Raw genomic sequence first — 230,686 nt, 5'->3', positions numbered from 1 at the left:
GTCGTGACCCCGCAGAACCTGATGGAAGCCGAAGAGCTGGGCATCGAAGTTTTTCAGCATTAGGGTAAACCTGTCATTGCAAACAGCACAAAGCAGTCCGTCCTGAATAAAACCAGCAAGCCCCTGACGCTAGCACGGACGAGGGGCTTGCTGGTTTTATTCAGGATGGGTTGGCACCGCCTGATGCGAGGAATATTCTTCGTTCTCGCACTCGCAATAACGGCGGCGGTTCCTACCGGCTTATCTGCCGCTGCATCAGGTCCATCATTTGTTGCATCAGGCGCTGCTGCTCCTGCAGGTGCTGGTTGCGCAGTTCAGCCAGGGCCAGCTGGTGGGCCATCTGCTGCGTGTATAAAGCGGCTTGCCAGCCTTCGGCAGGAGCCTGCGGGGCCACGGCAGCCGGAGCCGCGACAGGCGCCGGTGCAACTGCCGGAGCTGGCTCAGCAACTGCCGCGGCTATGGAGGGCAGGGACTCAGAGGCAGGGGCAGCAGCAAGCACGGGTGGTTTAGCATTGGCCGCTGCAGCTTGTGGAGCTTCTGCCGCAGGTAAGTCCTGCGCAGCTTCCTCTTCCTCGGGTGCTGGTGCCTCTTCGTCTTCTGCTTCCTCATCAACGCTGGGCGCATTGACCGGCGGAAAAAGCTGGCCGGCTTGGGCTACGTACCTGGGGCCTTTACCCAACAGCATCCAATCTTTTGATACATTTGGATAAACAGTGAATAATGTCTCAAGCAGGTCGAAACCCGGCTTATTCCGTCCTTCTATCAGGTGCTGAATAACCGTGGCTGTTCGACCTAGAGACTTTGCAAAGGCATTTTTTGATATACCCAAATCCTTAACAAGGAGCGCAAAACGCTCAGCAACACTTTCGGCCATATTACTCAAATGGTTTAGATTATCTTATTCTGCAAATGTATAATAAAATAAACAAGGTTAGTAGTGGATAAGCTGCTGGTTGTGTTGTTCCTGGGTTGTAGGGCTTGGAGTTTCTGCCCAAAAAGCGCCTACGCTTTCTGTTGCTTCGGGCAATTCGGCGAGACGCGAAATTTTGCATTTCGTCGAATTGCCCTGGTACTCTCTGGTGCTCCTAAACAAAATCGAACACATCGGAAAAATCGGGTTCAGCTTGGCGACCAACTCATCCCCATTAGTAGCACCTACGCTGAAGTATTTTACAAGACGCGGAGAGGTTTGAATCTGTACTAGCGTTGCCTTTATGCTCCCTTCCCGCACAAAGCCTACGCTCAACCAGCGGGCATCTGGACGGATTTTGACCCTTCTGCCTGGGTTAGGTATCGACTCGTATCAGAGGGTGCCGGGGTACTGCGGCCAACTATTACAGGTCGGAAGCTGTTACTTGCCACTTATGCCTGCACCTGCCACCTATACCTACACCTCCGAGCTCTACGAGGGCCCGGCCCTGACGAGCAGTGCCGTGCTGGACTGGCCCGGGGTACGGATTGAGCGCTACCAGCTGGCCCCAGCGGCTCTGCCGGCTCACTGCCACGAGCACCACCTGCTCCTGGTGCATCAGGGGCCGCAGCCGGTAGTTGCCAGCCGCCGCACCGGAAGCCGCGTGGAAGCAGACCAGTTCCGGCACGGCGACGTGGGCCTGTACCCGGGTGGGGAGTACGGCCCGTTTAACTGGGACAGCCCGGTAGACATCATTCAGGTGCATCTGGATGCCCTTGCCCTGGAAAACCGGGCCCGTCGCGACCTGGACGTGCGCGCCTTCGCCCTGCGGGAGCGGTTTCGCTGCGAGGATGGGCTGCTCGCCCAGCTCGCTCAGCAGCTGCTGGCGGCCACGGGCCGGGCAAATGGCCTCGGGCAGCTCTATGCCGAGTCGCTGGTAACTACGCTCTGCTACCATCTCATTGAGCACCACGCCACGTTCGAGCACCGCCCAACGAGCGGGCCCGGGGGCCGGCTGCCGGCCGCGGTGCTGGCCCGCATCGATGCTTACCTGGAGGCCCACGCGGAAGCGCCCGTGACGCTGGAGGTATTGGCCGGCATGGCCAACCTGAGTGTGTTTCACTTCGCCCGCCGCTTCAGGCACACCACCGGCCGCGCCCCCTATCAGTACGTGCTGGACTGGAAAATCCGGCGCGCCCGCGCTTTGCTGCGAGCCGGCGAGTTGCCGGTGGCTGCCATCGGTGATGCGCTGGGCTTTGCCTCGCCGGCCCATTTTGCTGCCGCCTTCAAGCGGGCCGTGGGTCAGAGTCCCCGGGCGTTTCAACAGGGCCCGACCGCGCGCCAATAGCGCAAGAATATGTAAGTAGAAGGCAGGAATCAGGCACTGGTCCGGGAAGCATTGGGGGACCTTTGAGGTAATTAAAGCGGCCGACGAACTGCGGCGCTTTCCCCTCAACCCCTACTTGCATGAATGCTCTTATTGTAGTGGCCGGCGCCACCTGCGACCTGGGCGGCCGCATCATCAGCACCCTGCACCGGCGCGGCGCAACCGTGCGGGCGCTGGTACGCCCCGAAACCGACCAGGCGAAGACAGACCGCCTCTGCCGGCAAGGCGCGGACGTATGGCGCGTCGAATTCACGGACCATGCGGCCCTCGCCCAGGCGTGCCAGGGCGCGAGTTGCGTGGTATCGGCCCTGGCGGGGCTGGAGCAGGTTATCGTGCAGGCTCAGTCGCAGCTGCTCAGCGCGGCCGTGGCAGCGCGCGTGCCGCGCTTTATTCCCTCCGACTTTGCCAGCGACTACACCCTTCAGGCTCCCGGCGCCAACCGCAACTTCGACCTGCGGCGCACGTTCCGGGCCCGCCTCGACCAGGCTCCCATCGCCGCAACGTCCATTCTCAACGGCGCTTTCGCCGAAGTGCTGAGCTACAACATTCCGCTGCTGAACTTCCGGCAGCAGCAGGTAGGCTATTGGGAAGACGCCGACTGGCGCATCGACTTCACCACGAAGGGCGACACGGCCGCCTTTACGGCCGCTGCTGCGCTGGACCCGGCCACGCCCCGCTTCCTGCGCATCGCCAGCTTTCAGCCCAGCCCGCGCGAGCTGGTTGCCCTGGCCGAGGCCACCGACAAAGGCCGCTTCACGCTGGTGCGGCTGGGCTCCCGCGCCGATCTGGCCGCGGCTATCCGGCGCGCCCGGGCGGCCAACCCGGCCGGTGAGCAGCAACTCTACGCCGACTGGCAGCAGATGCAATACCTGCTGAGCATGTTCAGTGTGCAGAACCCGGCGCTCGACAATGCCCGCTACCCGGAGCTGACCTGGACCAACCCCATCACCTTTTTAACCGCTTAAGCCTGTGCAACCCGTTTCTTCCCTGTTTCCGGCCTCCTACTCCGACGAGGCGCTGCTCCGACGCCTGCCCGGCTTCACTGACCACTACGCCACCGTTAATGGCGTGCGGCTCCACTACGTAGAGGGCGGGAGTGGCCCAGTGCTGGTGTGCCTGCCGGGCTGGCCGCAAACCTGGTACTCCTACCACCCCATTGCCGCCGGGCTGGCCCGGCATTACCGGGTTATCATCGTTGATATTCGCGGCATGGGCAGTTCTGAGAAGCCCGCCGCGGGCTACGACAAAAAGACCATGGCCCGGGACATCTACGAACTGCTGCGCCACCTGGGCGTGACGAAGGCCTCGCTCCTGGGGCATGACATCGGCGGTATGGTGGCTAGCAGCTTCGGGTTTAATTATCCGCAGGCCACCCATAAGCTTATCCTGGCCGATGGGGCGCACCCCAGCGAAGGTCTGCGGCAGATGCCGCTGCTACCAGCCCCCGGCTCCTTTACCGATAAGATGAACGGCCAGCAGCCCTACCTCTGGTGGATGGCCTTCAATCAGGTGAAGGAGTTGCCCGAGCAGTTGCTGGCCGGGCGGTTTGAGTATCTGCTGGAGCACCTCTTTCGCTACGTGATGCTGGACGAGGGCCGCATGTCGGCCTTCGACCGGGCAGTGTACGCAGCCGTCTACAACCAGCCCGAGAACATCCGCGCCTCAAACGCCTGGTATCAGGCACTGGACCAGGATATAGCCGACGCTAGCACCTACGCGCGCCTTACCATGCCGGTGCTGGGTATTGGCAGCCACGTGTCGTACAATTACCTGCAAATGAGTTTGCCTTATATGGCCGAAGACGTCCGGGTCGTCGGTATCTTGGACAGCGGGCACTATATGTTCGAGGAGCAGCCGGCGCAGGTTCTGGCAGCCGTCCTGGACTTCCTGCAGCCACCGGCCAGCTAACGGCGCCGGGGCAGCCGCTCTCTGGCTCATACCTACGTCCCAACCTGCAGTTGTCGGCAGTCTGAGAAAAGCAGCACGGCGCTTACCGTTTGTGCTGATGGTGCTCTGCCTGGCCACTTAGCTGCTGCCCGGAAACGCATTAAATCAGCTGTTCCCAACCCGTCATCGATAAGGCCAGGGACACGCTTTTTCCATTCCGCACGGTTCGGTTTCCTGCGCGCCAGGTTTCTCTCCTACTCGTAGCGCAAACTCTCGATGGGGTCGAGGGCAGCGGCTTTGCTGGCGGGGTAATAGCCCGAGGCCAGCCCTACCGTCACGCAGATAATCAGGCCCATCGTCATCCAGAGCCAGGGCACCACGAAGCCGCCACTGCCTACAAATAACGACACGCCGTTGCCCATAGCCACGCCCAGCAGAATGCCGAACAGCCCGCCCATGATGCAAATCACAATGGCCTCGATCAGGAACTGCTGACGAATTTGTAGGGCCGTAGCGCCCAGCGCCTTGCGCACCCCAATTTCCCGGGTGCGCTCCGTCACCGACACCATCATGATGTTCATGAGGGCAATGCTGGCGCCGAGCAGGGTGATAAAGCCTACCAGGAAACCACCCACTTTCATCCCCCCGGAGAGACTGTCCAGCTTGGCAGCCAGGGAATCGGAGCGCTCCAAGTCAAAGGAGTCCTCCTGGCCCAGTTCGTCGTGGCGCACGGCGCGCATGATGCCGGTGGCCTGGCCCGTTACGTACGTCAGGTTCTCGGGCTTTTCCACGGCCGTTTTCACGTCGTAGGTGAGGGCCTGCTGGCGGGGCATCTGGTTGCCGGTTTCCAGTGGAATCAGGATGGTGCGGTCGGCGCCGCCCCCGCCCATGGTGGGGCCGCTTTTCTCAAACACGCCTACCACCTGAAACCGGCGGCCCAGGAAATACACGTACTGGTCGACGGGGTTCTGGCTGGGAAAGAGCTTATCCTTGATTTCACTGCCCACAATGGCCACGTTGGCGCCGTTGTCCAGCTCCGTCTGCGAAAAGCTCCGGCCGCTGCCCAGCTCGTAGTTCTGAATCAGCAGGTAATTTTCGTCGCCGGCCACCACGTTCATGTTCGGGTTGGTTTTCTCCCCGTTGGCTTTCACTTCCGTAGCGCCCGCAATAAAGGCCGAGAGGCCCACCTTGGCATCGTCGCCGAGCTGCTGCTTGTACTGCTGGGCCTGCAGGTAGCTGATGGGCGGGTAGGTGCGCTCCCGGCGGCCGCCCTGCCGGAAGCGGTTGCTGTAACCCTTGGCCGTCATTTCAAAGGAGTTGGCCCCCAGGCTGGCGAAGGTCTGGTTCAGGGAGTTCTTCATGGCATCGATGGCCGTGAGAATACCTACCAGCGCCATGATGCCGATGCTCACAATAAGGCCCGTGAGCACCGTGCGCAGCAGATTACTGTGAATGGAACGGAACGCCTCCCGAATGTTTTCTAGCAAGTGCATAGCCTCAGACCCTGAAATTGGTGCCCCACCCTACGCGGAACGGGCGCCGCAAGGTAACCGCTTTCGGGCGGACTCCCGCTGGTTTTGGTACATTTGCTTACGTTGGTTTTTTACGGATATCGTACATGATGCGGAAGTCGTTTTTTCTGTTTGTGGGCTTGCTGCTGACCCTGCTGCCGCTGGCGGCGCGGGCTAACCGCGTGCTCATTCCCATGGATCAGACCCAGAAGGAGCACCTTAAGGCCTACGGCATTGCCTTCTGGCTGCTCACCAAGCAGGTGGAGGTAGACTGGCTGCTGAACTACCGCGGCGGGGCCTTTGCCTGCAACGGCGTGGAGGGGCTGGAAAATGAGCTGGCTGTGCGGGGCGTGAGCTACCAGGTGATTTCGGAAGCCCAGTACGGCAGCGTGCTGCAGGAAATTGCGGACCCCAATGCCAACATGGACATCATGAAGCTGGAGAAAGTACCCAAGATTGCGGTGTACACACCCAAGGGCAAGCAGCCCTGGGACGATGCCGTGACGATGGTGCTTACCTACGCCGAAATTCCCTACACCCAGATTTACGACGACGAAGTGCTGCACGGCGACCTGCCCAAGTACGACTGGCTGCACATTCATCACGAGGACTTTACGGGCGAGTACGGCAAGTTCTTCGCCTCCTACCGCAACCGCCCCTGGTACCAGCAGCAGCAGCGCGACTCGGAGGCGGCGGCCAAGCGCAACGGTTTCGCCAAAGTCAGCCAGATGAAGGGCGCCGTGGTCACGCGCATGCAGGAGTTTGTGGCCGGTGGCGGCTTCATGTTTGCCATGTGCGGGGCCACCGACACCTACGACATTGCCTTGGCTGGCCTGGGCGTGGATATGGTGGAAAGCATGTACGACGGCGACCCGGCTGACCCGGCCGCTCAGAGCAAGCTCAACTTCAACCGTACCCTGGCTTTCAAGGACTTTCAGCTCGTGCGCGACCCGTACCAGTACGAGTACTCCAACATCGACATGCAGCCCCAGGAGCGCGGGGTGTACGAGGACAATGACTACTTCCAGCTGTTCACGTTCTCAGCCAAGTACGACCCGGTGCCCACCATGCTCACTCAGGACCACGAGAAAACCATCAAGGGCTTTATGGGCCAGACTACGGCCTTCCGCAAGCAGCTCATCAAGCCCGACGTGGTGGTGATGGGCGACAATAAGGCCTCGGGCGAGGTGCGCTACATGCACGGCACGCTGGGCAAAGGCACCTGGACGTTCTACGGCGGCCACGACCCCGAAGACTACCAGCACCTGGTAGAGGAAGAGCCCACCGACCTGGCCCTGCACCCCAACTCCCCCGGCTACCGCCTCATCCTGAATAACGTGCTCTTCCCGGCTGCTAAAAAGAAAAAGCAGAAGACCTAAGCCAGGTTTATTTCAGCAATCAGTTAGAATCCGATAGATGTACACTCTAGAGTCCTAGTGGGCTAGGCATCCTTATGAAAAAAGTTATCCTCGGTGTATTTGCCTGCATCAGCTTCGGCCTAGTAGCCAGTATTTTTCTCTCAAACAGGCTTAGTAGTGAGTCTCTCCCTGAAGGCTACGTCTGTGTAATAGTAAAGAATCAATCAAAGAGACCTATAAAGCTCCTTACATTAAAGCATGAACGAGGCAGTATAGAGGTGAAAGGGCTTGCGCAGGGCGAGCAAACAAACGTCATTTTTAAAAGCCCTGGTGAAAACGCTTATTATGTCATTGCGAAACTCGAAAGCGGTTCTACAGTAACTTCCCGCGAAGAGTATATTGAGGGTGGCTATCGGGGAATTGGTAATATATTCAATGATACTATCAAGATAAAGCCAAACGACTATTAATATAGTTATTAGGGCTAAGTAAATCCCCTGCAATTGCTCTGATAAGAGCAAAAGTTTTCATAACTACTTTGATTTGTTGATGGCACGGGCTATTCAGCTCAACGTTGCGGAATTGCAGCGGATGGCATCCGTAACGCCCGAATCCCCGTTTGTAAGCCCTAACCTACCGGCGCTTTCATGAATTCCACGCAACCTAACTTCGGCTTTTCGGCTACCAATGGCGACCTGCGCACGACGAACCCCCTCCCGCGGGCCGTGCTGCGCTCCAACAACTATCTGCTGCTCGACGGGGAGTGGCGCTTTGCTCTGGACCCCGGTGACGTAGGCCTGCGCGATGCCTGGTACGTCAGCCACCAGTACGAGCACGTAGCCAACTGGCCCGGCTCGGTGGAGGAGCACATGGAGCAAACCCGGGAGCCCGGCCAGCCTTCCTCCCGGTGGCAGGATAAGGTAGTAGCCTGGTACGAACGGGAATTTTCTTTACCCGAGCGGGGCGACGACCACAGTCTGTTTCAGCTCACCTTCGGGGCCTGCGGCTACGAAACCCAGGTGTGGCTCAACGGGCACTTGCTGCGCACGATTGAGGGCGAAGACATTCACTACGGCGAGTACACGTCGTTTTCGTTTGAGCTGCGCGACGAGTACCTGCGCCCCAACAACCGCATCACCGTGCGCATTGCCGATACCATGGACGCCGAAACGCCCCGCGGCAAGCAGGAGTCGCACGTGTACAAGCGCGGCGGCATCTGGTACCAAACGCATACCGGAGCCGTGCGCTCGGTATGGCTGGAGATGGTGGAGCGCAACCGCCTTCGCACCCGCGTGGGCGTGGAAAGCGTGATTGAAGACCGGCTGGTGCGTTTCAATATGACCACCCGGATTCACGACCCCGGCGTGTATACTGTACGCCTGCAGGTATTCTCCACCAACGAGCCAGCCCCGCAGCCCCTGGCCGTGTCGGAGTTTGAGCTGCGCCTAGAGGCGGGCCAGCGCCAGCAACGGATGGTGATGGAGCTACCCGGGGCAAAACTCTGGGGGCCGGGCATGCCCAACCTCTACCGGCTGGTGGCTCAGCTCATCGATTCCGAAGGGTATACTGCCCAGATTGAAACGCATTTCGGGATGCGCAAAGTAGAATCCCGAGGGCGGCACGTGTACCTCAACAACGAGCCTACTTATCTCGACGGCATCCTCTACCAGCCCGGCACGGCCACCTACGAGGAAATGCGCCTGCACATGCATGCCATGCTTGAGCTGGGCTGCAACCTGGTGCGGGTGCACATTGCCGGGGTCGATCCGCGCATCTATAATCTGGCCGATGAGTTGGGCCTACTGCTGTGGGTAGAAGTGCCGAGCCCCCACTCCTCCACCCCGCGCAGCCGCGAAAACCACCGTGCCGAACTGCTGCGCATGCTGGCCCTTATTCAGTCGCACCCCTCGGTGGTTATCTGGAGCCTTTATAACGAGGACTGGGGCTGCCAGGACATTGCTACCAACCCCGAAACTCGCCGCTACATAACCGACATGTACCACTACATGCAGATCGAGCATCCGCAGTTTCTGGTGGTGGACAACGACGGCTGGCAGCACATTTCGCAGGAGGGCCGCCTGAAGTCCGATTTGCTCACGGCCCACCTCTACACCCCCGACCTGCCGCGCTGGCAGGAGTTGCTCGACCGGCTGGTGGAGGGCGAAATGGTTGGCACGGCCGCCTTCCCGCTGGTGGTGGGCGACCCGTTCTTCTACCGTCGTCAGAAGCCCCTGATTGTGAGTGAGTGGGGCGGCTTCGGCTTTGCCGACTACGGCGGGCCCCAGGCCGGGGAAGAGCGGACGGAGCGCATCCGGCAGTTCAAGCAGGAGCTGCGTCGGCGCGATATTGCCGGCGACGTTTATACCCAGGCCACTAACATCGAGGATGAGCGCAACGGCGTCATTGACCCGCATACGGGCGCTCTGTCGGTGCCGGCGGGCTTGCTTTCTTCAAAGGGGGATGGTGAACAGGTAACAGGTAACAGGTAACAGGTGACAGGTTTGAACGCGTCGGTGCGAGGCGGAGCCGAAATAATCCGTCCTGAGCAACGTGTAAAGTCCTGAAATGTGAAAAGCCTCTGCCGTCAGTACAAACGGCAGGGGCTTTTCTGGTTTTATAACCGGTCTGGTGCTGTACAGGATGGATTGTTGCGGCGTCGCCTCGCACTGACACGTCACTATCTCACCGCTAGTGCATCCGGTCGTCGCGCACGGGCAGATTGGTCACGATGTCGCCCTCTATTTTGAGCAGCTCCTGCAGGCGGGCATCCACTTCGCGGGCGTCGCAGTATTCCTTGGCCAGGTCCACGTACGCCACGAAATGCCCGGCTTCCGACACCATCAGCTCGTAGTAGAACTTGCTGAGTTCAGGGTCGGGAATGTGTTTCCAGAGCAGCTTGAACCGCTCACAGCTGCGGGCCTCAATCAGCGCCGACACCAGTAGCTGGTCCATGAGCTGCCGCTCGCGCAGGCCGCCTTTGCGCACGTGGGCCATCAGCTGCACCACGTATTCGTCGCGGCGGGGGCGGCCCAGCTGGTGGCCGCGCTTGCGCAGCTCCTGCAGCACCCGCTCGAAGTGGGCCCACTCCTCGGCTACCAGCTCCGTCAGCTCGTCTACGAGGCGCGTTTTCTCGGGGTATTTCACAATCAGCGAAATACCGGTACTGGCCGCCTTCTGCTCGCAGTAGGCGTGGTCGACGAGAATGTCCTCAATGTTTTTGCTGGCAATATCCACCCAGCGCGGGTCGGTGTTCAGCTTGAGCTTAAGGATGGTTTTCTCGCGTTTTTGAGCTTCTTCCTCTGAAGGCTGGGGCGCCGAATAATCCGTCATAGTAGTTCAAGAGCAGCTTTCCATACGCTTAGCTAAATAGCGTATCAGCTAGGTGGTTAATCAAAGAAATTCCAGCGGACGCCAAACTGGAAGCTGCGCGGGTTGCCAGTGTAGTAGGGCGTCGTGAAGTAGCCGTTACGGTACAAGCCCTGGTTGAGGTAAGCCAGCTTCAGGAAGAATGTGACGGCCTTGATGTCACCGCTTACAAACACATCCATCACCGGGTAGCTACGGGCCGTGAAGCTGTTCTGCACGAAAAACTGCTGGGTGCTGGGGCTGTAGTCGTAGGGCCGCCAGCGCGACTGAAAGTAGGTTTCCAGCCCGATCTGCCCGAACAGTGCCTTCTTGAACAGGTAGCCCTGGTAGGCCACGCGACTATTGAGCACAATGGCCGGAATCCGCAGGCCGTCCCCATTGCCTCCCCCGGTCAGGGTCAGGTCGTGGTCGGCGCGGAGCTTGCCCAGCACCAGGCGGTGGCGCAGGTGGCCAATGAAAAGGCGGCGGTCTTCCTTCAGCTGCGCTGGTACAGCCTGCTCGTTGTAGTACACCAAGCTGGTAATATTCACCACGGCGCCTTCAACCATAATGCGCTGCGGTCCAAACGTGCGCTCGGCCCGCACCAGCAGCTGGTTTACTTTGGTGTTGTTAAATTCCGTCTTGTCAAGATGCTTCCACTGAAAGTGGTTGCCATCGAACTGCTGCTGGGTGAGGGTGGGTGAGTACGAGGTGCTGGCTATTTCGGCCGTCAGCGGCCCCAGTCGGGCGGAGGCCCGCAGCCAATATTCATCCGCGAGCTTGTACTCGCCGGCGGTTTCAATGGCAAACTGCTGGTAGCGGAACGCGGCCGTGCCGCCCAGAAACACTTGATTGAAGGTACGCTCCGAGGTCGTAGGCGTAGTTCCGTTGGCCAGCAAAGAGCGGGTTTCGAGGCGGGCATTTCGGTAGCGGCCGTAGAGGCGGTAGTCCACGGCATCGGTGTGGCCGAGCACGCCCACGGTGTTGTCGAGCTGGCGGTAGTTGGCGCGGTCTTCGGTCTTGAGCGAGTCGTAGCGGGTCTGGCGCCGGGCCGTGGCGGGCGAATAATAGCGGATGCGCCCCTCCGCATCGTAGGGAATGGCGTCGTCGTTGTAGCGGTTCTGCTGGCGGTTGAAGTCCAGGGTATGGTAGGCGGTGAGGCCCCTACTCAGCAAGCGGTAGGTTTGGGTGAGGTGGGCATCGTCGCGGTTGTCGCGGTTCACAGCCTGGGAAAGCCACACTTCCTCCAAGCGGTAGTCGAACAGCTGGCGCAGAGCCGTATCGCCCGCCTGGGGCCGGATGCCGCCCTGCTCCACCGCCTCGTGCCGGGTGATAAGGTAGTTGGCCAGCAGGTGATACCGCTCGTCCTCGGTCTGGTAGCGGCCAAACAGCGTAATGGTGGAGTGGCGCACCATCTGGTTCCGGGGAATAGAGCCCAGGACTTTGTTGCTGGCCACGCGGTTGTAGGTGATGCCCACGTTGGCCAGCTTCTTGAAGCTGCGGCTGTGAGTCAGCTCAAATATCTGCTCGCCCACGGAGCTCTGCTGGTAGCGGAAGTAGGTGAATGGCGAGCGGGTATCGTAGTACGGTATGGTAGCCGGGTTGGGCGCATACCGGTCGAAGGCGTTGCGGCCCAGGCGGGCGCCCAGCTGATTGGGCATCTGCCAGAGCAGGCGGCGCGAGGCCGTACCCAGGTTGCCCAGGTCCTGGTAAAACGACGAGTCGGGCAACCAGTAGCGCTGGTTGTGGAAGGTATTGAGGGTGGTATCGAGCGTGGTGCCCTCGGTTTGGTCGCGCAACACGTCCCGCTCCCGCACGATGCGCGTGGTCAGCGGCCCGTAGAGCACCTTGGTCGAGTCGTCAATAATCTGGGCGCGGGCCGGAGCCGCCAGCAGCAACGCCAGCAAACCCGCCAGCAGCGCGGCGCGAAATCTGGCGGCGAGGCCACTTTTTCGCCACTGCAAACACAAAGCAAATAAATCAGACAACAGCGTGGGGCTGAAAGGAAGACATCAGAAACTGCCGGAGCTGACGGGCACCATCCCCCAGCAGCCGGACTTCAATGGGAATAAAAAACACCGGTACGCCCGCCAGCGCGGCTTGCAGGGCCGGCTCGCGCAGGCGCATGGCGTCCTTTTGCGTGGTAAAGATGCTGCCTCCGGGCGGGAGTTGAGCCACTACCGCCCGAATTTCGGCCGCCGTGAAGGCGTGGTGGTCGGCAAAGGCGGCGTGGTGGGCCAGTGCATAGCCGGCGTGCGTGAGGTACTCGCGTAGCGGCCCGGGCTGGGCAATGCCCGTGAGCAGCACGCCGGCCGGGCTGGCCAGCGCGGCGGCGCCTACCGCCACGGGTGCCCCGTAAGTATAGCTGGAAAACAGCACCGGCGCGCCCGGCCGGCTGTAGCGCCCGATACGTTGCCGGATTTTCACCTGCTCGGCGGCGGGTAGCTCGGCGGGGCACTTCGTTACGATGATGACATCGGCGCGGCGGGCCCCGCCCCGGCTTTCGCGCAGGCGCCCGGCGGGCAGCACCCAATCCTCGTAGAAAGGCCGCTGATGCTCCGTGAGCAGGAAAGACAGCGTAGGCTGCACGCGGCGGTGCTGGTAGGCATCATCGAGTACCACGGCCGTGGCAGTGGTTTCGGCCAGCAGGTGCCGGATACCCAAGCGGCGGTCTTCGGCCACGGCTACGGGCACGGCACCCGCAAAATCCTGCCAGTGCTGCAGGGGCTCGTCGCCCACAGTGGTGGCGGTTTCCTGCGGCGTTACGCGGCGGTAGCCCCGGGTCTGGCGGCCGTAGCCCCGGCTCAGGATGGCCGGCTGCTCACCTAACTGCTGCAGCTCGCGCACCACCCAGGCAACGTGCGGGGTTTTGCCGGTGCCGCCCACTCGCAGGTTGCCCACTACAATGAGGGGAACCGGAAAGGAGCTACTGACTTTCAGCCCCGTATCGTACAGCCAGTTGCGCACCGCCATAACACTGGCATAGAGCCAGCTCAAAGGCAGCAGCAGGAGCGTTACGAAGGAGTTCATGCAAACATGGGCAGATGGGCCGGGGCAAAATTAACGGGTTATGTGCTGCCAACCCGGCAGCCGACTAACGTAAGCGCAGGAAAAACTGATGCTTCCGGCCTTTCCCCTATGTCTTTTGCCGACCGGCTCCTGCCCTTCCTGACCGAATTTCCGCCGCCTCTGCCCCTGCCCGACGGAGTGCAGGCCTTCAGCCCGTACCAGGAAAACACCCCGCGTGAGTTGCTTTCCCGGTTTGCGCAGCAGTATTACTCCGGCGACCAGCCCCGCGTGGCGCTGCTGGGCATCAACCCCGGCCGCCTGGGCAACGGCCGCACCGGCATTGCCTTCACCGACCCGGTAGCGCTGCAGGATGCGTGTGGTATTGCCAACGCGCTACCCCGGCAGCGGGAGCCATCCAGCCAGTTTGTGTATGAAGTGGTGGCGGCGCTAGGCGGCCCGACGGCGTTTTACCAGGACTTTTTCCTGGGCTCCCTCTACCCGCTAGTGCTGCTGAAAAACGGGCTAAACTACAATTACTACGACTCACCCGCCTTGCAAACCGCCCTGCTGCCCGCCATCCGCGACGGGCTGCAGCGGCAGGTGCACGAGGTAGGGCTGGCCCGCCACGCCGCCGTGTGCCTGGGTCGCCGCAACGCCCTGCTCCTGCACCGCCTCAACGAGGAGCTGCAGCTATTCAGGCGCATCGAGGTGCTGGATCACCCGCGCTACCTCATGCAGTACAAGCGCCGCCAGCTAATCGAAAACGTGGCCCGCTACGTGGAAGTGCTGGACGATGTGCGCAGGTGAGCTGTTGTGTAAAATGGGTGGAATGCAGCCTGTAGCCGCTGTTTACCGCTCCAGCTGCCCAGCCTCCCCGGAAATTATTTACCACATTTACCCCTCTTCTCACATTACCCACATTTAAAAACAATGCCTACCGTCCAAGCCCTCATGCGTGTGCTGGAACAAGCGGCGCCGCTGGCCTACCAGGAAAGCTACGACAACGCCGGGCTGCAGTGCGGCAACCCCGCAATGGAGGTCCGGGGCGTGCTTATTGCCCTGGATTGCACCCTGGCCGTGGTGGAAGAAGCCCGCCGCCGGGGCTGCAACGTGGTGGTAGCCCACCACCCGCTCATCTTCAAGCCGCTCAAGCGCCTCACCGGGGCCACCGAAGTGGAGCAGACCCTGCTGCTGGCCATCCGCCACGACATTGCCCTGTACGCCGCCCACACCAACCTCGACAATGTGCTGCAGGGCGTAAACCGCAAACTGGCCGAAAAGCTGGGCCTCCGAAGTCTGCGCATCCTCGACCCCAAGCCTGGTTTGCTCGCCAAGCTCATCACTTACGTGCCGCCTCCCCACACCGACGCTGTGCTCCAGGCTCTGTACCAGGCCGGGGCCGGGCAGATTGGCCAGTACTCGGCGTGCAGTTTCCGCACCTCCGGTACCGGCACCTTCACGCCCGGCGCGGGCACCAATCCATTTATCGGGCAGCCCACGGAGCCGGAAACCGTGGCCGAGGAGCAGGTGCAGGTACTGCTCCCGCTGCATCTGCAAAGCGCGGTGTTGCGGGCATTACGCCAGACTCACCCCTATGAGGAGGTAGCCTACGAAATCGTGAAGCTTGAAAACGTGCATCAGGACGTGGGCGCGGGTATGGTGGGCGAGTTGCCGGAGCCACTGAGCCCACCCGAGTTCCGCCAGCGCCTGAAGGCGGCTCTGGGGGTGCCTGTGGTCAAGCACACCGACTTTGAGCAGCCCATCCGGAAAGTGGCGCTATGCGGCGGCGCAGGGTCTTTCCTCATTGGTAAAGCCCGCACCGCCGGAGCCGATGCCTACGTGACCGGCGACCTGAAATATCACGAATACTTTGGGGCCGAAGGCCGGCTGATGCTCTGCGACGTGGGCCATTTCGAGAGCGAGCAGTTTACCGGGGAAATCTTCCGGGATTTGCTTATGGGTAACTTTGGGAGTACTTTTGCGGTCTTAATTGCTGAGACCCTCACCAACCCTGTCCGTTATGATTGCTAACCCCTCCGCGGAAACCCCGGTTGCCAGTAAGCTGGAAGCCCTCCTGAACCTGCAGCGCATCGATTCGCAGCTTGATGAAATCCGGCGCGTGCGGGGCGACCTGCCCGAAGAGGTGCGTGACTTGGAGGACGAAATTGCGGGCTACGAGGTGCGCGTGAGCAAGTTTGATGAGGAAATTGCCGGCCTCAACGAGCAGATCAAGCAGCGCAAGCAGAACGCCAAAGACGCTGAAGGCCTCATCAAGAAGTATGAGGACCAGCAGCAGAACGTGCGCAACAACCGTGAGTACGAGGCCATTGCCAAGGAAATCGAGCTGCAGCGCCTGGAAATCCAGATTTCCGACAAGAAAATCAAAGAGGCCCAGTACCACATCGAGCAGAAAATCCAGGACATTGCCGGCACCAAGCAGCGCCTGGAAGAGCGCAAGAAGGACCTCGACAACAAGAAGGTAGAGCTGGACACCATCGTGGGCGAAAGTGAAGCCGACGAGAAAAAGCTCATGGATGAGCGCGAAGGCGCCGCCAAGCCCGTTGAGGACCGGCTACTAACGGCTTATACCCGCATCCGCGGCAACGTGCGCAACGGCCTGGCCGTGGTAACGGTGAAGCGCGACGCCTGCGGTGGCTGCTTCAACACAGTGCCGCCCCAGCGTCAGGCCGACATCATCGCCCACAAGAAAATCATTGTATGTGAGCACTGCGGCCGTGTGCTGGCCGATGTAGAAGCCCGCATTGCATAGCAACTGGTGCTAGGAAACATTATCTGTTACCCTATCACCTCCTTAAAAGGAACGGCCCCGTGTCGTTCCTTTTTTCTTGTATGACTGGCTTGGCCTGGCTCCTGAATACGTTCCATCAACTGAGGTGGCCCCTGCTCCTGGGGCCGCTGGCATTACTGTGGCTGCCTTGGCCGGCGGCCGGGGCGGGCCAGGCGGCTGCCGAACGCCAGGCTCCGGCCACTGGAGCCCTTGACCCGTTAACTGGTTTCAACTTCCAGCTGACGCCCGCCGCCCGCCGCGCCTACAGTGAGCTGCTAAAGCTGCGCCCCGCGCCCGCCCGCGCCCTGCTGCTTTCCGAGCAGCAACGCGCCGCCGGCAGCGCCGGCACCCTGCTCGTGGCCGACTGCATTGAGTTCACGGAGCTGATGGTTACGCAGGACGCCCGCCGCTACGAGCCACTTATTGAGGCCCAGGACGAGCGGCTGGCCCAGCTGGAAAAGTCGCCCGAGCAAACGGCGCTACGAGCCTACGCCGCCGCCGAAATCCGCCTGCACCAGGCCGCCGCGCAGGTTGCGTTTCAGCACGAAATTCAGGGGGCATGGAGCATGCGGCAGGCCTACGCGGGCATGCAGCAGGTAGTGCGCCGCTACCCCAGCTACTTGCCGGCCCGCAAAACGCTGGGCATGATGCAGTTTTTCATTGGCTCCCTGCCCGAGGGCTACCGCTGGTTTCTGAAGCTGCTGGGGCTACCGGGCAGCGTGGAGGCCGGCCTGCTGAACCTGCGCGTTGCTGCCGGCCAGCCCAACGACTTTCAGCCCGAAGCCCGCATTATGCTGGCCCTGGTGGAGGAAACCTACTACAAGAAAACCGAGCAGGCCGTGCAGCTGGCCAGCTCGTGGGCCATCCAGCAGCCCGACAACCTGCTGTTCAGCTACCTGGCCATCAGCCTCAACAAGCGCCAGCACCATACCGAGGCAGCGCTGGCCGCCTACGGCGCCCGGCCCACCGGCGCGGGCTACCTGCCCGTAGCCTACCTGCACCACATGGCCGCCGACCTGCTGCTCTACCAAGGTCAGTATGCGGCTTCGGAGCGCGAAAACCTGCAGTTCCTGCGCGAGTTTCAGGGCCAGCACTACCGTAAGGATGCCGCCTTCAAGCTGTACCTGACGGCCTGGCTGCGCGGTGATAAGGCTGCGGCGGAACGCTACCGCCAGCAGATTGCGCGGGGCGGCGGCCGCACGGTGGTGGAGGAAGATACCTACGCCCAGCGCTTCTACGATGGCCGCGTGCCCCTGAACGCCACCCTTACCCGCGCCCGCCTGCAGATTGACGGCGGCTACTACAGCGAGGCCCTGGCCACGCTGGACACCTTCCGCCCCACCCACCAGACGCCCCTGCGCGACCAGATAGAGGCCCCCTACCGCCGGGCCCGCGCCTGGCAGGGCCTCGGCCGCCCCGACTCGGCCCGGCTGCTTTATCGCCGCACTATTGCCGTGGCGGGCAATGCGCCGTACTACTTCGCGCCTCAATCGGCCTTGCAGCTGGGCTACCTGTACCAGGCCGAGGGGCAGAAGAGCACGGCCCGCGCCTACTTCCAAAAAGTGCTGGCCTACCCCAAGCACGAGTACAAGAACAGCACCGACACCAAAGCCAAAGTAGCCCTGCAGGACCTGGACTGATGAATGTGCTCATGTGGAGAATTTGCTGATGTGTTAATGCCCTGGCGGGCAGAAGCCAGTCTCGCGACTGGCGGCCACTCCAGCCTCCCATCCGGTCCTGCACCACTTGCTCTTCGTCCCCTGCAGCCCTCGTACTTTTGCGCCGTGCTTACCGTTCCGCTTGCTTCCCTTCCGCCCGACTTCCTGGCCCGAGTTCTGCGCTGGGCCGCCGGCTTCGCGCACTGCGCCTACTTCGAGCCAAATGGGCTGGAATATCCTGCCGGTCCTTTCGCCCGGCTGCTGGGCGTAGCCGATAACGCGCCCAACGCACCCCGCACCCTGGCCGAGCTGCGCCAGTGGCCGCCGCGCCCCGTGGATGCCACCCCGCGCATGGGCTTCCTCACGTATGAAGTAAAAAATGAGATAGAGCAGCTGCACAGTGCCAACGTCTCGGGGCTGGATTGGCCGGCACTGCATTTTTTCTACCCGCAAACCTGGCTTTATTGGCGGCTTGATGCGCTGGAAATTCATGGCCAAACGGCTGGGGTGCTCGAGGCTATTCTGGCCACGGCTGTGCCGCCGCCAATGCCCCCGCCCGTGCCCGTCCTGACGCCCCGCATGCCCAAGGCCGATTACCTGGCGGCCGTGGAAGCTATTCGGGAGGACATTCTTAATGGCGAGGTGTACGAGCTGAATCTGTGCCAGGAGTTCTACGCCGAAAACATCAATCTGGACCCGGTGGATGTATTTCTGCAGCTGAATGCAACCTCCCCCGCCCCGTTTGCCGGCTTCTTCCGCTACCACGACCATTACCTGCTGTGCGCTTCGCCCGAGCGGTTCCTGGCGCATTATGATCCGGTTATTATTTCTCAGCCCATTAAAGGCACCATCCGGCGCGGCACTACGCCCACGGAAGACGAGCAACTGCGCCAGACGCTACTGGCCGATGAAAAAGAGCGCGCCGAAAACCTGATGATTGTGGATCTGGTCCGCAACGACCTGGCCCGCGTAGCCCGCACCGGCACCGTGCAGGTGCCCGAGCTGTTCGGCCTCTACCCCTTCCGCCACGTCTGGCAGATGATATCGACCGTGGAGGCTGAGTTGCGGCCTGACGTGGATATGGTGGATGTGCTGCGCGCGACCTTCCCGATGGGGTCTATGACCGGGGCGCCGAAAATCCGGGCCATGCAGCTGATTGAGCAGTATGAGCGCACCCGGCGCGGCCTCTACAGCGGCAGCATTGGCTACGCCTGGCCCGATGGGGGGTTTGAATTCAACGTGATTATTCGCAGCCTGCAGTACCGCTCGGACACTGGCTACCTTTCCTTCCAAGTCGGGTCGGCCATCACCTACGACTCGGTACCGGAGCGCGAATACGAGGAATGCCTGCTCAAAGCCCGCGCCCTGCTGGAGGTGCTGAAGGTGAAATGGTGAGATAGTGCGTTTGACGTTCTGGCCGCGCCACTTGCGCAGCTATGCGCCAGCGGAAAATCAACTCGCCATTTCACAATTTCACCACTTCACCTTCCTGCCATTCTGTCATTTTCGTCCCGAAAGGTTATCTTTGCCGTTCTCTGAACTGTGAATCTGCCGCCTGCAAAAGGCTTTTTCCATGTCCCAACCGCTGATTACGCTCGATTTTCTCGATACGCCTACCTTGCCCACGCCCGCCGTGGACGCCACCACGCACGCGCATGAGCCCTCGGGCGCTGTGCGCGTGCAGGCCGCTACCCGCACCGGCCGCACCCGCAAGCTCTACATTGAGAGCTACGGCTGCCAGATGAACTTCTCCGACTCCGAAATCGTGTCGAGCATCCTCTTCAACGAAGGCTTCGATACCACCGACCAGCTTGAGGGGGCTGACCTGGTGCTGCTGAACACCTGCTCTATCCGGGAGAAGGCCGAGCAGACGGTACGCATGCGCCTTTCCCAGATCAACGGCCACAAAAAGCGCAACCCCGGCCTGCTGGTGGGGGTGCTGGGCTGCATGGCCGAGCGCCTGAAAAGCAAGTTTCTGGAAGAAGAAAAGCTGGTGGATTTGGTGGTAGGCCCCGACGCTTACCGCGACCTGCCCCAGCTCATTCAGCAGGTGGATGGCGGCCAGAAGGCCGTAAACGTGCTGCTGAGCCGCGAAGAAACCTACGCCGACATCACCCCGGTGCGCCTGAACTCGAACGGCATCACGGCCTTCATCAGCATCATGCGCGGCTGCGACAACATGTGCTCCTTCTGCGTGGTACCCTTCACCCGGGGCCGCGAGCGGAGCCGCGACGCGCACAGCATCGTGCAGGAAGCCCGCGACCTGGTGGCCCAGGGCTACAAGGAAGTGACGCTGCTGGGTCAGAACGTGGACTCCTACAAATGGGCCTCGGATGACGGGCTGGAGTTCGTGAACTTTGCTCAGCTCCTGGAGCGCGTGGCCCTCATCAGCCCCCTGTTGCGGGTGCGCTTCTCTACCTCGCATCCGAAGGACATTACGGATGAAGTGCTGCACACGATGGCGCGCTACGACAACATCTGCAAGTACATTCACCTGCCGGCTCAGAGCGGTAACTCGCGCGTGCTCAAGCTCATGAACCGCACCTACGACCGGCCCTGGTACGAGGAGCGGGTGCAGGCCATCCGCCGCATCCTCGGCGAGGACTGCGCCATTAGCACCGATATGATTGCGGGTTTCTGCTCGGAAACTGAGGAAGAGCACCAAGACACGCTCAGCTTGATTGATTTCGTGCAGTACGACATGGGCTACAACTTCTTCTACTCCGAGCGCCCCGGCACCCTGGCTGCCCGCAAGCTGGAAGACGACATTCCCCTGGACGTGAAGAAGCGCCGCCTGCAGGAAGTCATTGACCGCCAGCAGCTGCACGCCCGGGCCCGCTACGCCCGCATGGTCGGCCGCGTGCATCAGGTGCTGGTAGAAGGTCGTTCGAAACGCTCTGAGGAGCAGCTCAGCGGCCGCAACAGCCAGAACCAGGTGGTCATCTTCCCCAAAGGCACCGCCCAGAAAGGCGACTACGTGAACGTACTGGTAACTACTACCACCGGCGCCGCGCTGCTGGGGGAAATAGTTTAGTTGGTTTTTGGTTGGTTGCTTTTGGTTTTTGGCTGGTTCTGCCAACTTCCCAGGTGTTCTGTAAAGTTTTTCTGAAAGCAGGCCGTTTCCACTTAAGCTATGGACAAGCCAGTCGTCCAACAGAACTACAAAGACCTGCGAGTGTGGCAGCATGGCCGCGAACTGGTGAAGCTGGTTTATGTGCTTACCCAGTCATTTCCACCCGAAGAAAAGTTTGGGCTGACCAGTCAGATGCGGCGGGCAGCAGTATCGGTGCCCTCTAACATTAGTGAAGGAAGTGGACGCCAGCATCCGCGTGATACAATTCAGTTTCTGGTTATTGCCCGAGGCTCATTGTATGAACTCGAAACACAATGCTACTTGGCTTATGACCTAGCATTCATTTCCAACGAACAACTACAAGCTATAGAGGAGAAAATTGGCAGTTGCATCCAGCTAGTGCAGGGCTTCATCCGCTATTACCGCTCATTGGGTTAATGGCCTTTGGCTCCCGACAAGCCAAAAACCAAAAACCAAAAACCAAAAACGAGCTTGACACCTTCCGAAATACAGAGTATCAAACAGCGCTTCGGCATCATCGGCAACGCGCCTACGCTTAACTACGCCATTCAGGTGGCGGCGCAGGTGGCCCCGACGGACATGACGGTGCTGATAACGGGCGAAAGTGGCTCCGGCAAGGAGTCGTTTTCCAAGATCATTCACGCCCTGTCGCCGCGCAAGCACGGGCAGTTTATTGCCATCAACTGCGGCGCCATTCCTGAGGGCACCATCGACTCAGAGCTGTTCGGGCACGAAAAAGGCTCCTTCACCGGCGCGCAGGAAGCCCGCAAAGGCTATTTCGAGGTAACCAACGGCGGCACCATCTTCCTTGATGAAATTGGGGAAATGCCCCTGGGTACTCAGGCCCGTTTGCTGCGCGTGCTCGAAAACGGCGAGTTTATCCGGGTGGGCTCCAGCAAAGTACAGAAGACCGACGTGCGCGTGGTGGCCGCCACCAACGTGAATCTGCTGGATGCCGTGCGCGAAGGACGCTTCCGCGAAGACCTGTACTACCGCCTCAACACCGTGCCCATCACCGTTCCACCACTGCGTGAACGAGGAGATGACATCTATCTATTATTCAGAAAGTTCGCCACGGATTTTGCCGACCGATACCGTGTAAAGCCCATCAGCCTCAACCCTGAGGCAGTGCAGGAACTGCAGCGCTTCCGCTTCCCCGGCAACATCCGTCAGCTCAAGAACGTGGCCGAGCAGATGTCGGTGCTGGAAACGGACCGCGAGGTGGATGCCCGCCGCCTCCGTGGCTACCTCCCCGCCGACCAGAGCAGCCGCTTGCCCATGCTGGTCCACGCCGCCGGCCAGGCCACCGATGGCGCCGGCAACGCCTACTCGGAGCGCGACCTGCTCTATAAGGTATTATTCGACATGCGCCGCGACATGACCGACCTCAAGCGGCTGGTACTGGATTTGGCCGGCGGGCAGCGCCCCCAGGAAACCCAGGAGCTGCTGCGCCAGAACAGCCACCTGTTCACCAACCTCAGCCCCGTACCGTACGAAGGCGGCCGCCCCCTGCGCCCGGCCGCCGATGGAGCCGCCTCCGAGTACATTCTCACGCCTTCCATCGAGGAAACCACGGACTACGAGGACGACAGCCAGCGGGTGGAAGACATTCCGCACGAAACCGAGGAGGAAACCCTGAGCCTGGAAGCTAAGGAAAAGGAAATGATTATCAAGGCGTTGAAGAAACACAACAACAAGCGTAAGTACGCCGCCCACGACCTGGGTATTTCAGAGCGCACCCTCTACCGCAAGCTCAAGCAGTATGATCTGGAACAAGTTTAAGTCGGCTATCTGCTACGGGCTGCTGGCCGTTGGCGTCCTGTTTTCGGTAGCGGGCTGCAAGGTGTACTCCTTTTCGGGCGTCATTACTGGCGGAGCTAAGACTATGTCTATCCAGACGTTTTCAAATAATGCGGCTAATGGCCCCTCCTCCATTTCCCAGCAGTTCACCGAGGACTTCAAGGACTTCTTTCAGCGTAACACCACGCTGAAGCTGGTGCCCCGCGATGGGGATTTGCAGTTCGAGGGAGCCATTATTTCCTACGATATTGCTCCAGCAGCCATCGAAAAGCAGGATGGCCGCGACCAGGCCGGCCTCAACCGCCTGACTATTCAGGTGCGGGTCAAGTATACCAATACCTTGGATTCAAAGCAGGATTTCGAGCAGACCTTCCAGAGCCAGGAAGACTTTCCCGGCACCCAGGATGCGTCCCAGATCAACGCCAACCAGACCAAAATCCGCGAAATCAATCGGCGCATCATCAACGATGCCTTCAACAAGTCGGTGGCCAACTGGTAAGTAGCCGACGCAACTGGTTTGCTGGCTGAAATTCCCGTATTGTTGCGCCCCGCCGGCTTTGGGCCCCTGAACGCTCACACTTCCTGCCACAGCAATTAACCGTCTGCCTCACAATAATTTAACTGTATGACCCGCGCGTCGCTGCTGCAGATTCTTGACCACGTCACGCGTATTTCGCCGGGCGAAGTGCGTGAGCTGGAGCAGTTGGCGGCCGCTTTCCCCTACTGCCAGACAGCGCACCTGCTACTGGCCAAGGCCGCCCACGACCAGGGCAGCATGCTGGCCAGCCAGCGCCTGCGCCACGCGGCCACCTACGCCGCCGACCGGGAGTTGCTGCGCCGCCTGATTGAAACCACGGCTGAGCCGGTCCTGGTAGATGCGCCGGCCCCGGCCCTGGTTGCGGCAGTGCCCGCAGGAAGCCAGTCGGAGCCCCGCAGCGCGCTGCCGCCTGAGGAGGAGCCGGCCGTAGTGGAACTGACAACGGTTGAGGTATCCGCTTCGCTGCCGGAGTCCTCTGCCTTGCCTGAAGCGCCGCCGGAGGAGGTGCGCCCAGAACCCTTTGCACCCACGACTGCGCCGGATACAGAACTTGTTGATGTAACGGAAACGCACCCGCTGCCGGAGCCTGGCGCTGAGGAACCTGCTATTGAAAGCTATCTAGTGGCGCCATCGTCAACGGAGGAAATGGCGCTGCCACCAGAAGCGGAGGCCGCACCGATTTCGGTTGAAACCCTGATAGAGCGGCCCGAATTGCAGCCGGAAGCCGAAGCAACCGATGAGGCACCGTTGTTGGCTGCTGAAGAGCCTGTTACCGAGGATGCTCCTACTGCCAGCCTAATCGAGCCGGACGCTGCCGCCCCGGAAATAGCTGAGGACGCGGGGGAAACTACCAACCAGCAAGAGGCAATTGCTCCCCTGCCAGTCGCCGAAAGCGCCGAAACAATACCAGTTCCCGCGCTCCTCATCCCCGACGACCTGCCGGCCCTACCGCCCCCCATCCGGCCCCCGGCTGATGCGGGCTCTTCCCGCTTCGAGTACGGCTTTGAGGAGCCGGAGCCCGCGGCTCCGCCCATCGTGTACGAGCTGCCCGAGGCCGAGGATGAAAACGCTGCCCGCACTGTGCCCGCATTCTACGCCGATGCTGCCATTGGCTACGGGCTAGCGGGCGGGAGCCGTCTGGGCTACGCCCTGGAGCCGAGCGAAGCCCAAACCGGGCCGCTGCCGCTCGATACGTTCTTCGAGCCCGACGCTTTGCTGCTGGCTTACGCGGAAACCCATCGGCTGGCTCCGCTGCCTACGTCCATTGACCTGATCAATCGTTTCCTTAAGAATAAGCCCCGCCTGAAAAGCCCGGCCGCGCTGCCGCCCCCCGCCGATGAGCAGGCCGATTTATCGGTGCGCAGCACCAGCAGCGTGCCGGAGCTGGCCTCCGAAAGCCTGGCCAAAATCATGGTTCGGCAGGGAAAAGTGGCCAAAGCCATTGAAATATATGAACGGCTGATGGTGCGCCAGCCGGAAAAAAGGCGTACTTTGCCGACCAAATTCAACACCTGAAACTTACGGAGTAGATGTACATTGCCCTGATTAGCCTGATCATTCTTGTATGCTTGCTGCTGGCCCTGGTGGTGCTGGCTCAGAACCCCAAAGGTGGCGGCCTCTCCAGCCAGTTTGGCGCGGGCGGCACGGCCCAGCTCATGGGCGTAAAGCGCACCGGCGACCTGCTGGAGCGCCTCACCTGGGGCTTTGCCATTGGCCTGATTGTGCTGGCCCTGGGTACGCATATGATCAACGGGCAGTCGAGCGCGGCGCCCGTGCGTAGCGTAAACCAGCAGCGCGCCCTCGAAACCCGCGTACCTGCCGCACCGGCTCCTTCAGCCGCTCCGGCCCAGGCTCCCGCTACGGCTCCGGCCACCACGCCGGCTCCTGCTCCGGCGGCCCAGCCCGCTCAGTAGGTCTGACGTTAGCCGTTTTCAGCTTTACCGCTACCATCCGGTGGTTCCGCTTGCGGAGTCACCGGATGTTTGTTTTTAGCCCGCTGCAGTGGCAGCCTCTGTCAGCTGTGTGTCAGGATTTGGTGCAAGATTCCGCCAAGAATGCGGTTTTCGTGTTCATTCTGTCAGGTTCGGGCGGGCTGGCACAGGAAGTGTTGGGCAGCGGGCACCACCTTGTTTCAAGTAACCTTTTCAACCAAAACGTACCATATGTCGCTTAGCATGAAACCGCTGGCTGACCGCGTCATCATCGCGCCGGCCGCTGCCGAGGAGAAAACCAAATCGGGCATCATTATCCCCGACACGGCCAAAGAAAAGCCCCAGCGCGGCGAAGTTGTAGCTGTAGGCGAAGGCAAAGTGGCCGACAACGGCACTACCATCAAGCCTCAGGTAAGCGTTGGCGACCAAGTGCTCTATGGCAAGTATGCCGGCACCGAAATCACCGTGGAAGGCACCGACTACCTCATCATGCGGGAGTCGGACATTCTGGCCGTGCTATAAGCTTCTTTTCTTTCTCTGATCTAAAAATTCTCTCCACACAACGATGGCGAAGAACATCCTATTTGATACCGACGGCCGCGACAAACTGAAGCGCGGCGTAGATAAGCTGGCGAATGCCGTGAAAGTAACCCTGGGCCCCAAAGGCCGCAACGTGGTTATCGACAAGAAATTTGGCGCCCCCACCATCACCAAGGACGGTGTGACAGTAGCCAAGGAAATTGAGCTAAAAGACCCTATTGAAAATATGGGTGCTCAGCTGGTGAAGGAAGTAGCCAGCAAAACCGCCGACCAGGCCGGTGACGGCACCACTACTGCTACCGTGCTGGCCCAGGCCATCTACACGGCTGGCTCCAAAAACGTAGCCGCCGGTGCCAACCCCATGGACTTGAAGCGTGGCATCGACAAAGCCGTGAAAGCGGTAGTGGAGAACCTGAAAGCGCAGTCGAAGAAGATTGAAAACTCTTCGGAAATTGCCCAGGTAGGCACTATTTCGGCCAACAACGACGCGGAAATCGGCCAGATGATTGCCGATGCCATGGACAAAGTAGGCAAGGAAGGCGTGATTACGGTAGAAGAAGCCCGCGGCACCGAAACCGAAGTAAAAACGGTGGAAGGCATGCAGTTCGACCGTGGCTACCTCTCGCCTTACTTCGTGACCAACGCCGAGAAGATGGAAGTGGAACTCGAAAATCCCTTCATCCTCGTATACGACAAAAAAGTAAGCACCATGAAAGAGCTCCTGCCCGTGCTGGAGCAAGTGGTGCAAACCGGTAAGCCCCTGGTTATCATCTCCGAAGACGTGGACGGTGAGGCCCTGGCGACGCTGGTGGTAAACAAGCTGCGCGGCTCGCTGAAAATTGCGGCCGTGAAAGCGCCCGGCTTCGGCGACCGTCGCAAAGCTATGCTGGAAGACATTGCCGTGCTTACGGGCGGTACCGTTATCAGCGAAGAGCGCGGCTACAAGCTGGAAAACGCTACCCTGGAGTACCTGGGTCAGGCCGAGAAAATCATCATTGACAAGGACAACACGACCATCGTGAACGGCAAAGGCCAGAAAGATGGTATCACGTCCCGCATCAACGAAATCAAGGCCCAGATCGAGAAAACCACCTCGGACTACGACAAAGAGAAGCTGCAGGAGCGGCTGGCCAAGCTGTCGGGCGGCGTTGCCATCCTCTACATCGGTGCTTCGACCGAGGTAGAAATGAAGGAGAAGAAAGACCGCGTAGACGATGCCCTGCACGCTACCCGCGCCGCCGTTGAGGAAGGCGTGGTGCCCGGTGGTGGTGTAGCTTTGGTGCGCGCCCTCGATGCCCTGGCCGGCGTGGATACGCTGAACGGCGACGAGCGCACCGGCGTAAACATTATCCGCACGGCTCTGGAAGCTCCCCTGCGCACCATCGTTCAAAACGCCGGTGGCGAAGGCTCGGTAGTGGTGCAGAAAGTGCGCGAAGGCAAAGGTGACTACGGCTACAACGCCCGCGAGGACCGTTACGAAAACCTGATGGCTGCCGGTATTATTGACCCGACCAAGGTTACGCGCCTGGCCCTGGAAAATGCCGCCTCTATTGCCGGCCTGCTCCTGACCACCGAGTGCGTGATTTCGGACGAGCCCGAGGATGATAAGGGTGGCGCTGGTGCCGGTGCTGCCGGTATGGGCGGCATGGGTGGTATGGGCGGCATGATGTAATTCGGCCGCGGATTGAACGCCTAGGATGCCCGAATCAAATGGATTCCTTCGGACAGTTCGTCCTCTTCTTGTACCAAAAAAGCCCCGCTGGATTCGTCCGGCGGGGCTTTTTTCTTGCGTATTCGCGGGCCTCAGTTCTTCCTGATCAGCTGGAGGCTAAATCCAATCAGCAGCACTACTGTCACCACCAGCGTGCCGGTTACCCATTTCATGAGGCTATAGCTGGCGCACAGGTCGTGGCCGGATACGGCGGAAAGGCAGCCATCTACCCTGGTTTCGTATTTCAGGCTCACCTGCACGCTAATCAGGCTTATGGCGGCCCATAGCAAGGCAAAGCTGAAGAGGATAATGAGTACTGTGTGAAGGCGGTCTGACATGTATAAAACGGCTTATATCCCGAAAGTAACCGATAACGCTTCGGCATCAAATTAACCTATAGCTTTCAACAAAAAGCCCCGTCGGACGAATCCAGCGGGGCTTTTTTAAGGCTAATGCCTGATGGTTTAGCCGCGGCCGTGCATCATGTAAAAGAGCTTCTTGGCAATGGCAACCAGAATCAGACCGGCCAGAATAACGAAGCCGGCAATCAGTCCGAATACTTTGAGCGCGCCTAGTTCCTCTACGTACTTGGCAATATAGCCGCCGGCAATCTGCGCCACGAAGGGAGCCAGGAACCACACGCCCATCAGCATGGACGTGAGCGTGGGCGGCGAAAGGCGTGACACCATCGACAGGCCCACCGGCGACAGGCACAGCTCCCCAATGGTGTGGAAGAAGTACGTGGCAATGAGCCACCAGATGCTGGCTTTGATGGTCTGGTCGGCTACGTCGCCGCCGCGCTCCATCACGGCGCCTACCATAAACAGGAAGCCTACGCCCAGCAGAATCATGCCCAGGCCCATCTTCACGGGAATGCTCAGGTCCTTGCCCTTGCGGCTCAGGTTGATCCACAGGGCCGCTACCGGCGCGCCCAGCAATACAATAAAGCCCGCATTCACCGACTGGAACCAGGACGTGGGAATCAGGAAGCCCAGCACCTCGCGGTTGATATACTTATCGGTGTAGAGCGTGAGGGAGGAGCCGGCCTGCTCGAACCCGGCCCAGAAAAACACCACGAACAGCGTAATAATGAAGATAACGGCCATGCGGTCGGTTTCTTCCTTGGTGAGCGGCGCCTTGGCAATGCTCTTGTCTTCGTTCTGGCCTTCGGGGTACATGCCCACGTCGCCGAGGTAGCGCTTGCCCAGCAGGTTGAAAAGCAGCTGCCCGAGCAGCATACCGATGCCCGCCGCCAGGAAGCCGTAGCGGAAACCATAGTTGGCCACCTGCTCCACGCCATCCACCACGGTTTTAGTGGCGAACAAATCTTCCGCCAGGTAACCGCACACCAGCGGGGCCAAGAAAGCGCCCGTGTTGATGCCCATGTAGAAGATGGTGAAGGCGGCATCGCGCCGGGAGTCGCCCTGCTGATACAGCTTACCTACGATGGTGGAAATGTTCGGCTTGAAGAAACCGTTGCCTACGCACAGCAGCAGCAGCCCGAGGGCTGTGGGCCAGGGAAGCCCGAAAAAGGCCGCTTCCCGGGAAAGATCGGGCTGCATAAACAGGAAAAACTGCCCCAGAGCCATAGTAAGGCCCCCGATCAGGATGGCGCGGCGCTGCCCAATGTATTTGTCGGCCAGCCAGCCCCCCAGAATAGGCGTCAAGTACACAAAGCCGGTGAAGTAGCCATATATCAGCGAAGCACTGGCCGCCGGAATACCCAAGCCGCCCTCCAGGGCCGTCTTCGACAGGTAAAGCATGAGCAGGCCCCGCATGCCGTAGTAGCTGAACCGCTCCCACATTTCGGTGAGGAACAGCAGATAAAGTCCGGGCGGATGACCTTGTTGCGTGTTGGGTTGCTCCTGAACAACGGAGGTTGATTGCATGAAAAGTAAATAAGATGTGGAAGGAGAACAGTTTTCTGCCTGGAGGCAGATGGGGTTGGTAAATCTACAAAACTTTCCCAACTGGCAGGTTTGAGCTAGCCATTCACTGAAAAGCGAATTTTCTCTAACAAGTACATGAGCGAAAATTCGCTTTTATGAAACATATCATAGGCAGTCCGCGTTTTTGTCTATTTTTGCCCTGTAATTACCCCGTTTTTTCCCACCCACCCTTACTTCATTTTCGGCTCTATGCACCCAACTGGCGCCAATGTATCCACTCGCCTTCAGGCACTTGGATTCACCCGGACCTCCGGTCCTGTTCACCTTAACCTCCCACCCGCCGAACTGGTAGAACAGGCCCTACGCCGTAGCGAAGGCACCCTCACCGACACCGGTGCGCTCATGGCTGATACCGGTAAATTCACTGGTCGCTCCCCCAAAGACCGGTTCGTAGTACGCGACGAAAGCACCGCAGAAAGCGTATGGTGGGGTGATATCAACATCCCATTCGCTCCCGAGAAGTTCGACCAATTGTACGCTAAAATGGTGCAGTACCTGGCCGACAAGGAGCTGTTCGTGCGCGACGCGTACGCAGGTGCCCACCCGGAATACCAGCTGAAGCTGCGCGTAGTAAACGAACTGGCCTGGCACAACCTGTTTTGCTACAACATGTTCCTGCGCCCCGCCGAAGGCGCCGACACCAGCTGGACGCCGGACTTCAGCATTATCTGCGCGCCGGGCTTCGAAGCCGACCCAGCCGTAGATGGAACCCGCCAGCCCAACTTCGCCATCATCAACTTCTCGAAGAAGATGATTCTGATTGGTGGTACCGGCTACGCGGGCGAAATGAAGAAAGGCATCTTCGGGGTGCTCAACTACCTGCTGCCCCACGAAAAAAACACCCTTAGCATGCACTGCTCGGCCAACATCGGAGAGCAGGGCGACACAGCTATTTTCTTTGGCCTTTCGGGCACCGGCAAAACCACCCTTTCCGCTGACCCCAACCGTGGCCTCATCGGCGACGACGAGCACGGCTGGATGCCCGGCAACGCGGGCATCTTCAACTTCGAAGGCGGCTGCTACGCCAAGGTTATCGACCTGAGCCAGGAGAAAGAGCCCCAGATCTGGGACGCCATCCGCTTTGGCTCCATCGTGGAAAACACACGCTTCGTGCCCGGCACGCGAACGGTAGACTACGCCAACAAGAGCGTGACGGAAAACACCCGCACCGCCTACCCCATTTCCTTTATCGACAACGCGGTGGAGCCTTCCGTAGGCGGCGTACCGAAGAATATCTTCTTCCTCACGGCCGATGCCTTTGGGGTGCTGCCGCCCATCAGCAAGCTCGATAAAAGCCACGCTATGTACCACTTCATGAGCGGCTATACCGCCAAGGTAGCCGGTACGGAAGTGGGCATCACGGAGCCGCAGACAACTTTTTCCGCCTGTTTCGGCCAGGTTTTTCTGCCCCTGCACCCCACCACCTACGCCGAAATGCTGGGCCAGAAGATGGACGAGCACGACGTGAACGTGTGGCTTATCAACACCGGCTGGACGGGCGGGGCCTACGGAACCGGCTCCCGTATGAAGCTGCCCTACACCCGCGCCATGATTACGGCGGCCCTGAACGGCGAGCTGGAAGACGTGGAGTTTGTAAAGCACCCGATCTTCGGGGTGGAAATGCCCACGGCAGTATCCGGTGTGCCAGCTAACATCCTGGACCCGCGCAATACCTGGCACGACAAAGAGGCGTATGACAAGACGGCTGCCGATCTGGCCGACAAGTTCGTAGCCAACTTCCAGAAGTTCGCCGACTTCGCCAACGAGGAAATCATGGCCGGAGCGCCCAGAGTAGCCGTGGCCGTGTAACGCGTAGTTGACGATGAAAGAAAAAAGCCCGCTGCTTTATAGCAGCGGGCTTTTTTCTTTCATACCGGGCTTCCGGCTAGTGTACGCTGGGCGTGCTGTCGTTTACCGGGTAAGTGAACTGGGTTTCGATAACCGGTGCCGGGGCCACGGGCGCTGCCTGAGGTTGTGGCTTTGACGGGGCAGTGGCAGTGCTGGTACCGTTGTTTTTCTTGCCTCGTCCCAGCACCGATACCAGGGCTAAGCCAGCACCCGCGGCCAGGGCCATCTTGAGTACGGGCACTTTGCTGGTCACGGCTTGGGTATAGTAGCTGTTTTCGCGGGTGTGGCCGGGGTAGTTGCCGCGTTCCTCCAGTGCGCCCATGGGGTGGTCGAGCGCGTTCTGGCTGAGCGGGCGGGGCGGGTAATCGGCCTTTTCCTGCTTGACAAACGCATTTTCCATAAACTTATCGAGCAGGCGCGGCGTCCACTGCTCCATTTCGATAAAGGCTTTGCCGCCTCCGCCCACTACCACCGAACGCTCGATAGTAGTGGCACTGTGCAGGATGGCGCGGGCTACGGTTTCGGGCGCATAGGCAGGTGGGGCGTGCTTGGCTTCGCGCTCCATAAAGTTTTTGGCGTGAATGGGGTACGGCGTGTCAATGGCGGCGGGCTGAATAAGCGTCACCGAAACCGGGGCGCCCTCCATTTCCAGCTCCATGCGCAGGCCATCAGTGAAGCCTTTCACGGCATGCTTGCTGGCCGAGTAGATGGTCTGCAGGATGGCCGTAATGTCGCTCAGGATGCTGCCCACGTTGATAATGGCCCCGCCCTTGTGCTTGAGGTGGTGAGCGGCTTCCATCGAGCCGTTCACAAGGCCCCAGAAATTCACGTCGAAAAGCTGGCGCATATCTTCCTCGGGAATCTGGTCGAGGCGGCCGTAGATACTTACGCCGGCATTGTTTACCCACGTATCGAAGCCGCCGAAGCGCTGCTCGGCTTCGCGCACGATGTTTTGAATGTCTTCGCGCCTGCTTACATCGGCTACCACGTAAGCCGCTTCGCCGCCGAGGTCTTCAATTTCTTCTACCAGCTCACGCAGGGCTTTTTCGCTGCGGGCCGCTAGCACCAGCCGGGCGCCTTTTTCGGCCGCCATGCGGGCCGTAACGAGGCCGATACCCGAGGAGGCGCCGGTAATGACGATAACTTGGTCGCGTAGTTTTTTGAGTTTGGGTGTCATGAGAAAAAGCTTTTTATCCTTGAATGGGAATAGTGCTTTTTTCTATACGACAGGCACCACGTTCCGGCAGTGTAAAATATGGCGCTGCGGACCAGCATCGGAGCTTACCATACATTGAATGCAGCTATCCGCCGAAAAACGGGTATTTTGCGGACACGTTCTTTTTGGTCTTTTTCATGTTGAACCGTTTTCTGCCACTGGCCTTCGCGCTGCTGGCTCCTGTCGCCTCCCACGCCTGGGGCGTTGATGGGCACCGCGCCGTGGGCCGCATTGCCGAGCGCCACCTCACCTCTAAAACCCGCCAGGCCGTGCAGCGCCTGCTGGGCACGGAAACCCTCACGTTGGTGAGCACCTACCCCGACGAAATCCGCTACTACCCCGAGTTCAAAGAGACCGGGCCCTGGCACTACGTCAACACGGCTTCGGGCCTCAACCAGGAGCAGTACCTGACGGAGCTGCGTGGGCAGCAGCAGGCCAACGCCTACAACGTGCTGCTGGCCAAGCTCAAGGAAGTGAAAGACCCGGCCAAAACGCCGGCCGAGCAAGCCGTGGCGCTCAAGTTCATTGTGCACCTCGTGGGCGACGCCCACCAGCCCCTGCACGCGGGCCACGCCGAGGACAAAGGCGGCAACGACATCAAGCTGAAATTCCGGGGCAAGGACACCAACCTGCACAGCCTCTGGGACAGCGGCCTGATTGATTACCAGGGTCTCACCTACACCGAAATGAGCCAGGCTTACGACTGCAAGCTACCCCGCGCCCTCACCCAGGTGTGGGAAAAGGCCACGGTAGAGCAGTGGTTCTGGGAGTCGTACCAGGCCAGTGAGCAGATTTACAAGGAAGCCCCCAACGGCACCGACATCGACTACAAGTACTTCCCAGCCCACTCCGAGCTGATGAAAGTGCGCATTCAGCAGGCCGGTATCCGGCTGGCGCGGCTGCTGAACGACACATTGGGCTAAGCCCTGCTGCAATTCCTGGCCGTAAAAAGCCCCTTGGTACCGGCCGGTATCAAGGGGCTTTTTATTTTAATTCTTGGCTTCTGTCACCCGCCAGGGAGGGTTTTTGCGGTTTTTGCCGGCATAGTACAGAATGAGCGGATTGCCGTCGGGGTCTTTCAGGCGGGCTTCGCGCCATAGCCACGGCTGGTCGGTGGGCAGCGCATCGAACGTGAGGCCGGCGGCCTGCAGCTGGCTCACCCGCTCATCCAGATCAGCACACTCAAAATATATCCAGATGCCGTGGCCGGTGGGAAGTTCTTCCGCGTGGTGCAGGGAAAACGTAGCGTCACCCCCGGGGCACTCGAAGCGGGCATAGCGTGGCTGGGCATCCACAATCAGACGCAAACCCAGGCGCTGATAAAACGCCACGGCAACGGACAGATTGTGGGAAGGAACGGTCAGCTGGTTCAGGTTCATAGGTAGGATGGGTTATTATGGCAGGTTATAGTGGCAATATGCACCCGCAGGCGCAATTCGGGCCCATCAATTCGCCGTAGCTTTGCCGTATGCCACACACATTTTTTGCCCCCGACCTCTCCCTGCCCACCTACACCCTGCCCGAAGACGAAAGCAAGCACGCCGTGCGGGTGCTGCGCCTGGCGACCGGCGACGCGGTGGTACTGGTAAACGGGCGTGGGGGCGTGTTTCAGGCCGAGGTAGACGTAGCTGATCCAAAACGCTGCCGCCTGCGCATCACCCGGGAAGAGCAGATGCCGCGCCGCCCCTACCAGGTACACGTAGCCGTGGCGCCCACCAAAAACCTCGACCGGATGGAGTGGCTGGTGGAAAAAGCAACGGAAATAGGTGTTGATACGCTCACGTTTCTGCGCTGCGCCCGCTCCGAGCGGCGGGAGTTGAAGCTGGACCGCCTGGAGAAAATTGCCGTCAGCGCCCTCAAACAGTCGGGGCAGGCGTGGCTGCCGCAGTTCACCGAACTAACAGATTTTGGCCGCTTTCTGCCCACCGTGGAGCCGGCTACCACCTTCATTGCCCACCTCGACGAAGGGGAACGGACTCCACTGGCCCGCGTGGCGGCAGAGGGCACCGGCTGCTGCATCCTCATTGGCCCGGAAGGCGACTTTACCCCCCAGGAAATTGCGGCGGCTTTTGCTCGAGGCATCCGGCCCGTAACGCTGGGCTCTTCGCGTCTGCGCACCGAAACCGCCGCGCTGGCCGCCGTGCACACCGTGCACGTGGCGCGGGAACTGGTATAGCTGAGCGGGGCTTGGCTACGCTTCCGGCAGCGCCGAGCAGTCCGCCTGGGAATCCTGCGCGGCGAGCCTAGCAGCCTCTTTGGCCAGCTTCTTTTTGCGCCAGGGGGCGTCCTGCTCCCAGTCGCCGGCCATGATGCAGCCGTAGGGCAGTATCTCATCAATAATGGTAGCCAGCCTGAAAGAAGTAATCTGCCGCTTTACTTCTTCGGCATCCTTGTAGGCGCTGGGCAGCTCCGAAATATCAATCCGGTTGAAGAAGAACCGGGCGTCAATTCCCTGGGTTTCTTCGGCAAACAGCTCCTCTTTCGTCTGGCCAAGTTTGCTGTATTTGTGCCGGGTACGACTCAGGTTACGGCCGGCACCGTGGGGGGCGAAGCCCAGGTTATTGTCGGTAGTACTGCCTTCCACAATCAGAATGGGCTGGGCCATATTCAGCGGAATGATGCGGGGACCGGTGATGTCTGGCAGAAACTTCGAATCCAGCGGAGTGGCTCCCTTGGCGTGGTAAAACAGGTCGCCGTCACGGAACACGAAGTTATGCTCGTTCCAGTAGCGCTGCTGCACGGCGGCCCCGAGCTGGGCCACCACGGCATCGTGCAGGCACAAGTGGTTTTGCTTGGTCCACTTTCGGATGGTTTGCAGCGCCGCCCAGTAGTGCCGCCCCTCCTCCGACTCACTGGGAATCCAGGCATTGGCCGGAGCGGTTTCCGGAGAAATGGCCTGGCGGTACCGTTCGGCTACTTTCATGCCCTGAGTGTAGAGGGCCGCGCCCGGTCCCCGCGAGCCATGGTGCGTTACCATCACCGTGTCGCCGGTATTGCGGGAAATGCCCACGTACAGGAAGTGGTTACCGTCGCCCTGCGTGCCCAGGTGTTCCCGGGCAAATTTCAGACTGCGCGTGGAGTTGAGGAAAGGGTTATCCTGAAACTCAGCTTCTATTTCTGCCGGTAACGCAAATTGCCGCTCGGCGGGTCGCCCGCCCGGCCCGAAGTGCGTAAGCTGCTGCGCCGTATCCAGCACGCTTTTCGGGTCTACGCGGCCCAGGTTGGTGAGCAGCACCGAGCAGCAGATATCCGCGCTGTGCATCCCCGGGTGAATGGCGTTGCGGGTAACTACAATGCCGCCCACCGGAATGGTGCCCAGCGGCCCCGCCGGGCAGGCATCGGGCATGATAGCGCCGGCTACTACCGTGGGCGTGCGCATGAGCAGTTGCATCGACTGCTTTACGAAGTCAATATTAGCCTGCTCCACGGCCGTGTCGGCCCTGATGTTTTCGTGAAACGGCACCGGGGCAGCCAGTAGCGGAATAATTGGGGCCGGCTTCACCGTATCGAGGTAAGCCAGCAAGTCGTCGCCGGCCAGCGCGTGGGTATTGATATGCTCAAGGGCTTCCTTAAACCATTTGCCTGCGGGCAGCCCCAGGTTCAATAAGTCTTTCCCAGTTACCATTGGCTAGTGCGTTAGAATAAGCAATGATGAATTCGAAGTTGTAACAAGCAGCAATAAACAGCTTTTTGAGTTGTCCGGCAACGAAGCTCTCCTGAGTTGTTCTCCTGCGTTACAGGCACTTTTGTAGAGCCTCGCAGCGGCCCGCAGTCCTGAACTTTCCATGCTATCCGTTACTTTGTAGCAATGGCACTGCTTTGCCTTTCCAACATGCGCAAGATTACGTTCTTCTCTGTTCTATTGCTTTTCCTGCTCACGGCGGCCGCGCCTGTAGCGCCCAGCTTCCGCATTGCCAAGCTGCACTACGGCGGCGGGGGCGACTGGTACGCCAACAAAACCAGCCTGCCCAACCTCATCCGATTCTGCAATCAGACGCTGAAAACCAACATTGCCCCCGACGAGGCCACCGTGGAACTTGACTCGCCGGAGCTGCTTACCTACCCTTTTGTGCACATGACCGGGCACGGCAACGTCGCCTTCACCGATGTGGAGGCCCGTAACCTGCGCCGCTACCTTATCGGCGGCGGCTTCCTGCACATCGACGACAACTACGGGCTCGACAAGTTTATCCGGCCCGAAATGAAAAAAGTGTTTCCCGAGCTGGAATTCGTGGAGCTACCTTTCTCCCACCCCATCTACCACCAGAAATACCAGTTTCCGCGCGGCCTGCCTAAAGTGCACGAGCACGACGGCAAGCGGCCCCAGGGCTTTGGGCTGCTCTACAAAGGTCGGCTGGTGTGCTTCTACTCCTATGAGTGCGACCTGGGCAACGGCTGGGAAGACTTGGGCACTTATCCCGAAGATACGCCTGCCACGCACGAAGCCGCACTTAAAATGGGCGCCAACCTCGTCACCTACGCCCTGACGCAGGAATAAAGCTTTATGTACAGCTCAGGTAATACTTCTAAAATGCAATAGAGCAGCCCTTCCAAAAGTGGCCCCGCTAACTTTATGGGACTCGACTATAGTTACGTACTTTTTATCAAGCGCTCCGAGGAGTGCTTATTGCTAACGCATCTTTCCCAACATGGGTCAATTGAGGAGTTGGAAGAGCCTTTTGGCACTTGTGTTACCCTCGATTTTCCGCTTGATAAGGCAATCCTAGCCTATCATGAAAAAACGATTCGTGACCTGTATGGGGATGCGTGGCCTTGGAGGCTTTTGCTAGATAGAAAAAATTACTACCCGCAACTCTTCCCTACTGATGACACGGGCCGAGTCGGGTGCATCTATCTTGATGTAAAAGAATCAGCATCAGGCAACTACTGCTTTATTAGACTTAAGGCTGCTACTTCCTGCATGAGTAGGCTATTCCAAAACTCTCCTAGTATAAGGAGCTGGTTTTTGCACCTGAGTAGTCTGTTAAAGACTGAAGCAACCTTCTTGGACATGGAAGAGGAAGGGTACCATTTTATTTATCGAAAAGGAAATCTGACAACAGCAACGGTTACCGAGGATCTAGAGGCTGTTGAAGCAGCAGCAGACGATAAACAGGCGCTAATCGACATCTGCTTGGAGTATGATATCTTATTTTTCTAGGATAAAAAAGAGTAACCAATCTTTGCACCGCTATTCCTTGCCCACTACTTACAAGTGCATTTCTCCTTCTAGAATTTTACTTGAAACACACCGGTTTCGAAGTCTACTACACGGGAGGCCTTACGTTAAAACCGCCGCTGCAGAATCTCGCCCAGGATAAAGGCGCGGCGTACATCGGTGGGATTGCGAAGCTGCTCGGCAAAGGACGCTGGTGGCGCTTGCTGGGCCTGCTGACGGCTCCAGTAGTCTTCTTGGCCGTGCTGCACGGCAGCGCGGGGCTGGGCAGAGGCCCGGCGGGCAACCGTGGCCGGCGCTTCCAGGCTGCGCGGCTCCCGCATCTTCGCGGGCTTTTCCTGGCTGCGGGCCGGCTCAGTAGCCGCTTCGAGGGACCGGGCGGGGCGGGCAGCTGCCCGAGGCAGCGCCCGGCCGGCCGGCGTAGTAACCGAGCCTTTTGCTTGGCCGGTATTTTCGGCCATCATCTGCTGCAACAGGTCTTCAAAGGACTTCGCCGAGGGGCTGGACGTCATGGGGCGGGGCTTGCCCGTGCTGTCGGGCCGGGAATAGCGCCGCTCCTGCTGCTCCCGGGCCGTGGTAGCGCGGGCCTTCTGAATCATGCGCCATACAAACACGACCAGCGCGACCAGAATCCAGAGTACGGTTTGCAGTTTTTCGGGCATGGAGCGGCGCGTTAGTGGGTAGAACGACGGGTAAGCTACGAAACTTGGGCCGTTTGTTTTTCAGCCTGCGCCATTTCCCAGCCAATCAGGGCTTTTTTGGTGACGCTGCCCCAGCGGTACTGGCCCAGCACACCTTCTTTCCGAATCACGCGGTGACAGGGAATAAGCACGGCGACGGGGTTGGCACCCACGGCTGAGCCCACGGCCTGCAGTGCTTTAGGCTGGCCTACGGCCTGGGCCACGTGCTGGTAGCTAACAACCTGCCCACCGGGCACTCGCAATAGTGCTTCCCACACCTTCACCTGGAAGTTGGTGCCGCGCACGAGCAGATGCAGCGGCTGCCCTGCCTGCGTCGCAAACGCCCGCGCCACCAATGGCGCCGTCAGCTCCGCATCGGGCTCGAAGCGGGCCTGGGGCCAGTTTTTCCGCAATTCCTGCAAGGCGTTTTCGGCGGCAGCTGCTTCAACGTCAAGCAAATGCAGGCCGCAGATGCCCCGGCTTGTAGCCGCCAGCAAGGCTGGCCCAAAGGGCGTAGCGTGCAACCCATAGCCGATGCGCAGGCCCGCGCCGCCCGTGCGAAACTCCTGGGGCGTTACGGCTTCCAGGGTCACGAATAAATCGTGGAGGCGGGACGGGGCCGAAAGGCCGGCTTGCTCAGTGGCTTCGGGCAGCGGGGTGGCCTGAGCCAGGCGGGTTTTCAGAAAGTCGGCGGTGAGGTACTGCACAAAGCGCTTGGGGCTGATGCCGGCCCACTCGCTGAACAGCCGCTGAAAGTGGAACGGACTCAGGTGCACGGCCTCGGCTACCTCATCGAGGCTGGGCTGGCGCCGGAAGTTTTCTTCCAGGAATTGAATGGCCCGAGCAATGCGCTGATAATCGGAGATGGAAGCAGAAGCAGACATAGTGTAGGCGCTTAAGGAAAAATAAAGCTACTGCCCTACTCCCGCGCCCTCAACCCGATTCTTGCGGAGTTGCGAGTTGCTTTCTTCTTTAGCTTTAGGCGGCAAAGAATTTGAAGTCCTCAGTGAAGTTTTGATCGGTGTAGAGACGCATACTTGCGTCTCTACACCGATTGTGCCATATGTTTAACGAGGAAACGCAATTATGCGTCTCTACAACTACCTATATCAATCAGAAAGCTAGTCAAACATCCTTACCGAACGCCCTGCTCCGGGAAGCGGCCTTGCTTGGTGCGGTAGAAGGCTTTGATTTCCTCCAGGTCCTTTTCGTAGTCGCCGGTAGGCCAGAATGCGGGGCCTACGCCGGCTTCCTTCTTGCTGTAGTCGAGGTAGCCTAGCAGGATGGGTACTCCAGCTCCCATGGCCGCGTGGTAAAAGCCCTTGCGCCACTTAGGCTGGTACTTGCGGGTGCCTTCGGGGGTAATAAGAATCACTAGCTCGTCGCGCTCCTGGAACAGCTGGATCATGCCATCCACGAGGCTGTTGTTGCGGCTGCGGTCCACCGCCAATCCGCCCAGGCTGCGCACCAATGCGCCCAGCACCGGGATGGTAGTCCACTCCTTTTTGATGGTGAGCTTCACGTCCACGTCCATCAGGAAAAAAGCTGCGCGGGAAAACATAAAGTCCCAGTTGCTGGTGTGCGGCGCGGCAATCATCATGCTTTTCTTGATACCGGGCGGTACCTGCGGCCCCAGGTGCCAGCCGGTTATCCAGAACCAGAACTTCGAAAACAGATACCAGAAAGTGGAAGTCTTGCGCGCCATGCCAAAAAGGAGCCGGTAGCCAGGAGGAAGAGCTACGGCGAATCAAAGCTAGAGAAATGTACTGGAAGCGCCCAACCAGCAGCCTTCAGCTCAGCTGCTGCTCCAGGTCGCGGGCCCGGCTGAGCGTGTAGTGGTACCCAATGTCGAACAGCTCGGGGGCGCGCCGGTAGCTCAGGGCCCGAAACTGCGCCAGCTCCGGCGGCTCTAGCAGGAGATGGCACTGCTGCTTACTAAGCACGGTATTGCCGCCAATGGCCAGGTTCAGGGTGCGCTCAATCAGGCTTTGCAGGGACGTAACCTGAGCCGCACGGTTGGGCGGGTTGCAGTGCACGCCCACCACGCGCAGCCCGGGCCGGGTTAGCAGCGGCTCCACGGGCAGGTTGTTGAGCAGGCCGCCATCCACCAATTGCCGGCCCTGGTACTCTACCGGACGGTACAGAATGGGCACCGCGGAGGAAGCCATGAGCGGCGGCACCAGCGGTCCAGTGGCAAACCACACCGACGTGCCCTCTACCAGGTCGGTAGCCAGCAGCGTAACGGGCAGGCGCAGCTGCTCGAACGTAGCATTGGCGCCCAGGTGCTGCTCAAACAGCGTACCTATGGCCGCCATGTGCAGCAGCCCGTAGCGGCTCAGGGCAATACGCGTGAGGCGGGTGAGGTTGACGTCCTGCAGCAGCCGCAGAATGTCCCGGGGGGAAAGCCCGCCGCGTAAAACACCGCCGCAATGCCGCCCGACGACACGCCTGCCAGCGCCCCAATGGGCACTTGCAGCTCATCCAGCGCGGCCAGCACGCCCAAGTGCGCAATGCCCCGGGCGCCCCCGCCGGAAAGTGCCAGTCCTAGCATGTGGTAAAGGGGTTAGTGTGCTGCGCTTCGCTAATGCGGAAAATGTGCTAACGTGCTAATACGAGGAAGTGCCATTACGAGCATGTGGTGCATCAGCACATCAGCACATCAGCACATCAGCACATTCTACAACTCCGCTAGGGTGAACGTTTCAGCGAGGCGCACGCCTTTTTCGGTGTGCTGCACGGTGCAGCAGGCGGCGGTGGGGTCGTGTTCCAGCAGCAGCACCCAGTTTTCGTCGGCGGCGCGGCGCAGCACCTGCTCCTTTTCGGCCAGGGTTTGCAGAGGGCGCATGTCGTAGCTCATCACGTAGGGAAGCGGAATGTGCCCCGTGCTGGGCAGCAGATCGGCCATGAACGCCAGTGTGCGGCCTTTGTAGTCCAGCACCGGCACCATCATCTTCTCGGTGTGGCCATCGGCAAAGATGATTTCCCGGAGCATCGGCAGTTCCGCCGGTACCCCGGCAGCAGCGTCGACAAAGCGCAGGTGGCCGCTTTCCTGAATGGGCAGGATGTTTTCGCGCAGAAAGCTGGCTTTTTCGCGCGGGTTAGGCGTCACGGCCCAGTCCCAGTGCGCCTGGTTGCTCCAGTACGTAGCGTTGGGGAAGGCCAGGTCCAGCTTGCCATTGGGCTGGCGCACTACCGAGCCGCCGCAGTGGTCGAAGTGCAGGTGGGTCAGGAATACGTCGGTGATATCGGAGGACGTGAAGCCGAGCTTGCGCAGGGACTTTTCCAGCGTGTCGTCGCCGTGGAGGTAGAAGTGGCCCCGGAACTTCTGGTCCTGCTTGTCGCCGATGCCATTATCGACCAGCACCAGCCGGCCCGCGTCTTCAATCAGCAGGCAGCGCATGGCCCAGGTACACATATTGTTCGAGTCGGCAGGGTTGAGCTTCTGCCACATGCTTTTGGGCACCACGCCAAACATGGCGCCGCCATCCAGCTTAAACAGCCCGGTATCGAGGGTATGAACGTGCATAAGTCAGTTATAATGAAAAAGAGGGATGAAGAATTGACGTTGGCCTGTTTCTTCATTCCCTCCTTATTCAATTCTTTATTCAAACTCAACCTTATCCTACCACCACGCCCATGGCCGAGAACTTGTCGATGCGCTGGCTGATGCGCTCCTCGGCGGGTAAGACCTCCAGCTCGTCGAGGGTTTTGAGGATGGTTTTCTTTAGCGTCTTGATCATGGTGGCCGCGTCGGTGTGGGCGCCGCCAAGGGGTTCCTTCACGATGCCATCTACGAGGCCGGCCTTGAGCATATCATTGGCGGTGGGCTTCATGGCTTCCGCCGCCTGCTCTTTGTAATCCCAGGAACGCCACAGAATAGTGGAGCAGTTTTCCGGAGAAATAACGGAGTACCAGGTGTTTTCCAGCATCAGCACCCGGTCGCCGATACCAATGCCTAAGGCCCCGCCCGAGGCACCTTCGCCAATGATGATGCATATAACGGGCACCTTGAGCAGGAACATTTCCTTGAGGTTGCGGGCAATGGCTTCGCCCTGCCCCCGCTCCTCGGCCTCCAGGCCCGGAAAGGCGCCGGGCGTATCAATGAGCGTGATGATGGGCTTGCCAAACTTCTCGGCCAGCTTCATCAGGCGCAGCGCTTTGCGGTAGCCCTCGGGGTTGGGCATACCAAAGCGGCGCAGCTGGCGCTGCTTGGTATTACGGCCCTTCTGCTGCCCGATAATCATGACGGAGCGCCCCCCCATTTCGGCAAAGCCGCCTACCATGGCCTGATCATCGGCCACGGTTCGGTCGCCGTGCAGCTCAATGAACTTATCGGTCATGCCCTCAATGTAGTCGAGGGTGTAGGGCCGCTCGGGGTGGCGCGAGAGTTGCACGCGCTGCCAGCGGGTAAGGTTCTGGTAGGTTTCCTTTTTGAGGGCTTTGATCTTGGCTTCGAGGGCCGCTACGGCTTCCGAGACGTCCACCTGGCTGTCGAGGGCCAGTTGTTGCATTTCACGGAGCTTGCCTTCGAGAGCGGCAATTGGTTGTTCAAAATCGAGGAGCATTGCCACGGCAGGATGCGAGAGAAGTTGCGGGGTGAGAGAAGAAAGCAAAGGTAAGTGAAGGCGCGCTTACGGCGCACGGCCCGCCCCTATCGTTTTTCAGAGAAAATTTTCTCCCTGATAAACAGCCGCTACCGCCGCTGCCGGAAAGTATTTTGCCGTTTTTACTGCTCAATAGTTGCGTCGTGCACTTCCGTCTTCTACTTTTGCACCACTTCACCGGAAAGCAGCTGGCTTTTCGCAGTGCGGTCTACCCTGGTTCGGTAGTTCAGTCGGTTAGAATGCCGCCCTGTCACGGCGGAGGTCGCGGGTTCGAGTCCCGTCCGGACCGCTAAGCAAAAAGCCCTAGTATCAGCTGATACTAGGGCTTTTTGCTTTCGGGTAGCGCTATTGCATTTCCAGCAAGTCGAAGTACCAGCATTATGCAGCTAAACAGAGAATTAGTAATCCAATTACTATTAATCGCGCTCCTTATATCTGTACCATTCTGGCCAACCCTTTGGGTATTCATACTCTTCACAAAGATTACGGGTATTTATACATCAGGTAAGGCAGAAGCCATAACCAATGTAGTTTATGCGATTATTGTGAACCTCACAGCGTTAAACAGGGTCACTATGCCCTTATTTCGAGTTAAAGGCAAGATGCTGTTGTTTAAGATTTTAATGATTATTCTCCATACTTTATCCATAATTTTCATTTTGTTTTCCTTGCTTCTCCTTCCTCTGGCATTCAATAAAACAACGTATTTCTAATCAATAGTTATGAGGTTGTTCGTAGCTGCCGTTTGATTAGTAAAAACCTGTCCGTACAAGGTTGTAAATTTTCCGATAAGGACTCGTGACGTTTAGATAGGAATTTTCAACTGTTCATCCATAAACTCGGGTTTACTCTCTGGCCCGGGGAACAAGTTGTTCGCTAAACCATAAATCACTAAGAAAGTATACGGCCCATAAAGCCACATGAGCGAGCTTCGTAATAAGGCATTGCGCGAGCGGTTGATATAATACCAGCAGATCAAAGCCAGCAATGGAAGAAACCAAAGCATCCACGCCCATGTGTCTTCCCCTCGGTATATAGGCTCATAGGTGCTTGGATCCATGCTGGCCAAGCTGGACGGTAATTCCTCGGAGCCGACTATTTCTTTCTGCTGCCAAGCGTCAAGCCGCGATGTGCGGGCGCACAATAGGACGAGGGCATAAAATATCCCCACTATCAGTAGAGAAACACTCCGCGTCCAAGTTCCCTCGGGGAGTACGGCCAATCCCAAGCATACGAGCGCAAAAACAAGAAAATAGAACATAGGCTGGTGAGTAGTATGTGAAACGCGGTTTGCAAAATTAAGGGGCCTGCTTTAAGACATAAGACATAAGCAGAAGTGGGGCTATTCTAATCAAAGTTTGTCTACCCAATCAATTTCCATCCAAAAACGACCGTTTTATGAACACGTAAAACAGTGATGCATTATAAATGCTAGAAATATTTTTTTTGATGCTAGCACGACGCTAGTCGCATATAGCATCACAGTCGGCATTTTTACTACTGTCATGCACCATGCCGGAGACGTTTTCGAAGTAGTAGCTTTTTCTGTAAACCAATTTGCTCAAGCAATGAAGGCAGAGCGCGGCTCTTTCTGCCGTTGGCCTAGCCTGGTGTCCCAATAGGGTCCCAAAGCACAGGCCGAAGAACCAATACAGCAATTTTGCAGCATTGCATTACTGACAGAAGACCAAAAGTGCGTCGAGGAAAGTATCAAGATGCACTTTGGCCCAATTCTGTCCCAACAATCGTGAAACACGCTAATAATCATATCATTGCCGGTGTCCCGTCCGGACCGCTAAGCAAAAAGCCCTAGTATCAGCTGATACTAGGGCTTTTTACTTTCGGGTAGCAATAGAGGCTGGTGAAGCTTAAACCACCGTTTCGCTGAATAGAAGCCTTCCCGATAACAAGGGCTCGGCCGCCTTCGTCATAATCGAGCCAATCTTCTTTAGTGCAGCTCCACGAAAAAACAGGCTCCAGCGCCCTCCTGGCTTTCTACCCAGATTTTACCGCGGTGCTGCTGCACAATCTGCTTGGTAATGAACAAGCCCAGGCCTGTGCTCGCCTCACCGTCCACCCCCTCTCGGGCCGCTGCGCTGAACTTCTCGAATAAGCTGGGCTGCAGCGTCTCCGGGATGCCAATGCCCGTGTCGCGCACCGACAGCAATACGCGATTTTCATGTTCCCGCAGCCTCACCGTCACCTGGCCCCCGGTTGGGGTAAACTTGAGTGCGTTGCTGACCAGGTTGTCCACCGCTCGCTTAAAGCTGTCGGCGTTCAGGTTCGCGTATAGGGCTTGCGGCGGTACGTCCAGCGACAGGGTAAGGCCTTTTGCCTGCGCGACTAATTGGTGAGTCGCTAGCCACTCCACCAGCAAGGTACTCAGGTCGGTAAACTGTTTTTTCACGTCGCGGGCATCGAGCGACCCCAGCAGCAGTACGTCCCGAAGCAGCTTGTTGACGTCCGTGCAAGCTTGGCGGATAAGGGCTAGATAATAGTTCGTATCCACCATGTCATCCGTGGCCGACGCCTGCGCGTCCTGTTGGCGCTTCAACAAGTCGGTGAGCAATTGAATGTGGGCAATGGGCGTCTTAACATCGTGGCTAACAAGGTGCACGATAGTTTCCTGCGCATCATAGAGCCGTTTTAACGACAATTCCAGTGCTCTGCGGTCACTGATATCTTCCAATTGCGTGAAGCCCAACTCTTCGCCGTTGCCGGGAAAGCGCATTGAGGTGACCTGGCACCAGAAAGAGGAACCGTCGCAGCGCATTAGACAAGTTTCCAGGGAGAAATGGGGTAGCTTGTGGTTCCACAGCCGCTCCTGTAAATAATGCCAGTCGGCTTGATGATCGGGGTGGGCAAACTCCTGGATTTGGTGGCCCACAACGTCTTCCTCGCTGGTACAGCCCAGCATGTCTATGACGGCTTGGTTGGCCTGTCGGATGATTAGGTCTGAGGTGATGATTTTCTGCCCGAACGGGGAGTTTTCAAAAACCGTCCGAAACCGTGCTTGGCTTTCTGAGTAGCGGTCAACCAGCACTTGATGCTCTGCCTTATCGATGCGCTCAGACCGCATACACTCAAGCTCTGCTTGTGCCGAACGCAGCTCCTGCTGCAGGGAATCGTACTCTTCTGGGGATATCATAATGGAGTAAAGGCGCCGAGCAGAGAAGCGAGACGGGGCAAAGTACAGAATGTTGGCGCTACAGGCGCTACCAAGGCACGATATACCTTTGTGGCTATCGTCTAGCTAGACCAAGAACGCATGCTTACCGCTAGCTATATCAGTTTAATAAGTAGCGTCCTCGTATAAGAAGCCATGCTCAATAGCAGTAATGACGAAGTCACCAAGAAAATTACCACAGCCACGGTATTGTATTATCAACAACTTGACCATACCCCTCCCACGGCGCTCGAACTGGTTGAATGGCTAGAGCAGTTGCTACCCCGCGTGCAAAGCCACCTATTGAGTTTGGGACTACGGCAGTGCCTGTCCTTACCGAGTTTCATGCGTTCTGTGTTAGCGAAACGCGGCTTCTCCATGATTGCCTTTATGGAAGCCAACCTGCTGGAGCCTGAATTTGCGGTCTGGATGCAGCAGGAAAGCAACCTACATAAGTAAGGTGGCCTCGGTCCCGCTGTGGGTAATTATGTACTCTTTATCAAATATGCGGTTGAACTTACTGGGAGCATCGCTCAATTAAAGGGTGATTCAAGTAGCCGCTTTTTTCGAACAAGACATATTTACACTGCACAAATGCTAGAAATATTTTTTTTGGTTCTAGCATTATGCTACTCATATGTAGCACCACAGCCGGCATTTTTGCCACTGTCATGCACCAAGCCGGAGTCGCTTTTGAAGTACTAGGTTCTTCTGCAAACCACTTTGCTCAAGCAATGAAGGCAGAGCGCGGCTCTTTCTGCCGTTGGCTTAGCCTGGTGTCCCAATCTGGTCCCAAAGCACAGGCCGAAGAATCAATGCAGCAATTTTGCAGCATGGCATTGCTGACAGAAGACCAAACGTGCGTCGAGGAAAGTATCAAGATGCACTTTGGCCCAATTCTGTCCCAACAATCGTGAAACACGCTAATAATCATATCGTTGCCGGTGTCCCGTCCGGACCGCTAAACAAAAAGCCCCCGCATCAATTGATGCGGGGGCTTTTTGTGTTTTTAGCTGGTTAGAAAGTTTTGAGGCTTATTCTACCACCAGGCGCCGGGTAGCCGGGCCGCAGCGTACGATGTACACCCCGGGCTTGAGGCTCGGGGGCAACTGCACCTGCGCGCTGCCACGTGGGGCCGGCAAGGTCAGGGCCAACCGGCCCAAGGCATCATAGAACTGCAAGGGCTGCCCGGCAGGAAGGCCCGCTACCTGCACCACGCGCTGGGCGGGGTTAGGCCAGAGTTGCATGCTGGTGCTTGGCGTACGACTATCGGGCTCGACGGCCAGTGGTATGCCGCTCAAGTCCAAGATGCCAAAGTTATTCATGGCTAAGGTCCCGTTCTTCGTCGCTGCCTGAGTGAACTCCCCGCCAATATACAGGTGCGTACTTGTGCTCGTTATAGTCGTTACAGCACCCGCGATGCCATAGGCGACGGGGTGCCAGGATTTGCCGTCCCAGCGAGCAAGTCCGTTTGTGTATGCTTGCCCGGCTCCTCCTTGAAAGGTGCCCCCGACAAAGAGTTGCTTCCCTACCACATGAAACGTAATTGCTGCCTGCCCTATACTGGGTGAACTCACGGCTTGCCAGTTCGTGCCATTCCACTTGGCGAGCCCCGCTGTATTGGCTACACCGCCCGCCTTCGTGAAAAACCCGCCCACATACACATCGTTGTCAATGCTTGCTAAAGCATTTACCCGCTTATCAACCCCGCTTCCCAAGGGCTGCCAAGTTGTTCCATCGAAGTAGGCTACATAGTCGGCGTCCTTGTCCCCCAAATCCTTAAAATCCCCCCTATGTACAACTTATCTCCATGCATCTTTATAGCCCAAACATCCGAGTTCGGCTGATGGTCGGTAGTTGGCAATTTCCGGCCAATACTATTCCACTCTTGACCATCCCAGCGCGCAATGTTATAAGAACGAATAGGGGACGAGTCGACAACAAAATCCCCTCCGACATAGATATCTGTCCCATAGGCGTAGAGCGTATTGACGTATCCGCCCAACTTGGCTCCGGTAACGGAGACAACTTCATGCCATTTCTGGCCATCCCACCGGGCAAGACCCCGTGTAGGCTTCGTGAAGTCGCCACCCACATACAGGTCACTGCCAACGACAAGGAGAGTGAGAATTGCATCATCCGTAACAGCAAAGTTCTCCGGGTCATTGCCCAGCGACTGCCACGCGTTTCCATCCCATTTGGCAATACAGTTGGCCGCCGGATTCCCGCCGGCCGCCAGGAAGCGCCCCGCCACATACACGTCCTTGCCCAAGATGGCAATGGCATGGACATCATCACTCAATCCATTCCCGACTCCACGCCAGTCACTACCCGTCCAGCGGGCAAAGTTCATTGTGTTCCAGGTCTGGGATGCACTTCTGAATTCTCCGCCAGCATAAACGTCTGTGCCTTGGGCGGCCAGCGCGTAGACTCGATAAGAAGTTCCTTCGCCCACCGGCTCCCAGGTTGTGCCGTCCCACTGCATGATGTAGGCTTTCGGGGGACTATAGAACTCCCCGCCCACAAACAGCTTCGTGCCGCTGAAGGCAAGAGCGCGTACCGGGGCAATGGCGCCATCACCCAGGGCCTGGTAGGCCGTGCCGTCCCAACGCACGATATAATTGGCCCGGAAGTCGCCGCCGGCCTGGCGGAAGGTGCCGCCCACGTACAGGTCGGTGCCCGAGGCGGTCAGCGCATACACCCACGAGCTCAGGGGCTTGCCCACCTGGTTCCATTTCTGCCCGTCCCAGCGCACCAGGTAGTCGGCATTGGCGTTGGCGCCCACGTTCTCAAACCGCCCGCCCGCGTATAGGTCCGTGCCGACAACGGCCAGGGCAAAGACGTCACTGGGCAAGCCCGTGCCCAGCGCATGCCAGCTCGCCCCGTCCCAGCGGGCAATGTTCTTGGCCTCGATCAGGCCCCCGGCCGAGTTGAAGGTGCCGCCCACGTACAGGTCGGTGCCCCGCACGGCCAGCGCATTGACGCCGCCCGAAACCCCCGTGCCCAGCGCCTGCCACTTGGTGCCATCCCATTTGGCCACACGGGAACTACTGGCCGCGCCGGCCGCATTGGTAAAGTCGCCCCCCACATACACGTCGGTGCCCATCAGGGCAATAGCTTCGACGGTCTCGTTGAGCCCGTCGCCCAGGTTCAGCCAGCGGCTGCCATCCCAAAGGGCAATATGGTCGGCGTTCAGGTTGCCGCCCGCATCCGTAAAATCACCGCCTACATAGACATCGGTGCCGGAAACGGTGATGGCGCGCACAATGCCATTGAGGCCGGGCGCACTGAAGCGCGGGTCCCAGCCCGCGGTTTCTTCGTCGGCGCCGGCTTTCTGAAACTTAGGCTGCCCTTGGGCGCCGTAGCGGAGCTGGTAGCCCTTGGCATCGAAGGAGCCCGACGTGCCGGGCTGCAGGGAGCCATCGGGGCGCAAGACCTCCGAGACGGAGCGGGTGGTGACGGGGGCCGGCGCGTTCTGGCCGAATACCAGAATCGGGAAGCAGGCGAGCCAGCAGCTCACCAGGGCGTATAAGGGTTTTTGCATAGTTGCAGGAAAGAAGGGGAAAGGCGTGGCCCGATAGACTGCCGGCGGAGGGAAATCGTTCCGCCAACGGGGAAGAAGCTACTAAGATACAGCCTGCTAGCGTAGGGCGGCCTTTGTTGATAAACGCTATTTACACTGCTTTAATGCTAGAAATATTTTTTTTGATGCTAGCAGGACGCTAGTTGCATGTAGCGCCACAGCCGGCATTTTTACCACTGTCATGCACCACGCCGGAAACGCTTTCGAAGCAGCAGCCTTTTCTGTACACCACTTTGCTCAAGCATTGAGGGCAAAGCGTGGCTCCTCCTGCCGTTGGCTTAGCCTGGTGTCCCAATCTGGTCCCAAAGCACAGGCGGAAGAGTCGATGCAGCAATTTTGCAGCATTGCATTACTGACAGAAGACCAAACGTGCGTCGAGGAAAGTATCAAGAAGCACTTTGGCCCAATTCTGTCCCAACAATCGTGAAACACGCTAATAATCATATTGTTGCCGGTGTCCCGTCCGGACCGCAAAAAGCCCCTGCATCAACTGATGCAGGGGCTTTTTCATTTCTAGGTGGCAATAGAGGCTGTAGACGCTTAAACCACCGTGGCTGTTGCAGAAGTCACGGGGTAGCATAATAACCGTATATGCAAACGCCCAGGAGACTATGAAAGCCTCTTTAGGAGTCTTTGAAGCTTGGTTCAGCTCGCAGAAGCCTCACTCAACAGCCCTGCAGCAAGAGTTCTGCAATAGCCACGAGCATTATCCTAATAACGTCCACTCCACGAAAACTGCGGCCCGTAATAGAACACGCCTTTGGCGTTGAGCCGCGAGTCGGGTGCGTCGGCTGGCTTTTGTTGCAATAGTTGGCTGATTTCCTCATGTCGGGCCCGGTCTTGTGGGAGGAGCGGACGCGTTGCTTCAGTCGTAGCCCCGGTGCGAAAGGTCTCTCGCCACCTCTCCTCTAGGGCTAGCATCTCTTGAGCAAGGCAGCACGCGTCAGCGTCTAGCGGCGTGAGCCAGTAGTGCGCCTGCCACTCCGCGGCAATTTCCTGCCAGTGGCGCCAGTGGCATTCGTAGTAGTGCAGCTGGCCCTGAAAATTGGCCAAGCCTTCCAGGGGCCCGTCGTACCAGTGGTCGATGGTGAACACGATATCACGTGGTATCTCCTTCATCGGGCGGCGGCAATGGGCTGGGCGGATAGAGTAGACATTGCAGTTTAAGTAACTGGTAATTTCACCCTAATGGGGGTATTTTGCGGTGCTGGGTTCGATACCTTGTAATCTTCCTACCTACTTATGCAGTGGATTACCCGCGAACGTCCTAAAATAGACCGTTTGGCCTGTCCGTGGCTGATTCTGCGCTTCATCGATGTCCACGCCGAAATCCTGTACGTACCCGCCGATGATGTGGTGCCCACGGCCCAACGGCTTGGCGCAACGCCATTTGACGTGCCCGACGTGGAGTTCTCCCACCACGGCGCGGACTGCACCTTCGATTATTTCCTTAAAAAGTACGGCTTGACCGACCCGGCCCTGCTGGCACTGGCGCCCATCGTGCGTGGGGCCGACACCGACAACCACGCCCTGGCCCAGCAAGCCGCCGGGCTGTGGGCTATTTCGGCCGGGCTGGCCCACAACATCCCGGATGATCAGGCGCTGCTGCAACAGGGTCTGGTGCTTTACGATGCGTTGTACAGCTGGGCCCGGCACCTTCAGGATCAGCGGCATACCCAGCCGCCCGAAGAGCAGCTGCTGGTGCAGGTATACACCGCCTACCTGGCGCGGACGAAAAACCAACGCCCTGCCCCGCCGGCGTGGACGGCCCAGCTGCGGGCGCTGATTCAGGACCACCTGGATACGAACCTGAGCTTGCGGCTGACCGAAGCGGCCGGCACGGTGCAGGTGAACCCCACGTACCTCTCGCGGGAGTTTGCCCGGTACTTCGACAACCTCTCGTTTGGCGAGTACGTCCGGAAGCTGCGCATCGAGAAGGCCCGGCAGTTGCTGGATACCACGGCCTATCCGCTGGCGGAAGTAGCCTACCTGACCGGCTTTTCCGACCAGAGCCACTTCACCCGCATTTTCAAGCAGCACACCGGCCAGAGTCCCGCGGCCTACCGCAAAAAACGCGGTACCACGTAAAGATTATCCCAGGGGAAAAGGACGTTCTATTTTGTTTTGTCGGCGGTGTGTACCATTGCAGCCACGTGCTGGGCCCTAACGGCGCAGTTCCACCTCATGACCCAAACGACCCTTACGACGGTTTCCAAGCCCACCTTTTCCGAGGCCCTGCGCTTCTGGCTGAAGCTGGGCTTCATCAGCTTCGGCGGCCCGGCGGGCCAGATTGCCATTATGCACACGGTGCTGGTGGAGCAGAAGCGCTGGATTTCGGACGCCAAGTTTCTGCACGCGCTCAACTACTGCATGCTGCTACCCGGGCCCGAGGCGCAGCAGCTGGCCACCTACATCGGCTGGCTGCTACACGGCACCCGGGGCGGGCTGGTGGCGGGCATCCTGTTCGTGCTGCCATCGGTGTTCATTCTGCTGGCGCTGAGCTTGCTGTACGCGACAGTGGGTACGCTGCCGGCACTACAGGGCGTGTTTGTGGGCCTGAAGCCGGCGGTGGTGGCCATCATCCTGCTGGCCCTGGTCAAGATTGGGCAGAAATCCTTGCTCAGCCCGTTGCACTACGCCGTGGCGGTGGCCAGCTTCGTAGGTATCTTTTGGCTGAACGTGCCCTTTCCGCTGCTCATACTCGGGGCGGCCGCAGTAGCGCTGGTGGCGCGGCGGTTCTTTCCGGCGCCGGCAGCTACGGCAGCCACGCAGGCACGGGCCGCGCAGGCAGAGGAAGGCTACTTTCTAACCTCGCAGACGGTGGTGCCGGGCACCGGCTTTTCGGGGCCGCGCTTGGTGCGGCAGGTGGTGGCGGCGGGAGGGTTATGGGTACTGCCGCTGGTATTGTTTTGGTTTTTAACGCCGGATTTCGGCTTCTGGCGGGGCCTGAGTGTGTTCTTCACCCAGGCAGCGCTGGTGACCTTCGGCGGGGCGTACGCCGTGCTGCCCTACGTGGCGCAGGTGAGCGTAGCCAAGCTGCACTGGCTCACGCAGGGGCAGATGCTCGACGGCCTGGCCCTGGGCGAAACCACGCCGGGGCCGCTGATTATGGTACTGGCCTTTGTGGGCTTCATGGGCGGCTACACGCACTTTGGCGGCTCGCTGGCAATGGGCGCGGTGGGGCTGCTGACGACCACGTACTACACCTTTCTGCCGTGCTTCGTCTTTATTCTGGTGGGGGCGCCGCTGATTGAGCGCACGCAGCACAATGCCTCGCTGAAAGCCGTGCTGAGCATCATTACGGCGGCCGTGGTGGGCGTGGTGCTCAACCTGGCGGTATACCTGGGACGGGCGGTTCTCTTTCCCACGGAGCACTTGAGTGTAGCGCACCTGCACGGGCCGAGCCTGGTTTGGCTGCTGGTTTCGTTGGTGGCGCTCTACCGTTTCAAGGTGAGCATGATACGCTGGATAGGGGTTAGTGCGGGAGCCGGTTTGCTGTATTACCTGCTGGCGGCCGCCGAAGGGTGATTTTTACTGTTCGATGCGCCACCCTCTTTTTCATCCGCTCTGATGACTAATTCCCGCTTTTCCCGCCGCAACTGGCTGAAGACGGCTGCGCTGGCCTCTACCCCCGTCTAATCGGCGCGATGCCCGCTGGGGCAGGACCCGCTGCTCCTGCTGCAGGCAAAACGCCCGCCCTGACGGCAGCAGAAATTACGGCCATTGAAGCGGCTCTGGGCAAGAAGGGTACGTACGTCGAGACGCAGGCCACGCACACCACATCATTACCGCGCAACGATTTGAAGGTGAGCATCAAAGGCGAACCGGTGCCCATTTCATTCGGCTTCGGGGCTGGGTGGCCATCAAGCATACGCTCAATGGAAAGTCGGCCATGCTTATGAGCGACACCGTGCTGCTGCAGGAAGAAGTCAACCCGTTGATATCGGCCGCCCTGGCCCAGGGCCTGGAAATCGGAGCCGTGCACAATCACTTCTTTTACGAAGAGCCCCGCATCTTCTACATGCACATCCACGGTCTGGGCACCCCGGCGGAGTTGGCCACAAAGTTTGCCGCGGCCCTGAAGGATTCCAAGCTGCTGCCGGCCAACCAACCCAAGCTGGGAGCCAGCGCCACGCCCGTGCAACCCGGCAACAACGCCACACCGGGCGCCGGGCCGCCCACGGGCAAAGAGCTATTTGACCTGCCCGCGCTGGATGCGGTGGTGAAGTACAAGGGCACCGTCAACGGACCGACCTACAAGTACACGGTGGGCCGCGACGACCTGCACCCGATGATGATGGGCACCGAAATGACCGCCGCCATCGGCTTAAACTCGTGGGCTGCCTTTGCCGGCAAGCAGGACGACGCACACATCGCCGGCGACATTGCCATGCTGGAACACGAAGTGAATCCCGTGATTAAGACCCTGCGGGCGAATAACCTGGAAGTCGTGGCCGTGCATAACCATATGCTCTTCGACCAGCCCCGCATGATGTTTCTGCACTACTACGGTCGGGGACCAGCGGCACAGCTGGCCGCGGGGTTTCGGGCGGCTCTGGACCAACTGGGGAAAGGCAAAGCGCAAGGTATGCGGGGCATGGAAGGCATGAGGCACTAACCCTGCACGTCTATTATAACTGGTGATTCAAGTAAATACCCTTTTCGATAAAGTCTGTTCACGCTGCATTAATGCTAAACCAACGAGCCTTGCGCCTTGCGAGTCGGCCTACCAGCTAACATCTGCCCCACCGCAGCACACGCCCGACCGTCGCTGCGTGCCGTACCACAAAAAATAATTGCACGGCTATTTGCTTTACATCCAAGCGGCTAGCCCGAAAATCGGGCTTTTTACGTAGTTAGGACGGTTTTCCGTGTTTGGAAATCAAAAACTACCTTTACCTTTGCACCACTTCACCGGAAAGCAGCTGGCTTTTCGCAGTGCAGTCTACCCTGGTTCGGTAGTTCAGTCGGTTAGAATGCCGCCCTGTCACGGCGGAGGTCGCGGGTTCGAGTCCCGTCCGGACCGCAAAAAGCCCCTGCATCAACTGATGCAGGGGCTTTTTCATTTCTAGGTGGCGGATTAGGTGGCACTGCTACCCGTAACAGTACCTTGGGCGAGTGCAATGGACCTGCTTGAAGCACATCCGAAAGGCTTAACTTGCTTAAACCACCGTGGCTGTTGCAGAACTCGTTTCGTTCGGCTCTTTTTCCAGCCCGTTACTGTGCGAGTTTCCATCTGTGCGTCAAGGTCGGGCAGTTGAGCTATACTAGCGCCTGGCAGCGGCCAGTAATGGCTGTGGCAGGGCCATGGTCAGGCTCACTTGCCGGTTGGGCCGGTACTTAAGCAGCTTTTTCAGGTTGTAGGCTACGGCCGTGAGCAGCATCGTCTTGTGGGCTCCGGCCTGGCCGCGCACGTTCATCCGGCGTAGGCCGTAGTGATGGAGCAGATTCCCGAAGACGGGCTCCACCGTGCCCTGGCGCACCCGGCGCATGTGTTGGCCCCGGCGGCTTTGCTGGCGCTGCCAGGCCCGGCGGTACGGCTCGTCGTAGAGCGTGCGGGTGAGCTGCTTGCGCTTGGCCCCGGGCACGCAGGTGGGCTTGAGCGGGCACTGCTGGCAGTCCGAGCAGGTGGCCCAGTAGATCTTCAGCCCGGTGCCGTCAGCCGAGGTGTCGTACTTACGAAACGAGAGGACCTTGCCGGCGGCACAGGTGTAGTCATCGGTTGAGGCCCGGTAGGTAAAGCCCTCGATAGCGGCCTTATAGCGGCCAAAAACCGGGATCCAGGCCGTCACCTGCTGGGCTTCGAGCAGGGCGTAGTTGGTGCCGTTGGCGTAGCCCGCATCGGCCAGCAGCTCCTGCATGCGCAGCTGCTGGGACCGTAACCGTTGCTGCAGGCCGGTGAGTAAGCGGGGTAGGTGCAGGCTGTCGCGACTATCGGCGAAATCGGCCTGCACGTGGCTGATCACGCCCTTAGCCGTGTCCACGGCCAGGCTGCAGAGGTAGTTCAGGGCCCGGGCTTTGCCGGGCTTGATGGAGATGCGCGCGTCGGGGTCGGTGGGGCTGTAGTGGGTCTTGTTGCTGAGCAAGCGGGCTTTTTCGTGCTGCGCGCCGGGTACGCTGGAGTGGGTGGCGAGCCGGGCCTGGTGAGCGGCCAGGTTGCGCAGCTGGTGGGCCGGAGCCGTCACCACGGACGCAGCCGGCGCGGTAGCCGCCTCGTCCGTGGCCAGAAAGGGACTTTTGACACCCGTTGTCCTCTTTTCCAGCACCGTTTCCAAGGAAGCATTGGCCTTGACGGGCGCCGAGTCGACGGCCTGCGTGTCGCCGGCGACCAGGCCCCGGGCCACGCACTGGGCAAAGACGTGGTCGAACAGGCGCTCGAAGACCGCGGCCGGAAAGAGCTGCCGCGTGCGGCTCACCGTGGAATGCCAGGGCAATTCCTCGTCCACCTCGTAGCCCAGAAACAACAAGATGTCGAGCCGCAGGGCGCAGTGTTCGACCAGGCGGCGGTCGCTGACCAGGTTTTCCAGCCGGCCCACCAGCACGAGCTTGAAGAACACGACCGGGTCCAAAGAGGGCTGGCCTGTGTGGCTGTACAGCGTCCGGGTCTCGTCGTAGAGAAACGACCAGTCGACGAGCTCGGCCAGCCGGCGGTACAGATTATGGCGCGGCACCCGCTCACTGAGCCGAAAGTGGGTCACCTCTTTGTCGAGAAACGGCTTCTTGCCTTGCATCTTCCCTGTACGAACCCGGGTTCTGCAACAGCCACCACCCTTTATCTTATACTGTTACCTGTCCAATATTTCTAAATGCGAAATATCCTACTAACCGTTGCTCTGGCGTTACAATCAGTGTTATTCGCTTCTTGCAGCTTCGAAAACAAAAAGGAGGTGCATCACGCCGCGTTCGATGGGGATATCGAGCACATCCGCGCCTACATAGCGAAAGGCGGACCGGTAGATTCCCTTACTACTGATGGCAGGTCCTTGTTAGGCGCTGCCGCGGCAGGCGGCCATGTAGCACTCATGCAGTATTTGATAGCCCAGGGCGCAGACGAAAAGATCCTCGATGATGGGGAGGCATTGATTCATCATGCGACGGAAAGTAAAAGCGTTAGTGCGGTAAAATTCCTATTGGAGAGAGGGGCCGATGTGAATGCGAAGCCAGTGGGTAGTGGTACTACCCCATTGCTGCTTGCTGTGGAAGAGCTTGACGAGCCCATGATTGCATATTTGATTAGCAAGGGCGCTCAAGTAAATCTGGTGGATAAGCATATGGGTACCCCCTTGAACACGGCGATTCTATACTCACATGGTTACCCGAATAATTCAGCCCAAATCTTCCAGGTGGTGAAGAAGCTGGTTGAGCAGGGGGCTGATGTCAATTTAACAAATGCAAGTGGGTCCACCCCGCTTGCACTGGCGGCCCTCACCGAGCACAAGCAGGTAATTGACTACTTGGTGCAAAAGGGAGCCGACGTTGCCAAGAGAGGAGAAGATGGGCATACAGCCTTTTCGTATGCAGCTGGGAAGGCTAATAAGGCCCTTTGTGAGTATTTTGTAAAGCTAGGGGCTCGCCCAGCTGACCGACTGGATAATGGCAGTACGGTGTTGATGTATGCCCTACAAAGTGAGAATATAGACTTCTTGCGTTGGCTCATTTCCCAATACAAGTACAACATCCAAGACAGGGATACCAGTGGTCAGACCCTGCTGATGTATGCGGTAAACAAAAGCTTGTTTACCATGCGATTCGTGGTCAACGAGCTGAAAATGGATGTCAATGCCCATGACGCTTCTGGCGTAACGCCCCTTATGCTCGCTGCCAGGAGCCTAAAGTTGGATAAAATCAAATTTTTAGTGGAGAAGGGGAGCCAAGTGAATGTCCAGGATAAGGAGGGCCTTACGCCCATCATATATATAGCTCAGGAAGCGCAGGTCAACGATTCAGGTCCCGCTAATGATGAGGCGTGCTACGATGCTATTGAATACTTAATGGAGCAGGGTGGGCGCACCGATATAAAAGATAAATCAGGGCGCTCAGCAGTCGATTATGTCAAAGACAAACCATTCCCTGACCTTATCGCCTTGGTGAAATAAAAGTAAGAAGCAGAGGTAGAACTACCGGCTGTGAGCAGTTAGAATTACCCTCATTTCAGTGAACTGCTACTTATTGGGTGTCGGTAAGCTCGCAAAACACTTATGCTATCTAGTCTGAGTTCAATCAGCTAAGTACAGTTCGTGCGACTAATTGATTGATAGCGCTGAGAAGCCAGCAGAATGAGTGCTGTCTGCTAAAGTGGCTCCAATGTATCTGTACGGTGCCAAGATACATGATCAGAAAACCGAAAAACGGCGCTTTACCCCGCCCCTCGGCTTTTTCCTATCTTTGGTGATGAGGTAGCCCCACATCAGCGCGCGGCTATTGGTATCAACTACTCTCCGCTTGCTTTACCCTAGCTGCTTACGTCGACTCCTGGTGCTGGTGAGCCTGCTGGGCTCGTTGGCCGCCTGCGCCCCCACTCCACCGCCAACGTACCGCATCGGGTTTTCGCAGAGCGTGAGTACCGGCGACTGGCGCGAGGCCATGCTGGCCGGCATGAAGCGGGAAGTGTCATTTCACCCCGAAATTCAGTTTCTGACGCGCGACGCCCAGGGCAACAGCCGCCAGCAGCAGCAGCAGGTACATGACTTGCTCGATGCCGGGGCCGATGTGCTCGTGGTAGCGCCCAACGAGGAACACGCCCTGTCGTCGGCCATTGAGGAAGCTTACCGGCGCGGGGTGCCCGTGATTCTGCTGGACCGCCACACCACCTCCCCGCACTACGCGGCCTACGTGGGCGGCGACAATGCCGGGGTGGGCGCCGCCGCTGCCCGCTACGCGGCGCTGCGGTTGCAGCAGCGCGGCCGTATAGTGGAAATTTTGGGCTCACCTTCTTCCGTTACGGCGGAGCGCCACCGGGGCTTTGCGCAAGCCCTGCGGGCGTACCCGGAAATGCGCGTAGTGGGCGAAGTAGTAGGCGACTGGGGCGCAACTTCCCTGCAGCCGGCCCTCACCAGACTGTTGCAGACATACCCCGAAACCAACCTGATTTTCGCCCACAGCGACCTGATGGCCCAGGGCGCCTACGAGGTATGCCGGCGGCTGGGCCGAAAGGATATCCGCATCATTGGGGTGGATGGGCTGCCGGGGCCGGGCAATGGCATGGAAATGGTGCAGCAGGGCCGCGCTACGGCTTCTTTATTTTACTCACCCGGCGGGGAGGAAGCCATACGCGTGGCTTTGAAGATTCTTTACCACCAGGCCTACGAGCGGGAAAACATCCTGGGCACCATCGTTATCGACTCGGTGAATGTGCTGACTTTGCAGCAGCAGGCCACCAAAGTGGCCAGTCAGCAAGCCGGCATTGAGCAGCAACAGCAGCTGCTGCGCACCTTGCAGGCCACCTACACCAATCAGCGCACGGCACTGTATGGACTGCTGGCCACGCTGCTGGCGGCCCTGGTGCTGGGCGCCAGCGCCTGGCGGGCCGCCCGCAGCAACCGGCGCATCAACCAGGAGCTGGCCCGGCAGAACGAGGCCAACGACGTCATCAACCGGGAGTTGGTGCGGCAGAATGAGGCCAACGACGTCATCAACCGGCAGCTCAGCACCCAGAACGAGGAAATCAGGGCTCAGCGCAACCAGATTGCGGAGCTGGCCGAGCAGGCGCGGGTAGAAACCGAGGCTAAGCTGCGCTTTTTCACCAACTTCTCCCACGAGCTGCGTACCCCGCTCACCCTTATTATGGGCCCGGTGGAGGAAATGCTGACCGGCCGCCACGGCGGCGCCCTCCTGCCCTCCCACCGCCACGACCTGGGTTTAGTGCGCCGCAATACCCAACGCCTGCTGCAGCTGGTCAACCAGCTGCTGGACTTCCGCAAGATTGAAGTAGGCAAGATGGCCGTGCAGGCGCGGGAAGACGACCTGGTGGCCTTCGTGCGGGAACTGGTCGAAACGTTTGAGCCGGCAGCGCGGGTGCAGCAGGTAGCGCTGCTGTTTCAACCCGCCGTGCCGCAGCTGCCAGGCTGGCTCGACCGCAACGTGCTGGACAAAGTCTTTTTCAACCTGCTCTCCAACGCCCTGAAATATACGCCTGCCGGTGGGCAGATAACGGTGCGCGTGCGGCCCGCTGCTGATGGCCACAGCTTGCAGGTGGAGGTAGCCGACACCGGCCGCGGCATCCGGCCCCAGGACAGCCCGCACATCTTCGAGTGGTTTTACCAGGGCGAGCAGCCCGCCACGGCCAAAGGCTCGGGCATGGGGCTGGCCCTGGCCCAGGGACTGGTGCGCCTGCACCAGGGCAACCTCACATTCAGCAGCCAGTTGGGTCAGGGCAGCACGTTCATTGTCACGCTCCCGCGCGAGCTGCCGGCGGCCCTACGCACCACGGCCGCCCCGCCCGAAGCGCTGGCCCTAGACGAGCCGCGGGCTTTCCCCGTCGAAGACCTGACTGCCGAAGCCGCCGCCGGGCAGGAGCCGCTGGTGCTGGTGATTGAGGACAATGCCGACGTGAACGAGTTTGTGGCCCGCAAGCTGCGCCCCCACTTCCGGGTGCAGACGGCCACCGATGGCAGCACCGGCCTGCAGCTAGCTAAGGAGCTGATTCCGGATCTGATTGTGTGCGACGTGATGATGCCCGGCCTGAGCGGACTGGAGGTAGTGGCCCAGCTGCGGGCCGACTGGCACACCTCACACGTGCCGGTTATTCTGCTCACCGCCCGCACCGCCCCCGAGCAGCAGGTGGAAGGCGTGCAGGCCGGGGCCGACGTGTACCTGACCAAGCCCTTCAACCCCACGTTCCTGCTCGAAAGCATTCATACCCTGCTGGCCAACCGCGCCCGCCAGCACGAGCACACGCGTCGGCAGCTGGGGGCCGCCGCCCAAGCCACACCCGATGTGGCCGCGCCCGACCCCGACCAGGCTTTTCTGCAGGCTCTAACGGCTCAGATAGAAGCTGACCTGACGCGTACCGACCTGACCGTGGAGGAGCTGGCCCAGGCTCTGGGTTTCTCGCGCACCCAGCTCTACCGCAAGGTGAAAGCCGTGCTGGGCACCAGCGTAACCGACTACATCCAGCTGGTACGCCTGCGCAAAGCCCGCGAACTGCTGCTCAACGACAAACTCACGATTACGGCCGTGGCCTACGAGGTGGGCTATACCTCGCACTCGTATTTCTCCAACAGCTTCAAGGCCCGCTACCAGGTGTCTCCCTCCGAGTTTCGGGCGCGTCATTTGGCTGATTCTGCTTGAAAAATTGTGTGCCAGGCGTTCAAAAACTGATAGAAAAGGTCTATTTTCAGCCGATAATATAAATTTAAACATCTGTCTATCAGTTATATTACTCCTGTTGTTGAGTATGCACACGTGCGGGGTAATTGCTGCATAAGCGCGGAACCGGAGAAATGGAGCTTTGGCTTCCACTCTTCCCTAAATCTGCCGCATGAATTCCCGCCGCACATTTGTTAAGTCCGCCGCGCTGTTCTCCGCGGGCGTCCTGCTCAGCCCGGAGCTACTGGCTTCCTCGAAAAAAAGTATTGGTCTGCAGCTCTACACGGTGCGTGACGCCATGCAGCAGGATGCGGCCGGTACGCTGGCCCGGGTGGCTAAGCTGGGCTACACCTGTATGGAAGGCGCCACCTACACGGGCAACCAGAAATTCTACGGCATGGAGCCGGCTGCTTTCGCCAAGGTGCTCAAGCAGAACGGCCTGAAGATGCCCAGCAGCCACTACCTGCTGGGGGAGCAGGAAAACAACGGCCAGCCCACCCAAGGCACCATCCTGCACGGCTGGGACAAGGCCGTGGACGATGCCGCCCAGGTCGGCATCAAGTACATGGTGTGCGCTTGGCTGACCGAGTCGGAGCGCGGCAACCTCGACCACTACAAGCTGCTGGCTGAGCGTCTGAACAAGGCCGGCGAACGGTGCAAGAAGGCCGGTATTCAGATGGCTTACCACAACCACGACTTCGAGTTTGCAGCCCAGAACGGGCAGCTGCCTTACGACGTGCTGCTCAAGGAAACCGACAAGAACCTGGTGCAGATGGAGCTGGACCTCTACTGGGCCACCAAGGCCGGCCACGACCCGGTGGAGCTGTTCAAGCAGAACCCCGGCCGCTTCCCGCTCTGGCACGTGAAGGACATGGACAAGACGCCCCAGCAAAACTTCACCGAAGTGGGCAACGGCAGCATCGACTTCAAGCGCATCTTCGCCCAGGCCAAGCTGGCGGGCCTCAAGCACTTCTTCGTGGAGCAGGACCAAACCCCCGGCTCGCCCTTCGACAGCATCCAGCAGAGCATCACGCACATCAAGCGCAACCTCATCTAGTTTTTGGTGGCCGGTTGACACCTAAATGACAGCCAGCAAACCACAACTGACACTCTTCCCACCCATTTCTTATGGAAAAGAACACCTATGACGCCATCGTCATCGGGTCCGGTATTTCGGGCGGCATGGCTGCCAAGGAGCTGACCGAGAAAGGCCTGAAAACCATCATGCTGGAGCGGGGCCGCAACGTAGAGCACATCAAGGACTACGTGAATGCCAATAAGAACCCTTGGGAGTTTGCCCACCGCGGCGGCAAAACCGAGCAGATGGTGAAGGACTACCCGGTGCTGAGCCGCGACTATACCCTCAACGAAAGCAACCTGGATTTCTGGGCGAACGAGAAGGAAAGCCCCTACGTGGAGGTGAAGCCTTTCGACTGGTTCCGGGGCTACCAGGTGGGCGGCCGCTCCCTGATGTGGGGGCGCCAGAGCTACCGCTGGAGTGAGTACGATTTCGAGGCCAACGCCAAGGACGGCATTGCTGTGGACTGGCCCATCCGCTACAAGGAGCTGGCCCCCTGGTACAGCCACGCCGAGAAGTTTGCGGGCATCAGCGGCAACCGGGACGGCCTGCCCCAGCTCCCCGACGGCGACTTTATGCCGCCCATGGAAATGAACTGCGTGGAAAAAGACGTGGCCGCCCGCATCCGCAAGCACTACAAGGACCGCCACATGGTGATTGGGCGCACGGCCAACATCACCAAGCCGCACAACAACCGTGTGAACTGCCAGTACCGCAACAAGTGCTGGCTGGGCTGCCCGTTCGGGGCCTACTTCAGCACCCAGTCGGCTACCCTGCCGGCGGCTATGGCCACGGGCAACCTCACGCTGCGGCCGTTTTCCATCGTTACCAAAATCCTCTACGACAAGGACACCAAGCGGGCCAAGGGCGTGGAAGTGCTGGACGCGGAAACCAACCAGACCTACGAGTACTACGCCAAAATCGTGTTCCTGAATGCCTCCACGCTGAACTCGGCCTGGGTGCTGATGAACTCGGCCACCGACGTGTGGCCCGAGGGCCTGGGCAGCAGCAGCGGGGAGCTGGGCCACAACCTGATGGACCACCACTTCCGGGTGGGCGCCTACGGCGACATGCCCGGCTACGAGGACAAATACGTGTACGGCCGCCGCGCCAACGGCATCTACGTGCCGCGCTTCCGCAATCTGTTCGGCGACAAGCGCGACTATATCCGGGGCTTCGGCTACCAGGGCGGCGCCGGCCGGGAAGGCTGGAGCCGCGACATTGCCGAAATGAGCATCGGCGGCGACTTCAAGGATGCGCTGTCGGAACCCGGCGGCTGGACGATGGGGCTGGGCGCTTTCGGCGAAACCCTGCCCTACCACGACAACCGCGCCTTCCTCGACAAAACCAAGAAAGACAAGTGGGGCCTGCCCGTGTTGGCCATCGACGCCACCATCCGGGAAAACGAGCAGAAAATGCGCATCGACATGATGCAGGACGGCCAGGAAATGCTGGAAAAGGCGGGCCTGAAAAACGTGCGCACCTACAACAACGGCTACAACCTGGGCGGCGGCATCCACGAAATGGGCACCGCCCGCATGGGCCGCGACCCGAAAACCTCGGTGCTGAACGCGCACAACCAGGTGTGGGATGCCCCCAACGTCTACGTCACCGACGGCGCCTGCATGACGTCCTCGGCCTGCCAGAACCCTTCCCTCACTTACCTGGCTCTCACGGCCCGCGCCGTGGACCACGCCGTGGGCGAGCTGAAAAAACAAAACATCTAACCCTTCCTGACGATGATGAACCGACGTGATGCCCTGGCCCGCGTAGCTTTGCTGATGGGCGGAGCCGTTATCGGGGGCGACTATTTCCTGAGCAGCTGCTCCTCCCCCAGCGAGGAAAAAACCAAGACGAAGAAACCCACGGCGGCCGCGCCCAAAGAGCTGCCGGCCGTGCTCAACGCCGAGCAGGTGGCCTACCTGAACGAGGTAGGCGACACCATTTTGCCCGCTACCAAATCACCCGGCGCGAAAGCCGCCGACGTGGGCGGCTTCATGGCCGTGATGGTGCGCGACTGTTACCGGCCCGACGACCAGCAGGTGTTCAAACAAGGCCTGACCAAGCTTGAAGAGGCGGCCAAGCAGAAGTACACCAAGGGCTTCCTGGCCCTGGATGCTGCCCAGCGCACGGCCCTGCTCACGGCCCTGGATGCCGAGCAGAAAAACTACGCCAAAACAAAGAAGCCGGAAGCGCCCAACCACTATTTCCGCATGATCAAGGAACTGACGCTGCTGGGCTATTTCACCTCCGAAGTAGGCGCCACCAAAGCCCTACGCTACCTGCCCGTCCCCGGCAAGTACGATGGCTGCGTGCCCTACAAAAAAGGCGACCGGGCCTGGGCTACGACCTGATTTTCCAAGAATTAGAACGTCATGCTGAGCGCAGCCGAAGCATCTCTCCCGCTTCGTTGCAATGCCGATTGATTAGCCAGAGGTAGAGATGCTTCGGCTCTGCTCAGCATGACAGCTACATTAGCAACGTCAGCACGCCAGATGTTTTGATAAGCACAGCATGACGTTCTTCCAACTCAACCAATAACCGAATGAAATTACGACTGGGCATGATTGGCGGGGGGCAGGGCGCGTTTATCGGGGCGGTGCACCGCATGGCCGCCGCCCTGGATGGCCTGTATGAGCTAACTGCCGGTGCGTTCAGCAGCAACCCTGATACTTCCCGCGCTACCGGGCAGGAGCTGGGACTGGCGCCGGACCGGGTGTATGGCTCCTACCAGGAGCTCATTACCCAGGAAGCCCAACGCCCGGCCGATGAGCGGGTGCAGGTCATCAGCATCGTCACGCCCAATCACTTGCACTTCGCACCGGCCAAGCTGGCCTTGGAAAGCGGGTTTGATGTGGTGCTGGATAAGCCGATGACCTTTTCCCTGGCGGAGGCCAAGGAGTTACGGTCGGTGGTTGCAGCCACCGGCCGCCGGCTCTGCCTTACGCACACCTACACGGGCTACCCCATGCTCAAGGAGGCCCGCCAGCTGGTGGCTTCCGGGGAGCTGGGCGCCATCCGAAAAGTGTACGTGGAGTACCCCCAGGGCTGGCTAAGCAACTTTGAGGAAGGTGGCAGCAACAAGCAGGCTTCCTGGCGCACGGACCCCGCCCGCAGCGGCGTGGCCGGCTCTATGGGCGACATCGGCACGCACGCCTTCAACCTGCTCGAATACGTGAGCGGCCTGCAAGTCACCCAACTCTGCGCCGACATCAATATTGTAGTGCCTGGTCGCCAGCTGGATGATGACGGGGCCGTACTGCTCCGGTTAACCGGCGGGGCCAGCGGGGTGCTGGTGGCTACCCAGGTGGCAGCCGGCGAGGAAAACAATGTGCGCCTGCGCATCTACGGGGAAAAAGGCGGCCTCGACTGGCAGCAGGCCGATGCCAACACGCTGCTGGTGAAGTGGCTGGACAGACCCACCGAAATCCGGCGCACGGGAGCGGGCTACCTCAGCGCCGCCGCCCGCCACAACAGCCGCATTCCGGCCGGTCACCCCGAGGGCTACCTCGAAGCCTTTGCCAACCTCTACCGCAACTTCGCTCTGACCTTGCTGGCCGAACAAACCGGCCAACCCGCCCCACCCGAAGCCCTGGACTACCCCGGCATCGAGGACGGCTTGCGGGGCATGGCCTTCATTGAAAACGTCATTGCCTCGGGCCGCTCCGCGCAGAAGTGGACCGAGTTTCCGGCTATTGATAGCTTAGAGCAGAGAACTTAGAGTTCAGACTCAGTTCTATCGAAAAAACCTACGCTCTAAGTTCTCTGCTCTAAGCTCTCAAAATGAAAACCATCAAAGGACCCGGCATTTTTCTGGCCCAGTTCATCGGCGACCAAGCCCCCTTCAACAGCCTGGCCAATATTTGTGAGTGGGCAGCCGGTCTGGGCTACAAAGGCCTGCAGCTGCCCACGCTGGACAGCCGCTTTATCGACCTGAAGCTGGCCGCCGAGAGCCAGACCTACGCCGACGAGCTGCGCGGTACGGTGCAGGCCGCGGGCCTGGAAATCACCGAGCTATCCACCCACCTGCAGGGCCAGCTGGTGGCGGTAAATCCCGTGTACGACCAGCTGTTCGACGGCTTTGCGCCCGAGGAAGTGCGCGGCAACCCGGCCGCCCGGCAGCAGTGGGCCGTGCAGCAGCTCAAGTACGCCGCGCAGGCTTCGCAACGGCTGGGGCTTACGGCCCACGCCACGTTCAGCGGGGCGCTGCTTTGGCCCTACGTGTACCCGTGGCCCCAGCGCCCGGCCGGTCTCGTGGAAACGGGCTTTACGGAGCTGGCCCGCCGCTGGCGGCCTATTCTGGACGTATTTGACGAGTGCGGCGTGGATGTGTGCTACGAAATTCATGCTGGCGAGGACCTGCACGACGGCGTGAGCTACGAACAATTTCTGGCGAAAGTAGACCACCACCCCCGCGCCTGCCTGCTCTACGACCCCTCCCACTTCGTGCTGCAGTGCCTGGATTACCTGGAGTACATCGACATCTACCACGAGCGAATCCGGGCTTTCCACGTGAAGGATGCGGAGTTCAACCCCACCGGCCGCCAGGGCGTGTACGGGGGCTACCAGGGCTGGGCCGACCGCGCTGGCCGCTTCCGCTCCCTCGGCGACGGGCAGGTGGATTTTAAAGCTATTTTCAGCAAGCTCACCCAGTATGATTACCCTGGCTGGGCCGTGCTGGAGTGGGAATGCGCCCTCAAGCACCCCGAAGACGGAGCCCGCGAAGGCGCGCCTTTCATTCAAAACCACATCATCCGCGTCACCGACAAGGTATTCGACGACTTTGCCGCCTCCGGCATCGACGCGGCCCGCAACAACAGCCTGCTCGGCTTCTAACTCTTCCGACTTCCCCATGAAAAACGCGTTTCTGCTCTTAACGCTCTGCGCCAGCCTGGCTTCCTGCGGCTCCGAATCCGACAAGCCTGCCGCCAAAGAATCCTATACCTTGGCCGATGAAACCGTGCCGGCCGCCGATAGCGCCACCGGTGCCAACATCAGCGCCGTGGCCCGCCAGCCTCAGGTAGACACCAACGCCACCAAAATCGGGACGGCGCCTACGGGCGGGGCGGTGGCCGGCGGGGCCAAGCTCATCCAGTCGGCCGACTGCGCCAGCTGCCACCGCGAAGCCGAGAAGCTGTTGGGCCCGGCCTACAAGGATGTGGCCGCCAAATACCCCGCCACGGAGGCCAACGTGAGCATGCTGGCTGGGAAAATCATAACCGGCGGCAGCGGCAACTGGAGTGATATTGCCATGACGCCCCACCCCGGTCTCTCCCAGAAAGACGCCGAGGAAATGACTCGCTACATTCTGAGTCTGAAGTAAAAACCGTGTCATTCCGAGCGTAGCGAGGAATCTGGAGTAATCCGTGTCAACGGCTTCACCCAGATTCCTCGCTACGCTCGGAATGACAAACGCTACACTACCCCAACCCCTATTCCCACCTGCTCATGACTTCTTCAATCCGGGTAAAACTGTCCTTCATGATGTTCCTGGAGTTCTTCATCTGGGGCGCGTGGTTTGTCACGCTGGGCACGTACTTGCTGCGCAACCTGGGGGCCTCGGGCACACAGGTGGGCGTGGCGTTTCTTACCCAGTCCATCGGGGCCATTGTGGCGCCCTTCATCGTGGGGCTCATTGCCGACCGGTTTTTCTCGGCCCAGAAGATTCTGGGCGTGCTGCACCTAGCCGGAGCGGTGTTGCTGTGGCGCGCTTCCCAGGCCCCGGATTTCAGCAGCTTCTACCCTAGCATCCTCACCTACATGATCTTGTACATGCCCACGCTGGCGCTGGTGAACTCCATTGCCTTCCGGCAGATGCAGAATCCGCAGAAGGAGTTTGCGCCCATCCGGGTGCTGGGCACCCTGGGCTGGATTGTGGCCGGCCTCACCATCGGGAGGCTGAACTGGGAGCAAAGCAACAGCCTCCAGTCCACCTTCCTGATGGCGGCCGGGGCCTCGGCCCTGCTGGGCGTATTCAGCTTCACGCTGCCGGCTACCCCGCCGGTGAAGAAAGGGCAGTCAAGCTCCGTGGGCAGCTTGCTGGGACTCGATGCCATTGGCATGCTGAAAAACCGCTCCTACCTCACATTTTTCCTGGCGTCCATTGCCATCTGCATTCCACTGGCGTTCTACTACGGCTTCACCAACCCCTTCCTGAACGAAGTGGGCATGAAGGCCGCCGCCGGGGTGCAGAGCCTCGGGCAGGTATCGGAGCTGCTGTTTATGCTGGCCATTCCGCTGTTTTTCAGCAAGCTGGGCGTCAAGAAGATGCTGGCTATTGGCATGGCGGCCTGGGTGTTGCGCTACGTGTGCTTCGCCTACGGCAACGGGGAAAGCGGCTACTGGCTGCTGATTGCGGGCATCGTGCTACACGGCATCTGCTACGACTTCTTCTTCGTAACAGGCCAGATCTACACCGACAACCTGGCTGGCGAGCAGTTCAAAAGCTCGGCTCAGGGCTTCATCACGCTGGCTACCTACGGCGTGGGCATGCTGATTGGCACGCTGCTTTCGGGCCGCATCTTCGACAGCTACCAGCTCTCGGCCGGTACCCACGACTGGCGCATGATCTGGCTGATACCGGCCGGTATTGCCGCCGCGGTGCTGGTGCTGTTCCTGCTCCTGTTCAAGGAGCGCAACACCGCACCTGTTTCCACTGAGGCAGCCGGCGTTGATGCCAATGCCCGTTTGGCCAACGCCAGCTAGGTATGGCTGCCACCTGGAACCGCCGCGCCGCCCTCAAAGGCCTGCTCACCAGCACCGCCGCGGTGGGCACCCTCGGCCTGGCCGGGGCCGCCGCGCCGGCTGCGAAACCAACCATCATGCCTGCCGCCCTGAAAGGAAACATCCGCCACGCGGTGTGCCGCTGGTGCTTCGCCGATCTGTCATTGGAAAAGCTCTGCGCCGCCGCTAAGGAAATGGGTATCCGGGGTATTGACCTGGTCGGGCCGCAGGACTGGCCTACGCTGAAAAAATACGGGCTGGACTCGTCCATGTGCAATGGGGCGGAAATCAACCTCACCGATGGTTTCAACGACCCGCAGTTTCACGCCCGCCTGCAAAAGCAGTACGCCGAGCTGATTCCGCAGGTAGCCAAAGCCGGCTACCGCAACCTGATCTGCTTTAGCGGCAGCCGCCGGGGCAAGACCGACGAGCAGGGCTGGGCGAACTGCGTGACCGGCCTGAAGCCGCTGCTGAAGCTGGCCGAGCAGCACAACGTGGTGCTGGTGATGGAGCTGCTCAACAGCAAAATCGACCATAAAGACTACCAGTGCGACCGGACCGCCTGGGGCGTGGAGCTGGCCAAGCGGCTGGGCTCGGAGCACTTCAAACTGCTCTACGACATCTACCACATGCAAGTCAACGAGGGGGACGTTATCCGCACCCTCACCGAGTTTCACCCCTACATTGCCCACTACCACACCGCTGGCGTGCCTGGCCGCCACGAGCTGAACGATGCCCAGGAATTGAACTACCCCGCCATCATGCGCGCCATCCGCGCCACCGGCTTCAAAGGCTACGTGGCCCAGGAGTTCATTCCCCAGCAACCCGATAAGCTGGCTTCCCTGCGCCAGGCCGTTCAGCTCTGCGACGTTTGAAATTGTCCTAACGACTGCAAGGTGCCAAAAGGACTTTTGTCATTCCGAACGAAGTGAGGAATCTGGGTTGTTTGCTGAAGACTAAGCCAGATTCCTCACTTCGCTCGGAATGACAGTGAAAACGACGTTTCGTGCCCATCTTAGCCGCTGCATATTCTGCCAACTCCAATGAAATTCCCATTCCTGACTGCTGCCCTCTTAGGCTTATCCATGACGGCCCACGCTCAGCAAGCCGGCAAGCCGGAAGACACCGAAGTGTGGAAGCCTGTCCCGAAAACGGTGCGGGGCAAGCTGAAAACCACCCCGCCCCCAGCCGGCGCCATTGTGCTGTTCGACGGCAAGAGCCTGAGCGAGTGGGTGTCGGCGGATGACCGCACCCAGCCCGCGCAGTGGACGGTGGCCGATGGGGTGCTGACCGTGGATAAGTCGAAAGGCAACATCGAAACCCAGCGCACCTTCGGCAGCTACCGCTTGCATCTGGAGTGGCGAATACCGGCCGGTATTACCGGCGAAGGACAGGTGCGCGGCAATAGTGGCGTGTTCCTGGCTTCCCTGGGCAAAGGCGACCTGGGCTACGAGCTGCAGATCCTCGACCCCTACCAGAACCCGACCTATGTGAACGGCATGGCCGGCAGCATCTACAAGCAGCGCATCCCGCTGGCCAACCCTGGGCGCAAGCCCGGCGAGTGGCAGTCCTACGACGTGCTGTGGCTGGCCCCCACCTTCAAGCCCGACGGCACCGTGCTCACCCCTGCTCGCGTGACGGTTAAGTTCAACGGGGTAGCGGTGCAGAAAAACGTGGCCCTGGCGGGCCCCACCCGCTACATCGGCCCGCCCCAGTACGAGCCCCACGGCGCCGCGCCCATCAAGCTCCAGTCCCACGGCGACCCAAGCGCGCCCATTTCCTTCCGCAACATCTGGGTGCAGGAGCTGAAATAGCGCCTACTCCGCGCTGACGGCCCCGGCCATACGACGGGCCAGGTCTTCGATGTCGGCGCGGCGGGCCAGCACCTGGAGCCACTCCGGCGGAATTGCGGCTTCTCCATAGTACAGCCCGGCCAAACCGCCCGTCACGGCGCCGGTCGTGTCGGTATCGTCGCCGAGGTTGACGGCGGCCAGCACGGTTTCGGCGTACGTGTCGTAGCGCAGCAGGCACCAGAGCGCGGCTTCCAGAGTGTGCAGCACGTAGCCGGAGCTATTGATGGCCAGCACGTATATATCCGGCAGGCGGCCACTGAGGATGCGCTCAAACTGGTCGGCCTCTTTGGCGGGAATGTTCAGCGCCAGCAGCTGAGTTGGGGCTTCCTCACACAGCAATTTGTACGCGGCGGCCGGGGCCTGCCCAGCCAGCAGATGCCGCGCCATTTCCAGGTACAGCCAGCAGGCCACGAACGAGCGGATGTGGCCGTGCGTCACGGCGGAGGCTTCGGAAATCAGCTGAAACCGACTGGCCAGGGAAGCGGCGGGCTGATAAAAAGCCAGAGGCAGAATGCGCATCAACGAGCCGTTGCCATTGCTCCACTCGTCGGTACGTCCCGCCAGAATCAGGTCATCATCGGCTTTCAGGCGTTGGATGGCCTCCCGGGTAGTAATGCCGATATCGAACACAGAGCCGTGGGGCGTCCACAGGTTTTTGTAGTACCAGCGGCAGCAGTTCTCCGCCAGCTTGCCCACCGTGTAGCCATCGGCAATGGCCTCCGCCAGACAAAACGTGAGTGAGGCATCATCAGACCAGGTGCCGGCGGGCTGGTTGTGGGTGCCGTAGGCGCGCATGGCTACCACGGGGTCCTGGCGGCGGGCGGCCCGGCTTTGGAATTCTACGGGCACGCCCAGCGCGTCGCCCACGGCCAGGCCCAGCAGGGCCGCCCGGATCTGGGTTTCGAGGGTTGTAAGGTCAGCCATTTTCAGGGAAGGATGAAGCAGCTAGCAGGGCGTAAAGATGTTGTTTTCTCGTGGCTAACCGGTTTTTAGCCGGTATCTACTCCCATCCAGACCGTCATGCTGAGCGGAGTCGAAGCATCTCTACCGCTTCGTTGCAGTGCTGATTAGTTAGCCAGAGGTAGAGATGCTTCGACTCCGCTCAGCATGACACGACCATTACGGCAATTTCGTTAATCAATCTGCGCCTGCTTGCTGGCGGAGCGGCCGAAGCGGGTGGGGAAATACATGAGCTCGGCTTTGGCAGGATTGAGGGTGTAGCGGCCCCGGTAGCGTGGCTGCAGGGCAATGCGGAACGTGTGGCGGCCCACCGGCAGCACGTCGATGAAGATGCCCACCTGGTGACGCAGATATTCCCGGTGTACTTCGAAGGAGTTGCCGGTGGTTTTCTCCCCGTAGGAGCAGCCCGCCGGAATGGGCACTTCCAGCAGCACGTAGCGGGCCTCGGCCGGCACGTCTACCGTCGCTTCCAGCTCGGTGGGCTGGCCGGCTTTCAACCGAATGCGGGTTCCCTCCTGCCCGGCCAGACGCGTGCGCACGGTGAAGGGCGTAGCCACTGCCGCCGGAGCCGGGTTCCAGAAGGTCTGGTAAGCGGTGGCGTACACCGGCAGCCCGCCCTGCTTGCGGAGCGTGAGCGGTCCGGCGGTGGCGGGCACCTTGGCTTCAAACGGAAACTGCCCGACTTCCTGCGTGAGGCTGCCGCTAAGCTGAGTCCGGGCCAGCAAACCGCCGCTGGCCGGCACCACCAGCTCGGGGCCGATGGTAGCCAGAATCTGGGCGGCCTCGTAGGTGCTGGCCCAGTGGCCGCCAAAGCTGCGCTGCTGCAGCAGGTACGTGCGGATGCGCAGCAGCTCCTGCTCCTGCCCACCACGGGCCCGCAGCAGGCGGTAAGCCAGCAGCGTATTGCCCAGGCGGTCGGGCAGCAGGTGGCGGTAAAAGGTGCCCGGGCGCAGGGTATCGGCAAAAAACACCCCGCCCAGCTCGGAGCGGAGGCGGTAGCGGCGCAGAGTATCGAGCTGGTAGGGCATGCCCAGCTGCTGCCGCAGGTTGGTGAGGGCCAGGTAACGGTCGAGGGGCTGGCGGCCGCGCTGCTCCCGCTCCAGGCGCTGCACCAGGGCCGGAAAATCGGGCTGGGCGCCGAGGCCGTGCAGCAGCTGGAGCAGCCGGATTCGGTCGTCGGGGGAGCGGAAAAAGGCGCCGGGGGCCGATTCACGCAGGTTTTGGCGGACGGCCGCATCGGCAAAGGCCTCGTCGAGCTGGGTGAGCAGGTAGCGGCGGAGCGGGTCTTTGTCGAGGGCGACTTTGTAGCCCTGCTTTTCGGCTTGCTGCAACGCTTCCATCACGTGCAGGGTAGCCCAGGCGCTGACGGGCGAGGCCGGCCAGGTGCCCCACAACCCCTCGGGCTGGTGACGCCCCCGCAGCAGGTGGCGGATAAGCTGCTGCACGTCGCGCCCGCCCCGGAAGGGTTGATCCAACCCTTCGCGCAGGCGCTGCTCCAGCAGCAACGCCTGCAGCTTGGAGGCCGCCTGCTCGTTGCAGAGGTAGCCGTAGCCCAGCACGTGGCGAATTTCCTCGAATACCACGGGCAGCGGGCTGCTTTCCAGACGCACCGTCACGGGCCCCAGCTCGGGGCGCGCGGGGAAGGTGAGCGTGGTATCGGCGGCGGTGAGCACGGCAAAGGAGCCCACCCGCTCGCGGGTGCCCACGGGCAGCACCGGCAGCTGGCGCAGCTCCCCGTCCTGGTAGCCGTTGGGCTGGGTTAGGCTGAAGCGCACAGCCACGGAATCGGCATCGAGGGGTGCGGTGAAGGTGAGCGTATCGAGCACGGCCGTGGCCACGCGGTGCTGCTGGGTGCGCACCGGCCCCGCTCCCACCTGGAAGCTGGTGGTCACCTGGGCGGTATCGGGCAGGTAGTTGAGGGTTTTGCCGATAACCTGGGGCCGGTCGCCCTGGAGCAGGAAGCGCGGGGCCGCCAGCTCGCCCATCAGGGCCTTGAAGGAGCGCAGGCGCTGGGTGAAGGTGCCGGTGCGGGCGTGGTCGTCGGAAGCCAGCACGAAGGTGTCCCAGCCGGTGATGTCGTCGGGGATGATGACCTGGGTGCTGGCCTCCCCGCGGGCATCGGTGACGAGGGTGGGGCGCCACCAGCCCACGTCGGAAAAGCGGCGGCGCAAAGCCAGGCGTGGGTCGCGCGTGCCGGACACGGGCAGGCCGTCGGGGCCCAGCGCGGGGCCGTCCTTCATACCCGCCGCCGGCCGGCCGTTCAGGCCATTTTTGGTGGTGATGATAAGCACGCCGTTAGCGGCCCGGGAGCCATACATGGCCACCGCCGACTCCCCCTTAAGGACGCTCGTCTTGGCAATATCCTCCGGCCGCAGATCATCCAGCTTTCCAGTGTAGGGCAGCCCATCCACAATGATCAGGGCCTCGTTTTGTCCCGTTACGCTGCGAGTACCACGTAGCGTGATTCGGCTGCCGCCACCCGGAACCGTTACAATAGATATACCCGCCACCTTACCGGCAAGCGCCTGTTCCAGCGGGGCACTTTGTACGGTGAGCGTCTTTCCGTCAACTTTGGTTGTCCCAAAGCCAGTTACCACTACCTCATTGAGCTGGTTGGCATCTTCCTTCAGGGCTACCTGAATATCCTGGCTATCAACCCGGCGCTCAACTGCTGCAAACCCAACAAAGGAAAAACGCAGCACACTTCCGTTTGGCGGTACGGCCAGAGTAAAGCTGCCATCGGAATTGGTACTTGTACCATGATTAGCCCCTTTGAGCAGCACCGTTACGCCCGGCAGCCCCTCCCCCGTTTGGTGGTCCGTTACCTGACCCCGCACCACGTACCAGTCGGGCTGCGGCACTAGGATTTCTGCCGCCTTGCGCTCTACGGCCGCTTGTGGCATCACCGGCACAGACACCGACGCTTGCGGTATGTTTGCCCGGATTTCCTCTCGCAACACGCGCAACAAACGCTGGCGGGCCGGGCCGGCAGCAAGCTTATCCAGGGAATCGAGCTGCACGTAGGTGGTGCCGTTGGCTTGTATCAGCACCTCAGCGTTGGGTGCCAGTACTGTGCTGTCGGCCAGCAGTAAGGCCAGGCGGTAGCGGCCGGGAGCCAGAGCGTTCAGCGGGGTGGGCAGCTGCCGGTGCAGGCGTCGAAACGGAGGCTTCGCGGGCTGGGTGAGCAAGGTGTAGAGCACCCGCGGGTAAGAGTACTGGCGCGTTGAACTGATTGGCAAACGCACTTCCAGGCGGCCCTGACCAGCAGGAGTGCTGGTCGGGACGGGCAGCAACGGCTCGGGCTGCGGGCCCTGGTAGAAGGATGTAGCAGGCCGGGGGCGCAGATCGGCTTCGGTGTACGCAAAGTCGGCGAAGGGCAGCCGCGGAAACCGAATGGCTTGGCGCAAGTCCGAGTGGCGCTCCGCCGAGACGGTGCGCATCTTCAGTAAATCCCGGGTGAAGGTGTAGCGGTAGCCCGGCTCATGCAGGAACCTGCGCCATAGCCCGTCGGAGCGGCGCAGCAGCACCGAGTCGGGCCGGAACGGGCCACCCACGTGCAGCAGCTCGTTTTGGCGGTAGTAGGATTGATAGGGTCGGTTGGGCAGGGAAGGCCGGCCGGCGCCCAGCACCTGCAGGCGGCGGCCCTGGCGCAGCAGCACCTGCTCCTGGTAGCTGGTGCGGTCGATGAGCACCAGAAAGCGCGCCAATTCCGCCCGCTCCGCTTCCGATAAGGGGCCGGGGGTTTCCACCGTCAGCTCCCGGCACGGGTGGTTGGGGTCGAGGCTGAGGATGAGCTTGTGCAGGGGGCGCAGGTACACTTCCCGCAAACTGATGCGCTGGGTGGGCGTGCGCACGGTGATGATATGGTAGCCGCTGTCGGCCACCAGGGCAAACGGCTCGTCCCCGTTCACGGCCGCCACGTATACCGGGTGCCCATCCACGTACACGGCCACGGTGGGCTGCACCCGCCCCGAGTCCACCACAAACGGCGCCACCTGGGTGATGCCGCCCGGGGCCGGCTGGTACTCATGGAACGTGCCGTATTCGGGGTAAAGGAACTGATAGAAGCGCAGGGAGTCGAGGCCCAGGCGCTGGCGCCACGCTCCCCAGGGCAGCGGCCGGCGGGTAGGCTCATCGGCCTGATTTTCGAACCGGGCACCCAGGGCAAACCGCCGCCGAGCCACCCGGCCCACCACCGCCGGCTCGAAATCGGGCAACCTGGGGGCCGAGGCTGCCTCAAACTTGCTGGTGTAGGCGTAGGCCGTGAGGTCGGCGCCGGACACGGGGCGGCCGGAACCGTCGCGCACGGTGTAGCGCAAACTCACTTTCTGGCCGGGGTATACCACCTCGGGCTGCTCGGCTTCGATGGTGAGCTGATGCTGGGGCAGCGCCACGTTGTACTCGGCCGTGCGTAGCTCCCCACCCCAGAAGTAGTGCAGCGACACGTACCAGACTTCCGGTGTAGGCGCGGCCAGGTGCAGATTCAGCGCGGAAGTATACTCCCGCCGCACCAGGTCGTTGGCGCGGTAGAGGTAGTACCAGAATGGCAGGCGGCGCGGGTTCTCTACGGTCAGGTACAGGGAGTCCGCCGTGCGGTCGGAGCGCAGCACCACGCCGGCGTTGTCTTCCTCCAGGCTCAGCACAGCCGAGCGGCCGGAAGCGGTAGTCAGCTGGTAGCGGGTGGCGCGGGCATCCACCAGCCGGGCCAGGGGCAGTTGCACGGTTTCCAACGTGGAAACCAGGCCCTTTTCCGGGTCGCGGCGGGTGGTCTCGAGGCGGGCCGGGCCGGGGGCACCACCGGGAAAGCGCGCAATCACCGAGTCTTGGCGCAGCAGCAGCTGCAGCTCCCCGCTTTCCAGGGCATATTCCACCTGGGTGGTTTGGGTGCGGCGCTCCTGGTCGGCGTTCCGGAACTCGGCGTGCACCTGGTAGCGGAGGTTGGCGGCGGGCAGGGCGCTTGGCGGCAGGTTGAGGCGGGTTTCGCCGGCAGCATCCAGGGGCTGGGCGCGCGTCCAAAGCGTATCGGGCACAAACAACTGCCGCCCGGGGAAACGGCCCACGGTCAGGGGCGTCACGCTCAGGCGCACGTGGGCATCGAGCAGGTTCAGCTCGTTGGCATCCTGCCCCCGCAGGTACAGGGCCTGCGTAGTACCGGCCCGGTGGGTGGCTTCGGCCGGACGCAGGGTGTAGCGGGTGTTTTTGAGCTCGTAGTCTTCCAGCCGAAACGAGGTTTGCGCCAGGACTTCGCCGTTTTTCCCCGGCTGCTGCAGCCGCAGGCGCACGTACTGGTCGGCGCGCAGCTGCAGGGTATCGAGCCGCTCCAGCTCAAACTCGTAGGAACCGGGCCGCACGGGCCGGAGCAAAGCCAGGCGGCGCGGGGTGCGGTCTTGGTCGGCCTGCAGGTACAGTTCCAGGGGACGGCGGTATGGCCGGCCGGCGTGGTGCAGGATGCGGGCCTTCAGGCGGAGGGTGTCGGCCGTGGGGCGGTAGCGGGGCTTGCTCAGCACCACGTAGGCCCGCCACTTTTCGCCCCGCCGCTCGGTGCGCCGGTCCTGCCGCTCCTCGCGCACATCGGGGTTGAAGATGGAGCGCAGCAGCCCAATGGGGCCAGTGCTGATGTTGGAAGCGTAATGCAGCTCCCGAAACAGCTTTTGCGCGGGCCGGGTGAGGAGCCCCAGCGGAAACCCGAACACCACCCGTTGGTAAGCCCCGCGCCAACTCAGACTTCTACGCCCGGCTGCCCGGTACGGCAGCTGCTGCTCCAGCACGTGAAAGGTGGTGCGCCCGCCCTGCGTCACGGCCAGCAGCCCCGAGCGGCTCGTGCGGCCGGCCAGGCGGTAGGTCTGGGTGGCCGCGTCGAAGGGTACGGGGCGGCCCCGGGGCAGCAGCAGGCGGGCATCGGGCAGCAGCCGGCCCAGGCTGTCCTGCACCACCACGCTCAAATCCTGCTGGTTGGTGATGACGGTGAGCTGGCGGCCGGTGCGGGCGTGCAGCCAGTACACCAGCTCGGGCCCTTCGGTGTGGGCCACCAGATAGTAGCCGGCCGGCAGGGCCGCCACCCGAGACCGGCTCAGGCTGTCGGGCTGGCTCGTGGGGAAAGAGTCGACGGGCTGGGCGAAGTAGGCGTCCTGCACGGCCGTGAGCGAGTGTTCGTAAAGGCGGCGCGTCTGAGCGTCGGTCAGGCGGAAAACCTTGGTGAGGTAGCTCTGCTGGCGGGCCGTGGCCAGGCGTTGCTGGGCAGAAACGTAAATGGGCAGCAGCAACAGCAGCCCCAGGATGAGTGGGCGTAACGATGAAAGCATAACGGTGGGATAGGCGTACCTGATAGCTGATGCCACCGGCAGACACATTCCACACGCTTACTTTTTTCAGGCTGACGAAAAAAATCTGCTTCGCTAGGAAGAATCAGGTTTTCAAGGAATTAACCAGCCTAAAAAGAACACAAATTTCCTTGCTGGAATACCATAATTCGGGGGCTAACACAATTTCTGGCCTGGTCCTTGGGTTAGGGGAGGCAAGCATGTTTCATCCTTTTACCTCTCTCCCATGTTCCGGATCCTGCTGTTAGTTTGCGCGCTGCTGTTCGTGAGTGGTGCTTCCCAATCGGTTGAGGCTGCCCGCCCCAGTGCTTATGCCAAGGCCAAGATGAAAGGCCGCATCTTCACCCACCGGCCCGTGTACAAAACCTACAAAGGCCGCAAGAAAGCCAAGAAGCCCGGTTTCTTCCAGCTGCGCCGCAAGGCTAAAGCCCCCGCGCAGACGACGCGCCGCTCTACCCGCTACACCACGCACTAATCGGCCGCTTGCGCCTATTGCATTTTCCGGTTCCGGCCGCTCTGCCTTCGGGTGGGGCGGCCGGTCCTGTTTTTCGGGGACTAAGAGCTTGTTTAGATTTCGAAAAAACTTCTTTAGAACGTCATGCTGAGCGGAGTCGAAGCAACTCTACCGCTTCGTTGCAACACTATTCAGACAAAGCGGTAGAGATGCTTCGACTCCGCTCAGCATGACCCAAATATAAAAGCCCAAACACGCTCTACAGCTGCGCGTACCAGGCCCGGCGCGTGTGTACCAGCAGCTGCTCGGCGGCGGCTTGGTCGGGCGCTTCGGGCAGGGCGGAGGCCGCAAAAGCCGCTTCTACCCGCGCTACCAGCGCCTCGGCTTCCATCACCAGCTCTTCGTAGCTGAACTCGCCCCGGCGGATCTGCAGCAGAAACTCCCGGTCGGGGCGGCGCACGTGGATGTGCCCTTCCGTGGCAATTTCCTCGGCCATGCGCAGGAGCCGGAACACGTGCAGCATGTTCTTGGCGTCGTAGTTTTTGCCGTGCTGCACGGTGTTCTGGAACCGCTCGGGGTTGCGCTTCTGCTCCCACTCCTGGTACTCGCGGTACACCCGGCAGTAGGTGCTGTAGCCGTTGCGGTTGAAGCTCAGGTACGCCACCGGATCCTCCCCTTTCGGCACGGCCGAGAGCAGTACGTCCTGGGAGGTTTCCGGGTCGCGCACCAGGCCCCGGTAGTTGTAGCGGCGGTCCGGGGTATCGTCCACGAACACCGCGTATAAGTCATTGAGGTGGTTTACGTTGGCCAGCCCGCACTGCGCGGCCTCGTACCCTTGGCGGGCCAGCCAGGCTGCCACCGGCTGGGCCCCGGCGCCCACCGTCACGTAGCAGAAGTCCAGCACCGATTTGCGCTGGGGCGGCTCGGGGTGGTTGATTTTCTTGTTCAGGCCCCGCGCCTTCCGGATCTGGGCCACGGCGTACTCGGCAAAGCTCTGGCGGCACAACTTCGAGAGGAAATCTTCGGCCCGAAACGCCGAGAACAGCGGGTGCCGGTACACCACGCAATCCGCGGGCGTGCCCAGCAGCTCCAGCACCGTGGGGTTGCTTTTGAGCAGCAGCTCCACGAAGCGGCGCAGCTCATAAAACACTTCGTCGTTGGTGTCGTTGGCCACCTGCGGCACGTAGTCGAGGCCGTAGAACTCGGTTTCGGGCAGGATAAATACGCCTTTCAGGTCGGTATCGGAGTGGGGCAAATCGGTGCCGTAGGCGCGGCTGCCGCTGATGGCCTCGAAGAGAATCAGGCCGCGCCGGCGCAGGTCGGAAATGGTCATAATGAGTCGGCTGGAGACATTTTACTACTGACCGTCATGCTGGGCGGAGTCGAAGCATCTCTACCTCTTATAGCCCTATAACGAAGCGGGAGAGATGCTTCGGCTCCGCTCAGCATGACGGACTTTTGTTAACTACGTAGCTATAGCGGAATCATGAACGGTGTACGTGGTAGCCGCAGTGGTTAAACCAGGCTTTGGCGTCGCGGCTGGTAATCCAGTCGATGGCGGTTTGCAACGCTTGCTCCAGCGCCTGGCGGGTACGGGCTTGGGCCTGACGGAGCTTGGTTTTGAGCTTGCTCCAGGCCTGCTCAACGGGGGCAAAGTCGGGCGAGTAGGGCGGCAAAAACAGCACCTCGACGCCGCGCCGGGCCAGTTCCTCTTGCAAGCCGCCGAGCTTATGCACCGGCAGGTTGTCGAGCACCAGCACGTCGCCGCGGCGCAGTTGCGGACCCAGCACTTGGCTGATGTAGAAGGCGAATCTGCGCTGGTCTAACGCTCCATCCAGCACCTGCACGGCTTTGAGCCCGCGCACGCCCAGCGCCCCGATCAGCGTCAGGCTCTTACCGCGCCGCAGCGGCACGGCCCCGCCCGCGCGCCGGCCGCCCACGGCCCGCGCGTAACGCCGCGTGTAATCTAGGCGCAGACCGGTCTCGTCCAGAAAGTAAAACCGGTGCACGTCGCCGCGCGCGCTCACTGTTTCCACATACTGACGCCGCAGTTCGTGCACGCGTTGCGTGTCACGCTCGGTGGCGTGCAGGCTTTTTTTGCGGCGTAGCCCGTGCTCGTCCAGCACGCGCCAGATGACGCCCACACTCACCCGCTGCCCCGTGTCGGCCGCTAGCGCGTCGCGCAACTCGGCCAGCGTCGCGTCCGACTGGCGCCCGACCTGCACCACCAGCCAGGCCTGCGCCGCCGCGTCCAGGCACCGCGGCGGCCCGCCCCGGCCGGGCAGCGCCGCCAGCGAACCGGTGTGCCGCTGCCGACGCAGCAGTTTGCCCACGAAGGCCAGGCTCACGCAAAAGCGGGCCGCCACCTGCGCCTGCCGGGCACCCGGCTCGGCCAGCGCCTGCGCCACGCGCTGGCGCAAATCCAAAGAATAGGCTTGCATACAACGCGGTACGTATCTTGTGTAAAAGCAGCTACACCGTTCACGAAACCGCTATATCTGAGTCTAGCTACTACCAGCCAGGCCCGGAACAGCGCATCCAGCTCCGGCGTGGGGTCAGTGTGGCGCGCTACGGGCAGGGTGTCGCGGGCGGCAACGGCGGTTTCGTACTCGGCCTGCAGAAACGCCACCAGAGCGGCCGGGCGCGGCACGGTGGTTTTCTCGTTGGCGGTGGCTTTGCGGGCGAGCAGCTCATCTACGCTGCCATTCAGCTCCGGTGGAAGCAGCTGGCGCAACGCACTAAACTCCATCGGCGGCACCTCGGCGGGGCGCTGCTGAATCCAGCGGGCGGCCAGCGTGGAGCGCAGGGCGTAGAACAAGCGTTTCAGGCGCACGTCTTCCCCGGTCAGGTCGTCGGTTACGCCGCGGCGCATCAGGCCGGCGTAGTGGTGCAGGCCGGCGCGGGCGTTCCAGCACAAGGGCAGCAGCGGCTGCAGCGCCGCCCGAAACCCAGCCGCTTCTCGGTACACCACCGGCGACTGGAGCCACTCGAAAAGAGCCGCGTTGGTGCCGCGCAGTAGTTTCAGCGTCTTGCGCAGCTCCCAGCCGGCCAGGTCCAGCTCCGCATCTACGGGAAAGTTGAGTGTGTCGGGTCCGTCGTCCAGGGTCAGGTACCAGCCGGCTGGATGGGCGTAGATAAAGCGTACGTCGTAGTCGGAATCGGGCGAAGGAAAGCCCCAAGCCCGGCTGCCCGACTCACAGGCGTACAGAATGCGAATGTTGCGGGTGGCTTCGAGCTGGGTGAGGGCGGTCTGGATGCGGGCGTACACGGGCAGTTCGGGAAGGCGAAAGTAGGTTGCAAAGGTGCAAGGTAAAGGCCCGGCCCACGGTTTCGGTACATATTGCCCGCTCATTCTACCCTGTATATTTGACCGCCGCGTACTGCTTCGCCGGCCGTAACGCCTCCTGCTGTGAACTACCGCCCCCTTCTCTGGCTGCTGCCCGCCCTGCTTGGTGCCTGCACTCCCGATACCCCTGCTACCGAGCAGCCCACCCCGCCGCCCGTGTCCGGCGGCGCAGCGGCAGCTCCGTCCCAGTCTGGGGCTGATTCGCTGGCTACTTTTCATTGGGACACGGAAATGTGCACCTTCACCGGGCGCTACGACAGCCGCAAGTACACCGCCCGGCAGCTCACCGATACCTACGACCTGCTCCGGGGCGGGCAGCTCACCACCTCGGCGCCGGTTTTTAAGCCTGCCGATATTGCCAAGTTAAGCGTGGATACCCTGGAAGCGGAGTACACCAAAGTGCTGGCCCATATCAAGGGGCTGCAGCCCGTGCCGGGTGCTACGTGGCAGGAACTTAGACGCCTCAAGCTCCAGGAGCTCAACGACGAATACCGCGCCCTCAAAACAACCATGCTGGGCTACAGCAACCCCAGCCTGCTGGTAAACTCCCCGTATCCGGCCGCGTGCAAAGCCTACGTAAGGGGCCTGGCGGAGAAAAATGACAGTGTAATCATGGCCAGCTGGCAGCAGCTGGTGCGGGAGCAGCAAAAGAACAACAGCGTGCCGGAGAGTTTGCAGGCGCGGTTTGAACAGGAATCCGCCGCACCCAACTGGCACGAACATGCTCAGGTGGAGCTGATTAACTTCGGCTGGTGGAACTGCGTGAACGAAACTATCCGGCGCGTGGAGCCAACCGGGAAATGGCAGCAGCAGTACGAGCAGCTGTTCACCAACGTGCAGTCGGAGTGCGAGGCGGTAGACTGACCCGGCTTTTTCTACTGAACGTCATGCAGAGCGAAGGCGCAGCCGCAGCAGCTCTACGCTTCGTTGCAAGGCTTTAAATTAGCCAGCGGTAGAGCTCCCTCGACTTCGCGGACCCCAGATGAAGCATGACATTGAGGTAGTATCCTATACCGTTTCATTGTGGCTGCGGCATAAGGCAGAAACTCTTCTGCCGACACCTGCTACCTTGCTTTCCTGCCTTAACCCTTTGCTTCTATGGTGCTTTCTCGCTTACTGCCCGCCAGCCTTCTGCTTGGCCTGTCCCTGACCAGCTGCCAGACCCGGCCCGTTGCCACAGCCGCCGCCCCTGCTCCTACGGCAACCGCCGAAACTACCACCGTACCCGCGCCGGCAGTTCCCGCCGAAGCCATCAGCGCGGCCAGCATCAGCAAGTACCTGCAGGCCGTTTCCTCGGACAGCATGCTGGGACGCAAGCCCTTCACAACCGGGGAGGAGCGCATCACCACTTACCTGGCCGCGCAGTTTGCAAAGCTGGGGCTCAAGCCCGGGGTCGTCGAGATGAACTACAGCGGCGTGACTAACTCTTTTTTCCAGTCGGTGCCGCTGGTGGAAATTACGGGCACGCCCTCTTCTACCCTGCAGATCAAGGGCAAAGGCCAGGCGCTGAGCCTGCAATACAAGACCGATTTCGTGGCTTTCACCCAGCGCGAGCAGGCCGAAGTGAAAGTCACCAACTCCCCGTTGGTGTTTGCCGGCTACGGCGTGGTGGCCCCCGAGTACGGCTGGAACGACTACGCCGGCCTCGACGTGAAAGGCAAGACTGTGGTGGTGCTGGTGAATGACCCCGGCAACGCAAGCCAGGATTCCACCCTGTTCAAGGGTCGGGCCATGACCTACTACGGCCGCTGGACTTACAAATACGAGGAAGCTGCCCGCCACGGGGCCGCCGGGGTGCTCATCGTGCACGATACCAAGCCGGCCGCTTACCCCTGGAGCGTGGTGCTGAGCGGGGCCATCGGCCCCAAGCTGCGCGCCCAAACCGAGAACAAAGGGGCCGACAAGTGCGCCCTGGAAGGCTGGCTGACTCTGGATGCGGCCAAAAAGCTGTTCCAGGCCGCCGGCCTCAGCTACGACAAGCTCTACGCCGCTGCCAACACTAAGGGCTTCAAGCCCCGGCCCCTGGGCGGGCTCACGCTCACGGGTAGCATCCAAAACAAGCTGCTCCGTAAGACGTCGCGCAATGTGCTGGCCGTGCTGCCCGGCACCACCCGCCCCAATGAGTACATCATCTACTCAGCTCACTGGGACCATTTCGGGGTGGGCAAAGCCATTGCCGGCGACTCCATCTACAACGGGGCGGTGGACGACGGCACCGGTCTGGCTTCCCTGCTCAGCATTGCCGAAGCCTTCCAGCAAGCGAAGCAGAAGCCCGAGCGCAGCATCGTGTTTCTGGCCGTGACGGCCGAGGAGCAGGGTTTGCTGGGCTCGGCTTACTACGCCCAGCACCCGCCCTTCCCGCTCAACAAAACCGTGGCCGACCTGAACATGGACATGCTCTGGCCCTACGGCCCGATGAAGGACCTCACCGTTATCGGCTATGGGCAGTCGGAGCTGGAGGACTACGCCCGCGCGGCGGCCAAGGCGCAGGACCGCTACCTGCTGCCCGACCAGACGCCCGAAACCGGCATGTTCTACCGCTCCGACCACTTCAACTTCGCCCACGTGGGCGTGCCCTCGCTCTATGCCAGCGGCGGCTTCGAGAGCCGCACCGGCGGCAAGGCCACCATTGCCCAGCATCGCCAGAACTACACCACCAACATGTACCACAAGCCCGCCGACCAATTCGACCCCAGTTGGAACCTGACCGGCATTGCCCAGGACGCCCAGCTCTACTTCCGCGTGGGCCAGCGCCTGGCGAGTGAAACCACGTTTCCAAAGTGGCGCGAAGGCTCGGAGTTCAAAGGGGCGCGGGAGAAGAGTACGGGCGGGAAGTGAAGATTTACTTGTTTACTCTGTGGCCTGTACTTCTAAAGAATCGACGAACTGTAATTCTTCAGCTTCTGTAATGCTACCTGTTACTTTTATTTGATAAGTGGAATACTCCTTTGAAACCGTTTTTTCGCTCCAATTGATTTTGATTGCTTGCTTACCAGTGAACAGAAGGCAGGATGTCTCTACTTCTTCCGGGGAATCAATATTCATCAGGACAACATCCGACTCGTATGCTGTAGTCAAAGGATTAAAGGCAAACAATCCATCATGAAATAATGGATCAACAGCATAGAACGTCCCGTTTTGCCAAGTGGCTAAAAAGCTTGTTTCTCGCCAGTTAACTAGGTAGACGTTCTGTTGACCAAGTCTGAAGCCAGCTAGCAGCATCAACTCCCGACAATCAATCAGTGTTTTTCCGTGACCTAACTTGGTCTCACTACTCTTAGTAAAATCGCGGTCTTGTGGCTTGATTTTTCCGACCCAACGCGTCAATAGCCTAGGATCGTTAATTAGCTGCACGGCTGAAGAACCATCCATATGCGCCAATGAAGCAACAACGATATACGCATTACCCTGCTTCACAATAGAATTGGCGCATGTAGCCTCCGCTATATAATAAAGCTGGCTCTCTTTATCATAAAAATATACTTCACCGCCCCACTCACCATTGCACCTTGCACTGATAATGTAGCGGGCATCTTCAAATAGCTTAGGCTGCTTACTAAGCGGCATCGGCCCCATATAGGGCTGCCAGCCGCTACTTTCAGAAAATATAATGCTTCGGCTACCGGACAACGCAACTAACCGACCATTCAACACCCAGTGGTACGCGAAATTTTGGGTATTCAATTGTTTCTCTAATAGCAGATTTCTGGTCAGTTCGGGCAGACGGTAGCATGCAAAGTGCCCCGGCTCAAACAGCACAATCAGATTTCCCCGATAAATCACAGAAAACGATAATGGATAAGAAGCCGCTGCAAATGGGTTGCGCAACAACACTTGTTTTTTAAGCAAACCCAACGGCTTTTCTGATAATGCGATAGAAAAATCTCCGCCCTCCGGCCGCTCATATATTAGTGGAAGCGCGGGTGGTTCTTCTGCATACTCTATATGTAAACGCTGAAAACGTTTCAATAGCTTCTGTAATTTTGGTGGTGATGAATAGTACTGGTTGCGTAGTTTAATGCCAGAAGATGACTGATACCAGTTCAAACCTATTGGGAGCATAACTAACAGCCCCAACAGGCTTAAACCCAACAGAAATTTTTTCATACTATATCGTTTCTTTTTTATTACAACCGCGGGTCCACCGCCTCGCTTTCTAGGGCCAGCACGCCGAACACGCACTGGTGTACCTCCCGCAGCGGGGCACCGGCCACGAACCGCTCCAGGCCTTCCACCCCGAGGGTAAACTCGCGCAGGGCGAGGTTGCGCTTGGACTTCACGTTTCGCTCGCGCAGGCGCTCCAGGTTGCCGGGCAGCAGGTAGTCGGGGCCGTAGATGATGCGCAGGTACTCGCGGCCGCGGCACTTGAGGGCGGGCTGTACCAGCGTTTTCTGGCCGCTCGGGATGAAGTCGTAGGGCTTCACCACCATGCCTTCGCCCCCAGCCGCGGTGAGGTCCAGCCACCACTGGGTAGCGGCTTCCACGTCGGTAATATCCTGGAGATGCACTACGCGGTAGGGTGTGGCCCGGAGCAGGCCTTCATCGGCCAGGCAGATGGCGCGCAGGGTTTCCATGTGCCAGGCGTGGTCCTTGTCGAAGTAGGTACGGCCCTCGGTGGCGAGCAGGTGGAACGGGGCCAGGCGCAGATCGGCGAGGCTATCCACGGGCCAGCAGTAGCGGCGGTAGGCTTCGGCGTAGTGCTGGGCGGCGCTTTGGCGGGCAGTGGTGCGGGCCAGCAGCGCCTCTACCCCATCGAGGCCGCGGGCGGTGGCCTGGGCTAGCACGGCCGCCGCTTCGGGCAGCGCGGCATTGGCAGCGGCCGCCACGGCGGCGTACTGGTTTTTGATCAGCTCCTGGGCCTTGGCTGACCACGGCAGCAGCTCGGCATCGAGGCACAGCCAGTCAGTGCTGAACCGCTCCCAGAAGCCGCTGGCCGTGAGGGCATCCTGCAGCCGGGCGAGGAAGGCGGCTTCCAGGTTCGGGTCGTTAAAGAAGTTGCGGCCGGTGCGGGTGTACACCTTGCCCGGCCCCTCGCCTACCACCCCGAAGCGGCGGCGCGCAGCGTCCTCGTCCCTGGCCAAAACCACCACTACGCGGCTGCCCATGTGCTTTTCCTCGCACACCACCCGCTCCAGACCCTGGCGGCGGAAGTAGTCGAAGGCTTCGGCCGGGTGCTCCAGCATATCGGGCAGCGCCGAGGTTTCCGACGGGCTCATGGTGGGCGGCAGATACAGCAGCCACTTCGGGTTGAGGGCAAACCGACTCATCACTTCCAGCGCCGCCACCGCGTTTTCCTCCCGAATGGTGACGGAGGGTAGCAGCCGCGTCTTGATGATCTGCTTGCCCGTCACGTCCTGGATATCGAGCAGGTCGTCGTGGGCTTGCTGGGCGGAGAGAGTAGTGCTTGGTGCCTCGAGCATAGTGCTTAGCTCGTGCTGTTGGCGCAGGTAGTCGAGCGGGCGCACCGGCTCACAGTACACCTGCCGGGCGGGCACCGAAACCAGCTCCCGCTCAGGGTAGCGCAGGGCGGTGAGGCGGCCCCCGAACACGCAGCCGGTGTCAATGTCGATGGTGTTGTTGAGCCATTCGGCGTCGGGTACGGGCGTGTGGCCGTACACCACCATGGCCCGCCCGCGGTACTCGGAGGCCCAGTTGTAGCGCACCGGCAGCCCGAACTCGTCGATTTCGCCGGTAGTTTCGCCGAACAGCGCAAAGGCCCGCACGGCGCCCGAGCCGCGGCCCTGCATTTCCTCCCGCATGCCCGCGTGGGCTACCACCAGCTTGCCCTTATCCAGCACGTAGTGGCTCACCAGTCCATCCAGAAACTGGCGCACCTGGTTTTTGAACGTGTCGGATTCCAGGGCCAGTTGGGCTACCGTTTCGGCAAAGCCGTGCTTTTCGTTGACCTGTTTGCCGTTGAGGTAGCGCAGCAGTTTGATGTCGTGGTTGCCGGGCACGCACAGCGCCTGACCGCCCTGCACCATGCTCATTACCAGCCGCAACACCTGCGGCGAGGTAGGGCCCCGGTCCACCAAATCACCCAGAAACAACGCACGGCGGCCGGTTGGCGCCGTTACCCGTACGCCCAAGTCGCGCACATCTGTCACAGACTCTTCCTCCACCGTGTAGCCCAGCTCCGCGAGCAGTAGCACCAGCTCCTGGTAACAGCCGTGCACGTCGCCGATGATGTCGAAGGGGCCGGTGTCCTGCTTGCGGTTGCTGTAGAGCGGGTCGCGCACAATGGTCTGTACCGCGTCGATTTCCTCGGCCCCGCGCAGGTGGAAGATGTGGCGGAAGCCTTCCTGTTTGAGCGTTTTGAGGGAGCGGCGCAGCTGCTGGCGCTGCTGGGGTACCACGTGGCGGCCCAGGTGCTGGCGCTCGGTGCGCTGGCGGTTGCGGTCCTCGGCCAGGCGGTCGGGCACGTCAAGGATGATGGCAGTGGGCAGCACGTGGTAGTCGCGGGCTAGCTGCACGAGGGTTTTGCGGGCCTCGGGCTGCACGTTGGTGGCGTCAATTACCGTGAGCAGGCCGCGCTTGAGGCGCAACCCTACCAGGTAGTGCAGCAGCGCAAAAGCCTCCGGCGTGGCCGACTGGTCGTTTTCATCATCGGCCACCAGCGCCCGGCACTGGTCCGACGACACGATTTCAGTGGCTTGGAACAGCCGCCGCGCAAACGTGGATTTGCCGGCGCCGGAAGTACCGATGAGCAGGACCAGGGAGAGTTCGGGGAGCTTGAGGGTTGTTGTGGGCATAAGCTATATTTGATGAGCGCAGGATTCGATGTATAATTCTTGTTTCCCAGCTATAGCATGAAAATATACTCTTGGGCACTGGCCATTCTACTGGCGTTTACCGGCTTCCCTGCGTTGGCGCAGCAGCTACCAAGCGGAATACAGCGCTTGGTAAGCAAGATTAAGCAAAAGAATGAACTGAAGAGCGAGTTTGTTGGCTATGCCGCCGTTACGCCTGAGCAGTACCATGATTTTATAGCCCTGAGAGATAGTGCCAGCCTGGAGGTACTGCTGCGCCTTACCAGGCACCACAATGCCGTGGTCAGGGGTTATGCCGGGTGGGCCCTGGCCGACCGGCAGTACGCTGGGCTGCCAACCTTGTTCACATATTTCTTACAGCATCCTCGCAAAGTCAAGACCATGCATGGCTGTATTGGCGGCAACAATGAACTGGCCAGTGAGTTCTACTTCCGGGTGGTGAATTACGGGTTGCGGCAGGCCCGTACCCACCCCGATTCCGTGTTCTATGCTGGACAACTGGCCCAGCTCGACAGCATTCTGTTGTATCACCATCCCCGGCACCGCCTAGCAGACTACGCCCTAAAGCGCAACGCGGCTAATCCTCGCCGTTATCAGATCATTAAGACAATCTACCAGCAGGATTCATCTTCCACGGCCCTGACCGCTTTGGCCGAATACCACCGTCCTGAAGATGTTGCTCTCCTGCAGCAAGCTGGATTCTCCGCATTTGCCGGAATTACCAGGTTTCCTGACAGCGCCTTCTGGCCACTGCTGACCAGTGTAGATCTGCAGGTGTTTGCCGGAAAGGACAACCTGAATGCTTCCTTCTACCTGTCTGACTACTACCGGGCCCTAGCGAGCTACCAGGATGAGCGGTCGGCCGCGTTTATCCGCGGGCTGTATCAGCACCAGCCGGTTCCGAGGCCTGCCAAGCTAGTGGTTGTATTAACGGAGACCAATAATCCGGTATACCACGATATTCTGCTGGATTTATGGGTAACCGACAAGATGATGCTGGTACCGGCCGTACAGGCAACGAGTGCCGCGCAGCCGGAAGCTGCCGCCCAAGCCTTTGCCAAGGGTATGCTGAGTTCGGTGCCGTACAGCGAGGATGACCCCAGTTCGGATTATCGATTTGACAGTGAAATAATACCTCTAATGCTACACCACTTGGAACGGTACAATGCTGCTGCCATACCCGCTATATGTAACTACAATGTGTTAACAGCAGACTTTCTGGCCTTGGAAAAGTTTCTTGACTATGTCCAGAGCAAGCGTATACAGGTCTGTAAACCAGCTATTATGACCCGGCTGCAGGGCCCCAACAGCGCCTTTAACATGTTCCATCTCACTCAGGCAGCGCTTGCCTACAATGATCCGGCTCTCAAGCCTGAGCTTCAACGCTTGCTGACAGAAAAGCAGAAAGACTGGGACCAGTACAACTGGTCTTCATCATTTAGAAAGCTGTTAACGGCCAACGGTATTACTATAGCTGCGGGGCAATGACTTGGCCCGCCCGTTTCGATAAGCTCCTGAATTCTTATAACCTCACTCCGTTAGCCCCCTAATCCGAGTTCAGCCTGAATGCTTAAGCGGCAGTCGACGTCTGAAGCGCACCACGACTGGTACCAGCCCCTTACGCCGCCACTGCTTCGCCCGCGTGCATGATGTGGGCGCGGTGCAGCTGGCCCCACGCGTGCAGGGCTTCGATGACGGGAAACAGCGTGCGGCCGTAGGCCGCCAGGGTGTACGTCACGGCCACGGGCGCCGCGTCGGCCTGCACGTGGCGGGTAATCAGGCCGTTTATTTCCAGCTCCTTCAGCTCCTTGCTGAGCATTTTGGCCGTGATGCCCGCTACCTCGCGCTGGAGCTGCTTGAAGCGCTGCGGGCCGCCGCTTAACCCCACAATGATGGGCAGCTTCCACTTGCCGCCGAGCAAATCGAGGGAGTCGCGCACGGAGCGCATGGCGCCGGTGCATGCGGCGTGGGAAGGCGCGGAGGAAGGAAAAGTCATGGGACAAAGGTCGTTAGAAATCAGGTGAGTACCCCGCAGCATACCGGTATCCTTTGGGAAACCGCTATCCGGAACATACCACCAGGCCAGCACCTTTACCCCGGCAGGCCGCCACCGACGGCCGCTTGCTCATCCTTCATTCTCAAGGTGTACTGACATGGCATTCAACAAGAAATACCTCCTGCCCGGCCTGCTCACGGCCGTCCCTGCGCTGCTGATTACGGCCAGCGGCATCATGAAACTTATCGGCGGCCCGGAAATCCAGAAAGCCATGGCCGAAACCGGCGTGGCCGAGTATGTCAAGATGCTGGGGCTGATGGAGCTGGTATTCACGGCTCTGTTCCTCTACCCGCGCACCATGAAGCTGGGCTTGCTGCTGCTCACCAGCTACTTTGCCGGCGCCATTGCCACCGACCTTTCCCACGGCCGCAGCGTGGTTACTCCCGCCGTTATCCTGGCCCTGGTCTGGATTGCCGCCTTCGTCCGCGACCGGTCGGCGTTTCTCCCAGTGGCTCGGCCGCTGGCGTAGCTTTATTAGCCGTCCTTTACTTCCCTCCCGTGATACGGAACTCCACGCGGCGGTTGAGGCGGCGGGTGGTTTCCTGGTCGTTGGCGGCACGGGGCTCGGCACCGCCCAGCCCGAGGCCGGTGATGCGCTCCGCCGCCACGCCGTGGCTTACCAGGTACGCCTTCACCACCTCTACCCGCTGCTCACTCAGGAGCACGTTTTTCTGCGGGTCGCCCACGTTGTCGGTGTGGCCGCGCAGCTCGATGGTGAGCTTAGGGTTGGCAGTCAGCAGCGTCAGCAGCCGGTCGAGGTCGGGGCCGGACGAGGTCAGCAGCACCGCCTTGCCCTGCTCAAACTGCACCTTATCCAGGCGCAGCACGGAGCCCAGGGCCAGCGGCTGCAGCAGCACGTCGCGCACGTGCGGCCCCGGCGCCAGGGTGTAGGTGGTATCCACGGCCAGGTAGCCGGGCAGCTGCACCCGCGCCCGGTAGCGCTGGCCGGGGCCGCCCACGCCGGCAAACGTGCCCTGCGCTGAAACCGTGAGGGTGGTGTCGGTAGCCGGGCCCGTGAGGTGCAGGCGGGCTTCGGGCAAGGGCCGGAACGTGGTGGCATCGAGCACCCGCCCGCGCCAGCTGGCCGTGGCTGGCAGGGCCGGGGCCGCCCGGATGCGGCCCGCTTCCCGCAGCACGTTGCAGCCGGCCAGGTCGGTGTACACGCCCCGCCTTACCTTGGTGGCCTTGCGCTTTTCGAAGTCAACCAGGTACAGGGCCTTGGGGCCGGCCAGGTAGAACACGCGGTTGCCCTCGGCATCCAGCTGCAGCACTACGTCGCTGTAGCCGCCTTTGCTGGGCAGGCCGTCTACCGGCAGCAGGTCGGCCCAGGGCCGGCTGGTGGGCAGGTCCACGGCCAGCAGGGTGCCGTTGGTGCTGTACACCTGGTAGAGCGTGTTGTTTTCGTCGAGGCAGAAGTTGGCGTGCGTGCCCGCGCCGGCAAAGCCAATGGCCGGGTAGTACCGGGCCTGGCGCACGGGGTCGGCGGTCCACACCGTCGTCACGGTGTTTGCAGTAGGGCTGACTTTCACCAGCTTGCCGGCATCAGAAGTAATGAAGTACAGGTCGCCGCGCGCGTCGGTGGCGGCCGAAATCCATACGTTGTCCCCGCCCTGGGCCGGCAGCCGCCACGGAGTGTAGCGGCCCTGGCGGGTGGCGGGGTCGTAGCGGTACACGTACTCCGGAGCGTCGGTTGGCGCCTTGGTCACGGAGTACAGGCAATTGTCGAACCCTTTGGCCAGGGCATACGACTGAAACGGCAGCACCCGGCTGTGCACCACGGGTGGCTGGGTGGGGTCTTCCACCGAAAACTCGTGAATCGTGCGGCAGTCGTCTTCCCATAGGTCGTCGTGCACGCGCAGGGCCGCAATGCCGTACATCTTGTCGTCGCAGCCCTGGTCGGTGTAGCGGCGGCTGGGCAGGCCCTTGCCGGTGAGGGCAAACGAATTTACCAGCTGCCGGCCTTCGGCCAGGCGGCGGGCATCGGCGGCGCTGGCCACCTGACACTCCAGCCGGTATTCGTAGCCGTTGCGCCAGAGGCGCCGCCCCAGCACGTGGGCCCGCCCGGCCGCAGCAGCTTTGTAGGTGTATTCGTAGCGCACTTCCTGGTAGAAGCCGGCATCGGCCTGTTCGAGGCTGAGGATGCGCACCTGTGGCAGCCGGCGGAGCGCGCCCCAAAGGGAGTCCGGCTCCCCGGTCTTCAGCAAATCGAGGTCCTTACGGCTAGGGGGCACCGGGCTGATGGCCAGCTGTACCCAGGCCGGAGCCTGGCGCCGGGTTTCGCCGGTATAAAAGGTGATATGGCCCCAGGCGGCTTCCTCCTGCACCCACCAGCCCGCCGGGTAGGTAAGCTGGTAGCCGGCGCGGGCATCGGAGAACTGCTGCCCCCCTATCTGCGCGGAAAGCGGCAGCCAACCCAGTGCCAGCACCAACGTCAGTAAAACCTTTAAATACACTACAGGGTGGGAATGAGTTATCCTTCAAAATTAGCGAAGGTTGCGGCATAATCCCGCATAACCCACCCAGTCCGCTATGGCAATTAGCGTTGTTGAAAGATCTTTCAGCGCATCCTGCTCAGCAGGACATCATACCGAGCTCCACGAAACATGTCGTTCCTGATTGCTTCTCTGTCCTCAGCTTACTGCTCAAACACGGCCAGCTGCGAGGGGGCGCCTACTTCGGGGGCTTCGGGGCCCAGGGGCTCAATGCGTACCCGGTAGCCGTGCCGTTCGGCTATGCCTTCGGCCCACGCGGCGAACTGCGCCCTGGTCCATTCGAAGCGGTGGTCGTGGTGGCGGAAGTCGCCGGCGGCCAGGGCTTCGTAGCGCTGGTTGTAGTCGGCGTTGGGGGTGGTAACGAGCACGGCGCCGGGGCGGGCGCGGGCAAAGACCACCTGCTCGAAGGCCGCCAGCCGGCTTTCATCCAGGTGCTCGATGACTTCTACCACGGCCGCCGCGTCGTAGCCGGCCAGGCGGGCATCGTGGTAGAGCAAGGAGCCTTGGGTGAGCGTAAGCCGCTCGCGCTGGCGCGGGGGCATTTCGGCCACGTGCAGCCGCTGCTGGGCCCGCTCCAGCTCCCGCCACGATACATCCAGGGCCAGGATATGCTCGATACTCCCATTTTTCAGCAGGCGGCGCACCAGCTTGCCTTCCCCGCACCCCAAATCCAGCACCCGCTTGGCCCCCAGTTGCCGAATTTCCTCGGTCACGCGGTCCAGGCGCAGGTCGTGGAGGTTTTGCTTAGCTGGCGCGTCCCCGTCTGCCGGCGCGCTGGCACCTACTACGTCGGAGGACTCAGGAGTATCTACCACAGCACCCGCCGGGAAATCGGCAATGGTTTCCGGAGTTTCCTCATCGAGTGAATCATCAGCCAGCAGACGTTCCAGCGTGGGGTTCACGAACTCGGCGAAGCGCAGGTAGCGGCGCGTGATAAACTCCCGCTCGGGGTGGCGCGGGAGCCACTCGCCCCCGCGCCGCAGCAGCTTATCGGCTTCTTCCCGGCTGATCCAGTAGTGCTTGTCGCCCCGGTCGAGCACCGGAATGAGCACGTAGAGGTGGCTCAGCAGGTCGCGCACGCGCAGGGCCGGGTGGCGCAGGCGCAGCGTGAAGTAGCAGCTGTTGCCCCAGTCCGGCTGCTTGGAGTCGAGCAGGTGCGCCTCGGTTTCTACTTCGTAGCCCAGCGGGACAAACAGGCGGCGCAGCTGCTCGGCACTGGCGGCGGGCATCACGGCCACGGTGGCTTCGAGGGGCAGCAGCACCTCGGGCAGCGCGGGGCGGTCCTTGCAGGTGCCGTTCATGGCCGTGTTGAAGGCCTTGACCAGGGCCGCGCTCAGAAACGAGGAAGCCACGTACGGCCGGTCGTTCACGTACTGCTCCAGGGCAAACCCTTCGCCGGCCGGCCCCCGGTGGCTGCGCACCAGCGCCACGGGGTCGATGTCGAGCAGCAGGGCGGCGGTGCAGCGCTCCGGGGTGGCTTCGGGGTAAAAGATGTGCGCCTGCCCGCCGGTAATTTCCAGGCTCTGGAGGCGCGCCGGGTTCTTGTGCAGGAGGTAGCCCAGGTCGGTAGCGGGCTGGTGGGTGGTGGTAATCGTGAGTAGCATGAGGGATAAGGCGGCGGATAGAACACGGCACCGCCCTACCCGGGCAGGCCGGGGCAAGTTACCCATTCTGCCAAAAGGGCCGCTACCACCTTTCAGAACTATTTGCCTCGAACACCCGGAACGCAAAAGCCCCCGTTCGCTCTGATGGAACGGGGGCCTGCCAGTAAGTTCGGAAGAGCAATGGTTACTGCACTACCAGCCGCGTGCCGGTGCCGTCCGTGGTGCGGAGCAAGTACACGCCGGGCGTCATGCCGGCCGTGGAAAGGCGGGCGGTTTTCGGGAACGTGCGCACCAGTTGCCCCAGTGGGTTGTATAGGGCGCCAGCGGCGGGCCGGCTTAGCTGCACTTCCTGGCCCTGGCTGGGGTTGGGGTACACGCGCAAAGGCGGGCCGGCTACGGTCGGACGGCTGGCCGTAACGGTGCCCCTGAGCTGAATTTCATACACCCCCCACCGAGCTGCTTACCTCGTTGGCCAGCAGCAGCAGCGGCTTACCGGTAGGGCTGTTTTCGGCCGCTACCACAATAATGCCCTCGGGGCCCTGGTCGCCGGTGCCGGCCGTGAGGCTGCGGTTGTTTACGTACTGCACCAGCTCGGGCGCGGCGGGGTCGTTCAGGTTGAACACGGCCACGCCGCCCATGCGCTCCAGCGAAACGAAGGCGTATACCGTGTCGCGCAGGGTTGCTACGGCTACCCCTTCGGGCTCGGGCCCCTTGTCGTCGGAGCGGTTCTTGCGGGCGGGTGCGCCGGTGGTGTTGCTGGCGTTGAAGATGCTGCCAAACGCGGGGTCGGTGCTCGTGAGGCGCTCCAGCAAATTGCCACTGTCGTGGACCAGCGCCCCGGTGCTGGCATTATAAACGCTGAAGGACCGGCCTCCAAAGGCATAGATTTCATCGAAGTCCCCGTCGCCGTCGGTGTCGCCCAGGCGGTTGGTCACGTTCAGGCGGCCCAGGGCTTGCTCATCCTTCAGCAGGGCGGCCTGCGGAAACGCGGCGGCATCCAGGGGCAAATCCTTCAGGCGCACGGCCTCCGTCAGGGCCGAGTACTCGCGGGCGTCGCCCTCGTTGGCCGTGATGAGGTAGCGCTGCCCGGCCACCTCAAACGCGGCCAGGGCATCGGGCTGGCGCATGCCTTTAATGGGCCAGCTGGCCAGCAGCACGTCGGCGGTTTTGTCGGACGCATCCAGCGCAAAGCCGGCCTGGCTATGGTCCTGATAGCCGGCCGGGTGCAGGGCCGTGAACTGTTTGGTTGTGAGGTCGAGGGTAGCAATGGCGTTATTTTCCTGCAGCGTTATGTAGGCCACGCGCGAATCGGCCGACACGGCCACGTACTCCGGTTCCAGGTCCTGGGCCACGGAGCTGGGCGCGGCCGCGGTGCCCCCGTACAGTCGGATGCCCGCCTGCCGAAGCTGGGCGGCCTGGCCGTTGTAGCTGCTGAAGCCGACCGTCGTCACGCTCTCCTGGCTGAGGCCGGCCACCCCACCCGTCAGGTCGATGATGGATACCGAGCCCTCGGGGTCAAGGCTGTAGTCGGATTTCGGCTCGCCCTCATTGGCCGTCAGCAGCAGCTTGCCGTCGGGCGAAAAGGTAATCATGTCGGGCAGGGCGCCTACGGTCAGCTGCTTCAGTAGCGTGCCTTGCTGGTCGAAGAGCACCACGCTGCCATTCTGCTGGGGAGCGGCGTTTTCCACGGCACAGGCCACCACCCCGTCGCGCACGGCCACGGAGTTGATGTTGCCGAAGGGTTTGATGTCAAGCGAAGCTACCGGTTCCAGCTGGGCGGGTTTGGTCATATCGAGGATATCCAGCTTACCTCCAATGGAGTTAGCCACAAACAGCCGCTTGCTACCGGGGTCGAAGGCAATGATTTCCGCCGAGTTTTTGCCGGCCTCTCCGTTCTGGTACGAACCCAGATGCCGCAAACCCAGGCGCCCGGTGCGGGCCGGGGCCGCGTCGTCGTTGTCTTTTATGTACACCAGCACCTCCCCCTTGCCGGCCGCTACCGTCCCATTGGTGGGCGTGCGCAGCTGCAGGGTAAAGTACTCGGCGCCTTCGCTTAGCTGGTCGTCGGTGAGGGCTATGGTGAGCTCCTGCCCGGTGGTAGCCCCGCCTGGGAACGTGACGGTTTGGGTAGTGAAGGTAAAATCCGAGCCCACGGTGGCCGTGCTCAGCCCCGGCACCAGCGCTACCTCCACGGTACTGGCTGCCGCGCCGGCATTCTGGAGGCTGATGGGCAGGCGAATGGTGCCCTCGTTTTCAGTGGCTACCATTGTGGTGGTTGGCCAGCCAATGGTTTGCGCCTGAGCCCGGGAAACGCCGAGCAGCCCGGCAAGGCCCACGCCGAAACTGGCAAGTAAAGTTGTACGCATCAACGAAAAGTTTGCTGGTGGTTGAATGCGCCAAAGCTACCGGCGGGCCGTTACGGCAACTTTACCCCGTCATTATAGAATCATGAAGCGCCTCGCAGACCGTTTGTGGCGGGGCTCCTACACCTCCTCCCCCGCCAGCAGCAGCCCGTACCAGTGCCCCGAGTCCTTAATGGTACGCTGCTGGGTTTCGTAATCGACGTGGACCAGCCCGAAGCGTGGGTGGTAGCCCTCGGCCCATTCAAAGTTGTCGGTAAACGACCACACAAAGTAGCCATCCACCGGCACGCCTTCCCGCCGCGCCCGCAGGACCTGTCCGATGCAGGCCCGCAGAAACGACTGCCGGGCGGGGTCGGGCACGCGGCCGTCGGAGGTGAGAGTGTCAGGGAAGGCGGCCCCGTTTTCGGTGACGACCAGGCGCTGGGCATTGGGGTAAGCGGCCACCTTCTTGAGCAGGTGGTAGATGCTTTCAGGGTACACTTCCCAGCCCATGCTGGTGATGGGCACCCCGCGGCGGCGCGCACTCACCAGCCGAGCCCACACCAGCGGCACGTAGGGCGCAAACCCTATTACCTCACGGGTGTAGTTCTGCACGCCCAGGAAGTCGAAGTCGAAGGGCAGCCGCTGCTCGTCGCCGGGGCGGTGGTAGCGCTCCAGGCGGCGCAGCACGGGCAAATCGGCTACGGGGTAGCCCAGCCCCAGGGCCGGCTCAATGAACATCCGGTTGAAGGCGGCATCGGCGCGGCGGGCAGCGGCTTCGTCGCGGGGCAGGCCGGGGCGCCAGGGCTGCACGTGGGAGCCCGAGAAGCTGGTCCCGATTTGTGTCCCGGCGGGCAGTGTGGCTCGCAAAGCCCGGCCGCCCTCGGCCTGGGCCAGGGCCGCGTGGTGGGTAGCCGCCAGAAATGCGGGCAAACTGCGGCGACCAGGCGCGTGGATGCCCAGCAGATGCCCCACGCCCACGAAGGCCAGCGGCTCGTTCAGCACTATCCAGTGTCGCACCCGGTCGCCGAGGCGCTGGGCCATTAGCTGGGCGTAATCCGTGAACCAGCCCACCACGTCGCGGTGCGCCCAGCCGCCCTGGCGCTGCAGGGCGGCCGGCAAATCCCAATGATAGAGTGTCACCCACGGCTCGATGCCCCGTTCCAGGCAGCCATCCACCAGCCGGTCGTAGAAATCGAGGCCCGCGGGGTTGGCGGCCCCTCGCCCCTGCGGCAGCACCCGCGACCAGGCCACTGAAAACCGGAAGTTGGGCAGGTGCAGCCCACGCATCAAGTCCAGGTCCTCGGGCCAGCGGTGGTAGAAGTCAGTAGCCACGTCGGCCGTGGCGCCGCCCTTGATGCGCCCGCGGCGGTGCACAAACTCGTCCCAGATGCTGGGTCCTTTGCCGTCAGCCTGCCAGGCTCCCTCCGTCTGGTAAGCCGCCGCTGAAGTGCCCCAGTGAAAGTCGGCTCCAAAGTCGGCGCGGGAAAAGGCGGCGGGCGAGGTCGGCGGGAAAAACGCCGCGGGCAGTTCGGACATGAAAAAGGGAGCTGTTGGCCGTCAGCTGTTAGCTAAGCTATATGGATAGTAAAGAAAACCGGCTGTCATGCTGAGCGAAGTCGAAGCATCTCTGCCGCTTCGTTGTAAGGCTCTTGAATAGCCAGAGGTAGAGATGCTTCGACTGCGCTCAGCATGACAGATTCCAACAACTAATGGCGCTTGCGGCCCAACTGCTCCATCAATAGCCGGTCGATGATGCGGCCGGTTTCGTCAGGGTAGTCTACCGGGATGGGGCGACCAAAGCGGAGCCACTCCTCTACCCCGGTCAGGTGCTTGTCTTTCAGGCTTTTCACCACGGGCACGCCCAGGTGGGCCAGGGAGGCGGCATTGCAGGCCTGCTCGTACTGGTTTTTCATGGGCACCACCAGCAGTTTCTTACCTAGGTACAGGGCCTCGGCGGGCGTTTCGAACCCGGCCCCGCAGAATACCCCGGCGCTGCGGGCCAAGCTGTCGGTGAAGGCCGTCCCGCTCACCGGCCGTACCCGCACATTGCCGTGCTGGGACTCCTGCTGGCTGTGCTTGCTGAACACTTCCCAGGCCACATCGCGGCTGATGTGGCGCAGACGGCTTACCAGGGTTTCCTCATCATAGGCGGGCAGGTACACGGTGTAGTGGCCGTCGTTCTGGGGCGTCAGCTCGCGCACCTGCCGGCGGATAACGGGCGTGAAGGTGTGCTCGTCGTAGCGCTCGAAGTGGAAGCCGTAGTGGGCCGTGGAGGGCGCGTAGTGGCGCAGCACGGCGTGGCCCACCGGGTCGGGCCGGCGCGGGCGCGGGGCCTGCGGGCCTAGCACGGCACTCTGGTGGCTGAGGGCCACGCAGGGCACCTGCCGCAGCCAGCAGGCCCACGCCGAAACCGGCTCGAAGTCATTTATCACCAGGTCGTAGTCCTTCACCGGCAGCTCCCGGGTTTGGCGCAGCAGGGCCGGGGCGTTGAGCTGGGCAAAGGTCTTGCTGAAGCTGATGCCCCCGCTTTTGCCGAAGATAAAGCCCATGCCGTGGCAGCGGTAGCGCACCGGATAGGGCAGCTGAATATCAGAGGGCGGCCCGCTGATGAGCACGTCGAGGTGGGAGGCGCGCTCCTGCAGCAGGGGCACAATATCGAGGGAGCGGGCCAAGTGGCCGTTGCCGGTGCCCTGGATAGCATACAGAATACGTGGCATCAGAAAACGAAACGGTGGGCCGAAAGCAGACCGACACGCAGCCCCGGGCTTTTCGGCAGTAGTAAGCCCGACCGGCAAGATGCGGCAAATTTTCTATTCCTCCGCAGGCGCCGTGCGTAGGCTTAGCTCGGCCAGCAAGCCCTGCAGCAGGGCGGCCGGGGCAGCATCGGCGGCCCGGTCGGTATCGTCGGCCTCATCCGTTTCCGAGTTAGGGTCCGGGAGCTGCATTCGGGGGTCGTCGGCGTAGCGGTAGAGGTGCCAGCCGGTGGCGGCGGTGTACTCTAGGGCGGTGAGATTTTCCACCCAGTCGCCGGAGTTCAGGTACTGAACCGGGCCGTGGGCGGTGGTCAGCGTTTTGATTTCGGGGCAGTGGATGTGGCCGCAGGCTACGAACTGGTAGCCCCGCTCCCCGGCAATGTCGGCAGCGGTCTGCTCGAAGTCCCCCACCAGGCGCACGGCACTTTTCACGCGGTCCTTCACGGCCTTCGACAAAGCCACGCGGGGCCGGCCCAGCTTCTGCAGCCCGAAGTTGACGAGGCGGTTGAGCAGAATCAGCAGATCGTAGCCGTGGCCACCCAGGCGGGCCAGCCAGCGGGCGTGGCGCATGGTCACGTCGAACACGTCGCCATGAAAAAACCAGGCCCGGCCGTGGGGCAGCTCCAGCACCAGCTTGTTGTCGAGGGTGAGGGCGCCGAGGCGGGTACCGGCAAATTTGCGCAGCAGCTCGTCGTGGTTGCCGGTGAGGTAGTAGATACGGGTACCCTTGGCGGCCAGCCCGGCCAGGTGGCGCACTACGCGCATGTGGGCAGCCGGCCAGTAGCTTTTGCTGAACTGCCAGATGTCCACGATGTCGCCGTTGAGCACCAGGGTTTTGGGGCGGATGCTTTTCAGGTACCGCAGCAGCTCCGTGGCGTGGCAGCCATAGGTGCCCAGATGCACGTCTGAAATAACGACTACCTCCACGCGCCGACGACGCACCTTCGTTTTCATAGGTAGACTTTCGCTGTGACACACAAGCTATGTGCAAAGCAACACCACGCACATTCAGAAGAAGTTACGCAGCCATTATCTATGCTTTATGCTTGCGTGAAGCGGCGCGGCCATAGTGCGGGTGTGCAGGAGCTTTCTTACCTTTGTCCAGTAATCAAGGCTTTTTAACTTCGTTTTGTCTAATTATTTCTTGCATGAAACAGTTTTTCCTTCTGCTGGCTCTGTTCTCCACCCTGGCTGCCTCGGCCCAGGTGCAAACGGAGCGTAAAAAGTACCTCCGTCCGAAAAAAGACGAGGAGTGCCAGTACGTGCAGAACGTAACCAAGAACACCGACGAAGATGCGGAGGTATCGGCCAGCGTGACGCGCCTGGCGTACCGCCCCTACGCCGAGCTGCTGCTGGAGCTGAACGAGCAGCGCAAGTACACCACCTGGGCCGACTCCGCTTACCAGCGCCGCCTCAACAACCTGCCCGCCGGCGGGGTGCTGGTCGTGACGATGCTGCGCCGCGGCTCTACCAACGCCAACCCGTCTTACCTGAGCCTGGTGGTAAAGGATAAGGACGAAAAGGAGCTGCTCAACATTCCGTCTCTGCCCAACGGCGACGGCCGCTTCTGGAACCGCGACTTATACAAAAGCCAGCGTATTATTCCATTTGTTAAAACACCCGAACCTCAGGCTTTGCGCGTGATAATCAACGATGCCAAGCTGAAAGAAGACTTCGAGTACATAGTCAATACGCAGTAATATCGGAATTTACCCAAATGAAAAGCCCTGTTTTCGCACGAAAACAGGGCTTTTCATGCATATACAAATGAGTAAACAGGGTTATTTCCGGCGCAGCTGAGCCCACTGCACGGCGGCAAACGTCTTGGCATCCAAAAAGCGCTGGGCCAGCATTTCCTCCCAGGTCAGCGGCACCACATCCAGCTTTTCGCCCTCACTCGCCAGCCCCCCACCGGCCCCCGACTGGTGGCTGACTTCGGCGTAGAATACGCTCATCAGCTCGGCGCTGGTGCCGGGCGAGGCGTAGAACTCGGCCAGGGACTCCAGGTGGTCCACGTCGTAGCCCAGCTCTTCCTGCAGCTCCCGCCGGATGGCCGTCTCGACGCTTTCGCCGGGGTCGAGCATGCCGGCCGGAATTTCCAGTATCTCCTCCTCGGGCCCGATACGGTACTGGCGCACGAACAGGTAGCGCTGCTGCGCGGTGTCCAGCACCAGGGCTGCCACCGACCTGCCCGGCTCGAACCGCTCCCGCTTGAGCTGGTCGTCGCCATCCTGCAGGGAAAGCAGGCGAAGCTTGAAATGGCCGTCGTACACGAGTTTCTGGTCGGTTATCTGCATAGCTGGAAGGAAGGTTAAGAGCCGCTGACGAGGCTCAGGTGACGTTCGGTATACTCGGGTACGTGGCCCGGTGTTTGCCCGGCCAGCCTATTTGCCGCAAATATGCGACCTTTGCTAATTCATTGCGGCCGGCCCTTACATATTGCGACCAGGCCATTTTTTTCTGTTTGATGTCTTTCGACGACCTTAATTTAATTGATCCTATCCTGCAGGCCTTGCAGGAAGAAGGCTACACTACCCCCACGCCCATCCAGCAGCAAGCCATTCCGCACGTCCTCGACGGGAAAGATTTGCTGGGGGTGGCCCAGACCGGCACCGGCAAAACGGCCGCCTTCACGGTACCCATTCTGCAGGTGCTGCACCAAACGGCCCTCGTGGAACGCCACTCCCAGTCGCGCATCCGCTGCCTGGTGCTCACGCCTACCCGCGAGCTGGCTATTCAGATCGGGGAAAGCTTCGCGGCTTACGGCCGCCACCTCAAGCTGCGCCACACCGTTATCTTTGGGGGCGTGGGCCAGACGCCCCAGACTTCGGCCCTGAAGCGCGGCGTGGAAGTGGTTATTGCTACCCCCGGCCGCCTGCTCGACCTCATGAACCAGGGCTTCGTGGATTTGCGCCACATTGAAGTGTTTGTGCTGGATGAGGCCGACCGCATGCTCGACATGGGCTTTATCCACGATATCCGCCGCATTCTGCCCAAGCTGCCGGCCCGCCGCCAGACCCTGTTTTTCTCGGCCACCATGCCGCCCCAGATTCAGGAGCTGGCCAACACCATCCTGCGCCCTAACCCGGTGAAGGTGGCCGTTACGCCCGTGTCGAGCACCGCCGATACCGTGACGCAGGCCGTGTATCTGGTCGATAAAGAGGACAAGCCGGCGTTGCTGGAGCACGTCCTCGGCGACAAGCAGATCCGGCGGGTGCTGGTGTTTACGCGCACCAAACATGGCGCCGACCGGGTGGTGAAAACCCTGGCCAAGGCCAACATCCCGGCCGAAGCCATCCACGGCAACAAGTCGCAGAACCACCGGCAGCGCGCCCTCAGCAACTTCAAAGCCGGCACCACCCGCGTGCTGGTGGCTACCGACATTGCCGCCCGGGGCATCGACGTGGATGAGCTGACTCACGTTATCAACTACGAAGTGCCCAACGAGCCCGAAACCTACGTGCACCGCATCGGGCGCACGGGCCGGGCCGGGGCCCTGGGCACGGCCCTCACCTTCGTGGAAGACGAGGAACGGGCGTATCTGCAGGACATTCAGAAGCTGATCCGGCGCCAGCTGGACGTGGTAGACGACCACCCCTACCTGACCAAGGACGTGGCACCCGTGCTGCTGCATGGCGGGGCGCCCATCAAGCGCCCCAAAGGCCCCGCCGGCCGCGCCCCACGCCCCGACCGGGGCCGGCCGGAAGGTGCTTCTGCCCGCCCACCCCGCGACAACAGCCGCGCCCCCCGGGAAAACTCGGGCCCACGGCGCCCGGCAGCTGGTAGCAGCCCCGCCGCCGCGGGTGGCTCCAGCAGCAACGAAGGTGCCCGGCGGCGCTTCCGGGGTGGCAACAGCCGCGGCGGCTCCTCCAGCCGCTAATCCGGGGCCATTACGGCTATCCTGACACGCAAAAGCCTCCCGCTGATTTAACCGGCGGGAGGCTTTTGCCTTGTGACGAAAACAAAAACGGGCGGTTATGGCTTTGATATAAACAGAATTAACTGAGTTGTCCGCACATAGTTGCTTGTTGTCAGTACCATGGTAGCATCTGACAACTATCAACGGACAACTAACTTTTAACTCGTTTACTCTGCTGACTATGGCGAAGAGCACATTGGCCGTACTGGAGGCCCTGCGCACCACTGCGCACCGTTTACAGACCGAAGCACCCTACCAGTGGGGGCATATGGGCAGCTGCAACTGCGGGCACCTGGCCCAGACGATTACGCACCTGACCAAGGCCGAAATCCACGCCCGTGCCCTGCAGCGCTACGGCGACTGGGAGCAGCAGCTCATTGACTACTGCCCTACCAGCGGCCGGCCCTTCGATGAAACTATCGACGAAATGCTGGCCCTGGGCTTCACCCGCACCGACCTTACTCACCTGGAGCGCCTGTCCGATCCTGTTATTCGGGCCGCCATTCCCTTCGAACGCCGCAACGCCCTGCGCCACAACCAGCGCGACGACGTGGTGCTGTACCTGCGTACCTGGGCGGCGCTGCTGGAGACCGAATGGGCTGCCACGCAGTCCCTGCCCGCCCTGCTGGCCGAGCCGGCTTTCATAGCTGCCTACTAGCTTAAGGCTGTACTATCTGCCTTAATGCCCTCACGCGAAAGCCCCGCCGGAACTGATCCGGCGGGGCTTTCGGCTATATGTAGCAGGCAGCCGGGATGCCCCCAGCCAAGGCTATTTAGTAGTTGACGTTGCTGCGCTGAGCTTCGCGGTACATTTCGGTGCGGTGCTTGCGCTTATAGGCGGCATCAGCATTGGGGTCCTTCTCCGCATCGGGAGCCTGTTCACAGGACGACAGAAACAAGGAAGCGCCGACGGCGGACAAGAGGAGCAGACGGAAATTTTTCATGCGCCAAAGGTAAGCACCGCCCGGCTTTTCGCCAAGCCTTTCGAAATAGCCTAAGGATGGAAGTTATTGTGGCCCGCTGACTTTCTTGCTATGCGGGGGCAGTACTTAGGGAGGCTTACAATCCGACATTTGTAAACACTAAAATAAGCTCGGCGCTAACAGGCTGCATCTGCTGCGACAATGCATAGAGTGTTTACTTTTGAAACAAAACAACTTCCGGTAGTAACTACCTGATCAGCTGTAACCGGAGAGCCAATTAGGTTAGCTTTGCAAATTTGCAGTTTTCCGGATCCAGCTCACTGTCAAAAAGCTTAGCAGGCCTCACACGTAACCCGTGCCATAAATCATTCGCAGCCGGATTGTATCTATATTACTCTTCTGAATTGCTATTCTAAAGCAAAAAACATCAACCCAAACATTACACTCACCTACATAATAATCTGATAAACATATCAGTAAATATCATCATAATCTTACTTAGCTAACAACAGTAACACTACTAACCAGTAGTACTATGCCCGCACTTTACGCTTCCAAATCGTCAGATAAAAATAGAAGGTTAGGTCCGGGTAAGGCTTCTTATAGAAGGCTGATAAAGGCTACTGACAAATTGCACTGGCTCAGCATAGCCTGTAAAACGCTGGCTAGATATTGCCTGAAAGCGGGAGGTCCGCTACTCAGGCTGGTAGGCGGAGAAAGTGCCGTCCTGGTAGAAGATAACTATACGTCGGATGACTTTATCCGGTTCAGCCAAAGCCGCTAAGGGCATATTGGCGAACTGCGTGTTAGGGGTGACCGATTCTGAGGCTGGTGCTGGAAGCGGTGCCGGGGAAGCGGGCATGCTGGCCATAGCAGCCGCGGGAGTTACAACAGGGGTAGCTGGCATTTCGGGGGCCGGTGTGGGAACCGCCGCAGGAGGTGCCGGCTCCGGCGCTGGTACCGGCACAACAGGAGCCATTACCGACTCGGGCGCAGTTGGCGCGCCTTGCCGGGACCGAGACACCGGTTTTTTGACTGGTTTTTCGGCGTCTACAGGCTTTTCATCTTCTTCGCCGGACCACATCGGGCCAACGCCTGAAAGCAGCCAGGGCATGGCTAAATCAGGAAAGGCAGCAATGACTTTCTGGATGACTTCCAGGCTCGGCTTGTTACGGCCGCTAAGGATGTGACTGACAATCGGGCGGCCTACCCCAATCAGGTCGGCAAACTGCGTGGGCGTAAGCTGCCGGGCGGCCAGTAAGGTCCGAATACGCTCTACCATATATCAACTGAAAGTAATGATTACAAATGTACGATCATTAACCATGCATCTACACTCCTTCCAAGGCTGAAGTGACCCCGGTAATTCTTGTTTACATATGTATTACAAATGAAAACCCTGATTACAATTGTAATACATATGTAAACAACACTCTCCTTCTACTCTCCATGCCTACTTATCATAAGGGCGGCCGTTATATCAGCTGGTGCTGACTATACTCTCTACCACGCAAAAGGCCGACCTCAGTAAATGAGGTCGGCCTTGCATGTCTCGGTGAAGTTCGGACGCCGGAAGAAGGCGCGCCGAAGCTTGGAAGGCTAATCGAAATACTCGCGTGCTAAGGCTTTGTCGTGGCCGTAGATGTCTTCGCGGAAGTGGACTTTGCCGGCTTCGTCCACCCAGGAGGTGAAGTATACGAGATACACAGGCAGCTTTTCGGGCAGGGCAACGTACTGTTCCTTGCCCTGAGAAATTATGTCCAGAATCTTGGCTTCATCGTAGCCGCTCTTGTTGCGCAGCAGGTACTGGGCCAGCTTAATCGGCTCCTCTACCCGCACACAGCCGTGCGAAAAGCCGCGCTTGGTTTGGTTGAACAACTCATCGTGGGGGGTGTCGTGCAGGTACACGTCATTGGAGTTGGGGAAAATAAACTTCACGTCGCCGAGGTCGTTTTTGGGCCCCGGGCGGCGGCGCAGGGTATACTTCCAGGTCTTCTCCGTAAGGTTGGCCCAGTCGATGGATGTAGGATCTACGGGGGTAGCTTTGGCGCCGGAGCCTTTCACTACTTCCATATCCAGGCGGTTCAGCGTACCCACCGGGTCGTTGCTGAGCCCACGGCGCATCTCCTTATCGATGATGCTGTAGGGTACATTCCAGTAAGGCGCCAGCACCACAAACTCCACCTTGTCGCTGAACACCGGGGTAGCGTTGAGGGCCTTGCCCACAATTACGCGCATGTTGAAAACCTCCTTGTTGTCTTCGATAACGTGGAGCTTGTAGTCAGGAATATTCACCATGAGGTAGCTCGGCTCAAAGCGCTTCGGAATCCAGCGCCACCGCTCCATGTTCAGGGTAATCTGCTCGATGCGGCTTTGCAGCGGCACGTTAAGCTGGCGTAAGGTTTCGCCCCCTACCACGCCGTCGGCCTTCAGACCATTCAGCTCCTGAAACTCCTTTACGGCTCCTACCAGCTCATCATCATACTTCGGGGCGGGAGCAGCGCCTGGAGTAGTCCCGTTGCCGCTGGTGTTATTCACGGCTACTGCCTTAGGAGCAGCCGGCGCAGGCTCGTTGAGCAGGCGCTGCCGGAGCAGCGCTACCGTGGGCGAGGCGTCGCCGGGCTTGAGCTTGGTGGTGGCGGGCAGCTGGGGCCAGCCGCCGTTGCGCTGCAGCTCGCGGTACTCGGCCAGGGCTTTTTTCAGCCGATCATACTCGGGGTGCAGGGGCTCAAACTCGTAATAAGGGTACGTGCTTTCGCGCTCCTTGAGGATGGTCATGAGCGCCTTATGCAACTTGATTTTGTTGCGCTTCACGTTCCAGTCGATGCTTTTTACCTCGCGCGGGTTCACCGTGCCCCGGTAAAAATCGGAAGCCCAGTTGAAATACGTGCCCGACAGCGCGACGTCAATCTGCTTTTCCAGCGCGTTGCGCCTGGTAGTATCCATCTGGGCCGCTTCCAACTCGGCAAACAGCTTATCGAAGTCCTTGATTTTGTAGTCTTTCGGATCAAGCCCCTCGTCGCCGGCCTTGTTGATGACGTTGAGCATGGTTTTGGCCTGCGGCACCAGCTCGTGGCCCCGGAACCAGCCCAGGCGGAAGTCCCGCTCCCGGTAGAATTTCTTGCCCCATTCCAGTTGGTCCTTGAACGCAGGTTCGGCCAGCATCTGGCGCACTACATACACACTGTCGAGCTTGGGCTGGGGGCCGCCGGGCTTACCGAGGGCGCCCGGCAGGGCTGCCTTCACCTTGTTCTGCTGATCCTGGCTGCAGGAGGCAGCTGAGGCCAGCAGCGTCAGGCAGAGAAGCCAGCTGAGCAGGGTGGAAAAAAATATAGAAGCAATCGGTGGTTTCATGAAGAAGGGCGGTGAAGAGCCATAAGGCTGGTAACTGGAAAACACCCGGCACTGGTTCAGGCTGTCAGCCCTGAACTGTTGAGCCGGCTGCGCGTTCTACTCTAAACGCCATCCGAGGGTTACCGGCCCGCCTGCGCGAGCCCCGACACCGTTGCGCAAGGTACACGTTTTCGCTGTTCCGGCCATTAGCAAAATGGCGGCGGGCCGGAAGGCTGTTTTGCTATATTTGCCCGCGTTGCTTTTGCCCCGCGCCCGCTGCTTTTTTTCGCCTCTCCTATGACTGTACCCGCCGCTGCTACGCCGCTCGTTTCCGACCCGCACAGCTATGCCCGCCCCGCCGAGGTGCGCGTCCGGCACCTTGCCCTCGACCTGACCGTGGACTTTGCCACCCGCACGCTAGCGGGTCAGGCTACCTGGGAGCTGGAGAAGAATAGCGAGGCCACTACGCTCTGGCTTGATACCCGCGACCTGCAAATTGATGCCGTGACCCTGGACGCACCCGCCGGGCCGGCTACCGGCTGGGAGCTGGCCCCCGCCGATGCCATCCTGGGCCAGGCCCTGCGCGTGCAGCTGGCGCCCGGTACCCAAAGCATCAGCGTGCGGTACCGCACCTCGCCGGGCGCGGCGGCCCTGCAATGGCTGACGCCGGAGCAGACGGCCGGCACGCAGCCGTTTCTCTTCACTCAGTCGCAGGCTATCCTGGCCCGCACTTGGCTGCCCTGCCAGGACTCGCCGGGGGTGCGCTTCACCTACGAGGCTACCGTGCGCGTGCCCTCCAGCCTGCTGGCCCTGATGAGTGCCGAGAATCCGCAGACGCGCAACGCCCTGGGCGAATATCATTTTCAAATGACGCAGCCCATTCCGGCTTACCTGATGGCGCTGGCCGTGGGCGACCTGGCTTTTGCTCCGCTCAGTGGCCGCACCGGCGTGTACGCCGAGCCAACAACGCTGCCCACAGCCACCAGCGAGTTTCAGGATCTGGAGTTGATGGTGTCCGCCGCCGAGGAACTGTACGGCCCTTACCGCTGGCAGCGGTATGATTTATTAGTACTGCCGCCTTCCTTTCCGTTTGGGGGCATGGAAAATCCACGTTTAACATTTGTAACGCCTACCATCCTGGCCGGTGACCGAAGCCTGACCAGCCTGGTAGCCCACGAGCTGGCTCATTCCTGGAGCGGCAACCTCGTGACCAACGCCACCTGGAACGACTTCTGGCTGAACGAAGGCTTCACGGTGTACTTCGAGCGGCGCATTATGGAGAAGCTCTACGGCCGCCCCTACGCCGACATGCTGCAGGCGCTGGGCAACACCGCCCTGCACCACACCCTGGCCGAGCTGGGCGAAACCTCCCCCGATACGCACCTGCGCCTGCACCTGGCCGGCCGCGACCCGGATGAGGGCCTCAACGAAATTGCCTATGAAAAGGGCGACTACCTCCTGCTCACCCTCGAGCACCTGGTGGGACGCCCCCGCCTCGATGCCTTTATTAAGGAGTACTTCACCCGCCACAGCTTCCAGTCGATGGACACCAGCTCCTTCCTGGCTTACCTGCGCCGAGAGCTGCTCGACCTGGAGCCCGGCCTCGAAGACCGGTTGCAGCTCATGGCCTGGATAGATCAGCCCGGCATCCCGGCCGTGGCACCGCCGGTGCAGTCGGAGCGGTTTGCGGCGGTGGAGGCGGCGCGGCGGGCCTGGCAGCAGGGCGCTCCGGCGGCCAGCCTGGCCACTGCCGACTGGAGCAGCCACGAGTGGGTGCATTTCCTGCAGGGCCTTCCCCCAAAAATCACGACTACGCAAGCGGCCGACCTGGACGCGGCGTTTGGGTTTACGGCATCCGGCAATTCCGAAATCCTGGCGGCGTGGTTTCCGCACGCGCTGGCCGCCGGCTACGCCCCTGCCAACGCCGCCCTCGAAAAATTTCTTTTCCGGGTAGGGCGGCGCAAGTTTCTGGTGCCGCTCTACAAGGCACTGCTGGCAACGCCCGACGGCCGCCGCCGGGCCCAGGCCGTATATGCGCAGGCCCGGCCCAACTACCCCTACCGTGGCTACCGGCACGCTCGACGCGCTGGTGGGGCTGCCGGCGTAGACCGCCCCGAGGTGGCGCGAACCTTGCTAGCACGCCGCTGGTTTCTTTCCATCGATTCTGACATTTGATAGTACCGCAGTTGAAAACACTTAAACCTCTCGGCAAGCTGATTGCCATCGGTGGCAACGAAGACAAAGGCACCTACTCCAGCGCCCGTGTGCGCAAAAAATATTACCTCAACTTTTTCGAGCTGGGCATCCTCAAGCGCGTCGTAACAGAATCCGGAAAAACGGACCCGCGCATTGAGGTGGTGACCACGGCATCGATGATTCCGGAGGAAGTGGGCGAAATCTACCGCTCGTCCTTTGCCATGCTCAACTGCCGCAACGTGGGCGTGATGGACATTCGCACGCCCGAAGACGCCCGGCAGCCCGAGTACCTGGAGCGCCTGCAGGCCTGCGACCTGATTATGTTCAGCGGCGGCAACCAGTCGCGGCTCAAGGAAATGTTTGGGGAAAGCGAGTTTCTCGACCGCCTCACCACCCGCTACCAGTCCGAGCCCAACTTCGTGATGGCCGGTACCAGCGCCGGTGCCATGGCCATGTCGCACAATATGATCCGGGGCGGCAGCGTGCCCGACGCCCTGCTGAAGGGAGCCGTGAAGATGGGACACGGCCTGAACTTACTCAGTAACGTGGTGATTGACACGCACTTCGTGAAGCGCGGGCGGTTCGGGCGCCTGATTGAGGCCGTGAGCCTGCACCCCAAGCTTATTGGTATTGGCCTGGGCGAGGACACCGGCATCCTCATTACCGACGGCAACCTTATCGAAACCATTGGCTCGAACCTGGTGATTATTATGGATGGCAACAACATTCGGCACAACAATGCGCCGGCCGCCAAAAAAGGCACCACTCTTTCCGTCGAGCACATGACAATGCACGTGCTGGCTAAAGGCAACGTGTATGATATGCAACAGCGCCAATTCTACGTAGACCGCGCCACCCATGACGCAGCCGTAACCGCCGCCACGGAAATCAGTGCATCCCCGGCCGCTACCCCACCCCCGGCCCTATCGTAGTCGACTTGTGGCTCCACAAAAAATGCGGGCTTTCCGGTGGGAAGCCCGCATTTTTTGTGCGCGTCGTTTTGCACACCTATATATAAGGAGTAGCTAGTCTCGGTAGATGCCCACGTACAGGGGCGCGGCAGCGGTACGGCTGGCGCGGTACATGCCCTCCGAGTTGAAGGGCAGCGCCACGTTGCCGGCCGCATCTACGGCCACCAGGCCGCCTTCCCCACCGATGGGCGCCAGCTTGTCGTGCACTACCACGCGGCAGGCTTCGGCCAGACTCAGCCCCCGGTACTCCATCAGGCAGCTGATATCGTGGGCCACCATGGCGCGCAGAAAAAACTCCCCGTGGCCGGTGCAGCTGATGGCGCAGGTACGGTCGTCGGCGAAGGTGCCAGCCCCGATGATGGGCGAGTCGCCGATGCGGGAGTAGCGCTTGTTGGTCATGCCGCCGGTGCTGGTAGCGGCGGCCAGGTGGCCCTGCGCGTCGCGGGCCACGGCGCCCACGGTGCCCATTTTCCTTTTGGGGTCTTCGCTCACGAAAGCTGCCGGCTCGGCTAGCGGGGCAGGCGTCGCGGGCGTTTCGCCGGGAACGGTAGCGTTGGGCAGGGCCTGGCTGTGGTCGAGGCGCATGCGGCCTTCGCGCAAGGCCTCCTGCAGCTGGTCGTAGCGGTGCTGGGTGAAAAAGTATTCTTCGGGCTGGGTAGCCAGGCCATACTCCCGGGCCAGTTCGTCGGCGCCGGGGTAAGCCAGCAGCACATGGTCGGTTTTCTCCATTACCAGGCGGGCAGCCCGGATGGGGTTCTGCACAGTGCGCACCCCGGCCACGGCCCCGGCGGCGCGGTTGCGGCCATCCATGAGGGCGGCATCCATTTCGTGGTGGCCTTCGTGGGTGAAGACGGCACCCCGGCCCGCATTAAACAAGGGGCAGTCTTCGAGGCTGCGCACAGCCAGCTCCACGGCATCGAGGGCGGAGCCGCCCCGCGCCAGCACGGCGTAGCCGATTTCCGTGGCCTCGCGCAGGGCCTGCTGGTAGGCCTGCTCTTTTTCCGGCGTCATGAGGGCGGGCGAAATGGTGCCGGCGCCGCCGTGCAGGGCCAGGGCAATAGGTGGAATCATCAGCAGGAAAAATCTTCGGAGGTAAGAGAAAACACAAAGCTAAGAAAGGCAGCCGACTGGCGGCCGAAAGGCAGTCGGCGCTAGCCTAACCGCGTTTTTTTTCGTAGGTTTGACATACTGTTTCACGCCCCAAACTATTCTCTCCTATGGCTTACGATGCTACCGGCCGCCTGCACGAAATCTTCGACGAACAGCAGGTGAGCGAGAAATTCCGCAAGCGCGAGTTCGTGCTGGAAGTTGTAGATGGCCAGTACCCTGAGCATATCAAGTTCCAACTGGTACAGGATAAAACTGCCCTCATCGACCAATACCGCGTCGGCGACGAGGTGAAGGTAACCTTCAACCTGCGCGGCCGCGGCTTCAATAAGAACGGCCAGATGCTGTACTTCACCAACCTGGAAGCCTGGAAAATTGACGCAGCCGCTGGCGGCGCCGCCGCACCTCAGGGTGGTGGCAGCTACCAGCAAGCCGCACCTCGTCCGGCTGCTGCCAATCAGAACCCCAGCCTGCGGGCCCAGCCCTCGGCGCCCATTGCTTCGGACGACGACAACGACCTGCCTTTCTAAGCAACAGCTTCGGAAGCAAACCAAGAAAAGAAATGCCGCCCTGCCTGGGGCGGCATTTTTGTTTGCTGCCCTGCCAAACTACAACACCGGGCAGCGGTTTACCCGTTTAAGTCTGAAGCGGCCAGTGCGGCTGCCTCTCCCCTTTTAGTTTTTTGTTCTGATGGCGGCCCCTGCCCCCGATTTTTCCATGCGCGGCAAAACCGTGCTGCTTACCGGCGCTACCGGCGGACTGGGTTCGGCCACGGCCCGGGAGCTGGCCCGCCGGGGCGCCCACCTGCTGCTTGTGGGCCGCAACCCGCAGAAGCTGGCCGCCACCCTGGCCGAGGTGCAGCAGGCCGGAGCTGCCGCGGGCGCCAGTGCCGAGGTGCTGGTGGCCGACCTGTCATTGCTGAGTGAGGTACAGCAGCTGGCCGAGGAAGTAACGCGCCGCCACGGGCACCTGGATGTGCTCATCAACAATGCCGGTATTATGGGTGGGAAGCACACCATCACGGCGGAAGGGCACGAGTTGAGCTGGGCAACCAACCACTTGGCGCCTTTCGTGCTTACCAACCACTTGCTGCCGCTCCTGCTGGCCGCACCCCAGGGGCGTATCATCAACGTGGCCTCGGAGGCGCACTGGCTGGGGCAGATTGAAGCCTCGCAGGAAGTTCGCAACGCCCGCAGCCGCTACAGCGGCATCACGGCTTACTGCGACTCCAAGCTGGCCAACATCCTGTTCACCAACGAGCTGGCGCATCGCCTCGACCTGACCAACATTACGGCTAACTGCCTGCACCCGGGCCTGGTAGATACGGGCCTGATGCACCCGGGCGCGCCCCGGTTGATGCGCACGTTGTGGTGGATGGCCAAGCCTTTGCTGGTGTCGCCGGAGCACGGGGCCCGCACCACGGTATACCTGGCCACGTCTCCGGAAGTAACTCGCGTAAGTGGGCAGTACTTTAAAAACAGCCGCCCCGGCCGCTTTGCCGAGCGCGCCGGCAACCGCGCCGAAGCCTTCCGCCTCTGGCGCATTTCGGCGGAGGAAACCGGGGTAGCGGGTTGAATGGCTATCTGATTAAATGATTTAGGGGCTATAAGTCCAAGCAAACGTAGAGCAAGCGGGAACAAAACACTGCCGCCATTTAGCCTAAAAACTCTTTAGCCATTCAACAAGACAACCACCCAGCCATTTAACCAGATGACAGAGTTGCAGGAACTGATCCGGCAGGGCGAGGGCGAGCGGCTGGAATTCAAGAAGCGCACCACCCACCCCACCCGCATTGCCCGCACGCTGGCCTCGCTGGCCAACACCCACGGCGGCCGGGTGCTGGTGGGGGTGGATGATGACGGCCGCATTGTGGGCGTGCGCGATGCCGAAGAGGAAATGTATCAGCTACGCGAAGCATCCCGCCACTTTATCGACCCACCGCTGGAACTGCGCTTCCGGGAGGTGGAGGAAGATGGCCGCGTGGTAGTGGTGGTGACGGTGCCCGAAAGCCAGGACAAGCCACACCGGGCCCAGGTGGCCGAGGGCGACTGGCGGGCCTACGTGCGGGTGCATGACGAAAGCGTGCAAACCAGTCAACTCACCGAAAAAGCTTTGGAGCGCCAGGAGCCCGCCGCCCCGCGGCTGGAGCGGCTGCCGCTCGACAAGGAGGAGCTGGCCGTGCTGGACTACCTGCGGCAGCACCCGCGCATCACGCTGGCGCAGTACATGAAGCTGCTGAATCTGGGCAAGCGCCGGGCCTTCCGCACCCTCATCAAACTCACGCTGCACGGCTACATCAAGCACCACGACAAGGAAAAAGAGGTGTACTATACGCTGTGAGTGGGCTGCTATATTTTAGCAGCTAACCACCATTTCATCGTAACCAGGTTTTCTCTTTCTACCTGGGTTAAATTACTTTTCTCAAGCGCTCCAAATGCCGCTTTAATTTCTGAACTGCCAAATGCAGACACAAGCCAAAGAGGCAATTGCTCAATACTCTTATTCCAGTTATTCAAGCACCTTTTGACAACGGAAGAAACCGATTGGATTGTGGCTGGTTTGCGTGCCGAAAGTATATTCCCAGCTATTTCCTGTTGGATAAAGGACACCTCCGTATCACTGCCTAATTCGAATACCTGAATAATACCTTCGACTACTATTTCATCTGGAACTGCGCGTAAAACGAAAAGCAATTGTCGTTCCCGTAGCTTACTTAAAGTCGGGTAGAGCGTTGCAGAAATAACTATTGCGTCTTTTAACTCTGCTGAATTTTCTGGTATTTTCATTAGGTCTAGCCATAAAAAAGCAGCCCGAATACCTTTCGATACTCGGGCTGCCGTGGTGCTACTCCTGCTTGCGGGCGCGGGCGACTTTTTTCTCGTCCTTGGCGGCTTTCTTTTCTTTTTCCGTCTTGGTTGACTCTTTCTTTTTCTCTTTGCGGGCGTCTTGGGCTTTGGCCATAGTAGTAGGAAGTAAAAGGAAGGTGTACGTGGGGGTTAACGCGCTTTTCGGCGCCAGTGTTGTGTTGCGGGCGGTTTGGCTACGCCAGCAGCGGCAGGTACCGCTCCTGCAGAATGCCCAGGTGGTGGGCTTCGTGGCCGGCCAAAATATACGCCATTGCCCGCACACTTACCGGGTTGTTGCTGGCCGTGCCGCGCCGCTCAAAGTCCTGGGGCCGCAACGATTCCAGCAAGCTCAGCGTGGCGGCGCGCACCGCGTCGTATTCGGTCAGGATGCTGCTTAGTGGCCGGTCGTCGGCGCCGGAGGCGGGCACGTAGTCGTTCTGCTCGAAGCCGGGCAGGGCCGTGGTGTCGCCGCGGGCGATGCGCAGGGCGCGGTAGGCGAAAATGCGCTCCGTATCGATCATGTGGACGAGGCTTTCCTTGATGCTCCACTTGCCGGGCGCGTAGCGCAGAAGGCTTTGCTCGTCGGTGAGTGAGGCCAGCAGCTGGCGCAGTTGGATGGGCTGCTCGCGCAGCTGGCGGAAGGGGTCCTCTACCAGGCGCACGTAGGTATGGTAGTACGGCGCGTATTCGTCGGCGGCGGGGCGGGCCAGGGGTGTGCTCATGGAGCGAAAGTACAGGAAAGCCGTAATTTTCGGGTGTCTTCCTCGCTTCTAAATTTCCCGCTTCCCTTTGGCCCTACGCACAACGAAACGCTGGCTCAGCCTTGGCCTGGGGTTGCTGGCTTGCTGGTTTCTGCTCCATACCGCCATTATCACGGTTGATGGCCTTACCGACACCAGCCGCCCCGCCGACTGTATGGTGGTACCGGGCAACACCGTCAACGCCGATGGTTCCTTATCACCCCGCTTGAAAGCCCGCCTCGATAAAGCCCTGGCATTATATAGAGCAGGAAGTAGCGCCACTATTTTCGTGAGCGGCGGCCTGGGCAAAGAAGGGCATTGGGAAGGCACCGTCATGCAGCGGTACCTCGTGCGCCAGGGGGTGCCGGCAGCCGCCATTATAGTCGATAACCAGGGCAACAACACGCTGGCGACGGCCCGCAACTTTGCTCAGTTGGCCCGGCAGCGCCGGTTTGGGTCGGCGCTGGTGGTGTCGCAGTTTTTCCACCTTTCCCGCACCAAGCTCATGCTACGGCGACAAGGTATACCAGTAGTATACGCTGCCCACGCCGATTACTACGAGTGGCGCGACGGATACGCTCTGATACGGGAGTTTCTGGCTTATTACGCCTACCTATTGGGCTAAGTGGCGCTTTCTACGACAACACGAGCCGAGCGTGGAGCGTACACCGGGCTCATCCCTAACTCCCTGCGCATATGGCTTCCATGCTCGACAAAGGCTTTTCCATTTCCAAAAACGCGCTGTTCAGCGTGTTCCTCAACCGCGCCGGCAAGCTGCTGGGCCGTCCCTTCAAGGTGGTGCTGGTGCTGAACGAAGTAGCCAACAAGCTGGCCAGCAAGGACAGCGGCGACAACAAATTCCGCCAGCTTTTCGATGTGGCCCGCACCGTGGTGCGCCTCGTGCGCAACTACGTGAGCGGCGACTACCGGCAAATTGACACCGGCACCATTGTGTCGGCGCTGGGCGTGCTGCTCTACACTCTCTCCCCCGTGGACTTAGTGCCAGACTTTATTCCGGTGGTAGGTTTTCTGGATGATCTGGCTTTGCTGAGCTGGTTTGTGGAGAAGTTTCAGGGTGAAATCACCCGCTTCCGGGAGTGGGAGAAAACCCACGCCGATGAGGAAACCGACGATATTCCGGCCGCTTCCCGCACCCCCAAAGCCTCCAACACCAACGCCCAGAACGGCCCCGCCGTGGCCGAGCTAGGCCATTCGTAAGTTGGCTTTTAGTTGTTCAACTGTGGACGTATGCCACGAAAAACCAAAACGCCCGGCCGATAATGGCCGGGCGTTTTGCGTTGAACAATCCTGCAAAAAAACCCATTTGCCAGCAGCCACCTAGGTATTTTTGCGTCCTGTTTTCCACCCACTCCCCTTTTTACGCCCCCAATGCTTCTTCGTAACCGGCTGGCTTTGCTGGCCCTCACTCTTGTAACGTCCTTCTCCGGCGCCCGCGCCGACGAGGGCATGTGGCTGCCGCTGCTGCTTAAGCAGCTCAACGAGGCCGACATGCAGAAAAAAGGCCTCAAGCTCACCGCCGAGCAGATTTACTCCGTCAACCAGGGCAGTTTGAAAGATGCCGTGGTGCAGTTTGGCGGCGGCTGCACCGGCGAAATCATCAGCGCCGAGGGCCTGCTGCTCACCAACCACCACTGTGGCTACGGCCAGATTCAGAGCCATTCGTCGGTGGAGAAAGACTACCTCACCAACGGCTACTGGGCCATGACGCGGGAGCAGGAGCTGCCCAACCCCGGCCTCACGGCTACTTTCATCGTGCGCATGGAGGACGTGACGGCGCAGGTGCTCACGGGCGTGCCCAGCACCGGCATCCTGGAAGCCCAGCGCGAGCTGCTGGTGCAGCAGAACATGCAGCGCGTAAGCCAAGCCGCCGTGCAGGGCACGCACTACCAGAGCTTTGTGCGGCCCATGTTCAACGGCAACGAGTACTATCTGTTCATAACGGAGGTATTCCAGGACGTGCGGCTGGTAGGCGCTCCGCCGAGCAGCATCGGCAAGTTTGGCGGCGACACCGACAACTGGGCCTGGCCCCGCCACACCGGCGACTTCAGCCTCTTCCGCATCTACGCCGGCCCCGACAACCGGCCCGCACCCTACTCCCCCAAAACAAGCCCTTCAAGCCCCGCCACCACCTGCCCATTTCCCTGGCGGGCGTGCAGCCCGGTGACTTCACGCTGGTGTTCGGCTTCCCGGGCCGCACCAACGAGTACCTCACCAGCTGGGGCGTGGATGAAACCTACTCCGTGTCGAACCCAGCTAAAATAAAGGTGCGCGACGCCAAGCTGAAGGTGCTGGCCGCCGACATGCAGTCGTCCGACAAGGTGCGCATTCAGTACGCGGCTAAGTACGCCAGCCTGGCCAACTACTGGAAGAAGTGGATAGGCGAAAACCGGGGCCTGCGCAAGCTCGATGCCGTGCGCGTGAAGCAGCAGCAGGAGCAGCAGTTTCAGCTGTGGGCCGAAGGCGGCGACGACGCGCGTAAGGCGGCCTTTGCGGGTCTACTGCCCGAGTTGCAAAAAAACTATGCCACCGGCCGCGACTACACCCTGGCCCGCGACTACGTGACGGAAGCCGCCTTGGGCGTGGAGCTGCTCAGCTACGCCAACTCCCTGCTGCCGCTGCTGGACCTCATCGACAAGAAGGTCCCGGTCAGCGAGCTGACGGCTGCCGTGGAGAAAGCCCAGAAAGGCACCACTGGCTTCTTCCGCAACTACAGCGCCCCCACCGACCAGAAAGTAGCCGCCGCCCTGCTCCCGCTCTACGCCGAGGGCACTCCCCCGGCCCTGCTGCCGCCCGCCGTGCAAACCCTGCGGCAGCAGCACCCCACCTCCGCCAGCTGGGCCGGGTATGTGGCGCAGCTCTACGGGAAGTCGCGCCTGACCTCGGAGGCTGGCGCCCAGGCCGTGCTGGCCGAAGTAGCCCAGGGCAAAGCCGACGCCCTGCGCCAGGACCCGGCCGTGCAGCTGGCCTCGGCCATTATCAGTACCTACCGCCAGCAGGTGCTGCCCACGTATACTAAGGCTACGGAAAGCATTGCCCTTCTCCAGCGCACCTACGTGGCGGGCCTGCGCCTGCAGCAGCCCCAGCGTAAGTTCTACCCCGATGCCAACTCCACCCTGCGCGTGGCCTACGGGCAAGTAGCCGGCTACCAGCCCGCCGACGGCACCCGCTACGAGTTCTACACCACCCTCGACGGCATCATGGAAAAAGCCGACCCCACCAACCCCGAGTTTGAGGTGCCGGCCCGGTTGGCCGAGCTCTACCGCAACAAGGATTTCGGCCCCTACGCCTACAAGGGCACCGTGCCCGTGGCCTTCATTGCTACCAACCATACCACGGGCGGCAACAGCGGCTCGCCCGTCATCAACGGGCGCGGGGAACTGATTGGCACCAACTTCGACCGCAACTGGGAGGGTACCATGTCCGACATCATGTACGACCCCGACCGGGTGCGCAACATCACCCTCGACGTGCGCTACATGCTGTTCGTAGTGGATAAGTTTGCCGGTGCCGGCCACCTGGTCAAGGAAATGACGCTGGTAGGCAGCTCCACTGAATCCTCTCGCTCCGCCACGGAGGGCAAAGTGAAGAAGGTGAAAGTAAAGCAGAAGCGAACCAAGGCTGAGGAAACAGAGGTTTAACAGAGTAGTGTATATAGTAGTGTATATATAAGAGAAGCCGACCTTAATAAAAGGGTCGGCTTCTCTTATGCAATTGACTGAGTTCGGATGTTGCCCTACACGCGTCGCCCAGGCTTTTCTCTGCCGGAATAACAAAAAGGGAGTCCCCGAGAGGACTCCCTTTTCTCATGTAGTCACAGACGGTTAGTTGTTCACGATTTTCTGGGTGAAGGTGCTGCCGCCGGCTTTTACTTTCAGCAGCAGCAGCCCTTTCGGCAGATTGGGCAGCACCAGTTGCAGGCGCTTATCCCCCCGATAGGAGTAAGAAGTCGTCTGTCCGCTGGTGTTTACTACCTCCACCGTCACCTCGGGGTAATAGGCATCCAGCTCAAGCGTCAGCCGGCCGCCCTGGGTAGGATTGGGGTAGATGGAAACGCCCAGGGTGGGTTTGGTAGTAGCGGTGATGGTGCGGGCACCGGCGCAGGGGCCGACAAGCTGCCAGGCACAGTACTGGCAGCTCTGCGTGAGCGGGTCCTCGTTCTGGGTCCACCACTTGGCCTGGTAGACGTTGCCCGAGCGGCTGGCCTGCTGGCCCACCGTGTACACGCCCGTGGCCGTCCACGCCGCCACGCTGCAGCTGCCCGTGCTGCCCGTTACCGTCACGCTCACGGCTGCCGACGTCGTTACCGCTCCTTGGTTGTCGGTGGCCTTGGCCGTAATCGAGTAGCTGCCCGCGGCTACGCCGGTCCAAGTGTAAGAGTACGGCGCACTCGTATCCGTGCCCAGCAGCGTGGTGCCCCGGTAGAACTCCACTTTGCTGACCGTGCCGTTGGCATCGGCCGCGTTGGCAGTAATCGTAATCGAAGCCGGGGCCGTGAACGTCGCGCCGCTCGTGGGCGAGGTCAGGCTCACCGTCGGCGGCGTGTTCGTGGTGGTCACCGAGGAGAAGGTGAGCCAGTTCACGTTCGTGCCCGTCGAGGCCGAGGCAAACAGGCGCAGCGTCTGCGTACCGGCCGGCAGGCTCACGTTCGTGCTCAGGGTCTGCCAGTTCTGCCAGCCGCCCGTGTTGCCCACGTTCACGCTTCCGAGCACCGTGCCGGCGCTGTTGCGCAGCTGAAGCGTGGCCCCGCCGTTGGCCGAGGCGACCCGAAGGTCCAGCTTGTAGGTGCCGGCCGTGGCCACACTCACGTAGTAGTCGAGCCAGTCGCCCGTCTCGTACCAGGCCACGTTCTGGCCCCCGCCCGTGTCGGTGGTCGTCTCGGTCTGGATGCCCAGCATGGCCGTGTAAGCTTCGGCTTCGATCTTGCCCGGTATGGCTTTGGCCACCGGCGTGCTGCCCGTCACCGTCACGCTCACCGCCCCGGAAGTCGTCACCGCCCCTTGGTTGTCCGTGGCACGAGCCGTAATCGAGTACGTGCCTGCTCCTACCCCCGTCCAGGTGTAGCTGTAGGGCGAAGACGTATCTGTACCGAGCAAGGTCGTGCCCTGGTAGAAGGCCACGCTGCTCACCGTGCCGTTGGCATCGGCCGCATTAGCGTTGATCGTAATGCTGGCCGGAGCCGGGAAGCTGGCCCCACTCGCCGGTGAGGTCAAACTCACCGTTGGCGGCGTGTTCGTGGTATTGCCCAGGGTGCTGAAGAAGTTGTAGGCGTTGGTGGCAAACGGATAATTCTGGGTTTTGTCCCAGTTGACGGACCACGTCATGATGCCCCGCAGATTGGGGTACGTGGTATTGAGTACGTACTGCCCGCCGTAGCTGATGCCTTTCACTAGGTAGTTCAGGGCCTTGGTCACGTCGGCCGGCGTTACGTACCCACCGGCGGGGGCGGCCCCGTTGCCGGTAGCCGGCAAGCCAAAGGCCACCTGATCCTGGCGCAGAGCGGGGAAAAAGTTGGCCGAGTTGCGAGCCACCGGGAAGCCCTTAAGCAGCATATCCGTCATGGACACGATGAAGTCGGCCGTGCCCTGCCCATAGATTTTATCATCCAGCGCGTTCTGGGAACCGGTGTTGTAGTACTGCACGTGCACAAACGTGAGGATGTCGCGCAGCCCGTACAGCACCGGCAGGTAACCCCCGAACGCCGTGCCGTAGTTGCCGTAGCCGCCCTGCACGTACTGCACTTCCGGGGCCGAGGTCAGCCAGAAATCCTTGCCCTGCCCGCGGAAAAACGCGGTCAGCTCCCGGGAAGCCGTAACTAGGTTGTTGATCTTGGGCGTGGTGGAGCTTTTGAAGTTGGTGTCGCCGGAGTTGAGAATCACCGAGGTGCCTTCCAGGTCAATGTCAAACCCATCAAAGCCGTATTCGGTGATGATGGCTTTCATCGACGTCACGAACTTGTCCTTGTCGGCGGTGGTGTGCAGCTCCACGGGGGCATCGGCCCCGCCAATGGAAATCTGCACGCGGCGGCCCTGGCTTTGCAAGGTGCGCATGTCGGCAATGAACTCGGCTTTGGATTGCATGACCGGGGCGAAGGTCATGGTCATGTCGCCGTAAGCCACGGGCACCGCAAAGGAAATGTTGATGACATTATAGCGCGAATCCACGTCGCGCAGGCGAATGTAGGGGGCCGAGGCATTGTTCCAGTTGTGGAAGTAGCCCACGATTACCCGGCTCTGGGCCAGGGACGCGAAGCTAAGACACATCAGGCCGCACAGGGAAGCCAGGAAAAAGCTCCAGGCACGGGCGCGCCGACTCATGAGCCGCCGGGACGGAGGGAGTTTGGTTGTGTTCATAACGGTTGTGGAAAGTGGTGGAAGAAAAATAAGGGGAGTCCCATCCGGAACTCCCCCACGCGTGACTACTGCTTGCTGAGCCGCTTGGTGAACGTCCGGCCATCGGCCTGCACCTGCAGCAGGAATACCCCATTGGGCAGGCTGGGCAGGCGGAGCGTGATGGTGCGGGCGTGCTCGTAAGAAGCGCGGTGGCTGCGACGACCCGTCAGGTCCAGCAGCACCAGCTCCACGTGCTCGTAGGTGGCTCCCAGCTCTACCGTCAGCAGCTCCCCGCTCACCACCGGGTTTGGATACACTTTCACGGCCTCGTCCGACTTAGCGGTAGCCGCGGCGGTGATGGTACGGGCACTGGTGCAGGGACCTATCAGCTTCCACGCGCAGTCCGTGCAGCTAGCCGTCAGCGGGTCCTCCCCTTGCGTCCACCACTTGGCCTGGTAGACGTTGCCCGAGCGGCTGGCCTGCTGGCCCACCGTGTAGACGCCCGTGGCCGTCCACGCCGCCACGCTGCAGCTGCCCGTGCTGCCCGTTACCGTCACGCTCACGGCTGCCGACGTCGTTACCGCTCCTTGGTTGTCGGTGGCCTTGGCCGTAATCGAGTAGCTGCCCGCGGCTACGCCGGTCCAAGTGTAAGAGTACGGCGCACTCGTATCCGTGCCCAGCAGCGTGGTGCCCCGGTAGAACTCCACCTTGCTGACCGTGCCGTTGGCATCGGCCGCGTTGGCAGTAATCGTAATCGAAGCCGGGGCCGTGAACGTCGCGCCGCTCGTGGGCGAGGTCAGGCTCACCGTCGGCGGCGTGTTCGTGGTGGTCACCGAGGAGAAGGTGAGCCAGTTCACGTTCGTGCCCGTCGAGGCCGAGGCAAACAGGCGCAGCGTCTGCGTACCGGCCGGCAGGCTCACGTTCGTGCTCAGGGTCTGCCAGTTCTGCCAGCCGCCCGTGTTGCCCACGTTCACGCTTCCGAGCACCGTGCCGGCGCTGTTGCGCAGCTGAAGCGTGGCCCCGCCGTTGGCCGAGGCTACGCGGAAGCCCACAGTGTATTGCCCAGCCGTGGTCACGTTCACGGCGTAGTCGAGCCAGTCGCCCGTCTCGTACCAGGCTACGTTGATGCCTCCCCCGTGTCGGTCGTGGTTTCCGTCTGGATGCCCAGCATGGCCGAGAAGCTTTCGGCCTGAATGGTGCCGGGAATGGTCTGACCAACGGGAGCGGCCGTTACCGTCACACTCACGGCCGAGGAGGTGGTTACCGCCCCGGCGTTATCGGTGGCGCGGGCCGTGATGGAGTAGGTGCCCGCGGCTATGCCAGTCCAGGTGTAAGAGTAGGGCGAGGACGTGTCCGTGCCCAGCAAGGTGGTGCCATTGTAGAAGGCTACGCTGCTCACCGTGCCGTTGGCATCGGCGGCAGTGGCGTTAAGCGTAATGGAAGCCGGAGCCGTGAACGTTGCGCCGCTCGTGGGCGAGGTCAGGCTGACGGTGGGCGGGGTGTTGGTGGTCACGGCCGTGAAGCTGAGCCAGTTCACGTTCGTGCCCGTGGAAGCGGAGGCGTAGAGGCGCAGGGTCTGCACCCCAGCCGGTAGCGTGACCGTGGTAGTTTGCGTCTGCCAGCTCTGCCAGCCGCCCGTGTTGCCTACGTTCACCGAGCCCAGGACCGTGCCGGCGCTGTTGCGCAGCTGCAGGGTAGCCCCGCCGTTGGCCGAGGCCACGCGGATGCCCACGCTGTACTGGCCCGCAGCGGCCACGTTGACCGAGTAGTCGAGCCAGTCGCCGGTTTCGTACCAGTCCACGTTCTGGCCCCCGCCCGTGTCGGTCGTGGTTTCCTTGTCCGTGCCCTGCTGGGCCGTGTAGCTCTCGGCCTGAATCGTGCCCGGAATGGCCTGCGCCGTGGGGGCTGACGTAACCGTGACACTAACGGCCGCCGAAGTCGTCACCGCTCCCGCGTTATCCGTGGCTTTGGCCGTCAGGGAGTACGTACCTGCTGCTACCCCCGTCCAGGAGTAGGAATACGGTGCACTCGTATCCGTGCCCAGCAGCGTGGTGCCCCGGTAGAACTCCACCTTGCTGACCGTGCCGTTGGCATCCGCAGCATTAGCGTTGATCGTAATGCTGGCCGGAGCCGTGAAGCTGGCCCCACTCGCCGGTGAGGTCAAACTCACCGTCGGTGGCGTGTTTGTCGTTGTTGTACCGGAGGCAAATACTTCGTTCAGCTTGTTTACCAGCGGAGCCTTGGTGCTGGCGCTGTACACGAGCTTGCCGCCGTAGGTAACCGGATTCACGGCCAGGTCCAGCCAGTCGCCGCTGGCCGTCCAGACGATGACGCCGGCCAGCTGCTGGTCTTTCACGTACTGAGCCTTCAGCCCTACCGACCGCTCATTATCGTAGCTCAGAAAATAGGTACCGTTGGTTTTGTAGGGCACTTTCGCGTTGTCGTCCCAGTATTCCGTCCAGCTGGCGGTTTGGGCCACAATGGCCTGGTAGTTGGGCGTACCGTCCCACACATCTTTGGGCCAGTTGGCGAAATCGGCGCTGGTCATCACCGCGCCATCGGGGCTCACGGTTTCGGCGCGCTTTACGGTGGGTGCATTTAGGGCAGCCGGACCGTTGGTTACCACGCCGCGGCCGTAGAAGGCCACGCCCAGGTTCACTTTGTTGAGCGGAATACCGGCCGCTTTGATACCTTGGGTTGTAGCATCCAGGGAGAAACTGGCAAACTCGGCATTGGGGTAGTCAAACAGCGGCGAGTTGTGTCCGGCCTTGTTCGACCAGCCGCCGTTGTAGTCGTAGGTCATGAAGTTGAAGTAGTCCATCGAGCGGCTCAGGCGCGCCCAGTCGAACTGCACAAACTTGGAAGGCACGGCCGTGAAAGCCGACGTAATGAGCTTATTGGGCCCTATTGCCGCCCGGATATCCTCCACCAGCACGGCGAAGTTGGGGTAGTCCTGGGGCTGGCCGGTGAAGTTCATGCCAGCCTGACCGGGGTACTCCCAGTCCAGATCGATACCGTCGAAACCCAGAGCTATCAGCTTCTGGCAGTCGCTCACGAAGCGGGCCCGCTTGATGGGGTCGGCAGCCATTTCGCCGAAGTGCTTGCCCATGCTCCAGCCCCCGATGGAGGCCATTACCTTTACGCCCTGCTGATGGGCCAGGTCGATGAGGCCGAGCTTGCCGTTCTGCTTGTGAATGGCCAGCGGAAAGGCCCCAGTAGCGCCGGTGTTCACGTTCGACCAGCCCCCGGTGGCGTTGCGGTAGCCCAGGGAGTAGGCGTAGCTGCCATCAGAAATGTACTGGATGATGTCCAGCTCGCCCTGCAGCAGGTACAAATCCCAGCTGCTGTAGGTATCGGTGTTGACGAGCGGAGCGGGCTGCTGCACGGAGCCGGGCTGGGCAATGTTGGGGTTGCGGTAGTCGCCGCTATGGATGGAGCCATCCACGGCCACCCCGAAAAAGGAGAAGTTCAGAATCGTGTACTGGGAGTAGTCCACGTTCAGCTGGTTGAGGCTGCCCTTAGGAATCAAGCCCGGAATATCCTTCCAGGGCCCCCACTGCGTGAGGTAGCCGATTATCTGCTTGTTGTGGTCGGTGCGTTTCTTGAGCACCGGGGGACTCACCTGGGCCGGGCTGAGGCCGGGCAGCAGCACCAGGGCCAGGGCCAGCAGCGCCAGCAGGCGCTTTTTCTTGACGCGCGCGGAGAGCAGGCGGCGCCGGGCTTCTGCGCACAGAAGCGAGGAAAGGTGTTTCATAGCTGTGAATTGGTTAATGGTGGAACCAAAAATTTCAGCAGCAGTGAAGGCAGACGTTGGGAATTCCCCCTTTGCTGTCACACTGAGCAATTACGCGTGAGTGGGCCGGTTGCGGGAGGGCAATAGAGTGCCGGGACACCGCACAGGCAGCATCGGGGAAGGGCAACCGGGAAAGATGCAAAGGGGGTGCAAAGCGGCTTTGGGAGCCGTGAGCTAACAGCACATGGCCATTAGCAATGGGGTGAAGCGGTTGTGGAAAAGAGGGACGGAGGACGGAGAAATTGGTAGAACACAGCAGCTAACGAGCCACTAGCTACTTGATCAGCAGCTCGGCGGGCGGGCTTTTACGCCCATTGGCGGTGACGGTGACGGCCCGCACCAGCAGGCGCTTGTTTAGGGGCACGGCCAGGGGCTTGGTGTAAAGCTTGGTGGTTTCATCGGGCAGGTGGCCGTCGAGGGTGTAGCGAATCTGGGCGCCGGGTACCAGCGTACGAAGCGTGAGCATGGCTTTGTCGCCCTGCTTTACTACACTGGCGCTGTCGAGGCCCAGGGGCTCAGGCACGCGATAGTTGACCTTCTTGGCGTCGAGGCGGGCAAACTGCCGGCCCATGCGGGGCAGGAAATCGGAGTAGCTTTTGCGGGCAGCGGGCATCCAGGCTACTTCCGAAACGGCCAGCAGGCGCGGAAACAGCATGTACTCGGCTGCGGCCGGCGTGGTAATATACTCCGTCCACATGTTGGCCTGGGGCCCCAGCACGTGCTTCTGCTGCTCGGGCGTGAGTTCCTTGGGCAGCGGGTTGTAGTTGTAAATGACGTCCAGCGGAATGTAGCCCCCAATCATCAGCGGCTCGTAGGGGCTGTGGGGCTGCGCGCTCTGCCCGTAGTTGATATATAAATGGGTAGTAGGCGACATCACCACATCGTGGCCCATTTTGGCGGCTTCAATGCCGCCTTTTTCGCCCCGCCAGCTCATTACGGTGGCGCTGGGCGCAATGCCGCCTTCCAGGATTTCGTCCCAGCCGATGAGCTTCTTACCCTTGCTGGCCAAAAACTTCTCGATGCGACGGTTAAACCAGCCCTGCACCTTCTCCACGTCGGTGAAGCCTTCCTTTTTCATGATTGCCTGCACGGCGGCGCTTTCCTTCCAGCGGGTTTTAGGCGCTTCGTCGCCGCCGATGTGCACGTAGGGACCCGGAAACAGCGTCACCACTTCCGCCAACACGTCCTCGAAAAAGCGAAATGTGGGCTCCGTAGGGCATACTATATCCTCGTTCACGCCCCACATCGTCCAGGTTTCATAGGTACCAGGCTTGCAGGCAAGCTCCGGATATGCCGCCAGGATGGCCACCGAGTGGCCCGGCATCTCAATTTCCGGCACGATGGTGACGTAGCGCTTCTGGGCGTAGGCCACCACGTCGCGAACCTGGTCCTGGGTGTAGAAGCCACCGTAGGGCGTGGCGTCGTACTTGAAGTCGGCCGGGGTTTTGAACAGCTGCTGGGCGCCGATGATGGTTTCCTTGCGGAAGGCGCTTACCTGCGTGAGCTTGGGGTATTTCTTGATTTCGATGCGCCAGCCCTGGTCATCGGTCAGGTGCCAGTGAAAGGTATTCAACTTGTAGGCGGCCAGGAAGTCAATATACTTCTTCACGAACTCAACCGGGAAGAAGTGCCGGCTCACATCGAGCATGGCGCCGCGCCACCGGAAGGCGGGCTCATCGGTGATGCGCACGTAGGGCACGCTGGCGGTGGCTGCCGGCCGGGCCGGCAGCAGCTGCAGAAAGGTCTGGGTGCCGTAGAACAGCCCCGGGCCACCGGCGGCCGTAATACGCACACCGGTTTTATCGACATTCAGTTGGTAGCCCTCGGGCACCGGGCCGGGCGCTGTCGTGAGGGCAATGTGTGCCCCTGCCCGGGTGGTGGTAAGCGTAACGGTTTTGCCCGTAGCGGTGAGCATATCCTTCAGCAAACCCGCCACGTTCAGCGCTTCCTTGCCAGTTGCATAGATGCTTACTTTCTGGGGCAGGCTGTACGTGGCGGCGTAGGCTTTCACCTCACGGGGCAAAGGCACCAGCCCCAGGCTTTGGGCCGGAACTTCCGCCAGCTGAGCCTGAACCGGGGCACCCAGGAAGATCTGAAGGGCCAGGATGCCGCCAAGCCAGCTGGTACAGGAAACGTTGAAGCGCATAAACGGTGGGTTGGATGTAAGAGGAAGCAAGTAAAGAAAAGTACGTGTGGTAAGTTATCATGCCGAGCACAGCCGGGTAGCGTTTCCCACGCCAGCCTCCGCAAAATCCCCATTTTGCGGAATGAGTACCCCTTACCTTACTGCCAGCCAGGAAACCCCGACTGCGCCCAGCATGAAAATCTTTGTTCTGCGCAGGAAGCTACGGTCACTCAGCCGCAGCGCCAAGCAGCGCCCCTGTTGCAGCAGGAACGCTGCTTGCCTGCATAGCTCAGAAAGCAGAACGGTTACTTATCCCACCACACGCGGCCGATCAGGTTGTCGCCACCCGTTACTGCGGAGCTGGCCGCCTTATAGTTATCAGGGTTGCTCGAAATTTCGGTAGTTGGGTACGGGAAGCGGCGCGGAATCTGGCCGTTGGTAGCATTGTTGGGGTACACTACCGGCGTCAGCTCGGGGTAGCCGCTGCGGCGCCAGTTGGCCCACGACTCATAGAAGTCGAGCATGGTATTGGTGTGTACCCAGTATTGCGTATTAATCATTTCCAACCCTTTGCCGGCCTCGTAAGGATTGGCCGCGAGGAAGGCAGCGGCGTCGGCCGGGGCCACAGTCAGGGAAGCGTCGTACTGCGAGAGATAGGTAATGGCGGCCGTTACGCCGGCATTGTAGTGCTCAGCGGCACTGCCCAGGCCCCAGCGCTGGGCGGCTTCGGCCAGCAGCAGTTCCGACTCCGCATACGTCAGCACAAACGTCGGGCCGTCTCGCTTGATCATGCCGAGGCTAGGCGAAGAGTAGTCCGTAAATTTCGTGAAGGTGGGGTCGGCCGATACGTCGTAGGCCGGACGGCCGCTCAGGTCCTTGCCGTTAGGCATCCCCTTCTGTACTGACGCGGTAGAAACGGGGGCTGAGTTCGGAGTTTTGTTGTCGTCGGCGAGATAGAGCTGCGTCACGGCTACTTTGGACAGGCGCGGGTCGTTGGTGCTCTGCAGCTGATCGATAAAGGTTTTCGACCACTTCACGTAATAAAATTCCTGGCCGCCATCGCCCAGCAGCACCTGGCTGTTGCGATTCTGCGTCACACGGGCACCGCCCACATCATGCACCACGTAGGCGTTATCGTCGTTGCTCTGCATGGTTTTGTTCTGCACTTTGGAGGCGTAGGCTTTGGCTTTCTCGGGGTCTACCTTGGTCAGACGCATGGCCATGCGCAGCAGTAGCGTGTTGCCTAGGCGTTGCCATTGCGCGATGTTGCCTTTGTAGAACACGTCACCCGAGGGCACATCGGCGCCAGGGTCTAGGGCGAGGGTGGCTTCTTCCACTTCCTTCAGCAGGTCATTATAAATATCCTGCTGCTTGTCGTACTTGGGCGTGATAATGCCTTTGTAGTAGCCCATACCGGCCTCGGTATAAGGCACGTCGCCGTAGAGGTCGGTGATACGCTCCATGATGAGGGCGCGCATGATGCGCCCTACTTGGTGCAGGTTCTTGTACTTGTCCTTGCCGCGGGTCGACTCTACTAGGTCGGTAATGGGCTTCACTTGCTCTACGTAGGCACCTACCGTAGTGCCGCCCCAGTAGGCAGCGGTGTAGTCTTCGTTGAGCAAGTACTTATCACCCGCCCAGTAGCCAACTACCGTGGAGAGGCCCTGTACCAGCGTGGAAGAATAAATCAGGTTGGCCCGCCAGGTGTCGTAGGCAAAATCAGTGCTACCAGTGTAGCCCAGTTGCGAGGTGGTGAGCAAGTAGTTGGGGTTGAAGTTGGCCTGGCTGTAGGTGGAGGGGTTGGTGTTGATGTCTTCGAAGTCGTCGGTACAACTGGTGGCCAGCAGCAGGGCAACGAAGCTGAGGGCAGAGTATTTAGCGAAAGTGCTTTTCATGACGGACAGGTTGAAATAAACCAGGGGGAAATCCTTAGAATTTGGCGTTCAGGTTCAGGCCGAACGTTCTCACCGGCGGAATACCGCCCAGCTCCAGCCCCTGCGTGAAGGCGTTGTAGCTGCTCTCGGGGTCAATGTTGTCGGTTTTGCGCATCAGAATGGCTATGTTGCGGGCCACCAAACTCAGGGTGAGACGCTGCACTTTGGTACCCAGCAGCTTGGTGGGAAAGGAATAGCCCAGCGTTACCTGCCGCAACTTGATAAAGTCGGCATCCTGCACGAACTGCTTGGAGACGTTATTAGCCAGCGTTCCATAATACTCGCGGCTTGTTACTTTACCATCAGTGCCATAAGACTCTTCACGGTTCTCCAAAGTCTTCTTATGCAACCCGAAGACTGTGCCGTAGTAGTCGGTAGCCGAGAATATTTTGCCGCCGAATTTGCCGTCAACTAACACTCCGAAATTCAATCCTTTGAAGGTGAAGTCGTTGCTCCAGCCGCCAGTCAGCGGATGAAAAGCGGTACCATAAGCTTTTAGGTCGCCGCGGGCAGGCAACCCATTGGGAGTCGTCGCAATACTACCGTCAGTATCATACTTATAATCGTAAGCCAGTATCTGACCAGAGGGCTTATTTACAATCTGGCCCACAAAGCCTACGTTAGAGCGAGAGGTAGCGTAAACGGATTGCTCCTGACCGGCAGCCAATGACAATACTGTGTTTTTATTGTAAGCCGCGTTGAGAGAGGAAGTCCAGGTGAAGACCGCCGTTTTTACCGGCAGTACAGTCAGCAATGCTTCCACACCTTTATTTTCCATTTTTCCAGCATTCAACACGGCTCCTTGATAACCCGAGGTGATAGAGGCTGGAGTAAAGACAATTTCCTTATCGGAATTTTTCTTATAGAAGGTCAGATCCAGACGCACACGGTTCTGGGCCAGAGCCAGCTCTGTGCCGATTTCAAACTCAGTAGCACTGGAAGGTTGTAAACCACTGTTCGGCACGTTTACGTTGGCGATAGTAGCCAACGGATTTCCATTGATAACATTTGGCAGAAACGCATAATTTAGCTGCGTCTGGTAGGGGATAGTAGCCTGTCCTACACGGGAATAGCCTGCCCGCAGCTTACCGAAAGTTAGAAACTCAGGGCGCCACAACTCGGAGAATACGAAAGAGCCACTCACGCCGGGGTAAGTAATACCCAGGTCGTCCGTTGGAATTGGTCCAGCAAGCGTCGAGAACCAGTCGCGGCGCAAGGTTGTAGTCAGAAACAGGTATTCCTTATAAGATAAATCTAAGGAACCATAGACGGACTGAATTTCCTGGTCGCTGGGGAAGGTCTGACTCGACCTGTTTTTAGCATTATTGAGGCTGTTGACGCCGAACACGGCGAAATTGGTACCGTTGTTCTGGAAGGCTTCTGACTTCGTCCGGCGGTAGCTGGCCCCAAGATTGGGAGCAACAGTGAAGTCTGAGCCTATCTCAAAGTTTTTACCCACTAACCCATCGGTATTGAGGTCAGAAAACTGTGTGGTTAACTCCATAATGCTCCCCTCGAGCCGATACGTAGTACCCGAAGGCGTCACACTGGTAAAGCGGTCGGTGTAGCCGTCGCGCCCAGCTCTACCTTGCAGGAATAGGCCATTATCGAACGTATAACGGGCATTCACCGAAGAAAGTAGTCTTTCTCGCTTAGTGTCGTTTATAAAGTCATAAGCAGCGAAGTAAGGATTCGTATTATAGCCTTGTGTCTCGTAATTTAACTCATTTCCATTTGACTTTACGCGTGGCTTCAGCGTGCGCACATCCACGCTAGTAGGTAAAAATAACACGTTGAAGTTGGCATTACCTGCTCCATCGGCCAGAATAGCTCGGTTTTGTGCTTGCTCCAGAATATAAGTGGCGCGTGCATCAATAGCCAAGCGCTTAATTGGCTCAAATGTACCCGCCAGATTGAATGTTTGACGATTCAAGCCAGAATTAGGTATCACGGCTTTGTTAGTCAGGTTACTAGCTGATAACCGTACCGAGCCACCTGTGAAGCTCTTATTAAAGGCGAGCGTATTTGTCCAGCTGCTACCCGTCCGATAAAAGTTCTGTAAGTTATTTTTCTGTGCCACGTAAGCGCGTTCTTCTCCATCGAACTGTAAAGCGATACTGTCACCATTGAGCTTACTACCCCAACTGTATATACCCGCATCCAAAACTCCCTTCATGGTCGTTTGTATGCGGTTATTGTCTCCCTGGCCATACACGTACTGCCAGTCGGTGAGATTATAGATCTTCTCGATTACGTAGTTACTGTTATACTCCACCCCATCGTTGCCTTTGGCGCTTTTGGTGGTGATAAGGATAACCCCAGCCTTGGCACGGTAGCCGTACAGGGCCGAAGCGGCAGCGCCTTTCAGCACCGAAATGGATTCGATATCGTCGGGGTTGATGTTGGAAATGGCGTCGCCCAGGTCGGGGGAGTTGTCCCAGCGGCTGCCGGTGTTGGCCGAGCTGGGCTGGCTTTCCACAGGTATGCCATTGATAACGTACAGGGGCTGGTTGGTCTGGCTCAGGCTGGATACGCCCCGGATAATAACGTTGCTGGACGAGCCTGCGCCGCCGGAGGTTGAGTTGACGTTCAGGCCGGCTACTTTGCCCACCAGTGAGTTGGTTACGTTGGTTTCCCGGGCCTGCGTCAGCGAGTTACCCTGAATTTCCGTGACGGAGTAGCCGAGCGTTTTCCGCTCCCGGGCCACGTTCAGCGCCGTTACTACTACCTCGCCTAGGGCCTGCACGTTTTCGCTCAGGGTCACATCGATGGTAGTCCGGCCGCGCACCGCAACGGTTTGCGGGTCGTAGCCAATAGAGGAGAAAACCAGCGACGTGGTATCGGGCACGGTTAGCAGATAAACGCCGGATGCGTTGGTACTGGTGCCTTGGCCTGTGCCCCGGGCCAGCACGGTTACGCCGGGCAGAGCGCCGCCCTTCGCGTCGGTCACCTTACCGGTCACCGTAGTGGTTTGCGCGTATCCCAAGCCATGCAAGCTCAGTAGCAGCAAAAAAGTAAGCCAAGTAAATTTTTGCATAGCCTTCAATGGGGTTTGGTGAGGAAAAAGTGAGAGAACAATGATGATTCAGCATTTCAGACACACGCCCAACCAGCATTAGCAACTGGTTAGCCCATTCTACCAGATTTTGAATATACTCATCGGCAACCGCTGCATTACGCTTACAGCACATCCGAACAATGCCTGCTATAGCGCTGCAACTAGCTTTTCAGCCTGAGAAACGTCCCAGTTGAAGCCGTGATTATACCAAGCCCGGCACGCCGCAAAACGGCGTCCGCAACCTGAAAGGGAAGTATGAAATGGGAAATTGTATAGTAGGGCCTAGGTGTTCAGGACTCTACTCAAAGGTGGCGCGACACTGGAAAGGTTACTATCCGAAGAGCCTGGGAAGGCTGTTTCGTGCTCAGGTGCTATTATAGGATATGCCGAAGGATAGGAAGAAGAGTAGTAGCTATAATGAAATAACAAATAAGACTTTTTGAACAGCGGATAATTCTATTAATCCAAACTTAACGTTCTGTAACACACGAAGCAAGTGATGATGAAAAAAATGTGTGCGCACACGCATTTTTTCTCACAGACGTGCCCGCACACGCAAAAATTTATTTCACAAATAGTACCACTCTGGCATAAGCAGACCCTCTCTGGAGGATTCCCGCATTTTTGCCCGCTTCTTCTTATTGATAATAGCAATTTCTCATGATGACAGCTAGGCATTTGCTATCATTAGCGCTAAGACCTTTGGCAGTCGTCTAGCTTACCGCGTAAGCCACGCGTTTCGATCTTCTGGGTTGGTAGCTGTGGCCTTTCAGCCCAAAGAACAGGATGTAGCAGTAGCACGGAATCAGGATAAGGTAGGCCTGCTGCAGCCCCAGCACCTCGCTGAGCTTACCGTAGCAATAAGGCAGCACAGCTCCTCCCCCAATACCCATAATCAGCAGCGCCGAGCCGCGCTCCGTCAGTGCCCCCAGGCCTTTGATGCCCAAGGGGAAAATAGCCGGCCACATAAGCGAGTTAGCCAAGCCCAGCAAGGCCACCAGCAGTACCGACGTGTAGCCGTGCGTAAATACAATACCGAGCGTGAACACTACGCCCAGCAGGGCACAAAGGCTGAGGGCTGCCTGCTGGTTAAGCCAGCGCGGAATAAGCGCTACGCCAATGAAGTACCCTACCAGCATGGCTATCAGGGTGAGCGAAGTAAAGTTGCGAGCTACATCCAGGCTGATGCCCTGCGCACGCCCGTACTGCGTAATGGTGTCGCCGGCAATAACTTCCACGCCTACGCAACAGAAAATGGCCAGCACTCCCAGCAGCAGGTGCGGAAACTGCCAGATGCTTTGGCCCGGCTCTTTGGAGCTGACAGTTGTTTCCTCGGGCTGCAAATTGATTTCGGGCAGGCGCGACAGCCGAATCAGCACGGCCAGGACGACCAGCGCCGCCGCCATGCTCAGGTATGGTACGATTACCCGGTTGGCCAGTTCCTGGAGCAGGGCCTCTTTGGCGGCGGGCGAGGAGGTAGCGGCCAGCTGGTTTTCCAGCGCCGTAGCCCCTTTCAGCACCACAGCCCCAATTATCACCGGGCTCAGCGCACCGGCAATTTTGCTGCAAATCCCCATAATGCTGATGCGCCGGGCCGCACTTTCCAGGGGCCCCAGGATGCTGGCGTAGGGGTTGGAGGCAGTTTGCAGCAACGCCAGCCCGGCACCCTGCACGAATAGCCCAACTAGAAAGAGGTTATACGAACGCGCCTGTGCCGCCGGCACAAACACCAAGGCACCGGCCGCCATTACCACCAGCCCCAGCGCCATGCCGTTCCGGAAGCCGGTTTTTTGCAGAATAAGCGCCGAGGGAAGGGCCAGAAAGACGTAGGCAATGTAGAAGGCGAAGGTAACCAGCAGGGCCTGCGCGTAAGTTAGTTCACAGGCCAGCTTCAGAAACGGAATCAGCGTACCGTTGAGCCAGGTGATGAAGCCGAAGATAAAAAACAGCGCCCCTATAATGGCTAGCGGCGGCACGACGCTTCGTTGGTCTTGTTGCATGAGAATCAGGAGCTGAAGGGTTCGGCTGGGCAATACAAGCTAGGGCCGCTCGCAGAGCAGCAGCTAATTTTTCTTATCTAATTTGTTATCAGATGCTTACCAGCAAGCCCTTGACCTTGCTGGCCCGCGCGGCGGACTTAAAACCGGTAGCGCACAAAGGCTTCCATGGCTTCGTACTCGGCCAGGCCCAGCTGGTCGTAGAGCTGGGCGGTGGTATGGTTGCGGTCCTCGGAGCGCTGCCAGAACTCGCGCTTGTCGTTGCCGGGAAATACGGCGCTGTCTTTCTGTGACTGGTGCTTGAAGATGGCTTTGCGCTTGCGCATCAGTTCTTCCGGGCTGATGGGCACGGCCATTTCAATTTCCTCTACATCCCACTCCTGCCAGGCCCCGCGGTACAGCCACAGGTGGCAGTCATCTACCCAGGCTTCCTGGCCTTTCAGGCGGGCTAATGCCGCAAAAATGGCGTCCAGGCACACCCGGTGCGTGCCGTGCGGGTCGCGCAGGTCGCCGGCCGCGAAGATTTGATGGGGCTGAATTTCCTGCAGAATCTCTACTACCGCCTGAATATCGGCCTCGCCTAGGGGCTTCTTTTTCACCTGGCCGGTTTCGTAGAATGGCATATTCATGAAGTGCACGTTCTGCTCCTTCACGCCGCAAAACCGGCAGGCGGCCGCCGCTTCACCCTTGCGAATCAGCGCTTTGATGTCCTGTACCAGCGGGCTGTCTTCTTCGCCCAGCTTTTTGTGCCGCAGAAACTCCACTACCTCCACGTGTTCCCGCCGCGTTTCGGCCACGCCCACGTTCATCTTCTCGGCAAAGTCCAGCGCGAAATCGGCAAAGCGGCGGGCATCGTCGTCGAACACGGCAATGTTGCCGGAGGTCTGGTAGGCCACGTGCACATCGTGGCCCTGATCTACCAGCCGTAGCAGGGTCCCTCCCATCGAAATAACGTCGTCGTCGGGGTGGGGACTGAAAATCAGGGCGCGCTTGATGGCCGGCAGGGCGCGTTCGGGCCGCTGGGTATCGTTGGAGTTGGGTTTACCCCCCGGCCAGCCCGTAATGGTACGCTGAATGGTATTGAACACCCGCAGATTCAGGTTGTAGGCGCTGCCGGCTTCCACAAGCAGGTCGCTCAGGCTCCCGTCTTTGTAGTCTTCGTCGGTCAGCTTGAGGATGGGCTTGCGCGTGCGCAAGCTCAGCCAGATAACGGCCCGCCGAATCAGGCTCTCGTCCCAGGCGCACATGCCTACGAGCCAGGGCGTTTTCACGCGCGTCAGCTCCATAGCGGCCCACTGGTCTACCACTACAGCTACCTGCGGGTGCAGTTGTAGAAAGGAGGCCGGCACCTCGTCCGAAACCCGGCCTTCTACCATTTCTTTCAGGATTTTGGCTTTGCCCTCACCCCAGGCCAGCAAAATAATTTTGCGGGCTTTCATAATGGTGCCCACGCCCATGGTGAGGGCCCGCAGCGGTACAAATTCTTCTTTGATAAAGTCCTTGGCGGCATCTGTAATTGTCAGCGGGTCGAGCTTTACCAACCGGGTAATAGAGTTGATGGACGAGCCGGGCTCGTTGAAGCCGATGTGGCCGGTGCGGCCGATACCCAGCAACTGCATATCCAGCCCGCCGCACTCCTCAATCTGCTTTTCGTAGTGCTGGCAGTACTCCTTTACCTTGTCAATAGGCAGCGTGCCATCCGGGATATGGACGTTTTCGGGCAGAATGTCGATATGATTGAATAGCTGCTCGTGCATGAAGTAGACGTAGCTCTGCAGCTCGTCGGGCTCCATGGGATAGTATTCGTCGAGGTTGAACGTCACGACGTTGCGAAAGCTCAGCCCTTCTTCACGGTGCAGGCGAATCAGCTCCTGGTACACGCCGATGGGCGACGAGCCGGTAGCCAGTCCGAGAACGGCTTGCTCGCCCTGCTGCTTGCCGCGAATGAGCTCCGCAATTTCGCGGGCCACGCGTACCGCGCCCTCGGCAGCAGCTTCGAAGATGGTTACAGGCAGTTTTTCGAAAGTGGTTTCGGGGTAATCAAGGACTTCCATAGCGGGCTTTTCGAGGTTGGAGGTGGACAGAACCTTAAGGACGAAACGAGCAGGAACGCTTAATCAGGAACTAGAGCATTCACCGATATACTTGAACTAAAGAGATATTGCACGAGTAGGAAGACACAGAATTCCCCGAACACCCTCGCAGCAGCCGGCAGTACCGACCTTAGCAAAGTGAATATGATTTTACTTATTAGATTTAGCTGGTATGTCTCAAACGTAAACAAGTTAAATCGGCAATGCAAACGTTTTATGAAAAAAATGTGCGCGCACACGCACACATTTTTTTCATGTGTTTGCGCACACGCATTATAAATACAATAACATGATGTAACTTGTCCTTATGGAAGGCCAATAGGATGAAAGCTTCATCATAGATACTCGGTCCGTACCCAGGCAATGCTAAAATCCGGGCTTTGTTCTCCGGAAACTGATTATCCGCTGGCTCCTGGCGTATCTGTGGTAAGATTAGCCTGGTTTTTCTGTCTGAGCAGAGAAGTCCGCACCGTCCGGCACCTGCCCCTCCGTCATAAAGACCGCACGGGTACGGCCCGCATGGTATCTTTGAAAAGTTTAAGAACGAGTAAAGTCCGGTTATGAAGAAAAACGTGGTGCGCATCAAGGACATAGCGGCCAGAGCCAATGTCTCGGTGGGAACCGTGGACCGGGTCCTGCACAATCGGGGCCGGGTAGCGGAGGAGGTGCGGCAGAAAGTGCTGCTGATGATGGAAGAGCTGGAGTATGAGCCCAACCTGATTGCGCGCACCCTTGGCTCCAACAATACGTACCAGCTGGCAGTGCTGCAGCCCGACCATACGCTCGACCCCTACTGGGACGCGCCCTGGAACGGCATCCGCAAGGCGGGCAAGGAACTCAAGCAGTATGGGCTGGATATTACCGTATATCCCTACAGCCTCACCGAGGTCGACTCCTTCCGGGAGCAGGCCGAAGCCGCTACCGAGGCCCGACCCGATGGAATTCTTATTGCCCCGCTGTTTTACCGCGAGTCGCTGACGTTTTTTACGCAGTGGCACGCGCAGGGCATTCCCTACGTGCTGTTCAACACCTACATTGCCGAGTTGCAGTCGCTCAGCTACATCGGGCAGGATTCGTACCAAAGCGGGTTTCTGGCCGGCAAGCTGGCTCAGTTCGGGCAAACGCAGCCGGGCACGTTTCTTATTGCCCACATTGCCGAGGACATTGCCAACTCCGTGCACATCACGCAGAAAGAGCGGGGGTTCCGGGACTACTTCGCACAGCTGCCCCCGGAGCCGGACGGCCTACACCAGGAGCGGCCCAAAAATGCCTACAAGGTTCTCAGCATCGACTTGCCCCAACCGGCCGACCCCTCGTTTGCCCGGCAGCTGAACCGGTTGCTGGATGAGGAGCAAAGTCAGCTTAAAGGTATTTTCGTGAGTACGTCCAAGGCCTTTGAAATCGCCCCGTATCTGCAGGCCAACCAGCGCGAAGACGTCCGCCTGATCGGGTACGACCTGCTGGAGCGGAACATTCACTTCCTCAACGAAGGCATCATCGATTTTCTCATCAACCAGAACCCCAAGGAACAAGGCTACCGGGGCGTGTACGCACTAGCCGATCTACTCATCTTCAAGAAGGACGTGAAGCCAGTGAAGTACCTGCCACTCGATATCATCACCAAGGAAAATCTGCAGTATTACCTGTAGAAAACCAGGACGACGGAACCACGGATGTGCGCAGATTAGCCGGATTTCGTGGAGGGCGCAGGCAGGGCTTATGAGTAAATGAACAACAAAAAAGCCTCGCACGGTGCGGGGCTTTTTGTTTAGGAAGAGTCGTCCACGAAATCCGTACAATCCGACTAATCCGCGCGAATCTGTGGTCTTTACGGCCGCTCAATGCCCAGCTTCTGCAGTTGATCAGCGTACTTATCATAAATGACCTGCAGGTCGGCGCCGTGCTTGGCGGCGTCCACCCCGATGCTCACGTTGGCGCGGTGAAAGCGGTGCAGGTGGCTGAGGTGCGGGCAGATGACGGGTAGGTGCCCGGCCAGCAGAAAGCGCACGTACAAGTCCAGGTCCTCGGCCATGCGCAGCTCCTCATCGTAGCCGCCTACTTCATCAAACAGCTGGCGCGAGTAGCAAACGTTGCCTTGAATGAAGTGCTCGGCCCGGAAAATGGCGCGTAGCATATCGGTGGGCGAATCAAACTGCCAGGCGTAGTAGTCTTCGGAGGGTAGGTAGCGCCGCTCTTCATCCACGCGCAGAAAATCGGCTACCAGCCACGGGCGGCCGGGGTGGGTCTGAATCTGGGCGGCATAGTGGTAGATGGCGCGCTGCAGCAGCAGGTCGTCGTCGTCGAGGGGAACCAGCCAGGTTTCGGGCGCGGTGGTGCGAATCAGCAGGTTGCGGGCCGGGCCGGGCAGCAGCTTGGTGGCGCTGCTCTGGTGGCGAAGTCGATCCTGCGGATGAGCCGTCAGCCAGGCTTGCGTGCCGTCGGTGCAGGCATTTTCGCAGATGAGGTGGTCGAAGGAAATGTCGAGCGGAGCCGTGACGGTGGCCTGCACGCTGGCAACGGCTTCGGGCAAGAACTGCTCGCGGTTGTGTGTGGGAGTAATAACAGTAAAATGCATGGCCTCTCTTTCGCAAAAAGCTTAAAAAAGTTGTTGACCGTGCCACTGGCACCTAACCTTCCGTTTCTTTCCGGCGTTACCCGGCCATAGCAGTCCGCTTTTCTATGGCCAGATTCGTCGTAACCGTGCGCCTTCCCGAGTATTTCGATGAAGCGTTTATGGCGCTTATTCCTGCTCACCGTTCCTTCGTCAACCAGCTGATGGAAGAAGGCGCCGTGGAAGTGTACGCCATCAGCGCCGACCGCTCCCGCGGCTGGATTACCATGAACGGTGCTTCCAGTGAGGCCATCCGGCTGGTGGTGGAGCAGTTGCCACTGTACCGCTTTTTCCGGGGCGTGGAAATCGACGAATTGTTTTTATTTGACAGCACGGCCTCGCGCTTTCCGCGCATCAGCCTGAACTAACCGGCCGGCCCTTGGTCCGGCCCGATTTATGCAAGGCCGCGCCGTCGTACGTTGTCTACCTTCTCTATGATTTCTCCTTTGCTTCGATTTACGGCGGGTTTCGCCTTACTGGGAATTGCGCTGGGTGCTGCCCCCGCCGAGAAAATGACGACTGCCGTGCTGGTTTCCCGGCTCAGCTACTCCATCGACCACCTCAAAACCCTGCGCTGCACGGTGAAGGCCCAGGAGCGCATCGACGGGACGTATCAGCAGGCCCGCACCCAGATGAAGATAGCCTACAGTCCGCTGCGGCTGTACTTGCGCAACCAGAAAGGCGTGGAGGTGCTCTACGTGGCGGGCCAGAACGACAACGAGGCCTATGTATACCCCAACAGCTTCCCCTACGTCACCGTCAGCCTCGACCCCAACGGCACGCTGATGCGCCGCAACCAGCACCACAGCGTATTCCAGGCCGGTTTCGGCACCATTGCCGATTTGCTGCACGGCTCGGCCCAGCGCACCGACCACAGCTTCGAGCGGAGCTTCCGCTACGCCGGCGACACCACCGTGGCCGGCCGCCCCGGCTACATCCTACGCTCCGATTTTCCGCAGTTCCGCTATATCACTTACAAGCCCGCCAAGGCCGAAACCGTAGCCCAGATTGCCGACAAGTTTGGCTGCGGCGAGTACCGTATTCTGGAACGCAACAGCCTCTCGCACGGGGCCACCGTACCAGCTGGCAAGGCCGTGCAGGTGCCCAACTCCTACGGCCGCCGCACCATTGTGTGCGTGGACCAGGCCACGTTCCTGCCCACGCTGGTGCAGGTGCACGACGACAAAGGCTTGTTCGAGAAGTTCGAGTTTTCCGACGTCGTCGCCAACCAGCCCATTGCCCCCGCCGAGTTCCAGAAAGGCTACAAAGGGTATAAGATCTAAACCACGGATTGGCTACGCCGAACTTTGTTTCGCGTGGATTTATCGGATTACGCGGATTTTGTGGACGATTAAAAAGGGCTTGCCTTCCGGCAAGCCCTTTTTGTTTTTCAAGCCAGGCATATTCGCGCCAGCTACAAAATCCGTGGAATCCGATAAATCCACGCGAAACAAAGTTCGGCGTAGCCAATCCGTGGTTATCGGCGCATGGTTTTCTCAATCATGTCCCACATATCGGAAGTGAGAAGCTCGAGCTTGTTGAATTCGCCGGCACCGTTCAGCCACTCGCCCCCGTCCAGGGTTACCACTTCGCCGTTCATGTAAGCGGCAAAGTCCGACACCATGTAGGCGGCCAGATTGGCCAGTTCCTGGTGGTTGCCCACGCGCTTGAGGGGGACGTTGGCAGCGGGGTCGAGCTTAGATGCCAGCGGCTCGGGAAACAGTCGGCTCCAGGCGCCTTCCGTGGGGAACGGGCCGGGGGCAATGGCGTTGGAGCGGATGCCGTACTTGGCCCACTCCACGGCCAAGGACCGCGTCATGGCTAGTACGCCGGCCTTGGCGGCGGCCGAGGGCACCACAAAGGCCGAGCCCACGGAGGCGTACGTAGTAACGATGTTGAGAATGGTGCCGGGCTTCTTATCAGCAATCCAGCGCTTCCCAAAGGCCAGCGTGCAGTTGTAGGAGCCTTTCAGCACAATGTCCACAATCACGTCGAAAGCCTTATGGCTGAGGCGCTCCGTGGGGCTGATGAAGTTGCCGGCCGCGTTGTTGAGCAGCACGTCCACGCCCCCGAACTCTGCAATGGTGCGCTGGAGCATGGCTTCCACTTCGTCGTACTTGCGCACGTCGCACTGCACGGCCAGCACATTGGCGTTGCCGGTTAGCTCCCGTAGATCGGCGGCCGTTTTTTCCAGCACATCGAGCTTGCGCGAGCTGATAGTGACGTTGGCGCCGAGCTGCAGGAAATACGTGGTCATGGCGCGGCCGAGGCCGGTACCGCCGCCGGTTACCACAATGGTTTTGCCCTGCAGGGCGTTGTCGCGCAGCATGGGCTGGGCGTAGGGCTGAGTAGCAGACATAGGGTGAGAAGGTTGAAGTGGGAAATGCAATGTCGATGATTAGGGCTGTGGCCGGAGCTCAAGCAAACCCGTCAGGCGGGTAACAGTGCCTTCGGCTACAATTCGGCTGCCCTCACAATAGTAAAAGCTGGTACCGGAGCGAATCCTTGACTGATGAAAGGCCCGCGCAGACTCGGAGAATATGCTAATCCGTGCGTGCAGCCACTCATCTACTGGCAGGGGTCCGGCTGGCCACGAGTCGCCGGTTTCAGGGTTGAAAAAATCCGGATACAGCCTATAGATGGCCTTTAAATCGTCCTGAGCGTAGCGAAAGTCCCAGCGGATACCATTGTAGGGTGGGAGTTGACGCCCGCCTTCATCCGGCTGAAGCACCCGCACGCGGGCTTCAAAGTCAACGGCAAAGTCAGCGTACAGGCGGTAGGGAGAAGGCATAGGTAGTATGCTTGCATACTTGTTAGGTGCAAGGTAATGGTTTGCCAATTCTCGGCGGCTTGCCTTGCCCCGGAAAGATTTATGAACACCTTTGTCCTTCATGACCGATTCTGTTTCTTCGGCTACCATTGCCGTGCTGGGCTGCGGCTGGCTGGGCCTACCATTGGCGGAGGCCCTGGTGGCCGCCGGCTATGCAGTGCGTGGCTCCACTACCTCGCCCGGTAAGCTGCCCACGCTGGCAGCGGCTGGAATTCAGCCGACGCTCCTGCGACTCACGCCGGAGCTTGCCGCTGATGCCCTGGCTCTGACTGCGCTACTTCGCGGCGCCGATACGCTGGTCCTGAACGTGCCCCCGCGAGCTAGCTCCGGTATTCCGTATCTGGATGTGCTCTGGCCCGTAGCTGCGGCCGTGCAGCAACACGGGGTGCGCCAGGTGCTGTTCGTAAGCTCCACCGGTGTATATCCGGATGTAAACCACCCACTGACGGAAGCGGATGCGCTGGCCACGGCCGAGGCTGCTTCTCCCCTGCTTCAGGCGGAATATCTGTTTACGCAACTACCCGGCATACGCACTACCGTGGTCCGGATGGCAGGCCTCGTTGGTCCGGGCCGCCCGCCGGGCCGCTTTCTGGCAGGGCGTCAGGCGGTGGCCCAGGGCAGCGCACCCGTCAACCTCATTCACCTCACCGACTGCGTGGGCGCATTGCTGGCCATTCTGCAGCAGCAACATTGGGGCTATACCCTGAACGCCAGCGCCGCCCAGCATCCGCTGCGCCGCGAGTTTTACCCGGCTGCTGCCCGGTCCCTGGGATTGGAGCCACCTACCTTTCTACCCGAAGAAGCCGGGGGTAAAACAATCAACAGCGCCCAACTGCGGCAGCTCACGGGCTACATCTTTCAGCACGACGACCTGCTGGCGGCCTTGCCCTTTTGTTGAGTTGCCCGTTTCCAGTTACCTGTTTCCAGTTGCCTGTTGCCTGTTGCCGAGCTTATAGATGAACTTGTCCGGCAACTGTAAACAGGTATCTGAAACCGCGCGGCGTATCTTTACGGCGTGAATGATTTTTCTTCGACGGTGGCGGTGCTGGGCGGGGGCGCGGCAGGCTTTTTCGGGGCTATTGCCTGCGCCGAGGCCAACCCGCACCTGACGGTTTACCTGCTCGAAAAAACGGGTAAGCTGCTGAGCAAAGTGCGGATTTCGGGCGGGGGCCGCTGCAACGTGACGCACGCCGCCGACACACCTGCCCAACTCGTGCAGCACTACCCGCGGGGGGCGCGGCAGTTGAAGGAGCCCTTCAAACAATTCGGGGCCGTCGACACCGTGCGCTGGTTTGAGCGCCGTGGTGTGCGTCTCAAGACGGAAGCCGACGGCCGCATGTTCCCCACTACCGACTCGTCGGAAACCATTGCGCAGTGTCTGCTGGAGGCTGCTCGAAAAGCCGGCGTACAGATTCTCCCGCACACGGCCGCCGAGCAGATTGCGCCCCTGCCCGAAGGTGGTTTCCAACTCACGCTTTCCAGCCCGCAGCTGCCGGAATTGAAAGTAGCCCGGCTGCTCATTGCCACCGGCGGCGCGCCCAAAAGCGCGCAGTACGACTGGCTGCGGCAGCTGGGCCACACCATTCAGGAGCCCGTACCTAGTCTTTTTACCTTCAATGTGCCCGATTCTCCGCTGCAGGAGCTGCCGGGCGTGAGTGTGCCCCGGGCCCGGGTGCGCATTGCGGGTGAAAAGCTGGAATACGAAGGTCCGGTGCTGGTAACGCACTGGGGTGTGAGCGGCCCCGCGGTGCTCAAGCTTTCGGCCTGGGGGGCCCGCCGCCTCCACGACCTCAATTACCAAAGCACGGCTCTCATCAGCTGGATTCCTGATTTTACGGAAGAAACTCTGCGCCAGCACCTGCAGGAATACCGGGCGCTGCACGGCAAAAAAACGGTGCTGACGAATCCGCGTTTTGGGCTGCCACAGCGGCTGTGGCGCACCCTGGCGGAGCAGGCTGGCATTGGCTCAGAAACGCGCTGGAACGAACTAGCCGTCAAGCTGCAGAACCGCCTGATTGAAAGCCTACTGCGCACCTCCCTGCCTATGCACGGTAAAACTACCTACAAGGAAGAGTTTGTGACCTGCGGGGGCATCACGCTGGACGAGGTGAACATGCAAACCATGGAAAGCCGCGTGGTGCCGGGCCTACACTTCGCCGGTGAGGTGCTGGACATCGACGGCATCACCGGGGGCTTCAACTTCCAGGCGGCCTGGACGACCGGGTACCTGGCTGGGCGGGCCATGGGTGAGTTGGTGAAATAGTGGCGTGGTGAGTTGGCCCTGTAAGGCGGAGCCGAAGCTATCCGTCCCGGACAAGGCCCCAGTCCCTGAAAAGTGAAAAGCTCTTGATTCGCGCCATCATCAAGGACATAGTGGTAGAAAGATGGGGGCTGGTTTTGTTCAGGACAGATAGCTCTGCTACGCTCGCCATGACTGAGATGACCTACCCCGCAAGCGCCCTATCTCACTCTTTCACCAACTCACCGCTCGCAACCCTGCGTAAGTTTTGGCAGTAAAGGAAGCTGTAGTTTCTCTTTCCCACATCCAAAACTATTCTCAGATCATGGAAGCCAAAGCCACCCAAGCCCTCGTAAACGAACTGATTGAAACCCTGAAAGATGGGCAGAAAGGCTACGCCGAAGCAATGACCGACGTAGAGGATACCCAACTGAAGGACACCTTCAAGAAGTACGCCGCCCAGCGCTCCGAATTTATTACCGAGCTGGAAGACCAGATGTTTAAGCTGAACCTGAAGCCCGACGAAGAGTCTTCAGTGACGGGTACGGTGCACCGTGCCTGGATCAACCTGAAAGGGGCCCTAACCAGCAAAGACAACAAGAGCATCCTGAACGAGTGCGAACGGGGCGAAGACTATGCAGTGAAAGCCTACCAGACCGCTCTTAAAGCCCAGGACCTGCCCGGCCAACTTAAAACCGTAGTAGAAAAGCAATATCAGGGAGTGCAGGCTGCCCACGACGAAATCCGCACCCTCCGCGACTCATCCAAGTAGAAAGACGAAGCCCCGCGTTGGCTGCGCCGAACTTCGTTTCGTGCGAATTCTTCGGACTACGCGGATTCTGTGGGCAATAAAATTCAAGAAAAGAGCCGCTCATCGAGCGGCTCTTTTCTGTTTCGCAGGCATTCAACAGTCAGGCGGGAAAACACAAAAGGCTCCGTAAACACGGAGCCTTTTGTCTATTGTGGATCGTCCACGAAATCTGTGCGCTCAGCTAAATCCGCACGAAACGGAGTTTGGCGTAGCCAATCTGTGGGTCAGAATCCTCGGTTCCGGGGTTCTATTCGTCGAAGTTGTTGTCTTCGCGCTTGCCTTTGTAGCCACCGCTGCTTCCGCCACCGCGGTTGCCACCGTAGGAGCTGCCGCCTTCACGACGGTCACCGCCGAAGGAGCCACCGCCCCGGTTGCCGCCGTAGCTTCCGCCACCGCGGTTGCCACCGTAGGAGCTGCCGCCTTCACGACGGTCGCCGCCGAAAGAGCTGCCGCCCCGGTTGCCCCCATAAGAGCCGCCACTGCGGTTGCCGCCGTAGGAGCTACCGCCTTCACGACGGTCGCCACCGCCGAACCCACCTGGGCCCCGACGCGGACGCTCACCGCCGCCGAAGCCGCCGCGGTTGCCGCCTTCCTGCTGCGCATCACCTTCCTGGCGGGGCGTAGCAATATTGAAGGCTACCGGCCGGCCCTGGATAGAGCTGCGGCCGAGCTGGCTGATAACTTCTTCCACGAACTCATTGGGCACTTCCACGAAGCTGAACTTGTCGTAGAGGGCAATATCACCAACTTTACCGGCCGTGAGGCTGGTGTTTTCGGCAATCAGGTCCACGATGTCGCGGGGGTGCAGACGGTCTTTCTTGCCCATCGTAACGAAGAGGCGCGTGAAGCCGGGGCGGGCAGCACCTTGGGTGCGGCTGGCGTCGAGGCTTTCCTGGGCGCGCTTGTCTTCCTTCATCGTCATTTTCAGCAGGGCAGCAGCCACGTCGAGGGACGTAACACCATCTTCCTGGTCCTGATCGATAAGACGCTGCACGCGGGCAATGTATTTGTCCAGGTTACCCTTTTCAATTACTTCCTTGATGGAGTTCAGCATCAGCGTGGTTTTCACCTCCGACACATCTTCGAAGCTGGGCACGCGCTCCTGCTTGATGGTGGCTTTGGTGAAGCGCATGATGTCGCGCAGCTTGTAGATGTCGCGGCCGCTCACGAAGGTGAAGGCCTTACCCGTTTTGCCGGCGCGGCCCGTGCGGCCGATGCGGTGCACGTAGTATTCCTCGTCGGCGGGCAGGTCGTAGTTGACGACCACTTCCACGTTCTCCACGTCGATGCCGCGGGCGGCTACGTCGGTGGCTACGAGGATTTCCAGGGTGCCTTTGCGGAATTTGTCGAGGGTGTTCTGGCGCTGTTGCTGGCCCATGTCGCCGTGCAAACCTTCGGCGAAGTAGCCTTTGGCCTGCAAGTCGCCCACAATCTCATCCACCATGCGCTTCGTGTTGGCGAAGACGATGCCCGACTTGATGTTGTACATGTCGATCAGACGCGTCAGCACATCTTTCTTCTGGGGGCCACGCACCTCGAAGTAGCTCTGCTCGATGTTGGTCACCGTCATTTCCTGATGGTTGACCTTCACGATCTGCGGATCCTTCTGGTAGCGCTTGGTCATCTCCATGATCGGCTTGCTCATGGTAGCCGAGAAGAATACCGTCTGGCGCTGCTCAGGCATTTTCTTGAGCACCGTTTCGATGTCGTCGCGGAAGCCCATGTCGAGCATTTCGTCGGCTTCGTCGAGGATGATCATCTTGCAGGCATCCAGCTTGAGGGTGCCCCGCTCGATGTGGTCCATCACGCGGCCGGGCGTACCAATCACGATCTGCACGCCGCGCTCTAGGGCGCGGAACTGCCGGTCGTAGGAGCTACCGCCGTAAATCGGCACTACGGCCAAGCCACGCTTGTACTTGCCCAGCTTCTGGATTTCGCCGGAAACCTGTACGGCCAGCTCACGGGTGGGGCAGAGCACAATGGCCTGCACCTCACGCGACTCCGTATCAACCATTTCGATGGCGGGGATGGCGAAGGCGGCGGTTTTACCGGTACCCGTCTGGGCCTGCCCGATTACGTCGCGGCCCTGCAGCATCACGGGAATAGCGGCTTCCTGAATGGGGGAAGCTTCTTCGTACCCAACTTCAGCAATGGCGCGCTGCATTTCTTCAGAGAGGGTCAGCTCGCTGAATTTCATTTTTACCTTTTCTTGTTCCATGTCTGTGATAATGGAGTGGAGACTATAGCTCTGAAAACAGCGGATTCAGCGACGCTCTTCTCCCACTCTACACAACGACAAGTGACGGAAGCAACGGACGGAAGACAAAGCCGGCCCAACAGGTTTTTTTAAAGGCAGCTCACAAGCTGCGCGGAACGTGGCCGTTCTCAAATGCGGCTGCAAAGGTACGGATTATTTATGGCAATGGCTATCCGTGGTCAGTAATATCTGACATACAACTGATAACCCAACAGTTGGCGACGGTTGGCGAACTGTGGATAAAGCTATATTCCGGCCACCCTGCGAAACCTGTTAGCTTTGGGCTGGTATTCTGCCTGCTTTATGGATGCACCCACTCCTTTCCGCTTTACGCACTTCATCACGGTACAGCCCGAGGACATTGACGCGCTGAACCACGCCAACAACGTGCGCTACGTGCAGTGGGTGCAGGATACAGCTGGGGCGCACTGGCTGGCCGCTACGCCCGCCGAGGAGCAGCCGAACTACGTGTGGGTGGTAAGGGAGCACAACATCCGCTACCTCGCTCCCGCCCTGCTCGGCGACGAGCTGCGCTGCATCACCTGGGTATCAAAAATGGAAGGCGTGACCTCACAGCGGCACGTGCGCATCGAGCGGGCCGCGGATGGCAAGCTGCTCTGCGAGGCCGAAACCCAGTGGGTGCTCCTCGACCCCAAAACCATGCGGCCCATGCGCATCACGCCAGAGGTGGCGGCACGGGTTTGGGAGGCGGTATAGGATGAGTTATTTCGTTTCTCGGCCGCCCAGCTCAATTAATACATCAGCAAGGATGGTCATAATTGCCGAACCCAATTCGGAAGCGCCTGTTGACAAAAAGATATACTTCTGTCCCTCGTATTCCATTCTGGAAAAATCAACTGGCCGATACCGTCCAAATCCATCCACATCTTCTATAGCTGAATCTACGAACCTATAGGCGTAGTCACTGGCTAATCCCGTGTTCAGTTCCTCTTCAGTGTCAGGATCAAAGTGATTATGCTTGATGAACACCATTAATTTCCTATCATACTTCTTGTATACAAGCGCCAGGCATTCTTCCAACGACGGATACCAGTTGTCAAAGACATAGGATTTTACCGCTGCTCCCATAAGCAAGAATATCAATCTAGAAAAGCACAATATAAAGCCCTATTCATGCTGTAGCAGCAGCTAAATCAGCGCGGATGTAAGGCAAGCTAGTCCCGCAGGTCTGTATAGAAAAGAGTACGAAAGGCTTTAGTTAGCACTTTGTAGCCGATAATCGTAGAGGCATACCATAGAAAATCGGCCAGCAATACCACGTCGGTTGGAGCTTCCTCTAAATCAACAAATCCAGAATTCCCTGTTAAGGAGCTGGCGCTGTATAGCAGGACACCAGAGAATAAGAGCCCCAGCACGAAGGCAAAGGGAGCCAGCACTATTGGTAGAACAAGCTTCTCAGCCAACGTAATATGCTTAGCCTGACTGGGCAGCAAGTAACAGGCTAGGATAACGCCCATCACTAAAATGTACTGGTGGTTCGCTTCCATCCCACCCTTCTCGAACTGCGAATCCAGTGTGCAGGCCAACAGAAGCATGAACAGAAGAATCAGTAAGTAATTCCAATGCGGCTTAGCAGTATGAATATGGCGTAGCATGAGGTGAAAGTAGCTTTTATCATTGCAATCAACGCATTCCTGCGACCTTTACCGTAGATTATTTCCGCCCTATGTCCGCTACCTTCCGCATCTATTCCGCTTCTGCCGGCTCCGGCAAAACCTATCAGCTTACCAAGGAATACCTGCGGCTGGCCCTGGGCGCCAACGAAGCGGGCTACTACAAGAGCATTCTGGCCATTACCTTCACCAACGCCGCCGCGGCCGAAATGAAGGAGCGTATCATTGGGGCATTGCGCGGGTTTTCCAACCCCGGCATTGATACCAAAGCCGACACGCTGCTGGCCGAGCTGGCCGAGGAGCTGTACGCCGACGGTCTGCTGCCCCGCACGCTGGACACGCCCGAGCAGCGCCAGCAGCAGCTGCGCCGCCGGGCCCAGCAAACGTTCAAGCTGGTGCTCTACCACTACGCCGACTTCGCCGTGAGTACCATCGACTCGTTTGTGCAGCGGGTGGTGCAGGCTTTCACGCGGGAGCTGGGCTTGCCGGCTGCCTTCGAGGTGGAGCTCGACGACGAATCCATACTGCACGCGGCGGTGGCTTTGCTGCTGGATAAGGTAAACCGCGGCGAGGAGCACGCCCTGCTCACGCGCACCCTGCAGGACTACGCCCTGAGCAAGGCCGAGGAAGGCCGCAGCTGGAACCAGCTGCCCGACGAGATGATGCGCTTCGGCAAGTTTCTGCTGAATGAGTCGGTGCATGAGGCCGTGGCCCAGCTGCAGCAGATGGAGCTGAAGGAGTTTCGTACCCTGCACAAAACCCTCAAGCAGCGCCGGGAGCAGATGCAGACCGACATGCAGGCCCTCGGCGACCGGGCCACGGCCGCGTTAGCTCAGCATGGCCTCGTGCCCGACCAGCTGGCGGGCGGCAGTCGGGGCGTGCACTCGCACTTCACCAAGCCACTGCGCTGGCTGGAGGAGCCGGGCAGCGTCCCTACCGCTACGGCCCGCAAGGCGGCGGAGACAGGCAAGTGGGGCAGCGCCGATGCTATGAAAGGTCCGCTGAAGCCCGCGCTGGAAGCTGTGGCGGGTGAGCTGACGCAGGTATTCCAGGAGCTTGAGCAGCGGCGCGACCAGTATCTGAGCCAGTATCTGCTGATCGAAGGAATGCTGCCGCAGCTGTTTCACGTGTCGCTGCTGAGTGAGCTGAGCAAGGCCGTGCAGCAGGTAAGTCAGGACCGCAACGTGGTGCTGATTGGGGAGTTCAACCGGCGGCTGGCCCAGATAGTGCTGCGCGAGCCAGTGCCGTTTCTGTACGAGCGGCTGGGCGAGAAATACCAGCACCTGCTCATCGACGAGTTTCAGGACACCTCGGAACTGCAGTGGAACAACCTGCTGCCGCTGGTGGAAAACGCCGTGGCGGGCGGCAACCTGAGCCTAGCTGTGGGCGACGCCAAGCAGGCCATCTACCGCTGGCGCGGGGGCGAAATGGAGCAGATTCTGCGCCTGTACCAGGGCCACACGCTGCCGCTCATCAACCGCGCCCAGGATGAGGAAACCCGCGACATTCTGGAAGCGCGCTATATCGGGCTGGAAGGCGCCCTGGAACCGGCTTCCCTACAAACCAATTACCGCTCGGGCCCGCAGATCATCCAGTTCAACAACGACTTTTTTACGCACGTTTCCCAGAGCCACCCGCAGCTGGAACTGGTGCAGCAGATTTACGACGCGGAGTTTGTGCAGGCCTCACCCCCTGGCCCCCTCTCCCGCGGAGAGGGGGAGCCTGACGATTCCGTGCAACGACGCGGAGCTGCTTCGCTCGCGCTGCGCAGCCCCGCAACGGATACGGTGCCATTGCTACCTACTGGCACCGTAGGCGAGTTTGTGATGACGGCTGATGCACGCGCCTGGGAGAAGACATCGAATTTTGCCAAGGAAATGCGGCGGCACCCTACTCCGGCGGAGGAAGTACTCTGGCAGGAGCTTCGGGACGGTAAGCTGGGCGCGAAGTTTCGCCGCCAGCACGTCATCGGCTCGTTTATCGTGGATTTCGTGTGCATTCCGGCCCTGCTGGTCGTAGAAATTGATGGCGAAGTCCACGGCGACCATGAACAGGCTGAATATGACGCAGGCCGCACCCACGAACTAGAAGGACTTGGTTACCGGATAATTCGCTTTACTAACGAGCAGGTACTGCACCAGCTTCCGAATGTACTTGATACCCTTCATCAGGCGCTAAACAAACCAAACCCGTCAGAATCTGACGCGCACGGCGGGGCTGCGCAGCGTGAGCGGAGTAGCTCCGCCCCGTCAGAACGACCGTCATCAGGCTCCCCCCTCTCCGCGGGAGAGGGGGGCCGGGGGGTGAGGCCCACGTCGAAATCCTCCTTACCCAGCCCGATGCCCCGGCCCGCCTGTACCGCCCCGCCGAAAGCCGCTATACCGACGAACCCCTGCCCGGCCATAGCGGCGCGGAGTCCCTTGACTACGACGAAAGCACGCTCTACCTCACCCTGGCCCTGGTGGAGCAAGCCCTGGCCGACGGGTTCCGGCTGGAAGACGTGGCCGTGCTGTGCCGCCGCCGCGACCAGAGCCGGCGGGTGGCCAAGTTTCTGAAAGAGCGGGGCTATGACATCATTTCGGCTGATTCGCTGTCGTTGGAGTTTGCCGAAGTGGTAAATTTGCTGGTGGCTATTCTGCGGGTGCTGCACCAGCCTACCAACTCCCTGGCCCGGGTGGAGGCTTTGCTGCTGGTCGATAAAGTGGTACGTGGGGTGCCGCCTACCCCTACCCGCGCCCGGCGCATCGGGGAAATTGCCAAGGAGGAGCGCAGCAAGCCGTTTTTCGACGAGCTGCGCCGCCTGGGCTACGACGTGCAGGAAAAGCAAACCGGCAACCTCGACCTCTACGAGCTGAGCGAGAAGCTGATGGGCCTGTTTGGCCTGCTGCACCGGCGCGAGGAAAGCGAGTATCTGTTCCGCTTTCTGGATCTGACCCTGGAGTACTCCCTGCGCTTCGGCAACAACCTGGGCAACTTTCTGGCTTACTGGGACCAGCGCAAAAGCAACCTGAGCATCAACGCCCCGGCCGGACGCGGCGGGGCCGTCACCATCACCACGGTGCACAAGGCGAAGGGCCTGGCCTACGGCGTGGTCATCGTACCCTGGGCTGACTGGAGCCTCGAGCCCAGCTCGGCCTTCGGGGGCTCCTACCTCTGGGGCCGGCTGGCGGCGGAAGACAAGCCCGTGGCCGAAATGCCGCCGGTGGCCGTGGTCAAGCAGCGCAAGGAGCTAGCCCAGACCGTGCTGGCAGACCAGTACGCCGAGGAGCGCGAAAAAACCTTCGTGGAAGCCCTCAACCTGCTCTACGTGGCCTTCACCCGACCCCGCCACCGCCTCTACATCATCACCCGCCGCCCCGACGCCGGTAAATCGGCGAAGGACGAAACCGCCCCGGCTACCAACATTGCCCAACTGCTCCACCGTTACCTCGTGAGCCTGGGCCAGTGGAACGAGGAACAGCTCACCTACGTGCTCAATCACGGCAGCCCGGCACCAGCCCAAACGAACAGCCAACAACCGGCAACCAGCAACCAATTCGCCCTGACCAACCTGAGCACGGCCGACTGGGAGCAGCGCCTGCGGCTGCGGCGGCACGCCAGCACCGTATTCGACTTCTCGGAGCAGCAACAGCAGCGCGAGTGGAGCCGCAAGCTGCACTTTGCCCTACGCCGTGTCATCATGGCCCCGGATGTGGAGCGCGTGGCGGGGCAGCTCACGGCAGAGGGGCTGGTAAGCCGCCGCGAGCGGCCCGAGCTGCTCCAACGTCTGCGCCAAGTGGTGCAGCATCCGCAGCTGGCCCCGTATTTCCAGCCCGGGGTCATTGCCGAGACGGAGCGGGAAATTCTGGTAGGCGGCGCCCCCCGCGAAGACTATAAGCCCGACCGGGTGGTGTTTGAGCCCGGGCTGGGTGAGGGCCGGGGGCGCGTCACCCTCCTCGACTTCCGGGTGCCACCGCCCGAAGACCGGCACCAGCAGCTGGTGCGCCAGTACGGGCAGCTGTTCAAGCGCCTGGGCTTTGCCGACGTGCGCGGGCTGCTGTACTACTTCGAGACGGAGGAAGTGGTGGCGTTTAGATGTTGATCTGGTGACGGATGCGGCCCGTGCGGGTGTCCACGTACAACAGGTGAGCCTGGCCGGAGCTGCCGTATAGCTTGATGGCTCGCTCCAAAGGCCGGCGAGGGGCTTGGAACTTCTCCAGTTGACTCAGCTTGAGTTCCTGGGGATTTTCGGGGTGCTGCTGGCTGATAAGATGCACGCTATTCCGGGCTTCATCCAGCAGGTAATAGGTGCTCGTCTGCCATACATACCGGCGCGGCACAAGATACCCCAGCTCGTTGGAGAAACCGTCGTAGCGGAAGGCAGCCAGGGGCTTGCCCGTCAGGTCAAGTATCTGGGCGTTGGCCGTGCGCTGCAGGCGCGGGTCGCGCACCTCCTCTATTCCTTGACCTCCTTCCTCCAGCTTAACCAACTGGTGCGTTACGTAGTCGTAGGCCACGAACAGGGTACTGTCGCTCAGAAAAAAAGCCGCAACGAGCTCCGCGTTCTTCTTTTGCAGGTTCATACGGCGCCCGTTCGGCAGAATCAACTCCTGACAAGTTAGGATAGTGGCCCCGTTGATGGCCTGGGCCACGCCGCAGTCGGCCTCATTCCCACCCGCCCAGTTTCCTTCGATAAGCATTCGGACCCGCCCATCCAGGCCCAGCATCAGGAAGCACTGCGTGCCGACGTCAGTGCCGTCGGGCACAAAGCTTTGGCTGAACAGCAAGGCCTTGCGGGGGGCGTTATACCCCACAAAGTCAGGTCCGATAAGCACGCTGTTGATGGTCAGGTCGTGGCCGGCCGCTTTGTAGAACTCAGGCTTGCGCAAAACGCGTTGAAACAGCCGTTTGCCCTGGCCATCGTACAGCTCGTAGGTGAAGCTGGCGTCGACGCCACGGATGGTATCTATCATCTGCCGGGATTCTCCGGCCACAGGCTTCTGAATATATTGAAGCCTAGCACTACTGTCAGATTGGGCACGCATCCGCAGGCGGTACGATTTCCCATCTATGCGCAAAAGAGTATCTAGCTGTTCGGCGTGGGCACCCATTACCCAACTACTTTCCTCACTGTAATCGGTGGTATCCTGCCTTGGCTGAACGGCGGGCTGCACTACTTCGGACTGCTTTACAGCAGCCGGAGGTGTCACCCGAGCTTCGGTGGTAGCTGTTTGACGGGTCTCACAACCCACCAAACCCAACAATAACAATCCGTAGAATGTGTTACGCATAGAAAACCCCGGCCTGCCAGGTAGCAGCAGCGCCGGGGCCACAAGATGCGCAAAAACTTACACCTGCGCTACGTTGTTGGGGCCGCCTCCGAAGGCATTGCGGGCGGCGCGCACTACTTCTGGTACGGCCAGGGCCAGTGAGGCTACCGACAGCACGTTAGCTGTTTGGCAGTAGAAGCACAGGGCCTTGTTTTCCTGCCATTCTTCGCGGGCCAGCGTCAGGTTTGTGAGGACGTCGCTCAGGATTTTGCCACCCATGGCCAGGGGTACCCAGGGCTTGAGCAGGGCGCGGTCTTTGCCGCCGGCCGAGGCGAGGGCCGTGGTGAAGGCGTAGGTGATGAGCATGCCGGCCGCATCGGGCGTGTCGAGGCGCTTGTAACCGTAGTCGGAGGCGTCCACCTTATCGGAATCGAAGGGGCCGATGGGCGGGTCGGGAAGGTGGCGGATGATGCCGGTCTGGTACAAGGTCACGATCTGGCCCATGGCGGCGCCCAGCAAGGACAGGCCGATAATCCAGCGGCGGCGCTTGAGGTCAGGAGTTTGGGCGGTGCGCAGTTCGCGGCTGAGTTGCGTCGGGTTCATGGCAGCGGGCGTTTTCGGATGAAGATGGGTACAGCTTCGGTACGGCCTGCATGCCGGGAAAGTAGGTACAGGATTTGGCTATACCTGAGCCAGCCTCACCGTTAGCTCGTCGCCGTTGATGCGAAAACCCTTCACCTGATCTGGCAGCGGTGGATTGGCCTCGTGCAGCGCGTACAGGCCTATTTCCCGCAGCTTCTGCCAAGTAAGTGTGCGGCCATCCACGTAGATCAGCCAGGACGTTACGCCCGCTTCGGAGCCGGGCGCGGCTTCCAGCAGCTGGAGCAACACTCCGTCGGCCCAAGGGTGCACGAAATCCGATACGGCCACCTGATTTAAGCCAGTAATAGGCGGCTGGGTAAAGAGTTGATGAGTGGAAAAATATTGATCGGCAACCGCATCAGTCCAGGTATCCAACAAGGCTTCGTGCTGTTTGTAAAACGCGTCGTTATCGTCCGCTTCCTGCATCAGAACAGTTAGCCGCTCGTTCTGCCAGACAGCTACCGGCTCGCTAGGCAACTCTGGTTGTAGAAACGGCTTCGGCGCGGTGCCGCGTAGCTTATCCCACAGGTGCAGAAAGCCGAAAACCAGCATAAGGCCCAGCAGAAACAGCAGCAGCAACGGCAGCCAGATGGGTAGCAGCACCAGCCCGCCCACCTTCAGGAGTACTTGCTGGATCTGATTTTCTGGCTCGGCGGGCTGTTCCTGAAGTGTAACGCGAATAGGCATAATGAAACAAACCTGGCAGGGTTAGCTATATTGACACTGTATCGTTTTGCGAACGGCAACAACTTCTACCCGTCTATCACCCCATGCAATCTACCAATCCGAAAAGCATATTACCCACACTCCATTTAATTAGGGCAGGGCTGGCCAGCGGCATGCTTACCAAAGAGGAAATCATAGCCTGGGCCGACAAAATCGTTCTACAGGAGGAACAGCCGGACATTTTCTTCATTGATCTGGCGTTGTTGAGCTCCAGGAGCAAGCATCATCTGATTGAGTATTTCGGAGACTACCTGCGCTTTGATTCCCAACGTGCGCAAGGCGGTCCGCTGCTTGGGCTTTTGTACCAGAAATACACCAACTGCACCCTCAACTTAGAGCAGACCGTTGCCGCCTTAGAACGCTTGTGCCGCGAAGCTGTTTTCACCGATACTGAGGAATGGTTTATCTATAGAATAGACGATTTTGAGGCAGCGCAAGCCAATATTTACGGCTCCGTGGAGAACATACAGCAAGACGTAGAACACTTTTTGAAGTTCTATCAGGGGTATTCCCTGGAAAATATTGAAAACTGGGCCGATTTAAAACAACAGGTAGCTCGACTACTAGAAGACGAGCGGCAACTGCTTGAACATGAGTGGCGAAAACAACAAATGCTTGCGGACATTAAAGCAGCGTCAGTAGAAGCCGACGGAAAGCCGTGGTGGAAATTTTGGTAAATGATGAAGGTATAGCGGTTTCGTGAACGGTGTAGAGACGCATACTTGCGTCTCGTCGTCTGCGCCGCATGCCGTTCAACGAGTAGACGCAAGTATGCGTCTCTACACAGCCGCTACATCGTTTGTGAATTGGCTATATAAAGGCTTGCGGAATACTATACCCGCGTAGAAAAGGGCTGCCTAGCGGCCCGCCGCTTGCCAAAACCCACCGGAAGGCGCGGCTGAAACCCGCCCGCCGTATCTTTACCCAGTATGACGCCCCGCCCCGCCCCTTCTGCCTTCCCCCTCGCCGAACCTGCTGACCCTACCGCTGCCCTGCAACCCTTTCTGCGCCAGGCCGCCCAGGATTTGTTGAGCCGCTTTTCGGGCAGTGAGCTGTCAGACCTGGTGGTGGTAGTGCCCACGCGCCGGGCCGTGGTCTACCTCAAAAACGAGCTGGCCCTGGCCGCGCCCAAGGGCGAGGCGCTGTGGAGCCCCCGCGTGGCGGCCATGGAAGACTACATGGTGGAGCTGGCCGGCGTGCAGGTGGAAGAGCCCATTGCCCTGCAGCTGCTGCTGTTCGACATCCTGCGGGAAATCGACCCCAAGCTGGATTTTGACCTGTTCACGGGCTGGTCGCGCCTGCTCCTCGACGACTTCTCGGCCCTCGACCAGAACCTGGCCGACGCCAGCAACCTGTTCGAGTACCTGTCCGAAGCCAAAGCCCTGGAACGCTGGGACCTCAGCGACTCGCCGGCTCCGGCCTCGGCCACGGCCGCCTGGTTTCGCTTCTGGGACGACCTGGAGAAAGTGTACCGCCGCCTGCGCCGCCGCCTGAAGGAGCAGCATCTGGCCTACCCGGGCCTGGCCTACCGCCTGGCCGTGGATGCCCTGCAAAAGCGCCTGCAGACTGCCCCCGAGCAAGTGCCCCAGCATGTCTTCCTGGGTCTGGGCGTGCTGTCGAAAGCGGAGCGCCGCCTGCTCAAGCTGCTGCTGAAGGAGCGCAAGGCCGAAGTGCGCTTCGACACCGACCGGTTTTACCTCGACGGCGACTCGCCCAACCGCGCCGGGCAGCCCTTCCGCCAGCTGGCCGACTCCCTCGATTTACCGCCCACAGCCTTTGGCTTCGGGGACATGGGCGCCGAGGAGCTGCTGCGCACCCTGCCCCGCCGCGTCCGGTTTATTGGGGTGGCCAACAACTCCATGCAGGGCAAAGTGGCCGGGCAGCTGGTGATGGAAGGCCTGCACACCGCGCCCCGGGCCTCGGTGGCCGTGGTGCTGCCCGATGAAACCCTGCTCTTGCCGGTGCTGCACGGCCTGCCGCCCGAGCAGGTGCCCCAGTTCAACGTGACGATGGGCCTGAGCTTCCGCAGCACGCCTTTGTTCAACCTGATTGATTTGCTGTTTGAGGTGCACCTGACCGGCATCCGGGAGGGCGAAACCAGCTCCGACTACGGTATCCGGCGCTACCATCACCTCACCGTCACGAAGCTGCTGGCTCACCCCTTCCTGCGCCGCTACGAAAACTGGCTCGACACCCAGCCCGAGCAGGCCGCCTTTCACGGGGTGCTGGACGACATCTGCCGGCAGATTGTGAAGCGCAATGCCGTGCTGCTCACCGAAGCCGAGCTGCGCGAGCTGGGCCGCCACCACCCGCTGGTAGAAGCCCTGTTCCGCCCCTGGCGCAACTGCGACGACGTGGTGCGGGCCTGCTACGAGGTGATTGAGCTGCTGCGCGACGTGTACCAGCAGGAGCACACGGCCATCGAAGCCGAGTACCTCTATTTGTTCTATACCCTGGTGCGCCAGCTCGATTCGGCCTTCGACTGTCGCACCCAGCGGCCTTCGGTGCGCTCCTTCCGGCGGTTCTTGTACGAGCAGATGACGCGCACCCGCCTGCCTTTCGCCGGGGAGCCGATTGCCCAGGTGCAGGTGATGGGCCTGCTCGAAACCCGCGCCCTCGACTTCGACCACATCATTATCCTGAGCTGCAACGAGCAGATTTTGCCCGCGCCCAAGCGCAATACCTCCCTGTTTCCCTACGACGTGCTCACCAAGTACGGCATGCCCACCTACGCCGAGCACGAGGCCGCCACCAGTCATCAGTTCTGGCGCCTGCTCCAGCGCGCCCGGCGGGTTGATCTGGTTTACATTCTGCCCGGGGCCGAGGGCGTGCAGGCCGGGGAACGAAGCCGCTTTCTGCTCCAGATTCAGCACGATCTGGCCGCTCAGAACCCGGGCCTGGAGCTGCTCGATCTGACGGCCTCCGCCACGGTGCTACCTAACGGGCAGCAGGTGGGCGGCGAAATTGCGCGCGGCTCCGAGGGGTACCAGAAATACGAGGGCGACCTGGTGCTGGAAAAGGACTACGAGATGCGCGGGGCCATCCGGGGGCTGCTGGAGCGGGGCTTGTCGGCTTCGGCCCTCAATGAGTTTCTGACCTGCTCCCTACGGTTTTACTTTTCGCGCATTGCCAAGTTTCAGGAGCAGGAAGGCGTGGCCGAAGACCTGGGCGCCGACGTGTTCGGCACGGCCGTGCACTTTGTGCTGGAGCACCTGATGACGCCGTTTGTGGCGGAAAGCAAGCTGATAACCGTGGAAGATATTGCCAGCTGGAAGCCCCAGGTTGCCGAGCTGCTGGAGCGCGGGCTGGCCCTGGAAGATGGGGAGGAAGCCGCGGCCCCGCGCCAGCAGCTGCCCGACGAAGGCCTCAACCACGTGCTGCGCGGCGTGGGCGTGCATCTGGTAGACCGCTACCTCGATTCCCTAGCTCAGCAGATTGCCGAGGAAGGCCCTTTGCGCGTGGTAGGCCTGGAGCAGCAGCTGTTCGGGACGGTATTTGTGGAAACCAGCACCGGGGAGCAGGTAGCGGTGCGTCTGGTAGGCTACGCCGACCGGGTAGACGAGCTGCCCAACGGCCAGCGCCGCATCATCGACTACAAAACCGGGGCGGTGCACGGCGGGGGCCTCAACCTGCTGGGCAGCGCCCGCAAAAGTACACGCCCCAGGAAGCCCTGGAGCGGCTGGTAACGGAGGCCGGGGGCGGGGCCGAGAAAGTGCGGCAGCTCTGGCTTTACCGCCTCATGCTGGCGCAGCTGGGCTACCCCGCTGCCCAGGCCGCCATTGTGCCCCTGCGCAGCCCCGACCCCACCCCGCTCGAAGCCGACCTTTCCTTTCTGACCACCGACGAGCTTTCCTTCGAACAGTCCAGCCACGAGGCCATGCGCCGTCTGGTAGACCGCATGCTCGCCCCTAAGGAACATATCCGCAAGACCGACGACCTGGACGTGTGCCAGTGGTGCTCTTACAAGGGGATTTGTGCGCGCTGAATTACCTTTTACTATTTATGTTCCTATTCACTCTCTTTCTACTTTTAGCCCTGCTAAATATCTTTTTGTTAGTGTATTTAACCTGCTTTATCATGGCTCTGTCGGCTTCGAGAACCACGGTGTTGAAGCCTCAACTATTTGGTGGCGGCACGTAAAGCTTACTGGACTCGGTCAGCTACTGTTGGTTGTATTATGCGGCCTGTTTGGTTTAGAGCACGATACTACTCGGAACGTTCTCATTGGTGGATCTTGCATATTGCCCATGTTATTATTGCTTTGGGCTCATCGAAGTAACTTTCGCTAATTATCACCCTTCCTCATTTTTCTCTCATGGACGAATTCATGCAAGCTGCCATCGACGAAGCCCGGCTGGGCCGGTCCCAGGGTGGCATTCCAATTGGCTCGGTACTGGTGCGCGACGGTAAGCTGGTGGCCCGGGGCCACAACAAGCGCGTGCAGGAGCTGAATCCCATTCTGCACGGCGAAATGGACTGCCTCAACAACGCCGGCCGCCAGGCCGAGGGCTACCGCAACACCGTCATTTATAGCACCCTGATGCCTTGCTTTATGTGCGCCGGCACCATCGTGCAGTTCAAGATTCCGAAAGTAGTCGTGGGCGAGTCGCGCACGTTTGACGGAGCCCGCGAGTTCATGGAAAGCCACGGCGTGGAAGTAGTGGACCTGGATTTGCCCGAGTGCGTGCAGATGATGGAGGAATTCATTGCCGCCGAGCCCGCCCTCTGGAACGAGGACATCATGGAGGAATAAGCAGGCGAAAAGTCACATCATTATGTAGGCCGATTTGCCCGGGCAGCCGGCAATTGCCGCGTACTTTTGGGCCATGGATACTTCCCTGCTTTCCTCCTCCAAAAAATGCCCGCACTGCAGCCACTGGTCGGCCTGGCGACAGCACAGCGACGACCGGTGCGAGCGGTGCGGGCAGCTGCTGGACCCGCAGCTGCGACGCAACGAGCAGGAGCGGGAAGAGCTGGTCAACGCGAAGATGTCCTCGGTCATGCTCATCGAGATAAAGCCCGAGGACAGCTCTTTCGTCCGTTTTTTCAAATACATCATTCGGGGCGGGCAACTGGCTTTTGCGGCGCTCCTGGCTTTTATGATATGGGTAGTAACCGCGTTGGCCGGGTAACACTGCCGCAGGAGCTGCGGCAGCCGCTGTTTATCGGGGGAGCTGTGCTCTACCTTTTCTCCTGCATCAACCGCTATTGGGCGCCGTGGCCCCCACTGCCGGCCTTCATCAACTCCCACCTGGGCGACCTGCTCACGCTGCCGCTGGAGCTGACGCTGGCGCTGTGGGTGCTACGGCGCTTTTATTTCCGGCGTCCTGACTTTGTCCTGCCTTTGGCATGGATTGCCAGCACCTGGGTTGTCGTTGCCATCTGGTTTGAGCTGCTGATGCCGTTCTTCAAGCCGGGCATGGTGGCCGACCCGCTCGATGTGGTGGCCTACACCGTGGGCGGATGGGTGTTCTGGCGCTGGATGAACCGGCCCGCCCTGGTCTGAACCCCGCCGCCAGCTTTTTGCGTACCTCCGAGGAAAACAGCCCCGCCAGCCCCCGCCGGCGGGGTTTTGCTTACGTCCTCTTTGCCTTTTCGCTATGCTGCTACACGACCTCTACGAGGTACTGACTACTTATTGGGCCCACTTTCTGTTTCTGCTGCCTAAGCTGGCCGTAGCCCTGGTGCTGCTGGCTATTGCCGTATTTGTGGCGCAGCGGCTGAGCCGTCTGCTGGGCGGGCGCCTGCAGGCCCGCTCCCACGACCCGCTCCTGGCCGAGTTTCTGACCCGCCTGAGCAAGTGGGCTTTCATAGGCCTGGGGCTGCTGCTGGCCATGCAGGTGATAGGGGCCGCCGGCGTGGTTACGGGCGTGCTGGGCGCGGCCGGCCTTACGGCCTTTGTGGTAGGCTTTGCCCTCAAGGATATTGCCGAGAACTTCCTGGCGGGCGTGGTGCTGGCCTTCAATCGGCCCTTCCGCATTCACGACACCATTCAGATTCGCGACAACAAGGAGCTGATGGGCCGCGTGGAGGCCCTCAACCTGCGCACCACCCTCATCAAAACCTTCGACGGCAAGCACATCTACCTGCCCAACGCGCTGGTGCTGCGCGAGCCGCTCATCAACTTCACCCGCGACGGGCACATCCGCCAGGACTTCCTGGTTTCCATCGACATTGAGCAGGACAAGCGCCCCAACAAGGTGCAGGAGCTCGTACTGGAATTCGTGCGCCAGTACCAAGACGTGGAAAATGAGGAGCCGCACACGCCCTACGTTATCGTAGAGAAAACCGACGGTACCGTGGCTACCCTGCACGTGTATTTCTGGACTTTCTCCGAGGATTACCGGCGCGGCACGCAGCTGCTAAAAAGCGAGCTGATGCAGGGAATCAGGGAAATGTTAGTGGAGCAGGGCTACCCGCACCCGGCGGCGGTGCAGTAATTTGATTTTTTTCGGCTTATTCCAGCGTAAGTTCTCCATCTTGTCCGTTAGTGCGGCAGAGCGGCCGGGCGCGTGGCCCGGCTCCTACTCCGTGCTGCTCCCGCTGCGCGCCGCCGAAGTGCCCGTTCCCACCCTTGCCGCCGACAGCCTTATCACCAACTGCCGGCTTTTTCCGCTGCTATGCCCAAAAACGTTATCCACCGGCTGCTGGGCCCTTTGTTGCTGTGGCGGCTGCGCCACGTCAACGACCGGGTATACCTGATTCTGCTCAGCATTGTGGTGGGCCTGCTGGCGGGCCTGGCGGCGGTACTGCTCAAAAACTCCGTGCACGTCAGCCAGGGGCTCATTTTTGCCTGGGTGCCCGAGCAGTACCGGGTGTTTGCACTGTCGCTTTACCCCATCATCGGTATTTCGCTGTCGGTGCTGTTTACGCGCTACGTGCTGGGCGGGCAGCTGAGCCGGGGTGTGGGGCCCATCGTGTACAACATTGCCCGCCAGGGCAGCATCGTGCCGCGCAGCAAGCTCTATTCTCAGATGGTCACCTCGTTTCTGACCGTTACGTTTGGGGGCTCGGCGGGGCTGGAGGCGCCTATTTCCGTCACGGGCTCGGCCATTGGCTCCAACGTGGGGCGCATTCTGCGGGTGGGCCGGCGCGAGCGGCGCCTGCTGGTAGGGTGCGGGGCGGCTGCGGGCGTGGCGGCCATCTTCAACTCGCCCATTGCGGGGGTGCTGTTTGCGGTGGAGGCCATTCTCTCGGAGCTGTCGGCGCCGTTTTTCATTCCCCTGCTTATTTCCTCGGCCACAGCCACGGTGGTGTCCAAGCTGCTGTACGCCGGGCAGCCGTTCGTGCTTATTACCACCGCCTGGCCCGTGGAGGCCATTCCGTTTTACCTCATGCTGGCCATGTTCACGGCCTTGCTCTCGGTCTACATGATTCGGGTGTACTTTCTGGCGGAGCGGCTATATGAGCGGTGGCCCAACCCCTTCCATAAGATTGTGGCGGGCGGCATAGCGCTGGGGCTGCTGGTGTTCATCTTCCCTCCGCTTTACGGCGAGGGGTACGACATTGTGCAGCTGCTGCTAAGCGGGCAGTCGGAGCGGCTGGTGGATGGCTCCTTGTTTGCCGTGTACCGCGACGACAGCGTGCTGCTGGTGCTGCTGGTGGCCATTGGCAGTATGCTGCTGAAAGTGGTGGCCACCACCATTACGGTGGGTTCGGGCGGCAACGGGGGCATGTTTGGCTCCTCACTGTTTGTGGGGGCGCTGGCCGGATTCGTGTACGCCCGCATCATCAACCTGAGTGGCATGACCCCGGTGCCGGAAGTGCATTTCATTGTGCTGGGTATGGCCGGGATGCTGGCCGGCGTGGTGCACGCCCCGCTCACGGCCATCTTCCTCATTGCCGAAATTACCGGCGGCTACGCCCTGTTCGTGCCTTTGATGGCCGTTACGTCTTGTTCCTATCTGGTTACCAAGTACTTCGAGCCGTATTCGGTGTACACCCGCAAGCTGGCCAAGCAGGGCATCTACATGCATCAGGACCGCGACCGGGGTCTGCTTTCCCAGCTGGATCTGCACCATCTTATCCAGAACGACTTCGTGACGGTACGGCCCGAAAATACGCTGGGCGAGCTGGTTGACATCTTCCGCCACGCCACCCGCAACCTGTTTCCGGTAGTAAATGAGCGCGGGGAGCTGCTGGGCATTGTGAGCCTGGACACCGTGCGCGACGCCCTCTTCGACGACGAACACTATACCACCACCCTTGTGGCTGACCTGATGACCCAGCCCCCCGCCATCGTCAACCCCGATGATATGATGCTGGATACCCTGCGCTGCATGGAGCAGGTAGGCGCCTGGGCACTGCCCGTGGTTGAAAACGGCCGCTACGCCGGCTTCCTGCTGAAATCCGCCATCCTGGCTGCCTACCGCCGCCAGCTGCTCAAAGAATCAGACTAGCAGTGAAATGGCCCAGTTGAAGCTGTGTCATTGCGAGCGAAGCGAAGCAATCCGTCCTGTACCATACCAGGCGCCCCCATTTACCAGAAAGCCCCTGACGCCAGTATAGACGTCAGGGGCTTTCTGTGTTAGGGAGGCTTAGCACGTTTCAGAGGTCGGATTGCTTCGCTTCGCTCGCAATGACAATTCACTCACTCACTGCTAGTACTCGCCTAGCTGGGGTGTTTTGGGGGCCAGCATCAAACCTACCATCATCATCACGCCGGTGAGCAGAATGACGACAAAAAGGATGTTCTCACTGATTTCGCCGATAAGGTGCTCCTGCGGAATGCTGTAGAAGAGCAGCACGCTGATAAGGCCTTTAGGCGCAATAAACAGTTCGGGCACGAGGTCGGTGCGGGCCACGTAGCGCAGGTAGAAAAAGCGAATGAGCGTGAGCACAGCCACAATCAGCACACCCTGCAGCAGCAGGCCGCCATTGAGCACGTTGCCGATGGTGATGGAAAAGCCGAACAGCAGAAAGAAGAACGTGCGAATCAGGAAGGCCGACTCGGCGGTAATGCTCTTGAGCTGGTGCAGCTCCTCGCTGAGGCGTTCGGGACGGAACCAGCGCGCCAGCGGCCCCTGCAGAAACAGCTTGGCATTGTTGACTACCAGCCCGAAGACCAGCACCACAATCAGCGAGGACAGGTGCAGCTTCTTGGACAGCGAGTACACCAGCACCAGGAAGGCAATGATGAGGAAAAACTTGACGTGCAGCCGGATTCGGTCGAGCAGAAACGCCAGCGCGGCCGTGCTGAGCACGGCCACCACCAGCACGGCCATCACGTCGCGCGCAAACGTGACGACCGACACGCCCTGAGCAAAGTTGTCCTGCACCGCAAAGTTGAAGAGCATGATGCCCAGAATGTCGGAAAACGTGCTTTCGTACACGATAAACTCCTGCTTTTCACCGCCCAGGTTGGCCACGCTGGGAATGGCAATGGCCGAGCTGATAACGGCCAGCGGCACGGCATTGATCAGGCAGCTTTGAAACGAGGCGCCCACGTACAGGTGCAGCAGCCAGGCAATGGCCCCGGCCTGTACCACCAATATCAGTAGGGCCGCCACGAAGGAGCGCCGGATAAGCGGGGCTTTTTCGCGGCGCAGCTCCAAATCCAGGGCGCCTTCCAGCACAATCATTATCAGCCCGATGATGCCAAACAGCTCCAGCATCAGCTGCGGCACACGCACGGCCACGTCAAAGTAGTCGGCCGTCTGGCGCAGGGCAATGCCCGTGGCCAGCAGCATCAGCACCGACGGAATGCGGGTGGCGCGGGCCGCCAGATCAAACAGATACGAGAGAATAATGGCCAGGCTCAGCCCAATCAGAATAGAGTAAGGACCCATACGCGCGTCAAGAAAATCAACAAAGAGGAGCTCCGGATACGCAGGAAAGCGGCCCAAGGTCGGACTACCTCCCTTCACTTGCCGCGCTGCAGCTCACCGGCGTGGTTGGGGAGGCCGTATCCGGGTCGAGGGCAGGGCGCGAGCTTGAGCAGCCAGCATCCCGCCCCGCCAGAACCAGCCAAACAGCCCGAGGGCTCAAGCCCCACCGTTCGCACGCATTCACTCATACACTCCTTCACCCCTAAAAATGGCTGCGTACTTTTGCCGGGTGCAGCCCGCTTCTTCCTATCCCGAAATAGCCATTATTGGTGGTGGCCCGGCGGCCATGCTGGCCGCCCAGCGGCTGGCCGAGGCGGGCCGTCGAGTAGCCGTATTTGAGGCGCAGAACACCGTAGGCCGCAAGTTTCTGGTAGCCGGGCACGGTGGCTTCAACCTCACCAACGCCGAGCCCGCCGAAGCGTTTGCCGGCCGCTACGGGCCCCACGCGGCCTTATTTCATCGGTTTCTGACGCACTTCTCCCCCGCCGACCTGCGCGCCTGGGCGCTGGACCTGGGCATCGACACCTTTGTGGGCACCAGTGGGCGGGTATTTCCGCGGCCCGAGCACAAGCCCGCCGATTTGCTACGCGCCTGGCTGCGCCGCCTGCACACGCTGGGCGTGCAAGTGCATACCCGCCACCGCTGGCTCGGCTTTGCCGGGGCTAGCGGCCTGCGCCTACTGAACGAAACCACCGGCGAAGAAACCGTGCTGCACCCCGCCGCTACGCTACTAGCCCTGGGTGGCGCGAGCTGGGCCAAAACCGGCTCCGATGGCCGCTGGGTGCCACTGCTGGAAGAGCTAGGCATCCGGTGCGTGCCGTTTGCGCCCGGCAACTGCGGGGCCGAGGTAGCTTGGTCAGACTTCTTTCGGGAGAAAGTGGGGCGGGCACCCCTCAAGAATGTGGCCCTGAGTTGCCTTGGTCTCCCCGTGCGCGGCGAAATCATGCTCACCGACTACGGACTGGAAGGTACGCCGGTATATGCCCTTACCCCGGAGCTACGGACTGCGCTGGCCGATGGTGCCCCGGCGCAGCTGCACCTCAACCTCAAGCCCGATGTGCCCTTGGCTCAGCTCACCGAAAAGCTGCGGCAGCGGCGGGCAACTCAGTCGTGGCCGAAGTTCCTCGCCGAGACGCTGCGCCTGAAGCCGCCGGTGCCTACGCTGCTGCGGGAACTGGTGCCCGAGCTACCCACCAACGCCGACGCTCTGGCCCGCCTGCTCACCCATCTTCCTATCCCCATTGCCGGTTTGCGCCCGCTCGAAGAGGCTATCAGCTCGGCTGGGGGCGTGGCATGGCCGGAAGTAACGGAGGAACTGATGCTACGCCAGCGGCCGGGCACCTTCGTAGCTGGTGAAATGCTGGACTGGGAAGCCCCTACCGGCGGCTATCTGTTGCAAGGCTGCTTTAGTACCGGTGCCTGGGTTGCCCGCGCCATGCTGGGATATTTAAAGCAGGACTGACACCGTGTCACTGCTTCGGCCTCGCCTCGCAATAGCTCATTCTTCCTTCTTCATCAACTCTTCTTCCTCGGCGGTGGCCAGAATGGCTTTGGCTTCCAGCAACAGCTGCTCGCCGGGGTCGGTCAGCTGGCGGTATAGCAGGGCCACGAGCACGAAAAAGGAACCTACGGGCAGCAGACAGCCCAGCGCAAACCACAGCCGGAACGACCGACCGTGCGTGTAGGCGCAGTAGCCCGTCAGCAGGGGCAGCAGTACCACTGCGAGCAGGATCGAAAACCGTAGATCTACATACATAGCGGTGGGATAAAGCGGTACTACCAAGATACTAAAGCTGCTTCAGAAAGTTGCCAGCCGCAGTGCCTTGCCGGGGTACAACCTGCGGGCCGAATGATAGTTGGCCTAAAACCAGCGCGCATAGCCACCTTTTGCCCCGGGTTTTGCGTACACGGGCTACCTGCCCCTTTAGTGCCGCTGCGCGGCTGCCCATCGTTGCCCATGTGGGACTCTCAGAAAAGCCTCTTCCGCGTTTCCGCCCAGCTGTTTGCCGAAGGAATTTTTAATTTGCTCGACCGTAACCTGCGCCCCGAGGTTTTCCTGCTCGGGCTGGCGGCCGCCAAGGAAGCCAACGAGCCTGCCGCCGTGGTGATTGAGCCCCCCACGCACCGCTACCGGCCCGCCCAGTTTCAGGATGTGAAAACGCGGGCCATGCAGCTGGAGCCCGAAGGCCCGCGCGAAGTGGTGTACCACCTGCACCCCAACGACCACGACCGGTTTGAGAAGCTGCGGTGGTACAATCTGCTGCGCCGCGCCACCGAAGCCACCATTGCCGACCTGGAAGCGGCTACCCCAGCCGAGGCCCGCGTGTCGTTCTGCTCCCAACCAGTGAGCGTAAACAACTACCAGATTCTGGTGGTGTTGCAGATGAACGCCGAGGCCTATCATAGCCACTACGCCCTGCCTTCGGCCCCGCACGGCCGCGCCGGCTCCCTGCTGCAAGCCACGGTGCAGGAGTTTCTGCACGACTGCCTGCGGGCCCTGCGTGAGTCGGACCTGGATGAGGACCGCCCCATTCTCGACCGCGACTACAACGAGCTGCTGCGGGCCGCCGGCCGCCGCTTTATGCTGGCCGTCGGCAATGGCAACCACGGCCTCTACGACGCCTGCAACGGCATTGCCGCCCTGCGCCACGAGGGCGACGAAGGCGTGGGCCTGATGGCTCTTTCGCGCCGCAACCACCCGGCCGTGCGGCCCGTGCTGCTGCTGGAAACGCCTATTGCCCTGCGCGACCATCGGTCGATGCGCAAGCTCCTGGAGCTGAGCGAGGAAAATGTGGCGCTGATGAGCGACGCGGCCAACCTCTTTGGTCTGGGCGAGGTGGTAGAGCTGGACGACCCCAACTACGAGCCCCTGTTTATGGTGCACTTCACCAAGCACTATAGCTGGGACCTGAGCCACGCCGGGGAGGTAATGATGCGCGTGGTATCGAACACGCCGCGCCTGCCCCGCTCCCGGGTAGATGAGCGAAACTTCGAGCGGGCCATCCGGCGCAACTGGCCCGACATGGCCGCCTCGGGGGTGGAGTACCTGTGGTCGTTGGCGCTAAGTGCCACCTCCCAGCCTACCGGCACCATCCTGCTTATCTCCGACGGCGCCGCCCAGGAAGCCCGCCGCCTGGCCACGCAGTGCTACCGCGTTACGCCCACACGCATTACGCCGGCCATGGTGCGGCTGGTCACCAACATCGACGGAGCCGTGCTCATCGACCCGCAGGGTACCTGCTTCGGCATCGGCGCCATCCTCGACGGGTTGGCCACGGCTAAAGGTGACTCCTCGCGCGGCTCCCGCTTCAACTCCGCCGTCCGTTACGTGGAAACCAGCCGCTACCCCTGCCTGGCCATCGTAGTGAGCGAAGACGGCTGGATTGACCTGCTCCCGCCGCTGGGGAAATAGAGAATTGGGCCTTCAGCTAAACGTCATGCTGAGCTTGTCGAAGCATCTCTACCGCTTTGTTTGAATGATATCCAGACGAAGCGGCAGAGATGCTTCGACAAGCTCAGCATGACCGTGCGTATTTTACCCATTCACCGATTTCATCATCTCGGCGGGGTAGCGCAAACCGGCAGCCTGAGGTGCGAGTTCGTCGAGCTGCTTAAGCTCCTGGGCAGTGAGGGTCACGTTGAGGGCACCCACGTTTTCCTCCAGGTACTTCACACGCTTCGTGCCGGGAATTGGAACAACGTCTGTTCCTTGGGCTAGCACCCAGGCCAACGCCAGCTGGCCGGCTGTACAGTTTTTCTGCTCGGCCATTTCGCGGATACGGGCCACCAGATCAAGATTCTTCTGGAAATTCTCCCCCTGAAAGCGTGGTGTGAAGCGGCGGTAGTCGTCGGCAGCCAAATCCTCAAACCGCTGGATCTGGCCCGTGAGGAAGCCCCGGCCCAGGGGAGAGTAAGGCACAAACCCAATGCCCAGCTCGCGGCAGGTTTGCAGCACACCGTCTTCCGGGTCGCGGCTCCAGAGCGAATACTCGCTTTGCAGGGCCGTGATGGGGTGCACGGTGTGGGCGCGTCGGATGGTATCGGCGGATGCTTCGGAAAGGCCCAGGTAGCGCACTTTGCCGGCCTGCACCAGCTCCGCCATAGCTCCTACCGTTTCCTCAATAGGCGTATTGGGGTCCACGCGGTGCTGGTAGTACAGGTCGATGTAGTCGGTGCCGAGGCGGCGCAGGCTGCCCTCACACGCCTCACGCACATACTCCGGCCGCCCGCTAATGCCGCGCCGGGTGGGGTCGTTGGGGTCGCGCTGAATGCCAAACTTGGTAGCCAGGGCCACCTGTTGGCGCTGCTCGCGAAGGGCGCGGCCTACCAGCTCCTCATTGGTATAGGGGCCGTACATGTCGGCCGTGTCGAAAAACGTGATGCCCAGTTCCAGGGCGCGGTGCAGGGTGCGCGTACTTTCGGCGTCGTCGCGGCCGGCGTAGAAGTCCGACATGCCCATGCAGCCCAATCCCAGGGCTGATACCGTGAGGCCCTGCCGGCCCAGCGTGCGTTGTTCCATAGTGGTGATTGGTAAGGGGGTGATAGTTGATGATTAGGTCGTCAGGGTATAACTGCTGCTCGGCGTAATAGGTTGGTTTATCATTTTCCGCGGAGTTGCGTTAGAAGGCCATAACCTCTCCCCTATGGCCTCCTCTCCTGTTTCTCCGGCTACTCCCACGTCCTTCGACCAGGATGAGCGCCTGCGCTGGGTTTCGCATATTTCCCGGCTTATGGACAGCCAGTTTCGCGTGCCCGGTACCACTTGGCGCTTCGGTCTCGACCCCATCATGGGCCTGATTCCGGTGGTGGGCAACCTGCCGTCGATGGCCATTTCCGGCGTGCTGATCATGACCATGTTCCGCCATGGAGCAAGCGGCAGCCTGATTATGCGCATGGTTATCAACGTGGTGCTAGATTCACTTATCGGCTCCATTCCCATCCTGGGCAACATTTTCGACTTCGCCTATAAAGCCAACGACCGGAACGTGCAGCTGTTGCGCCGCCACTACCAGGAGGGCCGCTACCAGGGCAGCGGTAAAGGGCTGATGGTAGTAGTAGCCATTGTGCTGCTGCTGGGCTTCGGGCTGTTGCTGTGGGGAGCCTGGGCACTGGCTGCCTGGCTGTGGCACTACGCCGAGCTGCATTCCAACTGGTAACCCGGCCACGGGACGAGCATGGTTGCCAATCGTGCCGTACATTTGCCGCGTGCGTACGTTTTCGATTATTGTTGCCCTACTAAGTGGCCTGAGCGGTCTGCTGACGGCCTGCTCTTCCTCGCCCAATCCTGCCGAGCAGGTAACTGCCGCTGAGCAGCGCGTGCTGGCCTCTCACGACTCGCTGATGGCGCGGATGGACCAGCTCTATTCCCGCCGCCAGCAGCTTCAGGCCCTGCCCGCTGCCGACTCCGCGGGTGCGGGTGCCCGTAGGCGCGCCCTGCTAGCCGCCGAAAGCGCCATGATGAGCTGGATGCACCAGTACCGCAAGCCCGCCGATACCATGGCGCCCGCCCGGCAGCTAACCTACTTTGCCCGGCAGCAGCAGCGCATCGATTCCGTTGGCCTTCTCATGAACAGCAGCCTCGACTCCGCGCAGGCCCTATTGCCCGCGGCCCCTACGGCCGCTTCTCCTTCTTCGTTATGATGCGTTACTTCTCCCTCGAGGCGCTGCGCGGTGGTGCGCTGGCGCTGTCGGCTGGCCTGCTGCTGGCTTCTTGCTCACTCGATTCCAACTCCGAAAAAGCGGCTACCCTGCCCTACATCGGGGAGCGGGAAGTGAAGCCCCGAGCCGACGGTGGCCCGGCCGATACAGTGTTTGCCGTGGTGCCGACCTTTCAGCTCACCAACCAGCAGGGTCAGCCCGTCAATAAAGCCACGTTTTCCGGCAAGGTGTACGTCACGGACTTTTTCTTTGCTACCTGCCCCAGCATCTGCCCCAAAATGCAGAGTGAGCTGCTGCGGGTGTACGAGCAGTACAAGGGCAATCCGCGCGTGGCTTTCCTCTCCCATACCATCGACCCCGACCACGACTCCATTCCTGTGCTGCGCGACTACGCTGAGCGACTGGGCGTGAAGGACGCCAGCCAGTGGCACTTCGCCACGGCCGCGCGCGACACCGTCTTTGGGCTGGCTCACGCCTATTTCACCGCGGCCCAGCCTGATAAGGAAGCGCCGGGCGGCGTGGCCCACAACGGCACCTTTGCGCTAGTCGACAGCAAAGGCCACGTGCGCGGCCTCTACGATGGAATGGTGAAAGCCGAGGTGGACCGCCTCATCCGGGAGCTGCCCGTGCTGCTGAACGAAGAGGAAGCCAACCAGCCTAAACCCTAATGCTTCCGCTGCGCACTTGTCTGCAAGCAGTGGCCGTGCTCCTCGCGGCACTGTGCTTGGCGGGTTGCTTTTCCAACCGCCAGAACGAAGGCGCCAAGCTCTACCAGTCGCACTGCGCCAGCTGCCACGGGGAACAGGGCGAAGGCCTGCGCCGCCTGATTCCGCCCGTAGCCGCCTCCGACTACGTGACGCGCCACCGCGCTACTCTGCCCTGCCTGGTGCGCCAGGGCCAGCGCGGGCCGGTGGTGATAAACGGGGTAGAATATAACCAGGTGATGCCTGGCCACCCCGACCTGACCGACTCGCAGATTGCCAACCTGCTGAACTTTGTGCAGCAGAACTGGGGCAACCACAACGAGCCGTACACCATTCGGGAAGTATCGGAACTGCTGGCACCCTGCAACGGCTCCGACGGTCAATGAAAAGTGAGAGCTGTGAAGTAGGTGTTGTATGACACCTACTTCACAGCTCTCACTTCCTCTATTTTAACTACTTGCTGCTTGTGTGCGCCTTTAGCCAAGAGCCCACAGCTTCCAGAGCCGCCGGGGAGAAGGTTTCTTCCAGGCCCACGTACTCTTGGGGGGCTCCTGTGTCGGCGGTTTGAAAGAGGTGGTTGAGGCCGGGCAACGACCGCACCGTGACGTCGCGGTTACCAGCAGCTTTCAGCCCCTGCTCAATGGCCTGCAGATTTTGACTGGCTGCCACCTGGGTATCCTTGGCGCCGTTGAGGGCCAGCACGGGCACTTTCACCTGGCGCAGATAAGTAGCCACGTCCGTTGTAAGGAAATAGCGCATCCATGGGCCGGTGAGTTGGGCTACTCCCTGCTGGGCTTCCTCCGAGCTTACCTGGGGTTGCAGCTGTTGCACACGAGCAACCAGCAGCTTGGTCAGCGCCTCGGTGCTGGTGCTGGCCGGCTGGCGGCGCAGCTCGGCGAACAGCGCCCCGTTTACGCGCCCCATCTCACCCAGCGAGGCCGTGTCCATGCCTTGCGCCCGGCCAATGTCTTGCTGCTGGCGTAGCAGTACGGCGTCGCCGGCAAGGCCGGGGCCAGCCAGCGTCACCACTAGGTTAGGTCCGCCGGGCTGGGAGGCCGCTTGCCAGGCCACCAGCCCGCCTTCACTGTGGCCGATCAACGCTACTTGGGCAGGCTTGATGTCGGGGCGGGTGCGCAGGTAGGTCAGGGCCGACTGCGCATCGGTGGTAAAGTCGGCGGTGGTAGCCCCCTCAAACGTGCCCCCGGACTGGGCCGTGCCCCGGTCGTCGTAGCGTAGCACGGCAAATCCCTGGCGGGTGAGGTAGTCAGCCAGCACCAGGAAGGGCTGGTGGCCGAGAATGGATTCGTTGCGGTCCTGCGGCCCGGAGCCGCTCACCAGCACCACCGCCGGGAAGGGGCCCTTGCCTTTTGGCAGGGTGAGCGTGCCAGCCAGGCTCAGCTTGGCTTTCGGGTTGGAGAAGCTTACGTCCTGGCTCTGGTAAGGGAACGGCCCCTTGGGGGTTTGGGGGCGGCGCAGGGCAGCCTTTGCGGGGGCCGCGCCGTGCGTCAGCGTGAGGGGCATTTCGGCCCCGCCTTGCTGCCACAGGCCGGAAACCTGCTGCTGATCGGCGGAAAACCGGCCAATAAAGCGCGCTTCCAAGGGCGTAAGGGTCAGGTACAGACTATCGGCGCGCAGCACGGCCCGGGTGAGAGGCATGTCTTTCAGGCCCTGCTGGGGAACCGACAGCGTGCCGCTGAGCGCGGCCGGGCTACCCGCCAGGGTAAACACTGCCTGCAAGTCGCCGGAAGGCAGCTTTAAGCTACCCTGCCAAGTGCCGGCAGGTCCATTGGAGGATTGAGCCAGTGCAGCTGTAGTGGTTAGCAGACTGCCGAGGGCAAGGGCCAGGAGTGAAGATGTTTTCATAGATCAGATTGTCGAACAAAAGGAAAGGCTTTTTCGAAATCCGCGCTGCACAGCGCCGTTTCGATGCCCAAAACTGCCGGACCTATGGCAGGAATAAAAAACGGCCGGACCAACCCACCGGAAAAAAGGATGAACGCCTTACCTGCCGGGATAACCCGCGTTGGTCACGCGGGGTTGGTGGCCGCAGCCCTATCCTCTACTTTCGTCCTGAACCTTGCCGGTTGGTAAGGCCCCGGCTACTGTATGGCTACTTCTATTCTTCCGGCTTCCCGTGCGGGGCTGCCCGCCTGGCTTCGGCTTACATTCCGCGACGCGCTGGTGTGGTCGTCCATGCTTGCCCTGTCGGTGGTGGCCGACCGCCGCTTCCTGACCGGGGACTTCCCCTGGCACGTCTTTCGGGAGTTTCTGGTGTACCTGCTGCTGCCCACCGTGGGCGCGGTGTATGTAAACCACCTGGTGCTGGTGCCCCGCCTGCTCGACCAGGGCCGGTACTTTCTGTACCTGGCCGCGCTGCTGGCCTGGTCACTGCTGCTGGGCGGGGTACTCAAGCTGGTGTTTGCCGGCTTCTACGCCCAGGATTCCTGGGGGCACAGCAGCTTCAACGTATTGTTTGTGCAGCTGCTGGCCATGGGCGTGCTTATGGTATGGCGCTCCATCACCCAGCGCCGCACCCGCCTGCGCACCCAGCTGCTGGAGCGCGACCAGCAGCTGCGCCTGCTCGAGGCCCAGGTGAACCCCCACTTCCTGTTTAATACCCTCAACAGCCTTTACGCCCTCAGCCTCACCCAAAGCCCCCAGACGCCCGATATGCTCCTGGCGCTTTCCGGCCTCATGCGCTACCAGCTGGACAGCACCCAGCGCCCCCGCGTACCCTTGCAGGAAGAGCTGGACTACCTGCGCAGCTATACCGCCCTGCAGGCCCTGCGCCTGGGAGCCCGCTGCCCGCTGGTGGTCGAACTACCCGCCCCCGAGCAGGCGGCTGGCTTCACGGTACCGCCTCTGCTGTTTCTGGCCCTCATCGAAAATGCCTTCACCTACGGCACGCGCCGCGCCCAGGGCTCTTTCGTGACGATAAAGCTGACGCTGGAGGATGGGCAGCTGCAGCTGAGTTTGCGCAACGCCCTGCCTCCGGCCACCGATGCCGGCGGCGGGGCGGGTACGGGCCTAGCCAACACCCGCCAGCGCCTGGCTCTTTTATACCCCGGCCGGCATACCTTGCGCGCCGAAGCCTCGGCCACCGAATTCTGCACCGACCTGGACCTGACCCTATGAACCCTGCTCTCCTGCGTTTGCTGATTGTGGATGACGAGCCCCTGGCGCATGAGGTGCTGCGCACGTACATTGGGCGGGTGGCCCACCTCACCGTGGCTGGCCACTGCTACACCGCCGCCGAGGCCCTGGCGTTTCTGCACCAGCACCCCGTGGATGCCGTGCTGCTGGACATTCAGATGCCCGAAATGAGCGGGCTGGAGTTGCTGCAGGCTCTGCCGCAGCGGCCTCCTGTCATCCTGACGACAGCCCACAGCGAGTTTGCTCTGGAAAGCTACGAGCACGGCGTGATTGACTACTTGGTAAAGCCCGTGCCCTTTCCCCGGTTTCTGAAAGCCGTAGGCCGCCTGCGCCCTACCACGCCGGCAGCTGCTGTTAATTCAACTCCGGCGCCTGGCCCGGCTACGGCACCCGAGGCTTCGGCAGCGCTGCTCCTGCGCGATGGTGCCACCACCCACCGGGTGCCCCTGGCCGATATTCAGCTGCTGGAAGCCTACGGCAACTACGTAAAGGTGCATACCGCGGGCGGCCGCCTGGTGGTGACGGATACGTTGCGCCGCCTGCTCACGGAGCTGCCAGAAGCCGAATTTGTACGGGTACATAAGTCCTACGTAGTGCCCCTGCGCCGGGTGGAGCGGCTGGAAAGTCAGCAGCTGACGGTGGCCGGGCAGGTGCTACCCCTTGGGGCCGCCTTCCGCCAGGATTTTCTGCGGCGCTGGCACCAAACCGCCCAGTAGGCACACGGTTTTAGCGGCAGTGGCGGGGTGCATCTTCCCCAAAACCTCCTTAGCTTGCAGCTTCACCCCGAATTTGACTCCGCAATGGGACTATTTGATTTCCTAAAAAGAAGAACGACGCCCCTACCCCCACGCCGGCCGCCCAGCCCGCAGCACCGACTACGCCCGATGCCCCGGCGCCCACGCCGGAGCGCAAAGGGCCGCGCTATTCGCGCCAGCAGTTCACTTCGCCCACGGCTACGCCGGTTCCGGTGATGCCGCCGATGCCCGTGCCGCCCATTCCCCCGATGCCGCCCCAGCCGGCATTTGTACCCACTAATGCGCTGGAAGAAGCGTTGATGCGCGCCGCCAACGAGCCGGAATTTCGTCCTATCTTTTACCAGCAGCTGCTGAGCCACGAGCTGATCATCCTGCCGCTGCCTGCTGAGGGTCGTGACACCGGCGAAATCACCATTGAGCCTGGCTCGGAGATACAGCTGCAGATGCTCAACGACAACAAGCTGCCCATCTTCAGCTCCGTGGAGCGGGTGTTTGAGGGCGGTATCGTACCCGAGGGCATGCCCTACTTGCGCATGCGCGGCTTCGACTTCTTCAACATGGTGCGTGGGGCCGAGTGCGTGCTCAACCCGTTCTCGCCCGTAGGCAAGCTGCTCACGGCCCAGGAGTTGGAAGAGCTGCTCTCGGGCAACCTGATCGAAGACACGTCCCAGGAAGCGGCGCCCGAAGCCCGGGTGCAGCTCGGTCAGCCCGCCGACTACCCTACCGCCCTGGCCGATTCCGTGCGCGAGTTCAGCCAGGCTCAGCCTTTGGTGAAAGCCGTGTATCTGGCGCAGCTGCAGGTGGAAGGCAGTCCCGAGCCGCCCCGTCTGCTGCTGGGCTTCGATATTGAGGGGGAAGACCCCGCGTTTCTCCAGGACATGGGCCCGTTTGTGCAGCCCCACCTGCGCGAAGGCGAGCTGATAGATATGATGGTTATCAGCACGGCCGCAGATGATCCGCTGGCCGCCTACTTCCGCCAGACCGAGCCGGTATACCAGAAGGCGTAGTTTACGCCGGAATGTTCGTCAGCCACAGCTTCCGTCTTCCCAGGCGGAAGCTGTGGTGTTTATAGTCCGCCTGGGTTTCGTTGGTGCTACTCCCCATTTGCGCGGGCCTGGCGGGCCAGCAGGCGGGCAAAAACCGGCTGCAGGGCCACATACAGCCCCGCCACCACCGGCACCGACACGGCCGCCCACAACAATAGCGCGCCCAGCTCGGCCCGCCACAGCAAGCTCAGCCCCCCGGCCCAGTCGTGGCTGAAGTAATACTGCAGGCGCGCCAAGCTCAGGCGCTGCCCGGCTCCGCCCAGCAGCCGGGCACCCCACTGCAGCAGCGGAATCAGGGCCAGCAGCTGCAGGGGGCTCATCAGGTGGCTTACCAGCAGCAGAGCGGCCACGTTCAGCCGCAGCCGCAAACCCACGGCGGTGGCCATGAGCGTGGTGACGCCCAGCAGCGGCACCAGCCCAAAGCTGATGCCCAGCGCCACCGTCAGGGACAATTGTCGAGGGGTAAGCCCCTGCTTCAGGATGTTCAGCAACGGCATAAGCAGCTTGCGCCGCAGCCAGCCGGGCGGGGCAGATTCGGGCGCGGGCGGAGGCGGTATCGACACAGAAAGGGGCTGAAAGTAGATGAAAAAGTGCTCCGGCGGCGCGTATCTTCGCACAGCGCACCCGCGGCCCTAAGCTCACCGGGTGGGTGAGGCAACTGATGACAAAAGTACGAGAGCCCGGCCAGCCCCGGCCCAAACTGTGGACGGATTTCTTTCTGCTGCTGCGCAAGGCGGCCCAGGAGCTGGGCGCCAACGACCCGCTGCGGCTGGGAGCAGCTACGGCATTCTTCACTTCCTTTGCCCTGCCGCCCATCCTCATTATTCTGGTGCAGCTGCTGGGCTCCCTCTACTCGGCCAGCCTGGTACGCGGGCTGCTGCTTACCAAGCTGGCCAACCTGCTGGGGGCGTCGGCGGCGGAGCTTGTACAGCAGATTCTGGATAACGTGACCAACGTGGAGCGCAGCCGGCTGGTGTCTTGGCTGGGCTTTGGGTTTCTGCTCTTTATTGCCACCACGCTGTTCGTGGTCATTCAGAACTCGCTCAACCAGCTTTGGAACATCCGGCCCCGGCGCACCACTCGCCAGCTTTCCAAGGTGCTGAAAGAGCGGGTCCGCTCCCTGGGGGCGCTGCTGGCTACAGCTCTGCTCACGGTGCTGGCCTTCACCTCCGATACTATTCTGGCCCTCTTCGCCGATTATATCAAGGACTTCGACGCCACCTTCGGCTACTTTCTGGTTCAGCTGCTCAATCAGGCAGTTTCCCTGCTGATTCTGGCAGCCTGGTTTGCGGCCACGTTTCGCAACCTGAGTTTGGCCAGAGTGCCCTGGCGGGCCGTGTTGCGCGGGGCCGTCCTCACGGCCGTGTTCATTGATATCGGGGAATACATTTTGGGTCACCTGCTGGTGCAGCGCAACCTGGGGCCGATTTATGGGCCGGCTTCCAGCCTGGTGCTGGTGCTGCTGTTCGTGTTCTACTCGGCCATGATTTTCTACTTCGGCGCCTGCTTCACGAAAGTCTACGCCCACTACATCGGCATCGATATCCGCCCCAAGAAATCCGCCGTGCGCTACCGGCTGGTAGACGTGGTGGAGGAGTGAATGGCTGAATGATTTTGTGGTTACCGGGCTGTTTTCGGGTTGCCTGCGGAGGCAGCCATTCCGAAACCCATCCAGCCATTCAACAATACGTACCTTTGCCGGCTAATCCCGTGCACTGATGAGTACCCTTACCTTCGCCGACCTCGGCCTTGCCCCTACCTTGCTTCAGGCTCTCGAAGAGCTGACTTTTGCTGCCCCTACGCCCGTGCAGGAGCAGGTAATTCCGATGGCGCTGGCCGGGCAGGACGTGGTAGGGCAGGCACCTACTGGCTCCGGCAAAACTGCCGCCTACGGCCTTTCGGTGCTGCAGCAGCTGGATGTGCAGGTAGATGCCGTGCAGGTGATTGTGCTGGTGCCTGCCCGGGAGCTGGCCTTGCAGGTGCGCGACGCCCTCAAGAAGCTCGGCAAATACCTGCCCAACCTGCGCGTAGCGGCCTTCTACGGCGGCCACGCGTTCCGCGAGGAAACAGCCTCGCTCAAGCAGGCTCCGCACGTGGTAGTGGCCACCCCCGGCCGCCTGCTCGACCACTTCGAGCGGCGCAGCATCATTCCCAACCAGCTGAAAGTGCTGGTGCTGGACGAGGCCGACAAGCTGCTGGAACTGGGCTTCCAGGAAGAGCTGGTGGAGATTATCAAGCGCCTGCCGCGTCGCCGCCAGACCCTGCTGTTCTCGGCCACCATGTCGGACAAAGTACTGGAGCTGATTCGCAAGAACCTCACCCGGCCCCGCGTGGTAAATGCCGGCGAAGACACTGACGAGCTGCCCGAAAACCTCACCCTGCTGGGCCACGTGGGCACGCTGGAGCAAAAGCCCGCCGCCCTGCTGCACCTGCTCAACCAGCCCGAAACCGGCCGCGCCCTCATTTTCTGCAACACCCGCGAGCGGTGCGCCGAGCTGGCGCGCTTCCTGCACGGGCGCGGGGTGGCGGCCGAAATGCTGCACGGCAAAATGCCCCAGCCCGAGCGCGACAAGGCCCTAATGAAGCTGCGCAACGGTTCGGCCCAGGTGCTGGTAGCCACCGACGTAGCCGCCCGCGGCCTCGACGTGACTCTGCTAGATACCGTGGTGCAGTACGATGCGCCCGACAAAGCGGACGGGTTCCAGCACCGCGCCGGCCGCACGGCCCGCGCCGGCGCCGCCGGCACGGCCCACCTGCTGGCTACTCCTAAAGAGCAAGCCCACGTGCAGAAGTGGCCCATAGCAGAAGGCATCAAGTGGACGCCCATGCACGCGCCCAAGCTGCCGCCCGCCGCGCCCAAAGCTCCCCGCCCCGAAAACGTGACTCTGCACGTCTCGGCTGGCAAGAAGGATAAAGTAAGCGCCCACGACCTGGTGGGTGCCTTCGTGAACGTGGGTGGTGTGACCCGCGACCAGGTAGGCCACATCGAGGTGTTCGACTACTACAGCTACGTGGCCGTGCCCCGCCAAATGGCCCCAGAGGTGGTAGAACGCCTGCTGGGCGCCAAGGTGAAAGGCAAGAAAGTGCGCGTGTCGGTAGTGGAATAGCTTGCGCACTTTTCCGAACCAAGGCGGCGCTACGTTGCCCCCGGCTTCTCGCTCGTATTAATACGCTACGGCTGGCTATGGAGGCATAACTCGCAACGGAGAGAGTAAACCCTACTCTCTTGTTATCTTGGGGTCCATTACGAATTATCAAATTGGGCCGGGTTCTTTCGCTGATTATAGCGCTGCTCGTGCTGGCCCATACCGCTGGCCAGGCGCAACGACTGTCGGCGGCTACGCGCAAGGCCGTGATAAAGCTGCGCCACTCGCGCCTGGGGCAGGACAATACCGTTGGCTACGGCATGGGCAGCTCCTGTCCGGCCGACAGCCTTGGCCGTCATGGTTTATGCCAGGCCACCAACGCCGAGCTGACGTACTTATCTAATCAACTCAAACCTAGTCTGCGAACCTATGCCTTCTCGATATTAGTGCGAAGAAGGGCGCCTGAAGTTTTTCCGCTGCTTCTGACTCACCTACGCGACGGGCAGCAGATGTGGGCAAGATACTCACATCATGGCCGTTCCAGCGTGGTGGTCGGTGACTTTTGGCTGGCGCTTGTTAATCCCGGCGAATCTGGCCCCGGCGATTTTACGCTCACTCCGGCGCAGCAAGTCATCATCGATAGTTTGCTGCTGTTTCAGCCGAGTATATGCTTGGAGGCCCAGGCCCAACTGCTCTCAACGCTGCCCGTAAACCCGCGCTATTACCGGCGGGTGCGGCACCTGGCCCACTCGGCTTGGGGTACGCCCGCAGCCCTGCTGCCATTAGCCCGCTATCAGCGCGCCGCAGACCGGCCACTAATCCGGCGTAGCCTGGGCTATCGGGCCGGGCAGCACAACAGCCGGGGCCAACTTGCGCTGGAGGTTGTGCAAACTTTTCCGCACGAAACCTATTACCCGAAGCTGCGGCGCTTGTTCAGCCGTAACCTGGCCTGGAAATACTATAACGCAGATACTTGGCGCTGGCTTTGCCTGGCCCTGGCCCGCTATCCTCGCGCCGAAACCGTGCAGCTGTTTCAACAGATTTTCAGAACCGGAACGTGGCGGCAGCAACAGTTGCAGGTGCCACTACAAGCCGCCCTGCTCCGGTACCCCAGCCCCCAATGGCAGCCGGTGCAGGAGCAGCTGCACCTGACGAAGTACGACCAGGAAAAGGTGCAGGAATATCTGGCGCAACCGGAGTAAGCTACTCTGCCCAACCTGGCTTTACAGTTTACTGCGAAGGATATTTTGCGGAAGATGGCTGAAAAAAATCAGGATACTGCTACTTCCCCACTTCCGGCCCCTCCGGCCACAGCTGGTATTGGTTGAGCAGGCGCAGCAGCACGCCGTTGGTCCAGCCGAAGCCATCCTGGGTGGGGTACTCCCCGCCGCCGGCCGTGAGCTGGGTGTTTTCGACGTTGTATTTCTCCAGCAGCTTGCCGGTTTGCTGAAACACGCGCAGGTTCAGCCCCACCCAGCGGGTGGCAATGGTGCGGGCCAGCGCCTGTTGCTTGTACTGGTTCAGCCCTTCGATGGCCATGTACTGCAGGGGTGCCCAGCCATTGGGCGCGTCCCACTGCTGGCCGCTGTGGTTGAGCGTGGTGACGAGGCCGCCATCTTTCAGGAAGTCGCGCTGCAGGCCGGCGGCCACCTGGTGGGCCTCACTGGCGGAGGCCAGATGGAAGAACAGCGGGAACACGCCGGCCAGGGTGCGCAGGCGCGTCGGCTGCCGGTCCACGAAATCATAATCCACGAACCAGCCGGCCGACGTATCCCAGCAGTAACGGCGGATGGCTTTTCGCCGGACCTGGGCTTTTTGCTCGAAGGCACGAGCCAGGCTGAGCTGCCCTTGCTGGCGGTAGCCGCGGGCCAGGGTCTGCTCCAGGCCGTAGAGCAGGCAGTTCAGATCCACGGGCACCAGCTCCAGGGTGCGGATGGAAGCCAGGGTCTTTTCGTCGCGAAACCAGCGGGTGCTGAAGTCCCAGCCGGAAGCGGCGGCGGCGCGCACGTGGCGGTAGAACTCGGGCTTGGGCTGGGTGGCTTGGCGGGCAGTGGCTACGTCCTCGGCGTAGGATTCCTCGCGGGCATAGTCGCCGGCGTCGTAGTAGCGGTTGAGGATTTCACCCGTGGGTAGGCGCACGGCGCGGCGGGTGGCGGTGCCAGGCGCCAGGGAGTCGGCGCCGGCCATCCAGTACTGATACTCGCGTAGCAGCGGGGGCTGGTAGCGGGGGCGCACGGTGTCACCCTGGGTCTGGGCCAACAGCTCCACCATCAAGGCAAAAAACGGGGGCTGTGAGCGGGTAAGGTAATAGGTACGGTTGCCATTTGGAATAAAACCCTGGCGGTCTATCAGGCTGGCGAAATTAGCGACCATGCCGCGCAGCAGGGCGGTGCGTCCACTTTCGCGCAAGCCGAGCATGGTGAAGTACGAGTCCCAGTAGTACACTTCCCGAAAGCGCCCACCAGGCACCACGTAGGGCTTGGGCAGTGGCAGCAGGGAGCCGTAGCGCCCCACCGAATCCTGGGGCTGGCGCTGCAGCACCGTCCAGAGGGTGTCTAAGTGGTGGCGCAGGCCGGCAGCTACGCGGCTTTGGTAGCCGGCCGTGGGCACGGCGGGCAGCTCGAAGTAGTGCGCCACAAACTGCTTCAGCGAAAAGCCGGGCTGGTTTTTCTGCTGCTGAAAGGCGGCCTCAATTACGGCCGGGGCGGCTTTGGGGCGGGCATCCACGAAGGTTTTGCTGTCGGGAAAAACGCCCCCGAGCTGCACGGCCTCGAAAACGGTGGGGAACAACTGCCGGGGCGAAGGCTGCGCCCGCCCCGCTGGTACCAGCAGTAGCCACAGGCAGATGCTGAGCCCAGCGCGTAGTAAAGATGACTTCATCATGCCCCAAAGTACGCAAGCCCATGCGTAAGGGCTATCTAATGAGCATCCCACCACATATGGAGCATCATTGGCCAGCAGACCTGGCGCCTACGCAGCTGGCAACGCGTATTTCGGTCGGAGCATAACCGCTTACTCCCGGCTTTCGGCGGAAATGGGCTGACCATCTTCCGTGAAATACTGGAAGTGGGCGCTGCTCTTGCCGGCATCGTCGCTGAGGCACTCCACCCGGTACTCCACCCGATTGGCTTCCTGATGGTAGACGGTTTTCGTCACGCGGCCGAGGCGGGCGGCCCCAAGGCGCTGGGGCGTGAGGGCGGCCTGGAGCGCATCGGGCAAGGATTCTACTGACACCTCCGTGGCCGACTCGGTCAGCTCGCCCCGCTCGTTGAAGTTAGCTTCCAGGACGCGGTTTACCCGGTGGGTGAAAAAGCTGTAGGATTCCTCGCCTTTATCCGTGTTGCCGAACACGTAGCACGAATCGATGGGCGCGCCCGGAAAGGCCTGGCTGAACTTTTTCACCACGTAGGCCGGAACCTTCACTTTGTGGGCAGGATCGGCATTCTGCGCGTAATAGGTTTGGGCAAGCGCCGAGACGGGGCCCCCAACGGCCAAGGCCAGGACGAGTAACACTTTATTCATAGTCAGCAGCAAAAGGATGAGCACGTGAGCGGCGGTGCCCTTCAATATACAAACTAGCCGAATGCTACCCTCCCAAGCCATCATGCCCGAAACCAGCCGGCGTACGGACAGTTTCGGGCATGTTGGCGTGGTGCGACCTACCTGGAAAGGCGGCTTATTTACTTTTGCAACTCAAACTTGCTGTCCAGCCGGATATCATCGGAGGCGCTGCCAAGCATGAGGCGGAACTCGCCGGGCTCGGTGGTCCACTGCATATCCTGGTTGTAGAACGACAGTTTCTCGGGGGTGATGGTGAAGGTGAGGGTCTTGGTTTCGCCGGGCTTGAGTTGCACTTTCTGGAAGTCCTTGAGCTCCTGGATGGGGCGCGTTACGCTAGCTACCAGGTCGCGCAGGTAGAGCTGCACCACTTCCTCCCCGGCCGTTTTGCCGGCGTTGGTGAGCGTGCAGGAAACGGTGAGCGACTGGCCCGCGCCCAGCTGCGTCGTGCTGAGCTTGAGGTTGCCGTAGGTGAACTTGGTGTAGCTCAGGCCGTGGCCGAAGGCGTACTGGGGCCGGTTGGTCTGGTCGATGTAGGCCGATTTGTAGAGCACGTCCTTGTCCCCGCTGGAGGGGCGGCCGGTGTTTTTGGCGGCGTAGAAGATGGGCACTTGGCCCAGGCTGCGCGGAAACGTCATGGGAAGCTTGCCGGCGGGGTTGTAGTCCCCGGTCAGCACGTCGGCAATGGCGTTGCCGGCCTCTGAGCCCAGCCACCACGTGTACAGGATGGCGGGGGCGTGCTCGGCCGTCCAGTTGAAGGTGAGCGGCCGGCCGGCCATCATCAGCACCACTACGGGCTTGCCGGTGGCTACCACGGCCTTGATGAGGGCTTCCTGCTGACCGGGCAGACCAATATCCGTACGCGACTTGGCCTCGCCGCTCATGTCGTAGGCCTCGCCCACGGCCATTACCACCACATCCGACTGCTGCGCCGCTTTCACCGCTTCCGCAAAGCCCGCCTGCGACTCGCCCTTGATGCCGCAGCCCCGGGCGTACTGGATGTTAGCCTTTTTCCCAAACTTGTTCTGCAGCCCTTCCAGCACGCTCACGTAGCCGGTCGAGTCGTAGTTCACGGCCCAGAAGCCGGCGTGGTTGAGCTTGCTGGTACCCAGCGGGCCGATGAGGGCAATGCGCTTGGTTTTCTTATCCAGCGGCAGCACGTTGCCTTCGTTCTTTAGCAGCACAATGGATTTGCGGGCCACGTCGCGGGCTATCTGCCGATGCTCGGGGGCACCCACCAGCTTTTTCTCGCGGGCCACGTCGCTGAAGCGGTTCGGGTTCTGGAACAAACCCAGCTCAAACTTCTTGCGCAGGATGCGGCGCACGGCGTCGTTTACCAGTTCTTCGGGCACCTGGCCGCTCTTCACCAGGGCAGGCAGACTGTTCACGTAGGAGCGGCTTTCCATGTCCATGTCGGAGCCGGCCAGCATAGCCAGGCGGCCGGCGTCGGCATTGTCTTTGGCGAAGCCATGGTTTACCATCTCCCCTATCGAGCCCCAGTCGCTCACCACAAAGCCCTGGAATTTCCACTGGCCTTTGAGGATGTCGCGCTGCAGGTAGCGGTGGCCGGTGGCGGGAATACCGTCCAGCTCATTAAAGGAGTTCATGAACGTGGCCGCGCCGGCATCGAGGGCTGCTTTAAACGGAGGCAGGTATACCTCCCACAGCAGGCGGCGGCTCATGTCCACGGTATGGTAGTCGCGGCCGGCCTGGGCGGCGCCGTAGGCCGCAAAGTGCTTGGCGCAGGCCAGCACGGCATCGGTAGCGCCTATTTTTTCGCCCTGGAAGCCCAGCACCCGGGCCCGGGCAATCTGAGAGCCGAGGTAAGGGTCTTCGCCGGCGCCTTCCATCACGCGACCCCAGCGCGGGTCGCGGGCAATGTCCACCATGGGGGCAAACGTCCAGTGCTGGCCGGCGGCGGCAGCCTCCACGGCCGCAATGTGCGCCGACTGCCGGATGGCCGTCATATCCCAGCTGGCGGCCTCGCCCAAGGGAATGGGAAACGTGGTCTGGTAGCCATGGATGACGTCGAGGCCGAAGAGCAGCGGGATTTTCAGGCGCGACTTGAGGGCTTCGGCCTGCAGCTCGCGGGTACGCTGAGCTCCACGGATGTTGAGCATGGAGCCCACCCGCCCCGTGCGGATCTGCTCCAGCTTGGTGGGGTCGTTTACGGCGGGGCCCGTAACGGCGTCGCCGGTGTATTGGTTGAGCTGGCCGGCTTTTTCCTCCAGCGTCATCAGCTGGAGCACGGAGTCAACCTTTTGTTCGAGGGTTTTGCGCTGGGCAAGCAGCGGCGTGGTACTGCCTACTACAAGGCAGGCTCCCACCGTGGCAGTGGCCACGGCTTTGCAGAATGGACGGCGCATGATACGGCGTGTAGGGAAATGATGCAGGGGAGCACGGCGAACTTACGGCATCTTTGCGAGACTTATGCCGACTTCCTCTCCCGCCACCGCCAATTCCGCTGACTTTCAGTCCCAAAAATTGCTGTTCATCTGCAGCCAGAACCGCTGGCGCAGCCTCACCGCCGAGCGGCTGTTCGACCAGCACCCGCACTACGAGGCCCGCTCGGCCGGCACCGAGCCCGGCGCCCGGGTGCGCGTGACGGCCGGCCACCTCGGCTGGGCCGATGTGGTGCTGGTGATGGAGCGCAAGCACGCCGACTCCCTCCGCCAGAAGTTTGCCGATGCGCTAACCGGCAAGCGCCTAGTGGTGCTGCGCATCCCCGACAAATTCCAGTTCATGGACCACATCCTTCAGGATTTGCTCCGCGAACGGCTAAGCGAGCATCTAGGAGAGGACGTGCTTTAAGAGGATGCTTCCTCTATAACTAGAAAAAGACCGTCATGCTGAGCGAAGTCGAAGCATCTCTACCGCTTAGTTGAATCGTTCGGTAGAGATGCTTCGACTCCGCTCAGCATGACGGTTACTTCCACAACGTCAGCACGCGAAATGCCTTGGCTTCGCTCACCATGACTTTGTGGTAGCCTGTCTGATATTCTATCAAAACGCAGCAGCCCTCCCCGAAAAATATTTTCTCGTTCGGCGGTAACCTTCCCGAAAAGGCACAGTTTCCACGTCCGAATTCGCCACCAACCTACCAGCCAACACCTTGAACTCGCTTACCGACAACTCGCTCATGCTCCAGGTGAAGGCTGGCCAGGTGGAGAAGATGGGCCTGTTGTTTGAACGCTACCACCGGCCGTTGCTGGCGTTCTTCTACCACTCCAACGGCAATGCCACGGCCAGCGAAGACTTGGTGCAGAACGTGTTTTACCGCATGCTCAAGTACCGGCACACCTTCACCGGGGAGGGCGAGTTCCGGACGTGGATGTACCACCTGGCGCGCAACGTGCTGGCCGATGCCGCCAAGAAAAACAAGCCCTCGGCCCACCACCAGGACATTGCCGACTGGGCCGAGAAAATTGCGGGCGGCACGTCGGCCGACGCCCACCTGCAGCGCACCCAGGAAGAAGCGCAGCTCCACCGGGCCCTGGCCCGCCTCAGCCCCGACCAGCGCGAGGTGCTGGTGCTGAGCCGCTTTCAGGAGCTGAAATACGAGCAGATAGCGCAGCTGCTCAACATCACGGAGGGGGCCGTGAAGGTGCGCGCGCACCGGGCCCTCTGCCAATTGAAGGACATCTATTTGCAAATGGAGAATGGAAGCAAGATTCAGAAACTGTGAAGAAGTGCAGCAGGAGCTGATGAGCTGGCTGGCGGGCGAGCTACCCGAAACGGACCAGCAAGCCTTGGCTGCTCACCTGGCCCAGTGCCCCGACTGCCAGCACGAGCTGGAAGGCGTGCAGCAGCTCTGGGCCGCTATGGGCAACCTGCCCGTGCCGGCACCCAGCGAAGAGCTGCGGCCCAACTTCTACGCCATGCTGGCCGACTTCAAGGCCGAGGAGCAGCAACGGCAGCGCTGGTCGGTGGCGGGGCTGCTGGAGCGGCTGCGCCAGTGGTGGCAGCCGGCTTTTGCCCAGCGCCTGGCCTATAGCCTGGTCTTGTTGCTGGCAGGTTTGGGTATCGGCTACGGGCTCAGAGGCGGTGAAACCAGTGCGGGAGCTGACGAGCCCCTGGCCCAGGTTTCAACGGAAAGCCCGGCCGCCACGGCCCGGCAGGTAGGGCTGATTTCGCGCCTCAACAACCCCTCGGCCGTGCAGCGCCTGCAGGCCGTGAGTGAGGCCGAGCAAGTAGCCCCCACCAACGAGCGGGTGCTGGCGGCCCTACTCAGCACCCTCAACCAAGACCCCAACGTGAACGTGCGCCTAGCTACCCTGGACGCTCTGGGCAGCATGGCCGACGACCCCACCGTGCGCCAAGGGCTGGTTCGCTCCCTCACCTACCAGGAGTCCCCCCTGGTGCAGTCGGCGCTGGCCGATCTGATGGTGCAGCTCCAGGAGCGCCGCTCGGTGCGCCCCCTGCGCAAGCTGCTCCAGCAGGACAACCTCAACGAGCAAGTGAAAACCAAAATCGAGCAGAGCATTCAGTCTTTGTCCCACGACCGCGCCCCCGCGGCTCCCTCAACCCCCTCGAACTCCGATGAAACCACACATCATAACTCTGCTACTCTGGACACTTCTGTGGCTGCCTAGCTGCTCGCTGCAAGCCCAGGACCGGGAAGCCACGGAAAAAGTAAGCCGCGAATTCACCCTCTCCGGCGACGCCGGCCGCAGCACCCTGGCCCTCTACAACATCTTCGGCTCGGTGCGGGTAGAAGGCACCACCGGCAACAAAGTAGTGGTGGAAGTCACCAAAACCCTGAAAGCCGACGACGCCACGGCCCTGGCCGAAGCCCGGAAAGACGTGCAGCCAGGCTTCCTGCAGCGCAACGACAGCGTAATTGTGTACCAGCAGGCTCCTTTCGACTCGCGCCCCCGCCATACCCTGCACAGCCAGCACTGGAGCAGTGACGAGCGGCACTATCAGTTCAGCCTCGACTTCACCGTGAAAGTGCCCCGCGACATGAAAGTGACCTTGTCGACGGTGAACGGCGGCGAGGTGCGGGTAGAAAACGTGAACGGCCTGCTGCAAGCCAGCAACGTGAACGGCGGCATCATCATCAAAAATGCCCGCGAAGTATCCAAAGCCCACACCGTGAACGGCCCGGTGGAAGTAGCCCTCACGGCGGCTCCCATGGCCGCGGCTTCCTACAAGACCATCAACGGCGACATTACGGTGAGCTACCCGCCCACGGCCTCGGCTGACCTCTACTTCAAGAGCATGCACGGGGAAATGTACACCGACTTCCCGCAGACGGAAAATCTGCCCGCCACCATCACCCAGAATACCGAGCGCGAAGGAGCCGGCACCAAGTACAAGCTCCGCAAGGAAACGGCCGTGCGCCTCGGCAAGGGCGGCCCCAACATTCGCCTGGAAACCCTGAACGGCGACGTCACCATTAAACAGCAAACCCGATGAATCAGCGCATATTTCAACTTCTTTTCGCCTTCGCCGCTCTCTTTTGGCTGCATCCGGCCCAGGCCCAGCAGGCTGCCAGGGAGCAGATGACGGTGGCCCTCAGCTCCCCGGCAAGCCGGGTACCCTGCACCTCAAGCTCGTGGGCGGCGGCATCAAAGTCACGGGCTACGCCGGCAAGGAAGTAGTTATTGAAGTAGCCACGCGGGGCGGGCGGCGCGAGTCGGCCGGCAACGAAAATGCCTCGGGCATGCGCCGCATCTCCCAAGCCAGTGGCCTGGACGTAACAGCCCAGGAGCGCGACAACCAGGTGTACGTGAAAACCCAGTCCTGGCAAAACCCGGTGGATTTCGTCATCAAAGTGCCGCGCCAGTTTTCCCTGAAGCTGGCCACCGTGCAGAACGGCGACATTGTGGTGGACAACGTGGAAGGCGAGCTGGAAATATCCAACGTGAACGGCTCCATCCGCCTCAACGACGTGGCCGGCTCGGCGGTGCTGAACACGGTGAACGGCGAGGTCATTGCCGACTTCAAGCAGATAACCGCCGGTGCCCCCATGGCCTTCTCCACCATCAACGGCAAGGTAGACGTAACGCTGCCGGCCCGGGCCAACGTTTCGGTGAAGCTCAAGTCCGACCACGGCGACATCTATAGCGACTTTGACCTGAGCGTAGACAGCAACCCCGCTAAAGTGACGCGCACGGCCAAAGACGGCACCTACCGCGTGGCCCAGGACACCTGGACCTACGGCAAAATCAACAACGGTGGCCCCGAGTTTATGATGAAAACCCTAAACGGCGACATCTACATCCGCCGGGCGAAATAACCCTTCTCTGCGCTCAGCCCCGGCCGCCACCGGTGGGTAGCTGTGGTGAGTGACTCCCACCAGCCGGTGCCGGCCGGGCTGGGCGCAGCAGAACGGCTATTGATGATACCAACTTGATAAGCCAGCGGCTTCCCTTCCCGGGAGAGCCGCTGGCTTTTTTCATTTTTAATCCTGAAAGGTCTGTTTGAAAAACCCTGAACGTCATGCTTCGCCTTCGCTCAGCATGACGTTCAGGGTTTTTCAGGTCATCAAAAAAATTTCACTACCCCTGTAACGAATGGGCTTGCGGCCGGTACTCCTTGCACAACCCTCCAAAAACTTTCTCCGTGACCACCGCCCGCCCGAGCGACGAAGACCTGATGGCTGCCGTGAAGGCCAACGACCTCGATCAGCTCGTGCCCTTGTTTGAGCGCTACCACGGGCCCTTGTTCAACTACCTCTACCGCCTCTGCAACGACCGGGAAACCAGTGAAGATTTGGCCCAAAGCGTGTTTGAGCGGGTGCTGAAATACCGGGCCAGCTACCAGCCCGGCCAGCCCTTCAAAGCCTGGGTGTTTCAGATGGCCCGCAACAGCTACGCCGACCACTGGCACCGCCAGGAAAAGCTGCGTACGGCCGACGTGGATGAGGTGGAGCGCCACGGTGGCTTACGCGGCGCAGCCTTTTCCCAGATGCGCGTCAGCGGCCACTACGACGACCTCCACGAAGCGCTGGCCCAACTACCCACCAACCAACGCGAAATCTTGCTGCTCAACCGCTTCCAGGGCTTTGGCTACGACGAAATAGGCCAGCTCCTGGGTTGCACCGCCGAAGCCGCCCGCGTGAAAGCCCACCGCGCCCTGCAGGCCCTGCGCAAAGTGTATTTCTCGGATTAGCAACTCTCCGCCTTCCATGCATACGTTCACTTCCTGCAACGACTTCGAAGCTTTGCTGCCGGCCTACGCCGATGGCAGCCTGCTCGCCGCCGAGGCTGAGCAAGTAGCCGCCCACCTGGCTTCCTGCCCCGCTTGTCAGCACCAGCTACAGCAGCTCCGGCTGCTCAGCCACGAGTTGGACGCGGCCTTGCCCGAAGCGCCCCGCACGGCCATGCGCTCCAACTTTCTGGCTATGCTGGAGGAGCAAAAGGCTCTACTGACCGCATCCGCTACTCCTGCACCCGCTGCCCCTGCTCGGGTAGTGCCGCTTTGGGCCGCAGCGGTAGCCAGCCAGTGGCTGCGTGTGGCGGCCGCGGTGCTGCTGGTAGCTGGCGGAGTACTCTTGGGCCGCTACCTGCCCAGCCGCCCCGGACAAAACCCTGAAGTGGCGGCTAACCCGACTGACAGCCCGGCCCCGGCTCAGCAGTTGGCCGCCAACCTGGCCGGCACGGCTTCTCAACCGGCTTCCGCGAGTGACCGGATTCAGCTGGTGACGGCTTCGGGAGAGGAGTTAACGCCCGGCGACCCTACCGTGCAGGTGCTCATCAATACGCTCAACTTCGACCCTAACCCCAACGTGCGTGTGGCTGCCGGTGAGGCGCTATTCCGCCTCCGCGCCGACCCGCGCGTGGCCGAGGCCTTTGTGCACTCCCTGCCCATTCAGACGGACCCGAACGTGCAGATTACCCTGATCGAGCTGATGGTGGCCCTGCGCGACCCGCGGGCCGTGCCCCCGCTGCAGCGCCTGGCCCGCCGCAAAGACGCCCTGCCGGTGGTGCGCGACCAGGCCCAGGCTGGCCTCGGCAAACTGATTTAACCAAGCCCGCGGGAAAGTTCGGGCCGAATACTCCCCCTGCTTTCTGCTTTTCTCTTCTCCTTCTTTTTTCAATACAAAGGCTGCCCTTGGTTGTCGGAACGTGCGAGTCCGGCGGGCTGCTCCTTGCCCTCATTTTTCAACAAGCTCTTATGAAAAAGCCCCTGATCCTTACCTTCTGCGGCCTGCTGGCCGCCACCGTTTCTCTCCACGCCCAGGAGTACAAAACCAAACTCAGCAAAGACCGCAAGGTCATCATCGACATGCAGGGCTCCGACGTGACCGTGGAAGGCTACGATGGCAACGAGCTGGTGATTCGCGGCAATGGCTTCGAGCCAGCGCCCAAGCGCGCCGAAGGCCTGAAAGCCGTGTACAATACGGCCGTCGACAACACCAACCTCGGCATTGCGGTGACCGAGCAGGACAACACTGTGCGCATTGCCCGGGCCTCCCGCAAAGAAGCTACCTACGTCATTCGGGTGCCCCGCGCTACCGCCGTGGAGTACAACCAAACCAACTGGAACGGCGGCGACCTGCAAATCCGGGACGTGAGCGGCAACCTGGAAGTGAACATGAAAAACGGCGACGTGAAGCTGCTGAACGTGGCCGGCCCCGTGGTGGCCAACACCGTCAGCGGCGACATAACGGTGCGCTACTCGGCCATGCGGCCCGGCCCCAGCTCCATTTCGGCCGTGAGCGGCGACGTGGACGTGACCATGCCCGCCGCCAGCAAAGCCACCCTGCAGCTGCGCTCCATTTCGGGCGAAATCTACACCGACTTCGACATCACGCTGCCCAAAACCCAGGGCGACCTGAACCATGTGGGCGGCCAGGTGGTGAACGGCACCGTGAACGGCGGTGGCACCCCGGTTTCGCTCAAGTCGGTAAGCGGCGACATCTACGTGCGCAAGGCCAAATAAGCTCCGCGTAACGCCTGACCTACTTCCCAACCTATCAACCTCAACTCCTGAATAGCATGTCCCGGTTTCTAGTTCTCCTGCTTTGCCTGATTGCCGGTTTCTGCCAGCCCGCCCAGGCCCAGAAAATCATTGAGAAATCCGTAGCCCTTAGCTCGGGCCAGCGGGTGTTCCTCAACCTCAAGCACGCCACCAACATCCGCATCCGGGCGGGGGCGGCCGGCAAAATATCCCTGAAAGCCACCGTGGATATCAACCAGAACCGGCTGAACGAGGCGCTGCAGCTCACACAGGACCAATCGGCGGAGGAAGTTCGCTTCAACTCCGACCTCGACATGGCCCTGTTGCGCAATGCTCAGTCCGGGGACTGCCCGGATGGCGGCACGCAGTTCGGTAATAACTACGGGAGCAGCAAGAAAGGCACGGATGGCTCCGACGAAAATACCTCTTACCGCGTGTGCCTGAACGTGGAATATGACATTACCGTGCCGCCCGGCGTGACGCTGTGCGTGAAAACTATCAGCGGCAACATCGATATCCAGGGCCTCTCCGGCGCTATCGAGGCCAAGTCCATCAGCGGCTTCGTGGACGTGACCTGGGCCGCTTCCTCGGCGGAGCTGGCGCTGAAAACCATTACCGGTGAAGTGTATACCGACCATGATGTGGCCTTCAGCAACCGCAAGGACAACCCATTGATTGGTTACCAGTTGCGTGGCAACCTGGGCAGCAACGGCCCGCTCGTTCAGCTCGAATCCATCAGCAGCGACATTTATTTTCGCCGGCGCAAGTAACCATTTCCCGAAGCGAGAGTTTCCACGCCCGATCAGACTTACAAGCTGATTAGCGGGCTTGCCAAGGCCTGCAGCCTCCGCCCTCGTTCTTCGTCAATACCCGCTGCCTCCACAACCTTTCTGCGCTATGAAAACCTGTACTATTCTCCTCCTTGCCCTGGCGATGCTGGGGCTCGGGGCACCCCGGGCCGTGGCCCAAACCTCCCCATCTGCCCCGGCTGCTGCTGCTCCGGTGGCCGCCGCACCCAAGCGCCAGCTGCAGGCCGTGCGCATCAGCGAAGCCATCAAGCTGGATGGGATACTCGATGAAGCCTTGTGGCAGCAGGCCCCGGTGGCTACCGACTTCATTCAGAACCGGCCCAAGCCCGGCCCCCGCGAGCAGCACCCCACCGAGGTGCGCATCCTCTACGACGACGCGGCCATCTACGTGGGCACCATCATGCACGACGTGGCCCCCGACTCCATCAAGCGGGAACTGGGCGAGCGGGACCACCTGCCCAACACCGACTTCTTCGGCATCTTCCTCGACACCTACCACGACAAGCAGAACGGCTACGGCTTTATTGTGACGGCGGGCGGGGTGCAGGCCGATGCGCGCTACTCCCCGGCCAGCGGCGAGGACTTTGCCTGGAACGCCGTGTGGGACGCCCGCACTGCCCAGCGCGGCACCGACTGGGTAGCCGAAATGCGCATTCCCTACTCCGCCATCCGCTTCAGCACGGCTGAGGTGCAGCAGTGGGGCCTGCAGTTTATGCGCCGGCGCCAGGCTTTGCGCCAGGATTTTTTCTGGAGTGAGGTGAAGCACGAAGTGGATGGCTTCGTGAACCAGTGGGGCGAGCTGACCGGGCTGAAGGGCCTGAAGCCTCCGCTTCGCCTCTCGCTCACGCCCTATATTTCCAGCTACGTGAACCACAACCCGCTGAACGCCGAGGGTACGCGCCGCACCACGACTTCCTTCAATGGGGGCGCTGATGTGAAGTGGGGCATCAACGAAAGCTTCACGCTGGACGCCACGCTGGTGCCCGACTTCGGGCAGGTGCAGAGCGACAACCAGGTGCTGAACCTCTCGCCCTTCGAGGTGCAGTTTCAGGAAAACCGCCAGTTCTTCACCGAAGGCACGGAGCTTTTCAACAAAGGCAACCTGTTTTACTCCCGCCGCGTGGGCGCCACGCCCATCGGGTTCTACGGCGTGGGGCTGGCGGATAACGAGAAACTCGTGCGCAACCCGGCCGAAACCCGCCTGCTGAACGCCACCAAGATTTCGGGGCGCACCAGTAAGGGCCTGGGCATCGGGCTGTTTAATGCCTTTAGTAACGACGTGTACGCCACGGTGCGCAACACCGAAACCGGCGAGGAGCGGGAAGCGCTGACCCAGCCATTCTCGAACTATAACATTGCGGTGCTGGACCAAAGCCTGAAAAACAACTCCTACGTCTCGCTCATCAACACCAACGTGACGCGCTGGGGCAGCACCTACGACGCCAACGTAACGGGCGGGCTGTTCCGCTTCGCCAACAAAAAGAACTCCTACGCCGTGGATGGCAGCATCGTGTATTCGCGCCGACGCGGCACCCGGTTCGGCTCCGACGAGGCTATCGACGACCAGAACGGCTTCAAGTACACGGTGGGCGTGGGCAAGGTCAGCGGCAACTTTACCTGGGGCTTCAACCACCGCATCGAGTCGGACCACTACAACCCCAACGACCTGGGCATCCTGTTCGGCAACAACAACATCACCCAGAGCGCCTACGCCAATTACCGCATCTTCAAGCCCTTCTGGAAGGTAAACAACATGAACTTCTACTCGGAAGTGGGCCACCAGCTGCTCTACCGGCCGACGCTTTTCCAGAACATGTACTTCTACAACGGCTTCAACACCACCTTCACCAAGAACTTCCTGCAGGTGGGCTACGACTTCATGCACACGCCCGTGTCGCACGACTTCTTCGAGCCGCGCACCTTCCCGCTGGGCGACTACTACGTGCGGGTGCCGGCCAACACCGACTGGATTGGTTTCCTGAACTCCGACACGCGGAAACGGCTGTCGGTAGGCGTGAATGCCGGAGCTACCTACTACGCCCAGGATGAGCGGCTGCCGGGCCCTCGCCCCCGCCGCCTGCGCTACCGCGCCGGTTTCTACCCACGCTTCCGCGTCAATGACCACCTTACCTTCCGCTACAGCCTCGACTGGAATCTGGCGCGCAACCAGATTGGCTACGTGAACGGGGGACTGAGCACCGACGAATACCTGGATTTGCCCTTCCAGGGGCAGATTCTGCTGGGCCGCCGCAACGTGGCCACCGTCACGAACGTGGCCTCCGTCGCCTACACCTTCACCAACCGCATGTCGTTTACCCTGCGCCTGCGCCACTACACCAGCAACGTGCGCTACCAGGATTTTACTGTGCTGAAAGAAGACGGGCAGGAATTTCTGGCCGACTACCGCCGCAACCGCGACAACACCTACAACGCCTTCAACGTGGACGCGGTGTACAGCTGGTGGTTTGCGCCCGGCTCGCAGGTGAACATCGTCTGGAAAAATGCGGGCAACACCGAGTTGCTGGCCGAGCAGGCTACGCCCCAGTACTTCGACAACTTCAACAACACCATCAACACCCCGCACAACAACTCCCTTTCGGTGAAGGTGCTCTACTACCTCGACTACTTGGCGTTGCGCCGCCGCCGGTAACGAAAAAAGAATCTATAACAGTTGTCATCCTGAGCGCAGCAAAGGATCTGAGGAATAGTACCCAGATCCTTCGCTGCACTCAGGATGACAACTGTTACTGCCGTTCAGCAAAAAAAACCATCCAACCATAGAACCATTCCCTCCGTTAAGGGCGGCCATGCAATACCTGATTTTCGCGGCCTTCGTGGCGGTAGTGATTTTCCTGTTTTACCGCTACGCCACGCGGGAGGCCCGCACCAAAGAGGCCGCCCTGGCCGAAGCATTTCCTGAAGCCTGGCGCCAGGTCCTCACCGAGCGGGTGGCCTTTTACCTATCTCTTTCCGAAGCTGACAAGCCCCGGTTCGAGAAACGCATTCAGGTGTTTCTGGCCCAGACGCGCGTGACGGGCATCCAGACCGATATCGATGACGTGACGCGGGTGCTGGTGGCGGCCTCGGCCATTATCCCGGTGTTTGGCTTTCCCGACTGGGAGTACGGCAACCTGAGCGAGGTGCTGGTGGTGCCCGACGCCTGGCAGGAAAAGCAGGACCCCAACAAGGAGCATGCCCCGCTGGCGGGTACGCTGCTGGGCTCGGTGCGCAATTTCCAGACCTCTCACTACATGCACCTTTCCAAGTCCTCGCTGGAGCAGGGCTTCAAGGATTCGCTGGACCGCCAGAATGTGGGCATCCATGAGTTTGCTCACCTGCTGGATGAGGCCGACGGCGTGATTGACGGAGTGCCGGCCCTCACTTTCCCGGCGGCCCTGCGCCCGGAGTGGGAAGCCGTGATGGCGCGCGAAATAGCCGCCATTCGGGCCGGCAACTCCGAAATCAACGACTACGCGGGCACCAATGAGGCGGAGTTCTTTGCCGTGGTGACGGAGTACTTCTTCGAAAAGCCCGAGAAGCTCCAGGCCGAGCACCCTGAGCTCTACGGCCTCCTGCTGCTCGCCTTCCGCCAGAACCCCAGGAGCCGTTTCCTGCAGTGGGCCACCGACCCGCGGGAGTGGCTCAAGCGCCTACGCTCCCGGAAGAAGTTCGGTCGCAACGACCCATGCCCCTGCGGCAGCGGTAAAAAGTACAAGGAGTGCCATTTGATGGAGCAGCAGGCCGCCTAAAAGACCCCGTATTTTATAGAAGAAACCCTGGCTCTTCGATGAGCCAGGGTTTTTCTATGCCGATGCGCACCACTTCTACGCTCGTTCCTACCACTTCTATGCCCGTTCACACCACTTCTGCAAGGCTTTCCACCGTTTCTACATGCCTTCACACCGTTTCTACGGGTCGTCATACCGCTTCTATGCATCTTCCCACCGTTTCTACGAGGCTTCATACCACTTCTACATGCCTTCACACCGCTTGTATGCTCTCACCCATTGGTGAGCGAAACTATGGAACGCCGAACCAGGCAAAATCTTGCGGATACGTACCTTAGCAGTCCACCCGTTTTCTGTTTCGTTTTCCTTGCCTGCATGAACAAGAACCTGCTTCCCATCTTCACGGCTGCGCTGCTGGCGGCCTGCGCGCCCACGGCTAAAGCCCCCGTAGCCACCACCCCTGCCCCACCCGCCGAAACCGTAGCAACTCCGGCCGCGCCCACTTGGAGCCAGCAGGCTGATGCGTTTCTGAAATCCTACTCAGCCGAGTATCAGCGCCTCTACACCGCGTCGGCGGAGGCGGAGTGGCGCTCCAACACGCACATTGTGGCCGGCGACACGGCCAACGCCGGGGCCACGGCCCGGGCCAACGAGCGGATGGCCGCTTTCACGGGCTCGGTGCAGAACATTCAGCGCCTGCGTGAGCTGCTGGAGCACAAAGCCGAGCTGAGCGACCTGCAGGTGAAGCAGCTGCAAACGGCCCTCTACAACGCCGCCAACTCGCCCCAGACCATTGCCGATGTGGTGAAGGCGCGCATCAAGGCCGAAACCCAGCAAACCGAAAAGCTCTACGGCTTCGACTACAAGTACCAGGGCAAGTCGGTAACCACGAATGACCTGGACGAACTGCTGCGCAGGGAAACCAACCCGCTCAAGCGCCAGCAGATCTGGGAAGCCAGCAAGGCCATCGGCCCCACGCTCAAAGTCGGCCTACTGAACCTGCGCGACCTGCGCAACCAAACCGTGCAGGCCCTGGGCTACCCCGACTACTTCAGCTACCAGGCTTCCGACTACGGTATGAGCCGGGAGGAAATGATGACGCTGGTGCGCAAAATCAACGAGGAGCTGCGCCCCCTCTACCGCGAGCTGCACACGTACGCCCGCTACGAGCTGGCCAAAAAATACAAGCAAAAGCAAGTACCCGACTACCTGCCCGCCTCCTGGCTGCCCAACCGCTGGGGCCAGGACTGGAGCGCCATGGTAGACGTGAAGGGCCTCAACCTCGACCCCGTGCTGGCGAAAAAGGGAGCCGAGTGGCAGGTGCAGCAGGCCGAGCGGTTCTACCAAAGCCTGGGCTTCCCGGCGTTGCCGCCGGTATTCTATGAGAAGTCGAGCCTCTACCCGCTGCCTAAGGGGGCCGCTTATAAGAAGAACAACCACGCCTCGGCCTGGCACATGGACCTGCAAAATGACGTGCGCAGCCTCATGAGCGTGGAAGGCAACACCGAGTGGTACGAAACCACCCACCACGAGCTCGGCCACATCTACTACTACCTCACCTACACCAACCCCGACGTACCGGTGCTACTGCGGGGCGGAGCCAACCGTGCCTACCACGAAGCCATGGGCTCCCTCATGGGGCTGGCTGCCACTCAAAAGCCCTTCCTGGCCGGGCTGGGTTTGGTAGACCCCAACGCCAAAACCGACCAGACGCAGACCCTGCTCAAGGAAGCCCTCAACTACGCCGTGTTCATCCCCTTTGCCTCGGGCGTGATGAGTGAGTGGGAAAATTCCTTCTACGCCGATAAGCTGCCTGCCGACCAGCTCAACGCCCGCTGGTGGGAGCTGGCCAAGCAGTACCAGGGCATTGTCCCGCCGGCAGGCCGCGGCGAGCAGTACCTCGACCCCGCCACCAAAACCCACATCAACGACGACCCGGCCCAGTACTACGACTACGCCCTGAGCTACGTCATCCTGTTCCAGCTCCACGACCATATCAGCAAGAACATCCTCAAGCAGGACCCGCACGCCACCAACTACTACGGTAGCAAGGAAGTAGGCGCGTTCCTGGCCGATATCATGCGCCCCGGCGCCAGCAAAGACTGGCGCACGGTGCTCAAGGAGAAAACCGGCGAAGACCTCTCAGCCCGCGCCATGGTCGAATACTTCCAGCCTCTGATGGCCTACCTGAAACAGCAGAACAAAGGCCGCAAGTACACGATGTAGTGCAAGTCAGCCAGCGTAATGCATCCACTGTTAGAGTCTCAGCTTCAAGTAGCCGCTGACTGTATTTTACATACTTCGGCCGAGGTAATACAGGAAGGGGATGGTAACCTGTTTTACTTGTTCCTACCCCCAGCCGAAATTCAGCGCCTTGCGGTAGCTGATCTGGAGGAATGGGTGCTGGCGGTTGTTGACATGAAGCGTAAGCAACTAGTGCAACAATCCGAAGCATACTACCCTATGTGCTTTTACTGCTGGTACGATGGCATGGCTGGTTATCTAAGCTTTAGTATGGTAGCTGCTACTTATGAGCATAATCTACCCTTTCGACGCACGCTTCAGTCAACCAACCTAGCAACAGTTTTACACGAAGCAATATTCCCGGATTCACCGGCTTACGCAAATGAAATAACTCCTGATACTCCCTTAGCAATCTGGAAAACCCTCATTCCATAACACAGAAAAGCCGGCCCAATGGGCCGGCTTTTCTGTTCTAAATCGGGAACATTACGCCGCTTGTGGCACGTCGCGCAGGCGGCGGGTTAGTACTTTTTCTACACCATTCAGGCGGCGTACTACCAGGTCCAGCACTTCGTCGTCATCGAGGTTGATACCGTGGTTGCGGGAGCTGAGGTAGCGCGTGAGGGTAGCGTTGTCGTCAAGGGTTTCGGTGAGTTCCTGCTGGGCGTCTTCCCACTCGGCGGGCAGCTGGGCCTGCAGGTACTGAAAGCGCAGCTCCACGGTGCGGCTAACTAAGTCGGCCAGGCGCACCAGCACGCTTTCCTCGTCGGCCGAAACGGTACGGAACTCGCGGCCAATTACGGCCATCATGCCAATGCGGGCCCCGTTGGGCATCCGCAGGGCCGAGCCGGCATAGAAGCTCAGCCCCATAGCCTGGGCCACATCGGGCTTGATCAGCTGACAGCTTTCGGCTTTATAGTCGGATACGACGACGGGCACATCGGGCAGGATGGCCGCCGAGCACATGCTCTCCTGCCGGGGCAAGCCGGGCACGCCCTCGGCCCCGGCCACGGCCTTGAACGACACGTAATCGTCATCGACAAAGGAAATCAGCGAAATAGGCGTGTTGAACAGCTGGGCCGCCCAGGCGACGTAGGCATCGAAAATCGGCTCCGGCTGGGTGTTGATAATCTGATAGAGGTGCAACGTGCGCAAACGGGCCGCCTCATCTTCGGGCACCAGCTGAGTTGGAAAGGCAGTAAGCATACAAGATAAAAGGAACGGCGGGCTGACAGTTATAAGAGTAACTATCAGCCCGCCGAAAGGTTGAGCTTGCGACGCCTAATAGTTGGCTTCGCTGGCCGGCAAGTCGATCAGGATAAACTGAGCGTCTTTGGAGGCGCGTATTTCCAGTACGTTTTCGTCGGTGGAGCGGATTTGGTCGTTCGGCCCCACGTCTACCCCGTTGATGTAGAGGCTGCCTTCCTTCACGTACAGGAAAGTATTGCGAATAGGAAACGTCTTAAACGTGACTGTTTTATCGGCGGCCAGATTGCACCAGTACACCGTGGAATTGGAGTTCATGTACACCACGTCTTCCAGCACTTTCTGACCCGAAACTAAGGGCACCAGCTCATTTTTGGAATCCAAAAAGTCGATATCCTTCTGCTCGTAGCTGGGCGCCAGACCTTTCTGGTTGGGCAGAAACCACAGCTGGTAGATATGGGCCGCGTCGTCCTTGTCGTTCTGCTCGGAGTGGGCGAGGCCGGTGCCGGCCGTCATGCGCTGCACTTCGCCCTTCTTGATCGTGGACTTGTTGCCCATCGTGTCGGCGTGGCACAGCTCGCCTTCCAGCACCAGGGTCACAATCTCCATTTCGGAGTGCGGGTGTTGCGGAAAGCCCGATTTGCCCTGAACCACGTCGTCGTTGAACACGCGCAGGGGCCCGAAGTGGATGTTCTTGGGGTCGTAGTAATCGGCGAAGCTGAAGAGAAAATGGCTGCTGAGCCAGTGTACGGGCGCGGCGTGGTGGCGGTCGGTGGCGGGAATAAGCTTAAGCATCGAAGTCAGGAGTTGAGAGTGATGCATAGCCTTACGCGGGCAGGCGGCGGGAGGTTAGCGCCGTAGCAACCAGCCCCGTCATTACGAGTGCAGCGAAGCAGTCCGTCCCGAACAAAACCAGACATATTATAAAACCAGAAAGCCCTTACTCGCTGTGCGCGGGTAAGGGCTTTTCACATTTCAGGACTTTGCGCGTTGCTCATGCCGGATTGCATTGGCTGCGCCGCGCAATGTCAACTTTACGTCCGGTTACCTTAGGCTTTCTTCATGGTGCTTACCTGCTGCTGCAGGTCGAGCACGATGCTGGCCAGGCGGGTCAGTGAAAGGTCGGCAATGGGGAAGGTGCTGCTGATGTAGGCTTTGGCTTCCCAGATTTCCACCACGTCCTCCACGTCAATTTCGTAGGGCGAGTACAGGGGGTTGTCGGAGTGCAGGGACAGCATGGCGCCATCCTTGAGGCGGTTGAACACGCGCTTGAACACGATGCCTTCCTTGGAGCTCACCACGATGCAGGGCGTGCCATCCTTCAAACTCAGCCAGTCGTCCACGTAGCGGCCCACGATAACGGTGCCGCTGGCTATTGGTAGCATCGAGTCGCCGGCAATTTCGAAGGCGCGGTAAGTGCCGGTGTTGCCCAGCATGGGCAGGCGGAACTTGGGCAGCTCTTCAAGGTATTCGGGGTCGGCGTAGCCATTGAGGTAGCCGGCCGCAGCCTTCTGGGGCACCAGCTCAATGTTCTCGTTCTGCTCCTTATCTACCGTGAGGGCCAGAATGCGCAGGTTACCGCCGGGCCGGTTGGAGACAGCCGTTTCGGCCAGCGTAGTAGCCTGGGCCTGCTGCAGCTGCTGGGCCGTTTTGGCGTTTTTCTTTTGCTGAAGTCAGTAGTTACCAGCTGATCGAGGGAAATACCGAACAGCCGGGCCATGTTCACCAGGGTGGTGAGCTTGGGCTCGGCGCGGCCTTCTTCGTAGGCGCCTACCAACGAGCGTTTGATGCCAAGTTTTTCGGCTATCTGCGCCTGCGTCAGGCTCAGTTCGCGCCGCCAGAATTTAAGATTCGTGTTGATCATTGGGCAGGGAGGGCCGGGAAGACGCCGCAACAGCAAGCAAGTACCGGCTCACGAAGATACGAACCCCACTACGCGAATACTAATTCAATTAGCTGAAATTTTTGCTAAAAATTTTATGGCACCTTATAAACTATCGGTGCTGGCTACCTCAACTGCTGCCGGCTCTTTCTCGGCGGCCGCTGAAGCTGGTACCGGTACCCGGCTCAGCCCACCATTCGTCGTTCTGCCAGTACGTATTCCAGCCCAGCTTCGCGTATTTCGGGTTGAAGTCCGGGTCCCGCTCCCCGATGGTGAAATTGGATAGAATGTGCTGGTTGAATCCAAAAATATCGTCTACCAGCGTGAGGGCCTTGCGCCGACTGCCATCCCGGCTGCTCCAGAAGCCCTGCAGAAGTATTCCGCCACTTTGGGCGCCGTAGTCTTTATTACGGGAAATCAGGTTCAGTTCGCCTTCTTCATCTACTTCAAAATCAATCAGCATTTTTCCCTGGAAAGTGCCTGCTCCCGGCCCCTGCGAGGTTTCGCGCAAGAGAAAAGTGCCCGTGGCGCAGTACATGTCCCTTTTGTTCCAGGCCGCAATTGACGCCTTTATCTCAGCGCTAAGCTTCTCGTCGTTGGCGGGCAGATAAGATGGCTGATTGTGAAGCCCGGTGAGAGTAATTTCACCCTCGAAAGGCATGATACTCTTTTTAAAGCGGTTTTTGCCTTTCACCCAGAAGTGGCCGGGCCGGGCCGAGTCGGGCTTCACTTCCAGCATGGCAAACTGGATGCGGTAATTATCGGGACCAAAAAACCCGTTCATCAACTCATAGCTGCCAGAGCCATTCATCTGGATAAACTTGCTCAGATCGTACCGGGCAAGAAACTGCTGGGCATCCTGGGCCAGCACGGCGGGGTCAGCGGGAGCGTCAGAATCGATGGAAGCTGATGCGGGCACGGCTACCGGAGGCGTGCTTAGAGGAGAATGCGTGGCGGCAGTAGCGGGCTTGGTAGCGGATTGCTGCTGGCAGGCCAGCAAGCCTAGCAGGGCCGAGGTCAGGATAAGCTTTTGCATAAGACGAAGCGGTAAAAAGTAAGCTAAACTACAAAACGGGTTCTTTGGCCTCGGCCCACCACTCGTCGTTTTCCCAGTAGCGGTTCCAGCCGGCACGGGCGTATTTAGGATTGATGTGCATGCCCCGGTCGCCGATGTAGAACTGGTCCATCACGGTGTAGGCAATATCCATAAAGTTGCTGGCCCACACAATCTTAATTGGCTTTGGGTGCGCGGCACTGGTCCACTGGCTGGTGAAGGTAGCGCCCTCACCACGGGAACGGAAGCCAAACTCTTCTTCCTGCGCGGGCATATAAGCCAGGCCCCCGGCCGTGTGCGAAAAAGCCATGCTCAGCGTGCCGGTGAACACACCCGCACCTGCCTCCGCCGGGCTTTCCGTGAGCCGGAACCGGCCCGCAACCTCATAATGCCCCAGCGCCTTAAAGCCAGGGACCCTGACGTCCGAGCTGACTTTACGGATGGTGGTAAGGGTGATGGTGCCGCGGAAGGGCATAATCCGCTCCCGCTCCCGGCTTTTGCCTTCCACGTGGTAGAGAGCAGGATTCTTGCCGTCGCGCCGCACCTTTTGGTACACCAGTTCCAGGCGCCGGTACTGCGCGCCCATGCAGCCCAGCATGACCTGCGCCTCCGCTCTTTTTGCGTGCAGATGCCATAGGGGCGTCAGGTTAAACTGGCGAAACAGGCTTTGGGAGCTGGCCGGTTTGCGGGCGTGGGCCGGGGCAGTTTTGGACGATTTGAGGGGCGGCGAGCCCGCCGCGGCAGCCAACAGGGCCACCAGCATCAGAAGCAGCTTCATCGTTTTGCTCTTAAAAATGAGTATCAGGCTAATGCGCGGCTGTTGATCCGACTGCTTAGGAGCCCATACAGTGCTTTTTGACCCAGGGCGGACTACGAAGCCACTGGCACCGTTGGCTCCGGCCGCCGGGCAGTGGGAGCCACAAACCGCGCCTGCCGAAGTAGCCGGCGCGCCAGCCCGGCCTGCACCAGCACTTCCGCCAGCACCAAGTTGCCCGTCCAGGAAAGCCAGGTGACGGTGAGGTAGGTTTCGATGGGCTTGGTGCCGAACAGGTAGAAGAGCCCATAGCTTTCGAGGCGCAAACTCATAGCGGCCAGGGTCACGGCGAAGGAGCGAATCATCCACTCCGTGTGGGCTTCCCAGCGGCGCTGCCGGGCCAGGCGGTAGGCCTGCCAGGTGCTCAGCCACCATACTACGCACTGCAGCGTGAAGCCTACTTTGGCTACCAGCCCGCCATTGGCAAAAGCCGCCAGTACCAGCCCCGAGGGCGCCGCCAAGGCCAGAATGGTTACCACGTAGAGCTTGCCCAGGCGTCGGTGCCAAGCTGCTCTTCCCCGAAACCACTGCGGGAAAAACTGCGCCAGCCCCGCCGCCAGCACCCACAGGCTGCTGGTGATGTGCACGTAGAATCCCGCCCGAAATAAGCCGCTTTCGTTCGTGGCGTCTGACTTGGTGGTAAGGAAGTGAATACCCGGCTCGAAGGATAAGTACGGCCACACCTTGGTCGCCATCAGCAGGGTGAAAGCCGCTACGCCCGCGCCGGTCAGGAGCTGCAAAACCCGCGCAACGGAAACCGACGGCAACATACTTTCAGAGAGCTAGGCGGGAATTCTGCTACATAACGTAGCATGTATATTCTTATGATGTGATATAGTAATTATTTTTTTGGTAGTGGTGTGGGTGCTGAACGGCGGCGGGTGCGGCCGCCAGTTGGGAGACTGGCATCTACTCTGCGGCGATTAGACGCGCCAGCTTCGATGGATGAGCTTACCGCCAGACCTGCCCACCTGAACGGAAACTCACCAGTTCACTATTTCACCCGTCTCGCCTTACTCCCCGCGCAGCTTCTTGAAGTATATGAGGGCCAGGCGGAGGCGGAAGTAGTCGTACTTCTCGCGCAGGTGGTCGAACAGGTCGCGCAGCATGGGGCTGTTGCCAAGCTGGGCCTGGGCCGTCTGGATTTCGGCCAGCTCCTGCGGCTTCAGGAAGTCCTCGATGCGCAGCTCGTAGCCCCGGCCGTAGAGCGTGGACAGGTGCGTCTGGATAGTGCCCACGGCCAGGCCGCGCCGCTCGGCAATGGCCTCCACACTCAGGCCCATGCGGTGCAGCTGGAAGGTCGTTTCCATCGTGCTATTCGCGTCCGTAGTAGCAGCGCTAGCAGTTGCAGCGGCGGGTGCTTCCTTCGGGCGCCGGATACGGGGAGCTTTGGGTTCCTGAAGCTCAAAGGCATCGGCGTCCTCGTCGTCCAGTTCGGCCAGAGCGGCGGGGTTGCCGCCATGAGTCAGCACTTCCCGAATAAAGGCTTCACCGTAGTTTTCAAACTTCTTCATGCCCACGCCCGAAATAGCCAGCATAGCCGTGCGGTTGACGGGGCGCTCCACCGCCATTTCCTGCAGCGTAGAGTCGGTGAAGATGACGTAGGGCGGCACCCCCTGCTCGTCGGCAATGCGCTTGCGCAGGGCGCGCAGGGCTTCAAACAGCTGAGCTTCGCGGGTGGCGGCCGGCGCGGCGGCTTTGGCAGCGGCCCCTTTGCGGCCTTTGGCAGGCTTCTCGGCTTTTTCGGTGGGCTGGAATTTCTTCATCGACACGGGCCGCTGGGCCTGCAGTACTTCCCGTCCCAGGTCCGTTATTTTCAGCGCGTAGCCTTCCTCGTAGGCAATGTAGAGCAGCCCGTCGTTAAGCATCTGGTGGATGTAGCTGTACCAGTCGAGGTAAGGCAGGTCGCGGCCGGCGCCGTAGGTTTTGATCTGGTCGTAGCCCCCGCTGAGCACGGCCTGGTTGCGCATGCCGCGCAGCACGTCAATCAGGAGGGTCAGGCTCATCCGCTCCCGCCCCCGCACCACGGCCGACAGTGCCTTCTGGGCCAGCTCAGTACCATCGAAGGTGGTAGGCGGGTTGCGGCAGATGTCGCAGTTGCCGCAGTCCTGGGGCAGGGTTTCGCCGAAGTAGTTGAGCAGGATTTTGCGGCGGCAGCTGGCGGCCTCGGCAAACTGCTGCATGCGCTCCAGCTTGGTAAGGTTGAGTTGGGTAAGCTTGGGGTCGTCCTTGGACAGCATATCCCGCAAACTCATCACATCGGCGAAGGAGTAGAACAGCACGGCCGTGGCGGGGCTGCCGTCGCGCCCGGCCCGCCCGATTTCCTGGTAGTAGCCCTCAATGTTCTTGGGCAGGTTGTAGTGAATCACCCAGCGCACGTTGCTCTTATCGATGCCCATGCCGAAGGCAATGGTAGCCACAATCACCTGCAGGTCGTCCTTCAGAAAAGCTTCCTGCACGCTGCCGCGCTGGTTGGGCGTCATGCCGGCGTGGTAGAAGCCGGCCTTCACGCCCTTGGCCTGAATTTTCTGGGTGAGGGTTTCGCACTGCTTGCGCGAGAGGCAGTAGATGATGCCGGCCTCGCCGGGGTGGCGCTCCAGAAACTCCAGAATGCCTCCTACCCGGTCCTGGCCCGGCCGCACAATCAGATTGAGGTTGGGCCTATCGAAGCTGGAAAGAAATACGCGCGGCTCGTGCAAGCGCAGCTGCGCCTGGATGTCGCGCTGAGTGAGGCGGTCGGCGGTAGCAGTGAGGGCAATGATGGGCACCTGCGGAAACTGCTCCCGCAAAACCCGCAGCTGGGTGTACTCGGGCCGGAAGTCGTGGCCCCAGCTGGAAATGCAGTGCGCCTCATCAATGGCGAACATGCTGACGCGCAGGCGCTTCATGAAAGTCATAAACCCTTCCGACAAGAGCTTCTCGGGGCTCACGTACAGGAGCTTGAGGTAGCCGTTGAGGGCGTCGCCGGTAATGGCCTGCTGCTCGCTCTGGCCCACGCTGCTATTGATGTAGGCCGCCGCAATACCGTTGGCTTTCAGGGCTTCCACCTGGTCTTTCATCAGGGCAATGAGGGGTGACACCACCACACAGAGCCCATCCTGTACCACGGCCGGCACCTGAAAGCACACCGATTTGCCACCGCCGGTGGGCATAAGCACCACCGTATCCTGCCCCGCCATAATGTGCTGGATGATATCCTCCTGCATGGGCCGGAAGGTATCGTAGCCGTAGTACTGCTTGAGGACACGACGGGCAGAATCTATCGTAGGGGCGAGGGGTTCGGCGGCAAATAACATGGAGTAAAGATACGGCTTATCGGGGCGGAGTGAAAGACGTAAGATAACTACGGGCGGGCGGGAATAGTGCACCTTGGCGGGCAAATCCTGTACGGCCGGTTGGCCTTCAACCCCATACAAGCGAAGAGTTATTTCTCTGATGAATTTCCTCTGCTTTATGACTTCCTCCCCACTTTGCTACGCAAAATCAATCCGTGCTTGATGCTTTGAATTGCTACTTCTTTCAAGCGTACAAAACTTATTAAAGTAAAAAGCCCTTTTCCGTACGCAACGGGAAAGGGCTTTCTGGTAGAAAAACGCGTCTGGCGTTATCTAGGACGGAGTGTTTCGAACTGCTCGCAATGACAGCTTCTACTTCAGCAATTCCAGCACCATGGCGGTTTTGGCGGGCAGCTGCAGGGTTTTGATGTCGCTCAGGGCTTCACCCGTCAGCACGTTGCGGGCTTTGCCGAAGCCGCTCAGGCGCTCGGAGAAGCGGGCGGTGGGCAGGCTGGCCGCTTTGTCGGTGGTGTTGGTGGCCACCATCACGGTGCCGGTAGTATCGTAGCGGAAGTACACGTAGAGGCCGTTTTCGGGTAGGTACTGCATCAGCTTGCCCGAGCTTAGCGCCGGATGCGTTTTGCGGTAGGTGGCTAGGGTGCGCACGAAGTTAAAGGCGTCGTTTTCGGCGGCGGTGCGGCCGGCGGCGGTGAATTTGTTTTCCTTGTCTTCGGGCCAGCCACCGGGGAAGTCGCGGCGCACCTCGGCATCACTGGGGTCCTTGAAGTTCTTCATCAGAATTTCCGTGCCGTAGTACATGCTGGGAATGCCGCGCATGGTCAGCAGCCACGTCAGCCCCACCTTGAATCGGTTGATGTCCTCGCCCACTTCGGAGAGGTAGCGGTTGTGGTCGTGGTTGTCGAGGAACGTCACCAGCTTTTCGGGCGAGACATACACCGCATCCTGGGCCAGGGCCTGGTATACCCGTTGCGGGCCGTTGTCCCAGCCGGTAACGCCGGGCGTGCCTACTTCCTTCACGCCAGCCAGCATGGCGTTTTCCAGCACAAAGTCGAGCCCGCCGGGCTGGTTGGACTTGAAGGGAAAGGCAATTTTGTTGCGTACGTAGTAGGCCTGGTCGATGGTGTTGTTCACCGACGACTCCCCGAAGATGTGAATCTTCGGGTACTCCGCCAGCAGGGCCGCGTTGCAGCGGTTCATGAAGGGCTGGTCGTTGTACATATAGGTATCGATGCGCCAGGCATCCACCCCAAACGTCTCCACCGACCACAGCGCGTGCTGGATCAGAAAGTTGGCCACGTAGGGGTTTTGCTGGTTGAGGTCGGGCAGGAAGGGCACAAACCAGCCATCCAGGGTCACCTTCCGGTCGATGTAGGCCGAGTGCGGGTCGGTAATGGGCTGCTGGCGATAGGAAGTATTGGTGTAGGCAGGCCACTGGTGCAGCCAGCTTTTCATGGGCAGGTCGCGCACAAACCAGTGGTTGATGCCCACATGGTTGTACACGGCATCCTGCACCACCTTCAGGCCGGCGGCGTGGGCCTGCTGCACGTAGGTTTTGTAGGCCGCATTGCCGCCCAGGCGGCGGTCAACCTGGTAATGGTCGGTGAAGCCGTAGCCGTGGTAGGCCGAGCGCATGTTGCCGCCTTCGTTGGTGAGGGGTTGGTCGTTTTCGAGCACCGGCGTGAACCACACGGCCGTAACGCCCAGGTCCTTGAGGTAGCCGATGCGCTGAGCGGCGCCCTGCAGGTCGCCGCCGTGGCGGTAGAAAGGGTTGGTGCGGTCGGCGTTGGGGTCGGCCATGGTAGCCACCTTGTCGTTGCCAGGGTCGCCGTTGGCAAAACGGTCGGGCATGGCCAGGTAGATGAAGTCAGCCTGCGTCACGCCCTGCCCCTTAGCGGCCGGGTTGCGGGGCAGCAGGTCCCAGGTGCGCGTCACGGTTTGCGTGCCTTTCTTGCCCACGATGCTCACCTTGCCCGGCTTGGCCGTGGCGGCAATGGTGAGGTCCAGAAAGACGTAGTTGGGGTTTTCGACGGTGCTGGCCTTGGTCAGCTTCACGCCGGGGTAGGTGATGGTGTAGGTGAGCGTACCCGCGTTGGGACCGTACACCAAGAGCTGCACGTTGGGATTTTTCATACCCACAAACCAGCTGGTGGGGTTCACGCGGGTAATGGCCGGCGCCTGGGCCGCTGCCCACAGCGGCAGCAGCAGGGCCGCCAGCAGCAGCCGATACAATGCAGTTCTGTTCATCGTAAGTAAGGGGAGGTTGGCGGGAAAGGGCAAGTTAGCGGATGGCCGCCGGAAAAGCAGGTGCCCGGGGCCGGCGGACTCGGAAACTACTACGGGCTACTGGCGGTGGTTGGCTCGCAGGGGGCTTGCGCGGCCTGGCAGGTCACTTTTGGGTGCTCGCAGCGCACTTCTTCCTGCTGACACGACACTTTCGCCTGCTTACATAGGACTTCTCCATATTGACACGGCACTTTTGCCTGCTCGCACGATACTCCAGCCTATTTACAGGGCGCTTTTACTTTTTTGCGCAACCCTTTCGCCAACTGGCAGAGTGGGTTAGCGCGATTCCGGTGGCGGTGAGGCGGTAGTGGGGCGGCAAGCCAGGCAACCGGGGGTGTCGCTGCCGCATCTAAGCCCCCGTCAACTTACTTTTGCTACCCTATGCCCCGTGCTCTAACCGTTGCCACCCTGCTACTGGCGCTGCTGCTCCTGGCCCCCCAAGCCCGCGCTCAGGCGCCCACCTACGCCCAGCTGCTGGAAACGGCTGCCCAACAGCTCGGCCAGCAAAACTACTGCGAAGCCACCACGTCCTTTGCCCTGGCCTTTGCCGACAGCACCCAGGTCGGCCCGTTCGACCTGTATGCCGGAGCCGGCGCCGCCGCCCAGTGTCCCGGCCGGCAGGCCCAGGCCGTAGGCTGGCTGCTGCAGCTTTCCCGGCAGCCCAACCTGCCCATCAGCGCCCCCGACGTAGATAATATGGCCCAGGCAGAAAACCTGCGCAGCCTGCACAGCCGGCCCGAGTGGCCCCGCTTCCTGGCCAACCTGCGGCAAGCCGCCACCCGCCGCGCTGAGGATGCCCGCCGCGCGGCGGCCGCGTGGCAGGACAAAATCCGCGCCCAGGCTCTGCCGGTACCCGCGCGAAAAGGCGCATTTGCCCCCGCGAAGCCCGGTTTTGCCTTGTACTATGCCCCCGTAGATACGGTGCAGGTGCCCTACCTGGTGTACGTGCCCGCCACCTATGATGCCAGCCGCCCCACCGACCTTCTGGTGTACCTGCACGGGGGCATCGTCACCGCCACCCAGTTTCGGGTTGCTGACCCGGACGTAGTGCATGAGCCCATCTTTGCCGCCGCCGCTGCCCGAAATGCCCTGGTACTTTACCCCTTCGGCCGCCAGTCCTTCGGGTGGCTGGAGCAGCGGGCGGCCCTGGACAACGTGCACACGATGGTAGCGCAAGTCAAGCAGCGCTACCACGTGGACAGCCGCCGGGTGTACCTGGGTGGCATGTCGAACGGCGGCACGGGGGCTTTCTGGTTTGCGTGCCAGTCGCCGCGGGGCTTTGCCGGGTTCTTTGCGGTGGCGGCCCTGCCCGTCAGCGCCCTCGGGCCGCTGAACTTCAAGCAGCTGCGGCGCGGCGCACCCATTTACTCCCTGAACGCCGAAGATGATGCGGTGTTTGCCTACCCGCGGGTGGCGGCCATCTACGCGCAGCAGAAGTCGGTGGCCCGGCAGTGGCACTTCCTCTCCCGCCCCACCGGCGGCCACAGCTTCCTCTACGCCCCCGAAGGCCCGGCCCTGCTGGATGGGTTGCTGGGGCAGCTGATGCAGAAGCCGGGCCGGTAAGCCGGGTTGGGTTTCGGGCAACGACGGGCGGGGACAAGCCCCGCCCCTACTTCGTTTTCGGGACCTACAATGAAGCACAGTTGCCACATCAGCACAGTAGCGAAGCGGAGTACATCAACGGACGCTTACTTCACCTTCCGGGTGCCCTGGTACAGTTCGTACTTGAGCAGGCGGCAGTCGATGGGGCCGTTGTAGAGTGGGGTGCGGCGGGAGGTTTTCAGGCCGATGCGCTTGGCCGCCTCCAGGTTGCCGGTAAACACGTAGGCGTCGTAGCCCTGGAAGCCGGTTTTGAGCGTGTCGCCAATAGTTTTATAGAGGGCTTCCATTTCCGCCTCCTCCCCTATCCGCTCCCCGTAGGGCGGGTTCATCATCACAATACCCGACTCTTCCTTAGCGGGAGCTTTGGCTTCCTTCACGTCGCGTACGCCCAGCCGGATAAAGTCTTCGAGGTCGGCGGCGGCCACGTTTTCGCGGGCCAGCTCAATAAACTCCCGGCTTAGATCGGAGCCAGCCAGGTAGGCCTGGGGCTCTTCGAGGCGCATCTGGCGCGCATCCATCTGCACCGATTCCCAGAGGGACGCTTCGAAGTCGGGCCAGTTCTCGAAGCCAAACTTGCCCTGGTGGTAGAGGCCGGGGGCAATGCGCTGGGCAATGAGGGCGGCCTCGGTGAGCAACGTACCGGAGCCGCACATAGGGTCGATGAAGGGCTTTTTTCCGTCCCAGCCGCTGAGCAGGATGAGGCCGGCGGCCAGGGCCTCGTTGAGCGGGGCCACGTTGGTGCCTTGGCGGTAGCCGCGCTTGTGCAGGGATTCGCCGGAGGCATCGAGGCTGAGGACCACCTCGTTTTCAATCATGTGCAGGTGCAGGCGGATGTCGGGGTTTTTCACGTCCACGCTGGGGCGGTGCCCGAGGCGGTTGCGGAACTGGTCCACAATGGCATCCTTGGTGAGCTGGGCCACATACAGGGAGTGCTCAAACGACGACTTATTCACGACGGCCGTGATGGCGAAGGTCTGGTCGGGCTGGAGGTAGTCCTGCCAGCTAATGCGGCTTACTTCGCGGTACAAGGCTTTTTCGTCGCGGGCATAGAAGTCGGCGAAGGGCCGCAGGATGCGCATGGCGGTGCGGCACCACAGGCAGGCTTCGTAGAGCAGCTGCTTGTTGCCGGTAAACTCGACGGCCCGGGTGCCTACTTTCTCAATCTTAGCGCCCAGGTGACGCAGCTCCTGGGCCAGCACTTCTTCCAGCCCAAACTGGGTGGTGGCAGTCATAAAGAACGGGGCGGAGCGGCGGTTATCGGCCATAAGCTGCAAGCACAAGAAAGCGGGAGAAGCCGCAAAGGTCGGGAAAGTAGCGCACCGAATGGCAGCCGTTTGCAGATATCGATGGTAAGAATTGCTTGCTCTGTGTGTGCAGCAGCTTTGTAACTTGACTCTATACTGCTGACCTTGCCAATACTGACGCCATCGGCGCAGCCAAAGGTTATGCGCCATATATTACTGCTAAGTCTTTCTTTACTAGTCCTTGGTAGCTGTGGACTATTGCCAGGTTCTCAACCAGTATTGGTTATTCAACCTTTTCGAGGTTTCTCTGCGCGTCTCACGGATTCTGTTTCCCAGCAGGTTCGGCGACTATATCCGCGGGTTCTTCAGCGGCAGCCGGTTGCATTGCCAAAACAGGCCTACTACGCCCCACGGCACCGCTACCGTGCCGATTTATTGCTGCGCTTCCTCGTCAGCCGGCACCAACCCGATACCGTTGTCATTGGCCTTACGCAACTCGATATCAGCACCACCAAAAATGGCGTACACGACTGGGGTATTATAGGCCTCGGCTACTGTCCGGGCCGTGCCTGCGTGATATCCAGCTTCCGATTGAAGCGGCGCGACTTGAGCACGCAATTTTACAAAGTAGTTCTGCACGAAATCGGCCATACAGAAGGGCTTCCGCATTGCGCCACGCGCACCTGCTTTATGCGCGATGCCGAAGGTCGCAACCCTATAGATGAGGAAACAGGCTTCTGCCGAACTTGTACTTGGTACTTGGAAAGCCGGGGCTGGAAACTGGCTAGCTAGGGCCGACTTCTCCCAAAAACTCCGTAGCATTGCTTAGCCTGCCCGCAGGCGGATATTTTACCTACAATTCTGCTCCTGCATGGCCGCTCCTGCTCCCGTTACGTCTGCTGCTTCCGCCTCTGCCCACGCGCCAGCCCGGTCCTACGTCGGCCCGATGGTGCTGATGACCACGCTGTTCTTCCTGTTCGGGGCCGTCACCAACTTCAACGATGTGCTCATGCCCTACCTTAAGGACGTGTGCCAGCTCACCGACTTCCAGTCCACGGCCGTGCAGTCGGCTTTTTTTGGGGCCTACTTTCTGATGTCGTTGCCGGCGGGCCGGGTGCTGGAGAAGCTGGGCTTCAAGCGGGGTATTGTGCTGGGTTTGCTGGTGATGGCGCTGGGGGCGCTGCTGTTCGTGCCGGCCGCCAACTCCCGCGCCTTCGGGCTGTTTCTGCTGGCCTTGGGGCTGCTCGGGGCCGGCGTCACGCTCCTGCAGGTAGCGGCCAACCCCTACGTTTCGGTGCTGGGGCCGGCCCGCACTGCGGCCAGCCGGGTGAGCATCGTGGGCGTAGCCAACGGGCTGGGCGGCACTATCTCGCCTCTCATTGGTGGTCTGATTTTGTTTGGGGGCTCGGCTCTGCTAAAAGCCCGGCTGGCGCAGCTGCCGCTGGAGCAGCGCCTTACCCAGGAAGCCACGCTTATAAAACCGCTGTATCTGGGGCTGGCGCTTTTCCTGGCCGTGCTGGCCGCGCTGTTTTTCCTGGTACGCCTGCCCGAAATCGAAAGCATTCCGGCCGATGAGGAAGCCCAAGCGGCCCAGGCCGCCGCCGAAACCGGCCGCCGCTCGGCCCTTGACTTCCGCCACCTGCTGCTGGGTGTGGTGGCCATTTTCACTTACGTAGGCGTGGAAGTAGGCATCGGCTCGTTTATCATTCGCTACGGCGAGGCCCAGGGCATCAGCCAATTGAGCGGCTTTACCCAGGAGCTGGTGCGGGGTCTGAGCTTGGCTACCAATTGGGCCGTAGCCTTGTTTGGCCAGGCGCCCGAGCCCATCGATACCACCGGGGGCTTCACCAAAGCCGTGGGGGCCGTGCTGGTGGCCTCCTACTGGTTCGGGCTGATGGTGGGCCGCATTATTGGCATTCCGCTATTGAGCCGTTTCAATGCCCGCAAGCTGCTGGCCGGCGTGTGCGCGGCTGGTACGCTGTTCGTGCTGCTCTCCCTCTTCAACCACGGCGAAACGGCTTTGTGGCTGGTGGTGCTGTGTGGCTTGTGCAACTCCATCATCTGGCCGGTGGTATTTCCGTTGGCTATTACCGGGCTGGGGCGCTTCACCAAGCAGGGTTCATCCTACCTGATCATGGCCATTGTGGGCGGGGCCATCATTCCGCCCCTGATGGGTCTAGTGGCTACGCACGGCGGCGGCCTGCGGGTGGCTTTCGTGCTGCCGGCTTTGTGCTACGCCTACCTGCTCTACTACGCCTTGCGCGGCTACCGGGTGCGGTAGCTACCGAGACTTCGGGAATTTCCTTCCGCCAAAAGGCTGCTCACGAGGGCAGCCTTTTGCTTGGCCGCACCTTCGCACCCAACCGGCTACCTTTGCCCTCTTAGCCATCCATTGTATTGCCTTATGACGCCGGCCCCCGCCCTTGAACCCAACGTTTCCCTGCGCCCTTACAACACCTTTGGCCTGGAGGTAAAGGCCCGGTGGCTGGCCCGGTTCCGGTCGGTGGAGGAGCTGCGGGCGCTGCTGGCCCTGCCCGAGGTGCAGCAGGCCCAGAAGCTGGTGTTGGGCGGCGGCTCCAACCTGCTCTTCACCCGGGACTTCGACGGCGTGGTGCTCAAAAACGAAATCGGCGGGCTCGATATCGTGCAGCAGGACGAGGAAACGGCGCTGGTGCGGGCCGGAGCCGGGGAAAGCTGGCACGGTCTGGTGCAATACACCCTGGAGCAGGAGCTCAGCGGCATCGAAAACCTGTCGCTGATTCCGGGCACGGTGGGAGCCGCGCCCCTGCAGAACATCGGGGCTTACGGCGCTGAGCTGAAAGACACCTTCGATCACCTCGAAGCCGTGGAAATTACCTCCGGGCAGTTGCGCACGTTCACGCACGCCGAGTGCGGCTTTGGCTACCGCGAATCCGTATTTAAGGGGCCGCTGAAAAACCGGTTTATCGTGACGGGCGTGGTCCTGCGCCTGCGCCGCCGCCACCAAGCCAACGTCAGCTACGGGGCTATCCGCACCACCCTCGACGATATGGGCATCGGCCCTGAGCCTACCCCGCGCGAGGTGAGCGAGGCCGTGGTGAGCATCCGCCGCTCCAAGCTCCCCGACCCCACGCAGATCGGCAATGCCGGCTCGTTTTTCAAAAACCCCGAGCTTTCCCAGCAGAAGTACGACGAGCTGAAGGCGCAATACGCCGACCTGCCCGGTTACGCCGTGCCAGGCGGCGTGAAGGTACCCGCCGCCTGGCTGATTGAGCAGTGCGGCTGGAAGGGCCGGCGCCTGGGCGCCCACGGCGTGCACGACCGACAGGCGCTGGTGCTGGTAAACCACGGTGGGGCGCAGGGGGAAGACATCCGCGACCTGGCGTTTGAAATCATTGCCTCCGTGCGCGAAAAGTTTGGCGTGGAGCTGCACCCCGAAGTGAATATTCTGTAGGCCCGCCAGCTTGTTTGCTAAGGGTGGCTGCTCCTGTCATTTGCATTGTGCAGAAGCAGCGTAGGGCTTTCCATAGCTACAGGCGAATATTGCCCTGCATCTGCCTGCGAAGGAATATAACAAATTCTTCACACGGTAAGCTATTCACCCTGACCGTAGTCTGGGAGAAAGTATGGATATTTGAAGCCTGTTTTTCTGGCTTGGTCTTTCTGCGTTCCTTTTTCTCTTTTCATGAAAAAATTTACTTTTCTGGCGCTGCTGTGCGGCGGGCTGGCTTCGCAGCCCCTGCTGGCTCAGAGCGTGATTACCATTGCTGAAGCCCGCGCGGGCGGCGCCGGCAAAACCGTGACGGTGCGCGGCATCGTCACCAACGGTCCGGAGCTGGGCGTCATCCGCTACCTGCAGGACAAAGAAGCCGGACTGGCCGCGTACTCTGCTTCGGCGGCGGGCTTCAACAACCTGGTGCCCGGCGACAGTATCGAAATTACCGGCACGCTGAAGGACTACAACGGCCTGCTGGAAATGGACCCCGTAACATCGGTAGAAAAGCTGGCTTCGGGCAAAACCGTAACGCCCGTGACGGTTTCGGCCGCCCAAGCTTCCACGGTTTTTGCCGAGGCCTACGAGTCGCGGCTGGTGCGCATTGATGGCAACAGCAGCGTACAGACGTCGACGGGCGCGGCCTTCGCCACCTTTGGCGGCAACACCAACTACCGCCTCAATGGCCAAAACAGCCTGGCGTTCCGCACCAACAATGCCTCTACCGGCGTTACCGGCATCGTGGGCAAGCCCGCCCCAGCCGGCCAGTTCGACATAATCGGCATCATGAGCCAGTTTACGTCGACGGGCTCGGGCGGCTACCAGCTGCTGCCACGTCTCTACGCCGACTTCCGGCTGGGCGGCACGCCCAACCTTACGGCCCAGCCAATGTCGACTAACCTGACGAAAACCGGCTTCACGGTAGTATTCAGCACCGAAAACCCCGGCACCACGAAGGTGGAGTACGGCCTCACCCCAACCCTGGGCAAGCAGGTAGAAACCACCACGGCTACCACCTCGCACAGCACTGCCCTCACCGGGCTGGAAGCCGGCCGCATCTACTACGTGCGGGTTTCCTCCACCAACGCAGTAGGCACCACTACCTCCGGCATCGTGCCCATGGCTACGGTTTCAAACTCTACCGGCGACATCAAAGTCTACTTCAACCGCTCGGTGGATGTGACCAAGGCCTTGCCCGGCAACGCCGCTCAGATGCTGAGCTTTGCCAACGACGACACGCTCATCAAGTACATTGAGCGGGCCCGCAAAACCATCGATATGGCCGCTTATAGCTTTAACACCACCGGTATCAAGAGCATTCCGGAGGCGCTGAACGCGGCGCACGCCCGGGGCGTGCGCGTGCGCGTGGTGTACAATACCGAATCCGGTGTGCCGCCCGTGGGTATTCCGCTGCTCGATGCCGGCATTGGCAAGCTGGGCCGCAATACGGCCCGCAACATCATGCACAACAAGTTCCTGATCTTCGATGCGGAGGATGAAAACCCCAACAAGGCCATTGTGTGGACGGGCTCGATGAACCTGACGGGCGGCCAGATGAATACCGACCCCAACTCAGCCGTGATTGTGCAGGACCAGACCTTGGCCCGCACCTACCAGATTGAGTTCGAGGAAATGTTCGGTTCCAGCACCGACAAGCCGGGCGCCGGCAAGTTCGGGCCCGACAAGCAGGACAACACGCCCCACCACTTCCTGATTGGCGGCCGGCAGGTGGAGCAGTACTTCAGCCCTTCCGACAACGTGAACACGCGCCTGCTCGAAACCATCGGCACCGCCGACCACGACCTGCACGTGGGCACGATGCTCATCACGCGCTCCGACCTGGTAAACGCTATCCGCGAGCGGGTGGAAACCAAAGGCATTAAGGACTGCACCGAAGTGCTGGTTGACAACAAAACCGACGGCCCCGACCAGTTTGCGGCACTTACCGCCTTGCTCGGCGACCGGGCTCAGGTATACTCTCAAACCCAGGAAGGCATCTTTCACCACAAGTACGTGCTGGTTGATGCCGGCGCCCCCGACTCTGACCCCACCACCTGGACTGGCTCGCACAACTGGAGCAACTCGGCCGCCAACGGCAACGACGAAAACACGCTTGTCATTCACGACAACCTCATTACCAACCAGTATTACCAGGAGTTTGCCGCTCGTATGGCCGGCCAGAGCACCAAAGTAGCCCTGTGCGACTTCGTGGTAACGGGCACCCGCGGCGGCAAGCTTCAGCAGCAAGGCCTGCAGGTGTACCCCAACCCCGCCCACGGTTCTTTCAGCCTGAAGCTAACTCAGTCGAAAGCCCGGACCGCCACCATCACCCTGCGTGATGCTACCGGCCGCGAAGTCCTGACGCTGACCAAACCGCTGGCCACCGGCCAGGACCTGACCGTAGATGCCACCGGCCTGCGCCCCGGCCTCTACCTGGTGCAGGTAGTTACGCCCGAAGCTACGCAGGTAAGCCGCGTGGTAGTACAGTAAGTGCGCTTTTAGCTCGTAGCTGAAAAAGGGTGGCTTCCATATTGGAAGCCACCCTTTTCTGTTTTGAAGCCTCGAACAACCTCAGCTTCTACTTCAGCACCGCTACCGTAGCTCCGTCGCCGCCGCGGTCGGCGTGCTCGTCGGCTACGCTGGCCACGGTGCGCTGGCTGCGCAGGTAGTCGCGCACGATCTGGCGCAGCACGCCATTGCCACGGCCGTGCAGGATCTTTATTTCCGAAATGCCCAGCATCACGGCGTCGTCCACGTAGGCCATTACTTTGGTCAGCGCATCTTCGGCCCGCTCCCCGCGCAAATCCAGCGTGGTGTTGAAGCCTGACATACGCCCCGTGATATCGAGGCCCAGGCCAGCGTACTGGGCTGGGGCTTTGCGGCTGGCTTCCTTCTCCCGCTCCCGGATTTCGGAACGGCTGAGCTTTTCGAGCTGGCCTACTTTCACCAGCGTCTTCATGCCCCCGAAGGAAACCTCGGCGGTTTTGCCCTTCACGCTCATCAGCTCACCGTGGCCTTCCTGCCCAATCAGCGCCACTTTGTCGCCGGGCTTGAGAGTGCCCGCCTCAGCCAGCTCGCGGGTAGCGCGGGGCTTGGGCGGCTCAATCTGAAGCTTTTCGCGCACGAAGGTGTCGAGCTTTTCGCGGGCCTGCTTGGTTTCTTCCTTGCCCGCCTGCGAGCGGCGGATGTCGGCAATGGTGCTTTCAATTTGCTGGTTGGTGTCCTTGAGTAGGAGCTTAGCTTTTTGCTTGGCCTCGCGCAGCACGTCCAGGGTGGTTTCGTCAAGGTAGCGTTTGAGGTCCTGGTATTCCTGGGCGGCTTTCTTGAGGCGTCGCTCGGCCTTGGCAGCTTCGGCGGTGCGCTGCTCCAGCTCAGTTTTCTCTTTTTCCAAGCCTTCCAGCAGCCGGTCGTAGCGGATTTTATCCTTGCCTACCAGCTGAGAAGCGCGCTCCACCAGCTGCTTGGGCAAACCAATTTTGCGGGCAATTTCGATGGCGAACGAAGAGCCAGGCTTCCCGATTTCGAGACGGTAAAGCGGCTGCAGCTGGTCGGGGTCATAGCGCATTCCCCCGTTCACGATGCCGGGCGTACGCTCGGCGTAGTTTTTCAGGTTGGTGTAGTGGGTGGTAATAACGCCGAAAGCCCGGGCGCGGTTGAGCTGCTCCAGCACGGCCTCAGCAATGGCCCCGCCCAGGGCCGGCTCCGTGCCCGTCCCGAACTCATCAATGAGCACCAAGCTGCGCTTGCCGGCCAGGGTCACGAACTGCTTCATGCTGAGCAAGTGCGAGGAGTACGTGCTCAGGTCATTTTCCAGGCTCTGCTCATCGCCGATATCCAGGAAAATATCATCGAACATGCCGGCTTCGGACGTTTCGCCGGCCGGAATCAGCAGGCCGCACTGCAGCATGTACTGCACCAGGCCCACCGTCTTCATGGCCACCGACTTACCCCCAGCATTCGGCCCCGAAATCAGCAGAATGCGCTGCTCGGGGTTCAATTCAATGTCCAGGGGCACTACTTCGCGGGGGTCGTCCTTGGGGTGGTTCTGGAAGGCGAAGTACAGCAGTGGATGGCGCACCTGCTTCCAGTGGGCCAGCGGCCGGGAACTGAGCGAAGGCAGCGTGGCCTCCAGCTCCCGCGCCAGCCGGGCCTTCGCCCGGATGAAGTCGAGCAAGCCTAGGTACTGGTAGGCTTTGCGCAGGTCAGGAATGTGAGGGCGCAGCTGGTCGGTTAGGGCCGTGAGAATGCGCACCAGCTCGCGCTGGTAGGCGTTTTCGAGGTCCTTGATGTCGTTATTGAGCTCAAACACGGCTTCCGGCTCGATAAACACCGTCTGCCCCGAGGCCGATTCGTCGTGAATCAGGCCCTTTACGCGGCGCTTATGCTCGGCAATGACGGGCAGCACCAGCCGCCCACCCCGAATGGTAGGTTCGGAGCCTTCGGGCACCCAGCCTTCCTGGCGGGCGTGGCGCAGAATGCCCGCAATCTGCTTGCGCAGCATGCCCTGGCGGTTGATAAGCTCCTGGCGCAGCTGACGCAGCAAGGGCGAAGCATCGTCGCGTACCTGGCCTTCGTCGTCCACCACTTTGTCGAGGGCAGCCAGCAGGTTGCGGTCTACCTGCACGCCAATGCCTAGTAGGCGCAGCGTGGGGTAGAGCCTATCCTCGGCCTGAGTAAAGAAAACCAGCGCCTCCCGAATGGTGCGCAGGCTCATCTTCACGGAGAAAAAAGCGGGCACGTCGAGGTAAGCGCCGGGCAGCGAGGCGCGCACCAGGTGCGGGTTTACATCGTGGTAGTGGGCACTGGGGAAGTCAGCGCCGCTGTGCAGGAGCTGGCGGAACTCGTCGGTCTGGAGCAGGAGCTTCTGAAGCTGCTCGGCGTTGGTCTGGAAGCTCATTTTAGCCACAAACTGGCGACCCAGCGCGCTCAGGCACCGCTCCTCCAGCATCTCACGCAGCTGCGCGAAGCCGATTTTTTGCTCGAAGTTATTGGGAAGAATCAAATCAGAAAGTCGAAACGAAGTAAGCGGGAATCGGAAGAGGATGCGAAAGTAAACAGCATTCGGCGGGCGAAAGATTCAAGTGAGTTAGTATAGCATCAAATTCTGTTTGCCGGATCGTATGAGCCAGACTTAAAATTGAATTAATGGAAGGCTGACGCTTTTTTCTACGCCCAAAGCTACCTACTTTTGAAAACTACGATTGTACAATCACCCAATCCCAGCAGCTGATTAGCCCAAACGTTCCTGTTAGTATTTTTCTCTATACCACTTCATGACGATACACTAAAAATGCCACAATAATCTTCTTATTACCAGCCTATTATACTACCTAAACCACCAACGTGGCCAGGGTGCCGCTACTAGCCGGTTTCTCTTTTCTTTTGTTTCGGCCATTGCAATTCCGTGGCCTCCTATGCTACCGGTGACGGAAGCCAGCAGCATACGTGTACCTGTTTTCTTCTCATTTCCCTTTCATCATTTTATGAAAAAAACCTCTACTCGAATTATCAGTGGTTTGCTGCTGGGCTCTTTGCTGCTACCTAGCTGCGCCACCATACTTTCCGGCTCCCGGCAATCAGTACGGTTGGTAGGTGCCCCTTCTGGGAGTACGTATTATATTAACGACAAACCTGTTGAAGCCAAGCCAGTAGCCGGTCAATCCAACACCGTAAGCATACGGGTGCCGCGTAAGCGGAGCTCCGAAGTGAAGGTCAAACATGACGGCTACAAAGAATATTCGCAGGTTTTGTATCCGGATAAAACCACGGGCCTGACATATTTAAACTATGTGCCGCTCATATATGGTACGGCTAAGGGTCTTTCTTTTTCTACCAACTCCAACGGTGACACAGAGTATACCGGCCAGACCGGCTTACTGCTGATGTTGGGAGGACTCTTTGGCTTGCTTACGGACTATGCTACTGGCGCCAACTCCCGCCTCGATAAGAAGGAGCTTCAGGCAACAATGCCCCAGATGCCCAAAGCAGTGGCCGGCAGCCAATCTGTTCAGTGCACCCTCATGAATGTGCGCATTAAAGGCGGCGACAAGATGGGCAACCTTTTCGTGCAGGGCGAACCCCAGGAAATCCTCTATTTCGGGAAGTCCCTCGACACCGATGCTGAGCACCTGAAATCTTCCGTCAATGGGTCACTTAAAGATATCGGCTACACCGTGCCCGATGCTGAAACCAAAAGCATTTTCTCGGCTGGCCTCAACTCTCGTTACACGCTGCAGGGCGAAATGCGCGACGTTAAATACAATGTCCATGCCTCATCCCCCTACAAATCAGCTCATTTCGAAACACGCTGCACAGTTGAAGTAACCTGGAAGCTGCTCAACCAAAACCGACAAACGGTGGTAGAGCAAAAGACAGCTGGTTCCAGTATTAAATTTGAACAGGGCGGCAGCGCTGCTTTCGAAGATGCATTTGAGAACTCCTTCTACACGTTCTTTGCCAATCAGCAAGTTACGGAGGCCCTAACCAAACCAGCCGGTGGCAAGGGTGACTCCGATGCTGTGCAGGCACCTATCTCCATGCGCCGCGGCACGCCAATGGCGGCTGATAAGGGGCTAAGCACCGCTGCACGATGTGTGGTTATTGTAGAAACCAAAGACGGTCACGGAAGTGGCTGCATTATTTCTCCGGATGGCTATATAGTGACTAACGCCCATGTAGTTGAAGACCAGGAAGAAGTAAAAATTCAACTCGCGGATGGCATGAGCTCAAAAGCAAAGGTTGTTCGCCTCAATCCTGAAATGGATTTGGCTCTGCTCAAGATCGATGCAGAAGGTCTTACTGCTTTCCAGTTGCCAACCACCAGTCTGAGCGAAATAGGTGCAGATGTATTTGCCATTGGCACTCCTGCTGATAAAGAATTGGGACAGACGGTAACCAAGGGTATTATAAGTGGCCGCCGTAAGGTAGATGGCCGCTCCTTTCTGCAAACTGATGTGAGCATTAATGGTGGCAACAGCGGAGGTGCACTCGTGGCACGGACGGGCCAACTCCTGGGCATTGTTAATGCCAAATTGGTAGGTCGTGGAATTGAAGGTATTGGCTTCGCTATTCCTGCCGAGCAAGTAACGGAGGCACTCCATATCAAATTCACAAACTAGTTGCCAGATTCCTTAGGATAAAGGGCTTTCTGAATTGCAAGGCCGTCTGTTCTTTCTGAACAGACGGCCTTGCGGTTTTATACCCACTATAAAGTTCGTTGCTAGGTTGCACGGACATTTAGCGGAGCCACAAGAGGGCAGAGACGAAATGGATCATGCCCAAAAAGCTACTGGCTGTTTTTTCGTAGCGCGTGACGAGCCGGCGAAACTGCTTGAGACGACTGAAAAAGCGTTCCACTTTGTTTCGGTCGCGGTACAGGTTGCGGTCAATGCCCCGTTGGACCAAACGGTTCTTTTTGCTGGGAATCACGACGTGGTCCCCGATGGCCGTTACACTGGCCAGGACAGCGTCCGTATCGTAGCCTTTGTCGGCCAGCACATACGCGGCACCGTGCGCAGCCAGCAGCAAGTCGGCGGCGCGTTGGCAATCCGCTTGCTGACCGGGCCCCAGCACGATGCGCAACGGGTTACCCCGTGCGTCGACCAGCACGTGCACTTTGGTGGTCAGGCCACCGCGACTGCGGCCGAGGGCTTCGTCGCCGATGCGGCTTTTTTTCGGCTGCCCGCCGCCTGGGCATGGGCCCGCACCACGGTGGAATCGAGCATCACCCAGTCCAGATCAGGCTCCTGCACGGCCTCGAACAAGCGTTACCAAATGCCTTTCTGCGCCCAGCGCCGACTGCGTTTGCGCAGCGTGTCGTGCTTGCCAAAGCGAGCTGGCAGCGCCCGCCAGGCACAACCATGGCGCGCTACCCAGAATACGGCATGGAGAAAGAGCCGGTTATCGGCTCCTGTTCGGCCTACGTCGCCCGCTTTTCCCGATAGATGCGGGGCCAAAGCGGCCCACCCCGGTCACTGATTTCATCCAGATGGCTCACGAAGGCAAAGATAATTGTCCGTACAACCTAATATGGTTAAGCAGCTTGCTACCGCTCGCCCGCCACGCCCAGCCCAAACAGCGCGAAATCGTACTTTACCGGGTCCTGCGCGTCGAACTGCCGGAGGTTGGCCGTCAGTTCCTCAGCGGCCAGCCAATCGACCTGCTGGCGCTGGAGCAAACCCAGGCTGCGGGCAACGCGCTCTACGTGTACATCAATTGGGCAGATCAGGTCGGCAGCGGGCAGGCGCGCCCAAAGGCCGAAGTCCACGCCGTATTCGTCGGGCCGCACCATCCAGCGCAGGTACATATTTACGCGCTTGCAGGCCGAGCCCCGCGCCGGCGTAGCCACGTGCTTGCGGGTGCGCTGCGGAGCGTCTTCCAGCGAGAAAAACAGCGTATGGAAGTTCTCGATTCGCTCTTTCTGGGTGTTTCCTGCCAGAAAAGCGTCTTCCAGGGAAGAGTGCTGCTGGTAGTACCAGCGCAGCCAGTGCACAAAGTACAGCAGGTCAGTGTCGCAGAAGGTGCGGTGGCAAAAGCCCAGCAGCTTTTTCAGATCCTCGTCGGAATGCTGCAGCACATATTGATGAGGCGCATCGTCCATGCGGCGCATCAGCTCCCGGCACTTGCTGATGATGGTGGGACGCCGCCCCCAGGCCAGCAGCGCCGCAAACAGCCCACTGATTTCGATATCAGCCCGCGCACTGAATTGGTGCGGAATGCTGATGGGATCGGGCACAATAAACGTGGGCTGATCATAGCGCCGGTATTGCTCCTCCAGCAGGACGCGCACCTGGGCATGGTTCATAAATTCGGGGTAATCAGGTGACAGGTAACAGGAGACAGGTAACACGTCCCAATGACACCTAATTACCTGACACTTGTTACCCGTTACGGCAGGTAGGAAGTTTCCACGCGGAAGCGCTGGTCGGGGGTGCCCAGCATCTGCACGGCACGGGGCGAGAGGCGAATGAGGATGTTGCTGTTCTCGCCGGTATCGGGCAGCACGCCAATCACGCGCACGAACACCGACACGTTGTTCATGATGTTGCGCACTTCCACGATGCTGCCAACCGGGGCGGTTTTGTGCAGGGCCAGGTATTTGACGGTGGTATTGTTGGGAATGACGGCCGCCAGGCCACTTTCCGTCACGCGCTTCACCACCTCACTGGCGCGGGCCGGGCCCCGGTTTTCGTCGGCCTTCTCATCGGCCTCATCTTCTTTGGCCGTTTCCCGGGGTGTTTCTTTGGGCGTTACCGGGCGGGGTTCTTCCCGCGGGGTCGGCGTTTCTTTAGCGGGCATCGGGCGGGGCGGGGCCGCAGCCACGGCCTCTACGGGCTCGGGGGTTGGCACCGAAGCCGGGGCAGGCTTGCGCACGGGCGCCGCCTTCGTATCGGTTCCGCCCGAAGCAGTTCCGCCAGCGGGCACGATAATCAGCTTCTGGCCCACCAGCACCCGGCCGCCGGCCCCCAGGCGGTTTTGCCTCAGCAACGTGTTGGAGCTGACGCCAAAGCGCTGGGCAATGGCGTAGAGCGTCTGGCCGGGCTTCACCACATACACCCGGTTGCCCTGCGCATCGCGGGGCAGCGCCAGTGCCGCCGAGCTGGAGGCCGCAGCAGGCGCGGCCGTGCGGGCGGGGGTTGTAGCCCGGCTGGCCGTGGCGGCGGGCGTGAGCAGCACCCGGGTGCGGGGCACCAGCACCACCTGCCCCGAAATCAGGGCGCCTTTCACTTTTGGATTGGCTTCCACAATGGCATCGACGGCCACCTTATAGCGCCGTGCCAGACCGTACAGCGTTTCGCCGGGGGCTACGCGGTGCCGGATCAGGGCCGTGTTGTTGCGGTATTCGACGCCAATAGAATCGGGTGGGGCGGGGCTGACCGGGGCGGCCTGCGCCAGCCCACCGGCGCATAGCAAGGCAACAAGAGAGAAACGAAAGCGAATCATGAAGCAACGGAAAGCAGAGACCAGAAAAGCCAATCGGAAACGACGCGGGCGGCCTCTTTGCATAATTAGTGCCGAAAGATAAAAAATTATCCTCCCCAAGTACCACAATGGTAGCGCGAAAATGGCTTTCTACCTGACACTAAGCCCTCTTTTCGGCTGCTTGCCAGCCTTGTTCCGCTACCTTTGCGGCCTACCTTTTTTGCTTCTCGCTATGCTCTCCGCCATCGGTATCATTCCGGCCCGCTATGCCTCCACCCGGCTGCCCGGCAAACCCCTCGTAGACCTGGGCGGCCAGTCCATGATTCAGCGCGTGGTGGCCCAGGCCCGGCAGGCCCGCCTAAGCCGCGTGGTAGTAGCCACCGACGATGAGCGGATCCTGACCCACGTGCGCAGCTTCGGCGGCGAGGCCTTGCTGACTTCGCCTGCTCACCCCAGCGGCACCGACCGGGTGTGGGACGCCTACCAGCAGCTGGGAGCCTCGGCCGACTGCGTAGTGAATATTCAGGGCGACGAGCCGTTCATCCAGCCGGCTCAGATCAATGCGCTGCTGGATTTGTTTGCGGATACCGATACGCAGATTGCCACCTTAGTGAAGCCCGTCATCAGCGAAGAGGAGTTGTTCAGCCCCCACCTACCCAAAGTGGTGCTGAACACGCAGCAGGAGGCCCTGTACTTCAGCCGTCACCCCCTGCCCTACCAGCGCCAGCATCCCAACTGGGAGTGGTTGGAGCAGCACCGCTACCTGCGTCACATTGGCCTCTACGCCTACCGCCCCGCCGTGCTGCAGGAGCTAACCCAGCTGCCGCCCTCGGCCCTGGAACTGGCCGAGAGCCTGGAGCAGCTGCGCTGGCTGGAGCACGGCTACCGCATCCGCACCGCCGAAACTGCGGAAGCCACCCTGGGCATTGATACGCCCGAGGATGTGGTAAGAGCCCGGGAATTTTTACTGCAGGGCTAAGTAGCCTAAGAGCGTGTTTGGGAATTAGGTTCGGGCCAAAAGAAACGAGCCAGTAAGTTGCGTGGGGAGTTCCTAGGCTCCTTTTCGCTTTATGGGTGAGTGCTATCAACCCCTTACTGACTCGCAGTGGCAAGTTATTGCGCCGCTGCTGCCCCTGCAACGCAAGCGCCGCTTGTGTTTGCGCCAAGTCGTTGACGCGTTGCGCTACGTGTGCCGCACGGGCTGCCAGTGGCGCAGCCTGCCGGCGTGTTTCCCGCCCTGGTCGGCGGTGTACTACTATTTCGCCCGCTGGCAAGCCACCGGCACGCTGCAACGGCTTAACGAGGCCGGCAACCGCGCCGACCGGCTGGCGAGTCAGCGCTTGCCCACCCCGTCGCTGGCCCTAGTCGACGCGCAAAGCGTCAAACTGGCCCCGCGCCTGAACCAGCAGCGCGGCCTCGACGCGCACAAACGGGTGAACGGCCGCAAGCGCCAGGTCCTGTGCGACACGGGCGGCCGCATCTGGCAGGTGGTCGTGCACGCGGCCAGCGGACACGACAGCCGGGCGGCCCACCCGCTCTTGCCCCGGCGCGAGCAGCTGCGCCCGGCCTGGGCCAGCCGGCTGCGCACCGTGCTCACCGACCGGGCCTACCACGGTCGTTTTGCGCAGCAGGTCCGGGCCTTGGGCTGGCAGCACCAAGTGGCCAGCCGCCCGCCCAGTGCCGACCGGGGCTTCGTGCCCGTGGCCCAGCGCTGGGTCGTGGAGCGCACCTTCGCCTGGCTCAACTGCTTTCGGCGCATCGTCGTGGATTACGAGCGCACCCCGGCCAGCCATGCGGCCTGGATACTGCTCGCCAATCTGACCATGACGTTACGACGTGCTACAACCGAGTGAATTCCCAAACACGCTCTTAGCCCTCTACGCTTGGTGGTTGGCTGGCCCCGGCTGCTTTAGCCGTCACGTGCTGCTCGGCGGAATCGTGCTTTTCTTCCTTCATTTCTCTGGATAGGAAGAAGTTGAGCGCCGTCCGAATAATGGCAATGGCCCCGAGCTTGCCAATCTGCTCCCAACTGGGCGCTATGGCCGTGGAAAGAATATCGGCCCCCAGCTGAAACTCCAGGGCCAGGGCCAGGTAGCGGGCCAGGGTTAGGCGGATGGCCGTAAAGTCGGCGGTTTGCCGACGCAGCAAAGCCTTCAGAAAAAGCCAGCCCGCGCCAAAAATCCCCAGCGCGATGATAATGGCCCCAATGGTTTCCACGATCAGCTTCAGCCATAGCACGGCTTCGATAACGCCGTTTTCGGCCAGAGCGTGGATGGTTGGCGATTCTGTGGCAGGCATAGTTAGAGGAGCAGTAGTGAAGAACAGGTCCGAGGAACGGTTACTCCCATACGTAACCCCACCCCGCTGGTCTACTTACCCGGTCCACGCCAAGACCTTCTACCGCTTACCCGCCCGCTTTCTTGGCTTTGTAGCCGGCAGCCAGCAGCACGGCCATAACCTTGTCGCGAAAGTCACCCTGGATGATGATTTCGCCGTCTTTGGCGTTGCCGCCCACGGCGCACTTGGTCTTGAGCAGCTTGCCCAGGGTTTGCAGGTCGGCATCCTGGCCCACGAAGCCGGTAACGAGCGTGACCTGCTTACCGCCCCGGGATTTTTTATCCAGCTGCACGCGCAGGTTCTGCTGTTGCGGCGGCAGCGTGGTCGTTTCTTCGGCTCCGTCGTGTTGGTACTCAAACTCGGGGTTGGTGGAATACACCACGCCTTCGCGGCGCTTTTTATCGACTTTCATGCGAGTAAATGGTTGACTTGTTTTCTGGTTAAATGGCGGTTTTGCTAAGGGTTTGCTTGGATAGCTTCTGAAGGCTTGGAGCAACCCCATAACGGGTTTCTGATTTTAGCTATACCAGTCAACCCTTTATACCGCCACTTCCAGGGCCAGCGGGTGCAATTCTACGCTGAACTGCGTGCTCGTGCCCACATAGTCGCCATCCACGTGGAAGCCGAGGGGCTTGGCAGCCTCTACCCGCACCTGCCGGGCGGTATGAAACACCGCCGCCCCGGACTCCGGTAGGTCGCCGAGGGCCAGGGACAGCGCCACCCGCACCGCCCGCACTACCGACATGGAATCAATCAGGCATAAATCGAGGAGGCCATCCTGAATATCGGCGCGGGGTGCAATGTAGGCGTTGTTGCCGTACTGAGCGGCGTTGGCAAAGGCCAGCACGTAGCAGTTCGTTTCCAGCGTGGTATCGGCCAGCTCCAGGGTGATGGGTACCGGCCGGAAGCGGCGGTACTCGCGCAGGGCCACCTGGGCGTAGGTGCTCAGCCCCCGCGTGCCGGCCTCGGCAAAGCACTTGCTCACGTGCGCATCAAAGCCCAGGCCCGCTGTGCAGAAAAACTCCCGGCCGTTGATGCTGCCTACATCAATGCGCTGAAACGTGGGCTGGTTCAGATGCTTGATGGCCGCCGCTATTTCCATGGGCACCTTCAGGTGGCGGGCCAGCCCGTTGCCGGAACCCCGCGGTAAAATACCCAGCGCGGCCTGTGTGCCCAGCAGGCCTCGCGCTACTTCATTTACGGTACCGTCTCCTCCCACCGCCACCACTACCCGGCAGCCCCGGGCCGCGGCCGCGCGGGCCAGCTCCACGGCGTGGCCGGCGTACTGTGTTTCCTCCACTTCATAGCTCACCAGGTTGGCATCCAGGTGTTGGCTTAGCAGTGCTGGCAAATCCAGACGTCGGTTGGTGCCCGACGTTGGGTTCAGTAAAAAGCAAATACGCAGAACAGCGGGCATACTCCGGCAGAATCAACAGGGAACGGCGGCGCAAGGTACGCGACCGGGCACAGAAAAGCCCGACCGAAATCGGCCGGGCTTGTACCTATACGGGCAGCCAAAAGGCTTAGCCGTTCATTTTCTCTCCCAGCTGCTGAATCAGATCAGCAGTGCGGGTCGAGTAACCGGTTTCGTTGTCGTACCAGCCAATCACCTTTGCCAGCGTGCCGCTGGCCGAGGTCAGCTCCGAATCGAAAATGCAGCTGTGCGTGTTGCCTACGATGTCGATGCTTACGATGGGGTCGGTGGTGTATTCAATGATGCCTTTCATCGAGCCTTCGGAGGCCGCTTTGAGCGCAGCGTTGATCTGGTCTTTGGTTACCTCCTGCTTCAGAATCACTGTCAGGTCGGTCATCGAGCCATCCGGCACGGGCACGCGCATAGCCAGGCCATCGAGCTTGCCTTTCAGCGTGGGCAGAACCAGACCTACGGCTTTGGCGGCACCGGTGCTGGTAGGGATGATGCTGTAAGCGGCAGCGCGGGCGCGGCGTAGGTCTTTGTGCGGCGCGT

191 protein-coding genes, 2 tRNA genes and 3 pseudogenes (2 of these 196 running past the window's edge) are annotated in these 230,686 nt (G+C 60.5%); 108 read left to right on the top strand and 88 right to left on the bottom strand.

What is annotated here, in order from left to right; translation table 11 throughout:
• On the top strand, positions 1-63 hold the 3' portion of the coding sequence (gene mtaB / locus LRS06_RS19715) for a tRNA (N(6)-L-threonylcarbamoyladenosine(37)-C(2))-methylthiotransferase MtaB (RefSeq protein ID WP_257873083.1). Its footprint begins 1,278 nt before the window's first position; only the last 63 of its 1,341 coding nucleotides appear in the window; the start codon falls outside the window, past its left edge; its stop codon occupies positions 61-63.
• A 169-nt stretch (positions 64-232) separates the two neighbouring features.
• On the opposite strand, the gene LRS06_RS19710 is transcribed toward mtaB, so the two are convergent.
• A complete protein-coding gene (locus tag LRS06_RS19710) occupies positions 233-883 on the bottom strand; it encodes a helix-turn-helix domain-containing protein (protein ID WP_257873082.1) in 651 nt (216 codons plus the stop codon).
• Positions 884-1,364: 481 nt separating this feature from the next.
• Between LRS06_RS19710 and LRS06_RS19705 the strand changes: the two genes are divergently transcribed.
• From LRS06_RS19705 to LRS06_RS19695, 3 genes are all read left to right on the top strand, one after another.
• Entirely contained in the window at positions 1,365-2,258 is an 894-nt protein-coding gene (locus LRS06_RS19705; protein WP_257873081.1) for a helix-turn-helix transcriptional regulator, read from the top strand.
• A 119-nt stretch (positions 2,259-2,377) separates the two neighbouring features.
• Positions 2,378-3,262 carry an NmrA family NAD(P)-binding protein gene (locus LRS06_RS19700; RefSeq protein WP_257873080.1) on the top strand — a complete coding sequence of 295 codons (885 nt, stop codon included), beginning with the start codon at positions 2,378-2,380 and terminating at the stop codon, positions 3,260-3,262.
• Between the two features lie 4 nt (positions 3,263-3,266).
• Positions 3,267-4,205 carry an alpha/beta fold hydrolase gene (locus LRS06_RS19695; protein ID WP_257873079.1) on the top strand — a complete coding sequence of 313 codons (939 nt, stop codon included), beginning with the start codon at positions 3,267-3,269 and terminating at the stop codon, positions 4,203-4,205.
• A 233-nt stretch (positions 4,206-4,438) separates the two neighbouring features.
• Here LRS06_RS19695 and LRS06_RS19690 read toward each other — a convergent pair whose 3' ends face one another.
• A complete protein-coding gene (locus tag LRS06_RS19690; RefSeq protein ID WP_257873078.1) occupies positions 4,439-5,677 on the bottom strand; it encodes an ABC transporter permease in 1,239 nt (412 codons plus the stop codon).
• A 128-nt stretch (positions 5,678-5,805) separates the two neighbouring features.
• On the opposite strand from LRS06_RS19690, the gene LRS06_RS19685 reads away from it, so the two are divergent.
• From LRS06_RS19685 to LRS06_RS19675, 3 genes are all read left to right on the top strand, one after another.
• A complete protein-coding gene (locus LRS06_RS19685) occupies positions 5,806-7,074 on the top strand; it encodes an asparagine synthetase B (protein ID WP_257873077.1) in 1,269 nt (422 codons plus the stop codon).
• Positions 7,075-7,148: 74 nt separating this feature from the next.
• Complete coding sequence (locus LRS06_RS19680; RefSeq protein WP_257873076.1) at positions 7,149-7,523, top strand: hypothetical protein; 375 nt, start codon at positions 7,149-7,151, stop codon at positions 7,521-7,523.
• A gap of 177 nt (positions 7,524-7,700) precedes the next feature.
• Positions 7,701-9,542, top strand: coding sequence for a glycoside hydrolase family 2 protein (locus LRS06_RS19675; protein WP_257873075.1), 1,842 nt, complete (start codon positions 7,701-7,703; stop codon positions 9,540-9,542).
• 199 nt (positions 9,543-9,741) lie between these two features.
• On the opposite strand, the gene LRS06_RS19670 is transcribed toward LRS06_RS19675, so the two are convergent.
• Genes LRS06_RS19670 through lpxK form a run of 3 tightly spaced genes read right to left on the bottom strand, consistent with a single transcriptional unit; the run spans position 9,742 to position 13,428 of the window.
• Positions 9,742-10,383 (bottom strand): tRNA-(ms[2]io[6]A)-hydroxylase, encoded by a 642-nt coding sequence (locus LRS06_RS19670; RefSeq protein WP_257873074.1) that lies wholly within the window; start codon positions 10,381-10,383, stop codon positions 9,742-9,744.
• A 56-nt stretch (positions 10,384-10,439) separates the two neighbouring features.
• Positions 10,440-12,386, bottom strand: a complete 1,947-nt coding sequence (locus LRS06_RS19665; RefSeq protein WP_257873073.1) for a putative porin — start codon at positions 12,384-12,386, stop codon at positions 10,440-10,442.
• Positions 12,379-13,428, bottom strand: coding sequence for a tetraacyldisaccharide 4'-kinase (lpxK, locus tag LRS06_RS19660; RefSeq protein ID WP_257873072.1), 1,050 nt, complete (start codon positions 13,426-13,428; stop codon positions 12,379-12,381). The genes LRS06_RS19665 and lpxK overlap by 8 nt, the downstream gene beginning before the upstream one ends.
• Before the next feature lie 108 nt (positions 13,429-13,536).
• On the opposite strand from lpxK, the gene LRS06_RS19655 reads away from it, so the two are divergent.
• From LRS06_RS19655 to groL, 13 genes are all read left to right on the top strand, one after another.
• Positions 13,537-14,214 (top strand): uracil-DNA glycosylase family protein, encoded by a 678-nt coding sequence (locus LRS06_RS19655; RefSeq protein WP_257873071.1) that lies wholly within the window; start codon positions 13,537-13,539, stop codon positions 14,212-14,214.
• Positions 14,215-14,337: 123 nt separating this feature from the next.
• Positions 14,338-15,438 carry a Nif3-like dinuclear metal center hexameric protein gene (locus tag LRS06_RS19650; protein WP_257873070.1) on the top strand — a complete coding sequence of 367 codons (1,101 nt, stop codon included), beginning with the start codon at positions 14,338-14,340 and terminating at the stop codon, positions 15,436-15,438.
• Positions 15,428-16,177: a zinc ribbon domain-containing protein gene (locus LRS06_RS19645; protein ID WP_257873069.1), complete on the top strand. Its 750-nt coding sequence runs from the start codon at positions 15,428-15,430 to the stop codon at positions 16,175-16,177. The genes LRS06_RS19650 and LRS06_RS19645 overlap by 11 nt, the downstream gene beginning before the upstream one ends.
• An 80-nt stretch (positions 16,178-16,257) precedes the next feature.
• Positions 16,258-17,835 carry a tol-pal system YbgF family protein gene (locus tag LRS06_RS19640; RefSeq protein WP_257873068.1) on the top strand — a complete coding sequence of 526 codons (1,578 nt, stop codon included), beginning with the start codon at positions 16,258-16,260 and terminating at the stop codon, positions 17,833-17,835.
• Positions 17,836-17,979: 144 nt separating this feature from the next.
• A complete protein-coding gene (pabB, locus tag LRS06_RS19635) occupies positions 17,980-19,248 on the top strand; it encodes an aminodeoxychorismate synthase component I (protein ID WP_257873067.1) in 1,269 nt (422 codons plus the stop codon).
• A gap of 178 nt (positions 19,249-19,426) precedes the next feature.
• Positions 19,427-20,887, top strand: coding sequence for a tRNA (N6-isopentenyl adenosine(37)-C2)-methylthiotransferase MiaB (gene miaB / locus LRS06_RS19630; protein WP_257873066.1), 1,461 nt, complete (start codon positions 19,427-19,429; stop codon positions 20,885-20,887).
• Positions 20,888-20,986: 99 nt separating this feature from the next.
• A complete protein-coding gene (locus LRS06_RS19625) occupies positions 20,987-21,364 on the top strand; it encodes a four helix bundle protein (RefSeq protein WP_257873065.1) in 378 nt (125 codons plus the stop codon).
• Between the two features lie 54 nt (positions 21,365-21,418).
• Positions 21,419-22,729, top strand: a complete 1,311-nt coding sequence (locus LRS06_RS19620) for a sigma-54-dependent Fis family transcriptional regulator (protein ID WP_257873064.1) — start codon at positions 21,419-21,421, stop codon at positions 22,727-22,729.
• The gene (locus LRS06_RS19615; protein ID WP_257873063.1) at positions 22,710-23,246 is read left to right on the top strand and encodes an LptE family protein; all 537 of its coding nucleotides are present in this window, start codon (positions 22,710-22,712) and stop codon (positions 23,244-23,246) included. The genes LRS06_RS19620 and LRS06_RS19615 overlap by 20 nt, the downstream gene beginning before the upstream one ends.
• Before the next feature lie 126 nt (positions 23,247-23,372).
• Positions 23,373-24,800 (top strand): hypothetical protein, encoded by a 1,428-nt coding sequence (locus LRS06_RS19610; protein ID WP_257873062.1) that lies wholly within the window; start codon positions 23,373-23,375, stop codon positions 24,798-24,800.
• Positions 24,801-24,814: 14 nt separating this feature from the next.
• Positions 24,815-25,198: a preprotein translocase subunit SecG gene (secG, locus tag LRS06_RS19605; protein ID WP_257873061.1), complete on the top strand. Its 384-nt coding sequence runs from the start codon at positions 24,815-24,817 to the stop codon at positions 25,196-25,198.
• 249 nt (positions 25,199-25,447) lie between these two features.
• Positions 25,448-25,738 (top strand): co-chaperone GroES, encoded by a 291-nt coding sequence (gene groES, locus LRS06_RS19600; RefSeq protein WP_168679981.1) that lies wholly within the window; start codon positions 25,448-25,450, stop codon positions 25,736-25,738.
• 43 nt (positions 25,739-25,781) lie between these two features.
• The gene (gene groL / locus LRS06_RS19595; protein WP_257873060.1) at positions 25,782-27,428 is read left to right on the top strand and encodes a chaperonin GroEL; all 1,647 of its coding nucleotides are present in this window, start codon (positions 25,782-25,784) and stop codon (positions 27,426-27,428) included.
• A 131-nt stretch (positions 27,429-27,559) separates the two neighbouring features.
• Here the strand turns inward: groL and LRS06_RS19590 are convergent, their stop codons facing one another.
• Positions 27,560-27,805 (bottom strand): hypothetical protein, encoded by a 246-nt coding sequence (locus LRS06_RS19590; protein ID WP_257873059.1) that lies wholly within the window; start codon positions 27,803-27,805, stop codon positions 27,560-27,562.
• Positions 27,806-27,931: 126 nt separating this feature from the next.
• Positions 27,932-29,356, bottom strand: coding sequence for a peptide MFS transporter (locus LRS06_RS19585; RefSeq protein WP_257873058.1), 1,425 nt, complete (start codon positions 29,354-29,356; stop codon positions 27,932-27,934).
• Between the two features lie 249 nt (positions 29,357-29,605).
• Here LRS06_RS19585 and pckA point away from each other — a divergent pair, with 249 nt between their 5' ends.
• Positions 29,606-31,225 carry a phosphoenolpyruvate carboxykinase (ATP) gene (pckA, locus tag LRS06_RS19580; RefSeq protein ID WP_257873057.1) on the top strand — a complete coding sequence of 540 codons (1,620 nt, stop codon included), beginning with the start codon at positions 29,606-29,608 and terminating at the stop codon, positions 31,223-31,225.
• 76 nt (positions 31,226-31,301) lie between these two features.
• On the opposite strand, the gene LRS06_RS19575 is transcribed toward pckA, so the two are convergent.
• Positions 31,302-32,441 (bottom strand): SDR family oxidoreductase, encoded by a 1,140-nt coding sequence (locus LRS06_RS19575; RefSeq protein ID WP_257873056.1) that lies wholly within the window; start codon positions 32,439-32,441, stop codon positions 31,302-31,304.
• A 176-nt stretch (positions 32,442-32,617) separates the two neighbouring features.
• Between LRS06_RS19575 and LRS06_RS19570 the strand changes: the two genes are divergently transcribed.
• Positions 32,618-33,403 carry a S1/P1 nuclease gene (locus tag LRS06_RS19570; RefSeq protein ID WP_257873055.1) on the top strand — a complete coding sequence of 262 codons (786 nt, stop codon included), beginning with the start codon at positions 32,618-32,620 and terminating at the stop codon, positions 33,401-33,403.
• A gap of 66 nt (positions 33,404-33,469) precedes the next feature.
• Here LRS06_RS19570 and LRS06_RS19565 read toward each other — a convergent pair whose 3' ends face one another.
• The gene (locus tag LRS06_RS19565; protein WP_257873054.1) at positions 33,470-33,859 is read right to left on the bottom strand and encodes a VOC family protein; all 390 of its coding nucleotides are present in this window, start codon (positions 33,857-33,859) and stop codon (positions 33,470-33,472) included.
• 89 nt (positions 33,860-33,948) lie between these two features.
• On the opposite strand from LRS06_RS19565, the gene LRS06_RS19560 reads away from it, so the two are divergent.
• Positions 33,949-34,656, top strand: coding sequence for a 16S rRNA (uracil(1498)-N(3))-methyltransferase (locus LRS06_RS19560; protein ID WP_257873053.1), 708 nt, complete (start codon positions 33,949-33,951; stop codon positions 34,654-34,656).
• A gap of 15 nt (positions 34,657-34,671) precedes the next feature.
• Here LRS06_RS19560 and LRS06_RS19555 read toward each other — a convergent pair whose 3' ends face one another.
• A complete protein-coding gene (locus LRS06_RS19555; RefSeq protein WP_257873052.1) occupies positions 34,672-36,105 on the bottom strand; it encodes an RtcB family protein in 1,434 nt (477 codons plus the stop codon).
• Between the two features lie 207 nt (positions 36,106-36,312).
• Here LRS06_RS19555 and LRS06_RS19550 point away from each other — a divergent pair, with 207 nt between their 5' ends.
• Positions 36,313-36,978, top strand: coding sequence for a DUF4159 domain-containing protein (locus LRS06_RS19550; protein ID WP_374679448.1), 666 nt, complete (start codon positions 36,313-36,315; stop codon positions 36,976-36,978).
• A 75-nt stretch (positions 36,979-37,053) separates the two neighbouring features.
• Positions 37,054-37,641, top strand: a complete 588-nt coding sequence (locus LRS06_RS19545) for a hypothetical protein (RefSeq protein ID WP_257873050.1) — start codon at positions 37,054-37,056, stop codon at positions 37,639-37,641.
• 125 nt (positions 37,642-37,766) lie between these two features.
• Here the strand turns inward: LRS06_RS19545 and LRS06_RS19540 are convergent, their stop codons facing one another.
• From LRS06_RS19540 to LRS06_RS19510, 7 genes are all read right to left on the bottom strand, one after another.
• Entirely contained in the window at positions 37,767-38,318 is a 552-nt protein-coding gene (locus tag LRS06_RS19540) for a hypothetical protein (protein WP_257873049.1), read from the bottom strand.
• A gap of 35 nt (positions 38,319-38,353) precedes the next feature.
• Positions 38,354-39,220 (bottom strand): methylated-DNA--[protein]-cysteine S-methyltransferase, encoded by an 867-nt coding sequence (locus tag LRS06_RS19535; protein WP_257873048.1) that lies wholly within the window; start codon positions 39,218-39,220, stop codon positions 38,354-38,356.
• A gap of 251 nt (positions 39,221-39,471) precedes the next feature.
• Positions 39,472-40,041 (bottom strand): 1-acyl-sn-glycerol-3-phosphate acyltransferase, encoded by a 570-nt coding sequence (locus LRS06_RS19530; RefSeq protein WP_257873047.1) that lies wholly within the window; start codon positions 40,039-40,041, stop codon positions 39,472-39,474.
• An 85-nt stretch (positions 40,042-40,126) separates the two neighbouring features.
• Positions 40,127-40,651: a patatin-like phospholipase family protein gene (locus tag LRS06_RS19525; RefSeq protein WP_257873046.1), complete on the bottom strand. Its 525-nt coding sequence runs from the start codon at positions 40,649-40,651 to the stop codon at positions 40,127-40,129.
• A 20-nt stretch (positions 40,652-40,671) separates the two neighbouring features.
• The gene (locus LRS06_RS19520) at positions 40,672-40,887 is read right to left on the bottom strand and encodes a patatin-like phospholipase family protein (protein WP_257873045.1); all 216 of its coding nucleotides are present in this window, start codon (positions 40,885-40,887) and stop codon (positions 40,672-40,674) included.
• Between the two features lie 126 nt (positions 40,888-41,013).
• On the bottom strand, positions 41,014-41,862 hold the full coding sequence (locus tag LRS06_RS19515; RefSeq protein ID WP_257873044.1) for an MBL fold metallo-hydrolase: 849 nt from the start codon (positions 41,860-41,862) through the stop codon (positions 41,014-41,016).
• Positions 41,863-41,953: 91 nt separating this feature from the next.
• Positions 41,954-42,901, bottom strand: a complete 948-nt coding sequence (locus tag LRS06_RS19510) for an acetyl-CoA carboxylase carboxyltransferase subunit alpha (RefSeq protein ID WP_257873043.1) — start codon at positions 42,899-42,901, stop codon at positions 41,954-41,956.
• Positions 42,902-43,155: 254 nt separating this feature from the next.
• On the opposite strand from LRS06_RS19510, the gene LRS06_RS19505 reads away from it, so the two are divergent.
• Positions 43,156-43,229 (top strand) — tRNA-Asp (locus tag LRS06_RS19505).
• A gap of 516 nt (positions 43,230-43,745) precedes the next feature.
• Here LRS06_RS19505 and LRS06_RS19500 read toward each other — a convergent pair.
• The gene (locus tag LRS06_RS19500; protein ID WP_257873042.1) at positions 43,746-44,201 is read right to left on the bottom strand and encodes a hypothetical protein; all 456 of its coding nucleotides are present in this window, start codon (positions 44,199-44,201) and stop codon (positions 43,746-43,748) included.
• 687 nt (positions 44,202-44,888) lie between these two features.
• A complete protein-coding gene (locus tag LRS06_RS19495) occupies positions 44,889-46,088 on the bottom strand; it encodes a PAS domain-containing sensor histidine kinase (RefSeq protein WP_257873041.1) in 1,200 nt (399 codons plus the stop codon).
• Positions 46,089-46,262: 174 nt separating this feature from the next.
• On the opposite strand from LRS06_RS19495, the gene LRS06_RS19490 reads away from it, so the two are divergent.
• Positions 46,263-46,565: a hypothetical protein gene (locus LRS06_RS19490; RefSeq protein ID WP_257873040.1), complete on the top strand. Its 303-nt coding sequence runs from the start codon at positions 46,263-46,265 to the stop codon at positions 46,563-46,565.
• A 575-nt stretch (positions 46,566-47,140) separates the two neighbouring features.
• On the opposite strand, the gene LRS06_RS19485 is transcribed toward LRS06_RS19490, so the two are convergent.
• The 3 genes from LRS06_RS19485 to LRS06_RS19475 form a co-directional block, all read right to left on the bottom strand.
• Positions 47,141-47,431, bottom strand: coding sequence for a T9SS type A sorting domain-containing protein (locus LRS06_RS19485; RefSeq protein WP_257873039.1), 291 nt, complete (start codon positions 47,429-47,431; stop codon positions 47,141-47,143).
• Between the two features lie 422 nt (positions 47,432-47,853).
• On the bottom strand, positions 47,854-49,650 hold the full coding sequence (locus LRS06_RS19480; RefSeq protein WP_257873038.1) for a hypothetical protein: 1,797 nt from the start codon (positions 49,648-49,650) through the stop codon (positions 47,854-47,856).
• A gap of 750 nt (positions 49,651-50,400) precedes the next feature.
• Positions 50,401-50,784, bottom strand: coding sequence for a hypothetical protein (locus tag LRS06_RS19475; protein WP_257873037.1), 384 nt, complete (start codon positions 50,782-50,784; stop codon positions 50,401-50,403).
• Between the two features lie 147 nt (positions 50,785-50,931).
• Between LRS06_RS19475 and LRS06_RS19470 the strand changes: the two genes are divergently transcribed.
• The 4 genes from LRS06_RS19470 to LRS06_RS19455 all read left to right on the top strand — a co-directional run bounded on the left by LRS06_RS19470 (position 50,932) and on the right by LRS06_RS19455 (position 54,715).
• The gene (locus tag LRS06_RS19470) at positions 50,932-51,777 is read left to right on the top strand and encodes a chromate resistance protein ChrB domain-containing protein (RefSeq protein ID WP_257873036.1); all 846 of its coding nucleotides are present in this window, start codon (positions 50,932-50,934) and stop codon (positions 51,775-51,777) included.
• 96 nt (positions 51,778-51,873) lie between these two features.
• Positions 51,874-53,217, top strand: a complete 1,344-nt coding sequence (gene chrA, locus LRS06_RS19465; RefSeq protein ID WP_257873035.1) for a chromate efflux transporter — start codon at positions 51,874-51,876, stop codon at positions 53,215-53,217.
• Between the two features lie 328 nt (positions 53,218-53,545).
• Positions 53,546-54,307 (top strand): LppY/LpqO family protein, encoded by a 762-nt coding sequence (locus LRS06_RS19460; protein ID WP_257873034.1) that lies wholly within the window; start codon positions 53,546-53,548, stop codon positions 54,305-54,307.
• A 334-nt stretch (positions 54,308-54,641) separates the two neighbouring features.
• A tRNA-Asp gene (locus LRS06_RS19455) sits at positions 54,642-54,715 on the top strand.
• Between the two features lie 241 nt (positions 54,716-54,956).
• On the opposite strand, the gene LRS06_RS19450 is transcribed toward LRS06_RS19455, so the two are convergent.
• The gene (locus tag LRS06_RS19450) at positions 54,957-56,420 is read right to left on the bottom strand and encodes an IS1182 family transposase (RefSeq protein ID WP_257869603.1); all 1,464 of its coding nucleotides are present in this window, start codon (positions 56,418-56,420) and stop codon (positions 54,957-54,959) included.
• A gap of 75 nt (positions 56,421-56,495) precedes the next feature.
• Between LRS06_RS19450 and LRS06_RS19445 the strand changes: the two genes are divergently transcribed.
• The 11 genes from LRS06_RS19445 to LRS06_RS19395 all read left to right on the top strand — a co-directional run bounded on the left by LRS06_RS19445 (position 56,496) and on the right by LRS06_RS19395 (position 70,611).
• Positions 56,496-57,785 carry an ankyrin repeat domain-containing protein gene (locus LRS06_RS19445; RefSeq protein ID WP_257873033.1) on the top strand — a complete coding sequence of 430 codons (1,290 nt, stop codon included), beginning with the start codon at positions 56,496-56,498 and terminating at the stop codon, positions 57,783-57,785.
• Between the two features lie 346 nt (positions 57,786-58,131).
• Positions 58,132-60,978, top strand: a complete 2,847-nt coding sequence (locus LRS06_RS19440; protein ID WP_257873032.1) for a substrate-binding domain-containing protein — start codon at positions 58,132-58,134, stop codon at positions 60,976-60,978.
• 190 nt (positions 60,979-61,168) lie between these two features.
• Positions 61,169-62,053 (top strand): sugar phosphate isomerase/epimerase, encoded by an 885-nt coding sequence (locus LRS06_RS19435; protein WP_257873031.1) that lies wholly within the window; start codon positions 61,169-61,171, stop codon positions 62,051-62,053.
• Between the two features lie 71 nt (positions 62,054-62,124).
• Positions 62,125-63,801, top strand: coding sequence for a GMC oxidoreductase (locus LRS06_RS19430; protein WP_257873030.1), 1,677 nt, complete (start codon positions 62,125-62,127; stop codon positions 63,799-63,801).
• Positions 63,802-63,813: 12 nt separating this feature from the next.
• Positions 63,814-64,428: a gluconate 2-dehydrogenase subunit 3 family protein gene (locus LRS06_RS19425; protein ID WP_257873029.1), complete on the top strand. Its 615-nt coding sequence runs from the start codon at positions 63,814-63,816 to the stop codon at positions 64,426-64,428.
• 191 nt (positions 64,429-64,619) lie between these two features.
• A complete protein-coding gene (locus tag LRS06_RS19420; protein WP_257873028.1) occupies positions 64,620-65,795 on the top strand; it encodes a Gfo/Idh/MocA family protein in 1,176 nt (391 codons plus the stop codon).
• A gap of 62 nt (positions 65,796-65,857) precedes the next feature.
• A complete protein-coding gene (locus tag LRS06_RS19415; RefSeq protein ID WP_257873027.1) occupies positions 65,858-66,910 on the top strand; it encodes a sugar phosphate isomerase/epimerase in 1,053 nt (350 codons plus the stop codon).
• A gap of 16 nt (positions 66,911-66,926) precedes the next feature.
• Positions 66,927-67,397: a c-type cytochrome gene (locus LRS06_RS19410; RefSeq protein WP_257873026.1), complete on the top strand. Its 471-nt coding sequence runs from the start codon at positions 66,927-66,929 to the stop codon at positions 67,395-67,397.
• A gap of 125 nt (positions 67,398-67,522) precedes the next feature.
• A complete protein-coding gene (locus LRS06_RS19405; RefSeq protein WP_257873025.1) occupies positions 67,523-68,779 on the top strand; it encodes a nucleoside permease in 1,257 nt (418 codons plus the stop codon).
• A 2-nt stretch (positions 68,780-68,781) separates the two neighbouring features.
• Positions 68,782-69,672: a hydroxypyruvate isomerase family protein gene (locus tag LRS06_RS19400; protein ID WP_257873024.1), complete on the top strand. Its 891-nt coding sequence runs from the start codon at positions 68,782-68,784 to the stop codon at positions 69,670-69,672.
• Between the two features lie 168 nt (positions 69,673-69,840).
• Positions 69,841-70,611, top strand: coding sequence for a DUF1080 domain-containing protein (locus tag LRS06_RS19395; protein WP_257873023.1), 771 nt, complete (start codon positions 69,841-69,843; stop codon positions 70,609-70,611).
• 3 nt (positions 70,612-70,614) lie between these two features.
• Here the strand turns inward: LRS06_RS19395 and LRS06_RS19390 are convergent, their stop codons facing one another.
• The gene (locus tag LRS06_RS19390) at positions 70,615-71,574 is read right to left on the bottom strand and encodes an ADP-ribosylglycohydrolase family protein (RefSeq protein ID WP_257873022.1); all 960 of its coding nucleotides are present in this window, start codon (positions 71,572-71,574) and stop codon (positions 70,615-70,617) included.
• A gap of 209 nt (positions 71,575-71,783) precedes the next feature.
• Positions 71,784-77,912: a carboxypeptidase-like regulatory domain-containing protein gene (locus tag LRS06_RS19385; protein WP_257873021.1), complete on the bottom strand. Its 6,129-nt coding sequence runs from the start codon at positions 77,910-77,912 to the stop codon at positions 71,784-71,786.
• 244 nt (positions 77,913-78,156) lie between these two features.
• On the opposite strand from LRS06_RS19385, the gene LRS06_RS19380 reads away from it, so the two are divergent.
• Positions 78,157-78,405 (top strand): hypothetical protein, encoded by a 249-nt coding sequence (locus LRS06_RS19380; protein WP_257873020.1) that lies wholly within the window; start codon positions 78,157-78,159, stop codon positions 78,403-78,405.
• A gap of 238 nt (positions 78,406-78,643) precedes the next feature.
• On the opposite strand, the gene LRS06_RS19375 is transcribed toward LRS06_RS19380, so the two are convergent.
• From LRS06_RS19375 to LRS06_RS19365, 3 genes are all read right to left on the bottom strand, one after another.
• Positions 78,644-79,717, bottom strand: a complete 1,074-nt coding sequence (locus LRS06_RS19375; RefSeq protein ID WP_257873019.1) for a nucleotidyltransferase domain-containing protein — start codon at positions 79,715-79,717, stop codon at positions 78,644-78,646.
• Between the two features lie 151 nt (positions 79,718-79,868).
• A complete protein-coding gene (locus LRS06_RS19370) occupies positions 79,869-80,825 on the bottom strand; it encodes an IS630 family transposase (protein WP_257870339.1) in 957 nt (318 codons plus the stop codon).
• Entirely contained in the window at positions 80,729-81,652 is a 924-nt protein-coding gene (locus tag LRS06_RS19365; protein ID WP_257873018.1) for a nucleotidyltransferase domain-containing protein, read from the bottom strand. The genes LRS06_RS19370 and LRS06_RS19365 overlap by 97 nt, the downstream gene beginning before the upstream one ends.
• A 141-nt stretch (positions 81,653-81,793) precedes the next feature.
• Here LRS06_RS19365 and LRS06_RS19360 point away from each other — a divergent pair, with 141 nt between their 5' ends.
• Together LRS06_RS19360 and LRS06_RS19355 are read left to right on the top strand one after the other, a co-directional pair.
• Complete coding sequence (locus tag LRS06_RS19360) at positions 81,794-82,594, top strand: hypothetical protein (RefSeq protein ID WP_257873017.1); 801 nt, start codon at positions 81,794-81,796, stop codon at positions 82,592-82,594.
• 234 nt (positions 82,595-82,828) lie between these two features.
• Positions 82,829-84,568, top strand: a complete 1,740-nt coding sequence (locus LRS06_RS19355) for a M28 family metallopeptidase (RefSeq protein WP_257873016.1) — start codon at positions 82,829-82,831, stop codon at positions 84,566-84,568.
• Positions 84,569-84,580: 12 nt separating this feature from the next.
• Here the strand turns inward: LRS06_RS19355 and LRS06_RS19350 are convergent, their stop codons facing one another.
• Positions 84,581-85,837 carry a hypothetical protein gene (locus LRS06_RS19350; protein ID WP_257873015.1) on the bottom strand — a complete coding sequence of 419 codons (1,257 nt, stop codon included), beginning with the start codon at positions 85,835-85,837 and terminating at the stop codon, positions 84,581-84,583.
• Positions 85,838-85,857: 20 nt separating this feature from the next.
• A complete protein-coding gene (locus tag LRS06_RS19345) occupies positions 85,858-88,482 on the bottom strand; it encodes a polynucleotide kinase-phosphatase (RefSeq protein ID WP_257873014.1) in 2,625 nt (874 codons plus the stop codon).
• A gap of 57 nt (positions 88,483-88,539) precedes the next feature.
• Here LRS06_RS19345 and LRS06_RS19340 point away from each other — a divergent pair, with 57 nt between their 5' ends.
• Positions 88,540-89,988: a hypothetical protein gene (locus LRS06_RS19340; protein WP_257873013.1), complete on the top strand. Its 1,449-nt coding sequence runs from the start codon at positions 88,540-88,542 to the stop codon at positions 89,986-89,988.
• 130 nt (positions 89,989-90,118) lie between these two features.
• On the opposite strand, the gene LRS06_RS19335 is transcribed toward LRS06_RS19340, so the two are convergent.
• On the bottom strand, positions 90,119-90,496 hold the full coding sequence (locus LRS06_RS19335) for a helix-turn-helix domain-containing protein (RefSeq protein ID WP_257873012.1): 378 nt from the start codon (positions 90,494-90,496) through the stop codon (positions 90,119-90,121).
• Positions 90,497-90,653: 157 nt separating this feature from the next.
• Here LRS06_RS19335 and LRS06_RS19330 point away from each other — a divergent pair, with 157 nt between their 5' ends.
• Positions 90,654-91,025 carry a DoxX family protein gene (locus LRS06_RS19330; protein WP_257873011.1) on the top strand — a complete coding sequence of 124 codons (372 nt, stop codon included), beginning with the start codon at positions 90,654-90,656 and terminating at the stop codon, positions 91,023-91,025.
• A gap of 16 nt (positions 91,026-91,041) precedes the next feature.
• Here the strand turns inward: LRS06_RS19330 and LRS06_RS19325 are convergent, their stop codons facing one another.
• The 7 genes from LRS06_RS19325 to LRS06_RS19295 all read right to left on the bottom strand — a co-directional run bounded on the left by LRS06_RS19325 (position 91,042) and on the right by LRS06_RS19295 (position 100,704).
• Complete coding sequence (locus LRS06_RS19325; protein ID WP_257873010.1) at positions 91,042-92,982, bottom strand: OmpA family protein; 1,941 nt, start codon at positions 92,980-92,982, stop codon at positions 91,042-91,044.
• Positions 92,983-93,191: 209 nt separating this feature from the next.
• On the bottom strand, positions 93,192-94,652 hold the full coding sequence (locus tag LRS06_RS19320; RefSeq protein WP_257873009.1) for a 3' terminal RNA ribose 2'-O-methyltransferase Hen1: 1,461 nt from the start codon (positions 94,650-94,652) through the stop codon (positions 93,192-93,194).
• Between the two features lie 184 nt (positions 94,653-94,836).
• Entirely contained in the window at positions 94,837-95,097 is a 261-nt protein-coding gene (locus tag LRS06_RS19315) for a T9SS type A sorting domain-containing protein (protein WP_257873008.1), read from the bottom strand.
• On the bottom strand, positions 95,090-97,018 hold the full coding sequence (locus LRS06_RS19310) for a choice-of-anchor I family protein (protein ID WP_257873007.1): 1,929 nt from the start codon (positions 97,016-97,018) through the stop codon (positions 95,090-95,092). The genes LRS06_RS19315 and LRS06_RS19310 overlap by 8 nt, the downstream gene beginning before the upstream one ends.
• Positions 97,019-97,135: 117 nt before the next feature.
• Complete coding sequence (locus LRS06_RS19305; protein ID WP_257873006.1) at positions 97,136-98,533, bottom strand: GH1 family beta-glucosidase; 1,398 nt, start codon at positions 98,531-98,533, stop codon at positions 97,136-97,138.
• Between the two features lie 170 nt (positions 98,534-98,703).
• A complete protein-coding gene (locus LRS06_RS19300) occupies positions 98,704-99,714 on the bottom strand; it encodes a glycosyltransferase family protein (protein ID WP_257873005.1) in 1,011 nt (336 codons plus the stop codon).
• A 93-nt stretch (positions 99,715-99,807) separates the two neighbouring features.
• Positions 99,808-100,704, bottom strand: coding sequence for a UDP-2,3-diacylglucosamine diphosphatase (locus LRS06_RS19295; protein WP_257873004.1), 897 nt, complete (start codon positions 100,702-100,704; stop codon positions 99,808-99,810).
• A 194-nt stretch (positions 100,705-100,898) separates the two neighbouring features.
• Here LRS06_RS19295 and LRS06_RS19290 point away from each other — a divergent pair, with 194 nt between their 5' ends.
• Positions 100,899-101,450: a hypothetical protein gene (locus tag LRS06_RS19290; protein WP_257873003.1), complete on the top strand. Its 552-nt coding sequence runs from the start codon at positions 100,899-100,901 to the stop codon at positions 101,448-101,450.
• An 81-nt stretch (positions 101,451-101,531) separates the two neighbouring features.
• Here the strand turns inward: LRS06_RS19290 and LRS06_RS19285 are convergent, their stop codons facing one another.
• Positions 101,532-102,047 (bottom strand): NUDIX hydrolase, encoded by a 516-nt coding sequence (locus LRS06_RS19285; RefSeq protein WP_257873002.1) that lies wholly within the window; start codon positions 102,045-102,047, stop codon positions 101,532-101,534.
• Positions 102,048-102,217: 170 nt separating this feature from the next.
• Here LRS06_RS19285 and LRS06_RS19280 point away from each other — a divergent pair, with 170 nt between their 5' ends.
• Entirely contained in the window at positions 102,218-103,630 is a 1,413-nt protein-coding gene (locus LRS06_RS19280) for a DEAD/DEAH box helicase (protein WP_257873001.1), read from the top strand.
• A gap of 220 nt (positions 103,631-103,850) precedes the next feature.
• Positions 103,851-104,327 carry a hypothetical protein gene (locus tag LRS06_RS19275; protein WP_257873000.1) on the top strand — a complete coding sequence of 159 codons (477 nt, stop codon included), beginning with the start codon at positions 103,851-103,853 and terminating at the stop codon, positions 104,325-104,327.
• A 115-nt stretch (positions 104,328-104,442) separates the two neighbouring features.
• Here the strand turns inward: LRS06_RS19275 and LRS06_RS19270 are convergent, their stop codons facing one another.
• The 3 genes from LRS06_RS19270 to LRS06_RS19260 form a co-directional block, all read right to left on the bottom strand.
• The gene (locus LRS06_RS19270) at positions 104,443-104,613 is read right to left on the bottom strand and encodes a hypothetical protein (RefSeq protein WP_196954970.1); all 171 of its coding nucleotides are present in this window, start codon (positions 104,611-104,613) and stop codon (positions 104,443-104,445) included.
• A gap of 673 nt (positions 104,614-105,286) precedes the next feature.
• Positions 105,287-105,874, bottom strand: a complete 588-nt coding sequence (locus LRS06_RS19265; RefSeq protein WP_257872999.1) for a helix-turn-helix domain-containing protein — start codon at positions 105,872-105,874, stop codon at positions 105,287-105,289.
• Between the two features lie 317 nt (positions 105,875-106,191).
• A complete protein-coding gene (locus LRS06_RS19260) occupies positions 106,192-107,946 on the bottom strand; it encodes a murein L,D-transpeptidase (protein WP_257872998.1) in 1,755 nt (584 codons plus the stop codon).
• Between the two features lie 276 nt (positions 107,947-108,222).
• Between LRS06_RS19260 and LRS06_RS19255 the strand changes: the two genes are divergently transcribed.
• Positions 108,223-110,100 (top strand): M1 family metallopeptidase, encoded by a 1,878-nt coding sequence (locus LRS06_RS19255; RefSeq protein ID WP_257872997.1) that lies wholly within the window; start codon positions 108,223-108,225, stop codon positions 110,098-110,100.
• A gap of 11 nt (positions 110,101-110,111) precedes the next feature.
• On the top strand, positions 110,112-111,053 hold the full coding sequence (locus tag LRS06_RS19250; RefSeq protein WP_257872996.1) for a cyanophycinase: 942 nt from the start codon (positions 110,112-110,114) through the stop codon (positions 111,051-111,053).
• A 93-nt stretch (positions 111,054-111,146) separates the two neighbouring features.
• Here the strand turns inward: LRS06_RS19250 and LRS06_RS19245 are convergent, their stop codons facing one another.
• On the bottom strand, positions 111,147-112,163 hold the full coding sequence (locus tag LRS06_RS19245; protein WP_257872995.1) for an isoaspartyl peptidase/L-asparaginase family protein: 1,017 nt from the start codon (positions 112,161-112,163) through the stop codon (positions 111,147-111,149).
• Between the two features lie 146 nt (positions 112,164-112,309).
• On the opposite strand from LRS06_RS19245, the gene LRS06_RS19240 reads away from it, so the two are divergent.
• The 3 genes from LRS06_RS19240 (at position 112,310) to LRS06_RS19230 (ending at position 114,539) form a co-directional block, all read left to right on the top strand.
• The gene (locus LRS06_RS19240; protein WP_196954964.1) at positions 112,310-112,729 is read left to right on the top strand and encodes a DUF3127 domain-containing protein; all 420 of its coding nucleotides are present in this window, start codon (positions 112,310-112,312) and stop codon (positions 112,727-112,729) included.
• Between the two features lie 160 nt (positions 112,730-112,889).
• Positions 112,890-113,774 (top strand): SDR family NAD(P)-dependent oxidoreductase, encoded by an 885-nt coding sequence (locus LRS06_RS19235; protein WP_257872994.1) that lies wholly within the window; start codon positions 112,890-112,892, stop codon positions 113,772-113,774.
• 135 nt (positions 113,775-113,909) lie between these two features.
• A complete protein-coding gene (locus LRS06_RS19230; RefSeq protein WP_257872993.1) occupies positions 113,910-114,539 on the top strand; it encodes an RNA-binding domain-containing protein in 630 nt (209 codons plus the stop codon).
• An 8-nt stretch (positions 114,540-114,547) separates the two neighbouring features.
• Here LRS06_RS19230 and LRS06_RS19225 read toward each other — a convergent pair whose 3' ends face one another.
• Both LRS06_RS19225 and LRS06_RS19220 read right to left on the bottom strand, forming a co-directional pair.
• Complete coding sequence (locus LRS06_RS19225; RefSeq protein WP_257872992.1) at positions 114,548-114,985, bottom strand: hypothetical protein; 438 nt, start codon at positions 114,983-114,985, stop codon at positions 114,548-114,550.
• A 254-nt stretch (positions 114,986-115,239) separates the two neighbouring features.
• Positions 115,240-115,767: a DinB family protein gene (locus LRS06_RS19220; protein WP_257872991.1), complete on the bottom strand. Its 528-nt coding sequence runs from the start codon at positions 115,765-115,767 to the stop codon at positions 115,240-115,242.
• A 67-nt stretch (positions 115,768-115,834) separates the two neighbouring features.
• On the opposite strand from LRS06_RS19220, the gene LRS06_RS19215 reads away from it, so the two are divergent.
• From LRS06_RS19215 to LRS06_RS19200, 3 genes and pseudogenes are all read left to right on the top strand, one after another.
• Positions 115,835-116,410, top strand: a complete 576-nt coding sequence (locus LRS06_RS19215; protein WP_257872990.1) for a YdcF family protein — start codon at positions 115,835-115,837, stop codon at positions 116,408-116,410.
• Positions 116,411-116,736: 326 nt separating this feature from the next.
• Positions 116,737-116,835 (top strand): annotated as a pseudogene (locus LRS06_RS25620) (YkvA family protein); the annotation flags it as partial.
• Between the two features lie 339 nt (positions 116,836-117,174).
• Positions 117,175-119,444, top strand: a pseudogene (locus LRS06_RS19200) (S46 family peptidase).
• 183 nt (positions 119,445-119,627) lie between these two features.
• On the opposite strand, the gene LRS06_RS19195 reads toward LRS06_RS19200, so the two are convergent.
• The 8 genes from LRS06_RS19195 to nagB all read right to left on the bottom strand — a co-directional run bounded on the left by LRS06_RS19195 (position 119,628) and on the right by nagB (position 137,096).
• Positions 119,628-122,156, bottom strand: a complete 2,529-nt coding sequence (locus LRS06_RS19195) for an Ig-like domain-containing protein (RefSeq protein WP_257872986.1) — start codon at positions 122,154-122,156, stop codon at positions 119,628-119,630.
• Positions 122,157-122,221: 65 nt separating this feature from the next.
• On the bottom strand, positions 122,222-123,217 hold the full coding sequence (locus tag LRS06_RS19190) for an Ig-like domain-containing protein (RefSeq protein ID WP_257872985.1): 996 nt from the start codon (positions 123,215-123,217) through the stop codon (positions 122,222-122,224).
• A 35-nt stretch (positions 123,218-123,252) separates the two neighbouring features.
• Complete coding sequence (locus LRS06_RS19185; RefSeq protein WP_257872984.1) at positions 123,253-125,889, bottom strand: glycosyl hydrolase family 18 protein; 2,637 nt, start codon at positions 125,887-125,889, stop codon at positions 123,253-123,255.
• 313 nt (positions 125,890-126,202) lie between these two features.
• Positions 126,203-128,074, bottom strand: coding sequence for a beta-N-acetylhexosaminidase (locus tag LRS06_RS19180; protein WP_257872983.1), 1,872 nt, complete (start codon positions 128,072-128,074; stop codon positions 126,203-126,205).
• A 284-nt stretch (positions 128,075-128,358) separates the two neighbouring features.
• Complete coding sequence (locus tag LRS06_RS19175) at positions 128,359-129,948, bottom strand: SusD/RagB family nutrient-binding outer membrane lipoprotein (RefSeq protein WP_257872982.1); 1,590 nt, start codon at positions 129,946-129,948, stop codon at positions 128,359-128,361.
• 34 nt (positions 129,949-129,982) lie between these two features.
• Positions 129,983-133,024: a SusC/RagA family TonB-linked outer membrane protein gene (locus LRS06_RS19170; protein ID WP_257872981.1), complete on the bottom strand. Its 3,042-nt coding sequence runs from the start codon at positions 133,022-133,024 to the stop codon at positions 129,983-129,985.
• Positions 133,025-133,758: 734 nt separating this feature from the next.
• On the bottom strand, positions 133,759-135,045 hold the full coding sequence (locus LRS06_RS19165) for a sugar MFS transporter (RefSeq protein ID WP_257872980.1): 1,287 nt from the start codon (positions 135,043-135,045) through the stop codon (positions 133,759-133,761).
• 137 nt (positions 135,046-135,182) lie between these two features.
• The gene (nagB, locus tag LRS06_RS19160; RefSeq protein WP_257872979.1) at positions 135,183-137,096 is read right to left on the bottom strand and encodes a glucosamine-6-phosphate deaminase; all 1,914 of its coding nucleotides are present in this window, start codon (positions 137,094-137,096) and stop codon (positions 135,183-135,185) included.
• Between the two features lie 599 nt (positions 137,097-137,695).
• Between nagB and LRS06_RS19155 the strand changes: the two genes are divergently transcribed.
• Positions 137,696-138,784 (top strand): substrate-binding domain-containing protein, encoded by a 1,089-nt coding sequence (locus LRS06_RS19155; protein WP_257872978.1) that lies wholly within the window; start codon positions 137,696-137,698, stop codon positions 138,782-138,784.
• Positions 138,785-138,963: 179 nt separating this feature from the next.
• Here LRS06_RS19155 and LRS06_RS19150 read toward each other — a convergent pair whose 3' ends face one another.
• Positions 138,964-139,710 carry a glycosyltransferase family 2 protein gene (locus LRS06_RS19150; RefSeq protein WP_257872977.1) on the bottom strand — a complete coding sequence of 249 codons (747 nt, stop codon included), beginning with the start codon at positions 139,708-139,710 and terminating at the stop codon, positions 138,964-138,966.
• A gap of 104 nt (positions 139,711-139,814) precedes the next feature.
• Here LRS06_RS19150 and LRS06_RS19145 point away from each other — a divergent pair, with 104 nt between their 5' ends.
• The gene (locus tag LRS06_RS19145; RefSeq protein WP_257872976.1) at positions 139,815-140,114 is read left to right on the top strand and encodes a hypothetical protein; all 300 of its coding nucleotides are present in this window, start codon (positions 139,815-139,817) and stop codon (positions 140,112-140,114) included.
• Between the two features lie 66 nt (positions 140,115-140,180).
• Complete coding sequence (locus tag LRS06_RS19140) at positions 140,181-141,029, top strand: DUF1571 domain-containing protein (protein ID WP_257872975.1); 849 nt, start codon at positions 140,181-140,183, stop codon at positions 141,027-141,029.
• Positions 141,030-141,223: 194 nt separating this feature from the next.
• Here LRS06_RS19140 and LRS06_RS19135 read toward each other — a convergent pair whose 3' ends face one another.
• The gene (locus tag LRS06_RS19135) at positions 141,224-142,105 is read right to left on the bottom strand and encodes an SDR family oxidoreductase (RefSeq protein ID WP_257872974.1); all 882 of its coding nucleotides are present in this window, start codon (positions 142,103-142,105) and stop codon (positions 141,224-141,226) included.
• Between the two features lie 39 nt (positions 142,106-142,144).
• Entirely contained in the window at positions 142,145-142,537 is a 393-nt protein-coding gene (locus LRS06_RS19130) for a hypothetical protein (RefSeq protein WP_257872973.1), read from the bottom strand.
• 100 nt (positions 142,538-142,637) lie between these two features.
• Here LRS06_RS19130 and LRS06_RS19125 point away from each other — a divergent pair, with 100 nt between their 5' ends.
• The 3 genes from LRS06_RS19125 to LRS06_RS19115 all read left to right on the top strand — a co-directional run bounded on the left by LRS06_RS19125 (position 142,638) and on the right by LRS06_RS19115 (position 145,587).
• Positions 142,638-143,474: an NAD(P)H-binding protein gene (locus tag LRS06_RS19125; RefSeq protein WP_257872972.1), complete on the top strand. Its 837-nt coding sequence runs from the start codon at positions 142,638-142,640 to the stop codon at positions 143,472-143,474.
• Positions 143,475-143,591: 117 nt separating this feature from the next.
• Positions 143,592-144,839, top strand: coding sequence for an NAD(P)/FAD-dependent oxidoreductase (locus LRS06_RS19120; protein ID WP_257872971.1), 1,248 nt, complete (start codon positions 143,592-143,594; stop codon positions 144,837-144,839).
• Positions 144,840-145,140: 301 nt separating this feature from the next.
• A complete protein-coding gene (locus LRS06_RS19115; protein ID WP_257872970.1) occupies positions 145,141-145,587 on the top strand; it encodes a PA2169 family four-helix-bundle protein in 447 nt (148 codons plus the stop codon).
• Positions 145,588-145,873: 286 nt separating this feature from the next.
• Here LRS06_RS19115 and LRS06_RS19110 read toward each other — a convergent pair whose 3' ends face one another.
• Positions 145,874-147,844, bottom strand: a complete 1,971-nt coding sequence (locus LRS06_RS19110) for a DEAD/DEAH box helicase (RefSeq protein ID WP_257872969.1) — start codon at positions 147,842-147,844, stop codon at positions 145,874-145,876.
• Positions 147,845-148,186: 342 nt separating this feature from the next.
• Between LRS06_RS19110 and LRS06_RS19105 the strand changes: the two genes are divergently transcribed.
• Positions 148,187-148,600, top strand: a complete 414-nt coding sequence (locus LRS06_RS19105; protein WP_257872968.1) for a thioesterase family protein — start codon at positions 148,187-148,189, stop codon at positions 148,598-148,600.
• Between the two features lie 6 nt (positions 148,601-148,606).
• Here the strand turns inward: LRS06_RS19105 and LRS06_RS19100 are convergent, their stop codons facing one another.
• Positions 148,607-148,972 (bottom strand): hypothetical protein, encoded by a 366-nt coding sequence (locus LRS06_RS19100; protein WP_257872967.1) that lies wholly within the window; start codon positions 148,970-148,972, stop codon positions 148,607-148,609.
• 86 nt (positions 148,973-149,058) lie between these two features.
• A complete protein-coding gene (locus tag LRS06_RS19095) occupies positions 149,059-149,499 on the bottom strand; it encodes a hypothetical protein (protein WP_257872966.1) in 441 nt (146 codons plus the stop codon).
• Between the two features lie 71 nt (positions 149,500-149,570).
• Between LRS06_RS19095 and LRS06_RS19090 the strand changes: the two genes are divergently transcribed.
• On the top strand, positions 149,571-152,072 hold the full coding sequence (locus tag LRS06_RS19090; protein WP_257872965.1) for a UvrD-helicase domain-containing protein: 2,502 nt from the start codon (positions 149,571-149,573) through the stop codon (positions 152,070-152,072).
• A complete protein-coding gene (locus tag LRS06_RS19085; protein ID WP_257872964.1) occupies positions 151,979-153,598 on the top strand; it encodes a 3'-5' exonuclease in 1,620 nt (539 codons plus the stop codon). Before LRS06_RS19090 ends, LRS06_RS19085 begins: the two co-directional genes overlap by 94 nt.
• Here LRS06_RS19085 and LRS06_RS19080 read toward each other — a convergent pair.
• The 3 genes from LRS06_RS19080 to LRS06_RS19070 all read right to left on the bottom strand — a co-directional run bounded on the left by LRS06_RS19080 (position 153,588) and on the right by LRS06_RS19070 (position 156,095).
• Entirely contained in the window at positions 153,588-154,469 is an 882-nt protein-coding gene (locus LRS06_RS19080) for a hypothetical protein (protein WP_257872963.1), read from the bottom strand. The genes LRS06_RS19085 and LRS06_RS19080 overlap by 11 nt on opposite strands.
• Positions 154,470-154,844: 375 nt before the next feature.
• On the bottom strand, positions 154,845-155,369 hold the full coding sequence (locus tag LRS06_RS19075; protein ID WP_257872962.1) for a vitamin K epoxide reductase family protein: 525 nt from the start codon (positions 155,367-155,369) through the stop codon (positions 154,845-154,847).
• Positions 155,370-155,447: 78 nt separating this feature from the next.
• Positions 155,448-156,095, bottom strand: a complete 648-nt coding sequence (locus LRS06_RS19070; RefSeq protein WP_257872961.1) for a hypothetical protein — start codon at positions 156,093-156,095, stop codon at positions 155,448-155,450.
• Between the two features lie 83 nt (positions 156,096-156,178).
• Here LRS06_RS19070 and LRS06_RS19065 point away from each other — a divergent pair, with 83 nt between their 5' ends.
• The 8 genes from LRS06_RS19065 (at position 156,179) to LRS06_RS19030 (ending at position 164,533) form a co-directional block, all read left to right on the top strand.
• A complete protein-coding gene (locus tag LRS06_RS19065; protein WP_257872960.1) occupies positions 156,179-156,811 on the top strand; it encodes a hypothetical protein in 633 nt (210 codons plus the stop codon).
• A gap of 252 nt (positions 156,812-157,063) precedes the next feature.
• Positions 157,064-159,820, top strand: a complete 2,757-nt coding sequence (locus LRS06_RS19060) for a PD-(D/E)XK nuclease family protein (protein WP_257872959.1) — start codon at positions 157,064-157,066, stop codon at positions 159,818-159,820.
• 26 nt (positions 159,821-159,846) lie between these two features.
• Entirely contained in the window at positions 159,847-160,119 is a 273-nt protein-coding gene (locus tag LRS06_RS19055; RefSeq protein WP_374679435.1) for a PD-(D/E)XK nuclease family protein, read from the top strand.
• A gap of 330 nt (positions 160,120-160,449) precedes the next feature.
• A complete protein-coding gene (locus tag LRS06_RS19050) occupies positions 160,450-160,887 on the top strand; it encodes a nucleoside deaminase (RefSeq protein WP_149069321.1) in 438 nt (145 codons plus the stop codon).
• Positions 160,888-160,960: 73 nt separating this feature from the next.
• Positions 160,961-161,266 carry a hypothetical protein gene (locus tag LRS06_RS19045; protein ID WP_257872958.1) on the top strand — a complete coding sequence of 102 codons (306 nt, stop codon included), beginning with the start codon at positions 160,961-160,963 and terminating at the stop codon, positions 161,264-161,266.
• The gene (locus tag LRS06_RS19040; RefSeq protein ID WP_257872957.1) at positions 161,239-161,640 is read left to right on the top strand and encodes a hypothetical protein; all 402 of its coding nucleotides are present in this window, start codon (positions 161,239-161,241) and stop codon (positions 161,638-161,640) included. The genes LRS06_RS19045 and LRS06_RS19040 overlap by 28 nt, the downstream gene beginning before the upstream one ends.
• A gap of 94 nt (positions 161,641-161,734) precedes the next feature.
• Entirely contained in the window at positions 161,735-162,574 is an 840-nt protein-coding gene (locus tag LRS06_RS19035) for a mechanosensitive ion channel family protein (RefSeq protein ID WP_257872956.1), read from the top strand.
• Positions 162,575-162,754: 180 nt separating this feature from the next.
• Positions 162,755-164,533 carry a chloride channel protein gene (locus LRS06_RS19030; protein WP_257872955.1) on the top strand — a complete coding sequence of 593 codons (1,779 nt, stop codon included), beginning with the start codon at positions 162,755-162,757 and terminating at the stop codon, positions 164,531-164,533.
• Between the two features lie 201 nt (positions 164,534-164,734).
• Here the strand turns inward: LRS06_RS19030 and LRS06_RS19025 are convergent, their stop codons facing one another.
• Positions 164,735-165,922 (bottom strand): cation:proton antiporter, encoded by a 1,188-nt coding sequence (locus LRS06_RS19025; protein WP_257872954.1) that lies wholly within the window; start codon positions 165,920-165,922, stop codon positions 164,735-164,737.
• A 247-nt stretch (positions 165,923-166,169) separates the two neighbouring features.
• Between LRS06_RS19025 and LRS06_RS19020 the strand changes: the two genes are divergently transcribed.
• Positions 166,170-167,423 carry an NAD(P)-dependent oxidoreductase gene (locus tag LRS06_RS19020; protein WP_257872953.1) on the top strand — a complete coding sequence of 418 codons (1,254 nt, stop codon included), beginning with the start codon at positions 166,170-166,172 and terminating at the stop codon, positions 167,421-167,423.
• A gap of 36 nt (positions 167,424-167,459) precedes the next feature.
• Here LRS06_RS19020 and LRS06_RS19015 read toward each other — a convergent pair whose 3' ends face one another.
• A complete protein-coding gene (locus LRS06_RS19015; RefSeq protein ID WP_257872952.1) occupies positions 167,460-167,717 on the bottom strand; it encodes a hypothetical protein in 258 nt (85 codons plus the stop codon).
• A gap of 201 nt (positions 167,718-167,918) precedes the next feature.
• Here LRS06_RS19015 and LRS06_RS19010 point away from each other — a divergent pair, with 201 nt between their 5' ends.
• On the top strand, positions 167,919-169,373 hold the full coding sequence (locus tag LRS06_RS19010) for a DNA integrity scanning protein DisA nucleotide-binding domain protein (protein WP_257872951.1): 1,455 nt from the start codon (positions 167,919-167,921) through the stop codon (positions 169,371-169,373).
• Positions 169,374-169,496: 123 nt separating this feature from the next.
• Here the strand turns inward: LRS06_RS19010 and LRS06_RS19005 are convergent, their stop codons facing one another.
• Positions 169,497-170,480 carry an aldo/keto reductase gene (locus LRS06_RS19005; RefSeq protein ID WP_257872950.1) on the bottom strand — a complete coding sequence of 328 codons (984 nt, stop codon included), beginning with the start codon at positions 170,478-170,480 and terminating at the stop codon, positions 169,497-169,499.
• 124 nt (positions 170,481-170,604) lie between these two features.
• On the opposite strand from LRS06_RS19005, the gene LRS06_RS19000 reads away from it, so the two are divergent.
• From LRS06_RS19000 to LRS06_RS18985, 4 genes are read left to right on the top strand one after another with little or no spacing between them, the layout of a single operon-like run.
• Entirely contained in the window at positions 170,605-171,117 is a 513-nt protein-coding gene (locus LRS06_RS19000; protein ID WP_257872949.1) for a DUF4112 domain-containing protein, read from the top strand.
• A gap of 49 nt (positions 171,118-171,166) precedes the next feature.
• A complete protein-coding gene (locus LRS06_RS18995) occupies positions 171,167-171,601 on the top strand; it encodes a hypothetical protein (protein ID WP_257872948.1) in 435 nt (144 codons plus the stop codon).
• Positions 171,598-172,287, top strand: a complete 690-nt coding sequence (locus LRS06_RS18990) for an SCO family protein (RefSeq protein WP_257872947.1) — start codon at positions 171,598-171,600, stop codon at positions 172,285-172,287. The genes LRS06_RS18995 and LRS06_RS18990 overlap by 4 nt, the downstream gene beginning before the upstream one ends.
• Positions 172,287-172,709, top strand: coding sequence for a cytochrome c (locus LRS06_RS18985; protein WP_257872946.1), 423 nt, complete (start codon positions 172,287-172,289; stop codon positions 172,707-172,709). The genes LRS06_RS18990 and LRS06_RS18985 overlap by 1 nt, the downstream gene beginning before the upstream one ends.
• Positions 172,710-172,776: 67 nt before the next feature.
• Here LRS06_RS18985 and LRS06_RS18980 read toward each other — a convergent pair whose 3' ends face one another.
• Positions 172,777-174,186: a S9 family peptidase gene (locus LRS06_RS18980; RefSeq protein ID WP_257872945.1), complete on the bottom strand. Its 1,410-nt coding sequence runs from the start codon at positions 174,184-174,186 to the stop codon at positions 172,777-172,779.
• Between the two features lie 243 nt (positions 174,187-174,429).
• Here LRS06_RS18980 and LRS06_RS18975 point away from each other — a divergent pair, with 243 nt between their 5' ends.
• From LRS06_RS18975 to LRS06_RS18965, 3 genes are all read left to right on the top strand, one after another.
• Positions 174,430-175,458 (top strand): sensor histidine kinase, encoded by a 1,029-nt coding sequence (locus tag LRS06_RS18975; RefSeq protein WP_257872944.1) that lies wholly within the window; start codon positions 174,430-174,432, stop codon positions 175,456-175,458.
• A complete protein-coding gene (locus tag LRS06_RS18970) occupies positions 175,455-176,192 on the top strand; it encodes a LytTR family DNA-binding domain-containing protein (protein WP_257872943.1) in 738 nt (245 codons plus the stop codon). The genes LRS06_RS18975 and LRS06_RS18970 overlap by 4 nt, the downstream gene beginning before the upstream one ends.
• 269 nt (positions 176,193-176,461) lie before the next feature.
• A complete protein-coding gene (locus LRS06_RS18965) occupies positions 176,462-177,238 on the top strand; it encodes an enhanced serine sensitivity protein SseB C-terminal domain-containing protein (protein ID WP_257872942.1) in 777 nt (258 codons plus the stop codon).
• An 86-nt stretch (positions 177,239-177,324) separates the two neighbouring features.
• On the opposite strand, the gene LRS06_RS18960 is transcribed toward LRS06_RS18965, so the two are convergent.
• Positions 177,325-177,840 (bottom strand): DUF2062 domain-containing protein, encoded by a 516-nt coding sequence (locus tag LRS06_RS18960; RefSeq protein ID WP_257872941.1) that lies wholly within the window; start codon positions 177,838-177,840, stop codon positions 177,325-177,327.
• A 98-nt stretch (positions 177,841-177,938) separates the two neighbouring features.
• On the opposite strand from LRS06_RS18960, the gene LRS06_RS18955 reads away from it, so the two are divergent.
• The 3 genes from LRS06_RS18955 (at position 177,939) to LRS06_RS18945 (ending at position 181,565) form a co-directional block, all read left to right on the top strand.
• Positions 177,939-178,877 (top strand): YihY/virulence factor BrkB family protein, encoded by a 939-nt coding sequence (locus LRS06_RS18955; RefSeq protein ID WP_257872940.1) that lies wholly within the window; start codon positions 177,939-177,941, stop codon positions 178,875-178,877.
• A 118-nt stretch (positions 178,878-178,995) separates the two neighbouring features.
• Entirely contained in the window at positions 178,996-180,384 is a 1,389-nt protein-coding gene (locus LRS06_RS18950; protein ID WP_257872939.1) for a DEAD/DEAH box helicase, read from the top strand.
• Between the two features lie 188 nt (positions 180,385-180,572).
• Positions 180,573-181,565, top strand: coding sequence for a hypothetical protein (locus LRS06_RS18945; protein ID WP_257872938.1), 993 nt, complete (start codon positions 180,573-180,575; stop codon positions 181,563-181,565).
• 79 nt (positions 181,566-181,644) lie between these two features.
• Here LRS06_RS18945 and treF read toward each other — a convergent pair whose 3' ends face one another.
• The 3 genes from treF to LRS06_RS18930 form a co-directional block, all read right to left on the bottom strand.
• A complete protein-coding gene (gene treF, locus LRS06_RS18940) occupies positions 181,645-183,243 on the bottom strand; it encodes an alpha,alpha-trehalase TreF (protein ID WP_257872937.1) in 1,599 nt (532 codons plus the stop codon).
• A gap of 132 nt (positions 183,244-183,375) precedes the next feature.
• Positions 183,376-183,885: a hypothetical protein gene (locus LRS06_RS18935; protein ID WP_257872936.1), complete on the bottom strand. Its 510-nt coding sequence runs from the start codon at positions 183,883-183,885 to the stop codon at positions 183,376-183,378.
• 158 nt (positions 183,886-184,043) lie between these two features.
• Positions 184,044-186,287 (bottom strand): glycoside hydrolase family 3 N-terminal domain-containing protein, encoded by a 2,244-nt coding sequence (locus LRS06_RS18930; protein WP_257872935.1) that lies wholly within the window; start codon positions 186,285-186,287, stop codon positions 184,044-184,046.
• Between the two features lie 64 nt (positions 186,288-186,351).
• Here LRS06_RS18930 and LRS06_RS18925 point away from each other — a divergent pair, with 64 nt between their 5' ends.
• From LRS06_RS18925 to LRS06_RS18865, 13 genes are all read left to right on the top strand, one after another.
• Complete coding sequence (locus tag LRS06_RS18925) at positions 186,352-186,732, top strand: low molecular weight protein tyrosine phosphatase family protein (RefSeq protein ID WP_257872934.1); 381 nt, start codon at positions 186,352-186,354, stop codon at positions 186,730-186,732.
• A gap of 301 nt (positions 186,733-187,033) precedes the next feature.
• Positions 187,034-187,606, top strand: a complete 573-nt coding sequence (locus LRS06_RS18920) for an RNA polymerase sigma factor (RefSeq protein WP_308239918.1) — start codon at positions 187,034-187,036, stop codon at positions 187,604-187,606.
• Complete coding sequence (locus LRS06_RS18915; RefSeq protein ID WP_257872933.1) at positions 187,581-188,513, top strand: HEAT repeat domain-containing protein; 933 nt, start codon at positions 187,581-187,583, stop codon at positions 188,511-188,513. The genes LRS06_RS18920 and LRS06_RS18915 overlap by 26 nt, the downstream gene beginning before the upstream one ends.
• Complete coding sequence (locus LRS06_RS18910) at positions 188,461-189,339, top strand: hypothetical protein (protein ID WP_257872932.1); 879 nt, start codon at positions 188,461-188,463, stop codon at positions 189,337-189,339. Before LRS06_RS18915 ends, LRS06_RS18910 begins: the two co-directional genes overlap by 53 nt.
• Before the next feature lie 43 nt (positions 189,340-189,382).
• Complete coding sequence (locus tag LRS06_RS18905; RefSeq protein WP_257872931.1) at positions 189,383-190,162, top strand: DUF4097 domain-containing protein; 780 nt, start codon at positions 189,383-189,385, stop codon at positions 190,160-190,162.
• A 326-nt stretch (positions 190,163-190,488) separates the two neighbouring features.
• Positions 190,489-191,037 carry an RNA polymerase sigma factor gene (locus LRS06_RS18900; RefSeq protein ID WP_257872930.1) on the top strand — a complete coding sequence of 183 codons (549 nt, stop codon included), beginning with the start codon at positions 190,489-190,491 and terminating at the stop codon, positions 191,035-191,037.
• Positions 191,038-191,053: 16 nt separating this feature from the next.
• Positions 191,054-191,893, top strand: coding sequence for a zf-HC2 domain-containing protein (locus tag LRS06_RS18895; RefSeq protein WP_257872929.1), 840 nt, complete (start codon positions 191,054-191,056; stop codon positions 191,891-191,893).
• A 149-nt stretch (positions 191,894-192,042) separates the two neighbouring features.
• A complete protein-coding gene (locus tag LRS06_RS18890; protein WP_257872928.1) occupies positions 192,043-192,810 on the top strand; it encodes a DUF4097 domain-containing protein in 768 nt (255 codons plus the stop codon).
• Positions 192,811-192,866: 56 nt separating this feature from the next.
• Positions 192,867-193,598 carry a hypothetical protein gene (locus LRS06_RS18885; protein ID WP_257872927.1) on the top strand — a complete coding sequence of 244 codons (732 nt, stop codon included), beginning with the start codon at positions 192,867-192,869 and terminating at the stop codon, positions 193,596-193,598.
• 127 nt (positions 193,599-193,725) lie between these two features.
• Positions 193,726-196,287: a carbohydrate binding family 9 domain-containing protein gene (locus LRS06_RS18880; protein WP_257872926.1), complete on the top strand. Its 2,562-nt coding sequence runs from the start codon at positions 193,726-193,728 to the stop codon at positions 196,285-196,287.
• Between the two features lie 157 nt (positions 196,288-196,444).
• A complete protein-coding gene (locus tag LRS06_RS18875; RefSeq protein ID WP_257872925.1) occupies positions 196,445-197,386 on the top strand; it encodes a zinc-dependent peptidase in 942 nt (313 codons plus the stop codon).
• Positions 197,387-197,740: 354 nt separating this feature from the next.
• Positions 197,741-199,591 (top strand): M2 family metallopeptidase, encoded by a 1,851-nt coding sequence (locus LRS06_RS18870; RefSeq protein WP_257872924.1) that lies wholly within the window; start codon positions 197,741-197,743, stop codon positions 199,589-199,591.
• Positions 199,592-199,609: 18 nt separating this feature from the next.
• Positions 199,610-200,044 carry a hypothetical protein gene (locus LRS06_RS18865; RefSeq protein WP_257872923.1) on the top strand — a complete coding sequence of 145 codons (435 nt, stop codon included), beginning with the start codon at positions 199,610-199,612 and terminating at the stop codon, positions 200,042-200,044.
• A gap of 51 nt (positions 200,045-200,095) precedes the next feature.
• On the opposite strand, the gene LRS06_RS18860 is transcribed toward LRS06_RS18865, so the two are convergent.
• The 9 genes from LRS06_RS18860 to LRS06_RS18820 all read right to left on the bottom strand — a co-directional run bounded on the left by LRS06_RS18860 (position 200,096) and on the right by LRS06_RS18820 (position 210,105).
• On the bottom strand, positions 200,096-200,815 hold the full coding sequence (locus tag LRS06_RS18860) for a GAF domain-containing protein (protein WP_257872922.1): 720 nt from the start codon (positions 200,813-200,815) through the stop codon (positions 200,096-200,098).
• 75 nt (positions 200,816-200,890) lie between these two features.
• Entirely contained in the window at positions 200,891-201,637 is a 747-nt protein-coding gene (locus LRS06_RS18855) for a pirin-like bicupin family protein (protein WP_257872921.1), read from the bottom strand.
• A 227-nt stretch (positions 201,638-201,864) separates the two neighbouring features.
• Positions 201,865-202,335: a S24 family peptidase gene (locus tag LRS06_RS18850; protein WP_257872920.1), complete on the bottom strand. Its 471-nt coding sequence runs from the start codon at positions 202,333-202,335 to the stop codon at positions 201,865-201,867.
• 29 nt (positions 202,336-202,364) lie between these two features.
• Positions 202,365-202,679, bottom strand: coding sequence for a helix-turn-helix transcriptional regulator (locus LRS06_RS18845; RefSeq protein WP_257872919.1), 315 nt, complete (start codon positions 202,677-202,679; stop codon positions 202,365-202,367).
• Between the two features lie 148 nt (positions 202,680-202,827).
• A complete protein-coding gene (locus LRS06_RS18840) occupies positions 202,828-203,733 on the bottom strand; it encodes a hypothetical protein (RefSeq protein WP_257872918.1) in 906 nt (301 codons plus the stop codon).
• A 28-nt stretch (positions 203,734-203,761) separates the two neighbouring features.
• The gene (locus tag LRS06_RS18835; protein WP_257872917.1) at positions 203,762-204,529 is read right to left on the bottom strand and encodes a hypothetical protein; all 768 of its coding nucleotides are present in this window, start codon (positions 204,527-204,529) and stop codon (positions 203,762-203,764) included.
• 92 nt (positions 204,530-204,621) lie between these two features.
• Positions 204,622-205,305, bottom strand: coding sequence for a DUF2306 domain-containing protein (locus tag LRS06_RS18830; RefSeq protein WP_257872916.1), 684 nt, complete (start codon positions 205,303-205,305; stop codon positions 204,622-204,624).
• Between the two features lie 273 nt (positions 205,306-205,578).
• On the bottom strand, positions 205,579-207,861 hold the full coding sequence (gene recQ, locus LRS06_RS18825) for a DNA helicase RecQ (RefSeq protein ID WP_257872915.1): 2,283 nt from the start codon (positions 207,859-207,861) through the stop codon (positions 205,579-205,581).
• Positions 207,862-208,212: 351 nt separating this feature from the next.
• A complete protein-coding gene (locus LRS06_RS18820; protein ID WP_257872914.1) occupies positions 208,213-210,105 on the bottom strand; it encodes an alpha-amylase family glycosyl hydrolase in 1,893 nt (630 codons plus the stop codon).
• A gap of 420 nt (positions 210,106-210,525) precedes the next feature.
• On the opposite strand from LRS06_RS18820, the gene LRS06_RS18815 reads away from it, so the two are divergent.
• Positions 210,526-211,707: a hypothetical protein gene (locus LRS06_RS18815; protein ID WP_257872913.1), complete on the top strand. Its 1,182-nt coding sequence runs from the start codon at positions 210,526-210,528 to the stop codon at positions 211,705-211,707.
• Positions 211,708-211,832: 125 nt separating this feature from the next.
• Here LRS06_RS18815 and LRS06_RS18810 read toward each other — a convergent pair whose 3' ends face one another.
• Positions 211,833-213,011 (bottom strand): class I SAM-dependent RNA methyltransferase, encoded by a 1,179-nt coding sequence (locus LRS06_RS18810; protein ID WP_257872912.1) that lies wholly within the window; start codon positions 213,009-213,011, stop codon positions 211,833-211,835.
• A 180-nt stretch (positions 213,012-213,191) separates the two neighbouring features.
• On the opposite strand from LRS06_RS18810, the gene LRS06_RS25615 reads away from it, so the two are divergent.
• The 4 genes from LRS06_RS25615 to LRS06_RS18790 all read left to right on the top strand — a co-directional run bounded on the left by LRS06_RS25615 (position 213,192) and on the right by LRS06_RS18790 (position 218,952).
• Positions 213,192-213,782, top strand: coding sequence for a hypothetical protein (locus LRS06_RS25615; RefSeq protein ID WP_374679434.1), 591 nt, complete (start codon positions 213,192-213,194; stop codon positions 213,780-213,782).
• A gap of 79 nt (positions 213,783-213,861) precedes the next feature.
• On the top strand, positions 213,862-215,271 hold the full coding sequence (locus LRS06_RS18800) for a sugar MFS transporter (RefSeq protein ID WP_257872910.1): 1,410 nt from the start codon (positions 213,862-213,864) through the stop codon (positions 215,269-215,271).
• A gap of 123 nt (positions 215,272-215,394) precedes the next feature.
• Positions 215,395-216,423, top strand: a complete 1,029-nt coding sequence (murB, locus tag LRS06_RS18795) for a UDP-N-acetylmuramate dehydrogenase (protein WP_257872909.1) — start codon at positions 215,395-215,397, stop codon at positions 216,421-216,423.
• Positions 216,424-216,654: 231 nt separating this feature from the next.
• Positions 216,655-218,952 (top strand): phospholipase D-like domain-containing protein, encoded by a 2,298-nt coding sequence (locus LRS06_RS18790; RefSeq protein ID WP_257872908.1) that lies wholly within the window; start codon positions 216,655-216,657, stop codon positions 218,950-218,952.
• 88 nt (positions 218,953-219,040) lie between these two features.
• Here the strand turns inward: LRS06_RS18790 and LRS06_RS18785 are convergent, their stop codons facing one another.
• Complete coding sequence (locus LRS06_RS18785) at positions 219,041-221,464, bottom strand: endonuclease MutS2 (RefSeq protein ID WP_257872907.1); 2,424 nt, start codon at positions 221,462-221,464, stop codon at positions 219,041-219,043.
• 481 nt (positions 221,465-221,945) lie between these two features.
• Here LRS06_RS18785 and LRS06_RS18780 point away from each other — a divergent pair, with 481 nt between their 5' ends.
• Positions 221,946-223,580, top strand: a complete 1,635-nt coding sequence (locus tag LRS06_RS18780) for a S1C family serine protease (RefSeq protein WP_257872906.1) — start codon at positions 221,946-221,948, stop codon at positions 223,578-223,580.
• A gap of 118 nt (positions 223,581-223,698) precedes the next feature.
• Here the strand turns inward: LRS06_RS18780 and LRS06_RS18775 are convergent.
• From LRS06_RS18775 to LRS06_RS18765, 3 genes and pseudogenes are all read right to left on the bottom strand, one after another.
• A pseudogene (locus tag LRS06_RS18775) lies at positions 223,699-224,417 on the bottom strand (IS5 family transposase).
• Positions 224,418-224,506: 89 nt separating this feature from the next.
• Complete coding sequence (locus LRS06_RS18770) at positions 224,507-225,265, bottom strand: TIGR02757 family protein (RefSeq protein WP_257872905.1); 759 nt, start codon at positions 225,263-225,265, stop codon at positions 224,507-224,509.
• Between the two features lie 83 nt (positions 225,266-225,348).
• Positions 225,349-226,404, bottom strand: a complete 1,056-nt coding sequence (locus tag LRS06_RS18765) for a LysM peptidoglycan-binding domain-containing protein (RefSeq protein WP_257872904.1) — start codon at positions 226,402-226,404, stop codon at positions 225,349-225,351.
• Positions 226,405-226,615: 211 nt separating this feature from the next.
• Between LRS06_RS18765 and kdsB the strand changes: the two genes are divergently transcribed.
• On the top strand, positions 226,616-227,362 hold the full coding sequence (kdsB, locus tag LRS06_RS18760) for a 3-deoxy-manno-octulosonate cytidylyltransferase (RefSeq protein WP_257872903.1): 747 nt from the start codon (positions 226,616-226,618) through the stop codon (positions 227,360-227,362).
• Between the two features lie 91 nt (positions 227,363-227,453).
• The gene (locus tag LRS06_RS18755; protein ID WP_257869898.1) at positions 227,454-228,236 is read left to right on the top strand and encodes an IS5 family transposase; all 783 of its coding nucleotides are present in this window, start codon (positions 227,454-227,456) and stop codon (positions 228,234-228,236) included.
• Between the two features lie 16 nt (positions 228,237-228,252).
• On the opposite strand, the gene LRS06_RS18750 is transcribed toward LRS06_RS18755, so the two are convergent.
• The 4 genes from LRS06_RS18750 to gap form a co-directional block, all read right to left on the bottom strand.
• Positions 228,253-228,681, bottom strand: coding sequence for a DUF1622 domain-containing protein (locus tag LRS06_RS18750; RefSeq protein ID WP_257872902.1), 429 nt, complete (start codon positions 228,679-228,681; stop codon positions 228,253-228,255).
• A gap of 106 nt (positions 228,682-228,787) precedes the next feature.
• Positions 228,788-229,132, bottom strand: coding sequence for a translation initiation factor (locus LRS06_RS18745; protein ID WP_257872901.1), 345 nt, complete (start codon positions 229,130-229,132; stop codon positions 228,788-228,790).
• Between the two features lie 126 nt (positions 229,133-229,258).
• Complete coding sequence (locus LRS06_RS18740; protein ID WP_257872900.1) at positions 229,259-230,137, bottom strand: diacylglycerol kinase family protein; 879 nt, start codon at positions 230,135-230,137, stop codon at positions 229,259-229,261.
• Between the two features lie 106 nt (positions 230,138-230,243).
• Positions 230,244-230,686, bottom strand: the 3' end of a protein-coding gene (gene gap, locus LRS06_RS18735) for a type I glyceraldehyde-3-phosphate dehydrogenase (RefSeq protein ID WP_257872899.1). The gene runs 565 nt beyond the window's last position; the window shows 443 of its 1,008 coding nt (coding positions 566-1,008); the start codon falls outside the window, past its right edge; its stop codon occupies positions 230,244-230,246.

This window comes from Hymenobacter sp. J193 (assembly GCF_024700075.1).
Classification (GTDB): domain Bacteria; phylum Bacteroidota; class Bacteroidia; order Cytophagales; family Hymenobacteraceae; genus Hymenobacter.
This window is presented reverse-complemented; position numbering and strand designations above follow the sequence as displayed.

Coding starts and splice junctions, on each gene's coding strand:
- LRS06_RS19705 (WP_257873081.1), top strand. CDS start 1,365: ATGCCTGCACCTGCCACCTATACCTACACCTCCGAGCTCTACGAGGGC.
- LRS06_RS19700 (WP_257873080.1), top strand. CDS start 2,378: ATGAATGCTCTTATTGTAGTGGCCGGCGCCACCTGCGACCTGGGCGGC.
- LRS06_RS19690 (WP_257873078.1), bottom strand. CDS start 5,677: ATGCACTTGCTAGAAAACATTCGGGAGGCGTTCCGTTCCATTCACAGT.
- LRS06_RS19685 (WP_257873077.1), top strand. CDS start 5,806: ATGCGGAAGTCGTTTTTTCTGTTTGTGGGCTTGCTGCTGACCCTGCTG.
- LRS06_RS19680 (WP_257873076.1), top strand. CDS start 7,149: ATGAAAAAAGTTATCCTCGGTGTATTTGCCTGCATCAGCTTCGGCCTA.
- LRS06_RS19675 (WP_257873075.1), top strand. CDS start 7,701: ATGAATTCCACGCAACCTAACTTCGGCTTTTCGGCTACCAATGGCGAC.
- LRS06_RS19670 (WP_257873074.1), bottom strand. CDS start 10,383: ATGACGGATTATTCGGCGCCCCAGCCTTCAGAGGAAGAAGCTCAAAAA.
- lpxK (WP_257873072.1), bottom strand. CDS start 13,428: ATGAACTCCTTCGTAACGCTCCTGCTGCTGCCTTTGAGCTGGCTCTAT.
- LRS06_RS19655 (WP_257873071.1), top strand. CDS start 13,537: ATGTCTTTTGCCGACCGGCTCCTGCCCTTCCTGACCGAATTTCCGCCG.
- LRS06_RS19650 (WP_257873070.1), top strand. CDS start 14,338: ATGCCTACCGTCCAAGCCCTCATGCGTGTGCTGGAACAAGCGGCGCCG.
- LRS06_RS19645 (WP_257873069.1), top strand. CDS start 15,428: ATGATTGCTAACCCCTCCGCGGAAACCCCGGTTGCCAGTAAGCTGGAA.
- LRS06_RS19640 (WP_257873068.1), top strand. CDS start 16,258: ATGACTGGCTTGGCCTGGCTCCTGAATACGTTCCATCAACTGAGGTGG.
- miaB (WP_257873066.1), top strand. CDS start 19,427: ATGTCCCAACCGCTGATTACGCTCGATTTTCTCGATACGCCTACCTTG.
- LRS06_RS19625 (WP_257873065.1), top strand. CDS start 20,987: ATGGACAAGCCAGTCGTCCAACAGAACTACAAAGACCTGCGAGTGTGG.
- LRS06_RS19615 (WP_257873063.1), top strand. CDS start 22,710: ATGATCTGGAACAAGTTTAAGTCGGCTATCTGCTACGGGCTGCTGGCC.
- LRS06_RS19610 (WP_257873062.1), top strand. CDS start 23,373: ATGACCCGCGCGTCGCTGCTGCAGATTCTTGACCACGTCACGCGTATT.
- secG (WP_257873061.1), top strand. CDS start 24,815: ATGTACATTGCCCTGATTAGCCTGATCATTCTTGTATGCTTGCTGCTG.
- groES (WP_168679981.1), top strand. CDS start 25,448: ATGTCGCTTAGCATGAAACCGCTGGCTGACCGCGTCATCATCGCGCCG.
- groL (WP_257873060.1), top strand. CDS start 25,782: ATGGCGAAGAACATCCTATTTGATACCGACGGCCGCGACAAACTGAAG.
- LRS06_RS19590 (WP_257873059.1), bottom strand. CDS start 27,805: ATGTCAGACCGCCTTCACACAGTACTCATTATCCTCTTCAGCTTTGCC.
- LRS06_RS19585 (WP_257873058.1), bottom strand. CDS start 29,356: ATGCAATCAACCTCCGTTGTTCAGGAGCAACCCAACACGCAACAAGGT.
- pckA (WP_257873057.1), top strand. CDS start 29,606: ATGCACCCAACTGGCGCCAATGTATCCACTCGCCTTCAGGCACTTGGA.
- LRS06_RS19575 (WP_257873056.1), bottom strand. CDS start 32,441: ATGACACCCAAACTCAAAAAACTACGCGACCAAGTTATCGTCATTACC.
- LRS06_RS19570 (WP_257873055.1), top strand. CDS start 32,618: ATGTTGAACCGTTTTCTGCCACTGGCCTTCGCGCTGCTGGCTCCTGTC.
- LRS06_RS19565 (WP_257873054.1), bottom strand. CDS start 33,859: ATGAACCTGAACCAGCTGACCGTTCCTTCCCACAATCTGTCCGTTGCC.
- LRS06_RS19560 (WP_257873053.1), top strand. CDS start 33,949: ATGCCACACACATTTTTTGCCCCCGACCTCTCCCTGCCCACCTACACC.
- LRS06_RS19555 (WP_257873052.1), bottom strand. CDS start 36,105: ATGGTAACTGGGAAAGACTTATTGAACCTGGGGCTGCCCGCAGGCAAA.
- LRS06_RS19550 (WP_374679448.1), top strand. CDS start 36,313: ATGCGCAAGATTACGTTCTTCTCTGTTCTATTGCTTTTCCTGCTCACG.
- LRS06_RS19545 (WP_257873050.1), top strand. CDS start 37,054: ATGGGACTCGACTATAGTTACGTACTTTTTATCAAGCGCTCCGAGGAG.
- LRS06_RS19540 (WP_257873049.1), bottom strand. CDS start 38,318: ATGCCCGAAAAACTGCAAACCGTACTCTGGATTCTGGTCGCGCTGGTC.
- LRS06_RS19535 (WP_257873048.1), bottom strand. CDS start 39,220: ATGTCTGCTTCTGCTTCCATCTCCGATTATCAGCGCATTGCTCGGGCC.
- LRS06_RS19530 (WP_257873047.1), bottom strand. CDS start 40,041: ATGGCGCGCAAGACTTCCACTTTCTGGTATCTGTTTTCGAAGTTCTGG.
- LRS06_RS19525 (WP_257873046.1), bottom strand. CDS start 40,651: ATGGCGGCCATAGGTACGCTGTTTGAGCAGCACCTGGGCGCCAATGCT.
- LRS06_RS19520 (WP_257873045.1), bottom strand. CDS start 40,887: ATGCTAGGACTGGCACTTTCCGGCGGGGGCGCCCGGGGCATTGCGCAC.
- LRS06_RS19515 (WP_257873044.1), bottom strand. CDS start 41,862: ATGCACGTTCATACCCTCGATACCGGGCTGTTTAAGCTGGATGGCGGC.
- LRS06_RS19510 (WP_257873043.1), bottom strand. CDS start 42,901: ATGCTCCTCGATTTTGAACAACCAATTGCCGCTCTCGAAGGCAAGCTC.
- LRS06_RS19500 (WP_257873042.1), bottom strand. CDS start 44,201: ATGTTCTATTTTCTTGTTTTTGCGCTCGTATGCTTGGGATTGGCCGTA.
- LRS06_RS19495 (WP_257873041.1), bottom strand. CDS start 46,088: ATGATATCCCCAGAAGAGTACGATTCCCTGCAGCAGGAGCTGCGTTCG.
- LRS06_RS19490 (WP_257873040.1), top strand. CDS start 46,263: ATGCTCAATAGCAGTAATGACGAAGTCACCAAGAAAATTACCACAGCC.
- LRS06_RS19485 (WP_257873039.1), bottom strand. CDS start 47,431: ATGAATAACTTTGGCATCTTGGACTTGAGCGGCATACCACTGGCCGTC.
- LRS06_RS19480 (WP_257873038.1), bottom strand. CDS start 49,650: ATGCAAAAACCCTTATACGCCCTGGTGAGCTGCTGGCTCGCCTGCTTC.
- LRS06_RS19470 (WP_257873036.1), top strand. CDS start 50,932: ATGCAGTGGATTACCCGCGAACGTCCTAAAATAGACCGTTTGGCCTGT.
- chrA (WP_257873035.1), top strand. CDS start 51,874: ATGACCCAAACGACCCTTACGACGGTTTCCAAGCCCACCTTTTCCGAG.
- LRS06_RS19450 (WP_257869603.1), bottom strand. CDS start 56,420: ATGCAAGGCAAGAAGCCGTTTCTCGACAAAGAGGTGACCCACTTTCGG.
- LRS06_RS19445 (WP_257873033.1), top strand. CDS start 56,496: ATGCGAAATATCCTACTAACCGTTGCTCTGGCGTTACAATCAGTGTTA.
- LRS06_RS19435 (WP_257873031.1), top strand. CDS start 61,169: ATGAATTCCCGCCGCACATTTGTTAAGTCCGCCGCGCTGTTCTCCGCG.
- LRS06_RS19430 (WP_257873030.1), top strand. CDS start 62,125: ATGGAAAAGAACACCTATGACGCCATCGTCATCGGGTCCGGTATTTCG.
- LRS06_RS19425 (WP_257873029.1), top strand. CDS start 63,814: ATGATGAACCGACGTGATGCCCTGGCCCGCGTAGCTTTGCTGATGGGC.
- LRS06_RS19420 (WP_257873028.1), top strand. CDS start 64,620: ATGAAATTACGACTGGGCATGATTGGCGGGGGGCAGGGCGCGTTTATC.
- LRS06_RS19415 (WP_257873027.1), top strand. CDS start 65,858: ATGAAAACCATCAAAGGACCCGGCATTTTTCTGGCCCAGTTCATCGGC.
- LRS06_RS19410 (WP_257873026.1), top strand. CDS start 66,927: ATGAAAAACGCGTTTCTGCTCTTAACGCTCTGCGCCAGCCTGGCTTCC.
- LRS06_RS19405 (WP_257873025.1), top strand. CDS start 67,523: ATGACTTCTTCAATCCGGGTAAAACTGTCCTTCATGATGTTCCTGGAG.
- LRS06_RS19400 (WP_257873024.1), top strand. CDS start 68,782: ATGGCTGCCACCTGGAACCGCCGCGCCGCCCTCAAAGGCCTGCTCACC.
- LRS06_RS19395 (WP_257873023.1), top strand. CDS start 69,841: ATGAAATTCCCATTCCTGACTGCTGCCCTCTTAGGCTTATCCATGACG.
- LRS06_RS19390 (WP_257873022.1), bottom strand. CDS start 71,574: ATGGCTGACCTTACAACCCTCGAAACCCAGATCCGGGCGGCCCTGCTG.
- LRS06_RS19385 (WP_257873021.1), bottom strand. CDS start 77,912: ATGCTTTCATCGTTACGCCCACTCATCCTGGGGCTGCTGTTGCTGCTG.
- LRS06_RS19380 (WP_257873020.1), top strand. CDS start 78,157: ATGTTCCGGATCCTGCTGTTAGTTTGCGCGCTGCTGTTCGTGAGTGGT.
- LRS06_RS19375 (WP_257873019.1), bottom strand. CDS start 79,717: ATGACCATTTCCGACCTGCGCCGGCGCGGCCTGATTCTCTTCGAGGCC.
- LRS06_RS19370 (WP_257870339.1), bottom strand. CDS start 80,825: ATGCAAGCCTATTCTTTGGATTTGCGCCAGCGCGTGGCGCAGGCGCTG.
- LRS06_RS19355 (WP_257873016.1), top strand. CDS start 82,829: ATGGTGCTTTCTCGCTTACTGCCCGCCAGCCTTCTGCTTGGCCTGTCC.
- LRS06_RS19350 (WP_257873015.1), bottom strand. CDS start 85,837: ATGAAAAAATTTCTGTTGGGTTTAAGCCTGTTGGGGCTGTTAGTTATG.
- LRS06_RS19345 (WP_257873014.1), bottom strand. CDS start 88,482: ATGCCCACAACAACCCTCAAGCTCCCCGAACTCTCCCTGGTCCTGCTC.
- LRS06_RS19340 (WP_257873013.1), top strand. CDS start 88,540: ATGAAAATATACTCTTGGGCACTGGCCATTCTACTGGCGTTTACCGGC.
- LRS06_RS19335 (WP_257873012.1), bottom strand. CDS start 90,496: ATGACTTTTCCTTCCTCCGCGCCTTCCCACGCCGCATGCACCGGCGCC.
- LRS06_RS19330 (WP_257873011.1), top strand. CDS start 90,654: ATGGCATTCAACAAGAAATACCTCCTGCCCGGCCTGCTCACGGCCGTC.
- LRS06_RS19320 (WP_257873009.1), bottom strand. CDS start 94,652: ATGCTACTCACGATTACCACCACCCACCAGCCCGCTACCGACCTGGGC.
- LRS06_RS19310 (WP_257873007.1), bottom strand. CDS start 97,018: ATGCGTACAACTTTACTTGCCAGTTTCGGCGTGGGCCTTGCCGGGCTG.
- LRS06_RS19305 (WP_257873006.1), bottom strand. CDS start 98,533: ATGTCCGAACTGCCCGCGGCGTTTTTCCCGCCGACCTCGCCCGCCGCC.
- LRS06_RS19300 (WP_257873005.1), bottom strand. CDS start 99,714: ATGCCACGTATTCTGTATGCTATCCAGGGCACCGGCAACGGCCACTTG.
- LRS06_RS19295 (WP_257873004.1), bottom strand. CDS start 100,704: ATGAAAACGAAGGTGCGTCGTCGGCGCGTGGAGGTAGTCGTTATTTCA.
- LRS06_RS19290 (WP_257873003.1), top strand. CDS start 100,899: ATGAAACAGTTTTTCCTTCTGCTGGCTCTGTTCTCCACCCTGGCTGCC.
- LRS06_RS19285 (WP_257873002.1), bottom strand. CDS start 102,047: ATGCAGATAACCGACCAGAAACTCGTGTACGACGGCCATTTCAAGCTT.
- LRS06_RS19280 (WP_257873001.1), top strand. CDS start 102,218: ATGTCTTTCGACGACCTTAATTTAATTGATCCTATCCTGCAGGCCTTG.
- LRS06_RS19275 (WP_257873000.1), top strand. CDS start 103,851: ATGGCGAAGAGCACATTGGCCGTACTGGAGGCCCTGCGCACCACTGCG.
- LRS06_RS19270 (WP_196954970.1), bottom strand. CDS start 104,613: ATGAAAAATTTCCGTCTGCTCCTCTTGTCCGCCGTCGGCGCTTCCTTG.
- LRS06_RS19265 (WP_257872999.1), bottom strand. CDS start 105,874: ATGGTAGAGCGTATTCGGACCTTACTGGCCGCCCGGCAGCTTACGCCC.
- LRS06_RS19260 (WP_257872998.1), bottom strand. CDS start 107,946: ATGAAACCACCGATTGCTTCTATATTTTTTTCCACCCTGCTCAGCTGG.
- LRS06_RS19255 (WP_257872997.1), top strand. CDS start 108,223: ATGACTGTACCCGCCGCTGCTACGCCGCTCGTTTCCGACCCGCACAGC.
- LRS06_RS19245 (WP_257872995.1), bottom strand. CDS start 112,163: ATGATTCCACCTATTGCCCTGGCCCTGCACGGCGGCGCCGGCACCATT.
- LRS06_RS19240 (WP_196954964.1), top strand. CDS start 112,310: ATGGCTTACGATGCTACCGGCCGCCTGCACGAAATCTTCGACGAACAG.
- LRS06_RS19235 (WP_257872994.1), top strand. CDS start 112,890: ATGGCGGCCCCTGCCCCCGATTTTTCCATGCGCGGCAAAACCGTGCTG.
- LRS06_RS19230 (WP_257872993.1), top strand. CDS start 113,910: ATGACAGAGTTGCAGGAACTGATCCGGCAGGGCGAGGGCGAGCGGCTG.
- LRS06_RS19225 (WP_257872992.1), bottom strand. CDS start 114,985: ATGAAAATACCAGAAAATTCAGCAGAGTTAAAAGACGCAATAGTTATT.
- LRS06_RS19220 (WP_257872991.1), bottom strand. CDS start 115,767: ATGAGCACACCCCTGGCCCGCCCCGCCGCCGACGAATACGCGCCGTAC.
- LRS06_RS19195 (WP_257872986.1), bottom strand. CDS start 122,156: ATGAACACAACCAAACTCCCTCCGTCCCGGCGGCTCATGAGTCGGCGC.
- LRS06_RS19185 (WP_257872984.1), bottom strand. CDS start 125,889: ATGAAACACCTTTCCTCGCTTCTGTGCGCAGAAGCCCGGCGCCGCCTG.
- LRS06_RS19180 (WP_257872983.1), bottom strand. CDS start 128,074: ATGCGCTTCAACGTTTCCTGTACCAGCTGGCTTGGCGGCATCCTGGCC.
- LRS06_RS19175 (WP_257872982.1), bottom strand. CDS start 129,948: ATGAAAAGCACTTTCGCTAAATACTCTGCCCTCAGCTTCGTTGCCCTG.
- LRS06_RS19170 (WP_257872981.1), bottom strand. CDS start 133,024: ATGCAAAAATTTACTTGGCTTACTTTTTTGCTGCTACTGAGCTTGCAT.
- LRS06_RS19165 (WP_257872980.1), bottom strand. CDS start 135,045: ATGCAACAAGACCAACGAAGCGTCGTGCCGCCGCTAGCCATTATAGGG.
- nagB (WP_257872979.1), bottom strand. CDS start 137,096: ATGGAAGTCCTTGATTACCCCGAAACCACTTTCGAAAAACTGCCTGTA.
- LRS06_RS19155 (WP_257872978.1), top strand. CDS start 137,696: ATGAAGAAAAACGTGGTGCGCATCAAGGACATAGCGGCCAGAGCCAAT.
- LRS06_RS19150 (WP_257872977.1), bottom strand. CDS start 139,710: ATGCATTTTACTGTTATTACTCCCACACACAACCGCGAGCAGTTCTTG.
- LRS06_RS19145 (WP_257872976.1), top strand. CDS start 139,815: ATGGCCAGATTCGTCGTAACCGTGCGCCTTCCCGAGTATTTCGATGAA.
- LRS06_RS19140 (WP_257872975.1), top strand. CDS start 140,181: ATGATTTCTCCTTTGCTTCGATTTACGGCGGGTTTCGCCTTACTGGGA.
- LRS06_RS19135 (WP_257872974.1), bottom strand. CDS start 142,105: ATGTCTGCTACTCAGCCCTACGCCCAGCCCATGCTGCGCGACAACGCC.
- LRS06_RS19130 (WP_257872973.1), bottom strand. CDS start 142,537: ATGCCTTCTCCCTACCGCCTGTACGCTGACTTTGCCGTTGACTTTGAA.
- LRS06_RS19125 (WP_257872972.1), top strand. CDS start 142,638: ATGACCGATTCTGTTTCTTCGGCTACCATTGCCGTGCTGGGCTGCGGC.
- LRS06_RS19115 (WP_257872970.1), top strand. CDS start 145,141: ATGGAAGCCAAAGCCACCCAAGCCCTCGTAAACGAACTGATTGAAACC.
- LRS06_RS19110 (WP_257872969.1), bottom strand. CDS start 147,844: ATGGAACAAGAAAAGGTAAAAATGAAATTCAGCGAGCTGACCCTCTCT.
- LRS06_RS19105 (WP_257872968.1), top strand. CDS start 148,187: ATGGATGCACCCACTCCTTTCCGCTTTACGCACTTCATCACGGTACAG.
- LRS06_RS19100 (WP_257872967.1), bottom strand. CDS start 148,972: ATGGGAGCAGCGGTAAAATCCTATGTCTTTGACAACTGGTATCCGTCG.
- LRS06_RS19095 (WP_257872966.1), bottom strand. CDS start 149,499: ATGCTACGCCATATTCATACTGCTAAGCCGCATTGGAATTACTTACTG.
- LRS06_RS19090 (WP_257872965.1), top strand. CDS start 149,571: ATGTCCGCTACCTTCCGCATCTATTCCGCTTCTGCCGGCTCCGGCAAA.
- LRS06_RS19080 (WP_257872963.1), bottom strand. CDS start 154,469: ATGATAGATACCATCCGTGGCGTCGACGCCAGCTTCACCTACGAGCTG.
- LRS06_RS19075 (WP_257872962.1), bottom strand. CDS start 155,369: ATGAACCCGACGCAACTCAGCCGCGAACTGCGCACCGCCCAAACTCCT.
- LRS06_RS19070 (WP_257872961.1), bottom strand. CDS start 156,095: ATGCCTATTCGCGTTACACTTCAGGAACAGCCCGCCGAGCCAGAAAAT.
- LRS06_RS19065 (WP_257872960.1), top strand. CDS start 156,179: ATGCAATCTACCAATCCGAAAAGCATATTACCCACACTCCATTTAATT.
- LRS06_RS19060 (WP_257872959.1), top strand. CDS start 157,064: ATGACGCCCCGCCCCGCCCCTTCTGCCTTCCCCCTCGCCGAACCTGCT.
- LRS06_RS19050 (WP_149069321.1), top strand. CDS start 160,450: ATGGACGAATTCATGCAAGCTGCCATCGACGAAGCCCGGCTGGGCCGG.
- LRS06_RS19045 (WP_257872958.1), top strand. CDS start 160,961: ATGGATACTTCCCTGCTTTCCTCCTCCAAAAAATGCCCGCACTGCAGC.
- LRS06_RS19040 (WP_257872957.1), top strand. CDS start 161,239: ATGGGTAGTAACCGCGTTGGCCGGGTAACACTGCCGCAGGAGCTGCGG.
- LRS06_RS19035 (WP_257872956.1), top strand. CDS start 161,735: ATGCTGCTACACGACCTCTACGAGGTACTGACTACTTATTGGGCCCAC.
- LRS06_RS19030 (WP_257872955.1), top strand. CDS start 162,755: ATGCCCAAAAACGTTATCCACCGGCTGCTGGGCCCTTTGTTGCTGTGG.
- LRS06_RS19025 (WP_257872954.1), bottom strand. CDS start 165,922: ATGGGTCCTTACTCTATTCTGATTGGGCTGAGCCTGGCCATTATTCTC.
- LRS06_RS19020 (WP_257872953.1), top strand. CDS start 166,170: ATGGCTGCGTACTTTTGCCGGGTGCAGCCCGCTTCTTCCTATCCCGAA.
- LRS06_RS19015 (WP_257872952.1), bottom strand. CDS start 167,717: ATGTATGTAGATCTACGGTTTTCGATCCTGCTCGCAGTGGTACTGCTG.
- LRS06_RS19010 (WP_257872951.1), top strand. CDS start 167,919: ATGTGGGACTCTCAGAAAAGCCTCTTCCGCGTTTCCGCCCAGCTGTTT.
- LRS06_RS19005 (WP_257872950.1), bottom strand. CDS start 170,480: ATGGAACAACGCACGCTGGGCCGGCAGGGCCTCACGGTATCAGCCCTG.
- LRS06_RS19000 (WP_257872949.1), top strand. CDS start 170,605: ATGGCCTCCTCTCCTGTTTCTCCGGCTACTCCCACGTCCTTCGACCAG.
- LRS06_RS18990 (WP_257872947.1), top strand. CDS start 171,598: ATGATGCGTTACTTCTCCCTCGAGGCGCTGCGCGGTGGTGCGCTGGCG.
- LRS06_RS18985 (WP_257872946.1), top strand. CDS start 172,287: ATGCTTCCGCTGCGCACTTGTCTGCAAGCAGTGGCCGTGCTCCTCGCG.
- LRS06_RS18980 (WP_257872945.1), bottom strand. CDS start 174,186: ATGAAAACATCTTCACTCCTGGCCCTTGCCCTCGGCAGTCTGCTAACC.
- LRS06_RS18975 (WP_257872944.1), top strand. CDS start 174,430: ATGGCTACTTCTATTCTTCCGGCTTCCCGTGCGGGGCTGCCCGCCTGG.
- LRS06_RS18970 (WP_257872943.1), top strand. CDS start 175,455: ATGAACCCTGCTCTCCTGCGTTTGCTGATTGTGGATGACGAGCCCCTG.
- LRS06_RS18955 (WP_257872940.1), top strand. CDS start 177,939: ATGACAAAAGTACGAGAGCCCGGCCAGCCCCGGCCCAAACTGTGGACG.
- LRS06_RS18950 (WP_257872939.1), top strand. CDS start 178,996: ATGAGTACCCTTACCTTCGCCGACCTCGGCCTTGCCCCTACCTTGCTT.
- treF (WP_257872937.1), bottom strand. CDS start 183,243: ATGAAGTCATCTTTACTACGCGCTGGGCTCAGCATCTGCCTGTGGCTA.
- LRS06_RS18935 (WP_257872936.1), bottom strand. CDS start 183,885: ATGAATAAAGTGTTACTCGTCCTGGCCTTGGCCGTTGGGGGCCCCGTC.
- LRS06_RS18930 (WP_257872935.1), bottom strand. CDS start 186,287: ATGCGCCGTCCATTCTGCAAAGCCGTGGCCACTGCCACGGTGGGAGCC.
- LRS06_RS18925 (WP_257872934.1), top strand. CDS start 186,352: ATGCCGACTTCCTCTCCCGCCACCGCCAATTCCGCTGACTTTCAGTCC.
- LRS06_RS18915 (WP_257872933.1), top strand. CDS start 187,581: ATGGAAGCAAGATTCAGAAACTGTGAAGAAGTGCAGCAGGAGCTGATG.
- LRS06_RS18910 (WP_257872932.1), top strand. CDS start 188,461: ATGAAACCACACATCATAACTCTGCTACTCTGGACACTTCTGTGGCTG.
- LRS06_RS18895 (WP_257872929.1), top strand. CDS start 191,054: ATGCATACGTTCACTTCCTGCAACGACTTCGAAGCTTTGCTGCCGGCC.
- LRS06_RS18890 (WP_257872928.1), top strand. CDS start 192,043: ATGAAAAAGCCCCTGATCCTTACCTTCTGCGGCCTGCTGGCCGCCACC.
- LRS06_RS18885 (WP_257872927.1), top strand. CDS start 192,867: ATGTCCCGGTTTCTAGTTCTCCTGCTTTGCCTGATTGCCGGTTTCTGC.
- LRS06_RS18880 (WP_257872926.1), top strand. CDS start 193,726: ATGAAAACCTGTACTATTCTCCTCCTTGCCCTGGCGATGCTGGGGCTC.
- LRS06_RS18875 (WP_257872925.1), top strand. CDS start 196,445: ATGCAATACCTGATTTTCGCGGCCTTCGTGGCGGTAGTGATTTTCCTG.
- LRS06_RS18870 (WP_257872924.1), top strand. CDS start 197,741: ATGAACAAGAACCTGCTTCCCATCTTCACGGCTGCGCTGCTGGCGGCC.
- LRS06_RS18865 (WP_257872923.1), top strand. CDS start 199,610: ATGCATCCACTGTTAGAGTCTCAGCTTCAAGTAGCCGCTGACTGTATT.
- LRS06_RS18860 (WP_257872922.1), bottom strand. CDS start 200,815: ATGCTTACTGCCTTTCCAACTCAGCTGGTGCCCGAAGATGAGGCGGCC.
- LRS06_RS18855 (WP_257872921.1), bottom strand. CDS start 201,637: ATGCATCACTCTCAACTCCTGACTTCGATGCTTAAGCTTATTCCCGCC.
- LRS06_RS18845 (WP_257872919.1), bottom strand. CDS start 202,679: ATGATCAACACGAATCTTAAATTCTGGCGGCGCGAACTGAGCCTGACG.
- LRS06_RS18840 (WP_257872918.1), bottom strand. CDS start 203,733: ATGCAAAAGCTTATCCTGACCTCGGCCCTGCTAGGCTTGCTGGCCTGC.
- LRS06_RS18835 (WP_257872917.1), bottom strand. CDS start 204,529: ATGAAGCTGCTTCTGATGCTGGTGGCCCTGTTGGCTGCCGCGGCGGGC.
- recQ (WP_257872915.1), bottom strand. CDS start 207,861: ATGTTATTTGCCGCCGAACCCCTCGCCCCTACGATAGATTCTGCCCGT.
- LRS06_RS18820 (WP_257872914.1), bottom strand. CDS start 210,105: ATGAACAGAACTGCATTGTATCGGCTGCTGCTGGCGGCCCTGCTGCTG.
- LRS06_RS18815 (WP_257872913.1), top strand. CDS start 210,526: ATGCCCCGTGCTCTAACCGTTGCCACCCTGCTACTGGCGCTGCTGCTC.
- LRS06_RS18810 (WP_257872912.1), bottom strand. CDS start 213,011: ATGGCCGATAACCGCCGCTCCGCCCCGTTCTTTATGACTGCCACCACC.
- LRS06_RS25615 (WP_374679434.1), top strand. CDS start 213,192: ATGCGCCATATATTACTGCTAAGTCTTTCTTTACTAGTCCTTGGTAGC.
- LRS06_RS18800 (WP_257872910.1), top strand. CDS start 213,862: ATGGCCGCTCCTGCTCCCGTTACGTCTGCTGCTTCCGCCTCTGCCCAC.
- murB (WP_257872909.1), top strand. CDS start 215,395: ATGACGCCGGCCCCCGCCCTTGAACCCAACGTTTCCCTGCGCCCTTAC.
- LRS06_RS18790 (WP_257872908.1), top strand. CDS start 216,655: ATGAAAAAATTTACTTTTCTGGCGCTGCTGTGCGGCGGGCTGGCTTCG.
- LRS06_RS18780 (WP_257872906.1), top strand. CDS start 221,946: ATGAAAAAAACCTCTACTCGAATTATCAGTGGTTTGCTGCTGGGCTCT.
- LRS06_RS18770 (WP_257872905.1), bottom strand. CDS start 225,265: ATGAACCATGCCCAGGTGCGCGTCCTGCTGGAGGAGCAATACCGGCGC.
- LRS06_RS18765 (WP_257872904.1), bottom strand. CDS start 226,404: ATGATTCGCTTTCGTTTCTCTCTTGTTGCCTTGCTATGCGCCGGTGGG.
- kdsB (WP_257872903.1), top strand. CDS start 226,616: ATGCTCTCCGCCATCGGTATCATTCCGGCCCGCTATGCCTCCACCCGG.
- LRS06_RS18755 (WP_257869898.1), top strand. CDS start 227,454: ATGGGTGAGTGCTATCAACCCCTTACTGACTCGCAGTGGCAAGTTATT.
- LRS06_RS18750 (WP_257872902.1), bottom strand. CDS start 228,681: ATGCCTGCCACAGAATCGCCAACCATCCACGCTCTGGCCGAAAACGGC.
- LRS06_RS18745 (WP_257872901.1), bottom strand. CDS start 229,132: ATGAAAGTCGATAAAAAGCGCCGCGAAGGCGTGGTGTATTCCACCAAC.
- LRS06_RS18740 (WP_257872900.1), bottom strand. CDS start 230,137: ATGCCCGCTGTTCTGCGTATTTGCTTTTTACTGAACCCAACGTCGGGC.